Genomic DNA, 230,686 nt, shown 5'->3' on the forward strand with positions numbered 1-230,686 from the left:
GCCGACCTCACCGCGCACTCTGTTGCTGCCTTTCAAACCGCGAGCTTGGTGTTGGGAGAGGATTATGCCAATGCGGTGAACCGCAATCCCCATTATTTAGAGTTGGCGGATCAAGGCCGACAGGTAAGCTTATTATTACTGGGGAGTGTCGACGTGCTGATCATCGATACGAACATTTTTTACTACTTGCGCAGCCAAGTACCTGCCTCTCTACAGCTTGATGTCGATATTCACACGTTGTTTAAACCCACGTCATACAGCGCTGCGATTAAGGATGATACTTTGCGTCAGGGCTTTAACCGTGTATTAAGCCAAATGATGGCCGACGGTCGCTACCAAGCGTTACTTGACCGGTTTCATCTGATCAATCTTTGGCCGAGCTCACCCTAAAGGGTGAGCCCGAATTTACTACTGTAAAAATGCTCGCATATCTTCCAGTAGTTGGTCCATCGATGGGGTGTGGATATACATCATGTGGCCAGCAGGATAATAAGTCATTGTTAGGCGCTCTTTATCGATGCCATGGTGATTCATCGAGTATTCCGTGGCGAAAAAAGGCGTAGCTAAATCGTAATAGCCGTTTGCAATGAAAATCCTAAAATCTTTGTTTTGACGCATCGCCTTTGCCAAGTTCGGCGATGTCGCTAGAAAGCCTTGCGAACGCGGACTGCCGCCATATAGCCAATTCCAGTTGCGAAACACATCACCTGAAAGCACTTGATACTTTTGAGTACGCAAGGTGTCGAGTTCATTGGCAAGATAAGTTTGGATAGCAACGGTATAGGCACCATCAATAGCATAGGCCGACGGGTCAGCTTCAAAGCGATCTGTTACTATGCTGCCATCTTCACCCAAATAGCGGCTGTCCAATCGCCCTACGACTTGACCTCTATCCCTTAACAGTTCTTTCATGAAGTGAAATTCATTGATTCGCAAATCTGTTTGCTGGATATATTGTTTGCGCAAGCCTGTGAATGCGTGAAGCTGCTCCACCACAGACTGGTACTCCTCGTCGCTCGCCAGCGCTCCTTTCATCAATACGGTGGCGTATTCAGTGAGAGCGAACTGTCTAACTTGATCAAGGAACGATTCAAGGCTGTCATACTGTCCTTTATTTGGGATAGCATCGTGATACCAAGCTGTCGCAGCGTAAGTAGGTAAAAACGTCACAAATGGCAAATCGTTCCCAGGCGTGAAGTCACCCGTTTGGAAGTCGAGAATACTCGAAATCAGAAATACACCATTGAGGTCTATACTTCCCCATCCTTCTTGCAATGCTTTGACCATCGCCGCGGCGCGAGTTGTGCCATAGCTCTCGCCAGCAAGGTATTTCGGCGAGTTCCAGCGTTGGTTTTGGGTAATGTAAACACGAACGAATTCAGCGAGTGTGTCGGCGTCTTCTTTTACTCCCCAAAACGCCTTGCCTTCGTATTCGCCCAAAGGCACTGAGTACCCAGTACCAACGGGATCGATGAAAACAAGATCAGCAACGTCGAGTAAACTTTGCGGGTTATTAACAATAGGATATGGTGGAGCGCCTACTCTTTGTGCATCGCTTGGAAGCGCAATGCGTTTTGGGCCAAACAGGCCCATGTGTAACCAAACACTAGACGATCCAGGACCGCCGTTGAATACGAAAATGAGGGGGCGTTGCGGAGAATTCTTCACATCTGTGCGAGTGTAAGCAATAGAGAAAATGCTGGCTTTGGGTTGGTTTTTATTATCAAGCAGATGGGTATCGCCAGCGGTAACTGTGTAATTTACCGTTTGGCCGTTGATCTTTGCCCTGTGTTTTGTGGTGCTCGATGTTGCTTCGGGAACATCGACTTTGGCAGTTTCCGCTAGTGCTACTGATTGGATAACAAGTGCCAAGCCAACCAACAGCCACACACTCACTCTGGTGAACATCATTGTCTTTCTCCTCGATTAAAATAGAGGCCAGTTATTGTTTAAGCCAATGTCGCAAAAGTGGCGTAGTAACTCAATAACTTTGGGACTAACAATAAACAATGCGGGATTAACTTATGTCGGTAACAAAACGCGTACTGCTAGTCATGACGAGCTGGCTCCTACTCTGGGGGTGTGCATCGACTCTGCCCACAGCAACAGATACGTGGCTAGATAGCAGCGCAAAAGCGCAAGCAAAAGCCATTCAAAACGGCGAACTTACCAGCGAAGCCTTAGTGCGGGGTTACCTGTCGAGAATCGACAATATCGATAGCCGAATTAACAGCATCTTATCGCTCAATCCCAATGCCGTATCTGAGGCTCAAGCACTTGATGCGATGGCCAAACAAGGCCAATTCAAAGGACCTCTCCACGGTATTCCCGTATTGTTGAAAGACAACATCGAATCTCGTGAATTGCCAACCACGGCGGGTTCGATGGCATTACTAGCCAATGATACCAAGCGTGATGCGCCAATTGTGGCGAGGTTGCGTAATGCCGGCGCCATTATCTTGGGCAAAACCAATCTTTCACAATGGGCAAATTTTCGTTCAGAGTCGTCGACAAGCGGATGGAGCGCGGTTGGAGGGCTCACAAGAAATCCATTTGATTTGTCTAGAACGGCCTGCGGCTCGTCTTCAGGCTCTGGTGCTGCGATGGCTGCAGGACTGGCCTCATTGGCGGTAGGGACCGAAACTAATGGTTCAATCATCTGCCCGAGTGCGATGAATGGTATCGTCGGGTTTAAGCCAACGGTAGGGCTACTATCACGTACACATATTGTTCCGATTTCGCATTCGCAAGATACGGCAGGACCAATGGTCAGGTATGCAGAAGATGCATTTCTCATGGCTCAAGTGATGGCTGGCGAAGATGAACAAGATAGCGCCACGCGATATCAGCAGCGTCCAGATATCGATAGTGCAGCGGTGTTGCCATTAGCTGGAGCGAGAATTGGCGTAGCGCGTTACGCTCAGGGTAACAATGCCGAAATCATTGCTGCGTTTGACGAAGTGCTCAACACCCTATCTGAGACGGGCGCTGAGCTGGTCGACATTGAACAGTTTGAGCCAACCCAGTCCATAGGTGAAGCCTCGTATCAGGTACTGTTGGCAGAGTTTAAAACAGGCATTAATCATTATTTATCGACGACACCAGACGCGGTTACCCATCGTGATCTCGCCGCGTTAATTGCATTTAACCGAGCTACGCAACGCGAGCTTGCACTGTTTGACCAGAGCATTTTTGAAAAATCAGAAGCGACAGCTGGGGCAACAGGGCAAACGTATGAACAAGCATTGTCAATGATTCGACAAGTCACAAGAGAACAGGGTTTGGACAAATTATTGGCGGATAACCAAGTTGATTTTCTCGTTGCGCCGAGCAACAACCCCGCGTTTTTGATTGATTTAGTCTACGGAGATAATGCGCCGGCAGGTTTTATCGGCATTGGCTACTATGCTGCTATTGCTGGCTATCCACATCTAACTCAACCCATGGGGCAGGTCGATGGCTTACCTATTGGTTTCAGTATCGTCGGTGGTCAATGGCAGGATCAACAAGTACTGGCCCTTGGCGCGAGTATCGAAGCTTTGATTGGCTTTAAGCCTATTCCTCTATTTGCCAGTGATTCCGCTCAATTGCCGGGCAAGTCTGGCCTGACCTCGCCGCTGGAATAATCGACGACTACGAAAAAGCCCCTCTTAAAGAGGGGCTTTTGTGGGATTCAGTCTCGGCTGCCTTTTAGCCAGGTTTCTTCACCCAAGCGCTGCACCAGCCGTTAGCATTCACGACCTTGCCTGGGAAAATTGCGCAAGGGCGATTTGCATCACCATCGCTGCCTTGAATGTACATACAGTTACTGCACTTAGCACCGTCAACGGTTGAGGCAGGGGTATATTGTAGCGCTTTAGCAGTTGGGTCGTCTGCTGATAGTACTTCTTGCGCATTGGCACGCAATGCAACGCCACCTAAAGTCATCCCAATAAGGGTGGTTCCAGAAAACTTTAGGAAGTCGCGACGATTTACGGTCTTCATAGCTCACTCCAACATTTATTATGTAAACGAAAATGATTCTCTTTTAATTGGCGCCCTAAAACGCAAAAAACCTGCCCAAAGGCAGGTTTCAACTAACTCTACTTATACTTATACAACGCCTATTTGGATTTACCAAATAAAATAATATAAAAATTTGATCCTAATCAGGTTTTACTGACCCACCGCGGTGTTGCTCAAGTTTCACATCCGGCTTGGCATACTGATACCGTGCGAGTGACTGCAAGCCTTGATAATGGTCAAGCCCAGCGACACCTATGCTATCGATGGCATTTAAATCCAGATGGCCATCCTCTTGCAAACACGCTGGGTCTACGATGACTTCTTGAATGCTACCGATGACCATTTCTGTCTGGTTTGCGCTAATAAAGACAATGTCTTCCACCATCAAGCCGATTTTCAGTCGACATTCCTTAACGTATGGGCTAGCAAAGCTGTCGGAAAAATAAGGGGTTAGCCCGACAGCGTCAAACTCACTGACGGTTTCCGGGTAACGAGCCGAGGTCTGGTGAGCTTGTTCAACGATATCTCGGCAGACATGGTTGATAGTGTAACAACCATTTTCTTTGATGTTGGAAAGGGTATCCCGCTGGACGGTATGTGGACGCATTATCATCCCCATTAATGCTGGGTCTGCACCGAGGTGAAAGACGGAATTAATGATTGCTAAGTTATCGCCGTGCAACCCTGTAGTGCCGATAAGGTTGGCGCTTTTCACACCGCTTAATGCGTTAACAAAATTGGTGCGATAGCGCTTGTTCATTGCGCGAATATCGTCAAGAGATTTGAGAACATCAGCCATTTTGCTTCCCGAGTAAGAATAAAATCAAGACATTGAGCGTATCTCTACGTACTAATGCCGTTTTCGGATGGTTTCCGACTACTCGTTTTCTTGGCGTGCATCAATAACAATACCGCTATCACCCTGCCAAACATGTAACTCGATGGGCTGACAACAAATTTGGCAATCGACTACTTGTACCTGATCAATATCGTTTACTGCGTCTATTTCAACATCGTTAATTACCATGCAATAAGGGCATTCAAAAACACTTGATTCAGTTAAGCTCATTGTCATTCTCTTAATCAAAAAACACTGTTATACGTAGTAACCCTAATAAAAGCTTTGAGGAATTGTTACGTGAAGAAGAAATTGGGAACCTGCCCATGTTGCAAACGGCATGCGTATCTTACATTTCATCACCTGATTCCAAAGAAGTTGCACCGCCGTCCCCATTTTCGCAAACATTATGCTAAAACCGAATTGCAAAGCGGTGTGGATATTTGTCGCACCTGCCACAATGGTATTCACCGATTCTATACGGAAATGCATTTAGGTAAGCACCTTGCGAGTTTAGAGGCGCTGATGGGAGATGACAGGCTAGCTGACTATTTTGCCTGGGTAGCGAAACAAAAAATTATTATTGATAAATAACTGTACGTATATACACTAGCATTGGTGTTTATTGTCGGTGCAATATGAAAAAAACCTTACCTCCTCGTTACTATTTGACGCATTTCAATGAGTTTTTGGCTTTTTTTAATGGAGCCAGCGCGTCATTGTTGCGACCGCAAGATAGACAATTTTTAGAGGCGTTTAATGCCTTGTCTGAAGATGAACAATGCATTGTAGTGCGCGCTGCCTATCGCAAGCACGCATTGTGCAGTGTGCCATCATTCCACTATGAAGAAATCCACAACTCGCTTGCTGTACTCGAAAGCATGAAGGATTCATTTTGGTTTGGCCCTATCTCAAGTGCTGATATTGATGTGATTTGTGCGGTGTTACCCAAGCCAGATTTGCTGGTGGTGTTGAGTGAATACGAGTCAACAAAAGGGCTAAAAAGTAAAAAGAAAGACGACATTGCTAAGCGTGTTTTGACCAATGTGAATGAATTCGGTTGGCGGCCTTCGTCGGTAGATGCCCACTATACGGTATTCAAAGGCTGGCCAGTATTGCGCTATTTAATGTTTCTGTATTTCGGCCATCTCAACGGCAAGTTAAGTCAGTTCTCGATGCGCGATTTAGGGGTAATGCGCACGCGCCAAGACGCCGTGAATGACCAAGCGAGGTTTTCCGATCAAGCCAATGCTCAAGGCGCTTATTTTTACGCTACGGCATTGAAGCAACTCAAAGATGAGAATGTACCATCGTTTTCACTGTCAGATATGCCACACGTCGAGGATACCGCAGCGGTGGCTTTGAAAGACAAATACCTATTTAAGTTGGGTATCGCCGTATTGCCAGACGATGCCGACCAAGGGCTGGAGTTACTGTCGTTATCGAGCAGTGATGCCGCCGCAGAGAAATGGGTGCGCGAAGCGTTTAAGATGGGGCTGAAGGAAGCGGTTAAGCACCGACTAGAAACCATCATCGAAGATCCTGAAAGCGATACGTTATTGCTCTTTGCAGAAGATTTTTACGCTAGAAAATTCGATAAAAAGCGTACGAGTTACGTCACGGACATGCTGCGTGATGCCAAGCGTAAACTCACACTGGATGTCAATTACATTCAGTCTGTTGAAATGGGTGTTATCGCTCATTATCAGAAACACGATATTGTCGCGCAAAAAACGGAAAACCACCTTTGGCGCGCTCTGTTTGGTTTACTGTTTTGGGATTTGTTGTTTGAGAAAGATGGCGTGGTATCTGAGTTCGATCGCCGACCAATGAGTTTGCGGAACAATGACTTTTATCAGCGTTTTCAGCCCGACATTGATGAACGGCTTTTGGGCATAGCCACAGGCGAGGACTTGTATCAGCTAGTCGCGAAAACGGCAGCCGTGGCCTATGGCAAGGTTAACAGTGTTTTTATGTGGTATTCAGGCATTTTAGACCCAATACGCTTGTTACTTGAGCACGTTAACGTTAAGGCCGTAAACGCGCTGATGCTAGCCATGGCGAAAGACTTTAAGCGTTTAAAAGACGGTTTCCCCGACTTAATGATTGTTGGCAAAAACGGCATTCGTTTTGAAGAAATAAAATCTACTGGGGATCAAATACGGCGCAATCAGCTACATACGATTCGCAAAATGCGTGAATGTGGGTTTGATGTCAGTATTTGCCAAGTTGATTGGCATCGCGACCCTAATCAAGCCTACGCAGTTGTCGATATTGAAACTACAGGCGGTGGTTCTCAATATCACAGGATTACCGAGATTGGCGTGGTGAAAATGATTGGTGGCGAAATTGTTGATGAGTGGCAGTCATTGATTAATCCTCAGCGACATATCCCTCAAGCTATCACTCGTCTGACGGGAATCAATAACGAAATGGTTGCCCAGGCTCCCCACTTTGCGGACATCGCCGATAGTTTTGCCAAGTTTGTTGAGGGCTGTGTGTTTGTTGCCCACAATGTGAACTTTGATTACGGCTTTATCAAACAAGAATACGCAAGATTGGAACGCCGTTTTAGGTTGCCAAAACTGTGTACTGTGCGTGAAATGCGGCGGGTTTATCCGGGGTTGCCTTCCTATTCGCTAGCCAATTTAACTCGCCATTTTGATATAACGATGAGCCGTCATCACCGAGCATTGTCTGATGCACAGGCCGCTGCATCGTTACTAAAATTGGCTCATGAAAAAGAACAAGAAAAAGAGTAATCCATCTTAGATTTTTAGACGTAACTACTATGCACTCTGAAAAGTGTGTACGCGTTCTTGCTGTTTGCCCACCTTTTTTAAGGTGGGCTTTTTTTATTTGAAAGACGCAGAAAGCCCAACGAGCCAGCGGTAGTTCCCGTCAACCCAATCCACTCTTGTAAACCACTGGGCTTTGCTTTGCAGAATTTTACCTTTGTTTTCGAGTGATAACGCGTTTCCCGTTCCCAAAAAATCTTCGGTTAGTTCGGCTCTGGGGCCCAGTTCAGGGTCGACATAACTGTAATGAAAAAAGTAGCTGATTGGATAGTTGAACAGGTGAACTTCGCCTTTTTGCCCAACGACAACTTTGAATTCATCGGATCCAATCTTATTAATGTATTCGATGAGGTTAGTTTTGCCATCGCGTTTGATGCGGACCTCGCCGCGTACAAATGGATCGCCAGTCATGTGCTCTAAGCTGAGTTCCGTGCTAAGCCAGTCATTCCAATCAGACGATACTTCAAACTCGCCGTAGTTTAATGCGTGTGGAAGCGATAAGGCGTGATTGGCGCTTTCCAATGTTAACTCCCCTGCTACCCATTCGAATGTATGCTTAGAGGCGAAGTGTTGTGTATATCTTGCACCTTTTATCCAGCCGTATTTTGATAGGCCGGTAGACGATACATCGGCCTTATAGGTGGGGATTACGCCAAATTCGACACGAGTATCGCCTTTTTTATAGCGACCAAATATTCGTCTTATTGCGAAGGTTTGGTTTTCATCAACCGTATTGTAGCTATTGTTAAATCGATCGCCAGTAGCGGCGTAGCCATGTAGCCACCAGTTTTCATTGATCTCAAACTGCGTTTTTAGTTGCAATCGGTACTGCTGGCGGTCGTCGCGCACTTCTCTTTTATCATGGCGTACGTGAACCTTGGCCTCCCACATTTGTGTGGCTGCCCCGCTATTGGCGAGCGAAATAAAGAATAACGCGATAAGCCAAATGAATACTGTGTTGTTACTTGTTTTTCTGACCATTTGGTCAAGTTTAGTGGTTTGAGCAAAAAAAAGCCAGCGACATGTCGCTGGCAAACGGGATTTGGAGGAGGACTCCAAGAGGGTTGTGAACACTTCACAAAACAAAGGAGAAACACATAAAAACGTTGTGGCTAGCTAACACTGTTCGCTGACCACGTGTTAAATATAGCGCTGCTTTTTAATTAATTAAAATAGATAAATTTGATTGTTTTAATTACAAAAATAGAACGAAAGATATGGGAACAGTAACTTATTGTTTTGCATAAAAAAGCCCAGCTTAGTGCTGGGCTTTTAGGTCTTAGAAACGTCTTTACGCTAGGTCAATTAGGCTAGGCCGAGCTTTTTCTCTAGGTAGTGGATATTTGTTCCACCCGCGAAGAAATTCTCATCTGCCATAATGCGCTGCTGAAGCGGGACATTGGTTTTGATGCCATCAATCACCAATTCATCAAGTGCATGGCGCATTCTCGCGATAGCTTCATCACGGCTTTCGCCAAATGTAATTAACTTGCCGATCATTGAATCATAGTAAGGCGGTACTGAGTAACCCGTATAAATATGAGACTCCCAACGCACGCCTAAACCGCCAGGTGCATGGAACATGTCGACTTTACCTGGGCTAGGAATAAACGTATCAGGGTCTTCAGCGTTGATTCGGCACTCAATAGCATGGCCGTGAATCTTGATTTGGTCTTGTTCAATTGCCAACGGCTGACCAGCCGCGATTCGCAATTGTTCTTTGATCAAATCGACACCTGTGATCATTTCTGATACCGGGTGCTCTACCTGAATACGTGTATTCATTTCGATGAAGTAGAATTCACCATTTTCGTATAAGAACTCAAACGTACCTGCACCGCGATAACCAATCTCCACACAAGCTTTACGGCAACGATCACCGATTTTATTACGCATTTGCTCAGAGATACCTGGTGCTGGTGCTTCTTCTACCACTTTTTGGTGACGACGTTGCATTGAACAATCACGTTCACCTAGGTGAATGGCGTTGCCTTGTCCATCTGCAAGCACTTGAATCTCAACGTGACGTGGGTTCTCAAGGAATTTTTCCATGTAAACGACATCGTTGTTGAATGCTGCGCCTGCTTCTGCCTTGGTAGTTTCGATCGCCGTAATAAGCTCATCTTCACCACGTACAACACGCATACCACGACCACCACCGCCGCCGGCAGCTTTTACGATAATCGGATAGCCAATACGCTTTGCAATGCTCTTGTTACGCTCTTGATCGTCAGTCAATGGACCATCTGATCCTGGTACACAAGGTACACCCGCTGATTTCATTGCGTTGATCGCCGCCACTTTATCACCCATGATATTGATGGTGTCGGCAGTTGGGCCGATAAAGATAAAGCCACTTTTCTCAACGGCGTCAGCAAACTCAGCGTTTTCAGATAAGAAGCCATAGCCAGGGTGGATGGCAATCGAGTTAGTGACCTCCGCCGCTGCAATAATGCGGGGGATGTTCAAGTAACTCTCAGTTGCCGGTGCATTACCGATACAGATCGATTCGTCTGCCAGTAACACGTGCTTTAAATTTTTATCCGCTGTCGAGTGTACCGCAACAGTTTTGATACCCAGCTCTTTACAAGCTCTGAGTATGCGCAGTGCGATTTCTCCGCGGTTTGCAATAAGTACTTTATCCAACATAGTCAGATCGCTTATTCAATAATGAATAGAGGCTGGTCGAATTCGACAGCGTCTTGGTTATCTACCAGAATTTCTTTTACTACGCCCGCTTTGTCAGATTCGATCTGGTTCATCATCTTCATTGCTTCAACAATACACAAGGTATCGCCGACGTTTACTTTTTGGCCGACTTCAGCGAATGCTTTAGCCGTAGGTGAAGATGCACGATAGAAAGTACCTACCATAGGTGACTTAACAACGTGGCCAGCTGGTACAGCGGCTTCAGCTGCTGCTGGAGCGGCCTCTGCAGCAGGTGCTGGTGCAGCAGCAACAGGCATAGCTGCAGGTGCTGGGATGCTGTAATTTACAGGAGCAACGGCAGCAGAACCACCACGGTGGATGCGAACAGACTCTTCACCTTCGGTGATCTCTAGCTCGGCAATGCCAGATTCTTCCACCAATTCGATGAGTTTCTTAATTTTTCTAATATCCATGTTCTGTCTCTGTTTAATTTTGCGGTTTGTACTTGTCAATTGCAGCCGTCATTGCCAATTCGTAGCCCAAGGCGCCACAACCAACGATGACACCGGCAGCAATATCTGAAAAATAAGAGTGATGACGAAACGCTTCTCTAGCGTGAACGTTTGATAGATGCACTTCGAAAAAAGGCACTGAAATACTGAGTAGCGCATCACGCAGTGCAATGCTGGTGTGTGTAAATGCACCAGGGTTGATGATGATGGCATCAACCTTACCCATTGCGTCGTGAATGCGGTCAATTAATTCATGTTCAGCATTTGACTGGAAATGACGGAGCGAGACGCCAGCGTCCTCGGCCTTTTTCTCGAGGCCGTTAACAATATCTGTGAGACTCTGGTACCCGTATTTTTCGGGTTCGCGTTTGCCTAACATGTTTAAGTTAGGCCCGTTTATCAATAAAATTTCCATGAAAATGCTGCTATCTTTCGCTAATTGATGTTTATCGGACTATTTCAACAAAAAAAAGTTTCGTTTGCACGAAAAAACAACAAAAACGTTATCGTTTTTCACTTAGTTTGTCGATTATAGAGATTTGTTTCTATTTGGCAGCAAAATACTGGTCTTATCAGGTGAATTCGACGCAATTTCCTATACAAGTTATAGGTGTTTAGTCGTATTTTCGACGATATTGAGCAAAAGAAAACGGGACAGATTGGTACTTACCCTTTGCTTTGGCGTAATACACACCAAAGTGAAGGTGAGGAAGGGAAGAAAAGCCTGTATTTCCCGAATATCCGATCATTTCACCCGTTTTTACTCGCTGCCCTTTCTCTACTGCCACACCGTTTTGCATTAAATGGAAGTATTCACCTGTGGTGTTATCGTCATGAAGAATGATGATGTAATTGGCATACTTACCGTATCGGCTGCTGGCGCCACCTTTGTTGTGTCTGGCTTCGGTGGCAATTACTTCGCCACCTCGTGCAGCATAAATCGGCGTGCCTACGGGCATGGCTATGTCTACGGCATATTTGTCCGGCCCGCGATGAGAAAATCCGCCATTGAACCCTTGAACAATACGAAACCGCTGCCTTGATTCGCCGGGGTAATAGTATTTTGCTTGTGTGTCATGTTTGGCATTGAGCACGCCCGCAGTCCAGCGCGCTGTCATAGCGCGCCAGAAACGACGAGACGATGACGTTGTTGTTACGACGATAGGCAGGTTATCGCTAAGCTGAAATGTTCTTTTGTCACCCCGTTTGGTATTGGGGATATTGTCGAGTGTTACGACGACAGGATAAGGTGAAATACGCTGTAGAACGACGTTGTACTCGTTGTTTTTAGGTTCGAGGGTGACACAAAACCACTGCTCGAAGCAGGCGTCGTAGGCGCGACTGGGCGCACTGTAAAACAGTGCGAACAGAAACAGTACCACAGCAAGACCAATGAATGAGGTTCTAGAATCATTGGTCTCGTGCATGGCGTTTTACTTATTGATTGAACAAGCGGTTAACGTGATTGGCGAAAGGCTCGGCTTTCATAAAGCCGGTTACGCGCCCTTGGCTCAGCTCGTTACCTTGCTCATCAAAAAACATGATAGTAGGCAGACCAAGAATAAAGAACGCTTCTTGGAACTCAGCGCTTTGTGGCGTGTTATCTGTCAGGTCTATCTGCATCCATACCGTGTCGTCTAACGCCGTCACCACATCAGCATTCGGGAAGGTATACTTCTCGAACTCTTTACAAGCAACACACCAATCGGCATATAAATCGACCATCACTGATTTACCTTCGGCGTTGGCTGCTGCCAATTTTTGTTTAAAGTCTTCTAAATCTTTCACCACCATGAACTCTGGGTGACTGACAGCTGCACCGTGGCTGGCATTTGTCTGTGCTGACTCTGAAGAACTAACCGTATGTGCTTGTTGCCCACCGAACGGGAGACTGTTGTAGCCAATCATTGCACTGGCGAACAAGCCAACAAAAATAACCAGTGAACGAACCCCTTTGAATAACGTTGGGTTGGTAGGCTGGTTAACCGTGTAGAAGTAGCTGAATGCCGCTAAACCTAGACCTGCCCACAATAGATTAGACAAATCGCTGATCCACATACGCTCGACAAACATTATGGCGACCGACAACATCATGAAACCAAACGTCACTTTAACAATATTCATCCATGCTCCTGCTTTAGGGAGTAATTTCCCGCCCGTCATTCCGAATAAGATGAGTGGAATACCCATACCTAAACTAAGTACGTAAAGTGAAACGAAACCAAGCACCATGTCACCCGACTGGGCGATGAACAGTAAAATAGCCGTCAATGGCGCGGTGGTACAAGGCGATGCGACAAGCCCAGAAATTACACCCATGATGAACACACCAATGGTGTTACCACTTTTTTGGTTGTTACTTAGATTGTTTAACTTAACCTGCCATGATGATGGCAGTTGTATTTCATAAGCGCCGAACATTGCGGCAGACAGCGCAATAAACAAGGTGATCATCACGCCAAGTACGATCGGGTGTTGCAACATGGCTTGGAACTGTACGCCTGCAGAAGCCACGACTAAGCCTAAAATGGAATACGTGATGGCCATACCTTGGACGTATACAAATGACATCCAAAACGCCTTAGACGTTTTAATTTCTTTGCCTTGCCCAATAACGATGCTGGACAAGATTGGGTACATAGGGAACACACAAGGGGTGAAAGCTAATCCAATTCCCAAAGCCAGAAATGCGAATAAGGTCACTATCAAGCTTTCATCAGACGACAAGCTATCAAGGAGTTCAAATTGGCTAGAACGAACAGGTTCGGAGGTTGCTGTTTCCGCTTTGGCTTCTTCTGTGACATCAGCGTCGCTTGGCGCTGCATTGGACGCACTGACTTCGTTTAGGTAGACAACCTGTGTGGTGGGTGGGTAACACAACCCAGCCTCGGCACAGCCTTGATAGCGAACTTTGACTACGCCATCTTTCACCGAAGAAATAATGGGGTAGTCTACTGCAAGGCTATCGTAAAAAACGTCTGAAATGCCAAAGAATTCATCTTCAATTTGTACCGCTTCGGGGAAAACTGGCTCGCCGACTTCGGCATTTTTGGTAACGACTTTAAATTGCTTTTTATAGAGGTAGTAACCCTCAGCAATATCAAACTTTATGGTTAACGTATCACCCTGCTGGGCAAAGTCGAAAACAAAGGCTTGTTCAACAGTTAAAAATTCAGGTTCATCGCTGAACAAGTCTGACAATCCATTATCGCCACTTATTTGCGCAGCACTGATGCCAGGCAGTGCAAAAATAAACGCCATTAAAAATAGCAGCAGGTGTCGAGTTTTCATTAACGTTACTATCCTATTTACTTCTCTGAGTCGGTTTGCTCAATGACCCATTTGGCATAGTCATCACTTGCTATTGCATCGCGAACGACTACCCATTCTGGTACGTCATAGGGGTGCAGCATGCTGACCAATGCAAACGCATCATCTATACGTTGTTCTGTCGTTTTAATGATGAGTTGGAATTCCCGATCCGTTACTACATCATTTTCCCACCGATAGACTGATGTCACGTCGGCGATAATTTTTACGCAAGCCGCCACATTTTTATTTACCAAAGCCTTGGCTATAGCTGTCGCGCTGGCGTTGTCCGGTACAGTACAATAAACAATACAAATCTTCATTGTTAAGCTCCCTCTTGCCGAACACACAGGTGTGCATACTCAGTTACAAGCACGCAAAAAGAGTGCGCCGGATATGACCTGATTGATAGTTAGATTCTTTCAAGGAAAAGTCTACCACGGCAAATTATACCGTCGCGTATAGGATTCAGTTCATCGTATTGTCGATTTCATAACATTGAGAATTGGCATTTCTCCCCCACATTGTCTATGTAACGGCGTTGGGCCAGTTGTTTTGGGAACAATTTGGCGCGAACGCTATCCAAATATAGGTTGGAGCTAAGCCAAAGAGGTTATTTTGAGAATTTTGTTTTTATTGTTCGCCATTATGCCCATTGTTGAAATCACATTGTTGGTACAAGTTGGCGGGCTAATTGGTGGTTGGAATACCATCGCTATTGTGATTATCACAGCGGCACTAGGGGCGTTTTTGGTGAAGCGAGAAGGCTTGCAAACACTGCAAACGGCACAAGCTAAAATGCAGCGTCAAGAAATGCCAGCCAGAGAGCTAACGGAAGGCTTATTGTTACTGGTGGCAGGCGTGCTGTTGGTTACCCCTGGCTTTGTGACAGACGCCATTGGCTTTTTCTTGGTCTTGCCGCCCAGTCGACGTTGGTTGGCAAGCCGTTTGTCGAGCAAACTATTGATGAAAGTGGTGACGCCTGGCTCGTTTGGTCAACAAACCCAGTGGCAAGGGCATTCTTCCAGTGTTCATGACGACATTATTGAAGGTGAGTTTACCGACAACACGCCAAATAACCCTACAAATCGACTCGATCGGTAATCGACCGAGTTGTTTTACCTACACATTTCAAATTTTTTCGAATTTTTTGTAAAAAAACCTTGAGATCGTGTGGGTAATCCCCCATTTAACCTCGCAGAAACTATTTTAGTCGCATTTGCGGCATTACATAAAAATACGATGTGGAGCGCGATTAACGCCCATGACGTATCAATATTATCAATAACACATTATTGGAATTTTCAGGAGATTTGAAAATGGCAATTCGTCCTTTACACGACCGCGTAATCATCAAACGCGCAGAGCAAGAAAGCAAATCTGCTGGCGGCATCGTTTTGACTGGTTCTGCAGCAGAAAAATCTACTCGTGGTGAAGTCATCGCAGTAGGTAATGGTCGCGTTCTAGATAACGGTGAAGTAAAAGCCCTAGACGTTAAAGTTGGCGACACCGTTATTTTCAACGACGGTTACGGCGTAAAAACAGAAAAGCTTGATGGCGAAGAAGTGCTTATCCTTAGTGAAAGCGACATCTTGGCAATCGTTGAGTAATACAACCGTATCATCAAATATTAGAGGAATTAAAAATGGCAGCTAAAGAAGTACGTTTTGGTGATGACGCTCGTGCAAAAATGCTTAACGGCGTAAACATCCTAGCAAACGCAGTAAAAGTAACCTTGGGTCCTAAAGGCCGTAATGTTGTTCTAGACAAGTCATTCGGCGCACCGACAATCACTAAAGATGGTGTATCTGTTGCGAAAGAAATCGAGCTAGAAGACAAGTTCGAAAACATGGGCGCACAGATGGTTAAAGAAGTGGCGTCTAAAGCGAACGACGAAGCGGGTGACGGTACCACTACTGCTACAGTACTTGCGCAAGCTATCGTAACTGAAGGTCTTAAGTCAGTTGCTGCTGGCATGAACCCAATGGATCTTAAGCGCGGCATCGACAAAGCTGTTGCAGCAGCGGTTGAAGAACTTAAAGGTCTTTCAACGGAATGTGCTGACAGCAAGTCTATTGCTCAGGTTGGTACTATCTCTGCAAACTCTGACGCAGAAGTTGGCCAAATCATTGCTGACGCTATGGATAAAGTGGGTAAAGAAGGTGTAATCACTGTAGAAGAAGGTCAAGCACTTCAAAACGAACTAGACGTTGTTGAAGGTATGCAGTTTGACCGTGGTTACCTATCTCCTTACTTCATCAACAACCAAGAAAATGGCACTGTTGAACTAGATAGCCCATTCATCCTATTGGTTGACAAAAAAGTATCTAACATCCGCGAATTGCTACCTACTCTTGAAGGTGTAGCAAAAGCGTCTAAGCCTCTACTTATCATCGCTGAAGATGTTGAAGGCGAAGCACTTGCAACACTAGTTGTAAACAACATGCGTGGCATCGTGAAAGTTGCAGCGGTTAAAGCACCTGGTTTCGGTGACCGTCGTAAAGCAATGCTACAAGACATCGCTATCCTAACAGGCGGTACAGTTATCTCTGAAGAGATTGGTCTTGAGCTTGAAAAAGTGCAACTAGAAGACTTGGGTACTGCTAAGCGCGTTGTCATCAACAAAGACAACACAACAGTAGTTGACGGTGCTGGCGAAGAAGCGGCAATCGAAGGTCGTTGTGCACAAATTCGCGGTCAAATCGAAGACTCATCTTCTGATTACGACAAAGAAAAACTTCAAGAACGTTTGGCTAAATTGTCAGGCGGTGTAGCGGTTATCAAAGTTGGTGCTGCAACTGAAGTTGAAATGAAAGAGAAGAAAGACCGTGTAGAAGACGCGCTTCACGCGACTCGCGCAGCGGTTGAAGAAGGTGTAGTTGCCGGTGGTGGTGTTGCACTTGTTCGAGCAGCAGCAAAAGTAGCTGATCTTAAAGGCGAAAACGAAGACCAAACTCACGGTATCAACCTAGCACTACGTGCAATGGAAGCGCCGCTACGTCAAATCTCTTCAAACGCTGGTGCTGAAGCCTCTGTTGTTGTTAACGCCATCAAAGGCGGCGAAGGTAACTTCGGTTACAACGCGGGTAACGACACTTACGGCGACATGCTAGAAATGGGTATCCTTGACCCAACTAAAGTAACGCGTAGCGCACTTCAGTTCGCTTCTTCTGTTGCATCTCTAATGATCACAACAGAAGCAATGGTTGCTGAGCTACCTAAAGAAGAAGCTGCACCTGCAATGCCTGATATGGGCGGCATGGGTGGTATGGGCGGCATGATGTAATCATCTGCTAGCCTTTTTAGCCTTTCATATAAAGGGTTTACAACTCGTGTATACCAAAAGGTAGGCACAAAAGTAGACACCCAAGATTGGCAAAAGAAGCTTTGAGAAAGGCGTTGGGTTTAGGCTCAACGCCTTTTTTGTATCTAATCACGTTGTCAAGTCACTTGAATAAAAGCTAGATTGGTAAATACAGTAAAAGGAGGTTTTATGTTACGAAAAGGATTGTTAGTTGTTTGGTTGATATTGCTTTCAACATCTGCGTTCGCTGGTAGGGTTTCAGATGCGTTTGTCGAAGGGGCCTTTGGTGTAAAATGGGGGGCGACTATTGATGAAATTCGCGAAGTCTATCCAAATGGTTCTTTGCAAGAATCTTTCGGTATTCGACGTTATATAGTTCCTCATTCAAAGCCAGTTTTAAAAGTAAAACGCGATAACACCAATATTTCGTTTGCTTTGAATTCTTTAGGTCAGGTGCATGCTATTGGAGTTACCTTTGACGGCAATAGCTTTTCGGAAATCTATAGTGCATTAAAAACTCACTTTGGAGATCACGAAACATCCAATAACTCGTTAAAAATAAGCTGGCCCAAAGATGGAGATATTAAAATGTATCTTGTTTCAATCCCCTCAGGTTTGTCCTTAGAAACAACACTAACCATCGAGAATGTTGCTCCATTTAATGAAATTTCTAAAGAGGAGTTGGGCTTCAACTAGAGCTTTTTAAAGTTTTAGAAAATGACGACCAATGAAGTTAGATTTCTCTTGGAAGTTTTGGAGAAAGATTTAATTGGTGACTTTCTCGATGTAAATTTAATAGCAAACTTTGATTGTAGTCTTGTGCTTCGGCTTCAACTAAGAATTCCACCTCTGGTGTCAACTTTTCGAGTGTTTTCTCAATGGCACTAGAGTCTATTCTAAAAAACTCTTTACGATTATTAACGAGATTTAATCTATGTGCTTTAAAGTGGCGGTGTAGTTCAGCTTCTAGAGCAGGCGCATCCTCTGAATAAATCAGTGCGTGAACGTCAAATTTGAATGGGACACTTGCATCACCTAGTTCTCGAACGCGATCAAGTGGTTCAAGCCTTCTTGTCATACCAATTTTATATACACCGTTACCAAATGAGCCAATGTTGCTAATTATATAGACGTAACCAGATTTGGTTTTCTGAGCCATTGATAGAGCACGTTCTGATTTTGTTCTGGCTTCGTTAAGTTGAGCTTCCAGTTCTTTTAGTTCAGACTTTAGGCGCTCTAGCTCGTCACCAGTTGCTTTATTGACTCTTTCATTGGCTTTAGCGAAAAGTTCTTCGCATTTATGCTGTTCTTTTTCCGCTGCTTCTTGTTCCTTTATTAACTGTTGTTCTTCTCTTAATTGGCGCTTAGCTTCTGCTCGGTCTTCCTTCTCCTGTCTGAGCTTCTCAGCATATTCATATGTGAGCCTAAGTTCTTGTAACTTGAGTTGGAAATAGGGCTCTGTGATTTGGATATTGTTAGACTTATTGAGCTTGTCTATGGCGTCCCTCGCTTTAGATAAGCGCTCTTCCATTCTGCGGATATTATTCCATCTCACGTTTGATACTGCTGCGTCACATTCGTTATTAAAAGCTCTGAGCGTTAGTTTGAGTGCTCTGTTTGTCATAGTTTGACCTTGTCTAGCACTGTTATTAACTGTCCACTCAGTATGACAAACTGCCGCTTGTCTGGCTTTTAACATATCTTTCTGCTGCTCTCGAACAGCCGAAATCTCAGCTTTGAATCTTTCTGATGTTCCAAAGTCGAAGTGAGGTTCATAAAACCCTAATGTGGATAGCTCAATTTTTTCATCAAATACAGCCAACTCTCTTTCAAGTTCATCAAAAAGATTTCGCTTAGTTGCATATGAGGAGCGCAGAGTCTGGATGTTTGAATTGATTGCGTCTGACTCCGCATTAAGTTCTTTTACTCGCGCTTCTAAAGAGCTTATTGGCTTGTATTTATCTAGCAGAGCTGTTGTTCTTTGCCGAGAGTCTTGGAGGAGCGATTTGACGTTTAACAATTCGGATTTTAAATCACGAATTTTTAAATATGCATAGCTAGCAACTGAAAATGTGACGAAAGTAACAATATAGTATGCTAAGTGCCCATGATCCTTTGGCAGAATTTCAAATAAATCCACAACTGATATCCGTATTTTTTTGTCCCTTTTTGCACTTTACATCACGCAATGATCCTTTACAAAATCAAGACATAAAGTTACTGACTTTGAGTTTTCTCAATAAACTTTTTGTTAATTACTCGATCTAATTCAACGCAGGCGCTTCAAATACCGGCTTTTCCCCACACAGTCCTTTCTCTAAACTTTTGAACCACGGGCTCTTGCTATCATGCAGTGGCGCAGACAATGCCTGTTTGTGATCAACCGTAATGAAGGGAGCGTCTTCGGGTTTTCCTGCTTCGGTTAACAAGAAATAGTCAGTTTGATAGGTGTTGAGTAGCAGGCGGTTTGGTGCGCCTGTATCGATAACTTCAGCGCGGGTTACTGCTTTGAATTTAGCGTCTTTACTATCGAGTTTGAGTAACTGCTTGTAGTAATAACCAATATCCGATGGCATTTGAGAAAAGCTAGAAAGCAGCTGCACTAACGTGGTCAATTCGATAGCTTCTCGCTGGAGCATAAAACCGTGAATTGACTCTTGGGCCGAAGATGGACTTTTCCCAATCGTATATGCCTGGAGCGTGGCCAAGTCGTCTAAGTAGGCTTTGCCCTCTTCCGTGTAGCTCTCAAGTGCGTCATTGTTTACTTTAATATAGTAGTCGCTTATGCCTGCTGGCACGATTTCGAACAATACAACGGCGGGCGTGATGGCATCTCGTGCTTCCTCATCGGTTGGGCCCAATGGTTCACAGCGTTCAGAAATAGTGTACCAATACTCTCCAGCTCCCTTTGCGGAAACAGATAGCGAGGCCGCCAACATGAGAAAACCCGCGTATTTCAAAATGGGCATGATGATATAGACATTCCGTAAGGCATATTTATCGCGCCATAGTAATCCACTCAGCGTTAGATGAACAATTTTGGAACTATTATTTTAATCCGTTGACTAAAAAGCGAGCAATTCTTAGCGCATCTTAAAATGTGTGTATACACTTAGTCTAGACGTGCTGGCTTTTGGTATTCGATTTTGCAGCATTTGTACATTACAAAGAGAACAAAACCTGCAGACCAAAACTCAACACGCCCTAAGATACCCTATTGAATTGCCGTTTTTGGTATCGGGAGTGAGTAGTTGAATAAAGCGTTTTTCTCTGTAGAAACATTGGCGTCAGTAGTGCTGGTAAAAAAGAGTGGTTATTGGGATATCGTGACCGATATCGCCTACGTAACTGACTTGGCTGAGACCTTCGCAAAATTTAAAACTCGAAATTTTATCGTCGTCGTAGATATGCGAGGCTGGGTTTGTCCCGATGAAGTGAAAAACTCTGAGTTCAAAACCAAGGTGGTATTAGACAGGCGATCGCAAGTGGCGGAAAGCTGGATAATTGATAGTCCCAAGGACTCCGAACACCTGTTGCAATATGTTGAGTCACCCTCATTAGATTTTGTTCGCAGTAGCGATATGGCAACAATTTTTACGTGGTTAGAGCGGCAATCGATTGGTGATTATGAAATCGATGCCGTAAAACATTGGTTAAACATGCCACCTGATATTGATTCTTGATGGTAGCCTAGTAGAGTAATCTTCAGCATGTCTCGTTTAATGTGGTAGCTATGGCATCTGCGAAATATTCGATTCACATTCACGGTAACCTCATCCTCGCCAGAACAACAGGCGAGTGGGATTTGTCTACCGATATCGCCTATCTTGCCGAGGCATCTTCAGCTTTGTCAGCGCAAAAAGGCCGGTCATTTTATATTATTGTCGATATGCGTGGCTGGCGGGTGACTGACGAAGTTAAGTACGCAACCGTGAAAGACAACCTCGTGCTTGATAGACGCGGCCAAAAAGGCGAATGTTGGCTGATGGATTCAACGCATCAAGCAAATTACCTGTTGCCCTACTTTTCCAATTTTCGTTTTACCCTAGACAGGTTCACCCGAGTAGACCACTTGAAACAGTGGGCAAAAAAGCATAATGACATCGATTTTGATACCACATTGGCAAATTGGTTGGATAAAAAGCCATAAAACTGGTTTTTTTGATGCATTTGCGGTGCGATTTTCGTAGCGCCAAAAGTCATCTTGTCTATAATACGGATCATCTAGATAAGCACTTTTTTTGCATTTTTATACGCCAACCTATGGGTAGGCGTTTTTTGTTTTAGGAGAGGTCGCATTGGCAGACTGGAGCATCGAAGAAGCTGAGAAATTGTACGGTGTATCTCGCTGGGGTGGTGGTTATTTCCGCATCGGTGACAACGGCAACGTACAGGTTACTCCTGATCCTAGTAATACTGATATGCGCATTGATTTCCAATCGGTCATCAATGAAATCAAACAAGAAGGGATTCAATTCCCTGTGGTAGTGCGTTTTCACGACGTACTGCGCTCGCAAGTCGCGAACCTGAATAAGGTGTTTATTAACACCATCAAAGAAGCTGACTACAACGGGCATTACAATGGCGTTTATCCGGTTAAAGTTAACCAGATGCGTGAAGTGGTGGAAGAAATTGTTGATGCCGGTGAAGCTTTTAACTACGGGCTAGAAGCGGGCTCAAAAGCGGAATTACTGACGGTATTAGCGATGAATACCAATGAAGATTCGCTCACCATTTTGAACGGTTACAAAGACGAAGAGTTCATGCGTTTAGCGTTACTAGGGCGCAAACTCGGGCGTCGTATGGTTGTTGTCGTCGAGAAATTTACTGAGCTTCTACTCTTAGTGAAAATTGCTAAAGAGCTCGAAATCGAACCTATGATTGGTGTTCGAGCAAAAATGACAGTGAAGGGCCGCGGCAAATGGGAAAGCTCAAGTGGTGAAAGAGCGAAGTTCGGGCTCACTATCACCGAAATTATCAAAGCGGCGCAATACCTTGAATCTGAAGGGATGTCACATTGCTTAAACTTGCTTCACTTCCATATCGGTAGCCAATTAACCGATATCCGTGCGGTAAAAGAAGCGATTACCGAAGGGGCGAGAATATACGCGGAACTGCATAAAATGGGGTTCCCGCTGAGCTACGTTGATGTTGGTGGCGGCCTAGGCATCGATTACGATGGCAGTAATTCGACCAATGAATCGTCGCGCAATTACAACATGCAAGAATATGTCTCAGATGTCGTTTATGGCATGAAAGAAATCTGTGACATGGAAGGTGTCCCCCATCCCAATTTGGTGAGTGAAAGTGGTCGTGCTGTGACAGCGCATCACAGCTGTGTGATCACTGAAATCGTCGGTGAAATTCGCTCTAACAGCGCCGATATGGATACCACGCCGAAAGACGGCGAACATATGTTTGTGAGAAACATTCGCGAATTGGTAACGGGGTTTGATGACTTAACCAACAAGCAGGAAGTGTTCAACGATGCTTCACAGTGGAAAGAGCAAGCATTAGATGCGTTTAAGCTAAGTGTGTTGTCACTGGAAGAGCTGGCGGTAATCGAAACCTTGTATTGGCAAGTGATGGTGCGATTGCAAGAGCACTATGCCGACGATGAATATACTCCCGAAGAGCTCCAGATGTTGGACTTCTCGTTGTCATCGCAATACTTGTGCAACTTCTCAGTATTTCAATCCGCTGCCGATTCTTGGGCTATTGATCAACTGTTGCCAGTTGTACCATTAATGAGAATGAACGAGCGTCCACAAGTGAATTGTTCACTGGTGGATATTACCTGTGACAGTGACGGCAAAATTGATCAATTTACCAATGGTCGTGAAATCACCGATGTGTTGCCGCTGCATCGCCTCAACGGTGAGCCCTACTTTTTGGGAATCTTCCTCACTGGTGCTTATCAGGACGTGATGGGCGACATGCACAATATGTTTGGTCGGTTAAATGAAATACACATTTTCAGTTACGACGATGACCCAGAAGATTTCTACATTGAGGAGATTGTGAAAGGGTCTTCCGTAGACGATGTGATGTCAGTCATGCAATACAACACGCGAGCGATGGCATCAGACGTCAAACGCCGCATTGATAAGCATGTAGCTAAAGGTGACATCAAGCCTAGAGAGGGTGTGCGCTGGACCGATTTCTACGAAAACTGTTTAAGTGGCTATACCTACCTCAAAACGGATACATAAAACAAAAGGGCGCATTCGCGCCCTTTTTCGTTTATTTAACCTGGTCTAAGTAGCTATCCCATAATTTGGCAGTTGTGCTGTTTATCATGTTTGATTCCGCGTTCATCAGCATCACATACCCAACGCCTCTATCCGGCATAAAGGCGACATCCGCGCGATACCCTTTTACCCAGCCACCGTGATACACCAAGGTTTCACCTTCGAAATTGTATATGCGCCAACCCAAACCGTAGTGCGCATCGAATAAATGGCGTTTCCAGCCACGGCGGTAGATTTCTTTAGTGGTTTTCACTCTAGGCGTAGTGACATCTTCTATAATGGCGTCAGGCACAACAGTAGGGAATTCGCCCAGCATTGCTTGTAGCCATATCGTCATGTCTCGAATGCTGGCATTGACGCCCGCAGCGGGTGAGAAACGGTAATAGTTACTTTCTATTTTTCCTTCTCTCCAGCGGTTACGCGCGATAGCGATATGCGGTCGCGCCCAGTTGTCTTTCGCAATCAAAGCACCCTTACCCGCACTTGCGCCTGTCATGCCTAAAGGAATGAATAGCTGCTCTTGTAATTGCCGATGATAAGAGGTGTTTTGGCTATTAAAATAGGCTTCAATGGTTCCAAACAAGGCGTTTTGGTAGGTATAGCATTTACCTGGCGCACAAAGAGGTTCAAGGGTTGATAATTGTTTGAGCACTCGAGTGAGGGAGTAATCGGCTTCAATTAAATTGTCGTACGCATTTGGCATGAAGCCACTCGACTGGCCAACAATGTGCTGTAACTGCAACCCGTCCATACCCTTACCAGTAAAATCGAGCTCAGGCAGCAAGGTTTCAACGGGCGTATCAAGGGAAAATGTGCGTTGTCGAGCTAGTTTGGCCATTAACACACCGGTAAAGGTTTTGGATACCGATGCCAAGCGAAAGCGAGTTTCAGCATCGATTTTGTTCCCTTTATTGTGCGTTTTGCCATAGACAAAAATCTGCGGCGTTTTGCCTTGCTCGTAAAACACAAAGGCATAGCCAGGAATCTTGTATTTAACCGCTTGAGACCTGACGTAATTTGCATAGCTTTTTAACCACGCGTCTGTCGCACTGGCCGCGAGCGGAAAAAACAGTAGGCAAAAAAATGCTACGCAGCGTGTTAGAAAAACATTAATCATGAAATCGCTTATTTAGGTCGCGTGTTGTTATTGTCATTTAGCGTCGACAAGTGACTCAGCCGAGTATTATGCGAAGTCGCAAGCGCTTTATCAACTTTATCCACATTCAGTGCCGATTTTGTCGCACTAGACCCAGTGTGATGGGATACACTGATCCTATTATTCAGGCATAGGGTGGCAACGATGAGCAAGGTGACAGACGAGCAACAATGCCAACGTTATTCCGCGGCAAGAATGGCCCGAGACTACCGGTTTGATGGGGCTTTTTTCGTGGCGGTTAAGTCAACAGGGATATTTTGCCGTCCAATTTGTCCGGCGCCGCTACCGATGGAAAAGAACGTCGATTACTACACCGTTGCTTCACAAGCATTGGATGCTGGCTTTCGTCCCTGTTTGCGTTGCCGTCCAGATAGCGCACCTGGTTCGCCTGCGTGGCAAGGCGCTGATACAACCTTATCCCGTGGGCTATCCTTACTGGCCGAAAATCATGAACAGTCCATTCCTGACATCGCCGCACGTCTGGGTATTTCTCAACGCTATCTGCATAAGTTGGTGAGTGAAAACTTAGGGCTATCACCACAAAAATACCGCCGGTATAACCAAGCACTATTTGCTAAACAACTTCTCCAACAAACCATGTTGCCAGTCACTGATATTGCCCTTGCTTCCGGCCTGAATTCTGCGAGACGATTGCAGTCCTTGTGCCAGCAGATATTGGATAAAACCCCCTCTCAGCTGAGAGCACAACACGCGAGTGAAACGCCAGAGAGTATCTCGCTCTTCTTGTCGTATCGGCCGCCTTATGATTGGGAGGCGATACGCGAATTTCTCAAACGCCGATTGATTCACAATACCGAGGCTATCGACGAGCAGAGTTTTGCTAAAGTGTTTACCTATGGCAAAGGGATCGGGCGATTTAAAGCAACCCATGTCGCTCAAAAGCACGGTTTCGCGGTTGAAGTGCAAGTGTCGGATTTAACGATACTTCGTCCGGTGATAGCTAACATCAAGCGCTTACTGGATTTAAGTGCCGATCCTATGATCATTGCGGAGTCCTTGAGAAAAACAGGGTTGGCGCAAACCTATATCAACCCGGGTATGCGACAACCGGGGGTGTGGAATGAGTTTGAAGCGGGTGTGCGTGCTATCCTCGGCCAACAAGTCAGCGTGACGGCGGCGATTAATCTACTTAACAAAGTTGTTGCAGAATACGGTGAGAGCACACCTTACGGAACCGCTTTTCCCTTACCTGAAAACATAGCGACGGCATCACTCGAATGCATATCGATGCCAGGCGCTCGCAAAGAGGCGCTGCGGAATTTTGCTGCGCTGTACCGTGAGTATGACTGCCCAAAAGACGCCCAAATATTGGCTATTAAAGGTATTGGTCAATGGACATTGGACTATATTTCGCTGCGCGGCAGAAGCTGGCCAGACGTATACCTTGGTGGCGATCTGATCGTTAAAAAGATGCAGTCTCGTACCCCCATTACGCCACAAAATGGCGCACCGTGGCGAAGCTACTTAACACTGCAATTGTGGGCTTTGAGTGACCGAATAAAGGAGTAACTTATGTATCAAGATTACGTACAATGGCCTCTAGGTTGGCTGCAAGTGAGCGCGAGTGACGCGGGCATAACGTCTATTGTGATGGTTGACGAAAAAGGCACGAGCCATCCGAATATTCACACACAGCAAGCCGTTTTACAGTTAGAGCAATACCTCAACGGCGAACGCACGACGTTCGATTTGGTGTTGGCGGCAGTCGGTACTGAGTTTCAACAACAAGTGTGGCGCGCCTTGCTGACCATTCCGTTTGGTGAGACTCGCTCTTATCAAGATATTGCCAATCAGATCGGCAACCCCAAAGGCGTGCGAGCAGTGGGTTTGGCAAATGGCAAAAATCCGATTTCCATTGTAGTACCATGTCACCGTGTTATCGGAAAAAACGGCGCACTTACCGGTTATGCAGGTGGATTGCGAGCAAAAGAACAATTACTCACATTAGAGGGAGCATTAACGCAGTGCCTGAACTTCGAGCCAACTTAATTTTACTGGTACTTGGTGCAATTTGGGGCGGGTCATTTTTGTTTATGAAAATTGCCGCGCCAGAATTTGGCGTTTACGCCTTGGTAGAAGTGAGAACATTACTCGCAACAGTAGTGTTACTGCCTTTTTTGATTCGCGCCGGAAATTGGCGTGATATGTTCACCTTATGGCGACCCATAGTCGCGGTTGGTGCAGCTAACACGGCTATTCCTTTTGTATTATTCAACTACAGCAGCCTACATTTAGACAGTGGGGTTAACGCCATTTTAAATGCCACAGCACCTATGTTTGGTGCGATTGTTGCTGTTGTGTGGCTAAAGGACCGCCTCAATTTTACGCGGTTGATGGGGCTGGTTTTTGGTTTTGGTGGCGTTATTTTGATTAGCTATCACAAGGTCGGAAATGACATCAGTCTATTGCCTATAGTTACCGCATTATGTGCGACGTTAGGTTACGGTATCGCCGCGTCTATGATGAAAAAATGGTTGTCGGGTAAAGGCGCGTTGGCAATTGCCACTGGCAGCCAGTTGTACTCATCCTTGATGTTATTGCCATTTGCACTCTTTACTTGGCCTGAGGCGCCGATAAGTACGCAAGCGTGGTGGAGCGCTACCGCTCTGGCCGTATTTGGTACTGGCATTGCTTACTTGATGTATTTTTATCTGATTGCCAATGTTGGGCCTACTCGCGCCATTTCTGTGGCTTATCTCGTCCCCCTTTTCGGTGTGATCTGGGGCGCATTATTCCTATCAGAATCTCTGTCGCTTGCCGTAGTCAGTGGCGGTGGTTTGATATTGCTGGGGGTCGCATTGACCTCGGGTACCCTGCGAGTACCCGAGCGGTTAAAGCAGATGTTTGTTAGTCGATAAGCTGCATGCGAACGAGGTTTGCACCATCGCGTTTAGCTTGGTACAGCGCATCTTCAGCATGCGCTGAGACTTCGTTAAGTGAGCGATAGCTGGCGGTGAACGACACGCCAAACGAAGCGGTAATCGATAACTGAGGGTGTGAAGCCGGAGGCGTCATGGTAGCGACTCCATGACGTAAATTCTGGGCGATATCAAACGCTTCATGTGGCCCGGTTTCTGGCAGCAGTATGACAAACTCTTCGCTACTCCAAAGCCCTAGTACATCTTGTTCGCGCAAGTTCACACTGATGAACCCCGCTATTTTGTCTTGGATCTCGTCCGCGATATTGCGCCCATAAGTGTCGACGATAAAAGAGAGGTTATCGATATCGACAATGACCACACTGACCGAGTTGTATTTTTCTACGGCGCTGTTGTAATCACGCTCAATATCATAACGGTCTGGCAGGCGGCTAGTATTGCGAATGACCAGCTCTGGGCGCATGTCTTTTTTGAAGTAATACAATAAGTTGTAGATCAACAAAAACAACGCGAAGATAACGACAAGTAAGGTCACTACACTGAAAATAAAGGCTTGTGAAATGTCGGTTTGCCGTTGACTAAGAGGGCTGAGCAAAAATACGGTCCAATCGAACTGGTTGAGTCTCACTTCTGCAACCAAGTAGTCTTGTTCGTCAATTCTCACAAGTCTGTTGTTCAGTTCTCGCTCTGATTGCACGTCGCTCGGTAACGCCGCGTACCATGGAAGTTCGGCAAGATTAGTGAAATCCGAATACTCGGCAATCAAGTCAGCATCTGATGACAGCATGATGTCGCCGTTGGCGTCGACAAACAAAAAGTCGTAGCCGTACTGCTTTTTGTAGTCTTCAAATAGGTTGATAAAGGAGTTGAGGCTTTTACCTATACCAAAGAATCCAAGGAACTCATCGTCGTCGTTGTAGATTTTGATGTCGATATAAAAGTGGGTGTCTTCCCATTTTCCGATATCTGCGACGGCTTTTTCTGGTACATCTTTGTATTTGAAGTACCAGTTGACTTCACCTGGCACTAACTCAATTGTCGTACGATCTGAATTGTATTGGGTTCGGGCTTTTTCACTGGCAATAAAAAATACCATGCCGAACTCTTCTTCCATGCGAACGAGTGCATCAAAAATGGCGTCGGAATCTGGTGATTTGGTATCCATCAGTGCTACCAACTCTCTCGATTTTCCGAGGGCTTCAGATATATGCAGAGGTTTGAGTAGCTGCTCTACAATCAAAGATATTGCAGGAGACAGAGATTGCTGCTGGGCTCGACTTTGCTCAGCAACGATTTTTGAAATGCTGAAGTGTACTAGGGTCACAATCGCAATAACGACGACGGCAAACAGTAGTAGTATACTTCGGTGTAGGGTCCTAAAGACGTTCACAACTTAAGTACTCTCCATGAGTGGGTGATTTTCCATTTATCTTCATGTAGTGATACGACTCCATGTACTTTCTCACATCATACCCTCAGATTTCATTTGCTGCCAGTTTGACCAACTTTTATATTGGTCAACCAATAAAGCTTGTTAACGGAGTGAGCTTAAATTCACTGACTCTCGCGCAAGTCTTCGATACACTATTGTTTTACGTATTTGACCCTTTGCGCATTGGTGGAGAGAAAATGGCATTTTCAGTGGTAATTTTGGCAGCAGGTAAAGGCACTCGGATGAAGTCGGCGTTGCCTAAAGTTTTGCATAAGGTCGGTGGCATTCCGATGGTGCAGCGTATCATTAACACGGTAACAGACATGAACAGTCAAGCCGTGCATTTAGTCTACGGCCACGGTGGAGATCAGCTCAAAGCTGAATTGTCGGGTGACAACCTAAACTGGTGCTTACAAGCCGAACAATTAGGGACTGGTCATGCGGTAGCACAAGCAGTACCTCACATCAAAGATGACGAGGATGTATTGGTATTGGTTGGAGATGCACCTTTGATTCAGCAATCGACGTTAGAGCGTTTAGTTGATGTCAAAAAAGAGGCTGATCTTGCGCTGCTAACTGTAGAGCTTTCAGACCCTACCGGTATGGGACGAATCGTTAGAGACGGCGATAATATTGTCGCCATCGTTGAACACAAGGATGCGACAGACGCACAGCGTCAAATCAAAGAGATCAACACTGGCATGATGATGATGTCAGGCAAAGATTTAAAGCGTTGGTTGGGGCTGTTGAGTAATGACAATGCGCAAGGTGAGTATTACTTAACTGACGTTATCGCAATGGCGGCTAGCGAAGGTAAATCTATCAAAGCGGCGCATCCAGATTCGTCGGTTGAGACCGAGGGCGTGAACAATCGCGCACAGCTATCAGTACTTGAGAGAGCATTACAGGCAAGACAAGCTCAAGCACTTATGATGGGTGGAGCAACCTTGGCAGACCCGGCTAGAATTGATATCCGCGGTACACTTACCACAGGAACCGACGTTGTTATAGACGTGAACTGTGTTTTTGAAGGTAATGTAACCTTGGGCAATAACGTAGTGATTGGCCCGAACTGCGTATTCAAAAACTGCTCCATAGCTGATAATGCAGTTATCGAGGCGAACAGTATTGTTGAACAAGCTGAAGTGGGAGAGTTTTGCACGGTTGGGCCATACGGCCGCCTTCGCCCGGGAGCGGTGATGAAAGCCAAATCGAAAGTCGGCAACTTCGTTGAAATGAAAAAAGCGGTGCTGGGTGAAGGCGCAAAAGCCAACCATCTAACTTACTTGGGTGATGCGGAAGTGGGGGCGAATGCCAATATCGGTGCTGGCACGATTACCTGCAACTACGATGGTGTGAATAAATTTAAAACGTTAATTGGTGAAAACGCGTTTATTGGTTCTAACTCAGCACTGGTTGCTCCGGTTGAAGTTGGCAATAACGCAACGGTGGGAGCGGGTTCAATTGTTACCAAAACCGTTGAAGACAACGAGCTAGCCATAGCTCGTGCTAAGCAACGCAATATTAAAGACTGGCAACGCCCAACGAAAAAATCGTAGCGTTCGTCTATCACAAACTCTCTAATAATCCCTTGCAATCGGCGTTTAACTCGCCGATTGCCCACTCATCGAAAAACACTGACGTTCATTTTCAAAAACGCTTAGCCTCAACTAACGTTCCATTCGTTTTTGGCTCGCTATGCGCATTTTGGGTTGCTTGTTTCTCCTGTTATTTTTACCTTGTGCTCACGCAAAGGTAAGCACTTTGCTGTTTGACTCTCAACGAGTGGATATCGAATGGCCAAGTGACATGTCGCAAAAAGAGCAAGCAGACACGCAAAAGTGGCTTAACGACGTGCACCAAGCGCTGACCTTGGTTTACGGTGAACTACCCAAAGACCAACTGTTAGTTAAGCTGTCACGCTCAACAGGGTCTCGTTCCCCTGTACCTTGGGGGCAAATCAAACGCACGGATCCCAATCAAGTAATTCTGACAATCAATCCAGCACTCGGTTATGACAAACTCATCAATGATTGGACTTTGTTTCACGAGCTAAGCCATTTGTTGATCCCTTATCGCGGATGGGGAGATTTATGGTTGTCTGAGGGGCTGGCATCCTATTATCAAAATATTCTGCAAGGTAGAGCTGGATATTTTACCGAGCAAAAAATGTGGCAAAAGCTGGTGGCTGGATTTGGTCGTGGAGCAAAGGTAAAAGGCAGTGTGTTGAGTTTGAAGCGAGCCGGCGACAACCGTGCTCGCGGGCAGATCATGCGTACCTATTGGTCTGGCGCGTTATTTTGGCTTACAGTTGACGTGGATTTACGACGTTATCACGAATCCTCACTCGATCAGTTTCTTGCGCACTTAAAAGCATGTTGCGAAACGAAACATATGTCAGCGAACGAAATCATCGCTCAGCTTGTGACCTTTTCACAAAGTACTGCCTTTAATGCCTTATTTCTGCAGTATCGACACTCTACCCGCATGCCAGATGCACAGCCTATCTTGGATGAACTGGGAGTGGTTGGTGCTAACAACTCTCTTCGCCTTACTAATGATGCTTCGCTATCGAAACTTCGTCAAAACTTATACCAAGGTATGTAACTAACTAACGAAACTTTTTACTTTCAGGACGATACTAAGTGTTCATTATTTGGTTTCGTTTCGAAAATATTTGTTTCATTCATTGTTTTTTTGGACTATATTTGTTTCGAACCGAAAGTTATGGTTGCGAATTAGGCTTGTTATGCAAAAGCGAAACACTCAACAACGTCGTCGATTGATCATTGAAAAGCTTGGGCTGGAAGGCGAAGTGTATGTCGAATCGTTGGCAAAAGAGTTCTCTACTTCGGAAGTTACGATTCGAAAAGACTTAGCCGAACTAGAGAATAATGGCCTTCTACTCCGTAAGTATGGCGGCGCAGTGCCATTGCCAAAAGAATCTGCTGAGCTAACGACGCCAGAGTTTTCGATTCGCAAGCAAGTAATTGCTCGAGCTGCCGCAGCGCTGATAAACGATCACGATAGAATTATTATTGATAGTGGCAGTACGACAGCAGCATTGTTACCTGAGTTAAAAAAGAAACTAGGCTTGGTGGTGATGACGAACTCTATGGAAGTAGCCAACACCTTGCTAGAGTGGGAAAACGAGCCCAAAGTACTCATGACTGGTGGAACTTGGGATCCGCAGTCCCACTCGTTTCAAGGTGCAATGGCGGAACAAATGTTAAGAGCCTATAACTTTGACCATGCGTTTTTGGGTGCCGCAGGCATCGACGTCGATAGAGGAACAACTACTTTTAACGAATTAACACAGCTAAGTAAAACCATGGCAGAAGTTGCCAACAATGTTGTGGTAATGGCGGAATCGGAAAAGTTAGAGCGAAAAATACCCAACATTGAGCTAGATTGGGACAAGATTTCAGTATTAGTTACTGACGATAATGTAGGTATGTCGTCGGTAGAAAAAATTAAACACCATGGCGTTGAAGTAATATGCGCCGAGCAAATTCAGTGAGGAACGAACTATGTGTGGCATTGTAGGTGCGGTAGCAGAGCGTAATGTCGTAGAAATTCTACTAGAGGGATTGAAGCGTCTTGAATACCGAGGTTATGACTCGGCTGGTGTGGCTTTGCTCACACAAGAAGGGCAACTGACGCGTATTCGCCGTACAGGTAAGGTGCAAGAACTGGTTGACGCTGTTGGTGCACAAGAGGCGCTTGGTTCTACGGGGATTGCTCACACCCGCTGGGCAACTCACGGTGGTGTGACTGAAGAAAATGCTCACCCACACAGTTCCAACGAGAGAATCGCGGTGGTACACAATGGAATCATTGAAAACTATCTCAAACTACGCGAAGAACTCGGTGCAAAAGGCTACTTTTTTGCCAGTGACACTGACACCGAGACCATTGCCCATTTAGTGCACTCTGAGCTCGAGAATCACGAAACTCTACTGAGCGCTGTACAAGCGTCGGTTAAACAGTTCCACGGCGCTTATGGCACCGTAATTATGGATAAACAAGACCCGTCAAGGGTTGTTGTTGCTCGCTCTGGTAGTCCGCTCGTTATTGGTTTGGGCTTGGGTGAAAACTTTATTGCTTCTGATCAAATGGCGTTGTTGCCAGTGACCCGTCGTTTTATCTTTCTTGAAGAAGGTGATGTGGCAGAGATTACTCGCCGCTCGGTATCGATTTATGATGCTGAGGGTAACCCCGTGGAACGCGAAATCATTGAGTCGTCTGTTGAACATGATGCTGGCGACAAAGGTGGTTACCGTCACTACATGCTAAAAGAGATTCATGAGCAACCCACTGTTGTACGAAACGCTTTGCAAAATCGCGTGACTGATACTGGATTGGTTGAAGGAATTTTTGGTGAGGGTGCTGAAGAGATTTTAAGCCAAGTCAAACACGTACAAATCGTTGCTTGTGGCACCAGCTATCACGCAGGAATGACGGCACGTTATTGGTTGGAACAGTACGCCAACGTCTCGTGTAATGTCGAAATCGCTTCTGAGTTCCGCTATCGCAAATCGGTTGTTCACCCAAACAGCCTATTGGTAACCATTTCTCAGTCAGGTGAAACCGCTGATACTTTAGCCGCATTACGCCTTGCTAAAAAGTTAGGCTACACAGCGAGTCTGACCATCTGTAACGTGCCTGGTTCATCATTGGTGCGTGAATCTGATTTAGCCTTTATGACGAAAGCCGGTGCCGAAATTGGTGTGGCCTCAACTAAAGCATTCACCACTCAGCTAACGGCATTTTTGATGCTCACGCTAGCCATAGGACAACATCAGGGGATGACGTTGGCAGACAAAGAAAACATCGTGAAGGCGTTATCTAGCTTGCCAAGTAAACTGGAAGAAACCCTCGCCATTACTCAAGGCATTGAAGATTTAGCAGAAGAATTCGCAGACAAAAATCACAGCTTGTTCTTAGGGCGTGGCGACCAGTATCCTATCGCGATGGAAGGGGCACTCAAGCTCAAAGAAATCTCTTACATTCACGCAGAAGCCTATGCCTCAGGTGAACTGAAACATGGCCCACTTGCGTTGATTGATGACGAAATGCCGGTAATCGTTGTTGCACCAAACAACGAATTGCTTGAAAAGCTGAAGTCGAACGTAGAAGAGGTTCGAGCACGAGGCGGTATCATGTATGTTTTCGCAGACAAAGATGCAGTATTCGAGAGTGATGACACAATGCGAGTGATCAACGTTCCTCACTGTGATGAACCTATCGCGCCAATCATCTACACGATTCCGCTGCAGTTGTTGTCATACTACGTAGCCCTTATCAAAGGTACGGATGTCGACCAGCCTCGTAACCTTGCAAAATCAGTAACGGTTGAGTAAATCGTTGATTTAAAAAGGGGTTCGTGTAGACGTTAATTATAGTTGGAAACGTCTAAATAAAGATGGAAAGTAAAATACTAATTCGTTTTCAGGGTTGGGGGGCGAAAGACTTCAGCCCCTACGAATTGTTTACATTTTTTTTAGGGTAAGTTGTATCTTTGTTCTGCTACAAGTTTGCTAGGCACCAGTAGACTAATAGCATATGATTTCAAATAGGAATCTATACCACGAAGGATAGACAAAGGACGGCCCCTTTGTTTGACCAATGGATATACGCACCAATACTTACGCAAATATACCTTAGCACTGGTAGTTCCAATTATTGGGTCCACTTCCAACTAACACTTTCGACACTTATGACCCCGGTGATGATTTGCAGTTGCGTATTCGTTATCAGCATGGTTACGGGGTGATTTTTTTCAATGCTGCTCAAAACAAAAATGTGATTGCAAATCACTGTGGTTTGAGCAAAACGAAGTTATTCTTCTCGAGAAAGACAACGGAAAATTCAATTTCTATCTGGTCAAAACTCGTGACACTACCTTAGGAAAGTGGAAGATGAGTGTTGACGATTTATACTTTTTTAGGGACTAGGGGTCTCATTACGGCATGTAAATGAGTACTCTGTCTGACTGTTCAAGACAATAAAAAGAAGTTCGGTTTTTTGTTTTGCTAGTTTCGCTTTTCGCCAATTTCTGATGATGAACAACAACAGAATAAATGCGAGCAATTCTACAAAGTAGACATTGAATAACTACAAAAATACCTGAATTCGCATAAAGACCCTTTTGCACTGTAATGTTTGCTAAAAGTGAAGAGTCGCAACGTGTTAGCTTTTTGGTGCGCCTGATTCATTCTTGTTTAACTAGTTGAGCAATAGCGCCTTGTCTGAGCATTACCTTAACCAACAGTTGCGCCTTGATTAACTCTACAGGTTGATCTGTATTCAAGGCTGTAATAAACCGTTTGGTAAGTACATTTAGGTTTGCCAACTGCAATTGTTCAATCAGTTTTTGTGTTTTCGCCGTGTTAGTGTAACGGCAATCCATGCCGATTTCGGTCCTGGCCAATAGTACGTCATCTACTTTTTCTAGCAACGCGCTGGCTTCGCTAGTGTCTTCAGAGACTGAGTGGAGTTGCTCGGACTTCACATTGGGCGATGACGACACCAGCTTACTCAAAAGTGAGCGAGGTTTATGGGTCCGATGATCAAAGCTCAGTTGCACAGTCTGAAGCCTATCCTTGTCCAGCAATGCGACAGATAACGGGCGCAATTGATACTGACCAGCGCTGCTTATCAATTTTAAAGTGATGAAGGAAATGGGGCGTTTTTCTTTTTCCAGTATTCGGTTGAAGGTCTTTACCCATTGATTGAAATGTTCGTCCGCAGGCAACGACAGTGGCAGCCAACGACGATGTTCATCCTGAATCCACGCAGTCCAAGTCTGAGTGTAAGTATCCAACTCAAATGGGGTTGTTTTGGTTGGTTGCACAAGCGCGAATACGTCCTGTTGTTGGCTGATTCTCCTTGCCACAACAGACGTTAGTTCTTGCCAGTCTGACACACTACATTTTCGAATTTGCTGGACGTGTGTGTAGGCAGAAAACTCATTCTCAACTTTGGTGGTCGAGGAAGTCGATATGCGCTTATCGTCACTGACCTTACAGGCGGATAGTGTCAGCACTTTTCCAAGATATCCCTGTGGCGATTTACTGCCTTGCCAACCGATAGCTGACGACAATGTGGTCTCCAAGTTGAATGACGACGCAGATACACCCCAACGACCGATATTGACCACATAGGGTTGATCTGTTTCCACATCCCAAAACAATAACTCAAGTCCCTGGGCTGTTTGACTATGGTAGGGGGTTGCAGCACATAACCACAGATGCCCGAGAGAGCATTGAGTGTACTGACGTCGCAACGATCCTTTGAGCTGGCTTAACTGCTCATGATTCTCCGCTGCGAGCAGAGCCTCTGCCAGCATCCAGCATTGACCAAGTTTGTCCAAGACCGTATGGCTATCACCCTTGGGGCCCGCATTGACCTGATTTTCGAGGGTTTCAGCCAATCGCAATAAATTACCCGTCAAGCGCGGCAGCCTCTCGGCCCGGCTACCCCATGCCAGGTTCCGTATGCGTTGCGGTATCTGTTCCGGTATATGCATGATGCCCATTTTTAGCACAAGGCCGAGTTGTTCAATGATGTCACCAATCAGCTTGCGATCCCCAACATCTAATTCCGATGATGGCGTATCCAGCCACTCAAGGGGCCAATCTATCGCTTGTGAAGTGGAATGCTGCCATGCTACAAGGCATCGCAAGATGCGTTGTTTCCGCTGACTCTGTGACGCTTCAGTTACGATTCCATCTAGCCCCTGGCCGAGCACATAGCGACACTGTTCGCCACTGTTCAATTTAATGTCAGCAGAAGTTTTTGAGACGGCTACTTCGCATTTGCAATTTTCATTTTGCTGCCACCAGAGGGCACATTTCGCGGTGTTGGACTTGCCCGCCCACTTAAACAAACTCTGCACAACTGTTTCACGCAATTCCTCTAATGGTGACAAGGCGCTACAGTCTTTTGGCTCTTGCTGCTGTTCTTCGCCACGGTGGCTGTTTAGATAAAATACGGTGGAGACAATATGGACACATAAATGAATAGCACTACACGTACACTGCGCTTTCTCAAGGTGTGTATCAAAAAAGACCATCTGATGCTCGCCCAACTGGACTGTTCCCTGTTTGGGTGTATCTTCGACGATGGTAATTGTCGATCTAGCAGAAGCCTTTATGGCTCTGCGCACAAGCCCAGGACTAGTTAAGTCGGCCAGTACATCAGCATCGTAGTTTGTCAGACGTTCACGCCAGCTCATGAATCCATCACCTCAGCCAACCATTCAGCAAAGCGATTCGGCGACATGGCGCCTACTTTCATGCCGACTTTTTCAAGCTTTGCACACATCTGGTGGTCATATAATGCACCACCCGTTTCGTTCAGTGATGCCAAACCAAGTAGCGTAACTTTGGCTTCAACCAGTCGTTTGGTAACTTGCATCAACTGTTGTTCACTGCATCCTTCGTAAAAATCACTGATCAGTACAACAGCCGTTTGTTGTGGTGTATGAACCAAAGACTCGCAATAAGACAGGGCTTTGCCAATGTCCGTGCCGCCACCGAGCTGAACAGTCATCAGCGTCTCAACCGGATCACTGCACATGTGTGACAAATCCACCACGCGGGTATCAAAAACCACCAATTTGACATTGACTGCGGGCAAAGCCGACAAAATCCCTGCCATGATCGCTGCGTACAACACCGAGGACGCCATCGAACCACTCTGATCCACGCACAACACAACGTCCCACGGAAGTTGCTTTTTCACTCGACGATTAAAATAGAGCTCACTTAGGATGAGTTTACGACGCTCTTTGTCATAGTGTTTCAAGTTACGCCGAATACTTTTTTGCCAGTCAAAGTTACTTGCAATAGGTTGATAAGAACGTTGATGGCGATTGCGACGGCCTGAAAATGCACTGTCGATTTCCATCTTTATCTTCGCCTGAATTTCCTCCACCACTTTGGCAATAAGTCGTCGCAACTGGGCCAATACTTCAGCGCTCAACTTGCCTTTGAGCAGCATCATGGACTCAAGCATCTTCTGGTCTGGTTCGATTTTTTCCAGCACACCGGGATCCTTCAACAAGGCCGTCATATCAAATTTTTCAATGGCATCGGTAAACAGGGTTTTACAGGACGATTCGGGGAAAAGCTCTGGTAACCCAGACAACCAGTCCAACATAACGGGTGCGGAATCGCTACTATTCCCACCTTGGCGGCCAGCACCCAAATCAAAGCCACGCTGTTGATATTGCCTGTTGTAAAGGTAGTCGAGGGCATGTTGACGACGTTGATCTTGCTTGCTTAGTGGGCTAGAGGCTAATGATTTATCAGATAACTTACCCAGCAAAAGGCGCCAGCGACGTTCTGTGTTATTCACTTAACCACGCCCCCATCGGATCCTGTTTAAGTTGTTCAAGCGATGCAGTCTCAAGGGTTTGCAAGGCTCCAATCTGAGTCGGCGTAAGTACTGCGTGTGTTTTATCCAGATTCATCTCGGGGCGCTGATTAATGGCTTTCAGTTGTCTGGCGACATTGTCAATTTCAAGGGGAGTTAAATCAGTAAACAGGTGCTTTAACGACGGAAGCAACTCAAGAAACCTGTCTTCCGGCAGTTCATTGAGTAGATTGTTCAATTGCTGCAATACTTCTGGTACCCGCCAGGTCAGCTCTCTCGCCACACCCAACAACCCAGTGAGAAATTGAATAAGTTGATCCGTTGGCTGGTGGGCATGGACTGTCTGCGCCAGTATTTGATTTAACTGATCAATGTCCAGCTCACCATGCAGGAACAATATACTGGCACAGGCACCACGCAGCGTTGGATGGCAGGTCCGGTTCCGTTGCAAATCTGTCACTGCGCTGAGATAAGCATTTTCAACTGGGTTGTTTTGCCGGTAAAGGTTATCAATCGCCAACAGCGGTTTAGCCTGAGATATTGCAGCCTCACCTTTAAGGGTTTCCAGACGGTTTAACAGGTAAATCATCTGTTGCCAACACTGACGATAGAGATTCGCTATATCGACATTCAGCTTTTCGCTTTGCAGATAGGCTTTGCCATTTTCCAGATTAAGCAGTTGCTGACCACAGCCGGCAAGTGACATTAAATCTTCGTCAGACACGATAATATTACTTAGATAGGCTGCCAGAATACTGGCCTCTTTGTGAAGCCCCAGCAGGCTAGCCTGCAACAGGGTTTCGGTCGCCAGGTTTGAGCGATTTCCCTGACCACTTTGTTGTAAATGCTGCCCTGTCAGGCCGAGTTTTTCGAGCGCCACTGCCTTTAAACTGGTCCCGCGGAACTGCAAGTGCAACAGACTGGATTCTACCAGGGGACTCCAGGCATATTGCCAGTGCTCTTTTACTAGGCCTAGTTGCTGCCCATGCAGAAAATCTGGTCCGGATTGCTTTGCACAAAACCCTACATCCAACCAATTCATGAGATGAAAATAGCGACTGATAGCTAAATGTCTTTCGTTTGAGTAAATGTCGAGGCAAATTGTTTTACTGAGTGTCGAATCGTACGACAAGCCCAATTGGATACCCTTATTATAGGCTTCATTGATCAGTGGTGGTTTGACGGTAGTGTCGCTAAGCTGGCCGAGCGTATCACCACATAAAACGCGTCTGGCATCACTCAACAGCTGCATACTTTCATTAATAGACTGCTTAACAAAACAGGCTTGCACTGCGTCCAATATTTCTCTTCGCCCGGGACCCCGGCGGTCACGCAACATTGCCAAACCGTGTAACATTACGCTTGCCGCTTTTGCATCAGAGGTACTGATAGATTGATTTAACTTCTGGTCGCGATTGTCCTGAGCAATCTGTACCAACATTTCACTTGCTGCTGTCAACAGCGGATCGGTTTGTTCTCCTTGATGGAGTTGCCAAAGGCGCTGAAAGTAACTCGGTGTTGGCATGCCGGCACTGTAGCCATTGAGCGCGTCCATCTGATCGAAGCTGTAGCGAATTAGCCAGTTGTCGCTTTTATTGCCAGCCGGCTGTTTAATGGCCTTTTCTTTTTTCGCCTCCAGCAAGGCTGGGGTGTGAAAACCGCCAGTGATCACTACAATAGGCCCCTGATGCTCGGTAGCGTAAATATTTTGTCGCATGAACTGTTCACGTTCTGCATCTCCGCTGGCTTCCAGTTCGGAGGGCTGATAGTCATGACGAGCTAGCGCACAGTATGCATATACATCTTCAAAGAAAGTACGCCAATCCTGTAAATTATGGGTATCTCGCTGCTCAAACATGACCTCCCAACTTTCCTGATGATCGAGACAGCCCTGTGCTCGGGCAATTCCGAGCAGAAACTCGCTGTGTTGCAGGTAACGCTCCTGTAACATGTTGTCCAGCAATTGTTCCTGCTCTCCCGTCTGCCTCTCTTTGTAGGGCAAGTCTATGAAGCTGACCTTCGCGCCAATCTGCTTGGCAGTCTTGATTGCTTGCCATTCGGGGCTATATTCGCAAAACGGGAAAAATGCTGAATGCAGCGTGTCTTGGTCCGTTCGTTGGCTCAGTATAGCCACCGGAGGGAGCGTCCCTTCGTCCTGGCATGCAGGAATAAGCGCCGCGCAATCCCGCGGCGCCTCTATTAAAATAGTCTTTGGTTTTATTTCACTGATTAGTGCCAGCAACGCCAGGGCGCAGGCCGGACTATGGTGGCGGATAGGGACAAAGTACAGATCTGGCTGCCACAACCGTTGAGCCTGTTGCTCTAGAGCTTTGGTTATCTCTGCTATGTTATGGGGCAAGTTTTCCGATGGCATTTACAAAGCCTTTCCAATGCTTATCTTTACGGGCTCGCTCAACACCGACTGTCGAGCAGTAATGGGAAACTTTTTTTATATCATCCGCGTTGTCTTTCACCACGACACCCCAGAACTGTGATGCCAGAGCATCTGCGGTAATAACACCTTCTCCCATATACACGCTTTGCAAGCCTGCGGAATACACAACGTTTACCGCTTCAGCTGTCGACATTACCGAGCTGAGTTCCTTGAGTTGGGTACCATTCTGGGCCCTGCCGCTGCGCATTTCATGGAATACCGTGACCATCATAGACACGAGGTCTACCGGAGTTGTGACATCCTGATCAAGCCACGAAAACTGCTTGTTTGCTTCCTGCATCACCAATTCGGTTTCAAAAGCGGGATCCGCGATGGGTAACACAGTTTCAAAATTAAATCGTCGCTTAAGGGCCGATGACATCTCATTGACCCCTTTGTCGCGAAGGTTAGCAGTGGCGATCACATTAAATCCTTTTTGCGCTAACAACCGCCCTTTTTCACCCCATTCGGCCACCAGAACCTGTTTGTCAGATAAAATTGAAATAATAGAATCCTGTACCTCAGCCGAGCAGCGTGTAATCTCTTCAAAACGCACCAGTTGGCCTTGTCGCATAGCTTCGTAGACCGGGGCAGGTACCAGGGCCTTTTCTGTGGGCCCTTCATCAAGCAACAAAGCATAGTTCCAGGTATATTTGATCTGATCTTCAGTCGTACCTGCGGTCCCCTGAATTGTTAGGCGCGAGTCTCCACTGATAGCGCTTGCCAGCAATTCTGATAGCAGGGTTTTGGCGGTGCCGGGCTCACCCACTAACATTAATCCTTGGTTACCGATCAGCGTAACAATAGCGCGCTCTACCAGACTGTCATTGGCATAAATTTTCTTGCTGATGTTCAATTGATCATCACCCAGAATGAAGGAACGGACAGCTTTGGGACTTAGTTTCCAACCGGGCGGAACTGGGCCTTCATCATGTTCGGCAAGCCGCTGTAACTCAGCGGCATAGAGCTGTTCGGGAGGCAGTTTTATATGCCGATTTTCAGTCTCAGTGTTTGCTGGGATTACCATGGAATTTTTTTCTCCCAATCAGGATCAAAGCCTGCTGTTTTGTCGGCAACCGCTTTCAGGTTCGACATTGCTTCTGCAAACAATATTGGCGGTATGTCGTTGAGCACAAGCAAGTTTCGCTCGTCAAACCATGAGCGGTTTGGATCGTGTTTGCGAAAACACATATAGTTCAGCGCAGCTGTCACGTTTTCTTCGGGTAAGCAATTACCGGTGAAGACAACCATTACGTCAATATTTAAAACCGGAAACGCTTTGTGATAGGTGTAGAAGAATCCGCCATCTTCTGCCTGGCCGCGTTGGTATCCTAGCTTGGTGAATACTCCTCGAAGGGTAAAGCTGTCGGACACGTAACCGTTGAATTGATCGAGCTTTGTTGTATCTTCATCGAAAGAGTGTTCAACAATCTGCTGCGTAAACTGACCAAACAAGGTTTTGATCTTGTAATCTTTAAGATGTGCAACCCAATTGTCAGCCAGAGGTTGCGTGAGCAACGAGCGGTGTGTGATAGATACTTTGCCATGTGAGGGCAGCGTGAAGTCTTCGTCATCAACTTCAATCAATGCATTGTCTTCGGTTATGCGAAAACACGTCTGCCGCAGGTCGTCTTGCCATTGCCAGACGAGCTGTTGGGCAAGACGGTTCGCGAGTGGATGTTGGTAAATGTATTCCCGCCATTCCTCTACTGGCCAGCTGCGATTGGCACACATGGCCTCATAATACCTGCTGGTAGTTAGCGAAATTACCTGCTTCAATTCTTTTTTGCAGGCGCTGAATGACGCTTTTGCTTCTTTGATCAATAGAGGATCATCCGACTGTCTAGGCTGCGGCAGTGACTTGATAACCTTACCCGACTCATTAAACAGCACGGGTTTCATTGTGGCATCTAATTTTACCTTGAATTGCCGCGAACCGAAGTCGAGGTTTAACATGCCCTGGTTGTCAAAACCGGCTGTAGGCAGAGTGCGGTCAGCCAATTGTTCAGGACTCCAACCGTTTCGCTGTGCAATACTTTCGACCAGTTCGCGTGCCAGCTCCTGAACAGATTTAGTTCGGTAGCGACGGGATACGGAGAGTAATAGTTGAATAATAAGTGAGTCATTACTAGGTGCCATCGCTTTGAGAAACGACTCAATCTGCGCCCTACGGGTATAGTGCTCCTTCATGTACTGACGCAGCACTGAGACAGCTTCCGCACCGTCCATTAATGTGCACAGCGACAAGATTCCTTTATCTTTAATTGCACTTCCCAGATACGTACCCAACTGCTCATTACGTACTGCGGTAATCGCGTCTTCCAGTGTTTTTCCCTTGTAGTCTTCGCCCCAACTTTGTTTTGCCCAATTCTGATAATGTTGAAACAAACTTGGCCCGTGCGCAACGGCATAGGCCTGTGCATCCTCGTAGGCAGTTCTCTTGGTATCTTGCGCTATAAATGCACTCATCACAAAACGGCCCAATGCATTTGCGGATTCAGGGCTTAGTAACTGTAAATACTTAACAATGAGCTCGTTACCACCAGGATCTTTTAATTTACATGCCAACACAATCCACCACTTGGCAATGGAGGGGTCTAATTTACGGCCGGATTTCCATCGCAGAATTGGCAAGTTGTCAAAGGGAAACCATTCCAAACTGACCGGGATTTTCTTGTTCAGTCCGGCCTCGGCTTCTTTGAGTAATGCGGACGGTGTCAGCAAAGACGAAATGTCTTTACCTAAGTTCTCTAAAGCACCCAGGAAAGTGGCGCGTGCGGCTTCGCGTTTTTCTTTTTTCAGCGCTTCCTGAAGTGCTGGGATCGCATCGGCATTATTGATTCTGGCTAGCCAGCGTGCGGCATTCATTCTGACTTCCTGGGCATTCGATTTCAGAGCGAACACAACTTTCTTATTGATGTCGGGAATCTTTTCCATCAGCACTTGAGCACGCAACCGGTAGGTTTTACTTTCGCCAAGGGCAATTGTCAGCAATTGACTCTGGATAGAGGTGGGTAACACTGGAAAGGTCGCCAGGATTTCCAATACGCGGTCTAAGCAAACGCCGGTGTAGCTATCTTTGTTGAATTCCTGGAAACTTGCCAGAATTGAGTCCAATTGAGTTGAAAATAATGGCCATATACCGTCTTCAGGAGTCTGCCTTATCAGAATATTTTTTTGCCAATGGGAGTGGGTCGTTTCAACGTATATCTGGTCTTCAGGCCACCCTTTCAGTTTGAGCAGGTCATCGAGCGCACGCAGGTCACTGATACCTCCAGAGGCACTCGTAAACCATTGATAAAAAACGCCGCCGGTAAAGCCGTTGTGATAACGCCCGTGGTTGTTTTTTTCATTCTTATAAAGGTTGAGAATATTGGTGATCTGGACGCTAGGGTGTTTAAACACTTTGTCCCAGTTGACGAATTGAGACATCGTGTATTGATCATGCTTGGCACTGGATTCCCCATTGAGGACATCAATCACTTCCACTGCATCTTTTTTACCAAGCGCCAGAATTTTCTTTTGGTGCTCCTTTTGCCATTTGCTTTCAACAGTAATTGTTCGCTGCTTCGCCTGAATTTTTTCGATATTTTCGTAGATCATGTGTGCCACTTCATCACTGACTTTGTTTTCTGCGTCAAGTGGCTTGTAGTCAGGGAGTGGAGGAAAACTTGCCCGATCACCTTCGGGTTCGTCTACCTGAGTGCCTAACAGCATTTCTAGGTATGCCTTTTGAGCTTTTGTGCTCTCTTTTTCCAGCGCTGACTTGAGCAAGGCTTCTGCTGGTTTGCCACAGTACTGATTGATGAAAGTTGCCGACTCTTTTCGCTCTAGGGCATTACCTTCAAACAAAAATGGGGTCAACACTTCAATGATTTTGTCTTTTGACAGTTTCTGGAACATTTTGGCGGCTTCTGAGCGCACTTGCTTGCTTTTGTCAACGCTAACTCTGAGCACAAAGTCTTGTAATTCGGTATCTAAATTCATTTTTGCAATAAAGCTTAAAAATTCAGCTTTACCTTTAGCGCTTAGGCTCGGAAATACACTGCTGGTCAAGTAGTCTTGATGGTGGCTAAAGAAGTTTCGAAACTCCGGGAGCGTTGCATATTTATTGAGGTATTCCCTAAATCCCCAGTAGCTGTCTCTTTGTCGACAATCAAATACATAGCGGGTCCAATAAGCCGGGTCCAAATCAGCAGCTTTGCATACTGCCGAATGCAAATTCAGTGAAAAATTGATGTACTTAAGGTCGCTCTCCATGTAGACGTAATTGGCATTTTCCTTGGTAACGTAATAAAGCCAGTCTGTCAGCAGGATATGCAACCAATCGGGAAAATCAGCATCTGTATGCTTGTCAATGTCATCGTGTAACAGCTCTGCAAAGAACTTCCCCATTCTGACCAACATCTCAGGCGGACAAGTGTTGTTCTCCACCAATTGATAAAGACTGTAACGGGCTTTACAAAGGGACAAGCTCTTTTGGCGGTTCAGATATTTGGAAGCTGCAATATCGCCAAACAGTGATTTTCCATCGCTGAAATTAATGGCTCTGGCATCTAATAACACATTGGTTTCATCGCCGGTAAGGATAAAGGTTGCTGCCTTTTCGGCGAGAGCATGGTGATTTTTACCCACAGGAGCAAGGGTGCCTTTCACGCTGGCAGTTACGGGGTCACCTATTAACTTCGACTTTAATTTGTCCATAAAAGCCATATTTTATCTCCTTATATAAGCCACAGGTATTTAAACTTCGAAGGTGTATTTGAAGCTCAGACAGTGAATGATTTGAAGCGATCAATCAAGGGAATTTTCCGGTGACAGCAATCAATTCAACGATATTGTCATTCAGATTTTCTGCCCGGACCAACCATTCGATGTGACCTACGCCGCCCACAATTAAAATAAGACAGGGGCTCCGGCTAAAACCTTCGATCCAACTTTCCAACTGTAGTTTACAGATGACACTTGTAGACGTTAATTATAGTTAGAAACGAAAAGGGGCAGGTAACTGCCCCATTTTCGTTTAGGTTTAATATCGACTGCCAAATATCACGTTTGAGACTAACCCAAATATTACAATCATTTTTAACTCCTGACAGAGCCCGCTTTTTACTTATCTATTTGTACACATGTGGATTTATCGGAAAATACTGCTCTCTCGTGGACAGGATTATGCCTTGAACGATGAGACTCGTGAGCATTGCAATAAATACACTATTAAGGTCAAACACTTTGGCTGCGATAATGATTAAGATAAATATCTGGAAGATGCAAAATGATATAGAAAGGTAATTCAACTTACTTCTGCGTCGGTCTTCATACTCAGACGGAGTCGCAAAATTATCGGTTTTTTTGCCATAAAGCGCCGATAAAATCATCGCTGACATCACGATAAACATAAAGACATTAAGCCATCTTAGTTTTTCTATATTAGAAACAATGTCGGAGTTTTGGATCGAACCGTTCACCATATTTGCGATAATCAAGCAGATTACGAATAGGATGACCGACACGCTCGAAAAAGCCGCAAAAATCGTGTTTTTCTCCCCTTCGCCCAAAGTGGCGTGTCTTATTTTTTCGGGGTAGCGCGCCTTCATTGCTTGGCTGTTTTTGGTGCACCAATACCCTGACAACAAGAGCGGCAAAACTTGGATACCAGCAACCATTATCATACTCCGACTGAGTGTCACAGTATCAAACCGAAAAACTAGTGATAATGTTAGTACTATCAACCCGATAAAAGCCGCAAAATAATCGAGTCGTTTGCGATGTGACAAGCGCTTTAGTTCTTCACTTTCAGGTCGCACGTATAAATTGGGGAAGTGAGATTGTGGATAGTTAGCAAACAGTTGCGTTCGATTTGCCCGCCATTGAAGGGAAACATAAATAGAAATTGAAAACAGTTGGATGAAAAACAACACAACGACCGCTATATGCAAATAATCAATTTTCATTTTATATCGCCTAGTCTTTCATCAGTTCGTTGAATGCGATTCTGATCTCCGAGTCTGTTAGCCCTGTCGAACGCAGCGATTGTATGGTTTCTTGCAGCGTTTCTCGGGCTAATTTACTCAGGTCAATTTCACAGTATTGTTTAGCATTTTCATTGATGAACGTCCCTCTGTAGCCTTTCCCAATGATGATTTGGTCCCTTTCCAATAGTTTGTAAGCCTTGGAAACCGTATTGGGGTTGATGCCAAGATCTTTCGCTAATCTTCGGATAGAAGGAATGGCACTGCCTTCTTGCAGCGCATTACTGCAAACGCCGGTTTTTATTTGTTCGATCAATTGCGTAAATATTGGAACGTCACTTTCGATATCGATCTCGATATCCATTGGGTCTGCCTTTCAACGAGTTTTACACACAGTATATCAAATCCTTTGAGTTGTACCACTTGATTTAATAGTACATGTGATCTATATTTTTAATGTACCACTTGAATTAATAGTACAACTGTACTTAGTAGGAGATTAAAATGAAATGTAAAAGCACGTCTAAGTCTGACTTGTTACATTCGGCGATATGGGCCATTGCATTAGTCGTTCTCGCGTTTATTACTGCCGAGCACGACTATGCCGATAAATTCTTTTTGCTGGCAGTGTTGGCATATGTTTCGACGCAAACTATCCAAAGTAGAAGGAGCTGTAGATTAAAGCCAAATTTGGTTAACCAAGAAGGATCATCCGAATGATTACTCAGTTCAGAAAGATCGGTTTGACCGTGCTGAGTGTGATTCTGTTGTTGAGCGCTAAAGCACATTCTAGTGAAGATATTGTTGGTTCATGGTCCGGCAGTTTGAAAGCTGGCGTGCAAGAATTCCCGCTAATTTTTCATGTAAAGCTAGAAAAAGGTGAGTTAACAGCAACACTCGATAGCCCAGCACAAGGTGCAAAAAACATCCCTGTTAGCGAGGTAGCCTACGACGACGGAAATATCCGTTTTGAAGTCTCAGCGGCTCAAGCGGTATATGTAGGTACGTATTCTGCCGATAGCGCAAAAATGGAAGGTGTATGGAAACAAGGCCCAAATGAACTACCTTTGGTTTTAACCAAATCCAAAACTAGTCAATCTCAAACGGCAATTTCACGCCCACAAAATCCAACTAAACCCTATGCATACGACGAAGAGTTTGTCGCTTTTAAGAATCATAAAGCCGGAATTAGGTTAGCTGGAACGCTAACACTTCCGACTGGAGCCCAACGTGTACCGGCGGTAGTGATGATTACTGGCTCAGGGCCACAAGATCGTGACCAAACATTCATGGGCCACAAAACATTTTGGGTGCTGGCTGATTACTTAACTCAAAGAGGTATTGCTGTTCTCAGGTTTGACGATAGAGGCATTGGTGGTTCAGAGGGAAATTTTGCTCAAGCCACCAGTCTGGACTTCGCTGATGATGCAAATGCAGCCGTAAACTTTTTATTGTCACATCCTCGTATTGACCCTAACGCCGTTGGCCTCATCGGGCACAGCGAAGGTGGGTTGATTGCACCAATAGCCGCGAGTCAAAACAAAAATGTTAACTTTATTGTCTCCCTCGCGGGGCCTGGTTTAATTGGTGACGACATCGCAGTTCAGCAAATTTATGATTCTCTCCGTTTCGCTGGATTGAGTGAAGAAAGCGCACGTGCTGGCAGCCAAATTACTAAGAGTTTAAACCAAACTGTTTTGCAAAATAATAGTGAAACAGAGCTAGCCGACTCGCTACAGACAACCTATCAGCGAGTCTGGGCGTCTCTGCCAGAAAGTGCCCAACAAGACCTAGTAGCGATAGGTGGTGGGACGTTGTCGAGTGCGAGGGTCGAACAACTTAGCTCACCATGGACCAAATACTTTCTACAGCACAACCCTAGCGATTACCTCTCTAAATTAACTATTCCTGTGCTTGCCCTGCACGGTGAAAAGGATACTCAGTTAGAGGCCTCGGCTAATTTGGCTGTGTATGAAAAGCTACTGAAAGGCAAACATCCGATGAATCGCATTGAGCGCTTTCCGTCACTGAACCATCTTTTCCAACCTGCAAAAACAGGCCTAATGACGGAATACGTTTCTATTGAAACGACGTTTTCTCCCCATGTTATGGACGTTATTGCGCGTTGGGTAAAGCGAGTTAATCGTTAGCTTTTGTGACAGTAGGAATATAAAGCATGCATGAAATTGAAAGCATTATTCACACATGTGACAAGGCGATTATCGACGAAGACTTTGATGCGTTAATGGCGTATTACACTGAAGACGCAGTTTTAGTTGTCACGCCGAATCAGGAGGTCAAAGGCAAAGTCGCCATTAAAAAGGCGTTTCAGAAAATAGCGGACTACTTTCAGAATGGATTGAGTGTTACCCAAAAAGGCATGCATATTATTGAAACGGAAGAGACGGCTTTAGTACTGGCAAAAACCGTCGTTATGGCACCAAACCGTGGGAATGAAATGAGGAATGCAACCTACGTTTTTAAAAAAGTGAAAGACAAATGGTATTGCTGTGTAGACAACTCATACGGACATGACTGTATTATTAACTGAACGTGTAGCCGGCATTTCTGCCGGCTTTTTTATTATTGGTTTTGAGCTGGCGCTTGTTCAGCGATGTGGTACCAATGATCTTGAATAAACACGATTTTGTTATCTTTAAATTTAAAAATGGCTAAACGTGTTGGGCTTGAGTTGAAGTCGGCGTCATCGCGATTGCGATATCGGCTCACAAATTCTACCGCGGCTGTCTGGTAACCATGAATGATTGAAATCACCTGGGTATTTGACGCAACCGTATCATCGTAACGGCCTAAATCCATCTGACGCAGAAATGCTTTTCGCCAAATATCCTTGTCAAACTTCGCCTCATATTCTTCGTGAAGATAGGTAACATCGTCATGCAGAACTGCCAGAAAATCTTCGACATTTTCGGGAGTTGAATCCTGAATAACTGCCTGATTTATCTTTGCATAATAGTCGTTGATCAGTGCAGACTGACATTGATCATTACAATGTGTATTGGCCATCGCTTGTGTGGTCGAAGCGAGAAGTAATAGCGTCGCAAACCTTTTCATATCCCCTCCTTTAACAAAGCATTATTTTAACGGATCGCGTCATTTTTTAACATTGAAGTGCGATGAGTGGCAGATATATAGGATTGTCTTAACTTACTGAAATTAAAATGTTATTTTCTTTTATCTTGCGCTTTTTTTAGCGTATTCAATGCGGGCTAACTGTGACGATTTCGACCAAAGATATTGAGGTTCTTAACAGCAAAAATACCACAGTGGAACGTTAGAAAATAAGATACAACAGGTTACCCAGTTAGTCATTCGCCATTTGTATTGGGAATAATTATGTGAGTAGCTATAGTTATTGGTGATGTGCAATCTGCGTAAAATGCGCTTTGTGTTTATCGCCGGAGTAAAAAACGGGTCATTTTTGTGCTCAGTTTACTTACTACCGCAATCTTATGTGCAAGCTTGAAAACCTGTCTACGATTGTGCTTTTAACATTTTTTGTATTTGTACTATGGCCGCTTTGTCTTGCCGTATTCTTTGTTCAAAAGCACGTTTTTTCTCTTCTAGCGCGTTTTTAAACTCAGGGCACAAGTGGCCCAGTTCTCCATACCTTTGAAGCCCTTGTTGAATTTCTTTCAGAGAAAATCCGATGGCCTTACCCTGTGTAATAAACTGCAACGCCTTCAAATGATCGTGCGTGTAGATTCTATAACCATTGGCACTGCGACGTGGCGCAGCCAATAGCCCAATATCCTCATAGTATCGGATGGTATCTCTGGGTAATCCGGATTTTTTTTCGAACTCACGAATTTTCATAAAGTATAGATTGACTGTTGAGTTACTCCACACTTTAGCATAGTCAAAAAAGGAGTACTTATGAAGATTACACAGATTAGAAACGCTACAATTGTGATTGAATTCGCACACGGAAAAATGATTGTCGACCCTATGCTGGCGAGACAATCTAAATTACCAAAACTTCGATATTTCAAAAGTGACAAACGAAACCCTTTGGTTGATTTACCCACGTGTTTTTCGCGTATTGCTGAAGAAATTGATTTCGCTTTGATCACACATTGTCAAAAAGGCCATTTTGACCATCTAGATAGAGCTGGAGTTCGCTGGTTAGCCCAACGGCAAATCCCTACGTTTTGTACCTCCAGAGACAACGGCTACTTACAGAAGAAACAGATTGAGACAAAGGTACTGGCCGATAAGCACAATGCATTTTTTGACGGCAGCATTCAGCTGATCCCTGCGACACATAACAGAGGTTGGCTCACTCCTTTCATGGAACACGGCACGGGCTACTATATTGCACTTCGGGATGAGCCAAGTGTTTACTTAATGGGGGATACGGTGCTAACCGATGCGATTCGGAGTTTTATTCGCGAAAAGCAACCTGATTATATTGTCGCCCCAACGGGTAAAGCGCAATTTGATATAGGCGCACCTTTGCTACTCGATGAAAGTGAAATTTTGGAGCTATCTGAACTGAGTACTGGAATTATCATTTGCAACCATATGGAGGCTCTGGACCACTGCAGAATTAGTCGCAGCGACCTAAGGTGTTTGCTCGATAACTCTGGTGTGGCACATAGATACCGCATTCCCCATGACGGTGAAACGATGGAACTATCACTCAGCCAATTGGCATTAGAGTAACCACTGTTTCACACCAATCATGACAGCATAAATCAGTGCTTGGTGAATAAAGTAAAAACTCAGTGAATGCTGCCCCAACCAGATGATGGGACGCATCCAACGTGAAGGATGGCGGCGTTGCTGAGTTTGGTCGATATAGGTGCCAAAACTCAGCCCAATGAGGAATACCCCAAACCATGGGGTGAGAGGCACATAATCCATTGATCTTGGGCGTTCACTCATCATTCCCGTGATGTATAGCCAGCTCTCCGGCCATAATCCAGGTTTCCCCATCCATTGATAGAAGGCAATGATGACAATACCGACGATAAGGTTAAACATTGGGTAGCGGTAACAAAGTGGTGCTAGCAGGATGGTCAGGGTAAAGAAATGAAGTACTCCAAATCGCACAAAATTTCCCGGCATGGCAATGTATGTGGAAGCCGTGATGAGTAGTGCCAATGCACCGAGTTTTAGTACTCTTCTTGTTAGCCGTGGCCAACGTATCCCCTTTTTAGTACTCAGAATAAACGCCATTCCGGAAACGAATATAAAAGTACTGAGGCCAGTGGTCTGCCATACCTTCCAAAACAGCATTTTGTTGTAGGCGACATCAGTAAAACCATAGCTATGAAGGTTATACACCACATGAAATATCGGCATGCTAAGGCAAGCGATACCTCTTACCAAATCAACCCACCATACACGCGTTGTTGATGTCATTGTCTATGTCCTTTGGCAAGGCTGCTAAAACACCTTGCTTTGCTTTTCACTGCTGCCTATCCCACACATTAACGCTTTTTGCGTGACCTTGAAAAGAATGCATTTTTTTAACTTATACTAAGAGACGGATTATCTTAGTTTGTAGCGTGTGGGCTGGGAAATTTAGACCGTCACATTGATATTGAACAAAGATAAATAGCTAATAAGAACTGATCTTAACCTCGACGAAATACAGAGTAACGAATATGAAAATTCACGGTAGTTGGAAGCTTTCGGTTGTCTGCAACGATACCATGTTAGTAAGAGTGTTCGGAGCCTGGAACAAAGAGGCGTCAGAGGCCTTTGCCGACGAGTTCAAACAAACTTCCCGCCCTCTAATCGATAAACCTTGGGCACTTGTTGTATGCATGCAATACGGTGAACTCGTAGTACCAGAAGCGATAAGCGTACTTGAAGCATTAAACCAGTGGGCAATTAATAACAATTGTCGCCGTGAGGCCAACGTCGTTAAGTATCAAATTCACAATCACCTAATCGATCATACTCGTGGGAATGATGTGAATGAGTATGTTCAGCGTTCGTTTACCGAAATGGCGGAAGCTATCAGTTACTTAAAATCACAGGGGTTTGCAGATTCTCTCAGTGTCTCGCATGCCGAGCAGGCATTGGCTGAATAGCTGCCACTGCCCTTATTCTTTATCTGAGTGACTGAGTTCACAACCTACCTTTGTCCCATCGATGAAAAAATATACTAGTATTTAGTTAACACTAGTGCTATCTTATTACTAGTGATAACTAAACACTAGTGTCGATGAGTAAGAAAAATAACGATGTTAATGAAGCAGACGTACTTGACCAACAGGTAAAGAAGTTTCAGAAAGAGCTAAATTCTGGGACCGTTGCTTTGATGTTGCTATCGGTGATCGGGCAATCCACGTCGCCTATGTATGGCTATGAGATCGCCAAAGCCTTACAACAGGATAACGATGGCAAACAAGGTGCTATTTACCCCGTATTGCGAAATCTGCATAGCAAAGGCCTCCTCGATTGCGAAGTGAAATTGTCAGAGAGCGGGCCACCGCGAAAATACTTTAGCATCTCGGTATTGGGCAAAAAGGTGTTAGAGCAGTGGCTATCAACATGGCGAGCAACCCAAGCGCAAGTTAACAACATTTTAGGTCTGAGTGAACACGATGAATAAACCATATGAAGACATTCAGCTCTATCTCGATGAGCTGAAAACCGCTTTGCTAGGGCAACCTGCTGGGCTCGTACAAGATGCATTGTACGATGCCGAAAGTCATTTTATCGACGCTTTAGCGAATGGTGAACAAGCGAATATGAGACAGTTGATTGATGAATTTGGTAGTCCTCAAGAGATCGCTACACAGTACATCCAGTTTGAGAAAGACTCTCAACGTTTTCTAAACGGTACACCATCGAAGTCGCCATTGTTCAATGGCTTTTTTGAACCGTTGTCTTGTTTTCAAGATTACAAATCACTGAGTTATTTTTTCATCGCTTTTCCGCTCAGTGTCGTTTATTTCGGCTGGCTAATGCTATTTGGCTTACCTGCGCTTATGTTGTCTATATTAGTGGTTGGTTTGCCGTTTCTTGCTTTGTTTTTAAAAACGCAGCCATACCTTGCACTCTTCGAAGGCCAGCTTATCAATACGCTGCTAAGCACTCGAATGCCCAGAAGACCAAACCGAGTAGCGCAATTAGATGGAACTGGTTCTCGCTTATGGCAGAAGATTTTGGGTACATTAACGTCTGCTCAAGGGTGGCGAGTGATTGTTTACAGTGCCGTCCAATTGCCTTTAAGCGCCACTTATTTCGCAGCTGTTTGCATAGTGTTTATCGGTTCGCTGGCGCTAATAGTGACTCCTGTACTTGATCCCATTATTCATGCATTTGTGCCCCACGCTGCGATTGATATCGATTGGTATTGGTTTCCAGTAACTACGATAGTTGGTGCCATTGGCCTGACTCTGTCTTTACACATAGCAAGGCTACTGACTACTTTCCATTCCAGTATCGCCAGTTACTTACTAATTCGGCGCTAAAAACATGTTGATGGGTTAATTGGCTATTACGTCAATTAACCCTTGCCGCTGGTCAATACAGGCGAGTGGTTTTCTGCTAACGCTATTATTCCCAATAGAGGTATTACTATGGCTTCATCAAGTCGTACTTTTGTCGTGCTCGAAATTCTATTTTTCGTTGTTTTTGCTCTTGCAAGTAAGTCTATTGTGTTGCTTTGGACGCCGAAATACGCAGGCCCTATTACCCTAATTTTTACACTGGTAGTGTTGACACTATATCTACGTCGGCAAGGTAAATCTTGGGCACAATATGGTCTCAAACCACTCATCGGAATCAAACCTAAGTTGTTGGTGATACCGCAGGCCGTCCTTGTCTTTATCAGTTTCGCAATTGCCGTCAGTAGCGTAATGGCAATTGCTGAACACTTTCAGATTAGCGCGCTACTCGAAGTCTCGGAGGGCGTAGAGGCGCGGTTTGGGGAAGTGCGTGACAATTTACCAAAGTTACTCATGTGGTTAGCGATAATTTGGGTATCCGCTGCTTTTGGTGAAGAAATGTTTTTCCGTGGCTATCTCGTCACAAGGCTGCAAGAAGCATTACCTAGCTCTCGCCTTGCTTCGATTATTGCGGTCATTATACCTGCTTTGATCTTTGGTTATGGACACTATCACTACCAAGGTATTAGAGGCTTAGTGATGACTGGCTTAATCGGTGTTGCTTTCGGTATTTCTTATCTCGCACTAAAGAAAAATCTATGGCCGGTTATCTTTGTGCACGGAATGATTGACTCACTCGGGTTCATTGGCCTTTACTTAGGTACTGACTAAACTGACGAGTTACTTATTGGATAAGTATTGTTGTATCGCTTGCCAATCTGGGTATGTGGGGGAGCCGAAATGAAGGAGCTCCCCATTAAATTTATCTTGCCCGTGGCCTTCGGTGCGATCATCTATTAGAAAGTCGCCTTTCAGGAGAGACTTATCCGGGCTGATGATCAATCGTTCGGTAAACTCTAACCCCAAATATTTCTCGACCCAAACTCGTTTTTCCGTGTATGACATTGGGTTGTAGATGGAGGGGGCGGTCAATATATAAGGCTTGAGTACTGGGGACGTTAACAACCAGTTCATGGTATCAAGCGCGCCTTCGATAGGCGCTAAATTAGCATAAAACCCATATTGTGACTGTGGGAAAGCAACACTCGGTGTGGCACTTAATGCTCGATTGAATGCATGAGTGTAATCGCATAACACATCGTCCATGTCTACATAGATGATCATAGTATGGTTCACAGGCTGAGGTTGCGTTCAAAATTTACAATGTCGATTCCCGGTTTTACTTTGTATAGCTGCGCAAGCCTGCCACCAGACTTCACTTTTTCATCGAGAGTTTCGAGCATACCCGAGGCTTCTATTCTTCGTATTAAACTCTTTCGCTGAATACTTTTACCAATGATAGATTCGATAACGGTCTTGAGTTGTCCAACGGTAAAGTGTTCGGGTAAACAGTACACGGGAATCATTGAATAAAGTGCTTTTTGTCTCAATCGCTCTATTGCCAATTCGACAATATGTTTGTGATCAAATGCTACTGCTAGAGAAGCTAAGTCCTCAATTTTAACCCATTGAGCGTCCTCAACAGTTTCTATGTGAGGTGAAGCATGCTGCTCGGCGACCAACGCATAATACACCAGTGTTACGCTAAACCCTCGCGGGTCACGGTTTAATCCAGATAGTGTTTGAAGCTGCTCTAAATACTGAGGATTAACACTGGTTTTTTCTTTTAGCTTTCTTCGCGCTGTCATATCTGTTGTGTCATCGTGCTCGATGTCAACAAACCCGCCAGGGAGGCCCCATCTACCTTTGAATGGTTCGTTCGCTCGTTTAACCATGAGTACTTTTAGCGAGTTTTTTTCAACGGTGAAGAGTACGCTATCGACGGTAAACAGAGGGTTCTTAAAATCATTAATATTGTATGCAGCTGTCATATCGGAATTTTCGTTAGTGTCTCTACGACACATTACACGATTGATAACAAAGTTTCTATTTTAAAAGCACCAAGGCATTTTGAAATTATTTGTGTCTTTATGACATAAAGTTGTTGAAATTGTATTTTTTGCTTGATATCTTATTTGTGTCTCAGGGACACAAATAGGGGTTTGCAATGAAAGTATTTAGCTATGATGAATCAGGAAAGCGAAAATCTATCGGTTTTGATTGCTTTCAGTTTGCTGGTGGTGAGGAGCATATTCGTTTTGAATCGTTTCAAGCTTCTGGCCTAGAAAAGTGCGAAATTGTCGTTCGGATCACTAACTCCTCGGCCCTGATTCGCTTGCTACTTGCCGTTGATGCATTGAAACAAATGACAGAAGAGCGTGTTCCAATAGAGCTCGTCATGCCATATTTTCCGTATGCCAGACAAGATCGAGTGTGTGTGATTGGTGAGGCGTTTGGCGCAAAGGTGATGGCGGAATTAATTAACCGCATGCAGTTAGAAAAGGTCACAATCTGGGACGCACACAGTGACGTCTCTCCTGCTCTGATCAATCGAGTGCACAACGTGGCGCAATCAGAATTGATTGCCAAAATTGATGACTTGCGCGCACACCTATCATCGGGTGAGTTGTTATTGGTTTCTCCGGATGCCGGTGCAAGTAAAAAAACGATGGCAATTGCCAAACATTTTGAGGGCGTGCCACAAGTCGTTCAAGCACAAAAAATCAGATGTCCAAAAACAGGTGAAATCCTAGAAACCAAAATTCTTGGCAATGTTTCAGGTAAAAGGGTGCTGATAGCAGATGATATTTGCGACGGCGGAAGGACCTTCATCGAATTGGCAAAGGTACTCAAGCAGCAAGGCGTAGATCAAGTTTACCTGTTTGTTACCCATGGCATATTTTCGAAAGGGATAGAGGTTTTTGAGGGCTTGATTGACAAGGTTTACACCACTGATTCCTTTAGGCCGAAAAGTCAGTATCCACAAACGAATATGCTGAATGTCTTAGAATTTTAAGGAGAGCACTATGACAATCGTTGCACCGACTATGCAAAAAGACGTCTATAAAGAGTTTCACGCCAGGGCGTACCACCCGGATGTGACGGAAGTGTACGCAAACTACACATCTAGGAGCGGAAAACTCAGCAACGTCGAAAACAATCAAAAGGTTGTATTCGTAGGCCTTCAGTATTTTATCAAAAGCTATCTACAAGAAGAGTGGTCATCTTTTTTCGCGGCAAGTAAAGCGGAAGCAGTCAGCAATCACAAGCGCATCATGAGCGCGATGCTGGGATACCCAGTTGATGTAAGGTATTTGGAAGATTTGCACGACTTGGGGTATCTGCCATTAAAAATAAAAGCGCTTCCTGAAGGGACGCTTGTGCCTTATCAAGTTCCGCCGCTAACTGTGGTGAATACAAAAGCCGGCTTCGAATGGTTAACGAATATGATTGAAACGGTTTTAAGTTGCGAAAACTGGCCGATTCAAACAAGTGCAACAACTTCTTTGGCTTATCTCAAAGTATTTAATGAGTTTGCTGCTAAGACAGGACTGCCAAAGGATTTGGTTCCGTTTCAAGGACATGACTTTAGTTTTAGAGGAATGTTTGGGAAAGAGGCTGCTGCCATGAGTGGTTTTGGACATTTGGCATCTGGGTTGGTTGGCACGGATACGATTCCTGCAGTGCTGTTTGCAGAAAAATACTATGGCGCTGATGTCGACAAGGAGCTAGTAGGCTGCTCTGTTGATGCAACCGAGCACTCGGTGACTTGTTCTTGGATCATGGAAGGTGAAGTCGAATTTTTTCAATACCTTATGACGGAACAATCGCCAACAGGAATTCTGAGTGTTGTTGCCGATACGTGGGATTTTTGGACACTAGTGACTGAATATTTACCGAAGCTAAAGCAAGAGGTGATGAGCCGCGATGGTACCTTGGTTATCCGGCCTGACTCAGGTGATCCGGTGAAAATCTTGACGGGTTACAAAGTCTCTCCCAATGACGATTACAGTAAGGCGTTTGTATCAATTGAGGATGCCGCAGCTGCTGCACTCGCTGACGGCTTTGAAGCATTTAAGTGGGAAGACCAATATGTGTCAGCCGAGACGGAGTCGTTAATGCGACTGATGCCGTGTGAAATCAAAGGATTGATTGAATGTTTATGGGATGTATTCGGCGGTAGTGTTACTGCAAAGGGGTACAAACTTCTCGATGACCGCATAGGTGCTATTTACGGAGATGCAATTACATTGGAACGCCAGAGGCAGATTTTACAGAGACTAATGGAGAAAGGTTTCGCCTCGAAAGTGGTATTGGGAATAGGCTCTTATAGCTATCAATACGTTACTCGAGATACCCATGGCTCGGCCGTCAAAGCAACGAGCGTAGTAAAAAATGGTGAAAGGGTTGCCATTTTCAAAGCACCCAAAACCGACAGCAAAAAGAAATCTGCCAAAGGGTTGCTAAAAGTTGAAATGCTCAACGGTGAGTTGGTATTAGCTGACGATGTCACTACACAGGAAGAACAGGAGGGGCTGTTAGAGGTGGTCTTTGAAAATGGTCAATTAGTCAAGGAGACCACTCTGCAAGAGATCAGAACTCTAATCGCTCAACAGATTTAATGAAAAAGGCAGCGACCTTGAGTCGAATACCATATGAATATTGGAAGTAATGCACAGTTAATCGCTAAGTTAGAAGAAGGGGAAAAAGTTAAATTTCTCTTCTTTTGGGGCCATCAAGAACGTGGTTTAGGAATAACGAAAAAGTGTCTGAGCCAATGGTATGAAAGCCCGTTCGAGAAGGATGGCATGCAATTTCTGACAGCTGAACATTACATGATGTTTCGCAAAGCTATGTTGTTTGGTGATGTCGCTGTTGCGGAAAAAGTGCTGCAAGCGAGAACTTCTGGTGAAGCCAAGCGCTTAGGTCGCGAGGTTCGCAATTTTGACCAAAAAACGTGGGTTGCGCATAGGTTTAATATCGTTGTTGAGGGCAATATGGCAAAGTTCTCTAGTACGCCTGACTTAAGGGACTTTTTAATAAACACAGGTAACAGAGTGTTAGTTGAAGCAAGTCCAGTTGATCGGATTTGGGGCATTGGCTTGGCTGAAGATTCGCTCGAAATAGAAAATCCATGCACTTGGGATGGACTCAATTTACTTGGTTATGCGCTTATGGAAGTGAGATCACAATTAATAAGGAATACACATGGACAAAATTATCAATAAAACATCCAAATATCTCAGTTTTGTGCTGCGTCATCGACCAGACTCGATTGGCTTGGCGCTAGATGAGTTTGGTTGGGCCAGTACCCATGAACTGATCGCTAAAACGAAAGACATTGAACTTAATGATGTGATACTGCAGCGGGTAGTTCAGACCAATGACAAGCAACGTTTCGCTCTATCTGAAGATGGCAAAAAAATAAGAGCTAACCAAGGACATTCGATTGACATAAATCTCGCATTGACGCCCGCCACTCCGCCGAAAATACTATTGCATGGAACTGCGGAACGCTTTGTTTCAAGTATTAAACAACAGGGGTTAGTTCGTAAAAACCGACATCACGTACATTTGAGCGCTTCCGAAGATGTCGCCATATCCGTCGGCAGCCGATATGGCCGACCAGTTGTATTGAAGATAGATAGCGAATCAATGGTCTCCGCGGGACATATTTTTTACCGTACGGCAAACCATGTTTGGCTCACAGAGAATGTACCCCCGCAGTTTATAGGTTTCCCCACCGAATAGTATAAGACGGGCAGGGAAACTCAGAATCGACTTACGCGTCAAAACTGTTGAAGGGTACGGGTAAGATTTCTTTGAGCAGATATTTCTTTTTGAGCCCATCTAGGTTGCCCAAGTAAATAGGCATTTCGGGGTCGTAAAATTCAGAGATGACTTGCAAGCACAGTGCGCATGGCGGCACAGGGTCTTCTTGATCGGCAACTACGATCAAATATTCCATATCTTGTTTGCCAATCGTAGCAACACCATTCCAAATCGCATTTCTCTCGGCACAGATTGTTGCGCCGTAGCTAGCATTTTCTACGTTGCACCCGACAAATACTTGCTCGGCATTTTTGAACTTAACAGCAGCACCTACTTTAAAACCGGAGTAGGGAGAATAAGAATTTTCTCTGGCAACGAGAGATTTTTGGTAAGCGGCCAGAATTTCAGGTTGTACTTGAATACTCAATGTATGCCTTCCAGGCTTTACGGTGTATCGGACCAGAAGCATAAACACCATTGAAAAACTATGCAACTGGTCAAGTTTTTGTTTGCGCTATAGTACTGTAAATAAATAAGATTTTTATTTATTGCAGGTCAGGTCCAAATTATATGAGTAGCATGGAAGGTGGGTTTTGTACTCTTTTCGTGCAAAGTTAAAAACCGTCAAAACAAGGCGTCCCAATAGTCATCCAGTATTTTGATACCGCTTTTTAGCGGACGTGCATAAAAAGCGCTGCCGTGCTTGTCGATCAACTTCATTGTAGTGAGCTTGCCCAACGCATCTTTGACATCAAAATCCAATACACAATGGTGTTGGTCTTTAAACCAATGCTCTATCACTTCATCGAGCTGAGCTTCGGTTAAGCCTTTCTCACTATGCTTAAGTAAAAACACATACGCTAATAGTGCCTCTTTGCAATCTTCTTCCTCTGCGGCGTCGAGCAGGGTGTGAAATACGCCCGCATTGTTGTCGAGGTTTTTAAAATAGAGGTTGTCAGATAGTGCCTTCATAAAACGAATCTTTCGATTCTTGAATTTTGTCCATTCTTTGAAGATAAAACTGCCAAATACGCCCATTCCAATTCCAAACGTGAGCAAGTGTTGGGTTGTGACTTCAACAGACTCTTTGCTCAGGCCAAGCCAGAATGCCAATAGTGAACCAAGTAAAACAATGGAGGCACCTAGCTTGGTTACAAGAACAACAATACCGCCAACCGCTGCTGAACCGCCGATGACCACTTTATCAATGGGCCTCATGCGAACTTCGCTATTGGGAAATAGCATTTCGAGATCGGCTTTGGGTACATTCTGAAAGAGTTTTACTGTGGTTGCACCCGGTGTGAATCCAACTGGTGTTTTACCTACCTTTTCAAAGTGTTCGGTATCTTTAAACGTAATATAGATGGCAACTCTGTTGTAGTTTGTGAAGTGAATCTGTTTTTTCTTCAGGCCAAAAAAACTGGTTAACGTTTCCGTTTGTTGGGTTTCACCTCTGCGATAAAACACAACGTCTTTGAAGTCATCGAACGATACCTCTAATCTCACTTTGAACAGTGATTCTTCTGTTAAGGCATCTTGTAAGTCTTCATCGGTGACTTTTTCAAAATTCGCGGCATCCAACAATTGCGAGAATGCATCGGCGAAACGCGTTTGGCTTTGTGCTTTTTCACTATCGGATAGTGTTGCTGTAAAGCGTGTGTCGCTATCAGGATCAAAGGGGGCATAGTTGTCTTTAAGCGTTTCTAGCTGTTGGTGATAGTCGAAGTGAATTCGATTTACCAATAATGCACACAACGTATCGAAATCATGCATTGCTTCAGCCGGCAACGTGTCTCTGCACATCTTGATGATGTCGCTTTTTCGATAAGGAATAAACCGTTCAAGTACCATAGCCTTTCTACTCAAATCTGACTGATAACTACCATACGCTAACACAACTAATCCGAAAGTAGAGTTAAACCAAAGGATTAGACTGATCAAATTGTAATCTCTAGGAGGCTGATATAGCATCTTACGCATCAAAAACGGAGCTTACTGATACTATGCAGTCTAAACAACGCGGTTTTACCCTCATTGAACTTATTATTGTCATTGTTATTTTGGGCGTACTGGCCGTAGTTGCCGCTCCAAGATTCATTGATATTACGAGCGACGCACGAGTCGCTGCATTGCAAAATTTAGCAGGGCAAATGCGTTCAACCGTCGATCTAGTGCAAGCCAAGGCACGAGTGCGCGGTATTCGACCTGTGGCGACCAATCCAGGTGGCCTACAGTCAGACTATCAAGTCGATTTCGGCTTTGGGACTGTCGAAATCGATTTTCGAAACCTATGCCCGGAAAGTGAGGGTGAATCAGGTGACCAACTCACATTTCCCGACTTTCTTGATTTAGGTGGCGAGTTTGGTGAAGCGGCAAATCAAAGAACCAGCAACCAATTTACCGCAGTGGGTTACGTATTGCCTGCAAGTGGCTTTTCTACGACAGAGGGGTGTTACGTGCTTTACGATTCGTTTGGCACTCCAGACTGTACCATTCAAGTTGTTGATACTGACTGCTAATCGCCTGAGTCAAACGGCAAATAACGATACCCAGCACCGTAAACAGACTGTACAAAGTCGTGGGTGCTGGTGAGTTGTTTTAACCTTTTCCTTAAATTTCGAATATGGCTATCCACAGTTCGGTCTGAAACGACTCTGTAGTCTTGATAAATGTTGTTGAGAATAAAGTCTCTGGAGTAAATGTTCCCAGGCTTGCTTTTAAGCAAGCTGATCAAAGCAAATTCGATGGCAGTTAGGTCAATCGTAACATCGTTAAATGAGACTTTAAGCTTTTCGGCATCAAGTGATAGGCTGTCTTGTGTGGTATGGACTTTTTCTGTTCGACGTAAATGTACGTGCACGCGCATCGCCAGTTCCATTGCGCTAAAAGGCTTACACACATAGTCATCCGCACCCAAATCAAACCCGATAAGTCGATCGGCCTCTTCCACTTTTGCCGTCACCATAATAATCGGAATGTCTGTGAACTCACGCAGTGCTTTGCAGATATCCGTTCCCTCTTTGCCCGGCAACATGAGGTCTAAAATGACGATATCAGGCTGATGGTGTCGCACAAAATCTTCGACGTCTAAACCATTATCGATATGGGTAGCTTTAAAGCCTTCCTTGCGCATAAATCTGCACAACATATCCGCCATATCGTGTTCATCTTCGACGATCAGTACATGCTTAGTCATGGATTTTTCCCTTTTGCGTCAGGGGTAGCCTGATGGAAATTCTCATGCCGCCAAGTGTACTTTGTTTTGCGCGAATTGTACCCTTGTGGGCTTCAACTAAGCTTTTACAAATGGTTAAGCCGAGGCCGCTACCACCGAGTTTTCTGCTTCGTGATTTATCCGCTCTGTACAAGCGCTCAAAAACCTGATCGAGTTGGTCGTTATTTAACCCTGGTTCACTATCAAATAATTGCAGCCGCAATTCGCTACTATTCATGTAGACTGAAAGTTGAATTTGACCAGGCGCATCTGTGTAGCGACAGCTGTTAGACAATAGATTGTTGAGTACTTGTTTTACCCGCGATGCATCGAATTCGCATGTGGCACCGTCTTCAATTTCAATATCGAAACTAAACAACAATCCCGCTTGATTGGCCGCTGACGAGGCATTGAAACACCATTGTTCGAAAAATGGTTTGATCTCTACTGGTTCAATCATCAAGCCTAGTTCTCCAGCATCGGCTTGTGCGAGCTGAGAAATATCGCTAATCAGCAGATTGATACTGGCTAATTTGTCGTGAAGTAGCGCATAGGTTTGCTTTGGATCGTCTACTAAATCGTATTCGAGACCTTCTAACTGGAGTTTCAAAACCGAAAGAGGGGTTCGTAACTCATGGGAGATATCCGAGAACAAACGCGTTTTTCGTTCGGCATTGTCTTGAAGTAGTTTGGCACGAAGCGCCAACATCTTGCGTTTTTGCATGCCCAGATAAATGACTACAAACAGGACAAGGGCAACCAACATTGATACTAATATGACCTGTTTTCTTGACGCTTGTGCGGTAATAATCTCAATGGATTTTAGGTTGTTTTGCTGCTCCAGTTCGACGATCTTTTTTTCTTTTTCCGTTGCTTTATACAGGATTTCGAACTGCGCTAAACGGCTTTGCTGATTCAGCTTTTCTTGCTCGCGATATTTTTCGTTTTGTAGGGCTAACAGATTCGCACTCTCTTGCCAAAGCGCTTGCTTCTGTTTAACTGCGATGAGTTTATTCAGTAGCTTCATCGCATTGTCAGACACATCGCCAGATTCGATTTTCGTTACTATTGGCGACAACAAGTCTGCCGCCAGATCTAACCTGTTATGTGCAATTTGATACTGTGCTCGCGCCAGAGTTAGCTCCGCTGTAGCGGCCTGTGGAAAGCGAGCTACACTGTCTTTGTGGTACTGTGTTGCCAACGGTAGATCTTGTTGAGCAAGTGCAATTTCTATCAACTTGCCGTAGAACCTTTCTTCGGAAATGGTGATATCAAACGCCTTTGCCCTCACCAGTGCTCCAATTACCAATTCAGACGCTTTATCGTATTGTTGTGTTTCGATGTACAAATCTGATAAGCGCGTATTGATAGAATTTAAAATACCGGGGTAAGACTCTCCATCAATGAGTTTTAGCGCTTTGGATATGACTTCTTCCGCGGTCTTGTAGTCCCCAGTGATGCGATATATCTCTCCGATGCTAGCCATGGTATTCGCGGCATTTGCAGTAGTATTGGGGTTGTCGGTTTGTGTTTGGTATATGGCCAGAGCTTCTTGATAGTGCTTTAGTGCCTTTCCATAGTCATAGGTGCGAAGATTAATCCTCCCCATGTTATTCAATGCACTACCCATTCCATCGATATGATTTAAGTTTTGGTAAGTCTCGAATAACGCTTGGTAGGCTTTTTCCGCGAGAATAAATTGTTTTGCGTTGGCGTAACCCACTGCTTGATTAAATTGAATACTCGCCAATGCCTTGGCATCACCGAGCTTTTTTGCCGCCACCAAGCCGCGATCTATTAGTTGTTTCGCTTCATTGTATTGTGCACTTCGCTGATACGCTCTGGGCAGGTAAATCAGCAGTTGGGTTTCTAGTGTTAAATCGGGAAACTCGTCCAGCAATGACAATGCTTCTTCGCCATAGAGTTTGGCGTCCTCCGCGCACTTTCTCCAACAAGTCTCGACCAATTGCACGAGTAAACGAGTACGCTCTGCGCTATTGCTACCCACTGCGTTTAGTGCTGCAACTCTCTGTGCTTTTGATGCCAGTGCAGGCCCCTTCTCTTGCGCCACACCAAAGGGAGATACGAGTAAAACTAATAACAAAACAAGACAAAGTGGATTGAGTTTTGACATCTCTTTCTTTTCTGATAAACACAAACAGTTTAACGCTCAGTGTAGTGCATTACTCGCAAGAGAATGTGCAGATACTGAGGAATCTCTATGTGTTTTAACCCATAAGTTAGTAGATTGATAGGCTTTGTACTGAACGTAAGGGTAAACCCGTTTTACACTGAAGCATGCATTGTTCGAGCACAAGGCTATGATTGATTTCAATACGGCAAGCTTGTATGTTCGAGCACATCAATGAAGGGAAAAAGCGCTAAGTATAATAGCGAAAACCCAAAGCACTATCCGCCAGGAGACAGAACTCAATGACAAAACGATATTTGCGAACCGCCGCTTCTGTGGTGGCAACGGCCGTTTTTGCTGCCAATGTGTCGGCCGATAACGCCATGACTTATCAAGACGTATTCGACTTAGAATACGCAGCCAATCCTGTTGTGATGCCAGATGGTAAGCATGTCGTTTACGAAAGACGCAGTATGAATATCATGAGTGACAGTATGCGCCGCAATCTTTGGACAGTATCACTCGATGGCGAACAAAACATGCCACTGCTGTCTGATAGCAAGAATCACTACAGCCCTGTGTTCTCCCGTGACGGCAGAAAAATGGCTTACCTATCTAGTAAAGAAGGCAAAGTACAAATTTATGTGCGTGATATGGCTTCTGGAAATACGGCAAGGGTAACGGATGTAGCAATGAGCCCAAGTGGGCTGAGCTTCTCGCCAGATGGTAAACAATTGGCTTTCGCAATGTTTACTCCGACAAAGACGAAACCCATGTTTAGTTTGGGATTTAAACCCAAGGGAGCGAAATGGGCTGACAATCCTCAAGTGATTGAGCAGACCTTGTTTCAACGTGATGGCGCAGGCATGAAACGCCCGGGCAACATGCAAGTTTACGTTGTCCCCACTATTGGAGGGACTCCGAGACAAATTACTCAAGGTGCACATGACCATGCTGGTAGCCTAGCTTGGACCAATGACAGTAAGCGCCTGATCGTCTCTGCAAATACCCGTGAAGATGCTGACTTTGACGTATTTAATAGCGACCTGTTTTCGATTGATATCAATACCAAAAATGTCACAAAGCTCACCGATATGAGTGGGCCAGAAGGTAGTCCAAAGGTGAGCCCTAACGGCAAAAAAGTCGCCTTCGTTGGGTTTGAAGATAATGGGAAATCGAATCAAATCGGTGAGCTTTATATTATGGACCCTGATGGTTCTGATATCCAACGTCTCACTCCGGATTTAGACCGCTCTGTGGGCGGAGTGCGCTGGGCGGCAAACAGCAAAGGGCTTTATTTTAGCTATGATAACAATGGTCAAAAAAATGTTGGCTACGTCAGTCTATCGGGCAAAGTGAGCAATAAAACTGATGATTTAGGCGGTACTACACTTGGACGTCCTTACACGTCTGGTGATTTTGATGTTACGCCTTCAGGTGATGTGGTATTTACCGAGTCTCTCGGCAACCGACCGGCAGATTTAGCTGTGGTAAGTAAACGCGGTAAAGTGACGCGTCTTACTGACCTTAACGGCGATATTTTTGACCATAAAACACTGAATAAGCCTGAGCTTATGACAGTAAAAAGCAGTGTTGACGGTCGAGAACTACAGGCTTGGATTGTCACGCCGCCTGATTTCGATCCTGCCAAAAAGTACCCTTTGATTTTAGAGATTCACGGTGGTCCTCATACCGCTTACGGCCCTAACTTTTCCGCGGAGGTACAACTGTTCGCCGCCGCAGGTTACGTTGTGGTGTACGGTAATCCGCGGGGTTCAACATCTCAAGGTGCAGAGTTTGCTAACCTCATCGATAAAAATTACCCGTCTCAAGACTACAACGACCTAATGGATATGGTCGATGGTGTCATTGCTAAAGGTTACGTAGATGATAGCGAGTTGTTTGTTACAGGTGGTTCAGGTGGCGGTGTGTTGACGGCGTGGATTATTGGTAATACTGACCGTTTTAAAGCGGCGGTGGTAGCCAAACCCGTTATTAACTGGACCAGTATGATAGGCACGTCTGATATTTACACCTTTATGTCACGTTATTGGTTTACGGATGTACCATGGAACGATTACGAGCAATATTGGAAGCGTTCGCCGCTATCTCTCGTTGGCAACGTTAAAACACCAACTATGGTACTAACTGGTGAGCTAGACGTAAGAACACCAATGAGCGAAAGCGAACAATATTATGGCGCGCTGCGTTTAGAAGGTGTTGAGAGTGCTTTGGTACGCATGCAAGGTGCGTATCATACGATTGCCGCGAAGCCATCGAATTTAGCTCGAAAAGTAGGGCATATCTTGGCGTGGTTCGACAAATACAAAGAGGACAGTACTGCGAAAGAAAAGCAGTAAACTTCAAGAGCGTGCGCGCTAATAGTCAGTGTGCGCAGACTCTCACTTCGAAAAACGCCCGACATTGACGGGCGTTTTGTTTTTTTGAGGCACAATCAAAGCAGCCAGCTTATCGCTTAATTCTTTTTCGTACCGCTCTGGCATGCAGCGCAGATGGAATGATGACCATTAACGCGATGATGGCTAATACCCATTGGTAAGTTGCGCCAAGAGTGGTCAAATTCGTGAGCTCACCAGCGTAATCACTATTCACATGGTGAGCAAATGCGACAGGACCAATAGCCGCTTCCCAAGCGGCCGAAAACCCATTGCTAAATGCACTTTCCCAGCCCAATGCCGACAGCGCTGCATACGCTTTGTAAGCAATGGCTGAGGTGCCGAATGCGATAACGCCAATGGCCACGGCGCCAGTACTGAAAATGCCAATGCCGACGCTACCTATTGTAATTATGCCCACCGATACAATGCCTACACTGACAGGCGCGACGGCTACACCACCCCATGCAACAAGTAACCCGTAAGCATGGCTGCCTCCCGCAATCCAGCCATATGCGGGTGGTTCGTTTGGCTCTAAGCTACCCAGTTGAATATGGACTAAAGGTACACCAAACAGTGTGAGTTTGGTCTTGATATCCCGTCGGTTTGAGCCAACTTGATCTATCTCTCCAGAAAAAGCCTCGGGTTGGAAAATTCTCTCCATACCCCTGATTTCACGGGTTTTATTGAATAGTTTGACGACCAAAGCAAAATACGTAGCGACAAATACTAGGACCAGTGTATGCGCTGCAATAGATAAGCTAAGGTGAAGCGACTCGTTTGTATCGGCAACAAGTTTTAAACTAAACAAGCCTCCAACAAATACAATTGCGGTACCGATAAACGCCACTACAGAGCGTATTACGTGTTGCCTCTCACGCTGGGTTCGAGATTGATCGAGGCTTGCTTGTAAACCGAAAAATGCACTGATTAACCCAGAAATCGACGCCATAAATGTCACTAGCGTAGCAAACTTGAAAGCACTGCCCGTTTTTATCGCACTGCCACCTATGGCTGCTGCTTTTGCAGGCGCCGGGATAACGTTGATCGCCAGTAGTACTGCACTCGTAAAACCTGCGCCAGGCTTGCTTTTGGCCAACGCGTCTTCGACGTAATCCGCCAAGGCTTGTTTGAGTAACTTTCGCCCTCGTGATAATCGTTGCTTGGTCGCTTCTTCGGTTAAATCGAGTTCCATAGCGACGCGAGAAACCGACTGTTGTTCACGATAGAAAAGTATCAATGGCTCGCGATAATTTGCATCGAGGTTTTTAATCGCTTGCCACATCAGTTTTTGTTGTTGGTCATCAATTAACTTTTCATCGTTTTTCGGTGAAGTATCACAAACTGTTGTTTCCAAACTCTCGTCAGTGTCGAGAAGAGATGCGTCTGTTGAGCGGCGTCTGTGATGGCTAATTTTAAATCGCAGTATTCCGCACAGCCATGCTTTGAGCTTTGCAGGCTCATGTAGCGATTCCAGTTTGCGCCACGCCTCAACAAACGTTTCTTGAGCTATGTCTTCGGCGTATTTGAGATCACCAAGCGAGGAATACGCCAACGAGCACAATAGGTTTTGATAGCGTGTCACAATATGGCAGAACGCGTCACGACTCCCGCCAAGAGAGTGCATGACGAGTTCAGCATCTCCTGCGCTGGCGAAGCGAGCTTTTCGATTGAACATAAAAATTTTTGCCTTTCAGTCTGTGTAATGAGTATGTGCCTTATCGCTGCGAAAAGGTGACAAATTTAAAAAATTATTTTCTTTTCATTTTTCTTGTCACCTTTTTTTATCGGCAGACCACTTGTTGAGTAAGACGCCATTTTAGGCAGCTCACTCAACTTGAATACGTGGAGACAAAAATGACTTTACCTCTTAATACCTCGATTTTTGCAGCGGTGCTTTTGATTACCGCCAGTCAAACTGTCAAGGCTGATATCCCCTCTGTTGTAGACAGTTTCGACCATCAATCAGAAAACAACTTTGGTGTCGCCAGGCAACTGTTGACGGACCAAATGGCTGGCGGTGCGACATCTGCCACAGCCTCATTCAACGAGGGGATAATGCGAGTCTCTGGTGATATTTCCCCTGCTAGGGGACAACCCGGTTGGGCTAGCACGGTATTGGTTCTCGAGCCGAAAGGGGCACCTCAGAACCTGAGTCAATACGAAGGGGTAGCACTGACTATCCGAATCAATCAGGGCGCTTTATCTGTATCAGCCAATAGTACAGATGTGACCAACTTTGACTACCACGCTTCACTCGTTATGGCTCCCAGTGACGGCCTGTTTCACACCATAAAATTACCATTTAACGATATGCGCCGTACTTGGTCCCAGCAAACAGACTTGAATACCGAGACTATTCAAAGTCTGAGTATTGTTGCGTTTGGCCTTCAAGCTGGGCCTTTTGACTTCGAGCTTGACCAAGTCAGTTTTTACTAAAAGGGCAATACAATGACTGTTCAGAGAATGCACGATATAGACGTAATACGCACCATCGCGGTTATGATGGGTATTGTCTTTCATGGCGCTTTGTCTTTTATGCCGTCGTTTATTGGCTGGGCAGTGATGGATGTATCGACTTCGAGCGCGATACCGGCATTAGTTGTGATTAGCCACTCTTTTAGAATGCCGCTTTTCTTTACGCTCGCTGGCTTTTTTACCACCCTTGCCTTGAGGCATTGTTCGATATGGAATTTGGCAAAAAGTCGACTCATTCGGCTCGGCATTCCCTTTATATTAGGTTGGCTACTACTCAGGCCACTGTTAGTTGCCGGCTGGATTGCCGGCAGTCAAGATATGCAGGGAGAGATTAACTTCGCATCAGTCTGGCAAGGCACTCTGGCAACCTTCGAACAATTACCACAAGGCTTGTTCACCGGCACACATTTGTGGTTTTTGTATTACTTACTATTGGTCACAGCGATTATGCTCGTCGTCTATTCAGTGGCTAAGCCGTTGTTGTCTGTAAAGACGCAAAAGCGTGCAAATTGGCATCTTGCGGCGACAAGACTGAGCGTCGTAGCGATGACTACTGTTTGTATGTGGTTTATGTCGAGTTGGAGTATCGATACGCCTGATAAATCACTCTTACCCCAGCTACCAGTATTAGCGTTGTACGGGATTTGCTTTGCCATTGGTGCGTTGCTCTGTCAATGCAACGCACTTTTCACTGAGCTGACACGCTTATCTTGGTATTCGTTAACAACAATGTGTTTTGCCATTACCGCTTGCTTGTATTTAGCGAATTTCGAACGTCAATTTGGCCACCCGTATTACGCCGTTATCAAGCTCGGTTACGCGCTAGCCTATGCCGTTACTATGTGGTCAATCATTGCCAATCTGATAGGCTTTTGTCGTCGTTTTTTTGCAAAGCCAAATGCCATCTCTCGCTATCTAGCGGACGCTGCATATAGCGTGTATTTGTTGCATTTACCTGTGGTGATTTTTGTCCAGATTGGCGTTTCCGAGCTCGATTTTTCATGGTGGATAAAGTTACCACTAGTCTTTGTTGTGAGTTTGTTTGTCTCATTAGGCTTGTACGATGTGCTAGTTCGGGCAACATGGTTTGGTAGGTTACTCAACGGTAAGGTTAATCGCAGTATTGTCTTAGCGTTTGTGATGCAAGGAAGGCAACGAGGTAGTGATGAAAGCAAGCGGATTGCATGAAGAAAAAATCAACAAAAATCATTGGTTTGTTTTTGTATGTTTGTACTTACTTACATTAGTGAGTCAAATTTTATTTCCCTTTTATCACGCCGTGCAGCTTGGCGAAAATTATTTGCCTCAGCTGTTGCCCAGCGTCGCTTTTCTATCGATTTTGAGTCTGCCTTCCATAGCGATTGGTCTAATGTTAGGGCCCAAAATAGGAATTGGTATCGTTAATGCAAAAGCCGCAGATAAGGCGTTTTTCGGACTGACGTTTGCTCTAGTAACTGGCGTGTGCTTGGGTGGTTTACTGTTGTTGTTACGGGTTTGGTTAAGCCCTTATCTACCGGAAGAATTGCCAGATTATGGTTTTCGCGGTGTCATTGGTGGCGTGCTAGTGTCTTTAGGTGCGGCAGTCGGCGAAGAAGTTTGGTTTCGTTTTGGCTTACTGACATTAGTATTGTTCCTCATCCAAAAGTGGCGAAATCAGACGCTTTCCCATTTTTCCGTTTGGGCTGTGTTTGTGACAGTTGCGGTTTTGTTTGGAGCAGCTCATCTGCCACAACTCGTGTCTTACGGGGCGGGCAGCAGTTTTGCAATCGGCGCGACGATAGCTGGTAATATGGTGGTAAGTCTTTTATTTAGCTGGTGTTTTTGGCGTTACGGTTTAGCGTCAGCCATACTAGCCCACTTCAGTGTTGATATCGTTTTACATTCTTTATCCGCCATCGCTTAGCTCGAAATAAAAACAAATTAAGTGTAAATTTTTTGTTGAATCTTCAATTTTGTTTGTCTATTATGCGCTCGCTCAATCGTTGAGCGATTACTTTTTCGTCAATCCACTAACTGTAAAGGAGTAGAAAACATGATGTATTCGAAGCAACCCTTTGCAGGTCATTTCCGCTAAGTAGCAGGAAGCTAGTCTATTTCGGTAGCTTTCCTATAAAGCTACGCCCCGGTCAAAAGACCTGCCAATCACCTTCGTTTTTTTAAACATTCTCGTAAGAGAAAGGATTTGGTATATGGGCACAACCATACAAAAACTCGCTGAATCGGTGAGCCTAATTGCATCTGCACAAACGTGGATCGAGGGCAAAGCGACTCAGCAATTGATTAAAACATCACAACTAAACGACATGCTGCACGTAGCAGGCATGCCAGATTTGCACCCAGGGCGAGGCTATCCCATTGGTGCAGCGTTTTTTACAAGAAACACTTTGTACCCTGCGCTGGTCGGCAACGATATTGGCTGTGGTATGGGCCTTTGGCAAACGTCAGTAAAACTAGCCAAAGTGAATGTAGAAAAATTAGCTAAGCGGCTCATAGATGTCGAAGACCCTTTGGACAGTACATGGGATGCGGAAATTGCCACTTTAAAACGGCAAAAACGCATTGAAACAGATGACTATGACAAGGCGCTGGGCACCATAGGAGGAGGGAATCACTTTGCGGAATTTCAAGCGATTGATGATGTTGTTGACGAGGCGACATTTGCAGCCCTTGGACTAGATAAGTCTCGATTACAGTTGCTAGTGCATTCGGGGTCGCGCGGTTTAGGGCAATCCATCTTGGTAGACCATGTGAGTCGATTTAGTCACAACGGCTTAAAGCCGCCTGACAGCGACTTTAGCGATTATCTCGAGAAGCATGACGAAGCCGTTAGGTGGGCAGAACTGAATCGAGATCTGATAGCAAAGCGCTTTTTACAAGCGATCCGCGAATCGGGTCAACCGATTCTGGATGTGAATCACAACCTCGTTGTTCCTAAGTCTATTGATGGACAACAGGGCTGGTTGCATCGCAAAGGTGCGACGCCGAGTGACCAAGGATGTGTGGTGATTCCCGGTTCGAGAGGTGACTTTAGCTATCTAGTTAGACCTTGCGCGCTGGGTAAATCGCACGATGTCAGCCTATTTTCTCTTGCTCATGGCGCGGGCAGAAAATGGCAACGTGGTGACTGCCAAGGGCGGTTAAGTCATAAGTACAAAAAAGAAGATTTACTGCGCACAGCATTAGGTAGCCGAGTGATCTGTGGCAACAAAGAACTTTTGTACGACGAAGCCCCTCAGGCTTACAAAAAGTGTGCGTCTGTAGTGGGTGATTTGGTAGACGCTGGGCTGGTTTCTATTGTTGCGACACTTCGTCCGGTATTGACCTTTAAGACCCAAGGAGAATGTGGCAAATGATGTTACTACAACTCTCCTCGGGACAAGGGCCGATGGAATCGTGCTTTGCCGTGGGTATGGCTGCGCAACACGTTGTGAGGCTCGCGGCAAAAAACGGTATCGAGGCTAGCGAAGTGGAATCGGTAATGGCAGATAAATCGGCCTGTTTTCGCTCTGTTTTACTCAAATTAACGGGAGCGTCAGACGTGTCAGTTAAGACGTTCGCTGAACAATGGAATGGGTCAATGTTGTGGGTATGTCCGAGCCCGTTTAGAACCAATTACAAACGCAAAAATTGGTTTTTTGGTGGTCAAGCGTTCGACCTACCCGTTGTTGAGCACGACGCGGATATCGAGTATCAAACGTGCCGAGCTTCAGGTGCTGGTGGGCAACACGTCAACACCACTGACTCTGCGGTAAGGGCAATACATCTCTCCTCGGGAATCAGTGTTCGGGTGGAATGTGAACGCAGTCAGCATGCTAACAAACGACTGGCGACGGCGTTGTTACTGCGCAAGCTTGAAGAGCAATCGTCTCAACACGAGGCAGCACAAGCTCAAGCGCGATGGACTCAACATTGGTCGCTAGAAAGAGGAAATCCAGTGAAGGTGTTCAAAGGACGCACTTTCACATTGGTTGAATAAAAGGAGATAACCATGATGAATGACATTAAAGGTGCGCTCTTTTAGGTATTAACCTAACGGAGCGCAAAATGAAAAAAGAATCGCGGTTAACAACAGCTTATGGCGAAAATGAATATGGCCTTGCTGATGTGCCTCACAAGTTATCCAGTGTCATGGTCTCTCGCATTTTTAATGGTGACGAGTCCGGCTGCTCTCATTGTTTTCCTCATGGTTATGAGACGTTCAATGCCAAATGGCAAAAGCAGCAAAGGAACTGGAAATCTTATAGAAAAAATCAATGGAAAGTATGTCGCAGCGCGAAAGGGGCTGGGCATCAAGGTGAAAAAAATGACAGTGATTACTGCAGCAATTAAACATGGAAAAGTCAGTATTTCTGCTGATACGCAATTGAATTTCGGTTCAACACAAGTCAATGCGAAATACTTAAACAACTCGAGTAAATTGATTCGAGTCAACAACAGCATTATTGGTGTAACAGGGTGGTCGGCAACTTGCCAAGTGCTTGAGCACTTGGCGAAAGTGCAGCCAGAACGTTTCAAACTGAACTCACGTTGGGAGATTTTCGAAACCTTATTGGGATTACATGAAAAATTCAAAGACGATTATTTTATTGAGACCAACGAAGGTCGTAATCAACCCGTTGAATCCAATCAAATCGATGGAATTATAGTGAATCAACACGGTTTGTTTGAATTTGGCAGTTATCGAGAAGTGCACCAATACGAACACTTCTGGTCAACCGGTTCGGGCCGACGATTTGCATTGGGTGCTATGCACGCTATGTATGATACCTCGGCATCTGCACAAGAAATCGCAGAAGCGGGAGCGAAGGCCGCGGCGGAGTTCGACGACAGTTGCAATCTGCCGCTGAATACAACCGTTATCGATCTCGTTAATACGCACTAAGCCAACATACTTGCCCGCTGTTAAGGCGGGCTAATAGTAACTTCATTTAAGAGGATAGGGTCATGTAATTCCCACTCAGCACAAGGTGAGATATGGATGCAGAGTGCTTCCGGGATCACCGTGCCAATTGAACAGGGCCAGCGTTCGCTGGCGTCCTATAAAAGCGAGTTGGAGTTTTACAATGAAAATTAAATATCCTCGTACCCCGCACCTTTCATGGTCTCCCGGGGTTACGAAAGACGATACCCACCTTCAAGATTTTACTGTTTTTGAGGGTAAGGAGGTCGTCATCACAGAAAAAATGGACGGTGAGAATACCACCATATATCGAGATGCGATTCATGCTCGGTCATTGGATAGCCGCTATCACCCTTCACGAGCTTGGGTTAAAGCGCTTCAAGGAGAGATTGGCTATCGAATTCCCAAAGGGTGGAGAGTGTGCGGTGAAAATTTATATGCAAAGCATTCGATTGATTACCGAACTTTGCCAAGTTATTTTCTGGCTTTTTCCGTTTGGGATGAGGCGAATTTTTGTTTGAGTTGGGACAGAACCAAAGCCTTTCTTTTATCGTTGGGGTTGGTAACGCCAAAAGTCTTATATCAAGGCATAGGATCGCAAAAATTACTGCAGGGTCTGACAATAAACACTGAGACGCAAGAAGGCTATGTCGTGAGGCTAGCGGACTCGTTTCACTATGATACTTTTGCAATAAGTGTGGCCAAGTGGGTAAGAAAGCAGCACGTTAAGACAAGTGCCCATTGGATGCACAATGAAATGATAGTCAATGGCCTGGTTTCTCACTTTGATGATCAAAAGGAGGAGGGGCATGAGTAATTTATGTTTGTGGCTAGACAGCCTAAAAACTCATGGCAAGCCATTATTTGAAGAGTGTCTAAGCTATCTTGGCGATAGTTTTCCATTGCTCAACAAGTTTGAACAAACGGAGCAAGACAGTGAGTGGCATGGCGAAGGCAATGTAGCAATTCATACCAACATGGTGCTACAAGAATTGTATGTACTGCTCGATACCCAAGCTTCATATTTGAATGGAGAGCAACGACAAATACTCATTCTATCTGCGCTACTGCACGATATTGCGAAACCAATAACGACTCGGCGTCGAGATATCAATGGCGTGGAAAGAGTCGTTGCGCCTAAACATGAATTGATAGGTGCAAACTATTTGGCATTGCGTTTGATCAAACTACCTGTTTCTTATCAAGTGGTGTCAACGGTGTTGGGATTGGTTGCATTTCACAATATGCCAAAGATGTTAATCGTGAGAAAACAGCTTGAATTCAGTGACTTTTTTAGCTTGGCGTGCAAAGCCGATCTTGCGCTTCTGTATTGGTTGGAAGTCGCTGACATGCGTGGTAGAGAATGTGCTGACTTCGACTTACAAATGGAGTTGTTGCATCAATATCGTTTGTTTGTTGAAGACTACGCACTGTGGCATGTAGAGCAGCCTCAACTTCCTTTGTTGGCGCAGATCCAGGCTTTTACTGACGAAAGCCGACAAACATTCTTAGAGTGCTATGCAATCAATCAACTTGCCACAGGCAGCGTGTGCACTGTGCAAGAGGCCATCGCAAAAAACTTTGAATCATGCCAGCAGTACAGCCACTTTTACATTACATGTGGTATTAGCGGTAGCGGCAAAACAACTTGGGTCGAAAACAATCTACCCGATTTTGAGAAGATTTCATTGGATGATATGCGGGCCAAGATAAACGGTAAACGCGAAAGCCAAAAGCGTCGTGGACAAGTGTTACAGCATGCCAAAAAAGCGCTGAAGTGCGCGCTAGCAAACAAACAGAATGTGGTTTGGGATGCCACAAATTTGCGCAGTGATTTTCGCGAGGCTTTGTGTTTAATTGGAAAGCAATACGGCGCTTTGACTACGTTAGTCGTATTCCAGATAGAGGAAAAGCAGATACGGCATAATAACCAATGCCGTGCCTATGCGGTAAGTGATGATGTGATTTCCAAACAGATTAAACACTTCGAATGGCCATGGAAGACTGAGGCTCATCGCACTATAGTGGTGGGAAACAGTGGTGAAACAATCTCGTCGTACGGAAGCTTTTAGCCACAAAAAGTGTTCAACATTTTCTAAGTCGCGCCCCCAGAAGGGGGCGTTTTTCAAATCGTGTGTGCCGTACTTCGATTATTAAAAAGGAGGGTTATCGGCAGGCTATAAGCGAAGGCGATAATAGCTCCAGATGTCATCATCGTTAAGTCATAGACGCACTGCGCTATGGCACTTGTAATATAAACATCTGACGTAAAGTAAAAAGGCAAATAACTGAAATAGGAGAGAATATACAACCACCTTCCCCAATTCCTAGTCATCCACATTCCAACATACGCCCCGAGCATGATAAAAAGTGAAAAGCAGGCATATACCAGTTCAAATGTCTGATTTGGAAACACACTTTCAGAGGACAATGAATCTGCGAATTCGTAAATTTGATATACGCTTTCTGAGGTATAAATGAAATCAATCGTTCCGCCGAGGACAAGCAAAGCAATGTTGAATGCTATTAATAATTTAAAGTGGATTATTGTCATTATTTTGTATTTTTGCCGTTGAACTGGCTTCAGCTTTGACTATCTCAAACAGAAGATCGACCTTTTTGTGTAGTTGTTTGTTTCTTTCATGGCTGCCTATTAGGAGTATTGATGTTATGGGGATAAAAAAGTAAATCGCCTCTTTGCCCGAAATATCGGGTAGAAATAACACTACCATTATAAAGACCACAAATAGGGCGATGGATATCATTGGGCTATCTAGTGGGGATGGTTTCATGTTTTCGAACGCCTCTATTTGTTTTACTTTCGAATAGATAGCTTGATGGGTGGCTTCGCTGTTTTTCATTTTATTCTCCTTCCTTGTGGTGCGAGAAAGCGCTGTTACTATCAATAATCTGCGAATCCTTACTCGGCTTATTGCTTTGGTTTCAGGATTTGTACCCAAGTTGCGTACAGGCAGGCACCAACAATACCCCCATCAATAACGCCGATGGCTGTATGCACAGCAAACTCAGATAAACGAGCTGATTCATGAAACACATTGGCGAATAAGACGAAACTGCTAATACAGGCCGTATAAATCAGTATGCCAGTCCAAAAATGGCCTCTGTATGATTTATCACGATTATTAACGACGGTATAAACATACCAAACAAGCAATATTGCCAACCCGGCTATGCCACTGCCATATTGATTCCATTTATACAGCGGCAGAGAAAGTACTTCTCGATGCCAGAATGTACTGTTGACGACAAATACGCCGTAAGAGTGACTGGTCGCGTCCCAAAGTATATGACTATATGCGCCAATCAACACACCAAGTGCTATTGTCAAACGAGGCGTTCTCTTCGATGACGATGCTCGATGGGGTAAATGTAGGAAGCTGAGAGTCGGCTTTTCTATATATAGGTACCACAGTGTCAGTATTAGTAGTGATGGAAGGAAACAGTAGACTAAAACGCCCAATATAGAATGACCTGGGGCTTCAGTTGGTGTCAGTGACAAAAGATAAGGAAAGTCAGGAGACATGCTGCCTACCGCTACTGCGGCGATTGGGATTCTTCCCCGTGAGGCCAAAGACAAAGGTAGAGATACGACAGCGTGTGAAAACGTGTATGGCATTGTAAATCGTCTATAAAAAAGCCGCGTTATGCAACGTCAACGTGAAATCTCCGCTCGAGTGAATTGCTCGAATAGTATTTTTTTCGAACATTCACTAATGCATCTGCAGTCAATTACTCGATAGGACAAACAACTAAGAAATTGCTATCGACTCAAAAAAGCCTCTCTATTCCCATAGACTCGTAGCATATTGCGTCGATTACAACTTTTTATTTAAATAATATTGATTTGGGTTGCCGATTTTTACGGTCTGTTGACAATAATGGGAAGCCGCATTTAGAAGTCAGCCTTTTGTATAAATCACTACAACCATTCATTACAGGTCGATAACAAAATCAGGTAAACGAATCGTAAAACGCTATTACGTCCACATCATAATATATGACACTTCGCAGTTATTAGTTTTGTTTTTAATTCGAATAAAGATTTCTTTGTTTGTTGCTATGGAAGTCAGCAGGCCGGAATAGATTTCTTCAAACAAAACGTGGTTAGAATGCAGGGTGAGAAATTGCCCTTCAATTAATGTACAGTCCAATGATTGTGTCGAGACCTTCGGTTTGATAAGAACTCTACCATCGGAATATCCGGAGACATACAGTCGTTCTATTATGTTTGTGGCCTTTCCTTTACACCCGTCTGGAGTGCAACTATTGGCATGCAAAAAACCAGAAAATAGAGTTAGTGCGGCGAATATAAATCTCATTGAAATAGTCCTTAAAAAGCAGTTTTCCGTTATTTCCGACTACCAAAAAAATGGTCGTCCTAGCTTTTGTTTAAGCCCTCTTGATGGAGGGCATATTTTAGTTCATATGTAGATTACTTTAGAATTTTGATGTACCTAACCACTGTGCCAGAATGCAAACACTCGTCTGTTTCATAGCCAACGATAACAGTTTTGTTCTGCGCGTGAGCTGCAAGTGATATTGAAAGAAAATGTTCGGCTAACGTATCTGAGCTATCCAATCTAAAAAGTTTATTAGCTGGGCATGTGGTATTTGGTATGCCCTCTTTGGTTTCAATAAAGACAGACTTAGTGTTTCGGCTCATTCCTACGTTTTCAATAGTGAAAATGCTCTCCGCAGAATGGGAAATTGCGCTGATACCTGTTAGAAAAATAAAAGCTAGTTGTTTTTTCATACGACCCTGTATTTGAAGTTGAAAAATCCTTTTGGGGCAGTGTAATAAGAAACGGATTTATTGAAAAGCGGTTTTACTATGCGCACAGCAAACTACAGTCTTTTGTCATTTATAAGCTGTGGCACTCAATGTGACGCAACGTTATTGCCCGATAAACTAACATCTTAATAACTCTATCCCCTGTTCTCAGCAGCCTGGATTCTAGTTGAGGGAATCTTGTTATGTAGTCTAAAACCATTCGTGCATAGCTATCCTTATCATCGGATTTCCAAGTACCCTCGGCGAAGCAGTGATAAACGTGGCAAGCTTGGTTGAGTAAAAATGAAAGGTTTGTTGCATTTTCTCCTTCTAGCCCAAGGTCATATTGTACTTCACGCCAACCATCGTTTTTGGGGTGTTGCCAATTGTTCATGTGACTCCCTGCCTTCTAATTATCGCAGAGCTAAACAGTTTACTTGGGATGTTGAAAAACGCCCTCTGGTGAGGGCGATACTTCATAGATGGCTTTCCAAAACTGATGTGAAAAGCTGATTTAGCCTATCGAACTCGATCTCTCTGGAATCTGGAGCCGGCGGATTTTCGGTATGCCTTGCGAGCTCAGAAGCGATAAAGGCGTTGAGTTCAGGCACGGCCGGCGCATATTCCTTTTCTAGGCTAACCTTTTTGCGCGCAAGTAAGTCGGATATCGCCCTATCGAGGGCTTCATCTTCTGATACCAAGGCCCGAAGCTTGGCAAACTCAATTGGTGCTGGTTCGTCATACTTTTCTATCCATTGAATCGCTAACAATGGCCTAAGTACATAAAAGTATTTTTTAAGCGGGACGACGTCCTTTTTTAAGTACTCTCGGAAGTTACCCTTTGCCATATGCAAGTAGTGATAAATTCCCCTTTGAGACGAGGCAACACTGGGTAACAATTGTCTGGCATGCGTCGCGAAATGTCCTCTATCCAAGTACACGATGGGCGACTGAATCCATTCGATGAATGCCGGATTGGATTTCCAGAATAGCTTCAGTGCCTTTCTAACATCCCATCCATTGATATCGATTTCATCGACAATCGGGTATTCGATTACGTCGCGTTTATCTTCCACATCCAAAGTGAGATACCAGTCTTTTTGACGTGCATAGATAAAGCGCACATCATAGTCACTGTTGGGACTTGCGAACCCCCATGCTCGGCTACCCGATTCCACTGCAAGTAGCACTTTCACGTTGTGCTGCTTCTCAGCCAATGCAATTCGTTTTAATACCTCCTCACGTACTGTGTCAGGTATCGCTGCGGAGTGTGTTTTCGTTTCCATATCGTTTTCATGACAACGTCATGACTCCATTTTAATGTCTCTAGTTTATTGGTGTTGCTCTTTGAGGTAGGCTCGAATTTCATCGATTTCTTTCACCCGAATCCATTCACCAATCGCTTCCCCTGTTTTACCCATATTGATGGCTTCACGCGCAGCCGCTTTCTTGTCGAATCTCATCAAACACTCAACCAGCGCCTTGGCAAAATCTGCCTGCGGATAGGCCGTATTGACCATCGTTGGCCCTCTACCTTGTACATCGCAGATACAGGCGTTAAGGACTTGCTCTAGCCTTAAAGGCTGAGCAATTGCATCCAACTTCGTCACCAATAACTTATGCAGTTTCTTAGGTGTAAGACTAAAAATCCGATGACATCGCGTATGATTATCACTCATCATTATGGCTATTTGGGTAAGGTAGTTCGGCAGCTTCAAACGCCGACAAAATGCCTTGATGACCTCAACCCCTTCTTGTTCATGTCCGGCTAGACGGCCATGGGTTTTGTAGCTCGAAGCCTTGCCGAAGTCATGAGTCAGTGCTGCAAAACGGGTGGATAGGTCAAAGCCCAACTCTGCCGCTCGCTTTACCACTAACATGGTATGGGTAAATACATCCCCCTCTGGATGATATTCAGCGGGTTGCGGAATACCCACCATAGCTTCAAGTTCGGGAAACACACCAAAACCCAGCAGTATTTCGAAATACAGATGCGGGTGAGGTTCCATCAGCGCTTTTTCGGTTTCCTTCCACACACGCTCGGGGACCAAGTGACTCATCTCGCCGCTGTCACGCAAAGACAACATCAATCTTTGAGTATCAGGGTGTATTTGCCATTCATTGCCATATCTGGCCATGAAACGCGCTACTCTCAAGACCCGCAGTGGATCTTCTGCAAAAGCCTCGGTCGTGTGCCTAAGCATTTTTGCTTGAAGGTCAGCATAGCCATTGTATGGGTCGATGAGTTGCCCGTTGTTATCGAATGCCATAGCGTTGATGGTGAGGTCTCGCCGAGCAAGGTCGTCTTCGAGTGTAACCGAAGGATCGCTTGCGATATCGAAACCGTGATAACCTCTGCCAGATTTTCGCTCTGTACGCGCTAGGGCGTATTCCTCTTTACTCTCTGGGTGCAAAAAGACGGGAAAATCGGCACCAACCGGCTTAAAACCACTGGCCAGCATTGTCTCTGGTGTTTCACCAACAACCACATAGTCGCGGTCTTTGGATGCGATACCCATCAATCGGTCTCGGACCGCGCCGCCAACTAGATAGGTGTTAGATAATGTGCCCATTGTGCTCAATTCCTTGTTTGCATTACATTGGGCTCATTCAAATGGTGAGCCCTATTCCAGTGATACTATCCACAGTGTATCGGACTGCGGTTGTACCGTTATTGATAACCCAGTGATGTGTCTGATGACATCAATGTTTGTCAGGGTATGCGTACTGGGTGCCGTCGTTGTGAATCGCCCGCCGTCTGCCGCAGCCATTAAAAGCAGCAATTGATCAGCCAAGTGTTCTTCAACAATCGCACCTGACTGCTGCCATTTTTTAACGCGTCCCGCGCACCGTTTCCCGATGTTTTCAGCACTTACGCCGACTTCGCCTGTCACTTCAAACACATTCGTATGGGTTTTCGCGTTCACATGAATTTGAAAACTGTTGCCCGGCCCTGGTGTTTTCACTTGCTCAACCGTAGCTTTTGCCGTACCCCAAGAAAGTGACTTTCGCGCCGCTAGAATTTCTCGTTCACCTATCTTACTTTGTAGCCCGCTCACTATTGCTTTGAGTGCGCTATTCGCCTCAATATCAGAATGCAGTGTTTCACCATCAAAAAGGTCTAGTTTGTTCACTTGGGACGTCGGTTCAATGTGTATTTGCCACTTCCCGCCGCCCGCGGGATAAAACCCCAGCGATGTCACTTCGACTTTGCACGCAATTCCGGCTCGTTTAAGCAGCGGTAAAAACGCTTCAGTAAAAAAACACAGCGACGGCGACATACCATTGTGTGTGCCGCCTTCAAAGGACACCTTTGATGGACCGTCGGCCATTCCCAATGCCAGCAAAATGGTCTGGCATACTAAAACTGTGCTGCCTGCCGAACCAATCGCAAAATGATAGTTGCCCGCTTTTACCTGATTGGGCGCAAAGCGAATTCCCGTTGAACCTAACTCGGCTCCGTCGAGTATCGCATCACAGATTTGCTGCGCGGCCATTACCGATGTGAGGTGTTGGCGCATCAATCCGGGTTTTTGGCGATTCGCTCGAATGTTCTTAATTTCAATAGGTGTTTGGGTCAGCATCGACAAGGTCAATGCTGACCGTAACACTTGACCGCCGCCTTCTCCTTGCGCGCCGTCAATGATTAGGTATTCCATCTTCTATCCTTTTACACACACGATTTGCTTGAGGGTGTATACCACTTCAACCAAGTCTTGTTGCGCTTCCATGACTTTCTCAATGTCTTTGTAAGCGTGAGGGATTTCATCGATCACCGATGCATCTTTTCTGCACTCTACACCTTGTGTTGCATCGATCTGGTCTTGAATATTAAACACTTTTTTCGCTTTGGTACGGGACATAACGCGTCCCGCGCCATGGCTACAACTATTAAAGCTCTCTGGGTTACCCAGCCCTCTCACAATGAATGAGCGCTCACCCATACTACCTGGAATAATGCCCATCTCACCTGCTTGTGCTCTCACCGCGCCTTTACGCGTTACATAGCAGTCCTTTCCAAAATGATGCTCCCGTGAGATGTAGTTGTGATGGCAGTTTACCGCCAAATCGGCTGTCGAAAAGGGTTTGGTAATCTGCTTACGCAACGCCGAGATAGCATTGATCATCATAATCTCTCGGTTCTTTTTGGCAAAATCCTGGGCCCATTCAACGGCTTCAACATAGTCATCAAAGTATTCACTACCCTCTTCCAAATAGGCCAAATCCATATCGGGAAGGTTGATTTGGTGACGCTGCATTTCTTTTTTGGCCAGCTCGATAAAATAGGTACCGATTCGGTTTCCTACGCCGCGAGAGCCTGAATGCAACATGATCCATACCGCATCATGTTCATCCAAACACAATTCCAAAAAGTGATTCCCCGTCCCCATCGTACCCAAGTGATTGACGTGGTTACTCTTTTTTATCGCTGGATGTTTTTCACAAATTCGTTCAAACCGCGCTTCCAGTTTTGCCCATTCTCCTGCGACAACATCCGGAATGTTGTACCATGCACCGCGGTCTCGTTGCCCTCTGCCTCTCGACGTTCTACCGTGAGGCACCGCGGCTTCAAACGCATGACGGATACCTGACAAATTGTCGGGCAAATCGCTTGCTGTCAGCGTGGTTTTGGTTGCGACCATACCACACCCTATGTCAACGCCTACTGCTGCTGGGATCACCGCATCAACAGAGGGAATCACACTACCAATGGTGGCACCTTTACCCATGTGGACATCCGGCATAACCGCAATATGAGAGTGTACAAGTGGCATGCTGGCGATATTCTCAAGTTGTTGCTTTGCTTCAGGCTCGAATGGCACGCCTTTGGTCCAAGCTTTGATAGGCGCATGGCCTGTTTTTTCAATTAGGTTGTATTTCGTCATTCTCATTTATCCTTTTGATTGGCTGATAGATAAGCAGTGCACCAGGCACTGCTTGGGTTTAGGCAATCTTTACTACCCCATTCATCAGCCCTTCCAAGCCACCGTATACGGTTAGGCTTTCAATTTTGTCGGCAACTTTTTCCAGTGCCTCTAGCTCTTTTAAGCGCATCAGTGTTGGATTGTTTTCCATAACCTTAGCGGTATTGTGTAAGCTTCTCGTCGCGGATGTTTCTTCACGACGTTTGATTACGTTGGCCTCAGCGGCTTTTTGCGCCTCAACCACTTGGTTGAGAATCGCCTTCATTTCACCGGGCAAAATAATATCTTTCACACCGACAGCCCTTAAGTTTATTCCCACATTGGCTAATTGGGTTGCAACGAGCTCTTTTACGGTTTCATTCACATACAGTTTGTCGATTAGGATATCGTCGAGCGTTTTTGTCCCAACCGCTTCCCTAAGCGCCAGCTGCAGTGTCTTGTAGACGTAGTCTTCAAGCTTATCCACACTCCTTGCAGCCAATTGCGCATCGTCCAATTTGATGCTGGCGCTGAGATTAATCCGCAAGCTCACCCTGTCTTTACTCAGGATCTCTTGTCCGGATACTTCGAGCATCTGAGTTCTGCAGTCAAACGACTTTACTTCTATCGTGTCATTGAACTGCCAAAACCCATGATGCCCCGGTTCGAGTTTGCGTATGTAACGCCCGTTGATATACAACAGCCCAACATGCTCTTTTGCCACCACGATTTCTGCTATTGGCTTAACCGCCGTTGTTCGCTCACTTCTTATCAAACGTGTGGCGGTATTAGCACCAGCACGATTAACTAAAAACATTAATTTACTGTCGACATCGAGGTGTTCATCAATTTGAACGCGTTCAAGTTGATAGTCTCCTGCATCTGTCCACAAATACAGGTTTTCTCCGGGTGCCACTATGCCCCGCAACATTCCATCGACGAATAACAAGCCCGCCTCATTGGCAGCCAACGACCAATGGGTAATGTGTTCGTGTAGAACCGCATTTTGACGATAAAGCCGTTCGGTATTTTTCTCAGAAAAATACACGTTGTTAATGTCAAAACTGATGAATTCATATTCATTTTTTAAGTCGAAAAACTTGTGGTTTCCCGGCGTCAGCACGCTCACTAATTGTTGATTTTTAAACGCAAGCACGCGTTGGTTTTCAGCGATTTTTACGGTTTTGCCGAAAAGTGTATTCAGTATCATGGTTAAACTCCTTTTTCTTCCTCACCTTGTGCGAGGATGTTGATAAGGGACGCTAACGTCGTTCAGCCAGGCCTTGGGTTTCATCGTATCGGGGAGCTTCCTGCTTGCCGATACGCATTCACCAGTGGCGTAGTTGAACAAGGGGTCAGTGCCGCTTATCAACCTTGTTATCTCTTTACATGTTTTAAGGGTGGGACTCGAACCCACAACCAACGAATTAAATGTTCGCTACTCTACCTATTTGAGTTACCTAAAGAGGAGGATTCGAACCTCCTAATTGCTTGGAACAATCTCCTATCCAAAGGACAATTTGGCGATTAAGGTGGGAATTGAACCCACGACCTGCGAAGTCATTTCGCCGCTCTTTCCAATTGAGCTACTCAATCGATTCGTTAACCAAGGCATACACAGTCACAGTGTTCAGTGCACCGGTGTGATAGTTTGAATCACAACCATATTGGCAACACCCTATCTATTACAAGTGATGTGCCAAGGTATGAAATTATTAGGAAAATTATTTTTATGTTAATGAATTTGTTGGTTTATTTTGTTTTTTGGTGAGTTTTTTAATAAGTGTTTTGAGTTGATTAGTAACTTAAAATATACTCATATTTATACGGATTTATCTATTAGGATATATTGATTTGAAGAAGACAGTGGCGGTAAGTTTAATCGGAACCCAGCTCGACTATGTCGGGAAGCGAGCAGACCGTTGGGCTAAATGGCGACCTAATGTAAGCCTATGTAGCCAAGATGACCTGGTTATCGATGAACTTCACATGATTCACGATAATCACAGTGAGCGCCTTGCAAACAATATCGCTGTCGACATAGAGAGTGTGTCGCCGGAAACTTGCACTACCTTACATACTGTCAACTTCGCCAACCCTTGGGATTTTGAGGAAGTTTACGCCAAACTATACGACTGGTGTCATCAACAAGAATTCGACACAGATAGCAATGATTACCTGTTTCATATCACTACTGGCACTCATGTCGTGCAGATATGTGCGTTCCTACTCACGGAAAGCCGACACTTTCCCGGCCGTCTCATTCAAACCTCACCTGATAGAAATAATCCAAACCGTTCAATCGGTCATGTTCAAATTATCGACTTGGATTTATCAAAGTACGACCAATTGGCGTCGCGCTTTGATATTGAGCATCAGGAAGGTAAAGACTTTCTAAAAGGCGGCATAGCCACTAAGAATAAGGCCTTTAACCAATTGATTGCGCAAATTGAGAAGGTCGCGATTCGTTCTACCGATCCAATGTTGCTTACCGGTCCAACGGGCGCAGGCAAAAGTCAGTTGGCAACGCGTATTTTTCAATTGAAGAAGCGTCGCGATATGCTCAAAGGCGATTTAGTATCGGTAAACTGTGCCACGCTGCGTGGTGAAAACGCGATGGCAGCACTGTTTGGGCATACCAAAGGCGCGTTTACAGGTGCACAGAAGGAACGCGATGGTTATTTGCTGACGGCCAATCAAGGCGTACTGTTTTTAGATGAAATTGGTGAGCTTGGATTAGAAGAGCAGGCCATGTTGTTGCATGCTATTGAGAACAAAACCTTCTATCCCGTCGGCAGTGACAAAGCACTACAGAGTGATTTTCAGCTGATTGCGGGTACCAATCGCAATCTTCAGCACGAGATTCAAAACGGTCGATTCAGAGAGGATTTGTTCGCGCGTATTAATATGTGGACTTATGAACTCCCGGCACTGAAAGATCGCAAGGAAGATATCCCGGCCAATATCGATTTTGAGCTGTCTTTGTATGCTCAAAAGATGGGTGAAAATGTACGTTTTAACAAAGAAGCTAGAGCCCAATTTGAGCGCTTTGCAACGTCAAATGACGCAACATGGCAAGGCAACTTTAGAGATTTAAGCTCTGCCATTACACGGTTATGTACATTAGCTGACTCATCGCGTATTGCCGTTGGTGATGTTGACCTAGAGATGTCGCGACTACGACGTTTGTGGCATTCGTCAAACGCACGTTATGGCGACAATTCTCTTGAATCTTACCTGTCAGTTCAGCAGATTGAAAACATCGACAATTTTGACCAGTACCAGCTGAGCTATGTACTCAGGGTGTGTCGAGAACACAAAAGTATGGCCTCGGCAGGACGCGCGCTATTCAATGTGAGTCGTACTAAGAAAGCCCAAGCCAACGATTCTTCGAGACTACAAAAATACCTCGCGAAGTTTGGTTTAAAATGGGCTGATGTAAACAGCTGAGCTGCGTTACAAACTCAGTTTCATCTCAATCATATTGGATGTAAATCCGGCCTTTTCATAGGCGCGGATGGCGGCGTGGTTTTGTGCATAAACATCGAGGTAAAAATGGTTCACATCGAGGCTTTTACTCCATGCAATTAGCTTATCAAGGATTTGCTGGTTGAGCCCTTTACCTCGGCAATGTGGTGCCACAAACATAAACCCAAGATAACAATGAGATTCGTGAACTAGTGAGGCTTTCGAAGGCCTAATTTGACCATAGCCAGTCGCGACAACTTCGCCTTCTTGCTCTGCCACCAGTAACAAGGATTGTTCACTATCAAGCAAATCAGGTAAGTCGTAATAAGTCGCGTCGTTTGGCTTAATGGCGTCATTGAAAGGGCGTTCAGCCTCGACTACCGCCTGCTCTAAAGCGAGAAGAGCAGGCAAGTCGTTGTGTGTCGCTTGGCGAAAAATCATGTTCATGTACTCTTTTCACTTTCCTTACCCTTTTAGTATGGCCAGTGAGACTAGATTGCAATTCTTTCACCGTCAGCCAATAGACGATAGTACTTTCCATCTTCTATCAAAAGGCCTTCCGATGATTTCGGTGGGAAACTGGCACTGTAATCGTCTGGGTGTTTTACGTCGATTGCGAAAACTTGGTTGTCGAGGGATGCATTAACTCTAAACTGCAATGTATGGCCAACAACAACGGCCTTAGCGTCCAGTGAGGTCAGACTTTGCTTCACCTGATTAGCGTCGACGTCACCTCGAAAATAACCGCGATACCATGCGAGGCCTGTCTTGGTGGACGTGAGTAAATCGACATTGTTGTTTAGCGTCGCATTGGGGTAGTAAAACTGTCGATAGTGCTCACGGACCGTTGCGTTCATTTCATCAATCGACATATCTAACTGATTGATGTCTGGATGAATACCGCCGTGAACGAACAAGTGTCCGTTAATATTTTCGATAACATTTTTACTGGCCAACCAACGGCCGATAGCGGCATCTGGCCCGAACAATTCGTATTGTTGGCGTTGCAAAATCCCCGCGATTGCAAAGTACTTATCCGCCGCGGAATGAAAGTTACCTTGTAGATTTTTGATTTCGTGATTGCCAACAATGTAGTGCAATCGACCGCCTGAACGCAGTGCTTCTTGTTCGAGTTTATACACAAACCACAACAAAGGGGTGGTAGAGAATCCGCGGTCGACCATGTCGCCAATGAGAACCAAGTGGCCAGAGCCAAAGCGCCATTGATTGTTGCTATCGATCACGCCATGGGTTTTGAGAAAGTCGATAAATGTCCCTAAGTTACCCTCCAAATCGGAAATCGCAACAATAGGAGCCGTATCTGAGTACGTGGAGGGCGGTGTTGCAGAAATGGGTGAATAATCTACCTGAAACGTCGAATTGGTAAGGGGAAAATATACATCCAGTGAATGAGTTTCATCCGGTTTTAGCGTTAGGGTTTCTTTGTAAAAACCCTCTTCCCGATTGCCTCTGATGTATTCTGCTTGCAAGTTTTCGCCCTCAAAGAAAACGTGAGGTCCTTCATTGCCGACGGTTTTAGCGAGTTGGTCTGCGGGCAGTCCTACTGTGCCGTGTTGACTGACTAGCACGGCAAATCCAACAATGAGCAGTATTACCGTTACCGCTGAAAAATGGCCGAGATATCGAAGTATGGTTTTCATGGGTAGAGATCCTCAGTCTTAGCGGTATTGCTTTAGGACACTGAGCAAACGGTGTGTTAGCAATAAGACCGCGACACCACAAATAATGCCAACGGGGATCAGCCACATGCCAAGCAGTTCTTGGCTAGATACTGGCGTGTGATCAACGATACCGACTACGACACTTTGACCGTGGTCATTTGCCCATACGCCCACCGAATCAGGTAAAAACACCTTTAACGCGCCGATAGCGATAAGTACTAAACCAAGTAAGTATCCTACCAAGGCTGTGCCAAAGAAAATGCTGGCGGTGACCCCTTTTTTGACTGTTCGTAATGCATTAAATCCCGGTGGGGGTGGCGTACCCATTAGCAAGTGATCACTGTATTGCTGTGCTAGCTGACGAGGTGAGCCGAAACGAGCTAAAACCTCGTCAATTTCGATGGGACTACCTTGAGTTTCCGCATTATCGATGACGTCATAAATGTGACTTTCAATTTCTCTAATCACTTCGTTCACTTGTGCCGAGTCTAAACGGGACATGTATTTAGCTAGAGTAGATAGGTACTGATTGATCTGTGTATCGTAATTCATAATGAGATCCTTAATCTTAGAACGTCGCCGGTCCGGGATTGGCGAGTAAGAATTCCATATCGCTGACAGACTTACGCCAGCGATCCGTTAAGACATTGAGTTTTGTTTCCCCATCTGCTGTTAGGGAATAATATTTTCGAGGTCTGGTTGTTCCCTCTTGTACCCACTGTGCATCAACAACACCGTCTTTTTTTAAACGGTCGAGTAGCGGATACAAGGTACCTTCGGTAATTGCGGTGGTTTCTAATTTTTGCAGTAGGTTTAACAATGCTAAACCATACAGTGACCGACCTTTCAGCGCGGCAAGGATAACCATTTCAAGCGTGCCTTTGCGCAATTGGACGTCCCACTTCGCTGCGGAGTTATCTTTTTCCATCTCATTCACTGCCTATTTAATGTGCTTTTTATTTTATAATGCAATATACCTTGTAATGCAAGGTATATTGTTGAACATAGTTTTTGGGTATGTGCCATACGCCTTTTTGAAGCGCTCTAAATCAACATTGAAATTTGCTTTAAGTAATTGTATTTATTTGTTTTTAAGGTTGTGTTGAATTGATTTTGATGGCGTGGGAAGGACCCAGCGTTGACATCGCCAATAAGTTGGTGAATGATGGGGTGGTCAAAAAAACATCGTTTTCGGAATTCAATGAGCTATTCGATACCCATTCTTGGTAAGTCTCAAGTCAGCCTCTTAATGAGTGGTTGTTCTGCTGACTTCCATCTCTCGGAATGGTTTGACGAATAGGTTCGTGTGCAACGCTCGCTCGAGCTTTTGCATCTATAGCTGACGACCGTCGGCGCCTTTTAAAACAATAAAAAAGTTGAAGGAAAATTGAATGAAAACGTCAATACTTTTGTCGTTTGCTGCGGTATTTGTGGCAAACACAACTCATGCCTGTGTTACCGCAGAAACCGAAAACAACAACTCGGAAGCCAATGCTAACGGAACCTTGTGTAGCGGAGTGTTAGTCGAAGGCAGTATCAACAATCGGCGAGATCAAGATTGGTATTTTTTCTCCGTGCAAGAGGGCGGGGAAATAGCGATTGTATTAGATCATAACAGCCGAGATGATTTTGATTGGGATCTGTATCGCACCTCCGGCACCGCGGTCGCATCAGGCGCGAGTTCTCGTGTACCTGAGACAGGAGCTTACGCTGCTTCGTCGGGCGATTATTACCTTAAAGTCAGCCGTTACGATGGTACAGGATGGTACGATTTAACCGTCTCTTTTCCCGACTCGGGAACGGGCAGTGCCGCCTGTAACACATACGGAAGCCGACCGGCTAAACCCAACTCAATAGCGTCGAATTTGGTTGGAAATCACGAGGATGTTTGTCCAGAGCTACCGAGCCAAGGCGCCGTCCTATTGATGGGCGGTGGTACTGACGTTGATGCGTCTTTCAGTCAGCGCGTTAAACCGCATATCAGTGGCGGTGATGTCGTGGTGCTGAGAACTTCTGGCACTGACGCTTACAACGACTATCTGTTGCCATTAACAGGCGCAGACTCGGTAGAAACCATTATTGTCGATTCTGTTGCAGACGCTAACTCTAGTTATGTTGATTGGGCTGTACGGTCAGCGGAATTTGTATTTGTATCTGGTGGTGACCAGTCTGAGTATTTAAATCTGTGGGAAGGCACAGCACTGCAACAGGCGCTTGATCACGTGTATGGCAAAAACGGTGTTATTGGCGGCACATCAGCCGGAAATGCGATTCAGGGCAACTATGTATATGACCCTGATGGCGTTCTTGGCGCCATCAGTGAAGAAGTGGTTACTGATTTATGTCACAACACGATGAATATATCGCCGGCATTTTTACAAACACCTGTGATGTCGAACATCATTACCGATACCCATTTTTATGAGCGCGACCGAATGGGGCGAATGGCCGTAATGTTGGCATCTATCGGCATTGGTAAACAGGCTATTGGTGTTGACGAAGGCACGGCTATGTTTGTCACTGGCGATGGTAGTACTGTTATAGATGGCTCAGGGCGAGTGTATGTGCTTACTACTGATAGTCAAAGCCGATTTGAGCAAGTGCAATGTGGTAGCCCCGTTGTCGTAACGGATCTGGTTACCTACGATTTGCGCGCGGGAGATACATTCAACGTGCTGACGGGCCAGTCTTCACGCACGGCCTATCGGATTAGCGTCGATGGTAGCAATACGCGATTCTATTCGCCGAGTAACCCATACTGATCAATCGTAGCGGGGTACTGCCCCGCTAGTTTCGCTTGCGCTGCTTCCATGTGCCGCCATATTGATATTCTGGGTAACTTTGTTTCATTTGGCGTTGGCAGGGTTTACAAGTAAACAGCCATTCGCCAGCGGATGTAACTTTAATCCTGAACAGCTCTGGTGCTGTCTTTGCGCATTCATCACAAGCTCTGGCGTGTCTTTTTCGCTGGGATTTCCCCACTTTTCGACCTATCTTAATCTTTATGCATGTCTACTGAGAGATTTTACCAAACGGATCACTTTAGCCTTATTGCTAATACGGTTATCACTACTGAGGCCGATAACATACCCAAACCACAAATACAGTTAAGGACGCAGAGATGGACGATTTACTCAATCAATCGAAAATAGAAGAGTACATTCCACTAATCATCGATTTCAGTACCAACGTACTGCTCGCAATTATCATTTTGATCGTGGGCATGTATGTGGCAAACAAAGTGAATAAGATGATTCACAATTTAGGTAAGCGCCACGAAAAGTTAGATGACACCCTGTTTCGTTTCTTAGGCAGCGTAGCGCGCTATACGATTTTAGCCTTTGTTGCGATTGCCGTGCTCAATCGTTTTGGTGTGCAAACCGCTTCAATTGTGGCACTACTTGGTGCGGCTGGTTTGGCTGTCGGCTTGGCGCTGCAAGGGACCTTATCTAACCTTGCCGCGGGTGTGATGTTACTGATTTTCCGTCCGTATAAAGTAGGTGACTTTATTGATGCAGCGGGTCGCTTTGGTAACGTCACGGAAATCGACTTATTTACGACAATCCTCGAGACGTTTGACCGTCAGCAAATCATCATTCCCAATAGCCAGATTTGGGGCAGCCAAATTATCAACCACTCCCATCATCAAATTCGCGGTGTGGATATGCGTTTCGGCGTGGCCTATAAAGAAGATACGGTGAAAGCTCGGGAAGTTATCAACCAGGTGCTTGAAGCTCACCCCCATGTATTAAAGGATCCTGCCCCTTTTGTTGAAGTGGAAACGCTAAACAACAGTTCTGTCGATTTCTTGGTTCGCCCATTTTGTGAAGGCGCACATTACTTCGATGTTCTTTATTCTGTGCCGGAACAAATCAAACGTGCGTTGGATGACGCACAGATAGAGATTCCATTCCCGCATACTAAAGTTATCTTAACCAAGGAAGACGAGTAGTCTTTATCGTCCGTAGGCGCCAGTGATGGTGCTTACGGCCTGTTGAATGAGCGTATCGTCGTCGAGTTGGCTGAGAGTTTTAGCTGATTTCCCTCCATTGAACGCCATGATTACCGGCTTTCCGGTGTATGGATAGAGATTAAACCATTGGTTAAAATGCCCTCTGGGCAGCCCATTGTCAGGTGTTGCTATCCAAGTTACATCTTTATCCCAAAATACATCCTCAAATTGCAAATACACTTTATCCAACACACCCATCCCTAATTTCGCAATAGCTTGTTGTTTAGTAGGTGGTAGAGCAGGAGAAAATGTGATGTGTTGTTGTTTGAGAACCCCTAATGGAATGGTAATCACCACAGCATCAAATTGTGCAGTGCTGTTATTCTGGAAACCCACAGAGACGCCATTTTCATTGTAATTAACCTCATTTAGCACATGGTTAAATACGATATGTTTGCTGTCAGCGAGCGTTTCGAAAACGTTGTGATAACCCTGAGTGAAGATGACTTCAGCGCCGTCATAATCATCGTCAAAAAAGTAAGCAAACTGGTTCACCTCAGACAAGCTAGCGCCAGCTGTGTGTTCGATATCAACCACTTCATCGAGCCATTCTGGTGGCGAAGTCATTTCCTTACCATATCGATTTCGAACGATATAGCTATCATCTGTTTCTACCGTGACAAGTCGTTGCTGCTGAGCAATGGCGTAGATAGGGTTATCGTTAATGCCATGAATCCATGACGCCCCCAGATCCAAGGGGATGCCTAAGGCGTTATCGGTGTGAATGCGCCCTCCAATACGGTCACGGGCTTCGAAAATAGTGACGGTTTTTCCGGTTTTTTCCAATGCATCGGCCGCCGCTAATCCACTGATACCCGCACCGACGATGGCCACATTTTTCGCTTGAGATTGGTTGAGGTTTTGCGCCGCTATTAGTCCAGATTCGTAGGCTGCATGAACAGTACTGTTGTAATCAGGGTGAGTGGCTTCACCAGCAAAGAAAACGCGATTGTCGATTGGGGCGGCTAGTGCGTTGATATGCTTGCGTTTTGCCCCTTTGGCGATAAAAGAATACGAGCCTTGGCTAAACGGGTCTTGGCTCCAGTTGGTTCGAAGGTAACCCAATAGTTTGCGAGTAGACGGTTGAGCGCCGGTCCAAGGCGTTATTCCCACAAGTAACCCACAACCTGCGGCCTGTAAAAATGTACGTCGTTTCAAAGCGCGTCCTCGCTATATCGCTAACACTCAGATGCACTATGGTATCATAAAGCCTAACTCAGCCTTGGGCTGATGCTTTTTTCCTTGCTGCTAGTTTTGCTTTGTAGTGGGCTTTATCTGCGATGTAAATCGTCTTGCGTACTTCGCAATAGACTTTGGACCTGGCCTTATTGGTTAGCTGAGTCACTTTGACAACTTCCATCTCTTTTTGAGCGGCAATTGTTGCTTTGATATGGTCAATTTCGTCTTGCGAGTAGGTAAACTCGGCGTATAAGTCTTCCAGCGCTGGCGCTTTGAAAAAGATTTCTGCCGACTTATCCCAAACGATGTAGTTGCTGTCTAGCAAATTGATTAACTGCACCATGGGCACGGGATCCACAGCTGAAAATAAGCTGCCACCAAAGATAGAGCCAACGTAATTCCTGTTTTTGTAGCTAATCGGCAGCTTGGTCACAATTCGTGAGATGTCATCTGACACTTCAACTAATTTTGCGGTACTGCGGCGATACATAGGGGAGAGATTGAACCCTAGTCGCAATGTGCGGGCTTTCCCAAGTAATTTGGGGCCGATCTCTGCTATTTTTTGGTACATGTTTTCAACCCTTTCGGAAAAGAAACTACACTGCTTTTTTGCGTTTATCAGAGACGCGCATGGTGATGTCTGCGTGAAATACTTCGACGCCATTGGTGTCGAATACACCCACCGGCATCACAACATCTTGTGGAGAGTCCCAGTCAAAGTGTTCTACTTTACATATCGCTCGCAAATCAGTTTTTGCCATCTTCAAATACTTAACTTCCATACCAACGGGTATCCATCGAAAGTCACTGTTAAGCGATACATCAAGGCAGGTTCCACCAGCTAACTCTGCTGCATTACACATAGCAATGGCGTGGACGGTATTGATGTGATTGAGGACGCCGCGTCGTTTCTTGAACTGTATTTCTACGCATCCTGGTTCGAGCGTGGTGAAAATGGGTTTAATTGTCGAAAAATAAGGGGCTTTGAAACATACCATCTTGCTGACAAGCCAGCGGCCGAAACCACTGCCACCCAACGTTTTCCACAATTTAAGTAATGGGCTCTTTGATGGTTTATATGCCATATCTATTGGCTCCTCTTCGTAAACAGGTCAGTAATGTGATGTAAGTATCGCGACACGATTTCTAGCTCTTCGTCTTCAAATCCATCGTTCATTTCATGATTAATGTCATTGAGTAGTGCCATACCTTGAGCAAGAAGTAATTGGCCTTTCTCCGAGAGACTCAAACGCGACGCTCGAGCATCATTGGGGCAAGGTGTTCTTACAATGAGCTCTTTGTTTTGCATGCGTTTAGCTAAGCCGCTCACTGCAGAGTTGTCTAGCATCAAGGCATCAGCGAGCTCTTTCATCAAACAGTGCTCTCGCTCTTTCAGTACCATCAATGCACTCAGTTGCGTCACTGAGATTCCCAATGCGGCGCGACAACCTGCATCCATGGATTTCATCATCGCATGGCGGGCTTGGTTGATTTGATAAATTAAACGTCTTTTTCTTTGCATGTCGACACTATAAATTCAATATAGTTGACATGTCAACTATATAGTTTTGATGCTAACAGCTGCGATAGTAGCGTTAATCCTGTGTCAAAGTTGAGCACGAGGGTTGCGACTCTGGTATATTCCAATTCAACAAACGATGACAGGTGTGCTACTCAATACTTGAGTAGGACTTAATTGGGAATCCGGTGAAAAACCGGAACTGTACCCGCAACTGTAAATGGCCATTACGCGACCATAAGTCAGATACCAGCCGTCATGACAACAGCATAACTCGTGCGGGAATACACGATAGTGAGTGATGTGCTTTTATCTATTTGGTGAAAGCCGACTTGCCTATTCTCGCCACCCTATTAGGTGGATCATTTGTCTAGCGATAACGCGCTTCAAGCTCGTCAGATTTCTTTGAGCATCGGCCAAAAGGTCATTCTTCACGACATTGGCTTGTCTTTGCCAAAGGGTAAAGTATTGGGTGTTTTGGGCCCCAATGGTGCTGGCAAGACGAGTTTATTAAAGGTCCTATCTGGTCAACGCGCTTTCGAAGGTGACGTGGCATGGCAGGGTATGCCTATTCGAGACTATTCGATCCAAGGCTTAGCTCAACAAATTGCGGTAGTAAACCAGGTTAACGATGTCGTGTTTTCGGTGACGCTACAGCAAGTTGTGAGAATGGGGTTGTTACCGCATAAATCATTGCTCTCCCGCCACACTCGGCGCGACGAACAGCGTATAGAGCAGGCTATCCAAGCTGTGGGGTTGGAGCATAAACAGCATCAAGAATTCAGCAGTTTGTCTGGTGGTGAGCAGCAACGCGCATTGATCGCGAGGGCGCTAGTTCAGGGTTCACCGCTTTTGATACTCGATGAGCCTGTTAACCATCTAGACGTGTATTATCAGCACCAAATCTTGCAACTGTTGCACGACCTTGCCAGCCAACTCAATGTCACTATTGTGATGAGCTTACACGATATGAATTTGGCCGCGCAGTACTGCGATAAGCTGGCGTTACTCAGTGAAGGTCAACTGGTGGCATTTGGCCAGCCAAATGAAGTACTAGAACCAAGTTTGCTCACTGAGGTGTTCAATATTACCTGTTCAGTAGAAGGCAGTGGTGAGGTGCCCAATGTCGTATTTAAACCCGAGCGTAAAACGGTTTTAGATTTAAGTGAGTGGCCACAATGAGTGCGCAATTCAAATGGTATGGGATGGCTTTCGTCGCGTTCACAAGCTGTGTATTGGCACTGTTTTTTGGCGCCGCTGAACTGCCGCCAGAGCGCATTGTGCAATGTGTTGTCAGCGAGTGTGCCAACGCAACGGATTCGCTAATATTCTGGCAAATTCGCGTGCCAAGAGTGGCAGTCGGTTTTTTAGTTGGCGTCGGATTGGCGGTCGCTGGGGCGACATTGCAAAACGTTACCCGTAACAGTTTGACCGATCCGTATTTATTCGGCGTGGTTGCGGGGGCGGGCCTTGGGGCCAGTATCGCAACCTTGCTATTCAGTGAGTCGGTTGCGCGTCAACTTGGCTTCGACGTCTTGAATTCGGACGCGGCGTTTTCTATTGCATTGCCAGCTGCAGCATTTATAGGAGCACTCTTTGCTGTCGCCTTGGTTCAAGTCTTGGTGGCAAGTGCGCTAGGACGCCGAACGGAACACCTATTGTTAGCCGGTGTTGCCGTTTCTTTCATGTTGGGGGCTGTGTCTCATTTCTTACTCTTTCTCGCCGAACCTTTTGCTGCCAATAAAGTGGTATTTTGGCTGATGGGAAGTTTGGCGCGAGTTGAAGCTTGGTACGCTTGGGTGATGCTGCCTATCGTCGCGTTTTGCGTCTTGGTCCTGTTGTTATACGGCAGGCAAATGGACGCCTTATTGCTGGGAGACGAAAGTGCAAAATCACTGGGTGTGAATGTGCGATTACTACGCATGCTTTCTCTTGCTATTTGTGCGGCCTTAACTGCCTGTATCGTCTCCTATTGCGGTGGCATTGGCTTTGTGGGGTTGATGATTCCTCATATTGTTCGCAATTGGGTTGGGGTGACGAGTCGCTCACTCATCGTGGGATGCGTTTTGCTTGGCGGGGCGTTTATGGTGACTGTAGATATTTTCGCCCGTGTGGCTTTATCTGGCCAAGAGATCCCAATTGGTATTATCACGTCTGCCATAGGCAGTGTATTTTTCTTTCTCGCCATTCGTCAAAGGAGCGCCTAAACCGTGTCATCACCGAGTCGTTGGGTTATCCCGCCTTTGAATGAAAAGGTTACCGAGCATGTACAACAGACAATCGACAATAAGACTAAACCCCCGGGTTCTCTTGGAAAGCTCGAATCACTAGCGTTGCAGTTGGCGAAAACGCAATTGACAAGCAGTGATTCTGGGCCGCTTGTTATCGAGAAACCTGCGATCCTAGTGTTTGCCGCTGACCACGGGATATCGAAGCACAATGTGAGTATTGCGCCAGCAGAGGTGACTCAGCAGATGGTGCTCAATTTTTTAGCTGGTGGTGCCGCAATAAACTGTTTTTGTCGACTTCACGATGTGCAGCTCAGTGTGATTGATGCCGGTATGCTCAACGCGCTTAGTTCAACGTCAGCACACTATTTCGAGCACAGGTTGGGTGCTGGAACGCAAGACATCAGTGTGCAGGATGCCATGTCGCAAGAACAGCTCTCTCAAGGCCTGAATTTTGGTGCGCAAATAGCCAAGGTGCATATTGATGCCGGGTCCAATGTACTGGGGTTTGGCGAAATGGGGATTGGAAATACCAGCAGCGCCGCGGCCCTGTTGTGTGCTTATTCGGGCTTAGAAGCGAGTAAAGTGGTAGGTCGAGGAACTGGTATATCCGATGCGCAGTATGACGCTAAGGTCGCGCTGATTCAACGGTCGTTGGACCGTGTTGCGGCTGCTCAAAAAGCGTCAGTCAATCAAACGGAATATATACTTGCCGCTTTGGGAGGCTTTGAAATAGTGCAAATGATCGGCGCTATGCTTGCAACCGCCGAACAAGGTAAGACTGTGGTGGTAGACGGGTTTATTGCTTCCGTCGCCGCCTTGTACGCTTGTGCCATTGCTCCTCGGACAAAATCTTACATGGTATTTGCACATGTCGGTGCCGAACGAAGCCACCAAATGGTTCTTAACTTAATGAACGTACAACCGTTACTTGATTTAGGTATGCGGCTAGGTGAAGGCACAGGTGCGGCTCTCGCTATGCCGATGCTGAGAAGTGCGGTGGCATTTTACAATGAGATGGCAACGTTTGAGAGTGCAAATGTCGATGTCTAATAATCGTGATGAGTTGACGCCTTGGTCGGCACAGTGGAACTACTTTCGCCTCGCGCTTGGCTTTTTTAGCCGTATTCCAATGGGCAAAAGCGTCGTTTATCAGCCGGAATTCATGCATACCTGCACACAGTATTTCCCCGCTGTGGGCTGGCTGCTTGCTGTGTTACTCGTTGCTATGTACCTATTGGCGTCAGCTTTACTTGGGAGCTTGGCAGCAATAGCGCTTGTTATCCTTGTGAGTGTGATGTTAACAGGCGCATTGCACGAGGACGGTTTGGCTGATACCTGCGACGGTTTTTGGGGAGGCCTAACTGTCGAACGTAAAATCGATATTATGAAGGACAGCCGCATCGGCACCTATGGTGCGTGTGGTTTAATCTTAGTGTTAGGCGCTAAGTTTTCCCTGCTTTACTCATTGGCTGAGCTAGACGTCATTATCCCAGCATTACTGATTGCTTACCCTTTATCCCGCGCAATGGCACTGACACATGTGCAAGACTTACCATATGTTTCGGACCTTGGCTCAGTAAAAAAGAACAAAAGTGACCCGCTGGCGAAACCCGTTTCGACGGCACATTTGTGGTTTGTTTTGATCTCAGGTTCGCTCGGTGTGTTCCTGCTTCCCTTTTTTCACATTACCATATTGGCCATAGCCGTCGTGCTTCTGAGATTTTGCTTACGCCGTTGGATGAAACATCACATTGGAGGCTTTACTGGGGATGTGTTGGGAGCCGCTCAGCAAATTCAAGAGCTGGCGATTTACATGGTATTGTTAGCGTTAGCCAGGGGGAGCTTGTGATAGAACTAGTGTTGGGTGGAGCGCGATCGGGTAAATCTCAGTATGCTCAGAGTCGTGCACTAAAACTTACCGGACCGGTTACTTATATCGCGACAGCACAGGCAACCGACCGTGAGATGTCTGACCGAATTGCCAGACATCAAGCAGATAGACCGGCCGAGTGGACTCTGGTGGAGCAACCTTTGGCCCTGCATCAGGCTATTCGTCGTTACGGTACCCAATGTAATACGATTTTGCTTATCGATTGTTTGACATTGTGGTTGAACAACGAGATATACAACGGCGTGACTACCTCTTTTGAATCGCTTACCAATGAGTTGACCGCATCCTTAGTCGATGCCAAAAGTGATGCCATTTTAGTTAGCAACGAAGTGGGGATGGGCATCGTCCCAATTGGCGAAGTCACACGCCAATTCGTCGATTGGCAAGGTTGGCTCAATCAGGCTGTGGCGAAATGTGCTGACAGGGTGACGTTTGTCGCAGCGGGTTTACCGCTGCACCTCAAGGGAGACAATGATGAGTAAGTCACGACATACTATATATTTGCTTCGCCATGGTGAAGTAGACGGTCCTGCTGCCATTTATGGTAAAACAGACGTGCCTGTCAGCCACCAGGGCTGGCAGCAGTTGCAAAGACAAGCAGCACGACTAGACTCGGTGACGCGAATTGTGACATCGCCACTAAGACGGTGTCAGGTCTTCGCAAACGATCTCGCGGTAAGTAAAGGTTTACCGTTGAACATTGAAAGTGACTTTAGAGAATGTGATTTTGGCAAATGGGATGGTGTTCCTTTTGACGATATTCCCGAAGGCGCATGGGGAGAAATGGAAGCGTTTTGGGCATCGCCAGCGAGTTGTCAATTTGAAGGAGGTGAGCACCTTAAAGACATGCATCGTCGGGTGGCGCAAGCTTGGGATAACCTGATTGGTGAACTGCGCGACTCAACCACACCAGAAACGGTGTTGGTCGTTGCTCATGGTGGTGTGATCCGATTATTGTTGGCCTACATTCTCCATTTTGACTGGTGGAATCCAGCCATATTCAGTCAATGGCAAATCGATTACGCGAGCTTAAGCAAGATAACGTTGGCGCAATTCGAGAATGCCAAACCCAATGTGCAGTATGTCGCTATGCCTCATGGTTGGGAGGCCTGAAGGTCTATGCTAACCAATACATTGATGGTGCAAGGTACGTCGTCTGACGCCGGAAAAAGTATGTTGGTAGCGGCGCTTTGCCGTTGCCTATATCAGGCTGGTGTCAGTGTTGTGCCTTTTAAGCCACAGAACATGGCTTTGAATAGCGCGGTGACAGCAGACGGTGGCGAGATTGGCAGAGCACAAGCGGTTCAAGCTCAAGCGGCGGGTTTGGCTCCTCATGTGGATATGAATCCTATTTTACTCAAACCGAGTACAGATACCGGCGCGCAAGTGATTGTCCACGGTAAAGCCATTACTGACATGCAAGCCAAGTCTTATCACGATTATAAAAAAGTGGCGATGGATGCTGTGCTTCAATCGCATCAGCGCTTAACTCAGCAATACGAATGTATCGTCGTAGAAGGTGCTGGCAGCCCCGCAGAGATCAATCTCAGAGAGGGCGATATCGCCAATATGGGGTTTGCTGAGGCTGTAGACTGTCCTGTTGTTTTGGTCGCAGACATAGATAGAGGTGGCGTTTTCGCCCAGTTAGTAGGCACACTTGACCTTCTCTCACAAAGTGAGCAAGAGCGAGTCGTTGGTTTCGTAATCAATAAGTTTCGCGGTGATATTGCCCTATTAGAATCGGGTTTAGACTGGTTAGAAAACAGAACCGGCAAGCCTGTCTTGGGGGTTTTGCCTTACCTGCATCATTTGCAGATTGCCGCTGAAGATGCAGTCAATGTAGAGCAAAATCTTGATAAGAAAGATAAAAAATTAACTATCGCGGTACCAGTGTTTGGTCGAATCAGCAACCATACCGACTTCGATATGTTGCGTGTGGTACCCCAAGTGGATTTGATATATGTGCCACCGCATAGTCCCATTCCGCCGTGCGATTTAATAGTACTGCCGGGCAGTAAGAATGTCAGAGCAGACCTCACTTTGATGCGTGAAATGGGCTGGGATAAGGCGATTGCAAGGCATCTGCGCTATGGTGGCAAGGTGCTGGGAATTTGCGGTGGGTACCAAATGCTAGGCACAGTGATAGCTGATCCTAACGGTGTAGAGGGCAGTCCGGGTGAATCGCAAGGGTTGGGCTGCCTCATGGTCAAAACGATTTTGCAACCAGAAAAGCAATTGACCCAAGATGAGGGTGTACTTTGCCTTGATGACGAAGACGTTAGTGTAGCGGGATATCAAATTCACGTTGGAGTCACAGAAGTGGCGGAGTCTCGTTGTTTTGCAAAATTAACGGATGGCGTGACTGATGGTGCCGTTAGCGAAGACGACCAAGTGGCGGGTACCTACCTGCACGGCGTGTTCGACAAACCCCAAGCGCTAGAGAGAATTTTGGCCTGGGCCGGGGCTGACGTTACGATTTCTGAAGATTACGCTGCGATTCAAGAGCGTGAGCTTAATCGGTTAGCTGATATGTGTCGTACTCATCTCGATTGGAATAAGATTAATCAATTCATAGGACGTAAAGGTAATGACAACTGACAATGACAAATCGCGTCATAAAGCGCGGATGCAAGAACACAAAGCGAAAGTGGATGAGCGGGTTGCTCAAGCACAAGATGAAAAGGGCATATTGATCGTGATTACCGGCAACGGTAAAGGCAAATCTACATCGGGCTTCGGTACGGTGACACGGGCGGTTGGCCACGGTCAAAAAGCTGCGGTTGTGCAATATGTGAAAGGGACCTGGCCTTGTGGTGAGCGAGATTTACTGCAAGCTCATGGTGTGCCATTTCACGTCATGGGAACAGGGTTTACTTGGGAAACACAAGACAAGGAAACCGATATTGCTGCGGCAAAAAAAGCGTGGGAACAGTCTAAAGTTTGGTTACAAGACCCGACTATTAACTTGGTGTTGCTCGACGAGCTCACTTATATGCTGAGCTACAAATACCTTGATGTTGACGAAGTAGTACAGACACTACAAAACCGTCCAGTGATGCAAAACGTTATCGTTACCGGCAGAGCCTGCCACCGCGCAGTGATGGATATTGCCGATACCGTCAGTGAAGTGAAATCCGTTAAACACGCCTTCGATGCTGGAATAAAAGCGCAAGTCGGGATTGACTGGTGAGTCGTTTCGTTTACTTGATTGCGCTTTGGCTGCTCGCAGGGTTGGCGTGGGCGAAGGACAATACGGGTCCCCGTATTGTCGCACTTGCACCGCACATTGTGGAATCGCTATATGATATTGGGGCGGGCGATTACATCATTGCCACCACTGAGCATGCTGATTATCCATCACAAGCAAATCAAATCCCGCGGGTGGGGAATTACGCGCGGTTGCAGATAGAAAGAATTGTACAGTTGGCGCCAGACGTCATTATTGCATGGCGTACGGGAAACCCTCAGGAGGACTTAGCAAGGCTTGAGAAATATGGCCTCAATATCGTTTACTCCAATCCAACAACGATGGAAAGTGTTGCCCAAGAACTTCGCATGCTAGGCAAGATAACAGGTCACGAACAGATGGCTGAAGAGGTGGCAAGTGCTTACTTACAGAAGCTTGATGGTTTGAGAGCTAAGTATGCCGATGCGTTGGCTATTCGAGGATTCTATGAAATGTGGGCGCGGCCGTTACGCACCGTGGCCAATAAAGCGTGGTTACAACAACATATGGAGTTGTGTGGAGTCGACAATCCCTTCGCTACCCTTAGTGAGGATTACCCCTTGGTCAGTTTAGAGCAAGTGTTGGCTGCCAACCCGCAAATTGTCGTGCAACCCACCCCGCATAGCGCCACCAATAGTGATGCGCTGGATTGGACGCAGTGGCCGCATATTGCTGCCTCTAAACATGGGTTTGTTTTTCATCCCGATGCCGATAAAACCCATCGTATGACGGTGCGAATGCTCAACGAGGTTGAATTGCTTTGCGAGCAGATTGATGCTGCGCGAGTTATTTATCATACCAAGTAATTATTTGACTTATTGACGTGGCGTGGATATCTTTCACGCCGCTGTCTCAGGTGCCTGTGGGCTGATTACCAACTCAGTCTGGACAGGGTAAACGGGAAGTATGGTAAGCGCACTAAATCGTTCCAAGTTGGAAGTGTTGGTTAGTGTTGTCAATCCATCGCTGCCCCCGCAACGGTAAAGCATCAAAGAATGTTAGCCCGATACCGGCCTGCAATCTGTTTGAAGATAATGACAGTTAAACGCGAATGAAGCGGAGGGCTTCATCGGAGTATGTAAATCCTGTTATTTGGGCTTTGCCACACAAGGCGTAGCCAGCTTGAGCATTCTCTTCTCCCTCCTTCAATCGTCTTATTTATTAGATTGAGGAACACAAAAAGTGAAAAAACTCACTTTAGCATTGGCGGTCAACGCCATCTTGGCTTCGGCAGTTCAAGCCGAGGAACAAGTTGAAACTATCACAGTTACTGCAACGCGTGCAGCACAACAAACTTCACCTATACTGGCCACTCAAATTGTGATTGGCAGAGCCGAGATCGCATTGGCGGAAGTGGAATCACTGCCGGAATTGTTGTCGCGTTACGCTGGCATTGATGTATCTCAAAACGGTGGGCGTGGTCAAACTGCATCAGTCTTTATTCGCGGTGCTAGCTCGGATCAAACACTTGTGTTGATCAACGGGCTCAGAGTGAATACTGCGAGCAATGGTGCGGCGACTTGGTCCACCATTTCGCCGGAATCTATCGAGCGCATCGAGATTGTAAAAGGCCCTCGCGCTGCTGTATGGGGTTCTGATGCCATTGGTGGAGTGATCAACATCATCACTCGAAAACACGTACCGGGTAAAGTGACGCTCAATGCCAAATACGGTACTAACAATACTCAGTCTTACTACGTTGGTACTGGTATCGCCCATGGTGATGGTGCAACGACAGTTGCTGTCAACCATGAGAGCAGTGATGGCTTTGACGTATTAAAAACGCAAGAGCCCGATGAAGATGGCTACGACAACCTCAGTGTTTTGGTAAATGGCAGCCAAAACGTATCTGATGATTTGACAGTGACTTGGTTGCTGCGCGCTTCAGAGCAAGATACAGATTTTGATTCCACGTATTTAAACCGCGCAGAAAATAAAACCAGAGAATGGTCACTGGGTGCGAACTATCAGTGGCTAGCGTCTGACGTTGCTAACACCACAGTCGTTACTTTGGGGTCAACACGAGATACCAGCTTGTCATTTGGCAATGGTCGTGAACAAGCCAATGGTGATTTGTTTGAAACACGCCGAGATCAACTTTCAGTGGCCAATACCACAGTGGTAAACCCTGCGTTGTCAGTTGTGCTTGGTACCGACCAATACGAAGAAAAGGTCGCATCTACTACCGCATTTGCCGAAACCAGCCGTCACGTTCAAGGTTACTTTGGTCACGCGTTGTTTGCGCAGAATGCCGTAACGGCAGAGTTGGCGTTGCGATATGACGACGTTGAAAACATTGATAGTGAAACCACGTACAACGCAAGCGTGGGTTATCAGTTTAACGATCAGTGGTTAGTATCCGCTGCCGTTGGCTCAGGTTTTAAAGCGCCAACTTTTAATGATTTGTACTTCCCGTTCGGCGGTAATCCTGATTTGTTGTCAGAGACTTCAGATACTGAAGAGCTAACGGTTCAATATCAACGAGATGCGTGGGATGTTGCGGTGAGTTGGTACAATACAGATATTATCAATCTCATCGAATGGGCTCCGGATGCGAATGGTATTTGGCAACCCAGAAACATTGCAAGTGCTGAGATAAAAGGCGTAGATTTTACAGCCAATTACGCTGGTTTTGGTGGAAAACACACGTTTAATTACGGCTATCTTGACGCTGCTAATGGTAACACTGGTGCTCGTTTAGTAAGAAGAGCGAAGAATCAGTTTAGTTATCAGTTCATGGCGAATTTCGGCGATACAGATTTGTTACTCAACTATGAGTACAAGGGCTCTCGTACTGATAGCGGCCAATACTTAGCGAGTTATCAGTTGGTTGACATGAGTGTGAATCACCATTTCAATGACGATTTGTCAGGCCAATTCAAACTACAGAATGTATTTAACCAAGACTACGAAACCGTATTTAATTACCAAGCCTTGGGCAGAGCGGTGTATTTTGGCTTAACCTATCAACTGTAAATGAAAAAGGGCATCCATTGGGATGCCCTTTTTTATAGTGGGTCTAGGGTTAGCAGGGCGCGAATTTGCCCTTGCGCCATAGGAGAAGACCTATGTATGACCCCTTGATGTGGCGTTTCACTCCAAGCTTCACCCTTGAGTAGTGATACGTCATACACGGACGATTGCGCAATCATACTTTGCTCAATATCCAGCTTGGCTATCGTGTCGCGATTACCTAGCTCTCTTGGCAACCATTGTGTGCCTTCACCCAGATAAGTGCATACTAGCCTTACCGGAATGTTGTCATAATGGAATTTGGGGCACATGGGTTTGTCCATGACTACAAATCTCAACCCAACACTGTCGCAGTCGAACAAACAGGTCAACATATCCGACAACAAATAAATATCGTCGATAAGCGCCTGCTGCCCATCTCCTTCAGGGAGGCTCGAACTTAAGGTTTCTTTGAGTTTGTCTAACTCAGAAACAAATCTCAGACCAATTTTTAGCCGCTGTTTTTGACTCAGTATGTACTGCTCAATACTTCGCTGAGCATCGCGTTGCCATGTGGCAACGCTGACATGCTCTTGTGTAATACTGCCGAGTATTGTCGGCGATTGGCTTGCGATAAATGATGCGTCTGTGGGATGAATCAGCATCATTACCCTCTCCTTTGTTGTTAGAAGTTTGCTCGCACGCCCATGGCAAAGTTTCTGCCAGGTCGAGGTGCATCATCTTTAAGGAAAGACGTATGCACTCGCGCTTCTTCGTCGGTTAAGTTTTCACCATGGATGTAAAAAGTCATATCAATGTCTTCTACGGTCATGAGGTAAGACAACGAGAAGTCAACAAGCGTGTAGCCGTCGGTTTGAGTCTCGAATTCACCGATGCGATCTTGGTCTTGATAGCGCGTAACGGCAAGTTCCATTGAGAGTTGCTCGTCAACGTAGTTGAAGCGAGAGCCAAAGCGCAATGGAGGCGTTCTTGGTAAATCACCACCGCCATTTGCTAGGCGTGCTCTCACGTAATCTGAGTGAAGCGTAACCTTTAACTCGTCCGTTGCTTGCCAGAACGCTTGAGCTTCGAATCCGTGAAGAATGGCATCACCAGTACGGAACAAGAATACAGGCAATTCGCCTTCTTCCTCGTGGCCATGCTCTTCTTCACCCTCATGTTCGTCTTCGTGGCCTGCTTCATCGTGTTCGTCTTCCTCACCATGGTCATGACCGTCTTCGGCAAACAAACCAGTATTTGTTTGGAAGTAATAATCATCCACACGGTTATAGAACGCGTTAAGTACGATACCTAAATCGCCTTCGTATTTACGGAAGGTCAAATCGATATTATTCGCCGTTTCCATTTCAATGGAACCGCCTGCCAATTCGAATTCTGGGTGGTCTTCGTCACCCGCTAATTCAAACAGAGCACCAACCTCATAAGTCCGAGTACCAATGTGTGGACCAAACGAAAATAGCTCAGCGGCTGAAGGCGCGCGCTCAGAGCGAGAAACTGATACCGCGACGTTGTAACCTGGCGCAAAGTCCCATACTGCACCTGCGCTCACGCTGACAGGAGTGAAACTCTCGTTTGAAGCAAACACCATTGCCTCTTCATCTTCATGGCCATGTTCGTCTTCATCATGATGCTCTTCGCCTTCATCGTGATGTTCATCTTCATCATGAGAGTGCAAATCAACGTGCGGTAACAGGACTTCGTTAGCATCGATAGTGACGCGCTCTACACGTGCACCCAACTGAACCAATACATCACCAAAATGCTTCTCTTCCATCACGGCTAGCGCGAACATTTCTGTTTCTGATGGCGGCGTAAATGCCTCTTCACCCTGTGCTGAGAAATCACTGTTTTTGTAGTGCACGCTCAGGCCACCGCGCCAACCATTTACCTCGTGATGAAGAATATCTACGCGGCCTTCAAGTGTGTCATTTTCAAAAGTGGTACCCACAGCGCCGCCTTCGATTTCACTGTGTGCGTAGTCGGTATAGGCGAAACGGCTGTTGATGGCACTGACGAAGCCCTCTGCAAAATTCAGTTCACTGATCAGTTGGAAACGATCTTGCTCTAAATCAGCGAAAACCGACTCTTCTTCTTCATGGCCATGGTCGTCATCTTCACCTTCATGCTCATCTTCGTGTTCGTCTTCATGCCCATGACTGTGGCCGGGAATGCCGTATTCACGATCGAGTCTGCCGTATGAGAAACCGACAAAGCCGTTATCGAGTAAATAGCTAGTACCTAGCGTAAAGCCACTAGATTCCTCACCGCTGTTTTCGACAAATCGGTCTGGTGAATCACTACCGAGCTCCGCCGGTCCAGGAATGTCATAGTTTTCCGCGTCGCGCCAGAAACCATCGATGTGGAAAGCGATATTGTCACTGCCAGTATTGACATTAACCGCTGTAAGCTTTTGTTCGTTAACGGTATCGTATTGAGCTAATACTTCACCGCGAAAATCCGTGCTGCGGGGAATGCGGTCGTCGACTACGTTGACCACACCACCAATCGCACCACTACCGTAAAACAAAGTCGCGGGGCCACGTAAAATTTCAATCTGCTGGGCAGTAGATACTTCGCTCGCTACAGAGTGGTCAGGGCCTACACGAGAGGCGTCAGAAACGTCCAACCCGTTCTGTGTAATTTGTACACGAGGGCCAGTTAAGCCACGGATGATAGGCGTACTTGCTACCCCAGCATGAAAGTTAGTATGAATACCGACTTCGTTCTCTAGCGTATCGCCTAACGTGGCTTTTTGCTCGCGACGCAATTTGTCGCCAGCGAGCACGCTGACCGGTGACGCTGACTCTATGATAGACGCGTGAAGCGGTGTTGCTGTGACATCGATAATTTCGATAGGTGAACGAGTCAACGTTATTGTGCCAGCATTGGCTTGGGCGATTTCAAAATTTTTGTGAACATAGCCAGATTTGGTCACGTGCAACTCGACATCACCTTCGTGATCGATATTGAGTACAAAGTAACCTTGGTCATCCGTTTTCACGGTGGTACCGTGACCAATCACAGCGACATTGGCGTTAGCAATAGACTCGCCTTTTTGGTTAACGATTTGACCCTTAATTGTTTGCGCGACAGCGGTGCCTGTTAATAGCAAAGACACAAGGCCTGCGACTGCGGATTTTCTAAAATGCTTGGTTTTCATGATATGTTATATTGTAATGTGAGGTGTCGTAAAAAATGGCCACATTCAGCGACCACATAAATCTTTCTCTTTTCTGGTTATGTTATATTGTATCAATAAGATTAAAAAATTAGCAATTAATTTGAGAGTAAGTCTCATTTAACGTTTATCTGTGCATAAAAAAAGGGGGCTAGGCCCCCAATTACCGTGCGATTAGAAGGTATATGAAGCGCCTATAGAGAAGGTTCTTCCAGGTTGAGTAAATTGGTTGAAATCCGTATCAGGCGTTTGCCCAGCGATACTTTGATAAGGGATGTACTCTTTGTCGAGTAGATTATCTACTCTGGCGGTAACGACCCAATTGTTGAGCTCGAATTGACCAAACAGATCGACAACACCGTAACCTGAGCTTTCTGCTAAGTTGTTTCCGTCGCTATCGGTTGGCACATCAGACATGCTTCTTGCTAAGCGCCAAGCCGCGGTAAGTGTAAACTGTTCAAAATCATACGTCGCCAAGACACTACCTTGAAGTGGGTTTAAGCTCTCTAAAGCCTGGCCATTTTCATCGTTTTCACCATCGATGTAAGTCGCTTGCGTAACGATGCTAAGTTTATCGGTAGGATATAGTGTGACGCCCAATTCGATACCATCTATCGTGACGGATTCTAGATTTTGATATTGGAAAATCGAGGTGCTCACCCCAGGGATAAAGGTGGGTTCTGTTCCAATTAACGTCGATTCAATAAAGTTGTCGAATTCCGCTTTGAACACGGCAATGTTGGCGCTAATCATATCGCTGTTGTAACGCAATCCGATTTCATAGCTCTGGCTTTCTTCAGAGTCTAGATCTGGGTTAGGCAAAATTCGATAGAACGGCTCAACACCATGACTCTGATAGGCTTGGTCATGAGGTGGAATTTTGAATCCTTGCACGTATTGTACATAGGATTGCCAGTTGTCATTAAACTGATAGCGAAGCGCAACTTTAGGCGAAAAGGCAGTTTCGCTAATGTCTTCCATTAATGCAGAATCGTATAGCTCGTCTTCTTTGGCTTCTAAACTGTAGTAATCCAATCGGCCGCCTAACACAATGGATAAATTGGAAGACGCAAAATCGATAGTATCTTGCAAGAAGATTCCCGCCATCGTCGTATCCGCCCCAGGGAAGGTAGGTTGGGGTTGATTGGTAAAGGTTATCGTTCCGTCGGCAGCGGTGCGCGTTTTAAAGCGTGGACGCGTTGTATCAAATACGTCGTAATCGAGTCCATAAACCAAGGCGTGAGATGTATCACCTGAGACGATGGATTTATTGAACAAGGCTCTCACACCGAATATATCTTGATTAAAATCATAGTCATTTTCATCGATGTTACCTCGGCTCGGTACGATGGCTTCGCCATCTTGTTCGTAGCGACTGAAATAAACTTGGGCTTGCCAGCGATCGAACAGAGCGGTGTCGACTTCTGCGAAATAATCTGCAGAAACTGCCCAATTGGTATCTTGGTTGTGAACCTCATTCGTTTGTGCTGCGATAACTTGGTCGGTATCTTGGCTAAACCAATCCAAAGTAAACTTAACGCCACTGGTTTGAGACAGGGCGCGTTGAGCTTTTAAGGTAAGCGCCGTTGAGTCGGCATCGAAACCTGGCAGAGATTCATCGAAGTTTTGTACTTCGCCGCCTTGACGTTGAATCGCTGTAATACTTGTTTGCCATTGTCCTAAGTCCTTAGCTGCCGCCAAGTTAACATTTGTTTGCTCGCTGTTACCGACGTAGCCAGCCCCCAGTCTGAGGTAGCTATCTTCGCCGTTCAAGTAGTCTAGGGGATCTTTTGTCGAGACAACGACAATACCACCCAAACCGTCCGAGCCATAAAGAGAAGATGCAGCGCCTTTTGCTACTTCAACTTGCTTAATATCTTGAACATCAAAATTATTACGACCAACAATTAAGCCTGTGCCTCCGGCGTAACTGTCATTTACGCGACGACCATCTTTGATATATACAAGACGGTTACCACCAATCCCTCTGACATTGACTGCTTGAGGTGATGCGCCGTTTCCTGTTGTAGTAATACTTGGATCGTAACGGAACATTTCATCGAGGTTCGTGACCATCAGGCGTTCAATTTGCGCATCCGTGATGACACTTACGCTGCCAATCACATCTTCTAGCTTTTGTTCTACGCGCGAACCGGTTACCACCATGATTTCGCCGTCGAATGCGTCTGCAGCTTCCTCGGCATTGGCAAATGCTGAGGTGATGCTGAGTGCCAGCAAGCTGTACTTCGCTGATGAAAGTAGTCTGTCGTTAAGTGTCTTTGATAGGTGTTTATCGGTTCTACGAGGAAACATGGTGTAACTTCTCTTTATATGCAAATAGTTCTCATTTGCATACAGGCTACAGAAATAATTTTTAAAGATCAATAGAAATGCAAATCATTATCATTTAGTATTGTCGAATCTTAACCGCCACGAGAAATAATCATGATTCGAAAAAGCCTCACTATTCTCTCTGCGTTATTTGTAGTGCAGACCACAGTGCATGCGGATGATAATGCAGCCCGTAACATTATTACTGCAGGTGGAACGCTTACTGAAATTGTGTTCGCACTGGGTGCCGGAGACAGAGTGGTTGCGGTTGATCAGTCTTCTACGTTTCCGCAAAAGGCCACGCAATTGCCGTCAGTTGGGTACTATCGCGATCTGGCGGCGGAAGGTGTTCTATCTGTGGGCGCCAATACACTGTTAGCGTTGGAAGGTTCTGGCCGAGAAGCTGTACTCGAGCAGTTAAAACGCACTGGAGTCAAAGTGGTGCTGTACGACAAACCTAGCAGTGTAGATGAACTTGTTGAGTTGGTAGAAACGCTTGGCCGAGACCTCGGTCGCGGTGCACAAGCGGCGCAGCTAGCACTCGACATCAAGGCTTCGTTACCGGAAAAAGCAACGTCGACCAAGGGCAAAGGGCTTTTTCTGCTTTCTCTGGGAGAGCGTGGACTGGTTGCGGCTGGAGAAGATACGGTGCCGAGCTTGATCTTCGAGTACGCAGGCATTGGTAATCCGGTTAAGCATAAGGGATACAAAGCGGTCAATCTCGAAACGCTGACAGTAGAACAGCCTGACTTCATTATTGTGCCTAGTCACGTTGCTAGAGGTTTAGGTGGCAAGGAAGGCATATGTCGCCAACCTAGCTTAGCGTTACTCAAAGCTGCGAAAAGCTGCAACGTTCTCGTTATAGATGGCTTGATGGCCATGGGTATGACCCCGCGCCTTGCTCAAGCAATTTCACAAGTTTCTGCATTTAGTCAGCAAAAATCATGACAACCTCTGTTCAGTTTTTTCATGCGCAACGCAAGATGGTGTTTTCCTATCAGATTGCGCTCGTCGCACTATTGATAGCCGCAGCGGTGATTACGTTGGGATATGGTCCTGCCGGTTGGGACTGGCGATTGGCCTTTGCCTGGCTTAGCCCCCAATCATTTGATGAATTCAGTCAGTTACAGTTGAACGTTGTAACTCAGATTCGATTACCTCGGTTCTGTCTCGCCGTCCTGATTGGTATGGCTCTGGCGAATACTGGGGCCGCGACACAAGCATTGTGCCGAAATCCGTTAGCCGACCCTTCCATTATCGGGGTGAGTTCCGGAGCGGCGGTAATGGCAGTATCGGCGATAGCGTTCGCGCCTGCTCTTGGTTTTTCAGCTGATGCTTGGCTTCCCTATTTCGCATTTGTTGGTGCATTGGTAGTCACGCTTATCGTCTATAAACTGTCGATGCAAGGCAATCAAATCAACGTAACCACTCTCATATTGATAGGCGTGGCAATTAACGCATTGTGTTTCGCGTTGATTGGGTTGGTGAGCTTTTATGCCGACGACAGTGCGCTTAGGCTTATCAATTACTGGACGATGGGCTCTTTAGCTGGCGCTGGTTGGTCATCTTTATTAAAAGGGTTGCCGTTGTTACTGGTCGCATTAGTTGGGCTATATCTACTACGCGAGAAAATCAATCTGCTGTTGCTAGGCGAATCTGAAGCCCGCTATCTGGGAATCGATATTGGGCGGCTCAAAGGTCAAATTGTATTACTGACGGCCCTTGGTGTTGGGGCGGCTGTGTCACTGACGGGTCTAGTGGGATTCGTTGGACTGGTTGTCCCTCATATTACGCGTCTATTGGTTGGTGCGAATATGAGTAACATGTTGCTCGTATGCGGTTTGATCGGAGCGCTTATGATGCTTGTTGCAGACTGGTTTGCGCGAAATCTTGTTACGCCCGCAGAGTTGCCGATCGGTATCGTTACTGCGATGATCGGAGCGCCGATTTTTGTGTATTTACTCTACCGCCAACAACGGGAGCACCGTCATGCTTGAGTTGATTGAAATGGGAATAAAACGCGGTAGTCGGCAAATTTTGCAAGGTTTAAATGTGGCGATAGACAAAGGCGAAGTTGTCGCCCTAGTCGGAGAAAATGGCGCCGGAAAATCCACCTTACTTCATACGCTTGCCGGCAGTTTACCCTACTCAGGGAGAGTGCTATTTCACGACCAGCCACTGAGCGAATGGGATACCGATGCTTTAGCTACTGAGAGAGCCGTATTGCTGCAACATCAAAGTGTTGCTTTTAGCTTCAGCATACCTGAAATCATCGGTATGGGGCGAAGTGCTATCGCAGAATCCCGACAACACCGAGAGGCACGTGTTGGTGATTTCATTTCGCTTTTAGCACTGGAGGCGATGATTGAGCGTCCTATAACCCAACTATCAGGAGGTGAGCGACAGCGCGTGTTTATGGCGAAGTGCCTAGCTCAATTAGACGCTTTCGCACAAAACAGTGAGCAAAAGCTGATGCTGCTGGACGAGCCTACTTCGGCGCTTGATATCCGTCACCAACATCAATTACTGACTTTAGTCAGGCAATTCGCAGATCAGGGTAATACGGCGATCGTGGCAATCCACGACCTCAATTTAGCGTCGTCCTATGCGGATAAAATATTGCTGCTTCATCAGGGAACGGCCATCGCATTTGGTACACCGGAGCAAGTTTTGACCAAGGTAAAACTGGAAACGGCGTACGACACACCTATGCACATCGGCTACCACCCAGACCTCAATAAACTAATGATATTTTCAGAACCTAAGGAAATACACAGATGAGAAACCAAGCTGTCTCAGACGCTAAGCGACTAGTAAGAACGCTAAATTCAGGCGTATTGTCGACCATCTCGAAAAATTTACAGGGCTACCCATTTGGGTCTGTCACGCCATTTATGTCTGATAGTGAGGGTGCGCTATATATTTACATCAGCGATATTGCCCAACACGCTAAAAACATTCGAGAGGATGCTAGGGTTAGCGTAACGATTTACCACCAAGCTGAGCGTGGTGACCAAAACGAAGAAGGTCGGGTAACGTTCGTAGGCGACGCTACTATTGTCGAAGGGAACCAGCATGAAGAGCAACTACAACGCTATGTGACTTTGTTTCCTGAAGCGAAAAAATACACCGAGGCTCACGACTTTCATCTCTGGAAAATTGAAGTCAAACGGGTGCGCTACATTGGAGGCTTTGGCAAAATTTTCTGGCTAGAAAAAGATGAGTGGATTGCCGGTGGCTCACCTTGGGACCTTCAGTCAGAAATGGGCATGGTCAACCACATGAACGAAGATCATCAAGATGCGATGGAGGCAATACTAGCGCATCATACAGGGCTCGTTGATGCTGACGTAGTGATGAGTGGTGTTTTGACTGATGGTTGTTATCTTCAGACTCACCAGAAGAATGTATTTATTCCTTTTCCTTTCGTTTGTGAATCGTCTACCGATGTGAGAAAAGCATTAGTGGCGTTAACAAAAGACGCCAGAGTGGCTATAGCAAGCTGAGATCTTTGGGTTGATGTGGATTGACTCGGAGCAGCGCTAGCTTCGAGTCAAAAGCAAATACGCCACCCCTCGCACTCATTTTAGCTTGGGCCATTGCTTGATTACAGCGTTTTAGAAATGCTTCTGTCGACAACGGGAAATCGTATTGGCACAAGCCAATAGTGAGTGAAACTTTAAGCGCTTCTTCTCTGATTCTCACGGGGATGCGTTGCGCACTTGAGGAAATCGAGAGAGCGATCTGCTCCGCTTGTGCCAGTTCAGCTCCAGGCATGATAAGAATAAATTCATCACCGTTAATACGACCCGCGACGTCACCTTCCCTTAAAAATGTCTTGATGACTGAACCTAATTCTTGAATGACTCTATCGCCGACCATACTTTCAAACAGGTCATTGGTACGCCTTAAATCGTCTACGTTTATGATGGCGACAGAAAGTGGGTAATCATTTTTCTTAACATTATTGATCTCGTCGCCAAGTGCGGTCAGTGCACCGATGCGGCTTAATAAACCCGATAAGCCGTCTTCGTTTTCCAGTTTTTCAAGGCGCTTTCTATGGCGTTTAGCATTCATTGCCGTGAAAACAAAGAGGCCACTCATCAAGAACGCCCCACATGCAACAAACAACAGTATTGTATTCTCTCTCGAGCGCACGGAAAGTTGAGCGTCTTGCAGGTTAATCTTTTGTTCTAGCAAGTCAAACTCGCGTGCTTTTTCGTCTAATTCATATTTAGACCGTAGCACGTGCAATTGCTGCGTGCTGTTTTCACTATGATGTTTTTCTTTGGGCTTTACCGTGGCATTGAGAACACTAAACGCCTTGTCGTACTCCCCTGCTGCCGCTAAATACTGTGCAAAATTTTCATCTAGCTGAAATTTTACATTGGGTGGAATACCGGCATAAAGTGTTTGGTAAGCTTGGGCAAAGTATTCCCCCGCTTTCTCGATTTCATCCGCTTTCAGCGCGGTCATCGCCATATTCATGTAGGTTTGGTTAACTGTCGCGGGATTGTCGCTCTTGGTGAAAATCGCTAACGCCTCTTTAAGTAACCCATCCGCCTCAGATAAGTCACCTTGCTGCATCGCGATGCTCGCTAACTGATTTTTCGCATAAGCGACGCCTTGCTCATCGTGCGCAAGCTCTGCGTAATGTAAGGATTCGCGAGTCGCTTCAGTCGCATCAATCAATTGTTTCAGCATTAAATAGGATCCGCCCAAATCATAAAGAGCGATACTCAGTTCAAGTGAATTGTTTTGCTCTCGCTGAGCCTCAACGGCTTCGAGCAAAAAGGGCAGTGCGAGTTCATGCTCAGAGCGATAGGCATAGACCATCCCGATAAATCTAGCAATTTGTCCTTTGCTGATCAGTGCACCAGCATTGGGTGCTAGCTCATAAGCATCTTGAAAATGGGTTAGCGCAGCGATGGAGTCGCCCAAATTGTTATGCAGTTTTCCACTGGTGTAGTGAGTATACTTTACCAACTGTATGTGGTTTTCATTTTCTGCCCATAACAACGCTGGGGTGATGTAGGGCAAACCCTCACTCGGCTTACCGGCAAAAGAAAGCGCTTCAGCTTCAAATAGCTTCAATTGGTGGTACAGCCAAGGTTGAGTATCTACGGATACGTTTTTTAAACCTTTTCGCACTTGTTCGTACGACTTAACTGGGTAGCTAAGTTCAAAGTATGCGCGGCTTAATATGGCGTAATATTGTGCTTTTGTTGTGTCTGATTCTGCTTTTAACGGTGGCGACGACAACAGTTGTGTTAACACGTTTTGCGGTGTGTTGAGTGTTTGGAGAAGTAGGTTCTTGTGTCGTGGTTGCCAATCTCGCAGTGCTGCCTCCGCCGCAAAGGCACTATGTGTACCAGCGGTCAAAGTAAAAAACAGAAAGGCAAACAATCTATACATCGCTATCAGATCCAGGTGATAGTTAAGGCTTTGGCAACGCCGAACGTGGTATTAAAGACCTTACGACGTCTACATTTATTCCATTACATAACGTTAGTTGAAATTGATTAATTAAACAACCTGTAAAGCTGTCAGTCCAGTTCGAAGAACACATACTGTGAAGTGGTGTGGTTTTAGGGGGTGACTACGCAGTTTGCCCATTGATTCGATAACGTTTCCACAACCAATAAACGCCAACGCCGATTAAAAACTGAAAGGTCAATATCAACCAAGCATTGATGTTTGTTTGAGTGATGACAAAGCCGATAATTACGACAGATAAATAAGGTGTCAAAGTATCGATAAGACGATTGGTACGTTTTTCTACATCCACTGACTTAGCGTAGTGTTTTAACTTGATTAGGGACAAGATACTCAGCAAGTAAACCGTCATCCTTGAAAGAACACTCACTACGGCTAGCCAGACGAAGCCACCTGTCAGTGAAAGTAAGCAGGCTAAACCTCCCAAGAACCAAGCAGAGCAATGTGGTGTGGCATGCCTTGAATGAAGTTTCCCAAACCACGATGGAATTTCATCGTTAATTGCCATGGAGTAGGTCAATCGAGATGTACTGATCATATTCGCCATTATATTCGCCGCAATGGAAAACACTGCTGCAAACGCCATGATTATTGCTCCCACTTCACCTGCAACTATGTTAGCGAAAGCAACGAGTGGCGCTGCGTTTCCAACATCATGCTGTACTACGCCGATATAAATGCACTGTATCAAGGTGTACAAGAGTGCAATTGCAATAACGGTATAGGTCAATGCCTTGGGTATCGTATTTTTGGCATCTTTAGTTTCATCACCCGTTACTACAACAGTCTCGAAGCCAATAAAAGCGTACAAGGCCAGTAGAACTGCTGTGGTTAACCCTGCAGTTTGCGATGGCATAACAAAAGTGACTTCAATATCCGCCTGAAAAGCGCCAACGACTAATATACCTACTATTGGCACGAGTTTAAGCGCGGTAAACCCGTCTAAAAATCGCATAGCCGTTGAAATGCTTCGCACATTAATAAAAGTTAGGGTCAAGCATATCGCTACGGCAATTACGCTTTCATTCACATTGATTCCCCATGCCTCTATGTTGAGATACAAGAGCAATACATGGGCATTGGCTGCAATGGCTGTCGCCCGTGCGAGGTAAAACAACCAGCCTGTTTGAAAACTGACAAACTTACCAAATGCGGCATGAGTGTAGAGGACGGGGCCCCCTGTTCCTTCTATGCGTTTGGCCAACTGAGAAAAGCATTGGACAATACAAAGCATCAGTATTCCGAGGATCGGAAAAATCAGCGGGCTAGCATTACCGAGTATGTTAAAGAGTTTCTGTGGCAAGGCGAAAATCCCTGCCCCAATGAGCCCATTCAGAACAAGTAATGACGCACCGATAATCCCAATTTTCTGCTTAAGATGTTGCATGATAAGTATGTAAAATAATTGTTAACTATAGCTTCTCACACAGCTCTCAATAGTACTAGTACTATTTTTCAAAAATAATAGTGTGTACTTACTATCAATAAAAAAACCTTAAATAATGGTTAGTAAATGCTTGCTTTTTAGTTGTTGAAATTTTATACGGTTTGTGTTGTCATACTAAACAGATCACACATTGTTACCCAATAGCGTATGTGTGTGCTGATGCTGAAGAAGGTCAGCCAGTAGAATTTCACTTTGAATGGGGTCTCTTTGCACTAGCGTTGAATACAGCTTTTGGTAAAGTGGCATGGCGTCTTCTGTATAACGCTTGGTCAAATAAGTGGGCTTGTCTTCAGTTAAAGATGCCGAGGTTTCGAAGTATTCGGCTATGTTTTTGGCAGCGGTGTTTCGACAAGTTGTGACAAGCAACGTCCAGAAACGGCGCTCTAATGCACCAAACGAAATGAGTTCGTTCCTCACGAAGGCAATATTCATTTGTTTGGTGAGAGCTTCAAATTGAATTAGCTCTTCGTTGTTCGCTTTTTGAACTGCAAGCTTAGCTAAGCTTGGTAACAAACAAGCTTTGGCTTCTGAACTTTCGAGCGGACCAGTTTTAGGGTTGTTTCGTGAAATAGCGACTAGCTCGTTGTGTTCACTAACATAAACACCAGAACCTGGTTTGATGGTAATTTTGCCCAGCACTTCTAGTGCAATTAGTGCCTCTCGTATGGTCTGGCGACTTACCTCAAAAACGTTTGCTAGCTCTCTTTCCGCTGGCAATTGATCGCCGGGGTTCAAGCGGTCTGATTCGATCAGTTGTTCAAGAGAACGCGCGATCTGAATATAAAGGCGACGGTTTTCAGAGACGTTTTTTTCAGTTTTTTTGGTATGCATAGTATTGATTTTGGTCTGTCCAAAATTTATAAACTTAATTGCATAATGGGCCAATTCACTAAATCGGACAAGTCAAAACTCTTCATTACACGGATATTTGTCGCTTTTTACAATCCTGTTGCTTTCCATAGTATGAATATTGAACACGTCTAGTTGACGTAGATACCTAACTTTTTTCCGGAATGTATTAGACTTAAGTACAACGATGACTTTTATACTGAGTGGAGAAAGTGTGGTGACGGTTGAAGCAATTCAGACTTGGGAAGGGTGTTTAAAAGAGGTTAAAACCACTTTTATAGAAAACCATATTGATCTCAATCGCGAGCAAAACTTTACTTTTTTCTTAACCTTTGGAGATAGGGAATCAGCACATTTGTGCTGTGATAGGTTGATGGCCTTGTCTTATCAAACTAGCCTCGAAGGGCCCGGACCAATATTTGGTGATTACTTGTGTTTCACGCGCGTTACATTCGCGCCCAGTGAAAAAGCTTTCTCCACGTTTTTGCAGCAATGGCTAAGTATTTGCGACGTATCGAATGGCGAATATGAAGGGTGGGAAGTTAATTCGGATGCCACTGCTATCGCTGAATCTGACTATTTGAATATTGCCCAAGAAATGCTGGAAACCGTGAGGTCTTCTATTCAACCACATCATGACTATACACAGATAGATGCCGCAAACTTCAAACACCTAGACCTTGATTTTTACCAAAAAAATCAAGCTGATTTAGAAGGTTTTGGATTTATATATATGTGCGATATTGAAGACCAAACCATACCATCGATTACGAGTGAAAAGACCTTCATTCGTGTGATGACCCATCCTCAATCATTCGCTGTTGCGGCCTTTTATTTCTTACCCAGTGAAAATACAGGCGCGCTGGAATTCGAGTCTTTATTAACCGACGGTCATGTTGTTTCTCATATCAATTTGAATGAAAGAAACGAACTGGCGAAATGGCCGAATATTTCTCAAACGTTTTTGCCTGATTCCCCGACTTCGGCCGATCTTTACGCAAGTCATGTAGCATCACTAGACGAATTATCTAACAGCACCGTGCCTGTGGATAACTACCAAGCACTGATTGATATGCAAAACACAATGAATGCTCATAAACATGAATATTTAGAAAGCATCGGTTGGATTACTCGCAGTTTTCTCGAAAAACAAACGTTTGGTGATGAAAAAATGGTGGAGGGAGTGCTGAAAGCGGTTAACAAAATACTTTCAGAAGAGGCACTAGTTCCCTAATGGTCTCAGTGAGTCAAAAAGTAAAATTGTAACCGTTTACTTTTTTGCCACAAAACGCCAATTTCGTACTACACTATGGCCCATATACATGCCAAGACTTCCTGTTGTTACGAAAATGTCTAAGCTCTCCTTATCTAAATTTCTTTTTGTGCTTTTGTTCTGCTCTGGCTCATGCCTGTCGTTTGTCCGAACGGCAGTAGCTGATATCGCGACAGAGGTGGCTGAGCTTGAAGTGGCACTAGCTAGCCAATCTGGTGAAGATAAAATCATTACCCTCCGTAAACTAATAAAGCTTACGAAAAAGTTCGACACCGGATTGGCCATCAATTATGCCGAATTGTTGGATGGTATTGATACCGACTCCAATCCGCGTCGTTATCTCGGCAATATTCAGGAACTAGCCACTTTATACATGGTGGTATCGGATAATGAAAAATCCAATAAGACGATAGATAGACTCATCTCTGAATCTGAGCGATTGCGAGTACCCGAAATGGTGGTTGAAGCGCTGTTAGTGCAGGTGTCAGTAGCTGTAAATAGTTCTAGTATGGAGAAGGCACAAGCGCTCTTGTCCGTATCGAGGCAAAAAATGTCTGACATTAATAATCCTCATATTATGGCCCGATTGAATTACCAAGATGCGATCGTGCATTTTTACATGGGAGATAACGAGAATGCGTTGGCTCTGGCAAAAGCTGCTATTCCGGCTTTTGAGCAAGCCAATGACTTATCAATGCGAGCTGGTACAGAAAATCTCGTGGGTATATTTTACGGCTCGATGGCACGTTACCAAGAATCTCTACATTACCTTTTAAAAGCGTTGGATAGCTTTGTTTTATTAGAAAATCAGCAGAAGCAGCTGAGTGTTTACAACAACCTCGCTGTAACGTATGACCGCCTAGAACAACCGCAAAAAGCCCTAGAAATCTATCAAAAAACGATCCAACTTTGCCAGGCTATTGGCGATGTGCAAAGTGAGTCTTTAGCGTTATTAAATATGGCGAGCGTTCATTATGATTTGGGGCAGCGGGAAGATGCAATTGCTGCATTAGTTAGAGGTGACAATCTAGCCAAAGAAATCGATGACACAAGCTTACGAGCTCGCGCTTATAATCTCAGATCGGAATTGGCATTTGATGAGGAAAACTTTATCGAGTCTGAAGCTCTGGCGAAAAATGCCATTGATTTAGCCAATACGATGCAAAGCCCGTTGACGCAGTTTGCTTCTTACCACCGTCTGACTAATGCGTTAGTGGCACAACTTAAACTCGAAGAGGCATTAGAGTCAGCGAAGACAATGCTGGCACTAGCCCACGGCAATAAAAGTAGAGGTGAAGAATCGACGGCTCTACTGAAATTAGCCGACGTCTACAAAGAATTGGGCCAATCAGCACTGGCGTTAGACGTTTATCGAAAAGGAATGGAGCTGCGATTGGAGCTACTCAACGAGCAATCGGCAGAGAGCCTCACTCGTATGCAAGCGAGGTTTGAAAGCCAGGAGAAAGACGCCGAAATTGCCCGAATGACGCTTCAAAATGCGCTGGAGCAAAAACAACACAATGCTGAAATAGCGCTCCAAAAACATCAAACTTACCTCATTGGAGGAGGCCTTACCGCCGTATTTGCTATCGCTTTACTGATTTATATGCGCGTGTCACAACAGCACATGAATACGCGTCTGAAAGCAGAAATTAAAGAAAAAACCTATCACTTAGAAAAGAAACATGAAGCGCTTGCCATCGCCAATCAAAAACTCGAAGAACAAAGCTATAACGACCCACTGACCGGACTGGCAAACCGACGTTTCGGCATGACCTTTGTTCCGCAACAATCCGACGAACTGTTATCTTCAGTGCAAGCGGAGGATTCGGGAGATCGACACCTACTGCTGGTTGTCGACATCGATCACTTTAAATCAATTAATGACACCTATGGTCATACTGCCGGTGATTTAGTGATTCAACACGTTGCGAAACTTCTGCGTCAGTGTTTCGACGAGTCTGACTATATCATTCGTTGGGGAGGCGAGGAATTTCTCATAATGATGCGCTATTCGACTTTCGACAAAGCGGCGGAAAAGGCAGAAACGTTGCGAGAGGCCGTTGTCAGTCACAGTTGTAAAATTAGCGACAAACACGAGGTACACTGTAGTTGTTCCATCGGTATTGCCCAGTACCCGTTTTTTAGTGACCGACCTGAACACTTGGCTTGGACTCAAGTATTGGAAATAGCAGATAAATGTTTGTATGACGCCAAACAAACTGGTAGAAATCGATGGGTAGGTATTGATTCTACCAATTTAAAGTTTGATGAAGCCCTATCGAAAACACTTCTACAAAGTACCCTTAGCGAGATACAAAAACAGGACAAAAAACTCGTTGTAAAACGTTGGGATATCTAACTAAAATCGATGGTGATACAGCAGCGATACGTTAGTGAGAGTGCTGTCATTAGTTTGCTGAGTGTTAACATCAAACACGATTGCACCATTCTTACTGGTTGTTGTTCGTGATGTCAGACGATAGCTTGCGATTGGTGAATGTGCGAGTTTATTGACTGCCCACCCGATACTAGCGTTGATTTTAGTATTGTAAACGGCGTAGAGGTGAGCCCCAAGCCTAGGCTCTAGATACACTTCCGAGCGTTTAAAGTTTGCTACAGCGCCTACCGCCATTTCTACAAACACGCCAATGTCACTGGTTGGCTCATGACTGAGGCCGAAACTTCCTTCTACATTGGCAACAAGCGTGGAGTTTAAATTGCTATCAAAAAAGCGAGTCAGTCCGACATGCAAACCGCTTGAAAAGCCTCCTGTTACAGTGCTGAAAGGCACCCTCGATTTCATACGGTAGAGCGATAGGTTGTCGAGGTGAATTTTACTTCGATTCAAGTCGATTCGTATTTGAGTATCTGCCAACAATAGTTGGTTTTCACCAAAAATATGGCCTTGATTATCCGTAATGTCTGACGCTACAGGAAAGTATCGAAATAGGATGGCGTCACTACCTTCAATTTGCCCCATACCTATTGCAATCAAACTTTCGTCTTGGGCATCGAGTGGGCTTTTATACTCACTAACGTCCAACTGATAACCAGCAAACTTGTCGTCAAACTGTGCAAGAGCGGCTTGGTTGGCGTTATGTTGCTGCTGAGATAGCTTGCTTTGGCTGTACCATAGATTGTTAATGCTTTTTAAGAGTTCAAATTCGGTGAAGCCAGTAGCATTATTAAACAGTGCGATAGAATCAACTTGTCCATTTTGTAACACTTGGGCAAGTGAAGTAACTCGAGCTGTAGGTAATTGCTCCATCAACGCATTGGTTTTCCAACGCTCAGAAGGCACTACGCGAGTATGACTGACCAAGTTAGCGTGGTTTGAAAATTTCACGATATCAATAGGTGTTAACCAAGATGCCATATCCTTAAGTGACTCTGGTCTCGCGATCGACAGCAAAAGTTGCGTGACGGTTGCGCAATTGTATTCGTGAAAAAAATACGACGGTGTATGCTGACCTAACTCCCAGATGGCATCTCGAATAAGTGCTCTTTCCTTGTCTGACAGCGTTAACGTATATTCCCAAATGTTACGTTGTTCTCTGTTTCGATAGTGGGCCTGCACGGGGGCATAGGGTGCAACCTGGAAAATACCTTCTTTACCCGTAACCAAGCTGTCATAAAGGATCTTGGCCGCATTGAGTGAATCTAATTCGGTGAAATAGGTAATGCCGTGCTGGACAAAAGTCCCGTTGTTATTGGTACCGTCTAACCTCAGCATAATATGGCCCATCATTGAGCTCGCTGAATTAACATTTTCTGAGGCGTAAACTAATACATATTCGTCATTTGGAACAAAGCTGAGGAACTCTTCATAATCGGTACACGGTACCGATGATAATGAGCCAGGTTTGAGGCTTAGTTGATCCTCGATAAAACGTTTGCGAGCTGGATAGGCGCAAGCTTGTTCTGGGTCAGTTTGGCTTAATCGAATGGTATTGACGAGCTCGGTCTCTGGATCGAACGGCGTTGACAAGTATACACTGGTTGGATTAATCGGTTGAGCATTCTTGAGATGCAGCAGGGTGTGCCATAAAGCAGTTTGGGCAATGCCCTTCTCGATGGCTTGTTTCTCTAGCGAGCGAGTATCTATAAGCTCAGCATAAACGGTAGTACTGAGTGTAAGGAGCATTAAAAAGGAAGCCAAAAGACTTCCTTTTAATAAATAATTAAGCAAGGTTCTTAGTTACAAGAAACAGTTGCTGAATCCTGATAGCGCCACATTTTTTCTGAACCATAATCAGTTGACGAACCAAATACGCCGCCGCTGATTACGTTGATGAAAAACGCTGATTCTACTTCTTTGTTCAAGCTAACGTCTTGGCAGTTTGCTGCATCAGCTACCAAAACTTTGTCTTTGTTTTCTTTTTTAACAGTGACAACGCCCGGAACAGTTTGGCTGCGGCCATCAACGGTAACTGTCGTTGTTTCACCGTTTGAAGTCGTCACGTTCATTTTGTGAGTTTCTTCGGTAAGGATGGTCGCACAACCAGAAGATAGAAGTGCTGTAGCCATCACAATGCCTGTGATTTTTGCTTTCATGATGTTTCCCTTTTATTGTGTGAGCCGTTCATCGGCAAATGTCAATATAGGGAATTCCAACATAAAATCAACAGCTTTATGTTGATATTGGCTATGCACTTATGCAATGGCAGATGCTTTTCGCTACTTTTTACGCTGCACTTCAAACTCTACGGTTAATTTTGCCGAGTAAACAATTTCATCGAATGACTGCGCCGCGGGTGCCTTAGATTGGTAGCTTTCCCGAAAGGAGTCTGATCGAACACGGTTACCGGTCACTACAATTCTTTCAATATCTTCGGCCCCTGCACTACCGTTCTGTTTGGCCCAGTTCTCGTAAACATTCACTGCAATCAAATCGACGCCTAACGCCTGTTCATAAAACGTTTTTTGTTTGAGAATCTTTTCCATCGCTTGTTGCTTGACCGCAAGAGAGAGTTCATCTTCTTTTGAGTGTTTGAACATGGTCGACCCTATATCGACCTCTTGGTACTGGTCGGCTAGCTTTGATATCGCCTCCAAGGATTTACCATCTTCAATCGTAATAGCCATACGGTTAACCACGCTATAGCTTTTGGGTTTATCGCCAAACCACCCGTATTGAGGCGACGACGAAAACTCCGAGCTTTTTATCTTTGTCTTATCTAAGCCTTGAGCAACAAGGCTCGTGGTTAAGCGTTCCCTTAGTTTTGAATTTTTTGCAATCGCATTTGAGAGTAGCTTTTCTTCTGTTTTGACCACAACACTCACGATAGCAATGTCGGAGTATGCTGTTTTTTCCGCAGAGGCACTGACTGACATTGTCTTTTCTTGTGGGTGTAAAAACTGCCGCAATTCTTCTGGCGCGCCTTTTAATTCTGGCGTTGCCATAATGTTTGATGAAAAAAGCAGTGACGAAACAATAAGTAAATAACGTTGCATGGCAGTTTCCTTTAGTTTTGCGCTTGGTATGTCGCGGGTGTCATACCTGTCCATTGTTTAAAGCTTCTCGAAAAGTTTGCGGGTTCGCTAAAGCCAAGTAAATAGGTGACCTCACCAATACTTCTATTGGTATTGCGCAAATACTCGCAGGCCAACCCTTTTCTAATATCGGTGAGTAATGCCGAAAAAGATGTGCCTTTATCGGCTAACTTTCTTTGTAGCGTTCTGCCGCTCATATTGAGCGATTGCGCCGCTTCATCTTGAGTGGGCGTGCCAGAGACAAGCGCTTCGATAATATTAACGCGCAATTGCCCAATAATGTCGCGTTTGTCATGTTTGCTAAGGTAGTCGGCAACCACCTGGTCGTTGACGCGAGCGAGCATGGGGTTTGCTGAGGCTAAAGCAGAGTCTAAACTCTCTGCATCAAAAAATAACCGATTGGTTTCGGCATCAAAGGTGATGGGGCAGCCAAAAAATTCGTCAAACACATCGCAACTAGTGGGTTTGAGCCGCTGAAGTTCTACCTTTACCGGATTGAACTGCATATCTTTAGTAAACCGACAGTATTGCAAAAACAAGCCCATGGCGGCGTCGAGTGAGGCGGGGGCGGCAATACCCTTGGGAACGGGCAGTAAAAAGCTCACACAGTATTGCTTCTGACTTTTTGTTAGGGTGACTTCGCCTGCAGTTGAAATAAGGCGGTAGTATTTTACCAAGCGTTCGAAAGCATCTTTGAGCGTGTTACTGGCCATCCAAGCAAAGCCGAGCCCATGAAGCGCAGCGGGATGCATTGTCTTGGCGAAGGCGAGGCCGAACGCTTCATCCCCCGTCGTTAAAACGCTTTGCCGCCACACTTGCTGTAACTTTTTTGCCTCGAGTCGGGCATCGGGATTTGACAGTGACGTTGTGGTTAAACCGGCTTGCTCAAAAACAGGCTGGGGGTCGCATCCATACTGTTTCAGCGTGTTAAAAAGCTGGTTGGCAATACTGCTGTGAGTCGTGATTTTGTCTGTCACCGATTACCTTGTCCGTATTTGATAAACGATTGGCGTTTATTGATTAACCGTATTTGACTGTCTTGTTTAAAGTACAACTCATCAACAAAACACGCAAATTTATCAAACAAGAGGTGACTTATATGAAGTTTTCTATTTATTCCATTTTGGCCGCAGCCTGTCTGGCATTTCAAGTGCAAGCCGGCGAAGAACAAAACGCAGTGTGGAAAGGGGTATACAGCAGTGACTTTGATAGTGTTCAAGTATTAAACGAAACCACAGGCACCTTATCAGGTAACGTCTACGTAGCGCCGCTCGACCTATCGCAAATTGAGGTTATTGAACGTCACAGTGCTAAGCCCCTAGGGAGCAAAGCATGGACGTTAACCGATGAAGAGAAAAAAGGCTTACAAACGATGTACACAAAAGCATATCGCGCACAGTTTGATTCTGTTGATACCCTTCAATTGGTTGATGATGAAGCTAGCGCCGATATTGTTGTCAAAACGGTTGTAGAGCGTATATATCCGCTTGCTCCAAAGGATGAAATGGGTAGCCGCGATCCTTGGACATACTATTTCTCAAATGGGTCGGGGTCGATGACAGTGCGTTTCTACATTAGCACGAAAGACGGAACTCACTATGATATTAGCGATCGAGATGATGCTGGCAGTCTATGGCAACGCAATAACCGGCATACTAACATAATGAATATCAACCGATTATTTACACGTTGGGCATCGGACATTAAACATCTGTTGTCTTAAATGGTGCTGGCTGCCTTTTGACAGGCAGCCTTGTCATAAATGCGCTATGTTAATTCAATAAGATCTCAAAGTAGACAAACGCGGTAGGGACGAAAAAACCGTAAAACAAAGGCGACTATGGCCTAGGCTTTTCTCTCAATGAACGTTACAGTGAGGTAGCGTTTCAACAAAGGCAAGATCATGATACATAAGCGAAAAACGATATTCCTATCTGTTGTACTCAGTCTGGGTTCTAGTGGGGTGGCATTTGGGCAAAACGATTCTTTACCCAGCTTTGAACGTTGTTTGCTGACCGAGTTTCAACAATCTGAAGGCAATCGCACCGTAGAAGACATCCGGGCTGTTTGCCAGCAACGAGAGGAGGAGGCGCTATTGGTTGAAACGCCTTCGAGTGTGTTGATATCTGACACCCAAGTCGCCCCCGAAAATATGGGGTTAGTATCATCGAGAATTGTCAGGGAGCGATTGACCGAGTTTGATCCCTTTGTGATTACGCCTCATCAAAGGAATTATCTGTTACCCGTGTTAACGACTAATCAGGTGAACCCTGATGCTTACGCTTCGATTGAAGAGTTTGCTGAAAATTTTGAACAAATTGAGTCAAAGTTTCAGATTTCACTCAAAGCGCCATTGAATTATGAGAGTTTGTTGATAGAAGGGGATGCCCTGTATTTTGCGTTCACTGTCGAGGCATGGTGGCAGGTCTATTCCGACAATATTTCCAAACCTTTCAGGGAGACCAACTATCGCCCTGAAATTTTCTATTTAGCGCCATTGCCGTTTCACCCATTTGAGGGGAATACGGGTTTCATGTTTGGTATCGAACACCAGTCTAACGGCCGAAGTCAGTTGCTTTCTCGGAGTTGGAATCGAGTGTATTTGAATTTCCTGTATGAGAAAGACAACTATGCACTGTTTATCAAGCCTTGGTGGCGTTTACCAGAGGATGAAGACGAGTTCCCCGGCGATCCTGACGGAGATGATAATCCAGATATCGCAGATTTCATGGGGCATTTTGAGTTTGGAGGCGTCTATGAGTGGGGAGACTATGAATTTTCTATGATGGGGCGTCGTAATTTCAGTACATCTAATGGTGCGGTAGAGCTAGGGTTATCCTTCCCATTGTGGGGCAAGCTAAGAGGGTACCTTTTTGCCTTCGATGGCTATGGCGAGAGTTTGATTGATTATAACCATTCCCAAACGCGTTTCGGTTTAGGGATTGCTTTGAATGATATTTTATAGCGCGATGCGCATTGACATGAATTGAGGGTTAAAAATGAAAACAATACAAACAGCCTTGTTAGTTAGCACACTTGCACTGGTTCTTGGATGTTCGCCAAGCGCTGATTTAAGCAATGAAGAACCCGTACTGCGCCCGGTGCGAACCCAAGTTGTCGCGCCTGCTGACTCTGCGCCTTACAAGGATTTCAGTGCGGTGGTTGATGCTTCGCAAAAGGTCAATTTGGCATTTAAAGTCAGCGGTCGTATCGTTGAAATGGGAGCGACACTCGGCGAACCAATCAACAAAGGAGACTTGATTGCACGTCTTGACGATACCGATATCAAACTCGAGGTAGAGCAAGCTCAATCGAGTTTTGATAAAGCGAAGTCGGATTACAATCGCGGCAAAGAGCTGATAAAAAATAATACGATTTCGCAAGCGGATTTCGATACCCTTAAGTCTCAATACACAAGTTCATTAGTGCAATTGGAAACCGCTCAAAACCGTCTGGCTTATACTCGTTTAGAGGCTACCTTTGACGGTGTTATTGCTCAAAAAATGGTGGAAAACTTCGAGGAAGTCAGCGCGGGACAAGCGATCGTTGCATTACACAATATCAATACGATTAACTTGAAAGTCGACGTGCCTGAAAGTGTGATTATTGGTGTGAAGCCCGGCGAACCCGCCCCCACCTTTAAAGCCAGTTTTACCGCCATCGAAGGTGTGGAATTTGATGTAAATTTCAAGGAAATTTCCACCCAAGCCGATGACGTGACGAAAACATACCAAGTTGTTTTCACCATGCCTAGCCCGACGACTAATACGATCTTACCTGGGATGTCTGCTCGAGTGAGAGCGACCTTACCTCCCTCAAGAGGCACCTTAGCCAGCTACTATCTACCTGCCCAGTCGGTATTAAAAGACAACAAAGGCAACTATGTTTACGTCGTAAAAGCCAATGGTGACGGCTCAGGCACCATTGAGCGAAAAGAGGTAACCGTTGGCGATATTACTGTTTATGGCATGGAAGTGTTCTCTGGTGTGGTTGAAGGAGAGCATGTTGTAACCGCAGGCATGAGTAAAGTGACGGCAGGCCAACAAGTTAAGTTCAAAGCGTAAGGAGCGAGTCGTGGATATTACTAAGCTCGCGCTCAATAACAACAGAACGTCGTTCGTTCTACTCGCAGCCATCATGATGTTTGGCATTATGGCATACAAAACTATGCCTAAAGACTATGACCCAGGCTTCATCATTCGCACTGCTCAGGTCATCACTTATTTTCCGGGTGCTAGTCCCAAACGTGTGGAAGAGCTGGTAACCGATAAGATTGAAGAAGTCGTTCAAGAAATTCCAGAATTAGACTTTGTGTCCAGTGAGTCACGCACAGGTGTTTCCATTGTCAGCGTTAACATCAAAGAGAGTTACAAGGAGATGCGCCCCATTTGGGATAACCTCAGGCGCAAAATAGAATCGATAGAAGACGATTTACCCGACGGTGTTCAGCCTCCAACCGTTAATGACGAATTTGGCGATGTGTTTGGCATTGTTGTTGGCCTTACCGCTGAAGGCTTTACTTACCGTGAAATGTTCGATGTCGCAGAGGAAATTAAAGATGAGTTTTTACACTTGTCACAAGCGGCAAAGGTCGAGATTTACGGCAAACAAGAAGAGCGTATTTTTATCGAGTTCGACAATGCAAAGCTATCGGATTTAGGTTTGTCTGCCTCACAAATTAGCGCTCAGTTGGAAGACCAAAATATCATCATTGCTGGTGGGTCGATAAATTTGAATCAGGAGCGATTGTCGTTAGAACCCACAGGTAATTTCGAGCGTTATGATGACATCGGCCGCACTTTGATTCAAATGCCCGGTAGTGACCGCGTGCAATACTTGGATGAAATTGCTGAGATCAAACGCAGTTATATAGAACCTGCACAAACTATGGTGTCAGTGAGCGGCGAACGGGGCCTGACCATCGCTATCGCGATGAAAAAAGGCGGTAACAACATTGTACTGGGAGAAGAAGTAATTGCCGCGATGCGCCGGATGGAAGCGATTTATCCCATCGGCGTCGAGTTAGATCTCATATCGTTTATGCCACTTGAAGTAGAAGAAAAGGTCAACGATTTTGCTTCAAATTTGGTGCAAGCGATAGTCGTAGTGACTGTGGTTATGTTACTGACCCTAGGGCTCAGAACAGGTCTCATTGTCGCCGCATTGGTGCCCAGTAGCATGGTGGCAAGTATCTTAGTCATGTCGTTGTTCAATATCAGTATTGACCAAATTTCACTGGCCGCTTTGATCATAGCGTTGGGCATGTTGGTGGATAACGGCATTGTTATGTCGGAAAGCATTCTTGTACAAATGCAAAATGGCAAGAAGGCTTTTGACGCGGCATTGGATTCGGCGAAAGAACTCAAAATGTCGCTATTGGTATCATCATTGACGACTGCCGCGGCATTTTTACCGATATTCCTAGCGGAGTCTTCCACGGGAGAATACACGGCATCATTATTCAAAGTTGTTACCATTACCCTGCTGTGTTCATGGACTATCTCCATGACCATCATTCCCATGTTGTGCGTTTATTTTTTGAAAGTTCAGCCACAGCAGGCTTCGAATAATGAAACCGCATTTTACAATGTCTATCGCAGCGTTCTTGTTAAATTGCTCGACAATAAGGTGATCACGTTAGTGGTGGTTGCAGGTGTCTTTTTTGGCGCAATAAAAGCGCTGGCGCTTGTACCAAGCTTGTTTTTCCCACCGTCTGATCGCCAGTACTTTAAAGTGGAGTTGGAATTGCCTATCGGCAATAAAATAGAGCATACGCAAGCGATATCTCAGCAGTTGGAAGCTTTTATCGAAGCGGATCTGCAAGTGAATGACAGCAGAGAAAGCGGCGTAACAAGTTGGGTGAATTACGTCGGCTCAGGTGGTCCTCGCTTTTTGCTTTCTCACAATCCAAAGCCGAGTAGCGCCTACTTTTCGTTATTTGTTGTGAATGTCACCTCTGCAGATGTGATTGATGACATGATGGCGAAGATAGAAAGCTACGCGTTTGACAACTTTCCTGATGTCTTGGTCAAGCTTCGTAAAATAGAAAACGGTGCGGCCATTAACAACCCAGTTGAGTTTCGATTGATAGGTAAGGATGAACAAACACTATTCACTATTGTTGATGAGCTGAAAGCCAAAATGGCGGCGACACCGGGGTTGAAAGCGATCAGTGATAACTGGGGCTTGCCGATTAAAAAGTTAGTTGTGAATATCGATCAAACCCGAGCGCGCAGAGCAGGTATTTCGAGTAAAGACATTGCCGTGTCATTGCAAACCGAATTGTCCGGTCTGGAATTAACTCAATTCCGTGAAGGTGACAATGTGATTCCTGTCGTGATGCGTTCATCTGACGCTGACCGCCAGGACATAGGGCGTCTAGAGTCACTTTCTGTGTATTCTCAATCGTCAGGTTTTTCCGTCCCGCTGCGCCAGGTGGCAGATATCGATGTGGTGTGGGAGTCTGCGACGATATTGCGTCGCGATCGTTATAAAACCGTGACGGTTGGTGCGCAAATTAGTCCAGATATGACCGCTGCTGAGGGTTTCGATGCATTGATTCCATGGTTGGACGAACAAAAACAATCATGGCCATTTGGTTATGATTACGAGCTCGGCGGTGAAGCGGAATCATCGGGTAAAGCCAATGATTCGATTGCTGAAAAACTGCCAATTGCGCTTCTTATTATCATCTTGTTGTTAGTGGGGCAGTTTAATTCAATTCGCAAAGCTGGCATCGTAATGCTTACTATTCCATTGGGTATTATTGGTGTCGTGCTTGGTTTGATTGTCGGGCAGTCGTTCTTTGGTTTTATGACGTTACTCGGCATTATTTCCTTGGCAGGTATCGTTATCAATAACGCTATTGTATTACTTGAACGTATTGATCTTGAGCGCGACGAAAACGGTCTCGATCACTTCGATGCCATTGTTGTCGCCGCTCAGCGTCGAGCAAGGCCAATCATTCTGACGACGGCGACGACCATATTTGGTCTTATCCCATTGTATCTCGGTGGCGGTGAAATGTGGGAGCCAATGGCATTGGCAATCATGGGGGGCTTGTTAGTCAGTACGATATTGACGCTATGTGTTGTTCCAGCTATCTACGCCATGCTATTTGGAGTTAATCGAACTGCCAACAGTACTATGTAGCGTGCACTAGTAAAGAAAAAGCCAAGGTTTGACCTTGGCTTTTTTTATAGGATTTCTAGAAACTCGACAAGTGCGGCTATTTCTCTTTTGTTTAAATTGAGCGGCACGATGAGCTCGCTGGTGACAGGAAAAAAGGGGTCATCTTTGTGTTTCCCTCTGGGTTTGGGACGAAACCCTCCTTTGTTGTACTGCATGATCATCGGAGTAAATTCCGTAAACAAGCCGTTGTGCATCCAAGGTCCAGTGAGAGTCACTCCCAGTAAAGACGGCGTTCTAAATGCACCGGTATCCTTTGGATTTTGGGTATACATCACTCTGCCTAGGTCTTCAAAACGCCTACCGTACATATGAAACCCTGTCACATGGAATGCATTGTCACTGAGCAGTGGCCCCTCATGACACGTCATACACTTAGCTTTGGTTCGAAATAGGTGTAGCCCCTCTAATTCACTATCTGACAACACGGCTATGGCCTGTTGGGGGGAGGTTTGAACAAGCTTGATGAAGCGTTGGTATTTAGTATCGGGAGCGGGGATTGCTCGTTCAAATGCCACTAATGTCATCGCAAGCATGGCGGGAGTGATTTCTCGGAGACCGAATACGGCATGAAAAGCGTGTTGGTAGTCGCTCGAGTCATTGAGCCGCTTTATTGCTTCTTCAATCGATAAATCCATTTCTATGGGGTTCTCAATCGGCTTCAAAGCTTGTTCTGTCGCCGTTAACGCACGACCATCCCAAAAGAAGCTTTGCCAATGGTCTACGCCAAAAATAGGTGGCGTATTTCGAGAACCGATTTGCTGATCTATGCCAACAGCACTGCGTTGACTATCTTGGAATATGAGGGCCTTATCATGGCAACTCGAGCAGCTAACCGAGTTATCCCGAGACAAGATTGGATCGTGGAACAAGCGCTCTCCAAGCGCAATTGCTTGGGCACTTGCCGGTGCAGTGGTATTTTCGAGTGGGCCTAAAGCCAGTGGGGCAAGATTATCAGCTGTGCTAGCGGCAGGCCATTGCGCGATGGGCTTAGCGTATTGTTCACGCAAGCTCTCTGCAGCAATGATAGGCAGAGACAACAGACCAATCAGTAGTAACAGTGAACGCGTTATTGCCATTGATAACCCACCTCAAACCAGACAGAGCGCCCTGTTTCGATACCCGATACACCGGGCGCAACAGCGTAGGTGCGAGAGTCAAATAGGTTTTGGATGTCGACTCTAAATCGCAATGCATGTTGGCCGTATACCTCTGGTACCCAGGTAGCAGATGCATTCACTAAGAAACGGCTTGGAATGTTAACCAGCTCATAGACGGGAATGTTAAGGGCTTCTTCGGCGTCACAAACAGAGCATATGCGCAGCAACTGACCACTCGATTCGACGTCATCGGTGAGTACATAGTCATCAAAAGCTTGCCGATAAGAACCAGTTACACTTGTGGTCAAAGATTCTGTCCACCCGGCGGTCCAGCCAAAATTGAACGCCAAGGGCTGAGAAAATTCTGTCTCCGCCAGGGTCAAATTATTCAGCGTTGTTTCTTCATATTCGAAACCGGACTCGGCGCTGCCAGTGCGTAAGAAAATCAATTCATCAATCGGTGCTACATTGACATCCTCTTGCTCGAAGCTGACGTCCTCACTGATTTGGTAAGTCGTATTAAACCAAAAACTACTCGTGTCGTGTTGCCAGGCCCATGAAAACGAGATGCGATCATTTTGACCTCTGCCGTTGTTGGCTTGAGTACGATAAAAATAACCATCAGCCTCGTTATAGACGGGGGCTCCTGTTACGCCAATTTGGTCTTTGCGCCAACGTTTCACATATTCAAATGCGTAGTTGCCCCAGTCAGTGGCTTGCTTCCAGCCAAGTACAAATTCATCGTTAAAAGGCGTTTTTAAATTGTCGAAGCGGTAACGAAAATCGCTGCCGCCAGAGAGTGGTAACCAACCTTGCAACTGGCCATTTAAATCAATTCGACGGCGTTCTAATGTATAAGGTAGTTGTGCTTCTCTAACCGCATAAGAGAGCAAATTAGTGTCGTAATAACGGTTCACCCCAAATGTGATGAGCTTATCGCCATCGCCAAAGACACGGTAGCCGCCACTCACTCTTGGCGCAATGTTCACATTTTGTAAAAAGTCATCGTAGTCGACGCGAATCGCCGCATTAACAGTTAAGTCGCCAAAATCAAGACTGTCGGTAGCGTGAAAAGACACGTTTTGAACGTTAACGTCAATCAATTCTTGTGGATAAACGCTGCGAATGGCGAAGTATTGTGGTGCGATTGTCACTATGTTGGAATAGGCCAATACATGTTGAGGATTGTTGAAATCCAAAGGTTCACCCAATTGCGTTTCCAGTTCTTGTAATGTGATCGATGTGGTCAATTCGACACAGTCAAAAATAGCGCCGTTACAATTGAGATTGCTTACGCCCGTTATTGGAGAATTGTACCGATAGGTATCGTAAAAACGTTCGCGTTTAAGGGTCTCGTTATTGTATTGCACGCCGACTTTAATCGCGTGTTCAAGGCCAAGCCACTCGAAGTCGTTGAACGTCAGTAGGTTATCGAAGAAATAGGTTCGCTGGGTTTTCTCCAAGTCGCCATAGCCGCCTTGGTTCGATACCGCCGCTTCTCGCGTTGGGTCACCTATTCCCCATTCTCTGCCTCGTGCTTTAGCCCAAGGGTAGAAGTGAGGTGGCGCGTAGCGCGAGTTGTAACTTTCAGCAACGCTAAGTTGGCTTTTCAGTGAAAACGTATCGAATCCATGTTCCAGCTTGATGCTCGAACTCACGCCTCCGCCTTCGATTTCAAAATCACTGTCTAGTGTATTGCGGATAATATCGTTGCTGGTATACGGCGAGTAGTTTGCGGTTAGCGTCAGCTTGTCGACCCACAAATCTCGTTGCGTTACTTTGATCAACACATTGGCGTTTTCCCTTTCAGTCAACACGGGTTGATTTAAACTCAGTTCACTAATTTCGCTGGTCGTGTAATTGGCCGCGACGAGTAAGTCGTGGTGGTCACTTAGGGTAGTAGAAAAGCTAAGGTTCAACACCTGTTTTTCGAATGCGGGTGCAACAGGAGCATCTGCTTCTGTTTCTGTAATGTCTTCTGCGAGAAAGGTCTTGTAGTTATTCCACTCACTGCGAGATGTGCGGTAATTGAAACCAAATTCAGATTTTGCATAACTTTCTCGGGTTTCTACCTCGACAACACCACCACTAAAACTCCCGTATTGGGCGGGTACATTGTTAGTGTATACAGTAATGTTATCAATTATTTGTTGATTGATATTGAAGGTTTGAGTGCTGCCATCGACATCATTGATTTGCGACGCGTTTGCCCGATAAGAACTGGGGTCTTGGCGACTATTGAAGTTCATCCCATCAAGGAAAAAGCCGGTTTGCCATGGCTCTGCGCCCATAATGGAAACCCGTTGGGCTTGAATTTCACCTTGCTCTGAAGCATCAAACTGTTCATCACCCAATACAACACCGGGAAGTAATCCCAATAACTCGGTGAAATCGCCACCTGTTCTGGGGGTGTACTCGATAAAATCTCGGTCAAGGGAGAAGCGCCCTTCCACTTCTGGGACTTGTAAACCAATGAACCGGCCTTCGACAAGGATACGCTCGATTCGCTTGTTATTCTCTTGTTCGTCGACACACGCTTTGCGCTGGGCTTCGGTCATACGATTTATTGCGCTTTCAGAAACGCAAAAATCACTCGCTTGAGTGATTGAGTCTTGCTGCTGTTGCGCGTTGGCGTCATAAGAATAAGCCAGCGCTGATAACAGCAGCCCGCAAGGGGCTGCATATTTCATGAAATGTTACCTTTGATTAGTCTTTGTCGAGAGGGTTGATATCGTTGGGATCGTCGATACCGTCATCATCAGCATCGTTGTCGATAATCAAGTTTGATTCGGTAATGGCTTCTTCACTTGCATTGAGTAAGAAGAAGTTAGGTAGGCCATCTAAGTCCGTATCAATATTGGCAACCGCTGATGCTGGAAAGTCATCTCGACTGGCGAGTGTTTCTGAAACCGTAGCGAACAGAGGCTCTCGGTCGGCTTCGGTATATAACTCGTTTAGCGCAAGTGCATTGGCTGATTCAAACTGACCAATCCATTCATATTGCTCAATAAAAGTTTCATAGACATCGATTTTTTCACTGTCCGCGAAATCATTGGTTGCAGCCAAAAGTGTATCTAGCAGTGTTTTTGACGTAGCGAGAATACTGGCAATCGCTTGTGGGTATTGGTCATTGGTACCGGCGTGCTTTTTGGTGGCAAGCACGAGATAATCAATATTTAAGAAGCTATTTGCATCGTCGGGCTCAAAGGCTTCTTCTAATTCACTTAAAAGATCGTCGATGAGGTCGACTCTTTCAGCAATATCGGTCGCTGCAGCAACCCTTGTCATGGCGTCGGTTGCTAGCGTTGAAAAAGCCGTCGCTGCAGCGTCTAAATAACCAAGTGAAGCGTAGGTATTGGCAAGGTAAATACGTCCAGAGAATAGATCGTCGACATCCGTTTGTGTTTCTACAACGCTTTGGGCGTTAGTCAGTGCCACGAGCGCAGCGTCATCATTGCCAATGGTATTTTGGATCACTGCGGCGTTAACCCAAGCGTGCATCCTTTGTACTTCTGATGCGCTAGTATCATTGCCATAGTAGGTGCTCACCAAGTCTAAGCATTGGCCGTAAAGCGCAGTTTGTTCGGCTTCGGTGCCGCCGAAGTCACTATGTAATTGTACGAAACGGGCACACCCTTGGTTCTCAACAATTGAATCTACTGTGTATCCGGCGTCATTAAAGTAGGCATCTGTACCTAGGGTATTGATTGCCGCTTCGAGTAATTGTCGTGCTTGCGCGTCCAAGCCAGCGTAGTGCAGGAACCACGCCGCACGTTTATCGTTAAATCCATTTTCATCCTGCTCAACCAAGGCTTCCACAACCAATACGGTATCGTCGTGAGTCGTAGTGAAGGTCGCAGTCAATTCATTGATGATGGGCGTAAGGTCATTATTATTTAACGCTGCAGGAATGAGGCTGTAAGCGAAGTGATCTCGGTAGGCATTTTTCGTATCTCTATCCGTTGGCCCTTCTTCGGCTTCCACTAGCATCAGTGGTAGATTGCCTATCTGTGTGTCGGTTGTATTGGCTGCTACATAGTCAGGGTATAAAGCAGCAAATGGACCTGCCAACAGGCCAATACCGGTTGGATAGCGGCTAAGCGTGCCATCAGCATGCTCGGCGACAGGTAAACTGTAGTCGGCGTCGTAATCTGCGGGAACATACAATGCAATACCTTTTGCTAACAGTGTTTTCGCTTTGTCAATCATCACTGCCTTTTGCTCATCACTACCTTGTAAGCTCATTGCGTAAGCAGAACGTGCCGTTTCAATTAGCGTCAACGCTTTGCTGGTAAAGTGCAATATCCCGCGGGTTTCATCGAAACTGGTCGTATCGGCAATGTGCTCAGCAAAATCAAGGGTCAACTGTGCCGCGTCAAACGTCGCACTAGATTGTTCCGCAGCAAATGCTTCAACTTGGCTGGCCATTAATTCGCGAGCCAGTATCGCGAACCGGTTGTGAGCAGTCGTGCGCTCTTGCGTTAAATCCGATAAGGCGTCGGCATAAATTCGCACTATGGTTAGTAGATCTGTGGCTGCGGCGAGCTCATTCGCTTCAATATAGTCCTCGACCATAGAACGATAAAACTGTGTATCACTATTGCCAATATTGGCTAGACCGATTTCGGCAATATAGGCGTTGTACTCTGCAATAGCCGCCGTACGAAATGTTTGAGCAATGTCCTTTGCACCAATTTCATCAAGTTCAACGGCTGCATCTTGATATGCCTCAGCTTTACCTTGTCGGGTGATGATATTGTTTGTGATTATATTTCTACTCAAGTCAGCGAAGCCCGCCTGTGCATAGCCAATAGCAATTTTTATATAAACTTCTTGCGCTACTTCGGCGTCGGTAATTTGAATCGCGTCGCTATCCCCGTCATTCAGAATCATCGCTTCCGCTTGGGTGATGTGAGAATGTATAGACGCATAGTAGTATGTCAGTTTATCTTCATTGGATGCGTAAGATGCGCCAAGGTCGATAGTTGCCGTGACGGGGTCGCCGATGCCATCACTGACGCTAACAACAAAACTATCGTTAACCGTGGCGAGTTCATTAGTGGTGAAAGTGAATGTCCCTGTTGAGCTGTTGATTTCAACCGTGCCCTGCTGAGGTTGTGTAACAACAGCAAAAGTAAGGGTGTCGCCATCTACATCGGAAGCATCAATCTCCCCATTCGTTTGACCATTACTACCAACGACAAGAGAGCTAGTATTGATAGTAGGTAAATCGTTTACATTGTTTATCGTAAAAGACAGATTTGCAGTAATGGTTGCAATGCTATCTGAGACGATAATTGTCGCGGCGTCACTGCCAAAGTAATTGCTGTTGGGCGTATATGTGAATGTACCGTCCTGATTGACTGTTAAGCTGCCATTTGTGGGTGCTGCGCCTATGGCATAGCCCAAAGTATCGCCATCTGCATCTGATGCATTGATACTACCTGCTACCTGTGTATCTTCATCCGACGACAAGGCAACAGAAGTGTTGGCAAGTGTGGGAGCGGTATTGCCACCGCCTCCGCCGCCACATGCAGTAAGTGAAAGAATAGCTCCGGAGACAAGAATCGATTTCATAATCGATTCAGACATGTTGTTATGGGGGAAACGGCTGACCATCAATACCAACTCCATAGGCAAAATCAAAAGGAGCGGCATCATAATTAATAATGCAAATGAGATCAATTCTCATTCGTGATTAATTTGTGATTTTTGTCTTTCACTATTCAATAATGATCAATGGGAATTGTTTATTTAATTTTGGATACCAAGGTGTTGCGTCACTTTTTATATTGGTTAAACCCATAATCAAAAGCTGCTCTGGTGACATTGTCCAGCCTCGTGCTTGTCTCTCTATTGCAATTTTGGCTATATCTGAGCGCAACCCAATAGTGAGCAGCGAATGATCAATGCCTAATCGCTGAAACAGGGTTTTTTCCCTGAGAATGGCACGTTTAATAACGTCATTGTAATGTTGACGAAGACGCTGCCATTCTTGACTGCGTTGTGGCTCCGTCAGATGGCCAACCATATTATCGATATCACTGTCACGCCAATAAGCGGAGGCAGCATCGCCGTGCCATCCTAAAATGGCGTTTGCACCCAGCCACTTGTGGTGGCCTGAAGTAAATACATAATTGGCGCATGAAGAAAAGCAAAAAGTATCGACACGCACGTCCAAGTTGTACTCTAGTACGAGGTCAGCAAGGTCCATTCCCAAGTCGATGTTTCCACCTCCACTGGTTATTGCAAGTAACGTAGGCTTATCCTTTGCTTGCTCGTAGAGTGCCTGAAATTTCGTATTGTTTTCTTGTGAAATTTCACCAACGTAATGCAGTGTTTTACCGTCTAGCGACACTTTTGCATCGAGCGTCGCACTGAAAAGTGACAATAACAAACCGAAGAAAGGGGTACTGAACAATCGAAATAACATGGCGACACCCAAAATGAAAACGCCGGAATATAGCAGGGATTGACCAAGGCTTAAATAGTGAGAAGGGTAGTTGTGGCCCGCTATTTAAGCGGGCCGCGTAGCGTTTTATTCTGGGCAAGGTGCGCCAGCAGCAGCCCATAGATCGACAAATTGTGCCGTTTCTTCAATGCTGTAAGGCGCAGGCTCACGCCCTGGGCCGGGCTCCCATCCCCAGTGCACTAATTTGTCATGGCGAATATGAGCGGCGATAGCGGCTAGGTCTCTACCTCCATTGCGTTGCGGATCTTTGATTTGTTCACAAATCTGTTTAGAAGTTTGCTCCCACCATACCATTTGAACAGGCGCTAACATCCATATTGGCGAACCCGGCGGACCATGGGGCTCATCTGAATTCGTTTGCGCGTGGCAGGTACTACAAATGATCGAATCTGCTCCAATTCGGCTGACTCCGGCATCGATGTTCATCCCGTGGAAACCAGGTTCGCCATAGCTCGGTCCGGACCAGCGAGGCCTGTTGTCCTCAGGCACATGGCAATTCACGCATCGGGGATGAGAAAATACTTCGTAGAGCTTTTGCCAATGGGCTAAACCGTCCCTATTCTCTTGTGCAGTAGCGAATGGAACGATGAATAATGATAACAAGCTAATTAACAGCGCCTTTTTCATTTGTCTTCCCCTACACGAATCGAATGTGTTTGTTCATGGGCATTTCGCGAATGCGTTGTCCCGTTGCAGCGAAAATGGCATTCGCTAAAGCCGGCGCTGCAGGTGGCGTACCCGGTTCGCCAATCCCTTTGATATGGTCACTATTTTCCAGAATTTTGGTATGAATTTTCGGCGCTTGGTGCATGCGAATGGAATCGTAATTATGAAAATTAGTTTGCTCGACTTTGCCATGCTTAACCGAGATTTCGCCCATCATGGCAGCGGCTAACCCAAAGTTAATGCCGGAGATAAGTTGCGCATCAAGGTTGCCCGGATCTAGAGCTATACCGACGTCCGCCACGGCATAGACATTGATTATTTTGATGCCAAGGGGAGTATTTTCTACTTCAATAACTTGTGCAACGGGTACACCGAACGAGGTCACGAATGCGAAGCCCATTCCGTGGTTGGCGGGCAATTGTGCTCCCCAGTTTGCCATTTCAGCTGCGCTTTCGATGACTTTTCGACTGGGAACATGGTCGATAAGAGACAAGCGCATGGACACGGGATCTGCACCAGCCTCAATAGCGAGTTCATCCATCATGGATTCACAGAAGAAGCCGTTTTGCGAAGCACCTACGGACCGCCAAGAGCTTACCGGTATACCATGTGGAACGCGGTAACCCGTTACGCGATAGTTTTCTATCATGTAAGGTTGATCCCACGCGGCTTGTACTATTGTGGCGTCTGGGCCAGGCATTGAGAGACCTAAACGGCCCATTTGTGATTCCATGACGGACGGCGATGCCATTTTTACATCAAGTGCCGAGACCGATTTCCCCTCGGTGACGCCTTGCATACGAGCGATGGCAAACGGACGGTAGCAGTCATGGGTCATGTCTTCTTCTCTGCTCCAAGTCACTTTCACTGGTATGCCTTCAAGCTTTTTCGCGACTTGAACGGCATAAACAATAAAGTCCATTTCTGCCCGTCGACCAAATCCACCACCCAAATATGTCGTGTGAATTTGAATATTGTCTTGAGGGATACCCGTTACGCGTTCGGCTTCTTGCAGAGCAAATGTCGGCGATTGATTGCCAGCCCAAACCTCTAGCTTGTCGCCAGATAGTAGTGCCGTTGCATTCATCGGCTCCATCGTCGCATGGGCTAGCAGCGGCGCACGATATTCTCGAGATACTACTTGGCTGCCTGCTTCTGTAAGTGCGATGCTGACATCGCCATCATTGCGTTGCTGACTATCTTGCTCACCATCAAAAGCTTTCACAGCCTGAGCAAAAAGCCCATCAGTATCATCTGGGTAGCTAGCTTTTTGCCATTCAAACACAATTTTTTCGGCAGCTTTAAACGCATACCAGGTATTGGTAGCGACGACCGCAACGCCTTTGTCTTCGATGGCGAAAATTTGCTTCACACCTCTCATCTTTTTGGCTTCGGAGTCGTCATAGCTCAGCATGCTACCACCCAAGTTGGGGTTCATTTTGATGGTCGCATAAAGCATGTCGTCATGGGCAACATCAATACCAAATGTGGCTTGGCCTGTTACTTTGTCTACCATATCGATTTTGGGCGTACTTCTGCCCAATTGCTTCCACTCACTTTTGGGCTTGAGCGTAACGTCACTGGGTAGGTCTACTGATGCGGCAAGTGAAGCCAGTTGTGTATAAGGAATTGAGGTGCCATCGGGTAAAACCACGTGACCATTGACGGTTTTCAATTGACTGGTAGCCACACCATGCTTCACTGATGCCGCCTCAACTAGGGCATGGCGGGCAGCAGCGCCAGCAATGCGCATTTTTTCGTAGGCATCCTTAGCTGATGATGAGCCGCCAGTGATCTGCATGCCGAAAAATTTTGCCGGTACGGCCATAAATCCACGCACATTTTCTGCCATAGCACTTTGATCGTGTGGCGGGAACGGCGTGCCTTCTTCGAGAACTGCAGCGTTGTAATAAGCCTTAGATGCTGGGCCGTGCTCAACATTGATATCAGCAACATCGATATCGAGTTCTTCGGCTACTAGGGTCGCCAGTGTAGTGCGAACACCTTGGCCCATCTCTGCCCGTGGAGCGATAACGGTAATGCCTTTACTATCGATGAAAACATAGGGCGTTAGTGCCGCATCTCCCGGCGCAAGGCCTTTTTTTAACGGATTTGGGTAAGGCTGTTTGTATTTGTAATAACCAAACAATACACCACCACCCAATGCGACAGAGCCAATTAAAAAGGTGCGGCGCGTAATTTTCCCAAGGGTACTCATGCTTTACTCTCCTGGAGCTTTTTCGCTGCCATTTTCACCGCACTGCGAATTCGAGGATAAGTGCCGCATCGACACAGATTCGCTGACATCGCTTTATCAATCGCTTGATCATTGGGGTTGGGGTTTGAGCGAAGTAACGCTGCAGCTGCCATGATCTGCCCCGGTTGGCAGTAACCGCATTGAGCAACTTGGTTTTCTACCCATGCCTCTTGTATGGCACTCATAGCATCAGGTGTGCCGTGGCCTTCGATAGTGGTGACTTCTCCGTAAACCTGCCCCACTGGTAGCGAGCACGAGCGTTTAGCTACGCCGTTAACATGGACTGTACAGGCACCACACATGGCGATACCACAGCCAAACTTAGGCCCTGTAATATTCAACTCATCGCGAAGTACCCAGAGTAATGGCATGTTTTCGTCAACATCGACGTCATGGTTAGCCCCGTTTACGTTTAACTTCATATGTCACCCCTTGCCTGTATTGTCGGCTGACTGCGCCTTGTCGCGGATAAGTGTGGACGACAAACCAAGGTTTGTCAGTTAAACCGTCGTCTAATATTAGCGGGAAATACGACAGATTCGTCCACGAGTATAACGCCTTACTATAACGCTAGGTGATCAAGTGTCACTTGCTAAGTGCGACAACTTACTCGCAGAGCATGCCAGATTATGAGGGTGGCTGAGCGGTTTTTGAGGAATGTTTTAGGGCCTCATTGAGCGTTTTTAACTCGCTTGGTGTGAGGTCCCGCCATTGGCCTGGTTTTAGCGAACCTAATTTGAGGTGCATTATGCGAGTGCGTTTTAGTTTCGTCACTTCGTACCCCAAAAACTCGCACATTCGGCGGATTTGGCGATTGAGGCCTTGTGTCAGAATGATAGTAAACTTAAATTTGCCTCGTGATTCTAAAGTACACGGTTTGGTTACCGTGCCAAGAATGGGAACGCCCCGCGCCATTTTTTGCAAGAATCGACCACTTATCGGCTGGTTGACAGTCACTTCATATTCTTTGTCATGCGCATTTTCAGCGCGCAGTATTTTATTAACGATATCACCGTCACTAGTCAGTAAAATCAAACCCTCAGACGGTTTGTCTAACCGCCCAATTGGGAATATACGTTGCTTGTGGCCGATGGCGTCTACGATGTTACCTTTTACATGTCGCTCCGTGGTACAGGTAATACCAATGGGTTTATTGTATGCGATGTAAACGCGATCTGATTTATCTTTAGCTACAGCGCCGATTAATTTTCCGTCTACTTTTACGCAGTCTTTTGCGGTGATTTTGGTACCCAGCTCAGGCTTTGCGTCGTTGACTGTGACACGCCCTTGTTCAATCAATTTATCAGCCTCTCGGCGAGAGCAAAAGCCGGTATCACTGATGTATTTATTGAGCCTTTTAGGCGTATCTTGCGTCATGAGTAGCTTCCTACGAGGGGATTAAAGTTGGTGTAGTTGCTCAGCAACAATATCGAACGCGCTATTATCACCTAAAGTACGACTCAGGAGTAGCGCTCCTTCTAGAATACTGATCGCATTGATGGCTTTTTTGTGTGCTTCTTGTCGGTCTATGTGCTTTTCTGATGCCAATGCTTGCGTTAACCATTCAATATTTTTCTCGAAAAACGCTTTGGTTTCTTGTTGTACTTGTACTGGAAGTGCATCCGACTCAGCGCCTAACATGCCGCACAAACACATTTTTTTATCTACCAGCAATGCATGCCTGAACTGATCAGCAAACACCTCGAGAACCGGCCTGTTTTGGTTTTCTTGGCTCGCTAAAGAGAGCATGAATTTTTCAGTGTACTGGCGCGCAAGTTCTGCTCCTAAATCCGCTTTCGTTGGAAAGTGATAATGTACACTGGCACTTTTTATACCCACGGCATCGGCGATTTCTCTGAAGCTAAAATGGCCATATCCCCCGACACGGGCGCGGTCTTCAGCTTCTTTAATTATTTGCTCTCTTTTGTTCATTGAATCTTGTCTCAACGGTTATCTTGTTGCCTATTATTTAGTAGGTAGGTGGTGCGCGCAAGTTTTTACCAAGTCGGCTCGAAAAATGCGCCACATTGGGGCAGGCTAGCACTGATTTAATGCAAGTTTTTCGTTTTTTAAAGGCGCTTGAAACAAACGCGCAATGACTACTGTAATTCCTTAATTTTATTGTTATGGTGTCGATTCTTTTGGGTTTTCGAGTAGTTGATTATGTTTAGAAATCACGCGTCATGGCTGTTGGTTTTGGTTCTGTCATTTTTCACACTGACCGGCTGTGTCATCATTAAGGAAGAACACGCAAAAAGTGCATTCGGGCCAGTGGCTTTTGAGCAAGCCGAGATGACCGCTGTTGTCGTCGCTTATGGGCCGGAGATGGAAGGTATTCTCGGTCGTATTGAACAAGACCCTGCAGCGAAAATTACCCACACCAAAACGTTCAAAGGCATAACTTATCGTTTGGGTTACTACCATGATGAACCTATCGTGGTATTCGCCACGGGGATGAGTATTGCAAACGCCGCGATGTCGATGCAGATGGCGCTAGACTACTTTCCGATTAAGCAAGTGGTATACATGGGAATAGCAGGTGCTGTGAATCCGCAGTGGCAACCCGGCGACGTTATTGTTCCTGCTCGTTGGTATTATCACGACGAGAGTGTTTACACCAATCTAGACAGTCAGACAGGAGAGTATGTCCTGCCCTCGTACTATCAGACCTTTTTAGATGAACAGCCAGCGAGACGTGCCAAAGACCCTCATGTTCCGAATTACAAACCTTTTGCCTTTATTCATCCAGACGAGGTCCTCATTATCAAAGAAGGTATGGATGAGCCAAAAGACACACCCTATTTTGCCGCAACGGAGAGGCTACTAAAAGCCGCACAGCGCGCGATGGATGGGATGCCAGCACAAATGGTTTTGTCACAACGCGAGGCGAATTTATCGGTTGGTGGCAATGGTATTACAGGCTCTGTATTTATGGACAACCGCGAGTACCGCAAATGGGCACGAGAGGTGTTCAGCGCAGAAGTCACGGAAATGGAATCAGCAGCGGTGGGTCAAGTGTGTACTATCAATGAAGTGGATTGGATGATCATTCGAGCAATCAGCGATTTAGCTGGTGGTCAAGAAGGTGTTAATACCGAACATCTATACGACAAAGAGGTCTCTAGAATTGGCGCAAACGTGTTGTTTGCCGTGTTAGACGAATTGGCAAATTAAAAACAGGGGCAGTGGCCCCTGTTTTACCAATTGGACTAGGAATTTCTAGAATACTAAGGTGTTTAATGCCTTGGTATCTGCAGAGCCCGACAGCGTATCGCGATACAATTGGCAAATCGCGTCGATGCCATTGATTTCAGCAGGATGCATAAAGGGTGCAACTTGGCCCGCGAAGCTTTGCCAAGCCTGACTGTACTGCCCTAAGAAACCTTGTTGCCCCCACTCTTCAGTGCGTTTTTTGACTTGCGCTGGGGCAAAGAAAATCTCGGCTTCCAAGGCTTTTTTGTTGGGTTTTTGCGACGCATTCCAATCTGTTGCACCAATCAGAGTAATGGTTGCCAGTGCGTCATCTAAGTGATTTGATAAATTTTCCATTAAGCTGCCATTGGCAGCGAAATCCAGCAACCACGCCTTCTGTGTTCCTGCTATCGCACTGAGTTCATCATAGCTGTATACCTCATCGTAGCAGTTGAGTGATCGCGTGAACTCGACGTTACTTGCAGAAGTGAGGCCGATGACTTTGTATGCTTGATTGCGATTTGCTTTGTGTTTCATGAGCAAATGCGCCGTCCCAAATGCCGTTTTACTCGATGCACTCGATAAAATGATCGCATCGTGATTAAGGTGTTCACCAACGAAATCATCTAGAACAAATGATGTCATAAACAACGGACGGAAATTCAGTTGCCAGGTTTCTCTCGCTGGGTTATATCCGGGATCCTTTGCACATCGTAGGTAATTGTCGTAGACAGGGCTGATACTTTTTCGCTGTGGGTGATGGTCATGAAAACCAAAATCGGTCACTTTACCCGGCGCGACTACCCAATGGGTCGCCATCGGCAAGTAGCCGAATAACTTTTCGCCGACAGCAATATTGGGATGCTTGGATGCAGCGACAGTCGCAAACCCCCAGACGGGAACGATACCAAACCCTTCCGGCGCGCCAAAGAAACCCCAATAGCCCATACTATGGCCTAATGCGGCATAGGTTATGTTGTTGGCCGAGAAGCCAAAACTGTCCGTTTTTAGCAAGACTTCGCCGTCATTCAGTGTTGAAGTATCAATCACCGAATGGTGTGCTGAGATATCGTGTAAATCCGATTGGTTGACCCATAACTGCGTTACTTCGCATACAGACATAACCTTCTCCTGTGTTAAGGTGGCGCTCTATTTTTTCCCTACTGTGGATGAGTATCTGACTGATCGCGACTTTAAAATCGCAATAATCAACTATTGATACTAGCTATGATTCTGCCAAGTGCACGTCATCAGCACCGTTTTGAAGTGAGTAAATGAAATGGCAATGCAAGACCTGAAATACCCTGTGATCACAGCTGGCTACATAAGCCTGAGCCTGATGACGGTGAACAATGCGATGGCGCAAACGTCAGAGGTTGGCGGCGCTCAAGTTGATGTGGCGGCGATAGAACGGATTGTCACTACGGCCAATCGGGATAGTGCGCTGGAAGCGTCACTGCCGTTTGTCATTGCAGGTTTATCGGATAAGCAAATCGAACGCATTTCGCCCAATCATATTCAAGAGTTAATGCGCCAAGTCTCGGGTGTTCACCTACAGCGTGGAAATGGCCAAGAGTATCTTCCGGCATTGCGTTCGCCAGTGTTAACTGGTGCTGGTGCTTGTGGTGGCTTACTCATGGCTGAGGACAATATTCCGTTGAGAGCTGCGGGTTTTTGTAACATCAATGAACTATTTGAAGCCCATTCTGAGATGGCAGAACGCATTGAAGTGTTAAAAGGCCCGGTATCTGCACTTTATGGCTCAAATGCGATTCACGGTGTCATCAATGTCATTACGCCTGATACGACTACCGATATGGCGAGTCTGGGGTTAGATTGGGGCAGTTTTGGGTACAGTCGCGCACGGATTAGAGCGGGTAAATCCCTCGATAATGGTGGCATTGGTATCAATACCAGTGTCGCACGCGATGGCGGCTACCGAGATGCAGAAGGTTTTGAACAACAGAAAATCAATGTTCGACATCGTTTCGAAACTAGTGCCTATTCCCTGACTTCGGGGCTGACCTATACCAACTTAGACCAAGATACTGCGGGGTTTATCGTTGGTGAAAACAGCTTCCGTAGCGAAGCACTGTCGCGACAAAATCTCAACGAGGGAGCTTATCGCAAAGCGGAGTCTTTTCGATTGTGGTCGAGAATCGATACGCAATTTGATGATATCGATGTAACGATTACGCCTTATTTGCGTAATCAGGATATGGCATTCTTGATGCACTTTTTACCGGGTACACCGATAGAGGAAAACGATCAACGCAGTGTTGGTGTGCAATCTTCGATGGGATATCGCTTCGATGAGAACTATTCCCTACAGTGGGGAGTGGATGCGGAATATACCGAAGGCGGTCTTAGGCAATTTCAAAACGAACCTACCCAAGGCTCAAATTTCTTGGTAGAGACGATTCCCGTTGGTAGCCACTACGATTACAGTGTTGATGCGACTCAGATTGCGCCTTTTATCAGTTTGACTGCGACGTGGAACCGACTCACAGCGGTGGTCGGCGGACGATTCGAATACATGGGCTATGACTATATTAATCACCTGCCAACAGGGCGAACTCGGGATGATGGCAGTACGTGTGGTTTTGGTGGTTGTCGCTACAGCCGCCCTGCTTCAGCTGATGTGTCTTTCTCACGGTTTTCGCCCAAGTTAGGTGTGAATTACTCGTTGTCTGAACAAACGCGTTTGTTCGCCAATGTATCTCGCGGTTATCGAGCGCCTCAAGCCACCGAATTGTTTCGATTACAGCGCAACCAGGTGTTGGCGGATTTGGATAGTGTCACAGCCCAGCAATACGAAGTTGGCGTGAAAACCTATCAAGACAGCTGGTCACTTGTGGCGTCGATTTATGAGCTCACTAAAGACAATGTGATTTACCGTGATAGTGATTTCTTCAATCTCAGTAATGGTGAAACACGCCATCAGGGCATAGAGTTGAGCCTAAGTGCGAAGCTAAATGAACTGTTTAGTGCAAGGCTAAATGGTAGCTACAGTCGTCAGACTTATGAACACGAACAACTTATCAACGGGGTTCAAATTCAAGGCAATGAAATTGATACGGCTCCACGATGGTTGCTAAATGGCGTGTTAGTCTGGCAGCCTGCGACTCACTTTAGCACTGAGCTGGAGTGGCAACACATCAGCCAATACTTCACCGATCCAGAAAATTTACACCAGTACAATGGTCATCACCTGTTTGCTCTCTATAGTCAATGGCAAGTGACGGATTCGGTACAACTGGGGTTGCGCATACAAAACCTATTCGACAAGCGATATGCAGAGCGAGCTGACTTTTCTGGGTTCAGTGGTGATAGGTATTTTCCAGGGAGACCGAGAAATGCTCAGCTGACCTTAAATGTGCAGTGGTATTAGACTAAAAGGCAAGGCTGCGTGCTTGCATCGCAGCAAAAATAAGGTATTTTGAATATTTAGTCATTATCTGCAGCAAGATGTCGGAGTATGGTGATGCAATCAATCCACGGCAGTTTCTCCATTACGACCCAAGGGGTCGTCACCCGTGTTGTTGCTCGTGGGCCGTGGAATGAGGAGTTTGTTCTCAGTTTCATGGATGAATATCGCAAGCATATCGAATTGCGCTCCGGTTCAGCTTGGTACGATATCATTATTGCTGAAGGCGAGAGCCTATTCATTCCAGAAGCGGAAGTGACATTGAGTAAGGCTATGGAAGTAGCCTATGCCAGCGGACTAGAGTGCTCAGCAATTGTGTTGGGTAGTTCAGTGGTGGCGCAAAGTGCACAACACCAGTTTCAGCGGATGTTGGAGGGAGCCGAGATCCCTCACGCGTTTTTTGACACCGAAGCACAAGCCATAACGTGGCTTGAATCTAAGGGCATGGCTGCCTAATCACACTGATTTTACTTCTTATTGTGTAACGACTTTCGAGTGTCTCATTTGTGAGACATAAAAGAAGGGGGCCACACATCCATATGTAAACCCAAAACTTGATTAACGGAAGAGAAAATTGGCGAACTGCACGTCCCTGTGCGAGTTCATTGAAACGGTACTAAGAACCAATAACCAGTTTGTCGATAATGCCATTCACATCATTCGTGTTTCGCGTGATGGCTAAAGCAAGTTCTCGTTCAAGATGGTTGTTAACAAAACCTTTTAGTGTGACGATGCCATTGCGGGCATTGACATCAATTGCTAACCCTCTCACTGAGGCTTCAAGCAACAACCGAGTTTTGACTACGGTTTCCACTTTCGCATCCAATTCACTTTGTGCTTCTTCTAACACTGTGTCGCCATCATCCTGATCCGCGATTTCGATGCGATTATTCACGTCTTTTACGCCGTAAAGCGACATAATCAATTCTTCAGCCAATGCTCGCTCTACACTGGTATCGACATCCCCTCTCAATGTCACTACGCCTTTGACAACGTGAGTTTCTATTGAGAAGGAATTCAAATTGTCATTCAGTAGTAAGGTGGTTTCCACCTTACCTGCCACCCAAGCGTCATGCGCTTGCTGCTGCCATACTTGCTCGTCGGCGTATGCGCCGCTACTCATAGCTAACAGGGTAAACAAGACGAATCTTTTCATTGTCCTACTCCCAGTGGTGAGACTTGATATTGCTATAGCGAGCTCCGTGCCAGTTTTTTAAATTATTGTTTTTGTTGGTTATTTTTATTTTTTGTCTCAGATTTTGTTAAATCAGGCGTGAATAATGTCGCGATTTGGCAACACCTTATGATGGAAGCGTAGTTTTTCAGCTTAGCGCGAACAATAAAGCATCAATTTAATGATTTTTTACGTCTTCGTAACATTTTTGCAAAGTGGCTGAAGTGGACTAGTTTTAAGACATAGCGCGCAGAAAACCCCTTTGGGAGTGATCTTTATGTTCGACAAAATATCAGTTCGAAACCGTCTGCTATTGGTATCAATCGTACCTTTAGTGGTTTCAACGTTGGTCATGGTGATACTGGTACAGAGCAAACTCGACAATCTCATCGAGAAAGAAGTGGAGACCGCGGAAACCCTGTTGCTTGATACCAAAAAAGCCGAGTTAAAAACCATAATGCAGATGGTTTATGCCACGATTAAGCCCATATATGAGGCGGGTGGGAGCAGAGACGAAGCGGTTGAATTGATGCGCAGAATGGAGTTTGGAGAAGACGGATATATATTCGGGTACGATGCAGACGCAATCCGCATATTCTCTGGCTCCTCCGACGCGAAAATTGGCGAAAGCTACGCTGATTTTAAAGACGTCAATGGCGTGTATCTAATTCGAGACCTGATTACTGCGGGTAAACAAAATGGCCGAGGAACGGGCTCTGAATTTGTGGCTTATCATTTTCCTCGCCTAGGACAGACGAAAGCAGTTGCGAAATTGTCTTACTCAATGTATCTGGAACGCTGGCAATTAATGATAGGCACAGGTGTCTACATCGATCAGATCGAAAAGCAGGTATCCAAATTCAGCGCCCAGAGTTTAGCGTCTGAGCAGGAGCTTTTAGTTTCGATTGTCATTTCCGCGGTGGTCATTTTAGCCGCGCTTGTGTTTTGTAGTATTGTGGTAATGGGGTCAATTCTCACACCACTGAGAGCGGTCACAGATTCTATTCAGCGACTGTCCAGCGGTAATGGCGATTTGACCCAACGTCTTCCTGTTAATGACAAATTTGAATTGGGTCAGCTGTCTGCGGGCCTCAATGCACTATTGGAATCGCTTAGCCATCTCATCACAAGGGTGAAAGATGTGTCGATGAATGTGAAATCAGAGAGTGGCAAACTCACCGCTGAAGTCATGCGTATCGAAGAAGTTAGCTCACTTCAACACAGAGAAATCGAACAAGTCGCAGCCGCTACAACCCAAATGTCACAAACTGCGCAACAGGTGGCGAATAATGCTGGCAGTGCTGCCGATGCGGCTCAACTGGCTGACCAAAATGGTCAACAAGCTTTAGTGAAGGTGGATGAAAGTATCAATGAAATGGACCAGTTGAAAGAGGAGATGGAAAAGGCGAGTAATGTCGTAAAACAAGTTGGCCACGACGTGGAAAACATTAGCGCCGTCTTGCAGGTTATTGAAAACATTGCGGAACAGACAAACTTGCTGGCATTGAATGCGGCGATAGAAGCAGCAAGAGCGGGCGAACAAGGCCGAGGATTTGCGGTGGTAGCTGATGAGGTGCGCAATCTCGCGAGCAAAACCCAAGGTAGCACTGAAGAAATTCAAGAAATGATCAGTAAATTACAGACAGGTTCGCGTTCTGCCGTGTCGGTGATGGAATCAAATATCAGTCGAAGTGGTGCGGTAGAAAATAGTATCGCAGATACGTCAAATAGCTTGTCGGAAATCGCCGGTTCAGTTGAGACAATGAACAGCGTTAACACACAAATTGCGGCCGCGGCGGAAGAACAGAGTTTGGTGGGTGGTGAAATCAGTAAACGTATCGCGGAAATCTCTGAACAAACCACAGAATTAAGCCAAATTGCGGTAAACAGCTGCAAGAATGCTGAAAAAATGGGTGCCGTCACCCATGATTTAGAGTTAATCGTGGGTCAGTTTAAAGTGTAAGTACATGCCGCTTTTCAGCGGCATGTAGCACATCACGGGCGCGACAATAAATAATGGAATGCACTACTCGCCTAGGGCTTGGAGCTGCCTAATTTCACTAATCGACTTTGGAAACGATAGATAGCTGTTTAACAATACTGTGTTTTTTAGGCTCACCTTTCAGCTTGGTTGATAAAGGGATTTCAGAGCTCGATTTAGTCGAGAGTTGCTCTTTGTGCTTGCCTTTTGTTTCCGCTTTTTCCGAAATTTTCCATAGCAATTTTGCAAAGTCTCTCAGGTCTTCTGGTGCCGCATAAATCGTGATTTCTTCCGCGTTGATGTCTTTTTCTACTGTGATCATGGTGATTCCGAAAATACGGTTAGATGCGTTACATTATAACCTTTTTTGACTGTGCAAAGACAACGACCTCCGGCAGTGGAATCAGCGTTTAGCGGGCGATTTTTCGAGTAAATAACGTTCCAATGAATACTGGCCACAATAAGAGAACGGAGGGTTGGCAGTAAAGTTTGTAAAGACTCCAAATACAGCGAGAGGTCAGGTGTTCAACCGTAAATGCGAGAGCAGCCAGCACAAAAAATAATGCGATAAATGCCAGGCGAACATACCACCAATCTTGGCTTTTAATACCTGTGCGGCTGCCCCAGATTGCTGACACGAGGCCATTTGAAAGCAACAACTCACAAACCAAACCTACACTGGCGCAAAGCAACCAAAAAACCGTTGGGTAATAGTCAGTATTGGGAATTAAAGAGAAGATATCGAACGTAAGTACGCCGACTAATACTAGCGAAAATACAATCAAAGTAGCGATTAGCATGCGCCAATACAATGACCACACCATTAGCGACAACCGTTTGTGTCAAAATACAATTGGCTCGACAATAGCATATTGCCGTTGAGTTTTTTACTTTAACTCTGGAGGCGTTAGTGAATAAGGTGCTGACCAAGCGTGTTGTATAGCACTTGAATGTTCAATGGTTTGGCCGCAAAACCATCAAAGCCGGAAACGGTATACTTTTCAATGTCAGTGCGCTGCATGTTTGCACTGATGGCGAGTATAGGAATCTGTTTGCAACGCTCTTTTATGCGAATACAGGCTTCTATACCACATACGTTCGGCATATTGATATCGAGAAGAACGGCATCGAATTGATATTGCCCAAACGCATCAATTGCTTCTTGCCCATCACAGGCGAAGATAACAGTGGCACCAGTGTGTTGAAGCATGTTTTCAAGTATCAGCCGATTAATCTCATTGTCCTCAGCGACCAATATTGTTTTGTCCTTAAAATCGGGTGGCGAGCTAGATTGAGATCGCGAGTGAACGGCAGTGTTTTGCGGTTTGATAACCCACTGGCTACCCAATAATTTATCTACGACATCGATTAAGCGTTCAGTTGATTCAATAGAACGTTCAAGCAAATGCACAGCATTAGGGTGATCTGGTTGCTCTCTCAAAATCTGGAGTGCGCCATAAATACCATTGATAGGTGTTCTGATTTCATGGCTCAATTGGGCAATGACATTGCCATTGTCTGTCTGTTTGAGGTCATTAATTTTCTGCGAGATATAGCGCAAAAAAGCGTCTTCGTTCGCGTTGCTCTGTTCTGACGTCAATGTTTGTTTGTTGCTCAAGTTGTTCATCATCTTCCCGCTACTGCGTTCTTCCAATGAGCGTTCTTCTGACAGTTTACCGCGATGCCGAGTCAGGCTTGAGTCAACTTAAAACGTCAGTGATTCCATGATTAAAAAGTGCCGAAAGTGTACCGAAAAAGAAGTGCTACGCAATTCGACAATAGAGTAATTTTTCTACATATAGCCTCAATTATTGTTTTTGATACTAATGTAACGACCTTGTTAAATCACGCGTAACGCCAGTGTTTGCGGGCTTTTGATGATAATGAGACGAAAGTGAGTAAGTAGGTAATACGTGGATTACATCGAAAATCGTATACCTAAATTAAGACCTTTTCGCTGCCTCGTTAACCTTCGTTTTCAATAGGTTTTAGACTTTAGTTGTAAGTTAAGTGCGTCATTGAAGCGCGAAACAAAGCTATTGTCGAAATCACTTTTGGTAAACATAAAACAAACATCTTGTTGAATGACGATAAAATTTGCTTTTTTAACGCCACGAATATCTCTTTCTTTGATGATACTTTGTATGTTGAGTTGGTCATCGACAATCAAGTCAATGGCGTTTTTGGCCAGCATTAAAACTCGTCTTTCGGCCGTCTCAATATGGGCAAATCGATGACGATAGTCTTGCTTGACTGCGTCAAACTCTTGGCCGTAATAAGCTGACATATTGGTGGCAACTGTGGATGTCTCTGATACGGCTAATAGTGACCGCAGAGACTTGAAGTTGTCAAAATTTGAGTTGGTGTAAAACACACTGATGATTTCTTTGCGATACGGTAAGGAAAACCAATATGACTGACTTCGTTCTTGAGTGAACGTTGCGCCAATAACGGTATTAAAGCCCAAATGTTTGTTTTGTGAGGTGAGTCTGCGTTGTGGCACATCAAAAAGCATATCGATATTGACGTTGATGTGATGTGCAACTTGTCTCAATATATCAATATCTGTACCGACGAGTTTGCCATTTTCCATGTAAGAATAAGGGTACCAATCAACGTGCTCGGAGACGGCTAGCACGATGTTTTCTGGCTTTTGTGGATTACCCAAAACGCACCAGGGTATTGTGATCATGAGGGCCAAGAAGCCCAAATTTATTCTACGATTTAATCGCATCAGCTTACATTGAGTGGCTTGTTTAAATTGTGTGCCGTCACTTGAGTATGTCACAGGCGTCTCTAATTTCGACTGAAAATCAAAAATTTATACTAATGATTAATACGTAGCATACGTGTTAGATTATCAGGCGCATTGGCTTAATTTGTAGCCAGTTAAATTCAATTGTGAAGGGATCTTACAATCATATGAAAGCATTCAAACTCACCGTTTTATTTATTGTCACGGCGATAGTCGCAGTAATAGTGTTCCATAAAGAAATAATCACGAGTGTCCTAGTACCTCAATATATTGCTTGGGCTCATGAAACAGAAAAGCAGGGCCAGAAAATTGGCGTTCCTCTTAGCCAAAGAGAACGTCAATTAGCTATCGATATCGGAGTCCAAAAACCTGAACTGGTGCGAATAATTTATGTTGATGAGGTGCCTTTTCCCCATGATAACTTCGCGCTGAAAACGCTTGGTGAGGCCTTGGGCTTTGTCGGAGAAGGCATCATAAACAATGCTCAAGTTTTTGGTTATTCAATTTACGTGCGACATGGTTTTCAACTCGATAAACCCAAATTAGCTCATGAGCTTGTTCATGTGCTGCAAATTGAAAGATCGAGTTTGGATGAGGTAGTGACACAACATTTTGCCGATATGTCAGTGTATAGCTATGAGGAAGCGCCTTTGGAAGCGGAAGCGTTTTTGGCCAATGAAAAGTATAAAGCAGGTTGGTAGCAACACGGTTAATCACAATAATCATTGAGGTGGTTTTGACTATTGATACTGTATCAATGTAAACGTCGAATGTTTCCTGCATCGAGTTATCATAACGATCTCTTGTTTTAACGGAGCCTGTTGTTGAACTCTTCATTTAGCCCATTTTCACTTGTTCTCAAGGGAGCCATTGCGGCGCTTCCATTGAGTATCGCTGTCATACCATGGGGCATTTTAGCCGGGTCGTATGCCATTGATGCAGGAATGAACGCGTGGGAAGCCCAAGCAATGTCTGCAGTGTTGTTCGCCGGTTCTGCTCAGCTTGTTGTGTCTGGCATGTTTAAGGCTGGTATTGGGCTTGGTACTATGGTGCTGACCACTTTTTTCATTACATCTCGCCACCTTCTATACAGTGTCGCCATGCGCGACAAAATTAGTCCGTTGCCGTGGTACTGGCGCTTGTTACTCGGGCATTGGCTTACAGACGAGCTATTTGCCATTTGCAGTGGGCAATCCAATAAGGCTTTTACTCGATGGTATGCGGCAGGGGTAGGAGGATCGTTTTATTTGATATGGAATATCGCGAGTTTTATCGGTATTTGGGCAGGAAGCTTCTTCCCTGATATCCAATCTTGGGGATTGGATTTTGCTGTTGCCGCCACCTTTATCGCCATTGTGGTGCCACACATAAAGACAGCTCCAGTGTTAGTGTCGGTACTCGTATCGGGAGCCAGCATTATCTTCTTTACACTCCAAGCTGTGCCAGGAGCACTCATGTTAGCATCGCTACTTGGTATGGTTGCCGGGTACTGGTGCGAAACGCGATTAGACAGTCAACGGCCAAGATTGAAAGAGGAGAGAGGGCAATGACTATCCTGATTATCATTTTGTTAAGTGCAATCGTATTTGCCAGCCGTTACCTGTTTCTTGAGCCAGCAATCCCACTGAAGTTAAATGAAAAAATGCGGGTGCTATTGAGCTATTCTATGCCTGCGGTTCTGACGGCGATTTGGGTGCCAATTGTCTTTCTTCCAGAAGGAGAATTAGCCGTAACATGGCACAACCCATACTTAGTTGCGGCGACATTGGCGTTCGTGCTGGCGCGCTATACCGCTAACGTATTATTAACCACCATCGCCAGTATGGCGGTATTCGTGGCGTTAAACATCTTTGTTTAGATAATAGCCCTTTCCATTACTGATACTTTGAGTTCTTGTTGGATAAGGGCAAGCCCCTTGATCATCCTGTCCAAGGCCAAATTCCCTAAACAGAGTCGAATATGCGGCGTTGTTCGACCATCGCAATAGAAAAAGGCCGAAGGTAGGACTTCCACATTGCGACTGTGCAAACGGCTGATGATTTCGGCGTTGTTAGCGGTGGGCGAGTGTTTGAGCCAAATATGAATGTTTACTGGGTCGTACGCGAGGCGATAATCCTTTAAATAGTCTTTAGCAATAGCCAAGCGTTTTTGATTTTCTATCTGACGTTTTGCGACTATCTTATCTACGTCACCTGCCAGTAATAGTTGATGGGCAAGTGTCGTGATAATGGGAGAGGTCATCCAGTTTTGAGCCTGGATAATACGAGTCAGAGAAAGTTTGAATTCCGCTGGAGCGATGAGCGTGCCCATACGCAAACCCGGCGATACACATTTTGAAAAACCCGAGATGTGAAACGTTCTTTCTGGAGCCAGTTGCTGTAAAGCCACCACAGGCTCGTGATGCAGGTAGAGGTCGTCTTCTAGGATGAACACACCATGACGTCGCGCAATGTCTACCAAGGCTTGCCGGTGAGACAGTGACATAGTGATACCGGTCGGGTTGTGTGCAGTCGGAAGCAAAATCAATACTTTGCTCAGCGACGCTTTGCAGGCCGCTTCGAATGACGCCAAGTCTAACCCATTGTTGTCTACTTCGACGACCAGAAGCTTCAGACCGAGAATGTCTAATAGTGCTTTTTCCCCGGGGAAGGTGGATGCCTGTACCATCACGGTATCACCTTTGCCACAAAGCAACATCAAGGCGGACATCATTCCTTGTTGAGCGCCGTTGATGAGAAATACATCGTCCATATGGCACTTGGCGCCGCGCGTATTCAACCATGAAGCAATGGATTCTCGGTGAGCAGGTTCGCCGATAGTATCTCGATAGCAAGACCACATTTGATTGTCCCCAGTTTTGGCTAACGACGCCAAATGGGGGGCGAAATAAGACTGCAAATCCATTTCAGCTGGCTGATTAATTGTAAAGTCATAAGAGGTTGGTGCACCGCTGACCATTGTCGGCAAGGGCATTTTTGTGGGTTTCGTTCCAGATACAAATGTTCCTTTGCCCTGAGTTTTTACGACAAGCCCTCTCTCGGCAGCGTCGGCATAGGCTTTGTTTATCGTACCTGCAGTGACACCAAGGGCGTCGGCTAACGATCTTACTGTCGGCAACCTTTGACCTTTCCTCAGTGTACCGCTGCGAATATCACTCGCAAGACAATCGACGATTTGTCGGTAAAGATGAGTGCTACTCGTTTTTTGGATACAAGGTTGCCACATAACTTTCTTCTTATTGATAGGGTATCAATTAAATAATTTGATACTGCACATTTCTGTCTGAATATATCAATACGCTATGTTCAGGAGATACGCAAGTGAGTTTCGATACCATTTTTATGTTAACCGTGTTTGCAATCAGTATGACTTTTACCCCTGGACCAGCCAATCTAACCCTTTTGGGGACGAGTGTTCAGGTGGGAGTGAAACGCACAATACCTATGTTGTTAGGTGTGGTTTCTGGTTTTTTTCTTACCGCGATAGCGGTGTGTGTGGGATTAGGCGAGTTGTTTCTTCACTTTCCTCAACTTATGTTGGTCGTGAAAGTGCTTGGTAGCCTTTATATCGTCTATCTTGCGTGGGGACTATGGATGGCTCGTAGAAACGCGATGGAGAGTAAAACGGTGGAATATCCGGGTTTTTATCGCGGATTGTTAATTCACCCTCTTAATCCAAAAGCATGGTTTATGTTGATTTCTGCATATGGTCAATTCATCGAACCCGATTTGGCATTGCAAGGCAGTGTGATGTTAATCGCCGTATTCAGTCTCGCTGGCGTTGGCGCCAATTTTACTTGGACGTTGGTTGGCAGTTCTCTGCATACATTTTTGCGCGATGAGCAAAAGAAAAACGGGTTATTTACATTGTTATCTCTCGTGATGCTCGTAATGGCTATCACTTTGTGGATTGCGTGATACCCCAAGACCAAGATGGGCAGCATCTAGCGGCTGCCCTTCCTTAACACTGCATTGGCTGTTGTGCATTATTGATTTGTAAAATGAACCCTTCTCTATTGAGTGCGAGTTCAACTTGGTCCCCCACCGATAGGCCAGTCTCTACACGCTGATCCGCTTTGAGATCGGCGAGCAGTCTATCCGAAATAGCAATTTGGTGATTGTCACAGTCTGACATAACCCATCGCCCCTCGGTTTGCTCTAATCTGACTACGCGAGTACTTGCGACTTTTTGAAGTGCCAAGCTTTGTTCAAAATCAGCCTGATATGCAGTGAGCTGTTCCCGATATTGTTGGGCGTTAACACCGAAATGTTCTTCCTGATAAGCGTGTACTTCTAAAGCAACCAATGAATCACTGGGGTCGTGATAGGTCATGACCTGATCGGTAAAATCAAACAAGCCGACCAAAATTGCCAGTACAAAACCTGCGGCTCCCATTGCTGCCCACTCGCGATTGAACCAAAAAGGTAGATAGCCGCTCTCTTGTCGCTCCGCCTCTTGCATCACTTGGCGTTTTATTTTGGCAGGCGGTATGTGATTTTGCTTACTGCGCTCATAGGCGGCATTAAGCTGTTTATCCAAATCATTCATGGGACGTCTCCAATGCCTTACGCAGTTTTTCTCTCGCATAACGCAAACGGGTTTTGATGGTTTCTACAGGGGTGTGGCAAATCTGGCTGATTTCAGCCAGGCTGAAGCCTTCTTGCTGTAAGGAAAACGCTTCTTTTTGTTCAAACGGCAAACACGTCAGACAATCGTGAAAACGGTCTTGGCTGTGTTCGTAGTTTACCTCACCGGCCAGCGCGTCAAGGGCTTCGGCGCTGTGTTCAAAGCGAGATACTCGTCTGATTTCGTCCAGTAAGGTGTTTCTCGCGAGCGTGAACAACCAAGCTTCAAATTTACCTTGGTCGCCATATAGATGTTTCTTTTCAATGACTTTCAACCAAGTTCTTTGTGTGATATCAGCCGCAGTATCCGCATCGGACATGACCAACAAATAGTAATACAACTTATTGTTATGCTGGTCATACAAAGCGGCGAGTGCCTGTTTATCGTCCTTCGCTGCAAAACGAGACATCAAGCTCTCTGGTGAGGGAGAGCTTGAAAAAAAGTCCTTGATTGAAACCAGTAGCCCAGCTCTGGCATAGCTCATCAAACGTCTCCTTATTGATCGAGCTTGAATTCTAATAATACATTCATATTGGGTTGACTAACAGCCGTGCCATTAACCACTGTAGGCTTGTACTTCCACCTTGCTAACGCTCTTCTAGCCGCGCGGTCAAAAATGCGCTTTGGCTTGGCGTCTATGACACTAATGTCTTGCACAGTGCCGGTCGGCGAAATCGAAAATGACAATCTTACCCAACCTTCAGTGCCGTTTCGAGCCGCATCAACGGGGTATGTGGGGTCAACTCTAAAAATAGGCGTGGCCGTGCCATCGGTAATGCCACCGCCAACCGATGTGTCTATGGTGATGTCTGTCACCGTGTTGATAGGCCCTATGGTGAAATCAGTTACCTCGTTGTTTGGTGTTTCGTCGGCGCGAGGCAATTCTTTTGGCGGTGGCTGAATTGGCTTTTCCATGGGCTTTATCTTGTTTCTTTCTATTACCTCTGGTTCGTCGACATCCAAAACGACGGGCCCCAGCGTCACAGGCTCTGAGGGGTCGATAACAACATGATCTTGCTCGATCAGCTTAGCCATAACAACAAAAAGACCGAAGGTTATCGCAACGCCCAATGTGATGCTGCCGAGTGCTCTAACAGTTAACTTTGGTTGTGGTAATGTTTGAGTGATGGTCTGCATTTTTCTTCCCCTTTTTTTTAACTCAACGGGTGAGAAAAAGGAAAGGGGTGAAAAAATGTGAATTTATTTTTAATCCACGAATAGGTTGCGACCCATGCTAACTACTTGTAGTTTGATATTTGTGGATGAAAAGCGGCACGCGTTGGCTACCTTCAACATCGCCGATTGATTTTTCAATACTCTACATCACTAACGAAAAGGAGCTTTCATGAACTTAAACCAAGTGACCTTAGCAGTAAACGATATGCCTTTAGCTGTCGCTTTTTACACCAAACTGGGATTTAACTTAATTGTGGATACCGAACATTATACTCGGTTTGAATGTCCCGAAGGCGACTCCACGTTTTCATTGGTACTTGATCCTAACGCGGGAAACAACCCCACGGTGATTTACTTTGAGCACGAGCAACTTGATGAATGGGTAGCTGACATTGCAGCAAAAGGCATCGAGATCGAGCAGCCCCCTACTGACCAGTCTTACTTGTGGCGCGAAGCAATTGTTAGCGATCCAAGCAACAACAAGATTAAACTGTATTGGGCTGGTGAAAATCGACTGAATCCACCTTGGCGCGTAAATTAGGCCGTTGTGGAACTAAGCACCTAAGTGTTGTTTTCGTGTTGCCTCCGGGCTACGACCGTGCCATTTACTGAAGGCACGAATGAACGAATTGGGGTCATCAAAACCCAACATAAAAGCGATTTGGTTTGATGGAAGGTTGGTGTCTTTCAAATAATGTAGCGCTAATTTCTGTCTTACATCATTGAGGACTTGTTGAAAGCTGAACCCTTCAGCGTTGAGTTTGCGTTGTAACGTGCGCTTACTCATGAAAAGCCGCTCGGCGACAGACTCAATTGAGGCGTTACCCGCGGGAATCAATTTTAACAACAAGCTTGTTACCTTTTCTTTGACACTTTGCTGTGCAGTGACTTTCGTGAGTTCGGTGTTGAGTTGCGGCTCAAGAAAATGCCAAAGGCTGTTATTTTGAGTGATAAAAGGCTGACTTAGCGCCGCATCATCAAAGGTAATAAACGTCTCCTCGCCAAGCGTTGGCGTTATCCCGAAGTATTCACTAATGTTTGGTGACATGGACGCTGCTAAAGGAGAAGCAATCTCTACAGGTTTAATGTGCTTGCGAGTGCATAGACGTAACAATTGTAAGAGAAAAATGCATTCGGTTAATCGAAAACTCTCAGGCATGGCCTCACCTGTGAGGGTAGAAATACTGTACTGCGTGCCAAGCTTTACGCGATGTGTATTTAACGTCATGGGCCCAATAAGTGGTTTAAACCTTTGCAACCGTTTCGTTGCCATCAGCATATTCTCGCTGCATTGAGCCGCGATCAAAGCGGGACTAAAGGTTTCTGGCGAAATAGCCGTGCCTACTATTAGGGGATGGTCTGTACTGGATGATGCCTGCTCGCAAGCTTCCCACAAGGCAACAAATTGCTTGAAACTGACTTTGGGATTCACTTGTTCAAAAATATCGGAAGGGATTTTGGCTTGGTGTAATACCCGTTGTACATCAAGGCCCAAATCAACCATGACGATTTTCCAACCCATTTCTAGTGCAAATTGCGTAGTCAAATTAGTGCTTCCCAAAGCAAGGATAACTTGATTATAAAAATGCACGAGGGAAAAATCACTTGCTAAATGCGCCAAGCTACTCGCACAAAGTGACACTCGCTAAGTCAAAGTGGATTGCATCGCATTGAGAACGTCTTCAGGTGTGGCGCGGTATCGGAAGTCTTGGCTGACTAAGCGCCATCCAACCTTTTGTTCTTCATTGATGATAAATACGCCAGTCAGTGGAATTTTCCAACGTTCTTCAATCAATGAGGGGGAGATATCCACGCTTTGTAAAAATTCTACAATAAAATCCGGTAGCTCAACGTCGATTTGGAACTCATTGATGATGTTGAAATCGGGGTCGGATACGATGTGAAAGCCTTTTTCTTCGAAGCGACGCCAGTCGTTTGTCGCAAATTCAGTTTCAGGCGTGATGGCAAAAAACTGGGTATTAGACGCTTTAAAAATAGGCATAGAGCTGTGGAACAAATCAATGTAGTAATTGCAGTAATCACACCAGTCACTGCGAAAGAAAATAATAATTGCTGGCCCGCTTTCTAGCCATTGACTCAGCGGCTGGCTTACCCCGTTGCTGTCTGCGATTTCAATATCTGGTACCGGCGCATCTATCGCTATCAAGCCCTCGGACATAGGGGCTTGAGCGAACCAATCAATCATTTTTTCATAAACATGACGAATGTCTGCTGGGAGTGACTCTACCGTATTTGTATACATAGAGGTCGTATGTTGATAAACACTTTTTCTATTTTCTAGAGGCATAAATGACAAACTAGGTAGTGATTTCGTTTAAGTATAGACGAAACTTAATATAAGTTTATGACCATGCCCAACGTGATTTGCTCACGCTGGGCATAAAGTAACGCTAGGAGCCAAAATGATAGCTGACGGAAAGTACTACTTGTCTGCCTGGAGCAAACAACCTATCGCCAACGTTGATATCGACATTGGCAACACGGTTTATGCCAGCCAAATGAGGTTGGTAGGTTTTGTCAAAAAGGTTATGTAAGTTGAGACCGAATCTCATTTTTGAGCTGAATTGATAGCCTACACTGGCGTTGACAATGCCATACCCTGGGCTAGTTTGCTCGCGTTGTAACGCAGAAACGCGAGTCTGTTTTTTGGCCAGTTGGGCTTCTAGCTTCAGATCAAGCGGACCTTCTAGATAGCGCATGTGCGCGCGCAGATTATCCGGTGCTATTCTGAACAAGTTGTCATCAATATCATCTCTTTGCCCCCGAACGATGCTGGCAGTGAAGCCGAATGTCATAATTTCATTGGCTTGATATTGTCCAGAAACTTCTGCACCCCACAGGGTGGCATCAACATTCTGCCATTGTAATGGCGCTGTGTTACCCATCATCATAGTGATCATGGTTGCGGCTGGGTTCATCGCAGGGACACCAACAATGTAATCGTCAACTTGTTGGTAATACGCATTGGCCGAGAGAGAAATCTGATTGTTTTGCCAGTCGATTCCCAGGTCAATTTGGCGGCTTGTTTCTTGATCAAGTGCAAGGTTGCCTAGATAGGTGAAACCATCCGCGAGCCCGGCAGAGATGGTAAGTGGCAACCAAGTGTAGAGCTCAGTGTAACTTGGTGCTCTGCTCTTCTGCCCCAAAGCCATGTAAGCTGTTGTCGAACTGTTGACGTCGACACTGGCGTGTAAGGTCAGATCAAGCAAGTCATGGGTAATATCGCGGCTGCTTTGATTAAACGTATTAACAAGTGTGGCGACATTCGAATTCATCATTGCCATTGTAGAAGACACATTACCCGCATCACTATTGACTTGGGTGTATCGGGTACCGACTAACCAATTCCAGTCTTGATATCGGTTTGATAACTCAGAGAAAATCGAGTAGCTATCACGAGTGACGTCATTGAAATTGGCAATATTCAGGTTTTGCAAAATGGGGTTGGTTATCAAAGAATTGTGCTCGTCGCCTGCGATTTCAATACCGCCGTGTAAACGGCCGAAGTTTGTTTGTGTGAAGCCGCTGAGTTCTAGGCCCAACGAATTGGCGTCAACAGTATTCAACCTAGCCATCGGGTTCATAGTGTTTCGTTGGGAAACGTTGTCCATTCCATGATCGTTTTGATTGCCAAAAAGGGTAACTTCAACGCCGCTATGGTCGTCTGATGAATACTGATACTGTAATCTGTACCAATTGGCATCGATATACAGGATATCCATCCCAAGAGCGGGTGTGCCTGCGTTGTCTGTTCGTAAGATTTGGTAACTCACATCGAGCGCATGGTCGTTATGCCTTAGGCCAAAGGCGAGTTTACCGCCTGTTCTGTCATACTGATAATTTGGAATTTGTCGGTTATCTCCATCGGCTAGCTCATCGGCCTTTTGGCGTGTGAAAGAGACGAGGCCATAACCTTTATCGGTACCGAATCCCAGAGAGCCATTGGAATGGAAGATATCTCCCCCATTTTGAAATAGGGTGCTAATACCGCCGAACACATTGCCTTCATTAAACAGGTACTGGTTGGTGTCAGTCTTCACCTCTACGTGACCACCAAGTGTCTCAGGTCCAGCGCTAACGGGAGCAATCCCTCTAAATAGTGTGACGGCTAAATGGGGCTGGACGATAACATGAGAAAGAGGAGAGTCCATCGCGTTTGGACCCGCGCCAGTGATAGGCGCTCCGTCGATCTCGATATTCACTCTGTCGCCAAATAAGCCGCGATATTGTAAAACACGGGTTGCACCACCATTGGTGTTCACATTAACACCGGGTAGGTTAACAATACTGTCGCTAAAATCTGGCGCAATAGTTCGGTTCGAATCCAAAGAAATCTGTTGCTCGTTGACAATTCGTTGCCCCGTGACGGTAACGACCTCAGTTTGACTTTGATTGGCGAAGGCGTTTTGACTCAATAACGCAGCCGTCATCGCGACTGCAAGTGCAGAGGGGTTTAAGTTTTTCATGAAAATCTCTTATCCATTAATCACGCGTCTTGCTTTACGCAGACGCAATAAATTTAATTGTTTGTGTAACTGCGGACTAAGAGCGTATTGGGGGGCCTCTGACGAAGGCTTTGAGGTAGGCAAAGCTGGTATATGGGCGTGCAAACAAGCGCTGAACTAAAGCGCGGTAACTCACTAAACTCGTGGTTTCATATACGGCTTTGTGCAATGTAAAGGCCTGCAAGTCTCCCTGCACCTTGCTTGTACAGTCGACTTGGGGCACATCGTCATCGATGAAAGTTGATGGGTCGACAAAAACGAATTGTCCCAACTCGTCAGATTGAGATATCGACACCCATTTCATGGTATTCCCCGAACAAATTAATGTGACATCAGCGGGCAAGTTTTCTTGCGCTTGATGCATTTGCCAGCTTGCTGTACCCAAGGCGAGCGCGTGCTGCATAGCCAGTATGCATATTAAAGCAATCCATGTTAGTTGCTTTGTTGCTCGCACCATTGAAACAGACTTATGTGGGTAGTCGATGTTGACAGTCTATCCAATAAATTCTGAAAAATCCCAGTATTCGTGAAAACTTTGACCTGAATCTAACGATTTATTGGTTTGGGCAACAGCAACACTCGAAACCTGAGATACCATTTAACATTATCCATATAGCGTGGCGTTAGGCCTGTAGGGACACCGATTTATTTTGGTAACAAAAATGGATTAAACTGATTTTGCTAGCGTAGTAATTAGGCTTGAATTTAATGACAGATTCAGGCTTGCTTAACTCATCGGATAGACAATTGAACTGACTATGCATCATCACCATCACCACCATGAATCGGACACCGACCGGATCGGTTGGGCATTTTGGCTGAATTTTATTTTTACCATCATCGAATTTATCGGTGGATTGCTTACCAATAGTGTTGCCATTATGGCTGATGCGGTTCATGACCTCGGTGATACGTTATCAATAGGTTTAGCTTGGCTTTTTGGCAAGTTAGGCCATAAAAAATCGTCAGACGCCTTCTCATATGGTTACAAAAGATTGTCTTTACTCGGCGCGCTGATCAACGGCTTCGTGCTGGTTGTCGGTTCCGTTTGGGTGCTGACATTGAGCTTGCCCCGAATACTTGAGCCTGAAATGCCGATGACACAGGGTATGATTGCGCTGGCAATTTTAGGTATTTTGTCAAACGGGTTTGCAGCCTACAAACTGCACGGTGGCCATACGATGAACGAAAAAATGCTCAATTGGCACCTGATAGAGGATGTACTGGGCTGGATTGCCGTGCTCGTCGTTGGTGTGGTGTTGTTGTTTGTAGAATGGCCGATTTTGGACCCGATATTGTCAGTGCTTTTTACGGGTTTTATCTTGTTTAATGTCGTCAAGCATGTATCGCAGACCGTAAAATTGTTTTTGCAAGGCACACCCAGTGAGCAGCAACAAGAGGCGATTCGTCAAGCCGTACTTGCAGTAGATGGTGTACAAGCCATCCATCACATGCACTTTTGGTCTCTCGATGGCGAAAGCCATGTGTTCACCGCTCATATCGAGATAACTCAGGAAGCCAGTGTTTCTTGTTTGATTAGCGTAAAGCAAGATGTCGCTGATGCCCTTCGCCCTTTCCATCTGGCACACACCACTGTTGAATTAGAAATGCCCGGAGAAGCTTGTCGCGATGAGGCTTGTGTGCCAGCCCATGGCCATTCTCACTGATGGCCCTTAAACCAATGAATTTTAACCCAAGTCCTCAATATAGGTCGCCTCATGACAATAACACTTTCTGCTGATTCTCCGATGAGGCACCCAGATTTTATCTTCGGTACTGCGACTTCGTCGTATCAAATTGAAGGGGCGAGAGATGAACGCGCCACATGTATTTGGGACACCTTCTGTGCTACGCCGGGAAAAATTAAAGATGGCAGCAATGGTGATAACGCATGTGAGCACCTCATTCATTGGCGAGAGGATGTGGAATTGATATCGTCACTGGGATTTGATGCTTATCGCTTTTCTATTTCCTGGCCGAGAATTCTCAATGAGTATGGCGACATCAACCAAGATGGCATCGACTTCTACCTCAACATGTTAGACACGCTTATAGAAAAAGGGATTAAGCCATTTGTTACGCTTTATCACTGGGACCTACCTCAGTGTTGGGAAGATAAGGGAGGGTGGCTAAATCGCGACACCGCCTATGCCTTTGCCGACTATGTTGATGTAGTGACAAAAGCCTTTGGTGATCGAGTTTACTCTTACGCTACTTTGAATGAGCCTTTTTGTAGTGCTTATCTGGGGTATGAAATTGGTGTTCACGCCCCAGGTAAAGTTGGTAAAGAATTTGGAAAAAAAGCCATTCATCATCTGTTATTAGCGCATGGTTTAGGGATGCGCGTTTTGCGCAGAAATAGCCCTAACAGCCAAAATGGCATCGTATTGAACTTCACGCCAATGTACCCAGAAACGCCGAACGATCAACAAGCCGCAGAGTTAGCGCACACCCATTTTAATGATTGGTACATACGACCGATTCTAAAGGGAAGCTATCCGGCATTGATTGACGACATACCTCAAGCACATCGGCCGGATATCGCGCCGGGAGATTTAGCCATTATAGCTGAACCTATCGATTACCTTGGCGTGAATTACTATTTTCGAGAATTCGTTTGTGCAGATAGCAAAGAAGGATTCAAGCAATTGCCACCTCCTGCCGATAGCGAAGTTACGGCGATGGGATGGGAAGTGTACCCACAGGCATTGACTGAGCTACTATTGAGGTTTGATCAAGAGTTTGATTTGCCGCCGATTATCATCACTGAAAATGGATTGGCTAGTGATGACGTTAACAGTAACGGCATTATTGATGACAAACAGCGTCAACGCTATTTTCAATCTCACTTTGCTGCGGTCGATAAAGCGATGGTAAGCGGCATCGACATTCATGGTTATTTTGTTTGGAGTTTAATGGACAACTTCGAATGGGCTGAGGGATATGAAAAACGCTTCGGGATTGTGCACGTTGATTACGATACCCAAGTTCGTACTCCCAAAGAGAGCGCCCGACAATTGAAATGGATACTTTCACAGAGATAATGGGCTGGTGCCTTATACTTTAGTATAAAGTTATGCTTTATCATAAAGTTGCAAATGTACCAGTAAAAATAAAAACACGCGCGAAACACAGTTAATCAGCAGTTTTCTGATAGTGAATTAGTAAAATTGTCTGCTATGCTAGTGTTTTCTTTGCCTGACAATGAGGTTAGATATGCTGGTACTCAAATCGAGCTACGATGCCAAGCTAGATGAAATTACAACACTACGAAAAGAAAAAGAAAGATTGTATGAAGAGATACGCCAACTTAGCGACGAGAACCAAGCGCTAAAAGCGAGTCAAACACAAACCACTAGCCATCAAGCTAACGAATCGAACCAACTTGTCAACGCCATGCTGAGTTCTCTTAGGCAACTGGAGGGCATTCGACAAACAGTATTGACCTCTTATGAGAATATCGACAAAGAAGCATCGGGCATTGAGGGCGTCAATGGCGTATTTGAAGAGTCGTCATCTTCATTAGACAAAATTATCACGGATATGGACGGCCTAAGCGATAAGATGGGCACCATGAGTGAAAGTATCTCTGGCTTATCTGAAACCGCAGACAGCATTAATAAATTCGTTAGCACTATCACAAGCATTTCTGATCAGACAAACCTTTTGGCGCTGAATGCGGCTATCGAGGCAGCTCGCGCTGGTGATGCTGGTCGTGGGTTTAGTGTCGTTGCTGATGAAGTTCGCGCACTTGCAAACGAAACCAACAAGTCGGCAAACGAAGTCGCAGAACTAGTACAAAGCATTATTCAATCTACACGTTCTGCAGTGGGTTCTGTTAACGAACTTCAAGAAAACAATACTCACTTATCTGAGGGCGTTGGCACCCTCAACAGCAACTACCAAGAGATTGTCTCGTTTTGTGGCAGTGCATCAGGCACGATTACACAAGCATCTCAGCAAAGTTTCGTTCAAACCGTGAAGCTTGACCACGTTGTGTGGAAAGGTGAGGTGTATGAAGTGGTGTGTGGGAGAAGCCATAAATCGGCGGCTGAATTCAGTGACCATCGCTCTGGACGCATTGGGGCTTGGTTACAATCTCAATCGGCTCAGGTTACTGGTCGAGTTGAGGGAACGTTAGCAAGCGTCCACCGTTTGGGTGTAGATGCGATTAACGCAGCACAAGCTGGCGAGATGGACAAGTGCTATCAGGCTCTCGAAGAAATGGAACGAGCCAGTGAACAGGTAATGTCTGCGTTGGATAGCTTCGCAAGCTAATTTCCATGATTGATAAAAGAGCCGGCATTTGCCGGCTTTTTTGTGCTCGCCTGCTCAGTTTAACCATCACTTCACTCTCTTTTTAGTGTCGAATCACAATACTTACAGCTACAAGTCAGCAACAAAATCCGCTCTATCACTCTCCACTTTTTATTTTCAGAACGCTTTGCAAATTAAAAATAAAATGCGAATTTCTCATTTTTTAAAATGGGGATTAATTGCTATCTTTTTGTTTTTTATGGTTTTTTATCTTTGGCACGAAGTTGGCAATATCTCCACCGTTCACAACAGTTTTTGGGAACAACGTTTTAACAAGCACTAGGCATCAAGACCAACCAGAGTGCAAACGAGGTTCCAACCGCATAAGCGGTAAACGAAATTGACGATTAACGCTTAGAGAGATTGTAAGCAGGAGAGATAAAATGACTATTTCAGTAAATTCAACAGCATTTGCCCCCTCATACGATAGTAAGTCGGTCAGTGTGACCAAGCCATATGGCCATAAAGGTTTGCCTCTTTGGTTTCAAAAAGCCGCGGCACTGGCTGGGTTGATTGTTTTGTCTCCTCTATTGCTCGTTGTCGCTGCGTTAATTCGCTTCGAAAGCCGTGGCGACATTGTGTTTAGCCAAGTGCGGGTGGGAGAACTCGGTCGCCAGTTTAAGTGCTACAAACTAAGAAGCATGTACATCAAAACTGACCCTAAGTTCCAAGAGCCCCAGGCATCTGACAGCGACCGCAACGGAGTGTGTAAAAAGTATTTTAACGACCCTCGGATCACAAAAGTCGGTCGTATTATTAGAAAGTTGTCGATCGATGAGTTGCCACAGCTGTGGAATGTAGTGAAGGGTGACATGGTGTTGATTGGCCCACGCCCTCATCTTGTTAGCGAGTACGAGCAGTACGACAGCAACATTTTACCGCGCCTTTTTGCAAAGCCAGGTATGACAGGGTTATGGCAAGTAAACGGTCGTGCCGACACAGATTTTGATGAGCAATTAGAACTAGACAAAACCTACATCCGTGAGCAAAGCATTATGAACGATATTAAGATTTTGGCTGCTACTGTCCCCGCTGTATTGGGTGCCAAAGGAGCCTATTAAGCAGAACGCTTCTGCGTTTCCAACCTCTCTTGGCCTCTTTTTGAGGCCTTTTTTTCAATTCACTCGGTTCTGTAACACAAACATACAAGTTCAGGAGCCGCAACTACAACACGTAAAAACGGGAAATGACAGCCTAGTCGTATTGGCCCCTACAACGCCAACAGGTTAACACTACAAGCAGGAGCAGCTCATGAGTAAATTTGATACGTACATCGTCGGCAACTTTGGTTTTAATGACTGTAGCTCAGATATGGAGCTACTCGCTGCAAGTTGGGGCGTGACACATTTCCTGAATGCCGCAGCGAATCGATACTCGAATTACGGTGACCTCGATGCAGATGTGTTTGGTTTTCGACGTCAAGTTTTACCGTATCCACAACGATTTCGTGGGCAACATCGCCTAATTCACTGGCGAAATGCGTTTTATAGCAACCGCATCGTATTTGCTGGGGGAAACACCTTCCATCGAGCAAAACAGTTGAGTTTATACCGACAGCTTATGAAGTTGGCAAACAGTAACGAACATTACGCAATTGGCATTCAGTTAGGCGCCTTTTCAACAAAAGCAGACGAAGTTGCATGCCGAAAGTTTTTGTATGACTGTGCGTTTGTCGGAATTGGCGACCCTGCAAGCTTCGAACGCGCCAATGACATAGCACCCAATGCCAATCTGTTAAAAACATTTAACCTTGCCCCTACGATGCTAAATCATCCTGACTTCTCAGCATCATCAGTCGCTAGAGAGGGAATCGGTATCAACATCTGTCCAAATGAATTCGGTCACCATGATAAAGGCGTGTGGTATGAGTATGTTGCTAAGTTGATAGAAGCCATTTGGACACAAATGAGAGAACCCGTCACGTTAATAGAGTGGGATACACATAGTGCGCGTCATCATAGCGTCGAAGTCAATTCACGACTATCTGCCAACGTTCCTATTGATGTATTGAGGTATCAGCCTGATCCGCTTATGACGCTGGCCTCTATGTCTCGTTTTAACGCCGTTTTGGGAATGAAGACGGAGGCCTGTTTGTACGCTTCGCTTGTTGACACTCCAGTTTTGGCTTTGAGTCAGTTACCGCCATGTGATATCTGGTGTGACCAAGTCGGGGTACCACTGTGTTACCGCGTAGACCCGGATCAAGCGATGATTCACAACACAATTGACCTGCTCGATAATGGTTTGCGTAATGGGTTTCTGCGGTGTGGTATGGATATTGAAACAATGATATCAGATGCATTCAAAAACTGGAGTTATTGCTATGAATATGCCAACGATCTCAGTGGTTATCCCGCTATACAACAACGAGGCTACTATCGTTGAAGCTATCCAAAGCGTATTGAAGCAAACCTTTGCTGCTAAAGAAATAATCGTTGTCAATGACGGTTCAACTGACGGTGCTGAGGGCATGCTCAAAGCGGCTAATTTACCCAAAGTGCGAGTGTTGAACCGCAAACATCAAGGCACATCAGTATCTCGCAATATTGGAATTCAGCACGCAAAATGCGAATTTGTTGCCTTCCTTGATCCAGCCGATCAGTGGATGCCTTCTCACTTGGAAGAAATGGTTAAACTGACAGAAAAATTTCCACAAGCAGGCCTGTTTGGTTCTCGCTATCAAGTGATTCAGGAAAATGGCAATTTTGGCGACGCTAATATATCGCTGAAACACATCGACCCTGACGGTATGTTGATAACAGACTACTTTAATCTCGTCTCAAGGGGTGATTTACCGTTTGTTATGTCATCCGTGGTGGTGAATCGTAATTTGTTCAAACACATTGGAGGGTTCAGAGCGGGTGAGGCGATTGGCGCAGATCAAGATTTTTTCGCCAGAGTCGCGCTAAAGGCGGGTATTGCGTATAGCCCAAACATTCGAGTGTTACATTTTAATCAATCGGATTTAATTTCTGAAGACCTGCTTGTGCCAGAGAAAGAATGCCCATTTAGCCAAAGACTCAATCTGATCGTCACCAATCAAAAAATAAAGGCAGGCTTGAAGCGCGATATCCAACGTTACTGTGCGAGTCACTTATGCACAATTGCTAAATTAAATGCTCAGATTGGGCGATACACTATCGCCGCTAAAATACTACAAGACCCTCGATGTAAGCTTAATCTTAAACAGTATTTGAAGGCCAAATTGATAACCTATGTAAGTGGTGTTCTTGCTTTTGCTGGGATGGGCAAAGCTGCTTAAAACACGCAGGGCCTGCTTACTCTAGGTAAACACGCCCTATTGGTACTTTTGTTGATACTGCAGCATAAACGAGGGAGTGAGCGATTCGATATCGGCCTCTTTGTTCTCGCAACGACTAAACTGTTTGATATCAATGTTTTGCCAGCTCTCATTTTCTAACCAAAGACGAATTGCTTGTGCATTGTCTTCATTCATTTCTGACATTGTGGTGGTAAACAACACTTTTCCGTATTCTTTTTCAAAATCTGCGCCGCGGAAGTGGTCATACAGTAAAACTAGTGCTAAGCCCGCCTCACTGAAATGTCCCCCATAAGTACTAACAAGATTCGAATCTGAGACTAAACGAGCGGCACGCTCGCTCCAATTGAAACTGTAATGCAATGACGGAGCACTCGCTGCCTCTTGCGAGAACACACGCTTTGCACCGGCTGAAAGCGTAGATGATGCTGTCAAAAGTAGGTCAATTTTCTCAAATCGACGCAATGCGGCACTCGCAGCCCGTTCGCCACCCTGTTCGGCCCAGTCGGTATGATAAGTTTGCGTCGGGAAAATACCAAACTCCATCAGCCCCTGGAGGTAGCCATTGGTGCGGGAAATGGAGACCGTATCTGACTCTTCACCCGCAATAATAATCACTATTGGCTCGTGGTTTATCGCCACTAGTTGCTCGGTGGCGCTGCGAGCCATTTGATAAGCAGATTCCCTATCATTAGGAGAGATATGGCCAATCCATAAAGGGGATTTTTCTCTTGGTTCGCCATATTCAGACTTCTGGCGATGAAGCATAGTGGTATTGAGACTAAAATAAGGAATGTTCAGTTCACTGAGATCGGCAAAAAGTCTATCCGCGCCTTTGTGAAAAAGCGGACCAATAAAATAATTGGGCATAGTGTTGCTTTGGTCAATTGCTTCTTGGATGACATCTCGAAATAGAGCGCGATGTTGGTACTCAGGCGCAATGTTGTGAATTGTCAGTGTGATACCTAATGACTTTGCGACCCAATTGGCAAAAGCAATATTTTGACTCCAAAACTGGCCCTGGGGAGTGTTGTCATTAACAAAGTAATGAATGTTGAGATCTGTTGTTGCAGGTTTGCATTCCACGGCCCAAGGTTTGCCACTAAGCCCAAACCAACTATAAGTCACAAACAATAAAGCAGAAAAACTGCGAAAATTACCAGAGAGCATAAACCCTAACTACGATACCAATCCGTTGCCTAAGCCTAGCTGCTATTTCTCTAGCTTACCACTCCGTCTTGTTTGTGCTTGTGTCTCGCTATTTGCAAATCGCAAATTTTTAATTTGCGACTGAGTGAATCAATTTGCTAGCTTCAAAATTTCTTCTATTTTTTATTCTTAATAAAATCAATGCCTTGAGTTGTCTTGAAGAGATGGAACGAAGATTGAAAGGAATCTACTGTGCTGCAACATAGGGTTGTAGTTCAGTTCCGGAGGCGGTATGCGCTATTCATCTGTAGCAGTAGTCGGTTTGAATCAAACAGGTTTGCCATTGGCGTTGCGGTATTGCCAGGCAGGATGTACTGTTTGGGGATTCGACTCAGATGAAATAGCGCTACGGAACATTCGCAATGGCTACAGTAATCTGTCGAATGTAGCGGATGAATTGATTGCAGATTACATCAATCAATCGTTCACTGTTTCTAACGATTATTCTCAAATTGTTCACTGCGATGCCGTCATCGTGAGTGTCGCCCTTGATGTCGATGCAAACCATTCACCAAATACCAGCGCGATAAACGACGCTGTCAGAGCAGTGCGTAAATACGCCTCAAACGGTATTTTGGTTGCCATTCAAAGTAACGTCTATCCTGGGTACACCAGAGATGAAGCATGTCAGATATTGCAGCAAGACGGTTGGCAGGTGGGTAAAGATTTTCATTTGGTGTATTCCCCGAACTGGGAAAAGCTAGACACGCATTTTGAGCCGCGTCCTGCCAAGAGTCGAGTGCTAGGTGCAATGACAGATGCGTGTATGGAGCGTGGATTAGCCTTATTTAAAGAAACGGAAAACAACCTTATTCCCGTGATGTCTACCACTAATGCTGAATTAGCCAAGGTGCTAGAAGATACATACCGAATGGTGAATTTCGGTCTGGTGAATGAGATGAAAATTATAGCCGACAAACTCGACGCCGATATCCATGAAGTCATTCGCGCCATGGCGACCAAGCGCGATGGCTGTCGTCCTCATTTTCCGGGTCCTGGCATCGGTGGAAAAACACTACCTACAATGCCCCAATATTTGAATTGGAAAGCCCGACACCTCGGGGTGCCATCTCAGTTTGTGCAGTTGGCATCGCAGGTCAATCAAAGCGTATCTGATTGGGTGGTCGTTAAAGTTGCTGAGGCACTCAATGAGCGTAAAAAATCAATTAATGGCAGCAAAATTTTAGTTCTCGGCGCGGCATATCGTAAAAACATTGCCGACACGAGTCGCTCACCCGCAATCAACTTAATGAAAATACTCTCGCTGAAAGGCGCTCTGGTGTCTTATTCAGATCCTTGGGTGCAAGAATTAAAGGCAATGGCACACTTTCGTGCAGGCGCTAAAAGTATGCCGTTGCTTCCTGAAACGTTATCGCAATTTGACCTAGTTCTATTGGCTACTGACCATGACGATTTTGACTACGATGACATCCTCGCGCATAGCAACCTTATTGTAGATACTCGCGGCCGGTTCGACAGCAGCTTAGAGAAAGTTGTTATGGCTTAGCCAACCTACCTCCATACCGCTACACTCTCCCTACCCCACTGTCGGGCCCCTTCGGGGGCTTCACCTCTCTCCTTTTGCCTTGCACTTACTCCACATTATCTGTTGTTCATTGATTGACGTTACCAGGCAAGCTCAGGTCACCTGATGCGATGTCCATGACGTTAACGACACATAGCAAGGGAGCATGAACACTCTGGTTGACCCGCAATCCTGAAGTCACACCGTCGTAGCGCATATTATTCAGTGTAGATGGGTCGTCAAAGGCCACTTTAATTTCCACCGTTTCACCATCAAAAGTTGGTTGCCAACCTGGGCTGTCGAGTAATAACGGTAAGCCTGGCCAAGTTTTTGGTAGGCGCGGAGAGGCTCCCTCTGGGATATCGACTACACCCAAAGCGCCTTCTCCACATTGCTCATTTGGCTGCAATACAACCCAATGGCTATGCCAGATATCACCATCATTTGCAGCATTACCGTCGCCATTTTCATCAAATAAGGGCGTATCATCAAAATCTGGGTGAGACGTCACCGCTAGCGCGAGAATGCCTGCATTTTTCTCAAACCCAACGTCAAAACTGTCCATTGTGGTCGGCCATACATATGAAAAGACCTCGCTACCGGCTAACTTTCCTGATGGCGAAGGTTTGGACTTACCCGCCGTACCCGATACCGCCATATGAAACGTCGCAATATTGCCTTCAGTCGTAATTTTAGTGTGAACAATATCAAAATCAGCGGCTACCTTTGCGCTCGCTTGTGCACGAATACCACCATGGTGTTTGCTATGGGCGTGTGTAGTCATTGGTACGCAACACAACATCAACAGGGCACCAGTGAATGTAAGATGTTTCATTTTCTATCCCCCTCAACAGCCAGCCAAAGGCAGTATGAAATGACCATTAGCATGTATCGCAGCTTGCACATCTGGGTTTGCAATTTCGCTATGACAAAATTGACAAGAACTCGATTTAAGCTCGCTGGCTTGTATGCCTTTGCTGTTTAGATAGCGGCCGACATATTCATTAACTCGCTTTGAATTAGCGTCATCGACCAATACGTCAAAGTGCAAATACTCCCCAGTGGTCGTTCGAACGTGAGTGTCAAAAACATGAATTTCCATGATCTACCTCTTTTTCATCTAGTTACGTGGCTCGAGAATCAGCAATTAACCGTGTATCAGCGCTTTAGACTTACAACACAAGAATTGATGATTACCTATGGTTTCGACTCGAAACTATAGGTAATTTAACGATTCGTTCAGATATTGTCAAATTAGTTTTTAGTCGATACTATGTGGGAATGAATACTTATGAAATCTATCGAGCGGTGGAAAGGCTCGGCGAACTAATGAAAGTCAGTACCCGGCAACTTGGTGCTGAATTCGGCTTGCAGCCAGTTCAATTAGAAGTCCTACACTATCTAACACTGTGCAACAGATATTCGGATAATGTGATGGCAGTGGCCGAATACCTTGGGCAAACAAAAGGCACCATATCGCAAACGGTGAAAGTGCTGGAACAGAAAGGCTTTATTGAAAAGGTCCCCGATAGCAAGGACAAGCGAGCATCACATTTACAAGTGACGGATAAAGGGCGAGAGCTCATTACTGACAAGTTACCCGATCGCCAATTTCAGCAGGCTATTGCCGCATTGCCCGATAATAAACAAGAAACCTTATTGCTGTCGCTAAACGACTTAGTAAGTGCATTAACCCAATCTAATAAAATCAATACATTCGGTGTGTGTAAAACGTGTAAATACAATGTTCGACGAGAAGAAAAGTATCACTGCACATTGCTCAATGTTGAGCTCAAGTCTCCCGAAGTTGAAAAACTCTGCCGCGAACACACAGAGTAAAGGCATCAACGACTTCATATTGTTTGCACATTTTTTCGATAGTCTCCTCGCTCGCTGTAACTATGGTTACACATCATATTCAACGACGTTGAGAGGTATTGAATAGTGAAGTATATGAAGCAACTGGTTTTAATGGGCTTGCTCGCGGTTTGTGGTATTCAGCACGCTACAGCTGGGCTGATTCTCTTTTCCGATAGGGATGCTTTTGAAGCCGCGGTAGATGGCCCTTTGGCATTCGATGGTTTTAACGACAACAGTTATACCCTCGTTGATTTGTCGACTGGAAGTGGTTTTAAACCTTACCGCACAACGACTAGCCACGTCAGCGAAGGTGAGCGTGCACGTTCAATCAGAGAATTTGATACTTTAACGATTGCGTTTGAACACGACGTGTTTGCACTTGGGTTTGATTTAAATGAGCTGAATTCCAACAACCTAGATTACATTGACAGTGCTGGCCATGAGATCATCGATGCGTTAATGGTGACAGACATTTGGAATGCGAGTACGTTTTTTGGTTTGATCAGTGACACTGCAATCCGTTCATTTTCACTGTCTGGCGATGGCGATAGCAGCAACAGAGCCACGTATGGTTTCGATGCATTGACGTTTACTGCTCCAACTTCAGTCTCAGCACCGTCAGCATTTCTTATTCTTTTGAGTGCATCCATGGCGATGTTTTTACGCCGCCGCAATAGGATCAATCGTTAGTGAACTGACCGCTTTCCTTTACCAAGCCTGCGCGCCCAATTACCTTCGTCTTGGGCGTTGCAAGCCTCCTCTGAATCGTAACTAATACAGCGATTCAGCTGCTTTCTTGTCACGCCCAATGCGAGCATTTTACTGGCAATAGCGTCTTCTATTGCCGCTTTGGATTCAGAGGCTAAAAAGGTGCTAAGTGATTGGTTGGTATCGAACACACAAGTTATGACCAGTGACTGTGGGAAATGAGCATAGTCGATTTGATGCGTTAACCATTTGAATCCCGCTATCGACTCCAGCGCACTGTCGCAAACTTGAGTGAGATCTTTACGTATTTGATTATCAATTTTTTTATCGGATTTTCGCATTGTATTGTACTTGTTTCGCCCCTTTTATTGTGGCATCTACAAACCAATGTGAAAACCAAAAAAAAACCGCCCGAAGGCGGCGAGAGTATGACGGGAGAGTCATTTTACAGGTTTGGCTATCAGCGCGAGCACTGCTGATTCAAGGGGTTGGTAAAGGCGTTTAGGCAGCAAGGAGAGGCATGCTCCTAGTAGTGTCGTTACCGTTCGTTTCGGTTCGATTAACAAAATCGCGGGGTGCGTTAATAGCGCACGGCATGCCCACTTTGCCGCGAGCACTCCCTGCTGAGAAATCACTGCACGTCTTGCCATGTGTCGGCATTGATAGGCTTTGGCGAGTCGATACCAGCGTTTAAAAAACTGAGGGTGTTTGCGTTTCTGTTGTGCAATAGCGGCTTCCCATGACGAAAGTTGTGCCTCTATAGGCGTCGCTTCGTGCGCTTTGCCAAGACGATAAAACGTATGAGTTCCCGGAATGCCTGCTATTTGCCATCGACAGTTCAATGCAACGCGAAGCCAAAAATCGATACTGCCCGAATGCTGTTCATCTTCAATGAAATAGGTTTTCTTGAAACGGTCTGGCTGGCCTGTAACCAGCGCTACTTCGTCGAGCATTTCAGCTCTCAATACCGGGTTAGAACCATTACCTATTGGGTTTCTGCAGAATACGTAGCCGCCGTGGACAACACCCAGTTTCGGGTATTGCCCCAATCCCATATCGACATTATTGAGGTCGATAAATTGAGAGGAAGAGTAGCTAATCCCTACCTTGGGGTTCGCATTGAGAAAAGCGACATGGGCGTCTAACTTGTCCGGTGACCACGCATCATTGGCGCTAAGCAGTGCGATATAACGTCCTGTCGAAAGTTGTATACCGAGATTGTGACAATAAGCCAAACTGGTCCTGTTAGCCTTTACAACTCTTAATCTGGGGTCTCGGTGCAATGCAATCGCCTCTTCACATTCGTCGCTCATGGAATTGTCGATACAAATGACTTCAAAGTCTTGGAAGCGTTGTGAAAGCACACTGCGTAAAGCAATATCAAGCTGCTGCACATTCATTTGTGTGGTTAAAATCACACTGACGGTCGGATAGCTTTGCGTTTTCATAACTCACTCCTTAGCTATGGACATGGGTTGAGCACGAGGCAACATGCCCAGGAACGCACAACAAGCGTAAAAAGCGGGCCAGCAGAATGCGCTGATCAACAGCAGGTAAGCGAATTGCGTTGGGGTGTCCGCATTTCCCATTACCAGTACGGTTAAGCTCAGGGATAAACTGGCGAAGCGCAGTTGCGTTTCTTCGTGATAAGCCCCGTTGACGCGGCGCAAGCAACACTGGGTGTCTTGCCAAAGCATGGGAATGGCGCATAAACACAATATACCGACGAGCTGCCCAGCTTCATGCCACTGTTCTGGAAACAACCACTGAATGTAAAGGGGAGCGGCGAGTGCTTGCGCAACGAATAGCAACCCGACAACACTCGACAAAACATATGACTTGGCTACGAATGATGTATTGGGCGACTGGCGACGCAAGGTACACAAATAAGGGTATAGAGCGCTGGTGTAGGCATAACTTAAGGATTGGCTCAATCCGATGCCGGCACTTTTGGCGAAACTGTATAATCCAAAAAGGTCGGGAGCCAATGCTTTACCGGCGATGAAAATGTCTAGGTGCTGGCGAATCGCTTTCGCAAATTCGGTTCCCGCTAAACTCGCAGACGTTTGGATTAAATGGACGAATGTTGGTTTGTGCCATTTTACACCGTAGTGTTGTACCGGTGCGCTGACATACGTGGCAAACCAAACAATGCCGTATACCAATTTCCCGATAGCGATGGCGTAAATACCCGCTCCCGCGATAAATGCTATCGCAGTCAGTAGGTTTTCCAGTGTGACAGCTGAGCCAATTCCCAGGCTGTAGCGTCTCATATTATTGTTGCGTTGGAGCAAGTACACGTTCGCTGCAACAGGTGGGAACAATAAATAGCCGACAGACATACTGCAGAGAAGGAGCGCAAGTTGTGGTTGGGCGTAGAAATAACTAGAGACGAGCCCAACGGCGCACTGAATAGTGATCAATAGGGCGCAAATACACCATTGCAACGCAGACACGTTTTGACAGAACCGAGGTAAATCCTCGCTTTTACATTGCACAATTTGAGCACCGGCTCCACCCCGTTGAACGAGCTTAATAATTTCATGGATCGCCAGTGCCAGCATGACAATCCCATATTCCTCCTGTGCCAGCGTAGCAGCCATCGCCAGAATGGTGAAAACACGAGAGCCTTTAGCAGCAGCTTCAGTACCAAACATCCACAAGGTATTCGTATAGAGCTTTTTCGACGGTTTTGTTTTTTCAAACGCATTGGTTAACGCCATCGGTGTTCTCGGTTGGTTAAAGGATAACTAACCAATTCACAAAGTGTTCCACTTTAGGTTTGATTTTTAACTATATGTATTTAAATACTATTTTTGTTTTTCCTAGAAAGAAATCCGGGAGGGGTTTCGCAAATTGCGAGTCGCGTTTTTCAATACAAAACGCAAAGTCAGAAATTGGAAATTAAGCGGGGATACAAAAAAGGGCCATTCGGCCCTATGTGTTTTAGTCGTTGTCTGACTGCCATTGCTGAATTTTTCGATAGAGTGTCGATGGACTAACGCCTAACGCATTTGCCGCTTGAACTATGTTGTCATCGAAAAAGGCAATGGTACGTTCGATAGCTTCTTTCTCAACCTGCGCGAGTGTTTTTATCGACTGATCGGTTAAGCCAGTTTCCGCTTCACGAATCACTTTCGTCGCGGCAGGAGCTTGGCTTGTCGGCGCTTGTGATGCGGGTATGCTGCGACTGGATTGTTCGATACGTCCTTGCAAATCTTTGGCTTCTATCTGTTCGCCGTCAGCCATGATCACGGCTGCATGGATAACATTGTTAAGTTGCCGCACATTACCGGGCCACTCATAGTGGCGAAGTAGCGATTTTGCCTCATCACTGAAACCCGTAAGGCCTTTCCCTTCGGATTCAGCATACATACCGAGAAAATGCTGAGCTAGCAGAATGACGTCTTCTTCTCGTTCGTTCAATGGTGGCATGTCGATACTAATGACATTCAGGCGGTAATATAAGTCTTCTCGTAGTTTGCCCTCGGCGATAGCATCCATAGGCTCGCGGTTGGTCGCGGAGACAAAGCGTACATTCGCTTGTTCCTCCTTGTCCGAGCCGACTTTTTTATAAATCCCCGTTTGAATAAAACGCAGAAGCTTGGCTTGTAACAAAATATCCATTTCACCCAGTTCATCGAGAAACAAGGTTCCGCCGTTCGCGGTGGCGATGAGGCCATCTCTTGCGCTAACTGCACCAGAGAAAGCGCCTTTTACATGACCAAACAACTCAGACTCCATTAATTCCCCAGGGATCGCCGCACAGTTGATCGCGCAGAAGGGATCGTCTTTTCTGGTACTCAGGCTGTGAATAGCTTCAGCCGCGACTTCTTTACCAGCGCCGCTTGGACCAGTAATAAAAATAGGCGCTTGGCTCGGGGCCGCTTTCTCGATAGCGTTGTAGATAAATTGCATGACGGTGGATTCACCAATAAATCCTGCAAACTGATGCCGGCTATTGTGGCGAACCCGCTTAACGGTTTTAAGCAGGGTATTGCGCTCAAGCAGGACATTACGCGCTTGCATTGCCTGTTTGATTGTAAGCAGTAATGTTTGGTTATCCCATGGTTTGCTTAGATAACCCCAGATACGCCCTTGGTTAATAGCTGTCATCACATCGTCTATTTCAAGGTAACCGGTTAGCATGATACGCACGGTTTCTGGATATTGGCGAGCAACGGCAGCGAGAAAGGTGTTACCGTCCATCGAGGGCATATTGAGATCAGAAATCACGATGTCGAAGCTTTCTTCTTCCATCATCGATAATGCTGCGGTTGCACTTCTTACACCCTTGGCGATGTAATCATTGCGTTTGAGTAGCATTTCTAGGGACCTTACGATGTCCTTTTCGTCGTCGACAATTAATACTTTTAAACTCATAACGTTTCGACTTCTCTTCCTGATGTTATCCGCTTATCTCGTTTATATACCTACTATTATTGATAAATGGATTAAATGCCAAAGTTTTTCAGCATTTTGAATGTTAATGTGTCAGACGTTTTGCACATTTTTCATAAACTTGCCATAGTTAAAGCAGGAAGAATGAGCGTGTGTAATCGACTTTTTTACAACGGGAATGGTAAAGCTGGTGAGTGATAATTCTGAGTCAATGCAACAATTAAAACATCAAGTTGGTTTGTTGGAACGCAAACTCAACCGCGAAAAAACGGCGCGGTTAGAAGCGGAAAAGCTCTTGATGCAACTGACCGAAGAAAGCTACTTCACCAGTCAAGCACTCAGAGCGTCATTGCGAGAATCGCAAAAGCGTGAACAAGAGCTCAAGTATCTGCATAACACCACTGAACGTGCGTCGGAAGGCACTACGCTAGACCAACTTATTTCACTCTCAGTTGAGTCGGCAACACAATTTAGTCAATCACAATATGGGGTAGCCTTTTACACTCACACCGATGAAGAGCCGGATTTTGACAGTATTGATGTTTGGCACCCCGAAGTTCATTGGCATCCTCAACCTGATTTGGTGGCATTGATTTACGATTCTCTGCCACTAGAAGAGACAAAAACTTATGATCATTGGAGCGTCAGCGCATTTCAATTGCCTAGCGTAGAGGTAGAAAGTTGGCTACTTCATATTATGGTGCCAATTAAGAAAAACGAAAAATTGTGGTTTGCGCTGATCAGTGAACAAGAATTTATCGATGAAGAAATGTTGTTTGTACTCGATACCACCCGGCGCTATTTAATTACGGGCATAAAATACCGCATTAAAAATGTCGAGCTAACCGAGAAAAAAGAAGAACTCAGTGAAAAAGATGTCGCACTTGATACCTCCAATAAGGAAAAGCAGGCCTTAGAAGAGCGATTGCAACTTTCAGATAAAATGGCTTTGTTGGGTCAACTTGCCGCCGGTGTTGCCCATGAAATCAATAACCCGATGGGCTTTGTGCGCAGTAACTCTGAAATATTGAGCGACATCAGTAGCGACATTTTTCATGCTATGGATCAGCTTAAAACCATTGCAGAAGAGAAGCAGGGTGACTTCAAGTCAATTATCGATGACTGGTTTGAAGGGTTCGATATTGAAGACTGCAAAGAAGCGGTAACCGAGTTATTGGAGTCCAATGAAACGGGGATCAACCGCATTACCGACATCGTCAAGTCATTGCGTTCTTTTTCTCACCATGGGAAAAGTGATAAACGGGTGATTGCGATCAATGAGCCCATCGATGATGCACTAAAAATCACGTATAACTTGTACAAGTACAATGTTGAGCTCATGTACAACCCACCCACTCCTGCACCCCAAGTTGTGGCGAATTCAAGCCAGTTACAGCAGGTGTTTATCAATATGATCAGTAATGCCGTTCACGCCATTGGTGAAAAGGGCGAGTTGCTGATTTCTATTGTGGAAAATCCGCGCACGGTAGAGGTCAAGATTAAAGACTCGGGTTGTGGGATGGATGCGAAGACGCTCGAACAACTCTATACGCCATTTTACACAACCAAGCCCCCAGGTGAGGGTACTGGGCTTGGACTATCAGTCTCCTTTACGATCATTGAGGATCACGATGCAACAGTAGACGTACAAAGCACAGTCGGTAAAGGCACGGAGTTCACCCTAAAATTCAAGAAATTTATTGAATCTTGATTTCAACTTCATCATGTCAATTGTTCTAAAGTATAATTTTGGTATAAGGTAAGCCTTATATTAACCGTCGTTATCATATTGGATTTAACTGTAGCGTGGCGGTTACTTGTATGGAGTACTGCCACTATGCGCAACAATCAACCTGTTACCCAGCGTGAATATCTCTTCCCACCAGAAGAACGATTAATCTCATCGACAGATAAACGCGGTGTCATCACCCATTGCAACCAAGCCTTTATCGATGTGAGCGGCTTTGAACCTGAAGAACTCATTGGCAAAAATCACAATGTCGTGCGTCACCCAGATATGCCGTCGGGCGTTTTTAAAGAGATGTGGCGTACGTTGGAAAGTGGGCATATTTGGATGGGTGTGGTGAAAAATAGACGCAAAAATGGTGACCACTATTGGGTATCTGCTTTTGTGACCCCTGTGCTCGAGCACGGCAAAATTGTCGGTTATGAATCCGTTCGCGTACCTGCATTACCCGAAGAAAAAGTACGTGCTGAGATGCGCTATGCTCGTCTGCGAGAAGGAAAATCCAGTACCTCTCAAGGGGAAATGGTATGGCACTATGTGAAAAAAACCGCGCCGATGTGGGCTGTAGGTTTACCCGTCGCGGGTATTTTAGGTGCGACCGCAGGCGCTGTTCCAGCGGTGATAGCTGCTGCCGGTATTGGGCTGTGTGGAGCCTGGCATATTCTCAATAGCCAATCGGATCTCAATGACCTAGTGGAGCTGAGCCCGTCGTCTTACAGCAATCAATTAGTCGCTCAAACCTATTTTGACGATTATGGCCTAAAAGCAAGAGCCAAGCTGGTATTGGCGTGTGAGTTAGCGCGTTCTCGTACCGCGCTAACTCGTATTCTCGATGCAGCAGGTGGGTTGAACGCTGTTGCTCAGTCTTCCCACGAGCAAGCTGAAACCACCAGTGCGGCAGTCTTGCAACAAAACGAAGCAACACAGTTAATTGCTTCCGCCGTCACTCAAATGTCCCAGTCTATTCACGAAGTAGCCGAACGAGTTGAATTAAATGCCGACAGAGCCAAACACGCATCGCACAATGTTGATGAGGGCAACCAAAAAGCCGAAGAGGCGATGCAAACCATCGATCAGCTTCGTGGTTCTGTTGAGTCCATTTCTAGTACTGTGAAAGCTTTGGCAGAATCTACAGACGATATTGGCGAGGCAGCGAGTTTGATTTCCACTATCGCTGAGCAAACCAATTTATTGGCGCTGAATGCCGCAATTGAAGCGGCTCGCGCCGGGGAACAAGGCAGAGGTTTTGCTGTCGTGGCGGATGAGGTCAGGGCCTTGGCGTCAAAAACGAGAGAATCGACTGACAAGATTCACAATATCATTCAAGTGTTAGCCGAGCGTTCGGAGCGAGCCGTCACCGTCTCTGAAGAAGGATTGGAAGCCGCAAATCGCGGTGCGGATATTGTAAAACAAACTCGCTCTGCGCTGAGTGAAATCAATGGTGCTGTTGGCGGGATTGCTGACATGACAATAGAGATGTCGTCTGCCGTTGAAGAGCAAAGTTCGGTAGCCGAGCATATTAACCAACAAGTTGTCGAAATCGCTGCCGGTTCGAAAGAAACCCAACGAGCTTCGGAAAATTCTCTGGAATCGAGCGAGCAATTAAAACAAACTAGCGACGCTGTAAATTCGGTTATCGTACGCTTTAGTGCATGATGACACGCCGTGCAACTTCTATCGAAGTAGCACGGCAACGTCTTTCATTACAGTTTGTCTTTGTGCCCTTGTTGCTCACACGATTTCTGTTCTTTTGAGATACAGGCAATGGTGTGTTCCACTTTTGGGTCAGGCAAAAATATCTGAACAAATATACCAAATGCCAATGCAATGCCTTTTCGCTTCTTCGCCCAGCGATACATCACCACAAAAAATGCGATGATTAAAAAGAATCCAAGCCAAACCAACAAAGGTAAAACTTGGCAAAAAGTTGCTACCATTTTTCTTGTCCTCATTACATTTAAAGACCCGCTATAGCGGGTCGTAGAAAGCGTAAATTAGACAGGCTCTTTCATTTGGCTAATAAAATATTGAAAGGAAACCACGGCAAAGTAGTGGTTGATTTTACTTCTTGCAGGGAAGTATTCATAAAGCTGAATAGCATAGTGAGTGTACTGTAATCGGGTTTCGCCATGAGTTGGAAGCGAGTGAACAACAGTGCAATCTTGAATTTCGAAACGCGGGCTTAAACTCGTTTGGTCGGTTGGTGATTCGCTGTTAACAGGGACTTCTACTGCATAATCGGCAGACGGTGCTTCAACCCAAAGTTTGTTGGGTAAGACAAGCAAAGCACCCAATATCCAGAGTGCTGAAAGTAACGGCAGTAAGTAGTGACGAGTCAGCGGTTGTTGCATAGCACTTATATTGGTCTCTTTAGTCCAATTACAATATGCGCTGTGGGTATGTAGTAATAAAAAAGCCGAGCAATCGCTCGGCTTAATCGTGTGGGCTGCGTGATTAGTGTTTGTCACCGCGGCTTTGGAATTTGCGTTCGCTCGTATTGATTTTTACCCATTCACCTGTACTGATGTACTCAGGTACTTGAATCACTAGTCCTGTAGATAAGGTGGCTGGTTTAGTTCGCGATGTCGCCGACGCGCCTTTGATCGATGGATCGGTTTCCGTGACTTCAAGTTCAACGCTAGTGGGTAACTCAAGTGCAACGGGCGCGTCACTTACAATCACTACCTGAATACCTTCAGTGCCTTCGTTGATAAACATGACTTCATCGGCAATGCTGTCTTTGTGCAAGTGATATGGCGTGTAATCTTCGTTGTCTAAAAAGACGTACTCATCGCCATCAATATAAGAAAACATGGCTGGACGGCGGTTGATATCTGCCATCTCTAGCATGTCAGAATCCTTGAAGGTTTCGTCCATTTTTGCGCCTGTTACGACATCATACATACGCATTCTGTATAGGCTTCCACCCGCACGACCTTGAGGCACAGAGCGCTCAATATCCCGTACAATACATGTTTTACCTTGGAACACGATAGTGTTGTTCTTCTTGATTTCACTTGCCTTTGGCATGACTTAATCCCAATGTGATTTACTTATCCAGTAGCGTGTCATTGTAATGGAACTTCGAGTATTTAAAAACGCTTTAACTCAGGCTTTTATGTCACTTTGTCGATAAAGCAGGATTGCAATACCAATATGCCAAATACTGATCGCAACGAGTACTAGTGTCATCCCAAATACATTAAGGGTCACCCATTCTCCCAGCAAACTAACGATGATTGCCAAGCCGGAGATACTACTGATGACAGCGAAACCTTTAGCCAATTTACCTTGATTCATCATGTCCCGACTCCAAAGCATCATCGTCAAGGTCCAGCTGATTGCACCAAAGTAGGCGAAAGCTTGGTTTGTCGCCCAAACCAGTCTGTTTAGGCCCGCGTAAGTATCTAGCTGTGAGGCAGCGGCGCCAGTGTACATTTGCGCAAGATGGGGGCTTACGAAGCCACTCATTAGTGCGGCTGTTACCATGGCAGCTGTGCCAAGCCAGTAGCAGATTGTGCCAAACAAAATAGTGGGTTTTTGTAGACTGCGCTGTTGCCCATAAACACTCAAACAAAAACTGATAAATAAGGTAAAGCCGATAAGTACACCATGGACCAGGCTATTCACGGCCGATTCTTGATTGATTTCTTCGATTCTTCCAACCACGTCTGATGCCGAGACACTGGGGTGATGTAACATAGCGAAAATGCTCAGCGCACTGACCAAGCTGAGCGCGATGGCGAGCCATTTGTGAGATGAGTCGAGTCTAGCTTGTATATCTTGATGCATAATCTTTTCCTGTCATTGATTTTGTTTAAACACTAGCATCGTGTGGGAGTAGGAAGCTGGACAAACCGCCTTAAGTGTTTATTAATGGACACTATTGGCAATATGTTCGATTAGTTGTAAAGAAGGAATGACAAAGTGACGCAAGTTTCACAGCTTGATAAACGGATACAGAAGACCTTAACGTCGCTTCGCGAGGCTTTCTTTGAACTGGTATTAACGTACAGTTACGATGAGATCAAGGTAGCGGACATTATTGCGAAGGCCAATGTGGGACGGTCTACCTTTTACCAGCACTACAAGAGCAAAGACGAAATGCTGGCGGCGAGTATGGATTATCCATTGTCGGTGATGGCGGAGAGTGTGAGTGACAAGCAAAGCTTTGAAACGCTCTATTCGCTGATGGAACACTTTTGGCAGAATCGCAAGTTTGCACCGCGTATCTTCGCTGGCACATCTCGGCGTATCATCATTGCTACACTGGCAGAAAAACTGGTTCAGCAGCTAAAAATATTGAAATCAGGCTCTCAGCAAAACACTGCAATTCCTTTCACTATGGCAGCGCATCAACTTGCGGAAGCGCAGATGACCTTGACTATCGATTGGCTACTCGGCAAAGAAAAATGTACGACAAAAGCCATAAGCCTTCACTTGAAGGACAGCTCAGTTATGTTGGCTAAGCTGAGTTTGCGAGAGAGTAAACTCTAGCTCGTATCACGGTGTTTTCGACTTAAGTTGTGCGCGGTATTCCTTGAGTTTTTCGATGGCGGGTTTAGCCGATATTCGCATCCGATTAAGGACTTTGATTTTATCGAGTTGGTAGAAACGCACATTTTTCACCATGTGCATAAACCCGTCCAGACGATTATTCAGTAGCCATTTTTTTAGTCCCGGCTCCTTGCCCCAAAAATACTGATTCATCATATTTTTATAGGTCAATTCGACCCAGTCGTCAGTGGTATTCGGCAAGGGAACAACCTGGGTTAGTCGGTTTTTTTTGTCGATATCATCGTATGTTGCTTCGATATGGGCGATGAACGCCGCGCTGAAAGCGGGTTGATACGCTCTGACGGTTTGCAGTGTGATGGTATCTTCAGAAAACACATCCTTTGTCGCCAAATTAGTAATCGCGCTAGCGGTACAGTCGACGTGGATCCGTTGTTCAGAAGTTGAGATAGTGCCATGAGTCAGCTCAATCTCGCTCGAACCAAGGTGGGTGACTCTACCTAGTCTGACTATATTTTTTATCTTCCTCAGCTCGGCTAGCTCTAGTCGACTTACCGTTGAGCCGTGAAACATCTGAGGCATAACGTCAGTGTCAATTCGCATAAATACGCCAGCTTGCTCTAACCGCAGGAACATATCATCGATAGACGTGGACTGGGCAATGGCCTCCATCTGTGCGGCTTGTGCTCCCATCACATCAAGAAAAAATTCGTCCGTCGGCTGCGTATTTTGACGGTCTATAAGCCAAGCATCTCTTGGCATGATCCACGTAATATCAGCGGGGTTGATACCTTGTTCTAACAGCCAAAGGCAGGTATCGATGCCCGTTTTTCCTCCACCTATAATGGTATAGCCTTCTACAGGTGTTGCTATTTTGGGTAAGGCATTAGGTGGTATAAATCTTACTCTGTCGTCGATTGAAAAAGCGGGCGTATGGGTCGCGGGAATGCTGGTCTTGTAATAGGTGGAATCGATTCGCTTGTGGCGATAGGTGACGTTTACGACTTCGCCTGTCATCAGAGAATGAATACTACCGTCTTGACGGTACTCTGACATAGGGAAGTACTGAACTCGCCCACTGGGAATAAAGGTCTCTCTCATCAAATCATCGTAATAGGCCTGTACTTCGACACCACTGGCCAATTCGTTTAATCCTTTGTTTAGGCCCACTTTGTCTTTTATGCCGCGGCTCAACTCTTTTGAACTTACGCCATAAAATGCAGAGGGTTGATGCAGCGTGACGAAAGAATACGCGTCTAACCAGTGACCTCCAGGTTTGTGTTGTTTATCAACCATAATCACAGTGGCATCGGTTTCAGACAGTAGGGTGTCGACAAAAGCCATCCCACTTGCGCCTGCACCAATAACGAGATAATCCGCTTCGATTTGTTTAGCCATGCTTAATCCTTAACCGCCTTCGCTGGTCCGATGTTCCAGTTTATAAACAGCACTATACGGGGGAAGTGAATAGTCAATCAAACATCTTGTTAACAATTGTTTTGATAGTTATTAACAAATGTGCTGAATATTGATGTCTTTGAGACAAGTTGTTGAAAAAGTTAAACTCGATTTAAACCTTTACTAAGTCGTCGGCGACTCAAGGTTGATGCATATGGAGAATGACAATGAAAAAGGTTTATGTAGCAGTATTGGTGCTATTGGTTTTAGCGGTTGGGGCGTTTGTGGCCTTTTCTTCTGAAGAGGAGATAGAGCTGATGGATACCCATTTGAGTGGTGCCTATCAGTTTGAAGACGGTAGCTTAGTCACCATTGGCCCTTCTAATGATCAGCGTTTACGAATGCTGCAATATCACGATGGCAAACCATTATCGCTGTATTTTGATGGCGAGAAGGGATTCAAGGCCTCGCATGGGTTTAACTCGCAATCGTTTTTTGCAAAAGGTCAGTTCCAATATGGGGATGACGGTGAGGTATTGGGGGCAACCTGGCACGAGGGCGGTAAAACGCAAGTCGTGAAAAAATTGCCTCTCACACGGAAAACCGTGTTTTTTCAAAGCGGTGACTTGATGTTAAGAGGGGAGTTAACCATACCTGAGGGCGAGGGGCCGTTTCCTGTTGTTATCACAGTCCATGGTTCAGAAGATTACAGCGCCGTTGATTTTTATCATTGGCCTTACATACTGGCGGCAAATGGCATTGCAGGCTTTAAGTTTGATAAGCGAGGCACAGGTGGCTCCGACGGCGAGTATACTCAACATTTCCCAACTCTCGCTGGCGATGTCATGGCGGCTGTGGACTTCCTCAAAGGTGACGCAGCCATTGATATTTCGCGAGTCAACCTGATTGGTTTTAGTCAAGGAGGATGGATTTCCCCTCTGGTGGCTAAGCAAATTGATATTCAGTCTTATATCATCGGTTTTGGAACAACGGTCCCTGTGCCAAGGGAAGACAGATGGGGCTACGTAAAGCAGCTTTTGGACAATGGTTATGGTGAAGAGGAAATTGCTTACGCGGATGAGTTGAACGCGCAGATTACCAAGGTCATTTTTGATCATGATGAGAGTGCGTGGGATGGACTCTTAGCGCTTAAAGAATTACATCAAGATGCCCCTTGGTTTAAGGCTATTGCTGGGTCGGATTCTTTGCTCGGTTTTGTCGCTGAAAAACTCAATCACCCGCTTGCGGATTGGGTGCCTGATTTTGGTTGGAAACTTTATACGAAATGGAAAAAAAGCGGGAATGACAATGGCCCAGGTTTTAATCGAACTTACGATCCGATTGCGACGCTTGAAAATGTGTCGACTCCCTCATTGTGGTTACTCGCTGGCGAAGATACTAGCTTGCCGACGCCTGACACTGCCGCAGATTTAGATCGATTACAGGCAGCTGGATTAGCGACGCAATATAAGATTTACCCTTCTGCTGAACACGGCAATATTCTTTACACCACGGATGAACATGGCGATCGTACGTATACCGGTTATGTGCCGAGTTACTTTTCTGATGTCGTCACCTATTTTAAGCAGCAGAACGGTCTTTGATGACTCTCACGTCAGTACCAAAAGGCGAGATTTGGTACTGACGACCCTATCCTTTTTACACATATCTCGAAACTCCTTGTCTAATTGCAGTAGAATAGCGGCCAATTAACGATAACGAGTAGCAATCATGGCTTTACATTGGTTTCCCGGGCATATGCACAAAGCCCTCAAAGAAATTAAAGAATCTATCAGTCAGGTAGATATTCTTATTGAGGTATTGGACGCGCGTATCCCTTATTCCAGTGAAAACCCCGAAATTGCCAAAATTCGCGGCGACAAGCCGTGTTTGAAAATTCTAAACAAATACGATTTAGCCGATCCTGACTTGACGGCTCAGTGGCAGGCGCATCTAGAGAAAGAGCGCGGTGTGAAAACGATCACGACGACGACGGATGATCCCGCAAACAGCAAACAAATTATGTCGATGATACGCAGTATTTGTGAGCAAAAAGATGCGTCAGTGAAGTCGATAAAAGCCATGATCACCGGAATCCCCAACGTCGGTAAATCAACGCTGATTAACATCTTGGCCGACCGCATCATCGCCAAAACGGGCAACGAACCGGCCGTCACTAAAAGCCAACAACGAATTAACCTCGGTAGTGGCATCATACTGTTTGATACACCGGGTGTGCTTTGGCCAAAGCAAGAAAACCCGAATTCAATTTATCGGCTCGCCGCATCAGGAGCGGTAAAGAATACCGCGATGGAATTTGATGATGTCGGTTTTTACGCCGCTGATTATCTTATCAACGCTTATCCGGCGCTAATGAAAGAGCGTTACAAGTTGGATGAATTACCGGATACGGAACTCGAGTTCTTAGAAGCTGCGGCAAAGAAACGCGGTGCAATAATGGCTGGTGGCCGGGTAAACTTACACAAAATTTGTGAAGTGCTTTTGACTGAATTGCAATCAGGAAAGTTGGGGAGAATTACCTTAGAAACACCGGAAATGATTGAAGTCGAAGAAGTTGAAATGGTCAAAGCTGCAGAGAAAAAAGCGGCAGACAAAGCAAAACGCAAGCAAAAGTTTAAAGACGGTTCTCTTACCCCTGATAAGAAAGACAGGAAAGAAAAACGGACTGAGAAACGTGAAGAGCAAAGTCGGAGAATGAAAAAGCGCAATCGATAACGCTGAAGGGGAAGGTGGATGAGTAGAGAATCAATAGAAACGTTTCAGGCTTTAAAAGACGTTTCTGCTAAATACTGGTTGGCATTGATAATATCGCCCATTCTCGCGTTTACAGTGCTCGCAATATCTAACGTTAGCCATTGGGGGATAGCTGGAGGGCTGTTGTATGTTTTGGTTTTCTGCCAGTCAGTAAGAGGGCTCTTATTCGTCAGGCGCGCTAGAATTAAGTTGCAAAGTTACCCAGGGGAAGTAAGCAAAGGCGATGTTAAGCGGGGGCCGATCATTATCGGTATTCCAGGGCTTCAGTGGTTTGTCAGCCTAACTCGTTGAGAAGGCGCCAATGCAGCGCCATTGAGTAATCTCGAGTATCTAACTGCCTTTAAACCCCGTCGCAACGATATATACTTCTCTCGAGCGCGGACGTGATGCAGCGGGTTTTCTGACGATCACTTTATTAAATGAACTGCGTACATCCTTCATGTATTCGTCGTAACCTACACCCTGGAACACTTTGGCGCAAAAGCTACCGTTTTTGCGAAGCACATTGCGCGCCATATCAAGCGCTAATTCAACTAAATACATTGATGCATACTGATCGGTGGTATTGACGCCACTCATATTAGGAGCCATGTCGGAAACCACTACATCTACTTCGGCGCCGTCAAGGACTTCTAAAATACGTTCATAGACTGCTTCGTCAGTGAAATCACCTTGAACAAAATCGACACCGACAATACTGTCCATTGGGAGAATGTCTGAAGCGATAACACGACCTGATTCTCCCACCATTGGCGCAATGATTTGCGACCAACCACCCGGCGCAGAACCTAAGTCCATAGCGACATTGCCAGGTCGGATTAACTTGTCTTTATCATTGATTTCAATCAGTTTATAGCTGGCGCGAGAGCGATAACCATCCTGCTGTGCTTTTTTCACGTATGGATCGTTGACATGTTCTTCCATCCATTTTTTGCTGGTTTTTGACTTGGCCATAAACTCGAATCTGCTACTGTAATCGCTAAAAACCCCGTATTGTAGTCTTACGTTGTGGATTTGCCAACAAACTGACAGGCCGAGGTCTCGAATTTACAGGGGCTTGGCCTTGTATTACCCTTGCGTCTTTAAGATGAATCTATTTGCCATAAGGCTTGAAAATATGAAGTTGGACGATGTAAAAAAATTGCATCAAAAGAAGTATCGCTCTCAGTTTGGTTTCTACCTTGTAGAAGGAGAGCACCTGATCTTAGAACTCTTTAAAGCGCAATCCACGATAGCCAACTTTCAGCAAGTCACAGTGTATGTTACCGAGGCCAATTTAGAATGGGCCAATCAGTTGTCGGGCGATTTTACACTTACCGTTTTGAACGATAAACAAATGTCGCAAATTAGTGATACAAAAACACCGCAGGGGATGATAGCTAGAGTCCCATTACCAGGCCATCAGTCAGCTAAGCCCGCAGATCATGGCAGTACTCGCTATATATACCTACACGAAGTACAAGACCCAGGAAATTTGGGGACGATATTGCGAACACTCGCGTGGTTTGGCGATTTTGTTTTACTTTTGAGCGCGAACAGTGTTGATCCGTATAACTCGAAAGTGGTGCGCGCTAGTATGGGGGCAATATTTCATCTGCCTATCGAAGTCGATGTTCCTCTGTCGGATCTACGTGAAAGATTCGCTTCTTTTGCCTATTTAGACTTAAATGGCGAGTCAATCCACTGTGAGTCATTCACTCAGCACGAATGCTATTTGTTCGGAAATGAAGCCCGTGGCGTGCCACATGACGCACTAAAGCAGTTCAATGCGACCCCCTTTACGATAAACGGTGCTGGTGCCATTGAATCATTGAACTTAGCAAGTGCTGTGAGTATTTGTAGTTTTCAATTGAGCCAATACGGGTAACGCGATGCCAAAAATAACCTTGTTCAATGTGACGAGCGTGATCCAAGCGTTATATGCGCTGATTGGTCTTGTCATTGTTATTGTTTATCCATTCGAGGAAGTGAACCAAACCATCGTCGCCTTAGTGTTGTATTGTGGCATGCCCATGGTTGGCGCCTATGGTGCTTGGAAACAGCGCTCTCTTTATTTAGCGCTGGCATTGTTCTTTTTTATTTTTCAGTCTGTAAGAAGTGCCAACGCCGAGGGTGTGTTGCTGAACATCGCGCCTATTTCTATCTCTGTGCCTTTCGGCGATTTCGCCAATGGGCAAGGTATGTACATTGATTTCTTTGCGATTGGGTTGGCGCTGCTTCTGGTTATTCTTATGCGAAAGTTAGCGTATAAACAGCTGAAAAAAAGGTGATGTTACCATCACTGTTGTTGCAAAGTATGTCGCCTGCTTGTATGACAACTTAGCATACGATTCCGATTCCCTTGAACTGTGAGAGTAAAGATGAGACGACGTCTTATTGTTTTCATACCAGTGCTCGTATTGACGCTGACCGTGCTAACCGTTCAGGGTCGATCAATATGGTATCCCATTGCTGCTAAATTTATGAGTAAGAAAACGGTTGATGACGTCATTCGGCAATATGGGAGTGACGCTAAGCGAAGTCTAACACCGAGTTTCGAATCTTCGGGGGTGACTTATCCGCCGGCAAAATTGGCACTGGTCGCCTTCAAAAATACGGCTGAACTTCACGTATGGGCAGCTAACCAAGACAATCAATATGTACGGATAAAAACGTATCCAATTCAAGCTGCCAGTGGTGAACTTGGGCCTAAATTACGAGAGGGAGACAGGCAAGTCCCCGAAGGCCTATACAAAATATCAAGTTTCAATCCTAACAGCGCATACCACCTTTCAATGAAAATAAACTACCCCAATGAATTTGATTTGAAACACGCCAACGCAGAAGGGCGCGAGCAACCGGGATCGAATATATTCATTCATGGCAAAGCGGTATCTATCGGCTGTTTAGCCATGGGCGATGAAGCGATTGAGGAGTTGTTTACGCTGGTGCACGACGTAGGTAGACAGCATACCCAAGTGATCATTTCCCCTGTAGATCCATCGATTCAAAAACTGGTAGTGCCCCGGGACGCACCAGAATGGACTAGCGATTTGTACAGAAATATCGAACACGCATACGCACAAATTGATCCAAGCTATCAAAGGTAAATCGATTTTTTGTGACAGGTTTCACCCTCTATTAATTGTTCGCTCGTTGGTTAACAAAACCACTAGAAACAGAGAGAAACCTAATGAGAAAAATCATACTACTGATGTGGGTGAGTTTGTTCACGACGAGTTCACTATACGCCTCACCATTGCCTGATTTTCCTTTTGTTGCTGTTGAGGGGACCGCGACTAAACAAATCGAGCCTGACCAAGCGACTATTACCTTTTCAGTGACTAGCTATGCCACTGAGTCGAGACAAGCTTATGAAGCATTAAGCAACGCGTCGCTAGCGGTGGTTAATTTGTGTCAAGCACTCAGTATTCCGGATACCGACATCACGGCGTTTCAGATAGATAAACGCGTTAAGCGCAAGCGTGACAAAGATTACAATGCCTTAGATATCACAGGTTACGAGTTTTCTCGGCGATTCAAAATTACCCTTTATTCACTCGACAAATATGCAGAGCTGACATCTCAGTTGATGGACACTCAAGCCGTCAATGCTACCCAGGTCGTATTTGATTCTTCAAAACGTGAAGCTGTGCAATCCTCGTTAATTCACGAAGCCACTGAAAAAGCCAAGCGCAAAGCTAACCAAATGGCGATGGGGTTGGGCGTAAAACTGGGAAACGTATTCGCGTTTAATGATTCGGGATCGTTTGAGAACGCTTTTGCGACGTTTGCTATCGCTACACCGATGGCGGGTAGGTTATTGACAAAACAAAGACTGTACGCGGATATGGCAATGTCAGAGACGCTATTTCGTCCTCAATACATTGAGATTTCCAAAACCATTAATGTGATTTATGAGATTCACCCCTAGACAATTGAGGCCCAGCAAAGTGGGCCTTTTTCACATTGCTTTTGGCTAGCGAACCAAGTGCCATTGGGTTTGCCGACCCGCTAGATACCACACCTGCGTCCCGTCGAACACGGCACTTTGCTCGAGTTTGATTTGTACCCACTGATTGTCCCATTCGGGAATTTGTACTGCGACATTCCCTTCAATGGCATATCCCGTATTGTGGTAAAGACGCCAGTCACCTTTTATCGGTGTTGGCCCTTGGTTGTCCCACATGCCAATAGTTGGGCCACTAGCGTGACCGACAAAACCTAGAGGGTGGGTGTAAGTGCTACTGATAATGCCCTGGGCTTCGCTGCGAGCTATGGTATTGGCTAGAATTTGGTTACCCGTGAGGCCAGTTTTAAACTGGCTGGTCAATATATCTTGCCAGCGATTGCCTACTGCAAGCGCATCTTTAAAGCCAGTTGGCACGTCTTCTTCACCGAGTTTCAGTACATAGCCCATCTCCTGGGTATCGGTGCAGAGGTTCAAATAACAGATCCCTACGTCTGTGTGAAGTACGTCCCCAGGTAAGACGGTGCGGCCAGTTTTGCCCATAAACACGTCCTCTTTTTGGGTCTCATCTCCTTTCCTTTGAATATTGACATAGGGCTGAAACCAAGGACGCAGCTGGAGCGCTTCGAAGCGCTCGCGAATATACCAAGCGATATCATCTGTCGTGGTGACGCCAGGTGTAATCACTTTGTTAGAAAACGCCTCTGCAATGACGCCACGTGCTAGCGTGACCACTTGAGGATAAACACGTAGCTCTTTTTCGCTGCGAGTTTCCATCCAACGTACAACCAAATTCTCTGCACTGACCAATCGCTGCGCATATTGTTGTGGCAGGTGTTGCAGAAGTTGTTGGTGTAAACCAACCGATAAACCGTCTGCTAGGGCCCAATCGCGACTCATGTTGATTCCAATACGTTTGGGGTCGCGTTCTGCAATAACCTCAGCGAGGCGTTGCCATTGTTCCGATTGGGAACCGCCTTGCCAAACGGTAGGATAGAGTTCACCTATGGGGTAGCGGCTAACGCTGAAACGCTCAACGGTGCCATCAGCTTGCTTACTGAATACCAATAATGTCGTGCGCCTAGCGGCAAATGTGGGTTGGGGGACAAGTGTATAAAACAGCCTGTCTTCGCCGTATTCTCGATTGATAACAAGCCACATATCGAGATTGGCTTCTTCCATTAGTTTCGGTAATAAGTTATCGAGACGGTCTTCGACCATAGCATTGAGCGGTTTTACGCGGGCTTTAGCTGACAGAACGTCGGGTAACGTACTGATGACGCGCCCTTGACTAAAATCTTCGGCACCCAGTTTACAGCTGAGTAACAACAACAGTGGCAATATTATTTTTCTCATGGTCATCCTGAACCTAATGTAGGGTAAAGTTTAGTATGCCAAGGTTTGTTTAAAATAACAGCGCGGTGTTGGTCGCTTTTACTCTGTATGAAATACGATTGACGCGGTACACCCGCCAGTTTCGTTGTCGGCTAATTCAAACTGCCAATCGTACTTGTCACATATATCCCGGACTAAAATGAGGCCAATGCCGAAGCCTTCGTATTCTCGCGGTTTATCTCCCAGCCCAGTGCCATTATCGACAATGTCTATTCGAGTGCTGTCTACGAGCACAACAACTTTGCCTTCAAATGAGCAACCAAGGGCGTTGAGTAGCAAATTTTGTATTGCTGCTTTTAGCAACAATGGATGAGCGGCTAGCGTGAAAGGTGCTCGTAGTTGCCAATAGCATTCCACGTGATTGGCGGCAATTTTATCTTCGATATCTTGGTTTATTTTATCGAGAAACGTTGAGTCAACATGCACGCGCTCCTTTTTAAGCGCGCCTTCTCTGGCTAACAATAAAAAGGTGTTGGTCAACGATGCCATTTGTTCACTGGCATCGTCTATCCTCGACAGGTATTTACTGTCTACACCTTGTGTACGCATATTACTTAGCGCTCCGCGGATGATCGTCATGGGGGTACGCAGCTCGTGACTTATATAACGCGTGAAAGAACGTTCTCGTTCGAGTTGTTGAGCTTGCTTCATATTGTAGGCATTAATGGCTCGAACAATTCGAGCGAATTCAAATGTAGAATCTGGCTCCACTTGGTAGGGTTTAAATGCGTTAGCATCAGAGGTTGATAGTGTCATGGCTAGCTCATTTATTGGTGTCGTAATTTGCCTGACAGTTTTCACAATGTAAAAGCAAACGAGCAGAAACAATAGGATTCCGGACGCCAGCAATAGTAGCTCAAACAACACAAAATTCGCGTCACTCCACTCAACGGCATCAGAATTTTCGAGTGCATAAACTATTCTATTCCCATCAGGCGTGGCAATTTCTGAAGCAAACAACTGAAGCTCGGAATCATCGTCAAATGTCATGTGCATCGACCCCGTCCAATTAGGGGTTACTTTTCCTCGAATCATAGTGGGGAGCGATTCAAATTTGTCGTATAAGGTCAGCAATGGATCAATGGTGATATCGCCACGAACACCTTGTCTGTACGAGTTGAAATGGTGTGATGCCACTATGCTTAAACGACGCTCGATGACCATGTTTTCTGTTTTCATCATCGAAAGTCTAAAAAACATGGCGTAAAACAACAGCATAAAACCCGCGCCGAGTAGAAAAACGCGGATGATCAGGGCACTGAACTCCGGGCGTTTGGTGTGGGCGGTTTTCATTCCTCGGCCTCGATAGCGTAGCCCACTTTGGGCAAAGTTTTGATCATCGCGGTGCCAAACGGCTTGTCGACAACTTTGCGAAGCTGGTAAATGTGTTTTCGCAAGACATCGTCTTCTGGCGGTTCGTCTGTCCAAATTGCCGATGTAATGTCATCTCGTGATACTGGTGACGGATATCTTTGAATCAGCAACTTTAAAATGCGGTAACAGGATGGATTCAAGGCTAGGCTGGTTTCACCGTGGAAGACTTGGTGGGTGGTTAAATCCATCATCAGTGGGCCACAAGTTAATTGTTGCTTAAACGCATCTCGACTGGCTCGCCTTACTACAGCCGTCAATCTTGCGTCTAACACCTCCAAATCAAAGGGCTTAACAATGTAATCATCTGCGCCTGTTCGAAACCCAGTGAGCATGTCTTCGTCAGTGTCTCGCGCAGTGAGCATAATAATCGGTGTATCGACGTTGTTTTTACGCAATTCACTGCAAACGCTTAAACCATCTATTTGCGGTAGCATAAGGTCTAAGATAATACAGTCATAGCGATTTTCCATTGCCAGCCACAGGCCCTGTCGGCCTGTCATGGCGTAATCCAACTCACATCCTTTGTGTTCGAAAAAGTCGAAAATTAATTCTGCAATGGGTTTGGAATCTTCGATTAAGAGCAATTTCACCGTTTGACCTCGCATAACCACAATACTCGGGTATTAGTCTGATTTTCTTCTCGACAGTTCAGGTTTTTCGTTTGCTGTTTGAGCTTTTCAGCAGCAATAGGTGCGGAGGCTAGGTAAAACGCGGGTTCAGATGATATGACTTGTTGCAGGGCATCACTAGTCTCGAGTAATCGCGCAGTACCGTTAGAATAAAAGCGAGCTGAAAAAGGGCGCTCTTGCCAGTAGTACAATGGGATGTGTTCGAAATCAAAATGCTTACTTGTAAGCAACTGCTCCTCTGACGTTTTGTTAAAGGCACCTTGGTAGTAAGCCAACAGAACACTAATCAGTAAAACCCATGTCACGGCGGCACCGCTCAATAGTCGTTTATTGAGAGTAAATTGCTGCGCTATCAAAATGGCCATAGCGCTAAACCCCGGTAGCACATAAGCGGTGAGAATATTGCCAGAGAGTGTAAACAACATCATTGGCGCGAGCATAAAACACACGAGGTAACGCGTGAGTAGGGGATGGCCCGAGCTCCAAGTAGCCGACGATATGACCTTCCACATTCCGCCACCGATTAGCAAAAATGACCAGGGAAAGGCAGTTACCAGCCAATACAACCAAATCGTGCCTCGCGGTTTGTCGTGAGCAGTACCGTACAGATCCCCTTCCCAGCCTGAAACCACAAAGCGTTGGAAGTGCTCGCCCAGTAGGAAGTATTCCAAGAATCCCGGCGTTTTCACTTCAGCCAGCCAATACCAGGGCACTGTCAATGTGACAAACAGCAAGGTACCGGAAATCAGCGGTAAAGCCGTAAAGGCTCGTTTAAGGTTTCGGGTTGAGAGTGCCCACAACAGCAAGGCAATGCCTACAAGTACTATTGCGACAGGTCCTTTGACTAACATGCCCAGAGCAAGACTCACGAAAAATAGATGACCATGAAAATACCTATCGCCTTGGGCAAAAGCTTTCCAATAGCTAAGCATGGCGAGTGTAATAGTCAGCAATAGTGCAGTATCTGTCATGACCATGCCCATACTGACAATAAAACCGAGGCTGGAGACTAACGCAAGGACAGCGACGAAGGCGGCCGAAAACGACAGGTGTTGGCGACAGAAATGAAACACTAAAACGATCACCATAAGGCCGCATAAAAAATGCGGCAGGCGAGCGCTGAATTCTGATACGCCCACTAAGGTAAATCCTGTGGCACTTAGCCAAGTATGAAAGGGGGGCTTTCCCCAAAACGGTACATTGTAATCAAATTGCGGCGTAATCCAGTTATTGGTTTCAAACATGATTCGAGCAATTTCTGCATACCTAGCTTCGGTAGTATCGAAAAGCGGTAAACCATACATGGCGAAAAATCGAGTGAGTAGAAGCCCTACCACAATGATGAGTAAAGGCGTTACGAGATGAGCACGTTCGTTAGCCATTGGCTTTCGCCTCTGCGAAGGCGAGGGCGGTTTTGGAGTCACTGTCCATGACCAAGTACACAGGCCTGCCTTTTGATTCGACGAAAATTCTACCCACATATTCGCCAACAATACCCACAGCAATTAATTGCACGCCGCCCAGAAAGAGCTGAATCAACAAAAGGGTGGGAAAGCCCGCTACGGGTTCACCGAATAACAAGGTTTTAGCGCCAACCCATCCGCCATACACAAATGCGCTGAGCGACACTATGCTGCCTGCGAATATGCCGAGTCGAAGGGGCTTCACACTGAAAGCAGTAATACCCGAAAGGGCTAGACCTATGAGCTTAATCAGTGGCCATTTTGTCTCTCCTGCACGGCGTTTTGGCCTGTCGAACGTCAGGGTCGTTTGCTTAAATCCAGGCCAACTCATGAGTCCTTTCATGTAGCGGCTTCGCTCTGGCAATGCTCTTAGGTGTTCGACAACCCGCTTGCTTAACATGCGAAAATCTCCCACGTCTGATGCCATTGGGGAATCTGATAACCATTGCAATAGTCGATAAAATTGTTTCGCTGAGAACGTCTTGAAAAAAGACTCGCCGCTCCGGCTGCGGCGTTTCATATTGATGATATCGAAACCTTGTTCCATCTTAGCAAGCATCATGGGGAGTAGGCTCGGTGGATCTTGTAGGTCGGCATCCAAGATGGTGACAGCGTCCCCCTTTGCATAGTCAAACCCTGCTGTCATCGCCGCTTCTTTGCCAAAATTTCGACTGAGATTTACCACGTGAATATCGGCAAACAAACAGGTTAAGGTTTGCATAATTGCCCAGCTCTTATCAGTGCTGCCATCATTAATATAAATAATTTCGACGCGACTTTGGGTTAACGTCGAAACTACCCGACATAACTCGTGATGGAACACACCCAGTACTTGTTCTTCATTGAAAACAGGCACAATGATGCTCAAATCAATGTTGGCGCGGCGGCTGCGCCCTTTGGTTGATAGAGGAGCGGAAATTAACTGCATGGGTTATCTCATTTTTGTGAATACTGAGCCACGTTAGCACTGTGAATGTCTAAAAAATGTGCCTCTCGACTGACAATTTTTGGACAGGGATGCGCGTAGTCTTCATCTACAACAGAATTACGGTGGTGAAGCGTGCAGTTCTTTCGATTTTGTATCGTTGGCGGTGGTGTGTTTATTGTCGATATCGGTGTGTTCGCACTGGTCGAATGGTACTTAGCACATCCGTTTTATTCGAGAATATTGAGTTTTTGGGTTGCCGTTGTGTTGTCGTGGGCAGGACACTACTTTTTTTCATTTCAACGCCAACAACAAACAAGGCGTTGGCCATCACTGATACGATATGTCGTGGCTTGCCATGGAACGGGTTTACTGAATTTCGGTGTTTTTTCTCTACTTGTGGCAATAGGCGCAGATGTGTATTTCAGTTTTGTTTTCGGAGTACTCGTGGGCTTGGGGGCAAACTACATTTGCGCTAAGCATATCTTCCTAAACAACCGAGCGCGATTCAAGCTAAGCGATAGCAGAGGTCTTCCGTGAACTCGCTATGCATATGTTTTTGCTTCGTTAGTGCGCTCTGAAGTCTTGAGTTTCAAAATAAAGCGGCTTCATAGGGCCACACATTGCCAGAGCCATAAAGGTTTGTCCTTGTTTGGGTACAGGGTCGCCAGTGCGAATCTTTGTGATACAACTTTGGTCGTCGTACAACAAGATCTGTTGGTCGAAACTCGGCGGAAGCGTAATTTGGTGGATCAACATATGTTTGCTGCCACTCAGGGGCACTTTGTCGTAGACATGAGAGTTCGTGGCAGAAGGTAAGTCTTTTAATTCTCGCAAGTAGATTTGTTCCTCAAACGTAATGGTCACTTGTTCATGAGTAGGCATGCCGCCGCGCTCAAAATGGCCAAGATACACATCAGCTTTTACTGAAAATGATTCCCCGCGTTTGAGGCGCTCTAGGTTGAAGCGCTCTGGTTTTATTGTGACTAGGTCAGCATCTTTCACCATAATCAGAACCGCGCTAGTGTCCGTCGAGACGCTGTAAACAATTTGGGCGTCGTGAGGTTTGTGGTACAAAGGCATATGCGATGCGTACATGGTTGAGTCAGCCGTCATCAGTACCATTCCATGTACACCAATATAATCTGGATCGAGCGGGCCTAATTCTTCCGGCGCGTCGTCTTGGGCGAGTGCAGCATTGGCTAACAACGCCAATGTCATTAAAAATAGTGAACGCATAAGATACCTTTGAAACAGCTTTAGTCTTTAGTATAACGTGTATGATACTTTTATCGTTGCATATAATGGTATGACCTAGCCTAGATTGTTATCAAAAGCGCGAAATTTCACATTTGTTGCTTATTTCGCGAGTGGTTGGGCCAAATTATCACTATTAGACTACCGAGAATCATTGTTATACCAGACCAGCCTTGTAGCCCAATCGTTTCATTGACAATGGTTACCGCCAACAACGTTGCAATCACAGGCTCAAGCAAGGTGATAACAGTTGCCGTACTCGCTTTCACTTGTGTTAAACCATAGCCAAACAGTTTGTAGGCGATGACGGTTGGCACTACAGCCATATAAAGGCCAACATAAACCCCGGTCGTAGTCTGGAAAACTGTACTGCCGGTTACCACTAAAATTGGCAGTAGCATTATGCCACCAATACCAAATTGACTCCCCATCGCAGCTCTAGAACTGATTCCCTTATTGATTAGTCTGTGCCCGACCCAAGAGTAGGTCGCATAACTCAGGCCTGCGGTTAATCCTAACAGTATGCCAAAGGCGCTGTTATCACCAATTGGGTTATCGCCAACCTTTGCTTTAGCAAAAGACAAAAGCATCACCCCGATTAGGCCGAGTAGTGCGCTCATTTTCCATTTTTTGCTGAGCTTTGTATGGTCGAAAATGCGTTCTAGCATAGCAGTGAAGATAGGGGCGGAGCCGATAGAAATGACGTTGCCAATGGCGACACCAGCGAGTTCCATTGCACTATAAAAAGCCAGTGGGTAGATCACAATTGAACCTGCCCCGACGAGCAAAAGTCGCCATTCTTCTTTCAACCTACAGCGATGCGAGCGAATTGCATCAATGGACAGTAAAGCTAACAAACAGCCTCCGACGCCCATAGTGATGGCGGCGATAGTAATCGGATGCACTTGATGGGCATAGGTGGCTGCAGTGCCCGTTGTGCCCCACAAACAAGAGGCGATAACAATAGCGAACACACCAAATTGGGAATGGCGATGTGTCATGAATAAGGACTCAGCAACTGCTCTGCAATATCATAGGCACTTGTCATTTTATCGCTCTCACTGGCTAGGCCAGCAAGCGAGATAGCCCCTTCAAGCAAGAAGGCCAAATGGTTTGCTAGCGTTGATATGTCTTTGCGCGAAGCGGGATCGCTAATCATTTCAGTTAAATGTTGTGTTATGAAAGCGTGAACTTCATCTTTGTGGCGTTTCACCGCAAGCCTTCCAGGGCTATTAGCTGGCATTTCGGCGGCGGCATTGAGCAAACCGCAGCCTCTGAATCCATTGTCATAGTCAAACTCGGCGTGATCTTGGTAAGCCATAAATATCGCCAAGATGGATTCTCTTGGGGTGGAAGCGTTCTTCAATCGGCTATGGTACAAGGCCAACCACTCATTATGACGAGCACGAATGTAAGCCGCGATTAACTCTCCTTTCGAGCCAAAATTGTTATACAAGCTCATCTTCGCCACACCTGCCTCCGCAATGATGCGGTCAATCCCCGTTGCGGCAATACCATCGTTATAAAACAGCGTGGCGGCGGCTTCCAAAATTTTGCGTTTTGCGTTCATAATGATCAAATTAGACAGACTGGTCTACCTAGAATGTAAAGAAATATAAATTAATATCAAGCAAAATTGCACTTGGGCGCGAGTTTTCTATAGTTAAGGTTACCCTCAAACTCATTACACTTGGCGCCGAAGATTTATGGATAAGTCGGTTTCAACAGTATCATCAGGACTCATTGTTCTCCTTGGAATACTTGTCATTAGTGGGTGGTTTGGCGTGACGTTCACGGAATTGCAGTTACCGCCAAGCTTTTTTCTAATGCAGTTTTTGACAGCCTTTCTGTTTGTCGTTCTAGGATTAGCGACCTTTGCCAAGCTTGCTCAGTACAATCGGCTCGCGTTTTTCCTCACTGTCATCTGCGGTAGCCTCGCGAGTTTATCTTTTCTGGAGTACGTTATTGGTGTGCGCAGTAACGTAGAGTCGTTTTTTGGCATACTGCCACTGGGTAAAGCGGATGTTTTTGTCGACCAAATGTCGCCGATTACCGCACTGTGTTTTATGATTTGTGCTGCAATTAATGTCGTTGGCTTTCGATACAGTCATCGCGGCTTATTACTCAATGTAAAAGCCTTATGGTTGGCACTCATTTGCTTATCCATTGCACTGGTTCCTCTGATTGGTGTGTTGTTTGGTGTTGAATTTCGGCTTTACGCGGGTAGCTGGGTAGGGATGTCGGCACACACGTCTATTGGCTTTGTGGCGTATTCGGGAAGCTGTATTTTTACCTATTTCAATCAACGCTTGTTGCCTTCGGCATCGGCTTACAAATTCGTTGGTGTCATCTTGGCAAGTGTGAGCTGTGTTTTCGTGTGGCAAGCCATGATTGTCTATGAAGCGAGTAATGCCTACGCTCATATGCGTGAAAGCATGAGGGAAATGGTATCAGAAACGAATCAGCACTACGTTCGAACGCTTCAGGAACTGGAACGAATGGCGATTCGATGGGAAGACGCTGGACGCATTCCTCAACATGTTTGGGCTAGCGATGCCAGAAATATGATCCTGGATATGAACTGGTATCGGGCAATAGAAAGAGTCGATTCCAGGGGGATTGTACGTTGGGTGGAGCCGCTAAAGGGTAACGAATCGGCTCTCAATCTCAATTTGATGTTTGAATCTAATCGTCGAGAAATGCTCGAAAGCGCTCGGTTAGCCGACACCAGCACGATTTCTGCTCCCGTTGACTTGGTGCAGGGGAACAAAGGAATCTTAATGGTATCGCCTCTGTTAATGGATACGGGCGAGTTTGACGGCTATATGCTAGGTGTATTCAACGTGCGCTCGTTCTTTAACTATATTTTTGGTGAGGGATATTCTCGGCAATTTCGAGTCGAAATTCAGTTCAAAGGCGAAGTCATTTTTGAAACTGAGACGGGGGAACACGCAGAGGGAAGCGTCAAAGAAATGGTACAGAGTCAGCTAGCGATGGCTGGCTATTCGCTGCACGTTTATCCAAAGCCCGATTTGCTGAAAGACTATCGTTCGAGCCTACCGGAAATCACGTTATTTATTGGCATAGTCTTGGCGTTACTTTTAGGTACGACGCTTCAGTATTGGGAGCATTCACAGGTTAATCTCAAAGCCTTGCAAGCTAGTGAACGGCTGGCCGCGGATAATTTAGCCATGCAAAAGGCACTGCTGGATAATCTCGGAGAGGCTGTGGTTGTCATTAGTCAAAACGGGGAAATTCGCCGCTTTACGCCGGCCGCGGTTAAACTGTTTGGCCATAGCGAAATAGAAGTCTTGGGTAAAAACGTCTCCGTCCTTATGCCACCGGAGTTTCGTCAACATCACGACCTATTCATGAATAGCGCAGATTCGCAAATAGTCAATCGTATTCTCGGTCAAACTCGCGAACTCATTGCGATTCACAAAGAGGGTCAGCGCTTCCCCGTGACTATCACAGTGACAAGTGTAGAGTTAAACGCGGAATCGCTTTTTGTTGGTGTAATCCAAGATATCAGCGGGTTAATTGATACCCAAAATGCGCTGCGCGAGGCGAAGGAAAAAGCCGAATTGGCTAATCGCTCGAAAAGTGAATTTTTGGCAAACATGAGCCATGAAATTCGAACGCCGATGAACAGTATCTATGGCACCTTACAGATACTCGAACGTGATTTTAACAAACGCAATACTCGCGAACTTATCGAAAAATCCATCTATTCAGCGAAGTCGCTGATTACCATCATCAACGACATACTCGATTTTTCTAAAATTGAAGCAAAAATGCTCATCATTGAATCCGCCCCGTTTTCAATCATTCGCGTATTCGAGTCGGTGTGGCGCGACGTTGAACCCGCTGCCGACGCTAAGGGCATTAGATTAATGAAAAAAGTCATGCCTGATATCAATGAATATTGGCAAGGTGACGCGGTGAGAGTGCGGCAAATATTTCTGAATTTAGTATCCAACGCAGTGAAGTTTACTGACAAAGGCAAAGTCGATATTAGTCTGAGCGTCTACAGTAATGAAGGCGTGCCAACGATTAGCTTTGTTGTGCAAGATACTGGTGTGGGGATGACGCCAGAGCAAGTCAGCAAACTGTTTGAGCGGTTTGTTCAAGGCGATAGCTCTACAACGCGACAGCACGGCGGCACCGGGTTAGGCATGGCGATATCGAAAAACCTCATCGATATGATGCACGGTACGATAGCCGTAAATAGTGCGCCGGATTTGGGCTCTCGATTTGTGGTTAACTTACCATTACCAAAAGCGGAAGAAACCGTAATCGACACTGCGCCAAGTCGACCAACGATACCTGACCTGTCGGGTTTCACTTTGCTGTTGGTCGAAGATAATGAGATTAATCAGGTGATCGCACAATCGATGTTAGAGCCTACTGGTGCCGCGATTGTGTTGGCGATGGATGGGCTGGAGGCAGTGCATTGTGCAAATCAACAGCAGTTTGATCTCGTACTTATGGACATACAAATGCCTGTTATGGATGGCATAGAATCCTGCCAAAAAATAAAAGAAGCGCACCCAGATTGGCCGATCATCGCATTGACCGCCAACATTATGGATGAAGATGTTAAATATTATCGCGACATTGGTTTTGACGCTCACTTAGGTAAACCCATCGAATTGAACAAGCTCTATGGTTTGATTGCTGATACGCTAAATGTTGGCTAGGTAGGCCGTGCCCTACTTTAAGTGAAATTGGGTCAATACGCCCTAGTGATTCTTTATAAAAGAGCCGATATTACAATGACTTATAAAGCAATAAATTTAGCACAAAAGTACACTAAATTTTCTGATCATTGGTCTCCTCGCGTCGTAGCCCAAATGAACAACTACCAATTCAAACTGGCAAAAGTAAAAGGCGAGTTTGTTTGGCACAAACACGATGATACCGATGAAGTCTTTATTGTCATGCAAGGTACATTGCACATTGCGTTCAGAGATGGTGACGTCAAGGTGGATGCAGGGGAAATGTTCGTTGTGCCTAAAGGGGTAGAGCACAAACCCTATGCCAATGACGAATGCCAGATAATGTTAGTTGAGCCACAAGGCGTGATAAACACCGGAGAGGCTAACAGTGACTGACTGCGGAAAACGATGTTTGGGTCTAGCTCAATCGACTCCTCAGTTTGATGGAGGCTTGCTTACTGATACACTAGCGGCTCCTTGTCCGACCGTTATTTGTTGTTGACGGTTTGGGCGCATATCAGCGTTTTCAGGATGCTCGATGATTGAATACGGTTCACAGGTATATCGACGTGTAATTTACTGCATGTCTCTTGGTTCATTCCTGTTATTTTCTAACCTCTATTTGTTTCAGCCGATAATGCCGATTCTGGCCTTGGACTATGATTTGGCGCCGACACAAGTCAACTGGGTTTTCGCGTCCACAACGCTAACACTCGCACTGTCTTTGGTGCTTTGGGCGCAAGTCTCCGATGCCTATGGACGGAAAAAAATCATGCTGCTCGGTCTTTACTTGCCTGTAGTGATCAACATCGGGTTATTGTTTGATGACAGTTTTCGGACCCTGTTGGTGGCGAGAGCATTGATGGGAATAGCACTCGGCGCATTCGCTGCTATCGCTATGGCTTATATGGCTGAATTACTATCGGCTAATGCGCTGGCGAGAGCGATTGGAGGTTATATTGCGGCTAATTCTCTTGGTGGCATTGCAGGCAGGCTCACTGGCGGGATTTTGACTGACTTATTCAGTTGGCAGTTCGCGGTTGTCGTCTTGTCGATTGCGACATTCATAGTGGCTCTTATACTGCAAAAATGGTTGCCAAAAGAACAAGTGTTCTTATCTAAAAAACTATCGTTTTATACATTGTTTCGCGAGCTCTACCAACACACTAGCAATACCAGTGTGTGGTTCGCGATGCTTATTGGTGGGTTGAATTTCGCACTGTTTGTTAACTTGTTTTCGGTTTTGGGGTTTCGCCTTACGCAAGCACCGTTTAGTTTGCCTACAAGTGTCACATCTTTGATTTTCTTGTGTTATTTGACGGGGACCGTTACAGCAAAGCTCAGTGCTAACTGGACTGAGCGTCACAGTGCAATTCAAGGGTTTTACTTGGGGGCTGGGGTAAGTATCCTGGGATTACTGCTCGCTTATTTTGATAGTGTGGTGGTCATCATTGCCAGTCTACTATTGATAAGCGCTGGCGCGTTTTTTGTTCATGCATTGGCTTATGCTTGGGTAGGCGCACACGCGAAAACCGGTCGAAGTACAGCAAGTGCATTCTATCTTGTGCATTACTACGCTGGAGGCAGTGCAGGTGGCTTCTTACTCTTGAAAAGCTGGACTGATGCTGGTTGGCTCGGCGTCATAGCGAGCAGTTTAACTCTGTTTTTGGGAATATTTATTCTTGCTTTTTTATTGAGTAAAAACAGTAATATAAATGAGATGCCGAGTTAGTTACTCGGCACCTCTATGGGTTAGTGGATATCCCAGCTAGGGAAGGGATCAGGTAATGCAGCCCAAGCGTCTCGACCAGCTAGTACTTGCTCTTCTGTCAACAAACAAGCATCCAAACGCGCAATGATATCGGCCTTGTCCAGACCTTGGCCAATAAAGACTAATTCCTGTCGCATATCGCCAAATGGCTCTACCCATTGGGCTTCGATGGATGCGAGGTAGTCAGGATCGTCTGGCCACTGGTCTTTGGGCACGGCTTTCCAAAATAGCCCCGCTGCCCCATATCTAGCCATACCACCTGCTTGGCTCCAACTGCCAGCAAATTGCGGGCGGGTGGCCAGCCAAAAAAAGCCTTTTGACCGTACTAATTTGCCTGCTATTTCTTTGCTGTGTAAAAAGTCATAAAACTTTTGGGGATGAAAAGGTCGTCGTGCAATGTAAGCGAAGCTGCTGATGCCATATTCTTCGGTTTCTGGGACGTGCTCTCCACGCATTTCTTTCAACCAACCTGGAGCTTGCTGCGCTTTTTCAAAATCGAAGCGGCCAGTTGCCAATACCTCTTTCAACGGTACTTCACCATTTTGAATAGGGATTTGAACCGCATGAGTATTTAAGGTGCTCAAAATACTCTTCAAACGTCCTAAGTCTTCTTCGGAAACCAGGTCAGTTTTACTGATCAAGAGAACGTCGGCAAACTCAACTTGTTCGACAAGCAAGTCTGCAACACTTCTTTCGTCCTCTTCGCCAAGGCTTTCGCCGACGTCTTGAAGCATTTTGGCTTCGTCGTAGTCTTTGAGGAAATTGAGCGCATCCACGACAGTTACCATGGTGTCGAGAGTGGCAATATCGGAAAGGCTGACGCCTTCTTCATCGGCAAACGTAAACGTTTCTGCCACAGGCAACGGTTCGGATATACCCGTTGATTCGATGACTAGGTAATCGTATTTACCTTCTTTGGCAAGACGATTTATTTCTTCTAATAAGTCTTCTCGCAAAGTACAACAAATGCAGCCGTTGCTCATTTCTACGAGCTTCTCTTCTGCGCGATTTAAGCTGATTTCGTTTTGAACCGTGGCGGCATCGATATTAATTTCACTCATATCGTTGACGATAACGGCGACTTTTAAACCTTCTCTATTGGTGAGAATATGGTTGAGTACCGTCGTTTTCCCAGCGCCTAAAAAGCCAGAAAGCACGGTAACCGGTAAGTTGTGGGACATGGTTATACTCGTTGACTTGGGATTGAACACAACAGTTTTTACCTTAGCCTGTTGGGAGAAAACTGTCTGAGTAGCTCAGTATAACGCATTTTTGTTATTGTTATAATGTATCATTTTTAAGAGCCGTAGCTGCGGGCGATGGTGCGTATCGTGAAAGCCAAGGAGTGACGTATGTTTGTGGTGATGTTCGAATTCGTTGTAAAAGCTGGCCAAGAGCAAGCATTTATGACGGCTTGGGGAGAAACAACTCAAGGTATCTATTTGTTCAAGGGGAGTTTGGGCTCTCGGTTGCACAGAGATAAATCAGGGGCATTTATCGCGTATGCCCAATGGCCGGATGAAAAAACGTATCGAGAAGCCAACGACATCACCATGTCGGACGGTTACGAAAAAGCGCGAGATGCAATGCGCAGTGTGCTTGATTTAGATGCGACACGTGTCCTATTTGAAATGGAAGTAGAAACTGACTATCTGCAACGCAGACCTTTCGCGTTGTAGTCTTTGAAAGACCAAAAGTTTATGAACACATTGAATAGTGGCAGAGTGCCCCCATTTGTGACTTTGGATCGGCGTCTATAGTGGAATGCCACTTTGAAATACACATTGACTTCATTGCTAATCACCGTGTTGTTGCTCATTACGGCTCCAGTAGGCTTGAGCGCGTTTGAATCAAAAAGTGCAGGTGATTTTTCCGACCAGTTCTTAATATCCAGCGATGGTTCACGCGATAACCTCGAACTCTTAGCCGATGACCATGACTCAGTCAAAGCGCCACTACCGCAGCGTCTAGCCGGTAGTGATTTCCAACATCAACAACAGCAAACGCCTAATTACGAGCTAGTTGCTGAATTTCTCCCTGCTGATTTATCTGCGAAGCACTTTGTTTACATCCGCACTATTCCAGATGTCCAACCTTGGTATGAGACAACTGCATATGTACCCAACCGATTTCTACTGTCGGGATGGAAAACAACCGATACCGCTTTACCGTTAACCTATCTCGATACTCGTTTTTCATAAGCAATCTTAAATGTAATTGCGACGGGCAGTGATGGCTCGTTGAGGAATGAATGTCGCTGAGCACAAGCACAGCGACGATTGAAAAAGAGTATCAAAATGAAAAATCGAATATCGTTAATGCCATCCCTTTGGCGAAAGCTCGCTATTTTTAGCGTGCTGATCATATTGGTTGGTAATAGTCTTCCAAGTTTTTTTGGGCAACAAGAGCAAATCCTTGTCACAGGATTGACGACCCCAGACATAAAGCGACTAAGTCCATCTGCAGCGTCATTGATCGACAATGCAAAAGACATCCTTGTTACCGAAACGCCGGCCGGGCAAGTTGCCATTCAATTCACGAATGACGAGCACGATACGCAGCAGCTTCACACCGCAATGAAGGCGCAGCTAGAGGGGCACGGGGAAGTCATATTGAATCAGGTTAGCGCGGCGCCTCTATGGCTTTCAGCTTATACCGCCGATCCGATTAAACTGGGATTAGATTTGAACGGTGGTGCGCTATTTGTATTGGAGGTAGATACGGAAACAGCGCTGCGCGAAAGAATACAAAATATGACCCAAGCTCTACAGAGTAGGGTAAGAGAAGCTCGTATTCTTGGTACGCGTGTGGTTGCTGATGGTACGACGGGCCTGTCTATTTCATTCACGGCATCGCGAGCACCAGCAGTCAACACAATCGTTCAACAGTTTAAGTCTAATTATCAAGGCCTGACTGTCGCCAAACAATCTGTTGGCAACATACAGTTGAGATTTACGCCAGCTCGTGAACAAGCGCTCGTAACCCAATACGTAAACCAAGCGCTTACAACAATGCGCAGCCGAATAGAGCAGCTGGGCATCACTGAAGCTGTCATTCAAACACAAGGTAAGGCGCGTATCCGCATTGAGATACCAGGTATCAAAGACTTGGAAAAAGCCGAACGCTTGATTGGCGCTACCGCAAGTTTAGCGTTTTATCAGCTAGCTAAGCATGCAACAGACCAGCCTCGTTTCTACTTGAACAGCGAAAAATATGGACGCTTCAATCTAGCCGCCAGGCCTATCTTCACTGGCTCAAACATCAGCGATGCGCAGATGGGGCGCGATGAACAAGGCTTGCCCCTCGTCAATTTGGTATTGGACAACACGGGAGGAGCCAAAATGTCGAGTTTTACCAAAGACAATATCGGCAACCCGATTGTCACCCTGTTCTCAGAATACGTTTTGGATGAAAACGGGGGGATGAGGAAATCTGAGAGCGTAATCAATGTTGCAAGGGTCCAATCCCAGTTAGGTAGCCGTTTTAGCATCACCAATATGGCCAGTGCTGAGGAGGCGCAAGAATTAGCCATGCTTTTACGCGCAGGTTCATTGGAGGCACCAGTGAGTATTGTGCAAAAGCGCATTATCAATGCGTCATTGGGTGAACAGAATGTCAAAAATGGCATGCTGGCCCTCGCTTTGGGTTTGGCAATGACAATGGGCTTTATGATGCTGTTTTACCGACGATTAGGCGTTGTTGCAAACATCGCACTTGTACTCAACTTGTGCTGCTTAACAGGGTTGATGGCCCTTACTCCTAACGCGGTTTTAACACTCCCCGGGATTGCTGGACTTGTGCTTACCGTTGGCATGGCTGTCGATACGAATGTACTCATTTTTGAACGGATACGGCTAGAGAGAGACAAAGGCGTTCCGCCCGCAACGGCGATGGTGCTGGGTTATAAGAACGCATGGACAACGATTCTCGATGCCAATGTTACCACCTTAATCTGCGCACTAGTCATGTTGAGTATTGGTTATGGTCCGGTAAAGGGGTTTGCTATTGCCCTGTCGTTGGGTTTGGTCACGAGTGTTTTTACTGGTGTCGCTGTATCGAAAACACTCTCAGCTTATTTAGGGGCTGACTGGTTACTCAAAGGCAATGGAGGTGCGGCATGATGACGTCTGTACGCAAATGGGGATTGGTTTTGGCGGGCATTGCTATGCTGATCTCCACAACGGGGCTATTGGTTAAAGGATTAAACTTTGGCATTGAATTTACCGGTGGTGTCGTTACGGAATTTACGACAACGACCTCACTGCAGCAGCCTCAAGTACTTTCGCAGTTAGCGGCCCATATACCTGGAGAGTTTAGGCTAAATGGTTCACAAGATGGGCAATCTTGGACCTTGCGTCAAAGCGACGAGACCAGTATCGAAGCGCAGCGTAACGTGCTGAGTCATATAGCTTCACAGCAACATTGGCCACTCCAACTTGAAGAGTCCGTCTTTATGGGAAGTCAAATTGGCAACGAGCTTATCGAAAAAGGGGGAATAGCTTTACTAGTGGCCGCGCTTTGCATGATGGCGTATGTCACGTTGCGTTTTGAGTGGCGACTTGCAACTGCAGCGATAGTCGCACTGTTGCATGACGTGCTTTGGGTTTTGGGCTGCTTTGCGTGGTTCCAAATTAAATTCGACTTGGCTGTGCTGGCGGGACTCTTAGCCATTATGGGTTATTCATTGAATGACTCAATCATTGTCGGTGACAGAATTCGAGAGTTGATGCAAAGCGAACGCTATTCAGATTTAGATACGTTGGTAAACGCCTCCATTCGCTCTACATTTCGACGCACGCTGATTACCTCGACGACGACCTTGATCACGATTTTAGCGGTGGGCTTGATGGCGGGTGAAGTACTTGGAGAATTCGCTTTGTCACTGGCCATTGGCATAGTTGTTGGGACTTATTCCTCTATTGTTGTCACCGGCACCTTACCGATAACCCTTGGGCTTCCCATTGGGGTTTATCGTCGAGAAGCGGATGACATAACAGAAGAGTATTCTTGATAAAGGATTGACCTAGTCAGCAAAGCAACCGAGGTTGTTTTGCTGACTATAAAGCGGTTCGGCCTAGCAACAGCTACAACTCTTGTGACCAGAATTTTTCGTCAACTCTCCCGCCGTGGCTGCGCGAACTTCCATCACCTCTACTGCAAAGCGAAGTGACTTTCCCGCATATGGATGATTGACGTCGATATCTACTGTTTTCAAACCGTGTTTAATAACAATGCCGTCTACTAGGTCATCACCAGCCCTGACTTCTACTTCCGTTCCTGGCTTGAGTTTTCCTTTTACGGGTTTTCCGCCAGGCAAAAACACGTGCTTTGCAGCGACGCGCCCTTTTGCTTCCTCATTATAATGGCCATAAGCTTCTTCCGGTGCCAATACCACATCAAAGCTTTCTCCTGCAGACTTGCCTTCAAGAGAGCGTACTAGCCCGTCCAGCAGTCCATCAACGCCGTGAACATAAACGTTCGGAGCATCGTCATAGGTAGATTCCAGCGTTTCACCATTTGTATCGTCAGTGAGACGGTAGTGAAACGTGACGACGGCGTTTTGTTGAATTTTCATTGAGTACTCCACATGGCCAATTGCTTGGACCAAACATTGCGATTTATTGTTGGTAAATTTTAGAGCGCGTATCTACGCATATTCCCTTACAGATTTCAATTAATAATAGTTCTTATTTGCATCTGTAAAAGCGCGAAGCGTGATGGGGTATTGCTGTCGAATAGTCTCTCAATCTCGAAGTGAAAAACGAGCGACATCAATGTGATTGGGTATCGTATTCAATATCGCTGATGACAGAGAAATAGTCGTTGATTACTTTTTGAAACTCAGGGTTGGTGACTAAGTCTTTAAAGTAAGGCGAATCCTGAATATTCCACCAATTCTGATTGAAGTCACTGACCCAGCCTTGAGAAATCGCTAACTCCAATTGATGGATGGCGTCATCGTGCTTACCTTGCAGCGCTAACACCGACGCTAAGCGTATATCTGCGTTATCACTCCCCGGCGTGAATCCCGCGCGAAGTTGCTCTGCTAATCGGGACAAAATATCTTGCCCTGTTGGCTCATTGCCTGTCTTTAGCAATAAGGCAGCATACACACTGTATATCTCGAAGGGTAAGTGACCTGGCAGTGAGTTGTTATGGGGTGGCAACCCATGTTGTTCAAACGCTTCTAACGCAGCTTCATATTGGCCCAACTGCCACAACGCATAAACCAAAGAGAGTTTAAATCTGGGATTATTGGGATACATCGCTTGGCGTTTTACCAATAACTGATAGCTACTTTGGATGTCGCCTTTTGCCCCAGCAATGGCGGCATGGGTATATAAATCATAGAATTGTGAGCTGGACTGCGGTGTGGTGTTTACGATGTTTTCGGCCAGATCTATGCGGTTTAACGTGAGATAAAATAGCGCCAAGGTATTGCGCTGATGATCGAGAAGCGGTTCTGGTAACACAGAGGCGAAGTGCCATTTTGCCATGTCACTTAAATTTTGCCGATTGAGAGGAACATAACCCGCATTGTCTGTTGGGTTGAGGCTGTTTTTGTTTAACAGCATGCGATAGCGATTAAAGTTAGCAAAACCGTCTTCAACTTGTCCGCGCACGACTTGTGCCGTGGCGACTTTGCGATAGACATAAGGGCAATTTGAACACTGTTCTAGCGCTAATTGTGCTTGTTTTTCTGCTAACTCAAGCTCGCCTTTTACAAACAGCCAGTCACTGTACGCCAGCCGCTCACTCACCAGAGGTGCTGAACCGACAAATAGCTCACTAAGGTCGTCTTTGAGAGACGAATTTGCTGGTGTTTGCAGTAGTGCAATGAGCCGTTGTCCGTGGTTGGTTAGGGCTGGCGCTTGGCTGATGGCTTGAGCCTTCGCTAGCCAAAAATCCCGTTGTGTTGGCTGCGTTTTGGCCATTCTTATAAAACTGTACGCCAGTTCGAGTTTTGGGGTTGCCCAATTGGGCTCTGTTGTATTGATTTGTTGCAGCACATCAATCGCTTGCTCTACGCCCTGAGTGTCTCCGCGATACAGTTGATAGTATGCCAGTTGTAGGTCTCGTTGTGCTTGTGCACTGGGTTCATCATGTGACGGCCAGAACCCTACAATGCCAATAGCAATAAAGGTGAGCGCCAGCCAGCCTAATACTGTTCGAGTCGGCCAGTTTACGGCGTTGGCAAGGGATCCTTTCCGATTGGTTGGTTCGTTAGTACACGCAACAGTGGATTCTGGTGTGTCAACGTGTTCTTGATTCTCAATCGCTGGCGAGACGGGCTCAGCAGGAAGCAGTAGTCGGTACCCGACTTTGGATACCGTTTGAATGTAGGTCGGCTTAGTCGCACTGTCGCCTAACGCTTTTCTCAACTGCCCAACCAAATTGTAGATCGCATTATCGCCGACAACTTCGGTTGGCCAAATTGCACCCACAAGTTCATCAAACGTCACTACCTGTTGACCACGCTGACAAAGATATACTAACAAAGCCATGACTTTGGGAAGTAGTACTTGATCACCGTTTTCACCGGTTATGACATTCTCTTTGACCTTAATGATGAAGGGTCCAAGTTGATAAACCTCAGTGTCGGAAACGGGACTATCCATGGCTAATAGGCTACTGTTAGAAAAATAATAGGATTATTTAAGGACTTGATTCAAGGCACAATACTAGTATGCGCCATCGAATTCAATTTCACTGTATAAGGATGATATGAAATCTACTCTATGGCTTGTCGCTCTGTTGTTTATGGTCAATGTGCCTAAGTTGCAGGCTTCGGTATCGGTTGGCCCGAATTGCAATAACCTAGTCACTGCACTCAAACCTTATGTTGAACAAGGCCTGTTTCAAGGCAATGTCATGCTGGCAAAAAATGGCAAGGTTTTGTGCATGTACAGCGCTGGTTTTGCCGATGAAGCGCGACGGATAGCGAACGATCACGAGACACGTTTTCCGATAGCATCATTGAGCAAACCTATCATTGCGAGTTTAGCGCTTAAGTTACAAGAGCAAGGCCAACTCGATTTAAACGCTACCATCAAGACGTACTTACCGGATTATGATGCACCATGGGCCGACAAAGTCAGTGTTCATCACTTGTTATCCAATCGCTCAGGGTTACCCAATCATTTTATGTTACCTGGTTGGGGATCGGGCAAATACCAGTACACCGAACCCCATGACAAGCTACTCAATACCATCGCGAAAATGCCCCTGAGTTTCACACCGGGTACCCAATACCAATATTCCAATTTAGGCTGGCTATTGTTGGGCGAGGTCATTGAAAAAGCGACTCAAACCAGTTTAAAAATGAACTTGGTTAGGCATGTTTTTATTCCGTTGAATATGGATAGTTCTGGTTTCGTAAGCGGTGCTTCTGCTCCATTAGCTAAAGAGTATCGCTGGGCAAAAAACGGGGGATGGGCAGCGCAACCCAATATGAATATGCAGGTTTTTCAGGTTGGTGCTGGGCTGTTTTCTAATGCCTACGACTTACTGAGTTTTCTCTATGTGCTGCATCAGGAAAACTGGTTAACGACGTCCAGTCTAAAGCAGATGTTTTCGCCTGATACGCCCTACGGCTGGCGAGTCGAGTCTCTGACTCTTGGTGACGGACATACGCGAAGTGTTCACAGCTATGACGGCCAGCTCAAAGGGTATAGTAGCTATGTTTATCAAGTACTAGAAGACAACCTTAGCCTAATTGTACTGAACAATACTGGGATGGGATTCCAGCATAAAAAACGCTTGGCTGACGACGTACTTAGAGGATTCTACGGTTTATCGTTGCCAAACAGAGTGGCGTTACCTTCTATGCAATTGCACAAAAGCCTGCTCGACAATACTTGGTCTAAAACCTTGGCAAAGGTGAATACTAAATTACTCTCTGATTTAGAGAACGCCATGCTGATTAACGACCTTGCGCAACAGTTGGAGTGGTCTGGCAATACTGCCTACGCGATTGATTTGTACGATTGGTTGACGAAAAGTTTCCCAACCAATCAAGCACTCAAACAAACTATGGTGCGATTGTGTCGGTCAGTTATGCAGCACGACAAGTGCAGTCCCCACGATATTAATGTGGGGATGACGGTACTACCACTTCATGACGAATCAAGGCAGGCATGGCGGAGTCTAACGCCGCGACCGATTCGGACTCATGTGTTTTACCCCACATACGATCAAGATGTCAGCCCACTGACACTTGGTCCAGAATCACTTCCCCTGTTTGATGCAGGAGACGTAGTGCATAACGGTAAGCCTGTAAAAGGCGGGTATCCACTGGTACTCATGTCCCATGGTACCGGAGGTTCTGCTCCGCAAATGTTATGGCTGGCATCTGCACTGGTCAAAGCAGGGTATGTTGTTGCCGCGGTCAATCATCACGGCAACACTGCCATCGAGCCAGAGAAATACCCAGAAGGCTTTTTGCTGTGGTGGGAGCGCAGTCGAGATTTAGCCAAAGTAAAAGATTGGATTGAGCACCACGATATGTGGCGCGACGTTGCCAACACCGAAAACATCGCAATAGTGGGTTTTAGCCTTGGAGGATATACGACCTTATCTGCGCTAGGGGCCATCACCGATAAAGCGAGGTTTAGCGCATACTGCGAGCAGGCCAAAGATGATTTTAGTTGCCAAGCACAGCCTGAATTTGCGTCCGTGCTACAAGCCTTTCAACAGGTTGAACATTCAACACAAGTACAACAAAGTTTGGCGCGACAAGGTGATAACTACCGCATTGCCAACGTGAGGGCGGCGGTATCGATAGCTCCTGCTATCGTGCACAGTTTTGAGCCAAATTCACTGGGTTCGATAACCGTGCCAACGTTGCTGGTTGTTGGGGAGCACGATCGTATTGCGCCTAGCGAGTTTAATGCGCGATATGCGCATAGCCTTTTGCCTAACAGCCAGTTGCATGTTATCGACGATGCGATTCACTACAGTTTTTTATCAACCTGTACCGAAAACGGTAAGCGTAAGCTCGCTGACTTATGCGCAGAACCTCATGGTCGCAATCGGCAAGCCGTTCATGATCAAGCTGTCGCTGAGATTGTGTCGTTTTTACAACAACACGTCCCTTCTCGTTAAAAGCACTTGCAATATACAAAGGGTTTCGTTAGTTTCATTTATGAGAATTTTATTCATAAATGGAAATTGCCGTGAATGACGATACCCTCGCGCGACATTTGAGTGCGATTCGCAAGAAACATGAACTCTCGTTAGAGATGCTCGCGCAACGTTCTGGCGTAAGCAAGGCGACATTGTCGAGAATTGAAAGTGGTGCAACGAGCCCGACCGCGTCTGTCTTGAACAACATATGTGCAGTTTACGGCATTACCTTGTCTCAGTTATTGTACGAGGCAGAATCCGGTGCCGTTACTATTATCCGGAATCATAGCGCCCAGCAATGGCAAGATCCCGATAGTGGTTATATTCGCACTTCGATTTCCCCTCCGACAGTTGGGTTAGGGGTTGAGCTGTTAAAAATCGAAATTCCAGCGGGTGGTACGGTCAACTATGACAAACCGCCTATTGCCGGCTTGGAGCACCATATCTACTTACTGGATGGTGAATTGGCGTTGAATGCTGAGGGCCAGCAGTACCAACTGGCCAAAGGAGACTGCATTCGTTTCAAAGCCTATGGTCCGTCGGCATATCACAATCCGAGTGAGCAGCCTGTGCACTACATCGTGGCATTGGGGCGCTAGCATGGAGATTAAGTTAGCCGATTTTTCGGACCCTCAAGTGCTTGCACTTTTGCAATTTCACCTCGATGGGATGTACGCCACATCGCCGCCAGAGAACGTCTTTGCTTTGGACTTGTCTGGCTTACAGCAGCATAACGTGTTGCTGTATACCGGCTGGATTGAGGAGGGCATGACATTGGCTGTGATAGGTGCGCTGAAAATGCACGACTCAGGCATTGCGGAAATCAAATCGATGCGTACTCATCCCAATTACCTTGGCAAAGGGTTGGCGGCGGAACTACTGCGCTTTTTACTCGAACAAGCCAAGGCAAGAAACGCTGTACAAATCAGCCTAGAAACCGGATCGGGTAAGGCGTTTGATGCAGCAATAGGGCTTTATAAAAAGTACGGCTTCATCAAAGGAGACGCCTTTGCCGAGTATCAGCCAAGCGAATTTAGCCAGTTTTTTCACCTTACTTTAAATCCGCAAGACAAGGATGTGTTATGACTTCAGCTTACTTTGTCAGCGATGACAAATCGAAACTAGATATTGGTGTGATCCACGGGTTTTTAAGCCAATCGTATTGGGCGAAAGACATTCCTCTTACTAGGGTACAAACATCCATCGACAATGCCTTGTGCTTTGGCGTGTATACTCAAACCGGTTCGCAAGTGGGCTTTGCAAGGGTGATTACAGACAAAGCGACGTTTGCTTATCTGGGCGACGTATTTGTTTTACCCGAGCACAGAGGGCAAGGATTGAGCCAGCGTTTGATGGATGCCGTTGTTAGCCATCCCGCACTACAAGGACTCAGGCGTTTCATGTTGGCGACACAAGATGCCCATACACTGTACGCGAAGTACGGGTTTACTGCGCCGGACGATCCCCAGTCGCTCATGGAAATAAGAAAGCCGAATATCTATTCGGCAAAGTAGTGGGAGAGAAATCACATCGAGTATGTGCTGGCGGCATCCCTGCTACCAGCGCAATAAAAAGCCCTGCGTTGGGGAGACAGGGCGCAAGCACCCTAGCCGTTAGCGGTCAGCTTTACCACTTCGGCCGATTCACTTGCCAATAAATCGTCTGCAGCGCTACCTTTTAAAAGTTTGGCTACAATGTCTTTGTTTTTTGCCAACATCACTGACAGTTCTTCCGCAAGCCCTTCGTCTAATTTAATCCCTTTGGCATCAATATAAGTGGCTAGGTTGTCTGCCACATCTAGCATTTTGTCGTATTGATCGGCTTCTTTTTTATCGGTAGTCACCAGCTTTTCTACCCCTTTGTGTGTAACAACATACTGTGTGGTAATGGCCATTGTTAGCTCCGTTTCGTGAAAGACATAAATACCATACAGTACGATACTGTATAAATAAACAGTATTTTGATTTATTTTTTAAACTTTGTTTTGATGCGTAGCGTAAAAGGGTTAGCAAATTCAACAAACACAAGAGGTTAACGTGCTTAACGTACCTGATTTTTCTGCTGTAAAAGGCGTGATATTCGACTTGGATGGCACATTGATTGAGTCGAGCCTAGATTTTAAAAAGATGCGCGACGACATTGGTTGCCCTCAAACGCAAGACATTCTCGAATTTATCGATGCGTTGCCGAATGCGGCAGACAAGCAAGCCGCCGAGGCGGTGGTATTGCAACACGAGCTAGACGATGCCCAGTCTGCCAAATGGTTGCCTGTGGGGCTGGCGATGATAGAACAGGCTCAGTCCTTGAGCTTGCCCATGGCAATCGTGACAAGAAATTGTCATCAAGCGGCCCACATCAAACTCACAAATAATCAGGCGCCGATTAATTTTATACTTACACGGGAGGACGCGCCGCCTAAGCCGGATCCAACAGCGTTACTCATGGTGGCGGAAGAATGGGGAATTGCGCCCGAAGAACTGATGTACGTGGGTGATTTTCGCTACGATAAAGAAGCGGCAATCAATGCGGGTATGCAGTGGTATTTGGTGTAAGAAGTTATCTGCTTCTTACAGGTTGTAAGCCAAAGGTGACCGCCGAAGCAAACATATGACGAGGGGCGCTACTACCGTCAGTTGCGAGCTGGTGATAAGCGGTTCACCTTTACTATGAATGGCCGATTGCAGTCTGTTTTCTGCCCGTTGTTAGCATGAAGACATCCGATCAGTTAGTGTATCGGCCATAGATGTTAAGTGACGGGCAATGATACGTAATAGGCCAGACACAAAAAGTACGCGTTTTTTATTTTCAGCGCCCTAACTGACTCCTTTTACCAAATCTCTCGTAAACTAGCCTACCGACGGGGATGTCACTGTCATATACCAATGAGGTGATGGCATAGGGCATCAAAAAACCGCCACGCTATATTTGACAATCGTATGTTTTATAGACGCTTTTGATAGCTAAAAACTATCGCCAACCACCATTGCTTATTATAAATATCTATATAAAGCTAATCTCTATTAAGCGTTTTTAATGACAGTGGTTTGCGCAAGACTTGATCTGTTTTCCTACGGTGATAGTACCAAGCTAAACGTAATTATTGGCGCAAATCTACTCGGGCTAGCTTCAAGAAACAGTGGCCCAGACCATCAACATCCATGAAGGAGATTGGTACACATTATGTTTACTAAAGAATTGGTTCAAGAAACACTGCAAACGTGGTGTGATAATGTCGTTGCTGTTGGCAAAGTACACACCGAAGGCGGCGATGTAGCGGCGTTTGCTACGCAGGTGTTGTCTGACAACTACGATTACGACAATGGTCATGTATTGTTCAAACCAACACTGTGTTTTGGCGAGCAAACATTCCGTCCAACCAAAGCTGGTGCTTTGTCTTATTTCGTTAGCGGCAACAGCGAGTTCCCGAATGACGGCGGCTTCATGCTTAAGCCTTGGGTTAAAGTGTGGTTCACAGACGAAGATTGCGTTTTAGAAGGCAATCTCGCTATCGTTCAGTGCAATATCCACTTCACCAGCGCGGCTGGCGATACCATCTTCGTGAACAAGAGCTTTGTATTCAAACAGTGTGACGATGGCAAGATTCGCATCGTGCTTCACCAATCTTCGTTGCCTTACGAGCCATAAGCCAAGCGCAACGCCAGATACACACAAAAATGTTCCGCTAGTCGGAACATTTTTTTTGCGTTGAATTAGCCGTGCCAGATGAATAAGGGGTGTGTGTATAATGAAACGCAATAACCACAATTAAACAGCAGTCTGTGTAAGTGGTATTTCGCGCTAGCAATCCGCTTCTCCTATTTCAGTGGGGAACCGCGAGTCGATTTATTCTTGGCACCGCGTCGTAAAAAATAATGATTGCGTGTGGTTTTTTCCTTTCCTTGCCGTTACAAAGCTTCACTTTAAAACTGGTCAAAATTTAAACTTTCGTATCATTTAATTTTCTGTTCTTTCCTGCAATGCTTAGTTGGCTGTTTAAATTTTGTCCGATTGCAGGGAGCGCAATTATGATATCTAGAAGGAATCTAACAACATTTTTTCTACACATCTTGTATGTACTTTCCATCGGCAGTCTTGCAACAAATAGCTATGGGAGCAACGTGGTGCTGCAGCACTATGTTCAAAGTGAAAGTACTCCTATGGGTAAGGTTCACGATGTTGTTCGTACAAATCATTTCACCTTTTTGGCTGCCGAGAATGGCCTTTTTCTGAAGCAAAATGGTCATTCTGAGTTACTCGCATTTACTAAGACTAACTCATCGCTAGGTACGCCAATCGCCTTGGCGCTTGAAGAAGAGCGGGCGGTCTGGATAGCAACAGCAGGGTTAGGTTTGTTTCACTTCGATCTTGAATCTTTCGCTTCGACAAAGCTAACAAGTGATTCCGTCGACCTTGCTAACATTAACAATGTGGAAGTGTGTGGACGCTATCTCGTAGTGAACTCCAATACACTTGTCCACGTCTATGATCTCGTTCGTCGCAGTTGGATTTATGATGTTTTTGTCGCAGCCAACCAAAGCAAGGTGTCATCTATCACATGTGATACTCAGCAGTTTTCCTTTATTTTTGATGATTCTGTCGTAACCCAATATTTTTTTAATTTGGAGAAAAAAGCTCAATACTTTCTCAATACGGATTTTGCCAGGCTTGCCAATCTAACGATTGCAAAATATGTAGGCGGCTTTCTTTACGTCGGCGGGCATGGAGGTATATATCGCAAAGAGAAGAACACTTGGTCTAGTTATACTTTTGCAAGAGACAGTGACAGCGTTCGTCAAGTTACGGATATATCTGAGCACCCAAACGGGACCGTATTCATTGCTGCTGGTAGTTTGTTTGAGCTTAAGGAAGACACGATTTCTCGTTCGCCAAAGCTATCGCCATTGCTGGAATTCCAACAGGAAGTGTTTATCGAGCAAATGGTCTTCGTTGAAGGCAATGAACTACTGCTAACCGTGGATAAGGTGGGTGTTGTATCGCTTCCCGTAGAGACACTCAGCCTTAAATCATTGCTTGAGCGAGAAAAAATTAAGGCTAACCCAGCGCATTATGTGGAAGAGTTTTATGCTATTTCACATTTTGATGAAGTTAACCTTTGGTTGGGACAGCACCTGTACCTTGATGTTGAGGCGTGTACAGCAACAGATATCTCAAGTCCGGCAGTATTAGTTTCACAGCAAAAAGTGCAGCAGGTACTTTGTGGTGCTGAGCGTTATCTTTCTATTCCTTATGCTAACAACAGTCAACTCGTTTTCGTGAGTCACGGATACCGAGGTACGTTCTATGAAATCGATGCTTCTGGTTTCGTGGTGGATAAGTTTCACGCACCAAGTAGCACGCTTAAGCATCTACTTTTCACGCGTTCAGGAGAGTTAGTTGCGGTCGATGACAATGGTCATTTATACGTACAAAAATCGCGATATCAATGGTTAAAGTCGTCAATCAGTGAGGCAAATTCCCTATCGGTGACGTGTCTGTATGAGCGTGATAGTGGTGTGGTTTCACTTTGCACAGATGGTGAAGGTGTCATCGATTATCATCTTAAGGATGCTGAATTTTCGCGTCTTTCAGTCGAATATACCGGGGGGACTCGATTTATTCGAGGGGCAATTTCTGACGGCATGGGCATGGAGGTTTTTGCGACTAATACCGGACTATTTGCGCATCATCGAAGCTATGGCATTTCAATGCCTATCGGAAAATTGTTTGGGGTACTGGATACAGACTTTAACGAGAATGGCGTACTAACCGCGAAAGGTAACAACGCATTTGTATTCGGTAATCAATTCACCTATCAGTTGGATCTCACCGCAATAGCGTTGGCTTTTGAAAGCCAAATGAACGTCGAAAATGAAATTCACGCAACTGTTATTTCTAAACATGAACTTGCTAAATTACATTCAGGAAAAATGGGAGCGCTAATGAAACTGCCGAGTGATTTCGGCAGTCTTACTATCGATTTTAATGTCGACACTTTTATACCTCAGCCCACTATCGGAATTGAGTATCGAATATTACCCGATGACGAACAATGGCATTCGCTAAAACAAGGTTTGAGCTCGCTGACATTGGATACTCTACCGCCAGGAGAGTATGAGTTCGAGGTAAGGGCAGTGAATAAAATCAGTTTGGCCAAGCAACCTGTCACAGCCTTCAAACTACATGTGTTGCCACCATTGTGGGCGTCTTGGCAGGCGCAGCTTGTCTATTGTGTTCTGCTGCTCAGCTTCTTTGTATGGATTTGGCAAAGGTTACAAAAAGATGAACAAAGAGAGAGACTTAAAGCTAGGAAACTCATTTTTTCACAACGCGAAAACTTAGCCGCTAGCCAAGCATCGATACGACATTTACTTGAAAAAAAGCACAAATTTCTGCATCGGTTGGCGGGAGAAATTAGTACACCTGCAATGGCAATCTCCAGTTTACTTAACGAAGGAGAGGCTTGTGCATCTACCGATCACAATAGCGCGAGAAGAGATGTTTTGTTGCGCCATAGCAGCAAAATTATCGAATTTGTCGAGTATTTCAAAGGGTACGACAATTTCCAAAACAACAGGCTATTGCCGTTAAAGCGTTATGCTCTAGCTGTTGATGGTGAAGCAATAGTTGAGTCATTGCGGCCTTTACTTGAGCGACAAAATATCGCGATGGAAAGCACATACGCATGTAATAAACATGCCCAATTTGTTGCTGATACGATTGAAACCATTGTTAAAACTCTTTTCAAAATTGCCTGTTATCTCGCTCCAAATGGAGGGAAGTCACAGTTGAAAATGTGGCAAGAAGGGCTAGATTTTCGTTTGTCCTTAAGCATTGATGCGAATCTTGATATACAGCCAATATCTGTTGAGTATGCCGATAAGCTGAGGCTCGATTTCGAGTACGCAAAATACATTGCTAGTGTAAACAATGGCTATTTATCCTTGTCTCAACTTGTTTCTAAATCCACTAGTTTTCAGCTATCGCTTCCCATCAGTGAGTTAACGGTAGATGACTATAAAGTCACGAGACCGAAAACTATGGTGCGTGAATCACCAGCCATTCTCGAGACGCCATACCGTGCAAAAACAGTCTTAATACTTGAAGAAAGTAATGGTTTAAGAGAAGTCATTACCCATGCGCTTAAATCACAATATACCTGCTATTCAACGCCAGATTTGGTTCAAGCCGAGGGTATAGTAGCGTCGATACGACCGGATTTAGTCATCGCTGATTTTAATTCGCGCAGTGAATCTGGGCTTCGCTTATTGCAATCTATTAGGGGAGTGGAATTAACCAGCAAGACGCCATTCATTATGCTTTCTAATGTGTTGACACAGTACGTTAAACAAATGAGCATGCAATCGTTGGCTGACTTATTGTTGGAGAAGCCAATAAGTAACGAAGACTTACTGCTCAATGTTGACAGTCTATTTGCTCGATCAGCGATTGGTGAAGCGCATAAGCCTAAACCATCAACGGGCTCTCATATTGGCGAAGTTTCCCCTACTTTTGCAAATGAAAAAGAACAATCGTTTTATCTCAGGTTTGTAGATGTCATATGCAAAAATTTTAACGATGAGTCATTTAATAGACACA

General features: G+C 45.6%; 214 protein-coding genes, 2 tRNA genes and 2 riboswitches (2 of these 218 cut by a window edge). Of the genes, 107 read left to right on the plus strand and 109 right to left on the minus strand.

Features of this window, described 5'->3' with window-relative positions; genetic code table 11:
* Window positions 1-390, plus strand: partial view of a substrate-binding periplasmic protein gene (locus tag AC27G9_RS13380; protein ID WP_487074933.1) — the 3' portion only. The gene continues 351 nt to the left of window position 1, outside the view; the window shows 390 of its 741 coding nt (coding positions 352-741); its start codon lies beyond the left edge, outside the window; the stop codon is at window positions 388-390.
* An 18-nt stretch (window positions 391-408) separates the two neighbouring features.
* Here AC27G9_RS13380 and AC27G9_RS13385 read toward each other — a convergent pair whose 3' ends face one another.
* Window positions 409-1,911, minus strand: a complete 1,503-nt coding sequence (locus tag AC27G9_RS13385) for a S10 family peptidase (RefSeq protein ID WP_487074934.1) — start codon at window positions 1,909-1,911, stop codon at window positions 409-411.
* A 113-nt stretch (window positions 1,912-2,024) separates the two neighbouring features.
* Here AC27G9_RS13385 and AC27G9_RS13390 point away from each other — a divergent pair, with 113 nt between their 5' ends.
* A complete protein-coding gene (locus tag AC27G9_RS13390) occupies window positions 2,025-3,626 on the plus strand; it encodes an amidase (protein ID WP_487074935.1) in 1,602 nt (533 codons plus the stop codon).
* Window positions 3,627-3,690: 64 nt separating this feature from the next.
* Here AC27G9_RS13390 and AC27G9_RS13395 read toward each other — a convergent pair whose 3' ends face one another.
* From AC27G9_RS13395 to AC27G9_RS13405, 3 genes are all read right to left on the minus strand, one after another.
* Window positions 3,691-3,984 (minus strand): high-potential iron-sulfur protein, encoded by a 294-nt coding sequence (locus tag AC27G9_RS13395; protein WP_487074936.1) that lies wholly within the window; start codon window positions 3,982-3,984, stop codon window positions 3,691-3,693.
* Between the two features lie 160 nt (window positions 3,985-4,144).
* Window positions 4,145-4,804: a flavin reductase family protein gene (locus AC27G9_RS13400; RefSeq protein WP_487074937.1), complete on the minus strand. Its 660-nt coding sequence runs from the start codon at window positions 4,802-4,804 to the stop codon at window positions 4,145-4,147.
* Between the two features lie 78 nt (window positions 4,805-4,882).
* Window positions 4,883-5,074 (minus strand): zinc ribbon domain-containing protein, encoded by a 192-nt coding sequence (locus AC27G9_RS13405; protein ID WP_487074938.1) that lies wholly within the window; start codon window positions 5,072-5,074, stop codon window positions 4,883-4,885.
* 69 nt (window positions 5,075-5,143) lie between these two features.
* Between AC27G9_RS13405 and AC27G9_RS13410 the strand changes: the two genes are divergently transcribed.
* Window positions 5,144-5,437: a hypothetical protein gene (locus tag AC27G9_RS13410; RefSeq protein ID WP_487074939.1), complete on the plus strand. Its 294-nt coding sequence runs from the start codon at window positions 5,144-5,146 to the stop codon at window positions 5,435-5,437.
* Between the two features lie 44 nt (window positions 5,438-5,481).
* Window positions 5,482-7,605, plus strand: a complete 2,124-nt coding sequence (locus AC27G9_RS13415) for an exonuclease domain-containing protein (RefSeq protein ID WP_487074940.1) — start codon at window positions 5,482-5,484, stop codon at window positions 7,603-7,605.
* 93 nt (window positions 7,606-7,698) lie between these two features.
* Here AC27G9_RS13415 and AC27G9_RS13420 read toward each other — a convergent pair whose 3' ends face one another.
* The 7 genes from AC27G9_RS13420 to cutA all read right to left on the minus strand — a co-directional run bounded on the left by AC27G9_RS13420 (window position 7,699) and on the right by cutA (window position 14,434).
* Window positions 7,699-8,622: a hypothetical protein gene (locus AC27G9_RS13420; protein ID WP_487074941.1), complete on the minus strand. Its 924-nt coding sequence runs from the start codon at window positions 8,620-8,622 to the stop codon at window positions 7,699-7,701.
* A 324-nt stretch (window positions 8,623-8,946) separates the two neighbouring features.
* A complete protein-coding gene (gene accC, locus AC27G9_RS13425; RefSeq protein ID WP_487074942.1) occupies window positions 8,947-10,290 on the minus strand; it encodes an acetyl-CoA carboxylase biotin carboxylase subunit in 1,344 nt (447 codons plus the stop codon).
* A gap of 11 nt (window positions 10,291-10,301) precedes the next feature.
* Window positions 10,302-10,763 carry an acetyl-CoA carboxylase biotin carboxyl carrier protein gene (gene accB, locus AC27G9_RS13430; RefSeq protein WP_487074943.1) on the minus strand — a complete coding sequence of 154 codons (462 nt, stop codon included), beginning with the start codon at window positions 10,761-10,763 and terminating at the stop codon, window positions 10,302-10,304.
* A gap of 13 nt (window positions 10,764-10,776) precedes the next feature.
* Window positions 10,777-11,217, minus strand: coding sequence for a type II 3-dehydroquinate dehydratase (gene aroQ, locus AC27G9_RS13435; RefSeq protein WP_487074944.1), 441 nt, complete (start codon window positions 11,215-11,217; stop codon window positions 10,777-10,779).
* A 199-nt stretch (window positions 11,218-11,416) separates the two neighbouring features.
* Window positions 11,417-12,229: a M23 family metallopeptidase gene (locus AC27G9_RS13440; protein ID WP_487074945.1), complete on the minus strand. Its 813-nt coding sequence runs from the start codon at window positions 12,227-12,229 to the stop codon at window positions 11,417-11,419.
* Between the two features lie 10 nt (window positions 12,230-12,239).
* Entirely contained in the window at window positions 12,240-14,078 is a 1,839-nt protein-coding gene (locus AC27G9_RS13445) for a protein-disulfide reductase DsbD (RefSeq protein WP_487075243.1), read from the minus strand.
* A 32-nt stretch (window positions 14,079-14,110) separates the two neighbouring features.
* Window positions 14,111-14,434, minus strand: coding sequence for a divalent-cation tolerance protein CutA (cutA, locus tag AC27G9_RS13450; protein ID WP_487074946.1), 324 nt, complete (start codon window positions 14,432-14,434; stop codon window positions 14,111-14,113).
* Between the two features lie 295 nt (window positions 14,435-14,729).
* Here cutA and AC27G9_RS13455 point away from each other — a divergent pair, with 295 nt between their 5' ends.
* The 4 genes from AC27G9_RS13455 to AC27G9_RS13470 all read left to right on the plus strand — a co-directional run bounded on the left by AC27G9_RS13455 (window position 14,730) and on the right by AC27G9_RS13470 (window position 18,111).
* Window positions 14,730-15,215: an FxsA family protein gene (locus AC27G9_RS13455; RefSeq protein WP_487074947.1), complete on the plus strand. Its 486-nt coding sequence runs from the start codon at window positions 14,730-14,732 to the stop codon at window positions 15,213-15,215.
* A gap of 215 nt (window positions 15,216-15,430) precedes the next feature.
* Complete coding sequence (locus AC27G9_RS13460; protein WP_487074948.1) at window positions 15,431-15,721, plus strand: co-chaperone GroES; 291 nt, start codon at window positions 15,431-15,433, stop codon at window positions 15,719-15,721.
* A 35-nt stretch (window positions 15,722-15,756) separates the two neighbouring features.
* Window positions 15,757-17,397, plus strand: coding sequence for a chaperonin GroEL (gene groL, locus AC27G9_RS13465; protein WP_487074949.1), 1,641 nt, complete (start codon window positions 15,757-15,759; stop codon window positions 17,395-17,397).
* 207 nt (window positions 17,398-17,604) lie between these two features.
* Window positions 17,605-18,111 (plus strand): hypothetical protein, encoded by a 507-nt coding sequence (locus AC27G9_RS13470; RefSeq protein ID WP_487074950.1) that lies wholly within the window; start codon window positions 17,605-17,607, stop codon window positions 18,109-18,111.
* A gap of 37 nt (window positions 18,112-18,148) precedes the next feature.
* On the opposite strand, the gene AC27G9_RS13475 is transcribed toward AC27G9_RS13470, so the two are convergent.
* Both AC27G9_RS13475 and AC27G9_RS13480 read right to left on the minus strand, forming a co-directional pair.
* On the minus strand, window positions 18,149-19,555 hold the full coding sequence (locus AC27G9_RS13475) for an SNIPE associated domain-containing protein (protein WP_487074951.1): 1,407 nt from the start codon (window positions 19,553-19,555) through the stop codon (window positions 18,149-18,151).
* A gap of 124 nt (window positions 19,556-19,679) precedes the next feature.
* Complete coding sequence (locus AC27G9_RS13480) at window positions 19,680-20,384, minus strand: hypothetical protein (RefSeq protein ID WP_487074952.1); 705 nt, start codon at window positions 20,382-20,384, stop codon at window positions 19,680-19,682.
* A 282-nt stretch (window positions 20,385-20,666) separates the two neighbouring features.
* Here AC27G9_RS13480 and AC27G9_RS13485 point away from each other — a divergent pair, with 282 nt between their 5' ends.
* The 3 genes from AC27G9_RS13485 to speA all read left to right on the plus strand — a co-directional run bounded on the left by AC27G9_RS13485 (window position 20,667) and on the right by speA (window position 23,627).
* Window positions 20,667-21,098 carry a hypothetical protein gene (locus AC27G9_RS13485; RefSeq protein WP_487074953.1) on the plus strand — a complete coding sequence of 144 codons (432 nt, stop codon included), beginning with the start codon at window positions 20,667-20,669 and terminating at the stop codon, window positions 21,096-21,098.
* 50 nt (window positions 21,099-21,148) lie between these two features.
* Window positions 21,149-21,565 carry a hypothetical protein gene (locus AC27G9_RS13490; protein ID WP_487074954.1) on the plus strand — a complete coding sequence of 139 codons (417 nt, stop codon included), beginning with the start codon at window positions 21,149-21,151 and terminating at the stop codon, window positions 21,563-21,565.
* 148 nt (window positions 21,566-21,713) lie between these two features.
* Window positions 21,714-23,627 carry a biosynthetic arginine decarboxylase gene (speA, locus tag AC27G9_RS13495; RefSeq protein WP_487074955.1) on the plus strand — a complete coding sequence of 638 codons (1,914 nt, stop codon included), beginning with the start codon at window positions 21,714-21,716 and terminating at the stop codon, window positions 23,625-23,627.
* A gap of 31 nt (window positions 23,628-23,658) precedes the next feature.
* Here speA and AC27G9_RS13500 read toward each other — a convergent pair whose 3' ends face one another.
* Entirely contained in the window at window positions 23,659-24,783 is a 1,125-nt protein-coding gene (locus AC27G9_RS13500) for a serine hydrolase domain-containing protein (RefSeq protein WP_487074956.1), read from the minus strand.
* A 183-nt stretch (window positions 24,784-24,966) separates the two neighbouring features.
* Between AC27G9_RS13500 and AC27G9_RS13505 the strand changes: the two genes are divergently transcribed.
* From AC27G9_RS13505 to AC27G9_RS13515, 3 genes are read left to right on the plus strand one after another with little or no spacing between them, the layout of a single operon-like run.
* Entirely contained in the window at window positions 24,967-26,352 is a 1,386-nt protein-coding gene (locus AC27G9_RS13505) for a DNA-3-methyladenine glycosylase 2 family protein (protein WP_487074957.1), read from the plus strand.
* 3 nt (window positions 26,353-26,355) lie between these two features.
* Window positions 26,356-26,832 (plus strand): methylated-DNA--[protein]-cysteine S-methyltransferase, encoded by a 477-nt coding sequence (locus AC27G9_RS13510; RefSeq protein WP_487074958.1) that lies wholly within the window; start codon window positions 26,356-26,358, stop codon window positions 26,830-26,832.
* Between the two features lie 44 nt (window positions 26,833-26,876).
* Window positions 26,877-27,701 carry a DMT family transporter gene (locus tag AC27G9_RS13515; RefSeq protein WP_487075244.1) on the plus strand — a complete coding sequence of 275 codons (825 nt, stop codon included), beginning with the start codon at window positions 26,877-26,879 and terminating at the stop codon, window positions 27,699-27,701.
* On the opposite strand, the gene AC27G9_RS13520 is transcribed toward AC27G9_RS13515, so the two are convergent.
* Window positions 27,691-29,112: a sensor domain-containing diguanylate cyclase gene (locus tag AC27G9_RS13520; protein WP_487074959.1), complete on the minus strand. Its 1,422-nt coding sequence runs from the start codon at window positions 29,110-29,112 to the stop codon at window positions 27,691-27,693. The genes AC27G9_RS13515 and AC27G9_RS13520 overlap by 11 nt on opposite strands.
* Window positions 29,113-29,351: 239 nt before the next feature.
* Between AC27G9_RS13520 and glmU the strand changes: the two genes are divergently transcribed.
* The 4 genes from glmU (at window position 29,352) to glmS (ending at window position 34,517) form a co-directional block, all read left to right on the plus strand.
* Entirely contained in the window at window positions 29,352-30,713 is a 1,362-nt protein-coding gene (gene glmU / locus AC27G9_RS13525; RefSeq protein WP_487075245.1) for a bifunctional UDP-N-acetylglucosamine diphosphorylase/glucosamine-1-phosphate N-acetyltransferase GlmU, read from the plus strand.
* Between the two features lie 205 nt (window positions 30,714-30,918).
* Window positions 30,919-31,761, plus strand: a complete 843-nt coding sequence (locus AC27G9_RS13530) for a M61 family metallopeptidase (protein WP_487074960.1) — start codon at window positions 30,919-30,921, stop codon at window positions 31,759-31,761.
* A gap of 142 nt (window positions 31,762-31,903) precedes the next feature.
* Window positions 31,904-32,674, plus strand: a complete 771-nt coding sequence (locus tag AC27G9_RS13535) for a DeoR/GlpR family DNA-binding transcription regulator (RefSeq protein ID WP_487074961.1) — start codon at window positions 31,904-31,906, stop codon at window positions 32,672-32,674.
* Between the two features lie 10 nt (window positions 32,675-32,684).
* Window positions 32,685-34,517 carry a glutamine--fructose-6-phosphate transaminase (isomerizing) gene (glmS, locus tag AC27G9_RS13540; RefSeq protein ID WP_487074962.1) on the plus strand — a complete coding sequence of 611 codons (1,833 nt, stop codon included), beginning with the start codon at window positions 32,685-32,687 and terminating at the stop codon, window positions 34,515-34,517.
* An 851-nt stretch (window positions 34,518-35,368) separates the two neighbouring features.
* Here the strand turns inward: glmS and AC27G9_RS13545 are convergent.
* The 7 genes from AC27G9_RS13545 to AC27G9_RS13575 form a co-directional block, all read right to left on the minus strand.
* The gene (locus AC27G9_RS13545; RefSeq protein ID WP_487074963.1) at window positions 35,369-37,393 is read right to left on the minus strand and encodes a hypothetical protein; all 2,025 of its coding nucleotides are present in this window, start codon (window positions 37,391-37,393) and stop codon (window positions 35,369-35,371) included.
* A complete protein-coding gene (locus AC27G9_RS13550) occupies window positions 37,390-38,517 on the minus strand; it encodes a VWA domain-containing protein (protein ID WP_487074964.1) in 1,128 nt (375 codons plus the stop codon). The genes AC27G9_RS13545 and AC27G9_RS13550 overlap by 4 nt, the downstream gene beginning before the upstream one ends.
* Window positions 38,510-40,909: a DUF5682 family protein gene (locus AC27G9_RS13555; protein ID WP_487074965.1), complete on the minus strand. Its 2,400-nt coding sequence runs from the start codon at window positions 40,907-40,909 to the stop codon at window positions 38,510-38,512. The genes AC27G9_RS13550 and AC27G9_RS13555 overlap by 8 nt, the downstream gene beginning before the upstream one ends.
* Window positions 40,884-41,996: an ATP-binding protein gene (locus AC27G9_RS13560; protein ID WP_487074966.1), complete on the minus strand. Its 1,113-nt coding sequence runs from the start codon at window positions 41,994-41,996 to the stop codon at window positions 40,884-40,886. Before AC27G9_RS13560 ends, AC27G9_RS13555 begins: the two co-directional genes overlap by 26 nt.
* Window positions 41,990-45,682 carry a DUF4132 domain-containing protein gene (locus AC27G9_RS13565; RefSeq protein ID WP_487074967.1) on the minus strand — a complete coding sequence of 1,231 codons (3,693 nt, stop codon included), beginning with the start codon at window positions 45,680-45,682 and terminating at the stop codon, window positions 41,990-41,992. The genes AC27G9_RS13560 and AC27G9_RS13565 overlap by 7 nt, the downstream gene beginning before the upstream one ends.
* Window positions 45,683-46,086: 404 nt before the next feature.
* Window positions 46,087-46,923, minus strand: coding sequence for a hypothetical protein (locus AC27G9_RS13570; protein WP_487074968.1), 837 nt, complete (start codon window positions 46,921-46,923; stop codon window positions 46,087-46,089).
* Window positions 46,924-46,933: 10 nt separating this feature from the next.
* Window positions 46,934-47,305, minus strand: a complete 372-nt coding sequence (locus AC27G9_RS13575) for a GntR family transcriptional regulator (protein ID WP_487074969.1) — start codon at window positions 47,303-47,305, stop codon at window positions 46,934-46,936.
* Between the two features lie 140 nt (window positions 47,306-47,445).
* Between AC27G9_RS13575 and AC27G9_RS13580 the strand changes: the two genes are divergently transcribed.
* From AC27G9_RS13580 to AC27G9_RS13590, 3 genes are read left to right on the plus strand one after another with little or no spacing between them, the layout of a single operon-like run.
* A complete protein-coding gene (locus AC27G9_RS13580; protein WP_487074970.1) occupies window positions 47,446-47,661 on the plus strand; it encodes a hypothetical protein in 216 nt (71 codons plus the stop codon).
* The gene (locus AC27G9_RS13585) at window positions 47,658-49,091 is read left to right on the plus strand and encodes an alpha/beta hydrolase family protein (protein WP_487074971.1); all 1,434 of its coding nucleotides are present in this window, start codon (window positions 47,658-47,660) and stop codon (window positions 49,089-49,091) included. Before AC27G9_RS13580 ends, AC27G9_RS13585 begins: the two co-directional genes overlap by 4 nt.
* Window positions 49,092-49,117: 26 nt before the next feature.
* Window positions 49,118-49,492 (plus strand): YybH family protein, encoded by a 375-nt coding sequence (locus tag AC27G9_RS13590; RefSeq protein ID WP_487074972.1) that lies wholly within the window; start codon window positions 49,118-49,120, stop codon window positions 49,490-49,492.
* 32 nt (window positions 49,493-49,524) lie between these two features.
* On the opposite strand, the gene AC27G9_RS13595 is transcribed toward AC27G9_RS13590, so the two are convergent.
* Together AC27G9_RS13595 and AC27G9_RS13600 are read right to left on the minus strand one after the other, a co-directional pair.
* Window positions 49,525-50,016, minus strand: a complete 492-nt coding sequence (locus tag AC27G9_RS13595; protein ID WP_487074973.1) for a nuclear transport factor 2-like protein — start codon at window positions 50,014-50,016, stop codon at window positions 49,525-49,527.
* 420 nt (window positions 50,017-50,436) lie between these two features.
* Window positions 50,437-50,778 (minus strand): MerR family transcriptional regulator, encoded by a 342-nt coding sequence (locus AC27G9_RS13600; RefSeq protein ID WP_487074974.1) that lies wholly within the window; start codon window positions 50,776-50,778, stop codon window positions 50,437-50,439.
* Window positions 50,779-50,838: 60 nt separating this feature from the next.
* Between AC27G9_RS13600 and AC27G9_RS13605 the strand changes: the two genes are divergently transcribed.
* Window positions 50,839-51,627 (plus strand): MBL fold metallo-hydrolase, encoded by a 789-nt coding sequence (locus AC27G9_RS13605; protein ID WP_487074975.1) that lies wholly within the window; start codon window positions 50,839-50,841, stop codon window positions 51,625-51,627.
* Here the strand turns inward: AC27G9_RS13605 and AC27G9_RS13610 are convergent.
* Window positions 51,619-52,329: a heparan-alpha-glucosaminide N-acetyltransferase gene (locus AC27G9_RS13610; protein WP_487074976.1), complete on the minus strand. Its 711-nt coding sequence runs from the start codon at window positions 52,327-52,329 to the stop codon at window positions 51,619-51,621. The two genes, AC27G9_RS13605 and AC27G9_RS13610, sit on opposite strands and share 9 nt — an antisense overlap.
* Window positions 52,330-52,574: 245 nt before the next feature.
* Between AC27G9_RS13610 and AC27G9_RS13615 the strand changes: the two genes are divergently transcribed.
* From AC27G9_RS13615 to AC27G9_RS13630, 4 genes are all read left to right on the plus strand, one after another.
* Window positions 52,575-53,006 carry a hypothetical protein gene (locus AC27G9_RS13615; protein ID WP_487074977.1) on the plus strand — a complete coding sequence of 144 codons (432 nt, stop codon included), beginning with the start codon at window positions 52,575-52,577 and terminating at the stop codon, window positions 53,004-53,006.
* A gap of 134 nt (window positions 53,007-53,140) precedes the next feature.
* Window positions 53,141-53,530, plus strand: a complete 390-nt coding sequence (locus tag AC27G9_RS13620; RefSeq protein ID WP_487074978.1) for a PadR family transcriptional regulator — start codon at window positions 53,141-53,143, stop codon at window positions 53,528-53,530.
* The gene (locus tag AC27G9_RS13625) at window positions 53,523-54,395 is read left to right on the plus strand and encodes a sensor domain-containing protein (RefSeq protein ID WP_487074979.1); all 873 of its coding nucleotides are present in this window, start codon (window positions 53,523-53,525) and stop codon (window positions 54,393-54,395) included. The genes AC27G9_RS13620 and AC27G9_RS13625 overlap by 8 nt, the downstream gene beginning before the upstream one ends.
* Before the next feature lie 108 nt (window positions 54,396-54,503).
* Window positions 54,504-55,202, plus strand: coding sequence for a CPBP family intramembrane glutamic endopeptidase (locus AC27G9_RS13630; RefSeq protein WP_487074980.1), 699 nt, complete (start codon window positions 54,504-54,506; stop codon window positions 55,200-55,202).
* Window positions 55,203-55,211: 9 nt separating this feature from the next.
* Here the strand turns inward: AC27G9_RS13630 and AC27G9_RS13635 are convergent, their stop codons facing one another.
* The gene (locus AC27G9_RS13635) at window positions 55,212-55,655 is read right to left on the minus strand and encodes a 5' nucleotidase, NT5C type (protein WP_487074981.1); all 444 of its coding nucleotides are present in this window, start codon (window positions 55,653-55,655) and stop codon (window positions 55,212-55,214) included.
* Window positions 55,656-55,663: 8 nt separating this feature from the next.
* Window positions 55,664-56,362, minus strand: a complete 699-nt coding sequence (locus AC27G9_RS13640; RefSeq protein ID WP_487074982.1) for an NUDIX hydrolase — start codon at window positions 56,360-56,362, stop codon at window positions 55,664-55,666.
* A gap of 176 nt (window positions 56,363-56,538) precedes the next feature.
* Here AC27G9_RS13640 and prs point away from each other — a divergent pair, with 176 nt between their 5' ends.
* Genes prs through AC27G9_RS13660 form a run of 4 tightly spaced genes read left to right on the plus strand, consistent with a single transcriptional unit; the run spans window position 56,539 to window position 60,122 of the window.
* Window positions 56,539-57,387 carry a ribose-phosphate diphosphokinase gene (gene prs, locus AC27G9_RS13645; protein ID WP_487074983.1) on the plus strand — a complete coding sequence of 283 codons (849 nt, stop codon included), beginning with the start codon at window positions 56,539-56,541 and terminating at the stop codon, window positions 57,385-57,387.
* Window positions 57,388-57,397: 10 nt separating this feature from the next.
* Window positions 57,398-58,993 (plus strand): nicotinate phosphoribosyltransferase, encoded by a 1,596-nt coding sequence (locus tag AC27G9_RS13650; RefSeq protein ID WP_487074984.1) that lies wholly within the window; start codon window positions 57,398-57,400, stop codon window positions 58,991-58,993.
* A 33-nt stretch (window positions 58,994-59,026) separates the two neighbouring features.
* Window positions 59,027-59,599, plus strand: coding sequence for a riboflavin biosynthesis intermediates N-glycosidase (ybiA, locus tag AC27G9_RS13655; protein ID WP_487074985.1), 573 nt, complete (start codon window positions 59,027-59,029; stop codon window positions 59,597-59,599).
* Window positions 59,580-60,122, plus strand: a complete 543-nt coding sequence (locus tag AC27G9_RS13660; RefSeq protein WP_487074986.1) for an RNA 2'-phosphotransferase — start codon at window positions 59,580-59,582, stop codon at window positions 60,120-60,122. Before ybiA ends, AC27G9_RS13660 begins: the two co-directional genes overlap by 20 nt.
* A 31-nt stretch (window positions 60,123-60,153) precedes the next feature.
* Here the strand turns inward: AC27G9_RS13660 and cdd are convergent, their stop codons facing one another.
* Both cdd and AC27G9_RS13670 read right to left on the minus strand, forming a co-directional pair.
* Window positions 60,154-60,570: a cytidine deaminase gene (gene cdd / locus AC27G9_RS13665; protein WP_487074987.1), complete on the minus strand. Its 417-nt coding sequence runs from the start codon at window positions 60,568-60,570 to the stop codon at window positions 60,154-60,156.
* A gap of 197 nt (window positions 60,571-60,767) precedes the next feature.
* Window positions 60,768-61,994: a TMEM143 family protein gene (locus tag AC27G9_RS13670; RefSeq protein ID WP_487075246.1), complete on the minus strand. Its 1,227-nt coding sequence runs from the start codon at window positions 61,992-61,994 to the stop codon at window positions 60,768-60,770.
* 152 nt (window positions 61,995-62,146) lie between these two features.
* Between AC27G9_RS13670 and AC27G9_RS13675 the strand changes: the two genes are divergently transcribed.
* The gene (locus AC27G9_RS13675; RefSeq protein ID WP_487074988.1) at window positions 62,147-62,662 is read left to right on the plus strand and encodes a prepilin-type N-terminal cleavage/methylation domain-containing protein; all 516 of its coding nucleotides are present in this window, start codon (window positions 62,147-62,149) and stop codon (window positions 62,660-62,662) included.
* Here the strand turns inward: AC27G9_RS13675 and AC27G9_RS13680 are convergent.
* Together AC27G9_RS13680 and AC27G9_RS13685 are read right to left on the minus strand one after the other, a co-directional pair.
* The gene (locus tag AC27G9_RS13680) at window positions 62,659-63,339 is read right to left on the minus strand and encodes a response regulator (protein ID WP_487074989.1); all 681 of its coding nucleotides are present in this window, start codon (window positions 63,337-63,339) and stop codon (window positions 62,659-62,661) included. The two genes, AC27G9_RS13675 and AC27G9_RS13680, sit on opposite strands and share 4 nt — an antisense overlap.
* Complete coding sequence (locus AC27G9_RS13685; RefSeq protein ID WP_487074990.1) at window positions 63,332-65,491, minus strand: ATP-binding protein; 2,160 nt, start codon at window positions 65,489-65,491, stop codon at window positions 63,332-63,334. Before AC27G9_RS13685 ends, AC27G9_RS13680 begins: the two co-directional genes overlap by 8 nt.
* Before the next feature lie 299 nt (window positions 65,492-65,790).
* Here AC27G9_RS13685 and AC27G9_RS13690 point away from each other — a divergent pair, with 299 nt between their 5' ends.
* Window positions 65,791-67,848 carry a S9 family peptidase gene (locus AC27G9_RS13690; protein WP_487074991.1) on the plus strand — a complete coding sequence of 686 codons (2,058 nt, stop codon included), beginning with the start codon at window positions 65,791-65,793 and terminating at the stop codon, window positions 67,846-67,848.
* 109 nt (window positions 67,849-67,957) lie between these two features.
* Here AC27G9_RS13690 and AC27G9_RS13695 read toward each other — a convergent pair whose 3' ends face one another.
* Entirely contained in the window at window positions 67,958-69,562 is a 1,605-nt protein-coding gene (locus AC27G9_RS13695) for an RNA polymerase sigma factor (RefSeq protein WP_487074992.1), read from the minus strand.
* Window positions 69,563-69,741: 179 nt separating this feature from the next.
* Here AC27G9_RS13695 and AC27G9_RS13700 point away from each other — a divergent pair, with 179 nt between their 5' ends.
* The 9 genes from AC27G9_RS13700 to AC27G9_RS13740 all read left to right on the plus strand — a co-directional run bounded on the left by AC27G9_RS13700 (window position 69,742) and on the right by AC27G9_RS13740 (window position 77,334).
* Entirely contained in the window at window positions 69,742-70,323 is a 582-nt protein-coding gene (locus AC27G9_RS13700) for a CIA30 family protein (RefSeq protein ID WP_487074993.1), read from the plus strand.
* Window positions 70,324-70,335: 12 nt separating this feature from the next.
* Window positions 70,336-71,550: an acyltransferase family protein gene (locus AC27G9_RS13705; protein WP_487074994.1), complete on the plus strand. Its 1,215-nt coding sequence runs from the start codon at window positions 70,336-70,338 to the stop codon at window positions 71,548-71,550.
* Window positions 71,528-72,265 (plus strand): CPBP family intramembrane glutamic endopeptidase, encoded by a 738-nt coding sequence (locus tag AC27G9_RS13710; protein WP_487074995.1) that lies wholly within the window; start codon window positions 71,528-71,530, stop codon window positions 72,263-72,265. Before AC27G9_RS13705 ends, AC27G9_RS13710 begins: the two co-directional genes overlap by 23 nt.
* A 286-nt stretch (window positions 72,266-72,551) precedes the next feature.
* Window positions 72,552-73,715: an RNA ligase RtcB family protein gene (locus AC27G9_RS13715; protein WP_487074996.1), complete on the plus strand. Its 1,164-nt coding sequence runs from the start codon at window positions 72,552-72,554 to the stop codon at window positions 73,713-73,715.
* Window positions 73,712-74,338, plus strand: coding sequence for a peptide chain release factor H (prfH, locus tag AC27G9_RS13720; RefSeq protein WP_487074997.1), 627 nt, complete (start codon window positions 73,712-73,714; stop codon window positions 74,336-74,338). The genes AC27G9_RS13715 and prfH overlap by 4 nt, the downstream gene beginning before the upstream one ends.
* A gap of 68 nt (window positions 74,339-74,406) precedes the next feature.
* Window positions 74,407-74,691: a hypothetical protein gene (locus tag AC27G9_RS13725; RefSeq protein ID WP_487074998.1), complete on the plus strand. Its 285-nt coding sequence runs from the start codon at window positions 74,407-74,409 to the stop codon at window positions 74,689-74,691.
* Window positions 74,666-75,244: a hypothetical protein gene (locus AC27G9_RS13730; RefSeq protein WP_487074999.1), complete on the plus strand. Its 579-nt coding sequence runs from the start codon at window positions 74,666-74,668 to the stop codon at window positions 75,242-75,244. The genes AC27G9_RS13725 and AC27G9_RS13730 overlap by 26 nt, the downstream gene beginning before the upstream one ends.
* A 181-nt stretch (window positions 75,245-75,425) precedes the next feature.
* A complete protein-coding gene (locus AC27G9_RS13735; protein ID WP_487075000.1) occupies window positions 75,426-76,079 on the plus strand; it encodes an RNA ligase family protein in 654 nt (217 codons plus the stop codon).
* Complete coding sequence (locus AC27G9_RS13740) at window positions 76,072-77,334, plus strand: AAA family ATPase (protein WP_487075001.1); 1,263 nt, start codon at window positions 76,072-76,074, stop codon at window positions 77,332-77,334. The genes AC27G9_RS13735 and AC27G9_RS13740 overlap by 8 nt, the downstream gene beginning before the upstream one ends.
* A 462-nt stretch (window positions 77,335-77,796) precedes the next feature.
* Here the strand turns inward: AC27G9_RS13740 and AC27G9_RS13745 are convergent, their stop codons facing one another.
* The 11 genes from AC27G9_RS13745 to AC27G9_RS13795 all read right to left on the minus strand — a co-directional run bounded on the left by AC27G9_RS13745 (window position 77,797) and on the right by AC27G9_RS13795 (window position 86,554).
* Window positions 77,797-78,123 carry a hypothetical protein gene (locus AC27G9_RS13745; protein WP_487075002.1) on the minus strand — a complete coding sequence of 109 codons (327 nt, stop codon included), beginning with the start codon at window positions 78,121-78,123 and terminating at the stop codon, window positions 77,797-77,799.
* A gap of 68 nt (window positions 78,124-78,191) precedes the next feature.
* Window positions 78,192-78,899, minus strand: a complete 708-nt coding sequence (locus AC27G9_RS13750; protein ID WP_487075003.1) for a DUF4184 family protein — start codon at window positions 78,897-78,899, stop codon at window positions 78,192-78,194.
* Window positions 78,900-79,715: 816 nt separating this feature from the next.
* Window positions 79,716-80,036 (minus strand): hypothetical protein, encoded by a 321-nt coding sequence (locus tag AC27G9_RS13755; protein WP_487075004.1) that lies wholly within the window; start codon window positions 80,034-80,036, stop codon window positions 79,716-79,718.
* A 109-nt stretch (window positions 80,037-80,145) separates the two neighbouring features.
* Window positions 80,146-80,448, minus strand: coding sequence for a hypothetical protein (locus tag AC27G9_RS13760; protein WP_487075005.1), 303 nt, complete (start codon window positions 80,446-80,448; stop codon window positions 80,146-80,148).
* Window positions 80,449-80,530: 82 nt separating this feature from the next.
* Complete coding sequence (locus AC27G9_RS13765) at window positions 80,531-81,340, minus strand: nucleotidyltransferase domain-containing protein (RefSeq protein WP_487075006.1); 810 nt, start codon at window positions 81,338-81,340, stop codon at window positions 80,531-80,533.
* Window positions 81,341-81,385: 45 nt separating this feature from the next.
* Window positions 81,386-82,627, minus strand: a complete 1,242-nt coding sequence (locus tag AC27G9_RS13770; RefSeq protein ID WP_487075007.1) for a multifunctional CCA addition/repair protein — start codon at window positions 82,625-82,627, stop codon at window positions 81,386-81,388.
* 51 nt (window positions 82,628-82,678) lie between these two features.
* A complete protein-coding gene (rtcA, locus tag AC27G9_RS13775) occupies window positions 82,679-83,713 on the minus strand; it encodes an RNA 3'-terminal phosphate cyclase (protein WP_487075008.1) in 1,035 nt (344 codons plus the stop codon).
* A gap of 3 nt (window positions 83,714-83,716) precedes the next feature.
* Window positions 83,717-84,940 carry an RtcB family protein gene (locus tag AC27G9_RS13780; protein WP_487075009.1) on the minus strand — a complete coding sequence of 408 codons (1,224 nt, stop codon included), beginning with the start codon at window positions 84,938-84,940 and terminating at the stop codon, window positions 83,717-83,719.
* A 58-nt stretch (window positions 84,941-84,998) separates the two neighbouring features.
* Window positions 84,999-86,168, minus strand: coding sequence for a slipin family protein (locus AC27G9_RS13785; protein WP_487075010.1), 1,170 nt, complete (start codon window positions 86,166-86,168; stop codon window positions 84,999-85,001).
* A gap of 182 nt (window positions 86,169-86,350) precedes the next feature.
* A tRNA-Lys gene (locus AC27G9_RS13790) sits at window positions 86,351-86,424 on the minus strand.
* A gap of 55 nt (window positions 86,425-86,479) precedes the next feature.
* Window positions 86,480-86,554: transfer RNA gene (locus AC27G9_RS13795), tRNA-Ser, on the minus strand.
* A gap of 258 nt (window positions 86,555-86,812) precedes the next feature.
* Between AC27G9_RS13795 and rtcR the strand changes: the two genes are divergently transcribed.
* Window positions 86,813-88,408 carry an RNA repair transcriptional activator RtcR gene (rtcR, locus tag AC27G9_RS13800; RefSeq protein ID WP_487075011.1) on the plus strand — a complete coding sequence of 532 codons (1,596 nt, stop codon included), beginning with the start codon at window positions 86,813-86,815 and terminating at the stop codon, window positions 88,406-88,408.
* A gap of 6 nt (window positions 88,409-88,414) precedes the next feature.
* Here rtcR and AC27G9_RS13805 read toward each other — a convergent pair whose 3' ends face one another.
* From AC27G9_RS13805 to AC27G9_RS13820, 4 genes are read right to left on the minus strand one after another with little or no spacing between them, the layout of a single operon-like run.
* Window positions 88,415-88,873: a GNAT family N-acetyltransferase gene (locus tag AC27G9_RS13805; RefSeq protein WP_487075012.1), complete on the minus strand. Its 459-nt coding sequence runs from the start codon at window positions 88,871-88,873 to the stop codon at window positions 88,415-88,417.
* Window positions 88,874-88,917: 44 nt separating this feature from the next.
* Window positions 88,918-90,087: a metallophosphoesterase family protein gene (locus AC27G9_RS13810; protein ID WP_487075013.1), complete on the minus strand. Its 1,170-nt coding sequence runs from the start codon at window positions 90,085-90,087 to the stop codon at window positions 88,918-88,920.
* 18 nt (window positions 90,088-90,105) lie between these two features.
* A complete protein-coding gene (locus AC27G9_RS13815; RefSeq protein ID WP_487075014.1) occupies window positions 90,106-90,660 on the minus strand; it encodes an HAAS signaling domain-containing protein in 555 nt (184 codons plus the stop codon).
* Between the two features lie 16 nt (window positions 90,661-90,676).
* The gene (locus AC27G9_RS13820; protein WP_487075015.1) at window positions 90,677-91,036 is read right to left on the minus strand and encodes a PadR family transcriptional regulator; all 360 of its coding nucleotides are present in this window, start codon (window positions 91,034-91,036) and stop codon (window positions 90,677-90,679) included.
* Window positions 91,037-91,499: 463 nt separating this feature from the next.
* Between AC27G9_RS13820 and AC27G9_RS13825 the strand changes: the two genes are divergently transcribed.
* Together AC27G9_RS13825 and AC27G9_RS13830 are read left to right on the plus strand one after the other, a co-directional pair.
* Window positions 91,500-92,870 (plus strand): Type 1 glutamine amidotransferase-like domain-containing protein, encoded by a 1,371-nt coding sequence (locus AC27G9_RS13825; protein WP_487075016.1) that lies wholly within the window; start codon window positions 91,500-91,502, stop codon window positions 92,868-92,870.
* 359 nt (window positions 92,871-93,229) lie between these two features.
* Window positions 93,230-94,060 carry a mechanosensitive ion channel family protein gene (locus AC27G9_RS13830; protein ID WP_487075017.1) on the plus strand — a complete coding sequence of 277 codons (831 nt, stop codon included), beginning with the start codon at window positions 93,230-93,232 and terminating at the stop codon, window positions 94,058-94,060.
* Window positions 94,061-94,063: 3 nt separating this feature from the next.
* On the opposite strand, the gene AC27G9_RS13835 is transcribed toward AC27G9_RS13830, so the two are convergent.
* From AC27G9_RS13835 to AC27G9_RS13850, 4 genes are read right to left on the minus strand one after another with little or no spacing between them, the layout of a single operon-like run.
* The gene (locus tag AC27G9_RS13835) at window positions 94,064-95,278 is read right to left on the minus strand and encodes a flavin monoamine oxidase family protein (protein WP_487075018.1); all 1,215 of its coding nucleotides are present in this window, start codon (window positions 95,276-95,278) and stop codon (window positions 94,064-94,066) included.
* A gap of 58 nt (window positions 95,279-95,336) precedes the next feature.
* A complete protein-coding gene (locus AC27G9_RS13840; RefSeq protein WP_487075019.1) occupies window positions 95,337-95,870 on the minus strand; it encodes a PaaI family thioesterase in 534 nt (177 codons plus the stop codon).
* Between the two features lie 25 nt (window positions 95,871-95,895).
* On the minus strand, window positions 95,896-96,384 hold the full coding sequence (locus AC27G9_RS13845) for a hotdog fold domain-containing protein (RefSeq protein WP_487075020.1): 489 nt from the start codon (window positions 96,382-96,384) through the stop codon (window positions 95,896-95,898).
* A 2-nt stretch (window positions 96,385-96,386) separates the two neighbouring features.
* On the minus strand, window positions 96,387-96,821 hold the full coding sequence (locus AC27G9_RS13850; RefSeq protein WP_487075021.1) for a MarR family winged helix-turn-helix transcriptional regulator: 435 nt from the start codon (window positions 96,819-96,821) through the stop codon (window positions 96,387-96,389).
* Window positions 96,822-96,944: 123 nt separating this feature from the next.
* Window positions 96,945-97,090, plus strand: a riboswitch (cobalamin riboswitch).
* Between the two features lie 94 nt (window positions 97,091-97,184).
* Here AC27G9_RS13850 and AC27G9_RS13855 point away from each other — a divergent pair.
* The 10 genes from AC27G9_RS13855 (at window position 97,185) to AC27G9_RS13900 (ending at window position 107,142) form a co-directional block, all read left to right on the plus strand.
* The gene (locus AC27G9_RS13855) at window positions 97,185-98,000 is read left to right on the plus strand and encodes an ABC transporter ATP-binding protein (protein ID WP_487075022.1); all 816 of its coding nucleotides are present in this window, start codon (window positions 97,185-97,187) and stop codon (window positions 97,998-98,000) included.
* Complete coding sequence (locus AC27G9_RS13860) at window positions 97,997-99,025, plus strand: FecCD family ABC transporter permease (protein ID WP_487075023.1); 1,029 nt, start codon at window positions 97,997-97,999, stop codon at window positions 99,023-99,025. Before AC27G9_RS13855 ends, AC27G9_RS13860 begins: the two co-directional genes overlap by 4 nt.
* Window positions 99,026-99,028: 3 nt before the next feature.
* The gene (gene cobT / locus AC27G9_RS13865; RefSeq protein WP_487075024.1) at window positions 99,029-100,099 is read left to right on the plus strand and encodes a nicotinate-nucleotide--dimethylbenzimidazole phosphoribosyltransferase; all 1,071 of its coding nucleotides are present in this window, start codon (window positions 99,029-99,031) and stop codon (window positions 100,097-100,099) included.
* Window positions 100,092-100,898, plus strand: a complete 807-nt coding sequence (gene cobS, locus AC27G9_RS13870) for an adenosylcobinamide-GDP ribazoletransferase (RefSeq protein ID WP_487075025.1) — start codon at window positions 100,092-100,094, stop codon at window positions 100,896-100,898. Before cobT ends, cobS begins: the two co-directional genes overlap by 8 nt.
* On the plus strand, window positions 100,895-101,422 hold the full coding sequence (gene cobU / locus AC27G9_RS13875) for a bifunctional adenosylcobinamide kinase/adenosylcobinamide-phosphate guanylyltransferase (RefSeq protein WP_487075026.1): 528 nt from the start codon (window positions 100,895-100,897) through the stop codon (window positions 101,420-101,422). Before cobS ends, cobU begins: the two co-directional genes overlap by 4 nt.
* Window positions 101,415-102,053, plus strand: coding sequence for an alpha-ribazole phosphatase family protein (cobC, locus tag AC27G9_RS13880; protein ID WP_487075027.1), 639 nt, complete (start codon window positions 101,415-101,417; stop codon window positions 102,051-102,053). The genes cobU and cobC overlap by 8 nt, the downstream gene beginning before the upstream one ends.
* Window positions 102,054-102,059: 6 nt before the next feature.
* Entirely contained in the window at window positions 102,060-103,538 is a 1,479-nt protein-coding gene (locus AC27G9_RS13885; protein ID WP_487075028.1) for a cobyric acid synthase, read from the plus strand.
* Window positions 103,528-104,130: a cob(I)yrinic acid a,c-diamide adenosyltransferase gene (gene cobO / locus AC27G9_RS13890; RefSeq protein WP_487075029.1), complete on the plus strand. Its 603-nt coding sequence runs from the start codon at window positions 103,528-103,530 to the stop codon at window positions 104,128-104,130. Before AC27G9_RS13885 ends, cobO begins: the two co-directional genes overlap by 11 nt.
* Entirely contained in the window at window positions 104,127-104,972 is an 846-nt protein-coding gene (locus AC27G9_RS13895) for a cobalamin-binding protein (protein ID WP_487075030.1), read from the plus strand. The genes cobO and AC27G9_RS13895 overlap by 4 nt, the downstream gene beginning before the upstream one ends.
* A gap of 31 nt (window positions 104,973-105,003) precedes the next feature.
* A riboswitch (cobalamin riboswitch) is annotated at window positions 105,004-105,198 on the plus strand.
* Between the two features lie 150 nt (window positions 105,199-105,348).
* Window positions 105,349-107,142 carry a TonB-dependent receptor domain-containing protein gene (locus AC27G9_RS13900; protein WP_487075031.1) on the plus strand — a complete coding sequence of 598 codons (1,794 nt, stop codon included), beginning with the start codon at window positions 105,349-105,351 and terminating at the stop codon, window positions 107,140-107,142.
* Window positions 107,143-107,174: 32 nt separating this feature from the next.
* Here the strand turns inward: AC27G9_RS13900 and AC27G9_RS13905 are convergent, their stop codons facing one another.
* From AC27G9_RS13905 to AC27G9_RS13915, 3 genes are all read right to left on the minus strand, one after another.
* Entirely contained in the window at window positions 107,175-107,786 is a 612-nt protein-coding gene (locus AC27G9_RS13905) for a DUF1826 domain-containing protein (RefSeq protein ID WP_487075032.1), read from the minus strand.
* Between the two features lie 17 nt (window positions 107,787-107,803).
* Window positions 107,804-110,299: a TonB-dependent receptor gene (locus tag AC27G9_RS13910; RefSeq protein ID WP_487075033.1), complete on the minus strand. Its 2,496-nt coding sequence runs from the start codon at window positions 110,297-110,299 to the stop codon at window positions 107,804-107,806.
* A 192-nt stretch (window positions 110,300-110,491) separates the two neighbouring features.
* Window positions 110,492-112,630: a TonB-dependent hemoglobin/transferrin/lactoferrin family receptor gene (locus tag AC27G9_RS13915; protein WP_487075034.1), complete on the minus strand. Its 2,139-nt coding sequence runs from the start codon at window positions 112,628-112,630 to the stop codon at window positions 110,492-110,494.
* 132 nt (window positions 112,631-112,762) lie between these two features.
* Between AC27G9_RS13915 and AC27G9_RS13920 the strand changes: the two genes are divergently transcribed.
* From AC27G9_RS13920 to AC27G9_RS13935, 4 genes are read left to right on the plus strand one after another with little or no spacing between them, the layout of a single operon-like run.
* A complete protein-coding gene (locus tag AC27G9_RS13920) occupies window positions 112,763-113,596 on the plus strand; it encodes a heme/hemin ABC transporter substrate-binding protein (RefSeq protein ID WP_487075035.1) in 834 nt (277 codons plus the stop codon).
* Window positions 113,593-114,645: a FecCD family ABC transporter permease gene (locus AC27G9_RS13925; protein ID WP_487075036.1), complete on the plus strand. Its 1,053-nt coding sequence runs from the start codon at window positions 113,593-113,595 to the stop codon at window positions 114,643-114,645. Before AC27G9_RS13920 ends, AC27G9_RS13925 begins: the two co-directional genes overlap by 4 nt.
* Entirely contained in the window at window positions 114,638-115,429 is a 792-nt protein-coding gene (locus tag AC27G9_RS13930; RefSeq protein WP_487075037.1) for a heme ABC transporter ATP-binding protein, read from the plus strand. Before AC27G9_RS13925 ends, AC27G9_RS13930 begins: the two co-directional genes overlap by 8 nt.
* Window positions 115,426-116,154 carry a HugZ family pyridoxamine 5'-phosphate oxidase gene (locus AC27G9_RS13935; RefSeq protein WP_487075038.1) on the plus strand — a complete coding sequence of 243 codons (729 nt, stop codon included), beginning with the start codon at window positions 115,426-115,428 and terminating at the stop codon, window positions 116,152-116,154. Before AC27G9_RS13930 ends, AC27G9_RS13935 begins: the two co-directional genes overlap by 4 nt.
* Here AC27G9_RS13935 and AC27G9_RS13940 read toward each other — a convergent pair.
* The 3 genes from AC27G9_RS13940 to AC27G9_RS13950 all read right to left on the minus strand — a co-directional run bounded on the left by AC27G9_RS13940 (window position 116,141) and on the right by AC27G9_RS13950 (window position 120,422).
* Window positions 116,141-118,063, minus strand: coding sequence for a tetratricopeptide repeat-containing diguanylate cyclase (locus AC27G9_RS13940; protein ID WP_487075039.1), 1,923 nt, complete (start codon window positions 118,061-118,063; stop codon window positions 116,141-116,143). The genes AC27G9_RS13935 and AC27G9_RS13940 overlap by 14 nt on opposite strands.
* Window positions 118,064-118,247: 184 nt before the next feature.
* Window positions 118,248-119,531 carry an APC family permease gene (locus tag AC27G9_RS13945; RefSeq protein WP_487075040.1) on the minus strand — a complete coding sequence of 428 codons (1,284 nt, stop codon included), beginning with the start codon at window positions 119,529-119,531 and terminating at the stop codon, window positions 118,248-118,250.
* Window positions 119,532-119,714: 183 nt separating this feature from the next.
* Window positions 119,715-120,422 (minus strand): FadR/GntR family transcriptional regulator, encoded by a 708-nt coding sequence (locus tag AC27G9_RS13950; protein WP_487075041.1) that lies wholly within the window; start codon window positions 120,420-120,422, stop codon window positions 119,715-119,717.
* A 205-nt stretch (window positions 120,423-120,627) separates the two neighbouring features.
* Here AC27G9_RS13950 and AC27G9_RS13955 point away from each other — a divergent pair, with 205 nt between their 5' ends.
* Window positions 120,628-121,674 carry a ribonuclease E inhibitor RraB gene (locus tag AC27G9_RS13955; protein ID WP_487075042.1) on the plus strand — a complete coding sequence of 349 codons (1,047 nt, stop codon included), beginning with the start codon at window positions 120,628-120,630 and terminating at the stop codon, window positions 121,672-121,674.
* An 88-nt stretch (window positions 121,675-121,762) separates the two neighbouring features.
* Complete coding sequence (locus AC27G9_RS13960) at window positions 121,763-124,075, plus strand: diguanylate cyclase (protein WP_487075043.1); 2,313 nt, start codon at window positions 121,763-121,765, stop codon at window positions 124,073-124,075.
* On the opposite strand, the gene AC27G9_RS13965 is transcribed toward AC27G9_RS13960, so the two are convergent.
* The 4 genes from AC27G9_RS13965 to AC27G9_RS13980 form a co-directional block, all read right to left on the minus strand.
* The gene (locus AC27G9_RS13965) at window positions 124,076-125,875 is read right to left on the minus strand and encodes a lipoprotein N-acyltransferase Lnb domain-containing protein (protein ID WP_487075044.1); all 1,800 of its coding nucleotides are present in this window, start codon (window positions 125,873-125,875) and stop codon (window positions 124,076-124,078) included.
* A gap of 35 nt (window positions 125,876-125,910) precedes the next feature.
* Window positions 125,911-126,270, minus strand: a complete 360-nt coding sequence (locus AC27G9_RS13970) for an adenosine deaminase (protein ID WP_487075045.1) — start codon at window positions 126,268-126,270, stop codon at window positions 125,911-125,913.
* 123 nt (window positions 126,271-126,393) lie between these two features.
* On the minus strand, window positions 126,394-127,170 hold the full coding sequence (locus AC27G9_RS13975; RefSeq protein WP_487075046.1) for an SIMPL domain-containing protein: 777 nt from the start codon (window positions 127,168-127,170) through the stop codon (window positions 126,394-126,396).
* An 11-nt stretch (window positions 127,171-127,181) separates the two neighbouring features.
* Window positions 127,182-128,186, minus strand: a complete 1,005-nt coding sequence (locus AC27G9_RS13980) for an AraC family transcriptional regulator (RefSeq protein WP_487075047.1) — start codon at window positions 128,184-128,186, stop codon at window positions 127,182-127,184.
* 122 nt (window positions 128,187-128,308) lie between these two features.
* On the opposite strand from AC27G9_RS13980, the gene AC27G9_RS13985 reads away from it, so the two are divergent.
* The 4 genes from AC27G9_RS13985 to AC27G9_RS14000 all read left to right on the plus strand — a co-directional run bounded on the left by AC27G9_RS13985 (window position 128,309) and on the right by AC27G9_RS14000 (window position 134,361).
* Window positions 128,309-128,932, plus strand: coding sequence for a hypothetical protein (locus AC27G9_RS13985; RefSeq protein ID WP_487075048.1), 624 nt, complete (start codon window positions 128,309-128,311; stop codon window positions 128,930-128,932).
* A gap of 180 nt (window positions 128,933-129,112) precedes the next feature.
* Window positions 129,113-130,174, plus strand: a complete 1,062-nt coding sequence (locus AC27G9_RS13990; RefSeq protein WP_487075049.1) for a phospholipase A — start codon at window positions 129,113-129,115, stop codon at window positions 130,172-130,174.
* A gap of 34 nt (window positions 130,175-130,208) precedes the next feature.
* Window positions 130,209-131,273, plus strand: coding sequence for an efflux RND transporter periplasmic adaptor subunit (locus AC27G9_RS13995; RefSeq protein WP_487075050.1), 1,065 nt, complete (start codon window positions 130,209-130,211; stop codon window positions 131,271-131,273).
* A 10-nt stretch (window positions 131,274-131,283) separates the two neighbouring features.
* A complete protein-coding gene (locus tag AC27G9_RS14000) occupies window positions 131,284-134,361 on the plus strand; it encodes an efflux RND transporter permease subunit (RefSeq protein ID WP_487075051.1) in 3,078 nt (1,025 codons plus the stop codon).
* 44 nt (window positions 134,362-134,405) lie between these two features.
* Here AC27G9_RS14000 and AC27G9_RS14005 read toward each other — a convergent pair whose 3' ends face one another.
* From AC27G9_RS14005 to AC27G9_RS14045, 9 genes are all read right to left on the minus strand, one after another.
* Window positions 134,406-135,476 (minus strand): cytochrome-c peroxidase, encoded by a 1,071-nt coding sequence (locus tag AC27G9_RS14005; protein ID WP_487075052.1) that lies wholly within the window; start codon window positions 135,474-135,476, stop codon window positions 134,406-134,408.
* The gene (locus AC27G9_RS14010; RefSeq protein ID WP_487075053.1) at window positions 135,467-138,187 is read right to left on the minus strand and encodes a TonB-dependent receptor plug domain-containing protein; all 2,721 of its coding nucleotides are present in this window, start codon (window positions 138,185-138,187) and stop codon (window positions 135,467-135,469) included. The genes AC27G9_RS14005 and AC27G9_RS14010 overlap by 10 nt, the downstream gene beginning before the upstream one ends.
* 16 nt (window positions 138,188-138,203) lie before the next feature.
* A complete protein-coding gene (locus tag AC27G9_RS14015) occupies window positions 138,204-141,074 on the minus strand; it encodes an Ig-like domain-containing protein (RefSeq protein ID WP_487075054.1) in 2,871 nt (956 codons plus the stop codon).
* Window positions 141,075-141,219: 145 nt separating this feature from the next.
* Window positions 141,220-141,930: a hypothetical protein gene (locus tag AC27G9_RS14020; RefSeq protein ID WP_487075055.1), complete on the minus strand. Its 711-nt coding sequence runs from the start codon at window positions 141,928-141,930 to the stop codon at window positions 141,220-141,222.
* A 105-nt stretch (window positions 141,931-142,035) separates the two neighbouring features.
* Window positions 142,036-142,596: a hypothetical protein gene (locus AC27G9_RS14025; RefSeq protein WP_487075056.1), complete on the minus strand. Its 561-nt coding sequence runs from the start codon at window positions 142,594-142,596 to the stop codon at window positions 142,036-142,038.
* Between the two features lie 10 nt (window positions 142,597-142,606).
* On the minus strand, window positions 142,607-144,853 hold the full coding sequence (locus AC27G9_RS14030; RefSeq protein ID WP_487075057.1) for a xanthine dehydrogenase family protein molybdopterin-binding subunit: 2,247 nt from the start codon (window positions 144,851-144,853) through the stop codon (window positions 142,607-142,609).
* Complete coding sequence (locus AC27G9_RS14035) at window positions 144,850-145,314, minus strand: (2Fe-2S)-binding protein (RefSeq protein ID WP_487075058.1); 465 nt, start codon at window positions 145,312-145,314, stop codon at window positions 144,850-144,852. Before AC27G9_RS14035 ends, AC27G9_RS14030 begins: the two co-directional genes overlap by 4 nt.
* Before the next feature lie 205 nt (window positions 145,315-145,519).
* Window positions 145,520-146,269, minus strand: a complete 750-nt coding sequence (gene rluF, locus AC27G9_RS14040; protein WP_487075059.1) for a 23S rRNA pseudouridine(2604) synthase RluF — start codon at window positions 146,267-146,269, stop codon at window positions 145,520-145,522.
* Between the two features lie 21 nt (window positions 146,270-146,290).
* Window positions 146,291-146,824, minus strand: a complete 534-nt coding sequence (locus AC27G9_RS14045) for a TetR/AcrR family transcriptional regulator (RefSeq protein WP_487075247.1) — start codon at window positions 146,822-146,824, stop codon at window positions 146,291-146,293.
* Between the two features lie 231 nt (window positions 146,825-147,055).
* On the opposite strand from AC27G9_RS14045, the gene AC27G9_RS14050 reads away from it, so the two are divergent.
* Window positions 147,056-148,066 carry a 5'-methylthioadenosine/S-adenosylhomocysteine nucleosidase family protein gene (locus AC27G9_RS14050; RefSeq protein ID WP_487075060.1) on the plus strand — a complete coding sequence of 337 codons (1,011 nt, stop codon included), beginning with the start codon at window positions 147,056-147,058 and terminating at the stop codon, window positions 148,064-148,066.
* Between the two features lie 45 nt (window positions 148,067-148,111).
* Here the strand turns inward: AC27G9_RS14050 and AC27G9_RS14055 are convergent, their stop codons facing one another.
* Window positions 148,112-149,206, minus strand: a complete 1,095-nt coding sequence (locus AC27G9_RS14055) for a DUF2855 family protein (RefSeq protein WP_487075061.1) — start codon at window positions 149,204-149,206, stop codon at window positions 148,112-148,114.
* A 163-nt stretch (window positions 149,207-149,369) separates the two neighbouring features.
* Between AC27G9_RS14055 and AC27G9_RS14060 the strand changes: the two genes are divergently transcribed.
* The gene (locus AC27G9_RS14060) at window positions 149,370-151,475 is read left to right on the plus strand and encodes a TonB-dependent receptor (RefSeq protein WP_487075062.1); all 2,106 of its coding nucleotides are present in this window, start codon (window positions 149,370-149,372) and stop codon (window positions 151,473-151,475) included.
* A 93-nt stretch (window positions 151,476-151,568) separates the two neighbouring features.
* Window positions 151,569-151,967 (plus strand): hypothetical protein, encoded by a 399-nt coding sequence (locus AC27G9_RS14065; protein ID WP_487075063.1) that lies wholly within the window; start codon window positions 151,569-151,571, stop codon window positions 151,965-151,967.
* A gap of 160 nt (window positions 151,968-152,127) precedes the next feature.
* Here AC27G9_RS14065 and AC27G9_RS14070 read toward each other — a convergent pair whose 3' ends face one another.
* On the minus strand, window positions 152,128-152,667 hold the full coding sequence (locus tag AC27G9_RS14070; protein WP_487075064.1) for a BON domain-containing protein: 540 nt from the start codon (window positions 152,665-152,667) through the stop codon (window positions 152,128-152,130).
* Window positions 152,668-152,962: 295 nt separating this feature from the next.
* On the opposite strand from AC27G9_RS14070, the gene AC27G9_RS14075 reads away from it, so the two are divergent.
* Window positions 152,963-154,648, plus strand: coding sequence for a methyl-accepting chemotaxis protein (locus AC27G9_RS14075; protein ID WP_487075065.1), 1,686 nt, complete (start codon window positions 152,963-152,965; stop codon window positions 154,646-154,648).
* A 97-nt stretch (window positions 154,649-154,745) separates the two neighbouring features.
* On the opposite strand, the gene AC27G9_RS14080 is transcribed toward AC27G9_RS14075, so the two are convergent.
* The 4 genes from AC27G9_RS14080 to AC27G9_RS14095 form a co-directional block, all read right to left on the minus strand.
* Window positions 154,746-154,988 carry a hypothetical protein gene (locus AC27G9_RS14080; RefSeq protein WP_487075066.1) on the minus strand — a complete coding sequence of 81 codons (243 nt, stop codon included), beginning with the start codon at window positions 154,986-154,988 and terminating at the stop codon, window positions 154,746-154,748.
* Window positions 154,989-155,076: 88 nt separating this feature from the next.
* Window positions 155,077-155,490: a hypothetical protein gene (locus tag AC27G9_RS14085; protein WP_487075067.1), complete on the minus strand. Its 414-nt coding sequence runs from the start codon at window positions 155,488-155,490 to the stop codon at window positions 155,077-155,079.
* An 83-nt stretch (window positions 155,491-155,573) separates the two neighbouring features.
* A complete protein-coding gene (locus tag AC27G9_RS14090; protein WP_487075068.1) occupies window positions 155,574-156,320 on the minus strand; it encodes a response regulator in 747 nt (248 codons plus the stop codon).
* A gap of 324 nt (window positions 156,321-156,644) precedes the next feature.
* The gene (locus AC27G9_RS14095; RefSeq protein WP_487075069.1) at window positions 156,645-157,358 is read right to left on the minus strand and encodes a substrate-binding periplasmic protein; all 714 of its coding nucleotides are present in this window, start codon (window positions 157,356-157,358) and stop codon (window positions 156,645-156,647) included.
* A 230-nt stretch (window positions 157,359-157,588) separates the two neighbouring features.
* Between AC27G9_RS14095 and AC27G9_RS14100 the strand changes: the two genes are divergently transcribed.
* From AC27G9_RS14100 to AC27G9_RS14110, 3 genes are all read left to right on the plus strand, one after another.
* Window positions 157,589-158,122 carry a hypothetical protein gene (locus tag AC27G9_RS14100; RefSeq protein WP_487075070.1) on the plus strand — a complete coding sequence of 178 codons (534 nt, stop codon included), beginning with the start codon at window positions 157,589-157,591 and terminating at the stop codon, window positions 158,120-158,122.
* Between the two features lie 123 nt (window positions 158,123-158,245).
* Window positions 158,246-158,971 (plus strand): AzlC family ABC transporter permease, encoded by a 726-nt coding sequence (locus tag AC27G9_RS14105; protein WP_487075071.1) that lies wholly within the window; start codon window positions 158,246-158,248, stop codon window positions 158,969-158,971.
* A complete protein-coding gene (locus tag AC27G9_RS14110) occupies window positions 158,968-159,279 on the plus strand; it encodes an AzlD domain-containing protein (RefSeq protein ID WP_487075072.1) in 312 nt (103 codons plus the stop codon). Before AC27G9_RS14105 ends, AC27G9_RS14110 begins: the two co-directional genes overlap by 4 nt.
* Here the strand turns inward: AC27G9_RS14110 and AC27G9_RS14115 are convergent.
* Window positions 159,276-160,646, minus strand: coding sequence for an aminotransferase-like domain-containing protein (locus tag AC27G9_RS14115; protein WP_487075073.1), 1,371 nt, complete (start codon window positions 160,644-160,646; stop codon window positions 159,276-159,278). The genes AC27G9_RS14110 and AC27G9_RS14115 overlap by 4 nt on opposite strands.
* A gap of 95 nt (window positions 160,647-160,741) precedes the next feature.
* On the opposite strand from AC27G9_RS14115, the gene AC27G9_RS14120 reads away from it, so the two are divergent.
* Window positions 160,742-161,338: a LysE family translocator gene (locus tag AC27G9_RS14120; RefSeq protein WP_487075074.1), complete on the plus strand. Its 597-nt coding sequence runs from the start codon at window positions 160,742-160,744 to the stop codon at window positions 161,336-161,338.
* A 43-nt stretch (window positions 161,339-161,381) separates the two neighbouring features.
* Here AC27G9_RS14120 and AC27G9_RS14125 read toward each other — a convergent pair whose 3' ends face one another.
* The 3 genes from AC27G9_RS14125 to AC27G9_RS14135 are packed head-to-tail and all read right to left on the minus strand — an operon-like array spanning window position 161,382 to window position 163,184.
* A complete protein-coding gene (locus AC27G9_RS14125; RefSeq protein ID WP_487075075.1) occupies window positions 161,382-161,969 on the minus strand; it encodes a hypothetical protein in 588 nt (195 codons plus the stop codon).
* A complete protein-coding gene (locus AC27G9_RS14130) occupies window positions 161,962-162,531 on the minus strand; it encodes an RNA polymerase sigma factor (RefSeq protein ID WP_487075076.1) in 570 nt (189 codons plus the stop codon). Before AC27G9_RS14130 ends, AC27G9_RS14125 begins: the two co-directional genes overlap by 8 nt.
* 11 nt (window positions 162,532-162,542) lie before the next feature.
* The gene (locus tag AC27G9_RS14135) at window positions 162,543-163,184 is read right to left on the minus strand and encodes an energy transducer TonB (RefSeq protein WP_487075077.1); all 642 of its coding nucleotides are present in this window, start codon (window positions 163,182-163,184) and stop codon (window positions 162,543-162,545) included.
* Between the two features lie 208 nt (window positions 163,185-163,392).
* Between AC27G9_RS14135 and AC27G9_RS14140 the strand changes: the two genes are divergently transcribed.
* Window positions 163,393-163,764, plus strand: a complete 372-nt coding sequence (locus AC27G9_RS14140) for a VOC family protein (RefSeq protein WP_487075078.1) — start codon at window positions 163,393-163,395, stop codon at window positions 163,762-163,764.
* Between the two features lie 12 nt (window positions 163,765-163,776).
* On the opposite strand, the gene AC27G9_RS14145 is transcribed toward AC27G9_RS14140, so the two are convergent.
* From AC27G9_RS14145 to AC27G9_RS14160, 4 genes are all read right to left on the minus strand, one after another.
* Window positions 163,777-164,769, minus strand: a complete 993-nt coding sequence (locus AC27G9_RS14145; protein WP_487075079.1) for an AraC family transcriptional regulator — start codon at window positions 164,767-164,769, stop codon at window positions 163,777-163,779.
* Window positions 164,770-164,868: 99 nt separating this feature from the next.
* Window positions 164,869-165,486, minus strand: a complete 618-nt coding sequence (locus tag AC27G9_RS14150; RefSeq protein ID WP_487075080.1) for a redoxin domain-containing protein — start codon at window positions 165,484-165,486, stop codon at window positions 164,869-164,871.
* 148 nt (window positions 165,487-165,634) lie between these two features.
* A complete protein-coding gene (locus tag AC27G9_RS14155) occupies window positions 165,635-167,710 on the minus strand; it encodes a TonB-dependent receptor plug domain-containing protein (RefSeq protein ID WP_487075081.1) in 2,076 nt (691 codons plus the stop codon).
* A 76-nt stretch (window positions 167,711-167,786) separates the two neighbouring features.
* Entirely contained in the window at window positions 167,787-168,152 is a 366-nt protein-coding gene (locus AC27G9_RS14160; protein ID WP_487075082.1) for a hypothetical protein, read from the minus strand.
* 355 nt (window positions 168,153-168,507) lie between these two features.
* On the opposite strand from AC27G9_RS14160, the gene AC27G9_RS14165 reads away from it, so the two are divergent.
* The 6 genes from AC27G9_RS14165 (at window position 168,508) to AC27G9_RS14190 (ending at window position 175,328) form a co-directional block, all read left to right on the plus strand.
* The gene (locus AC27G9_RS14165; protein ID WP_487075083.1) at window positions 168,508-169,416 is read left to right on the plus strand and encodes a cation diffusion facilitator family transporter; all 909 of its coding nucleotides are present in this window, start codon (window positions 168,508-168,510) and stop codon (window positions 169,414-169,416) included.
* A gap of 51 nt (window positions 169,417-169,467) precedes the next feature.
* Window positions 169,468-170,793, plus strand: coding sequence for a GH1 family beta-glucosidase (locus tag AC27G9_RS14170; protein ID WP_487075084.1), 1,326 nt, complete (start codon window positions 169,468-169,470; stop codon window positions 170,791-170,793).
* A gap of 172 nt (window positions 170,794-170,965) precedes the next feature.
* Complete coding sequence (locus AC27G9_RS14175; RefSeq protein ID WP_487075085.1) at window positions 170,966-172,027, plus strand: methyl-accepting chemotaxis protein; 1,062 nt, start codon at window positions 170,966-170,968, stop codon at window positions 172,025-172,027.
* A 422-nt stretch (window positions 172,028-172,449) separates the two neighbouring features.
* Window positions 172,450-173,127, plus strand: a complete 678-nt coding sequence (locus tag AC27G9_RS14180) for a sugar transferase (RefSeq protein ID WP_487075086.1) — start codon at window positions 172,450-172,452, stop codon at window positions 173,125-173,127.
* A 190-nt stretch (window positions 173,128-173,317) separates the two neighbouring features.
* Entirely contained in the window at window positions 173,318-174,451 is a 1,134-nt protein-coding gene (locus AC27G9_RS14185) for a hypothetical protein (RefSeq protein ID WP_487075087.1), read from the plus strand.
* The gene (locus tag AC27G9_RS14190; RefSeq protein WP_487075088.1) at window positions 174,390-175,328 is read left to right on the plus strand and encodes a glycosyltransferase family 2 protein; all 939 of its coding nucleotides are present in this window, start codon (window positions 174,390-174,392) and stop codon (window positions 175,326-175,328) included. Before AC27G9_RS14185 ends, AC27G9_RS14190 begins: the two co-directional genes overlap by 62 nt.
* A gap of 36 nt (window positions 175,329-175,364) precedes the next feature.
* Here AC27G9_RS14190 and AC27G9_RS14195 read toward each other — a convergent pair whose 3' ends face one another.
* Window positions 175,365-176,432, minus strand: coding sequence for a substrate-binding domain-containing protein (locus AC27G9_RS14195; RefSeq protein ID WP_487075089.1), 1,068 nt, complete (start codon window positions 176,430-176,432; stop codon window positions 175,365-175,367).
* A 355-nt stretch (window positions 176,433-176,787) separates the two neighbouring features.
* Here AC27G9_RS14195 and AC27G9_RS14200 point away from each other — a divergent pair, with 355 nt between their 5' ends.
* On the plus strand, window positions 176,788-178,062 hold the full coding sequence (locus AC27G9_RS14200) for a nucleotide sugar dehydrogenase (protein ID WP_487075090.1): 1,275 nt from the start codon (window positions 176,788-176,790) through the stop codon (window positions 178,060-178,062).
* Window positions 178,063-178,168: 106 nt separating this feature from the next.
* On the opposite strand, the gene AC27G9_RS14205 is transcribed toward AC27G9_RS14200, so the two are convergent.
* Together AC27G9_RS14205 and AC27G9_RS14210 are read right to left on the minus strand one after the other, a co-directional pair.
* Window positions 178,169-178,915 carry a hypothetical protein gene (locus AC27G9_RS14205; RefSeq protein ID WP_487075091.1) on the minus strand — a complete coding sequence of 249 codons (747 nt, stop codon included), beginning with the start codon at window positions 178,913-178,915 and terminating at the stop codon, window positions 178,169-178,171.
* Window positions 178,916-178,927: 12 nt separating this feature from the next.
* Window positions 178,928-179,182, minus strand: a complete 255-nt coding sequence (locus tag AC27G9_RS14210) for a DUF2024 family protein (protein WP_487075092.1) — start codon at window positions 179,180-179,182, stop codon at window positions 178,928-178,930.
* A gap of 227 nt (window positions 179,183-179,409) precedes the next feature.
* Between AC27G9_RS14210 and AC27G9_RS14215 the strand changes: the two genes are divergently transcribed.
* Window positions 179,410-179,919 (plus strand): MarR family winged helix-turn-helix transcriptional regulator, encoded by a 510-nt coding sequence (locus tag AC27G9_RS14215; RefSeq protein WP_487075093.1) that lies wholly within the window; start codon window positions 179,410-179,412, stop codon window positions 179,917-179,919.
* A gap of 114 nt (window positions 179,920-180,033) precedes the next feature.
* Window positions 180,034-180,630 carry a hypothetical protein gene (locus AC27G9_RS14220; RefSeq protein ID WP_487075094.1) on the plus strand — a complete coding sequence of 199 codons (597 nt, stop codon included), beginning with the start codon at window positions 180,034-180,036 and terminating at the stop codon, window positions 180,628-180,630.
* Here the strand turns inward: AC27G9_RS14220 and AC27G9_RS14225 are convergent.
* The 4 genes from AC27G9_RS14225 to AC27G9_RS14240 all read right to left on the minus strand — a co-directional run bounded on the left by AC27G9_RS14225 (window position 180,627) and on the right by AC27G9_RS14240 (window position 185,031).
* Window positions 180,627-180,989 carry a Fis family transcriptional regulator gene (locus tag AC27G9_RS14225; RefSeq protein WP_487075095.1) on the minus strand — a complete coding sequence of 121 codons (363 nt, stop codon included), beginning with the start codon at window positions 180,987-180,989 and terminating at the stop codon, window positions 180,627-180,629. The genes AC27G9_RS14220 and AC27G9_RS14225 overlap by 4 nt on opposite strands.
* 99 nt (window positions 180,990-181,088) lie before the next feature.
* Entirely contained in the window at window positions 181,089-182,096 is a 1,008-nt protein-coding gene (locus AC27G9_RS14230) for a glycosyltransferase family 2 protein (RefSeq protein ID WP_487075096.1), read from the minus strand.
* A 3-nt stretch (window positions 182,097-182,099) separates the two neighbouring features.
* Entirely contained in the window at window positions 182,100-183,371 is a 1,272-nt protein-coding gene (locus tag AC27G9_RS14235) for an oligosaccharide flippase family protein (RefSeq protein WP_487075097.1), read from the minus strand.
* Window positions 183,372-183,594: 223 nt separating this feature from the next.
* Window positions 183,595-185,031, minus strand: a complete 1,437-nt coding sequence (locus AC27G9_RS14240; RefSeq protein ID WP_487075098.1) for a sigma-54-dependent transcriptional regulator — start codon at window positions 185,029-185,031, stop codon at window positions 183,595-183,597.
* A gap of 208 nt (window positions 185,032-185,239) precedes the next feature.
* Here AC27G9_RS14240 and AC27G9_RS14245 point away from each other — a divergent pair, with 208 nt between their 5' ends.
* Together AC27G9_RS14245 and AC27G9_RS14250 are read left to right on the plus strand one after the other, a co-directional pair.
* Window positions 185,240-186,760 (plus strand): sensor histidine kinase, encoded by a 1,521-nt coding sequence (locus AC27G9_RS14245; protein WP_487075099.1) that lies wholly within the window; start codon window positions 185,240-185,242, stop codon window positions 186,758-186,760.
* A gap of 126 nt (window positions 186,761-186,886) precedes the next feature.
* The gene (locus AC27G9_RS14250) at window positions 186,887-188,452 is read left to right on the plus strand and encodes a methyl-accepting chemotaxis protein (protein WP_487075100.1); all 1,566 of its coding nucleotides are present in this window, start codon (window positions 186,887-186,889) and stop codon (window positions 188,450-188,452) included.
* Window positions 188,453-188,499: 47 nt separating this feature from the next.
* On the opposite strand, the gene AC27G9_RS14255 is transcribed toward AC27G9_RS14250, so the two are convergent.
* The 4 genes from AC27G9_RS14255 to AC27G9_RS14270 form a co-directional block, all read right to left on the minus strand.
* A complete protein-coding gene (locus AC27G9_RS14255; RefSeq protein ID WP_487075101.1) occupies window positions 188,500-188,733 on the minus strand; it encodes a hypothetical protein in 234 nt (77 codons plus the stop codon).
* A gap of 57 nt (window positions 188,734-188,790) precedes the next feature.
* The gene (locus AC27G9_RS14260; RefSeq protein WP_487075102.1) at window positions 188,791-189,147 is read right to left on the minus strand and encodes a hypothetical protein; all 357 of its coding nucleotides are present in this window, start codon (window positions 189,145-189,147) and stop codon (window positions 188,791-188,793) included.
* A 103-nt stretch (window positions 189,148-189,250) separates the two neighbouring features.
* Entirely contained in the window at window positions 189,251-189,826 is a 576-nt protein-coding gene (efpL, locus tag AC27G9_RS14265) for an elongation factor P-like protein EfpL (RefSeq protein WP_487075103.1), read from the minus strand.
* 78 nt (window positions 189,827-189,904) lie between these two features.
* Complete coding sequence (locus tag AC27G9_RS14270) at window positions 189,905-190,588, minus strand: hypothetical protein (RefSeq protein WP_487075104.1); 684 nt, start codon at window positions 190,586-190,588, stop codon at window positions 189,905-189,907.
* A gap of 135 nt (window positions 190,589-190,723) precedes the next feature.
* On the opposite strand from AC27G9_RS14270, the gene AC27G9_RS14275 reads away from it, so the two are divergent.
* Window positions 190,724-191,293, plus strand: a complete 570-nt coding sequence (locus tag AC27G9_RS14275) for a TetR/AcrR family transcriptional regulator (RefSeq protein ID WP_487075105.1) — start codon at window positions 190,724-190,726, stop codon at window positions 191,291-191,293.
* Window positions 191,294-191,299: 6 nt separating this feature from the next.
* Here AC27G9_RS14275 and AC27G9_RS14280 read toward each other — a convergent pair whose 3' ends face one another.
* Complete coding sequence (locus AC27G9_RS14280) at window positions 191,300-192,709, minus strand: NAD(P)-binding protein (RefSeq protein WP_487075106.1); 1,410 nt, start codon at window positions 192,707-192,709, stop codon at window positions 191,300-191,302.
* A gap of 227 nt (window positions 192,710-192,936) precedes the next feature.
* Here AC27G9_RS14280 and AC27G9_RS14285 point away from each other — a divergent pair, with 227 nt between their 5' ends.
* The 3 genes from AC27G9_RS14285 (at window position 192,937) to AC27G9_RS14295 (ending at window position 195,775) form a co-directional block, all read left to right on the plus strand.
* The gene (locus tag AC27G9_RS14285) at window positions 192,937-194,313 is read left to right on the plus strand and encodes an alpha/beta hydrolase family protein (protein ID WP_487075107.1); all 1,377 of its coding nucleotides are present in this window, start codon (window positions 192,937-192,939) and stop codon (window positions 194,311-194,313) included.
* Window positions 194,314-194,440: 127 nt separating this feature from the next.
* Window positions 194,441-195,445, plus strand: a complete 1,005-nt coding sequence (gene ylqF / locus AC27G9_RS14290) for a ribosome biogenesis GTPase YlqF (protein WP_487075108.1) — start codon at window positions 194,441-194,443, stop codon at window positions 195,443-195,445.
* A gap of 18 nt (window positions 195,446-195,463) precedes the next feature.
* Window positions 195,464-195,775 (plus strand): hypothetical protein, encoded by a 312-nt coding sequence (locus tag AC27G9_RS14295; RefSeq protein ID WP_487075109.1) that lies wholly within the window; start codon window positions 195,464-195,466, stop codon window positions 195,773-195,775.
* Window positions 195,776-195,814: 39 nt separating this feature from the next.
* On the opposite strand, the gene rlmE is transcribed toward AC27G9_RS14295, so the two are convergent.
* Window positions 195,815-196,438 carry a 23S rRNA (uridine(2552)-2'-O)-methyltransferase RlmE gene (rlmE, locus tag AC27G9_RS14300; protein ID WP_487075110.1) on the minus strand — a complete coding sequence of 208 codons (624 nt, stop codon included), beginning with the start codon at window positions 196,436-196,438 and terminating at the stop codon, window positions 195,815-195,817.
* Window positions 196,439-196,601: 163 nt separating this feature from the next.
* Here rlmE and AC27G9_RS14305 point away from each other — a divergent pair, with 163 nt between their 5' ends.
* From AC27G9_RS14305 to AC27G9_RS14320, 4 genes are all read left to right on the plus strand, one after another.
* Entirely contained in the window at window positions 196,602-197,351 is a 750-nt protein-coding gene (locus AC27G9_RS14305) for a TrmH family RNA methyltransferase (RefSeq protein WP_487075111.1), read from the plus strand.
* Between the two features lie 4 nt (window positions 197,352-197,355).
* Window positions 197,356-197,754 carry a hypothetical protein gene (locus AC27G9_RS14310; RefSeq protein WP_487075112.1) on the plus strand — a complete coding sequence of 133 codons (399 nt, stop codon included), beginning with the start codon at window positions 197,356-197,358 and terminating at the stop codon, window positions 197,752-197,754.
* A gap of 90 nt (window positions 197,755-197,844) precedes the next feature.
* Window positions 197,845-198,573: a L,D-transpeptidase family protein gene (locus tag AC27G9_RS14315; protein WP_487075113.1), complete on the plus strand. Its 729-nt coding sequence runs from the start codon at window positions 197,845-197,847 to the stop codon at window positions 198,571-198,573.
* 83 nt (window positions 198,574-198,656) lie between these two features.
* The gene (locus tag AC27G9_RS14320; protein ID WP_487075114.1) at window positions 198,657-199,397 is read left to right on the plus strand and encodes an SIMPL domain-containing protein; all 741 of its coding nucleotides are present in this window, start codon (window positions 198,657-198,659) and stop codon (window positions 199,395-199,397) included.
* A 45-nt stretch (window positions 199,398-199,442) separates the two neighbouring features.
* On the opposite strand, the gene AC27G9_RS14325 is transcribed toward AC27G9_RS14320, so the two are convergent.
* The 5 genes from AC27G9_RS14325 to AC27G9_RS14345 all read right to left on the minus strand — a co-directional run bounded on the left by AC27G9_RS14325 (window position 199,443) and on the right by AC27G9_RS14345 (window position 205,222).
* On the minus strand, window positions 199,443-200,789 hold the full coding sequence (locus tag AC27G9_RS14325) for a M24 family metallopeptidase (protein WP_487075115.1): 1,347 nt from the start codon (window positions 200,787-200,789) through the stop codon (window positions 199,443-199,445).
* Window positions 200,790-200,867: 78 nt separating this feature from the next.
* Window positions 200,868-202,121, minus strand: a complete 1,254-nt coding sequence (locus AC27G9_RS14330) for a sensor histidine kinase (protein ID WP_487075116.1) — start codon at window positions 202,119-202,121, stop codon at window positions 200,868-200,870.
* Window positions 202,118-202,792: a response regulator transcription factor gene (locus AC27G9_RS14335; protein WP_487075117.1), complete on the minus strand. Its 675-nt coding sequence runs from the start codon at window positions 202,790-202,792 to the stop codon at window positions 202,118-202,120. Before AC27G9_RS14335 ends, AC27G9_RS14330 begins: the two co-directional genes overlap by 4 nt.
* Window positions 202,789-204,213 (minus strand): ArnT family glycosyltransferase, encoded by a 1,425-nt coding sequence (locus AC27G9_RS14340; RefSeq protein WP_487075118.1) that lies wholly within the window; start codon window positions 204,211-204,213, stop codon window positions 202,789-202,791. The genes AC27G9_RS14335 and AC27G9_RS14340 overlap by 4 nt, the downstream gene beginning before the upstream one ends.
* A complete protein-coding gene (locus AC27G9_RS14345; RefSeq protein WP_487075119.1) occupies window positions 204,206-205,222 on the minus strand; it encodes a glycosyltransferase family 2 protein in 1,017 nt (338 codons plus the stop codon). Before AC27G9_RS14345 ends, AC27G9_RS14340 begins: the two co-directional genes overlap by 8 nt.
* Before the next feature lie 132 nt (window positions 205,223-205,354).
* Between AC27G9_RS14345 and AC27G9_RS14350 the strand changes: the two genes are divergently transcribed.
* Window positions 205,355-205,759: a GtrA family protein gene (locus AC27G9_RS14350; protein ID WP_487075120.1), complete on the plus strand. Its 405-nt coding sequence runs from the start codon at window positions 205,355-205,357 to the stop codon at window positions 205,757-205,759.
* A gap of 27 nt (window positions 205,760-205,786) precedes the next feature.
* Here AC27G9_RS14350 and AC27G9_RS14355 read toward each other — a convergent pair whose 3' ends face one another.
* The 3 genes from AC27G9_RS14355 to AC27G9_RS14365 all read right to left on the minus strand — a co-directional run bounded on the left by AC27G9_RS14355 (window position 205,787) and on the right by AC27G9_RS14365 (window position 208,046).
* Window positions 205,787-206,458 carry a hypothetical protein gene (locus tag AC27G9_RS14355; protein WP_487075121.1) on the minus strand — a complete coding sequence of 224 codons (672 nt, stop codon included), beginning with the start codon at window positions 206,456-206,458 and terminating at the stop codon, window positions 205,787-205,789.
* 107 nt (window positions 206,459-206,565) lie between these two features.
* Entirely contained in the window at window positions 206,566-207,477 is a 912-nt protein-coding gene (locus AC27G9_RS14360) for a DMT family transporter (protein WP_487075122.1), read from the minus strand.
* Entirely contained in the window at window positions 207,474-208,046 is a 573-nt protein-coding gene (locus AC27G9_RS14365) for a TetR/AcrR family transcriptional regulator (protein ID WP_487075123.1), read from the minus strand. The genes AC27G9_RS14360 and AC27G9_RS14365 overlap by 4 nt, the downstream gene beginning before the upstream one ends.
* Window positions 208,047-208,182: 136 nt before the next feature.
* Here AC27G9_RS14365 and AC27G9_RS14370 point away from each other — a divergent pair, with 136 nt between their 5' ends.
* From AC27G9_RS14370 to AC27G9_RS14380, 3 genes are all read left to right on the plus strand, one after another.
* A complete protein-coding gene (locus AC27G9_RS14370; RefSeq protein ID WP_487075124.1) occupies window positions 208,183-211,176 on the plus strand; it encodes an ATP-binding protein in 2,994 nt (997 codons plus the stop codon).
* A 75-nt stretch (window positions 211,177-211,251) separates the two neighbouring features.
* Window positions 211,252-211,590: a cupin domain-containing protein gene (locus AC27G9_RS14375; protein ID WP_487075125.1), complete on the plus strand. Its 339-nt coding sequence runs from the start codon at window positions 211,252-211,254 to the stop codon at window positions 211,588-211,590.
* Between the two features lie 142 nt (window positions 211,591-211,732).
* Window positions 211,733-212,926: an MFS transporter gene (locus AC27G9_RS14380; RefSeq protein WP_487075126.1), complete on the plus strand. Its 1,194-nt coding sequence runs from the start codon at window positions 211,733-211,735 to the stop codon at window positions 212,924-212,926.
* 20 nt (window positions 212,927-212,946) lie between these two features.
* On the opposite strand, the gene zigA is transcribed toward AC27G9_RS14380, so the two are convergent.
* Window positions 212,947-214,146, minus strand: coding sequence for a zinc metallochaperone GTPase ZigA (gene zigA / locus AC27G9_RS14385; protein ID WP_487075127.1), 1,200 nt, complete (start codon window positions 214,144-214,146; stop codon window positions 212,947-212,949).
* 171 nt (window positions 214,147-214,317) lie between these two features.
* Here zigA and AC27G9_RS14390 point away from each other — a divergent pair, with 171 nt between their 5' ends.
* The 4 genes from AC27G9_RS14390 (at window position 214,318) to secF (ending at window position 217,976) form a co-directional block, all read left to right on the plus strand.
* Window positions 214,318-214,644: an antibiotic biosynthesis monooxygenase family protein gene (locus tag AC27G9_RS14390; protein ID WP_487075128.1), complete on the plus strand. Its 327-nt coding sequence runs from the start codon at window positions 214,318-214,320 to the stop codon at window positions 214,642-214,644.
* A gap of 93 nt (window positions 214,645-214,737) precedes the next feature.
* Window positions 214,738-215,166, plus strand: coding sequence for a hypothetical protein (locus AC27G9_RS14395; protein WP_487075129.1), 429 nt, complete (start codon window positions 214,738-214,740; stop codon window positions 215,164-215,166).
* Between the two features lie 96 nt (window positions 215,167-215,262).
* Window positions 215,263-217,086 carry a protein translocase subunit SecD gene (secD, locus tag AC27G9_RS14400; RefSeq protein WP_487075130.1) on the plus strand — a complete coding sequence of 608 codons (1,824 nt, stop codon included), beginning with the start codon at window positions 215,263-215,265 and terminating at the stop codon, window positions 217,084-217,086.
* Window positions 217,083-217,976, plus strand: a complete 894-nt coding sequence (gene secF / locus AC27G9_RS14405; protein WP_487075131.1) for a protein translocase subunit SecF — start codon at window positions 217,083-217,085, stop codon at window positions 217,974-217,976. Before secD ends, secF begins: the two co-directional genes overlap by 4 nt.
* 63 nt (window positions 217,977-218,039) lie before the next feature.
* Here secF and AC27G9_RS14410 read toward each other — a convergent pair whose 3' ends face one another.
* Complete coding sequence (locus AC27G9_RS14410) at window positions 218,040-218,540, minus strand: FKBP-type peptidyl-prolyl cis-trans isomerase (RefSeq protein WP_487075132.1); 501 nt, start codon at window positions 218,538-218,540, stop codon at window positions 218,040-218,042.
* 196 nt (window positions 218,541-218,736) lie between these two features.
* Entirely contained in the window at window positions 218,737-220,584 is a 1,848-nt protein-coding gene (locus AC27G9_RS14415; protein ID WP_487075133.1) for a winged helix-turn-helix domain-containing protein, read from the minus strand.
* 106 nt (window positions 220,585-220,690) lie between these two features.
* Between AC27G9_RS14415 and AC27G9_RS14420 the strand changes: the two genes are divergently transcribed.
* From AC27G9_RS14420 to AC27G9_RS14435, 4 genes are all read left to right on the plus strand, one after another.
* Window positions 220,691-223,069 carry an alpha/beta fold hydrolase gene (locus AC27G9_RS14420; RefSeq protein ID WP_487075134.1) on the plus strand — a complete coding sequence of 793 codons (2,379 nt, stop codon included), beginning with the start codon at window positions 220,691-220,693 and terminating at the stop codon, window positions 223,067-223,069.
* 71 nt (window positions 223,070-223,140) lie between these two features.
* Complete coding sequence (locus AC27G9_RS14425) at window positions 223,141-223,689, plus strand: helix-turn-helix domain-containing protein (RefSeq protein WP_487075135.1); 549 nt, start codon at window positions 223,141-223,143, stop codon at window positions 223,687-223,689.
* Window position 223,690: 1 nt separating this feature from the next.
* A complete protein-coding gene (locus tag AC27G9_RS14430; RefSeq protein ID WP_487075136.1) occupies window positions 223,691-224,176 on the plus strand; it encodes a GNAT family N-acetyltransferase in 486 nt (161 codons plus the stop codon).
* Entirely contained in the window at window positions 224,173-224,604 is a 432-nt protein-coding gene (locus tag AC27G9_RS14435) for a GNAT family N-acetyltransferase (protein ID WP_487075137.1), read from the plus strand. The genes AC27G9_RS14430 and AC27G9_RS14435 overlap by 4 nt, the downstream gene beginning before the upstream one ends.
* Window positions 224,605-224,696: 92 nt before the next feature.
* Here the strand turns inward: AC27G9_RS14435 and AC27G9_RS14440 are convergent, their stop codons facing one another.
* Window positions 224,697-224,984: a YebG family protein gene (locus tag AC27G9_RS14440; RefSeq protein ID WP_487075138.1), complete on the minus strand. Its 288-nt coding sequence runs from the start codon at window positions 224,982-224,984 to the stop codon at window positions 224,697-224,699.
* A gap of 142 nt (window positions 224,985-225,126) precedes the next feature.
* Between AC27G9_RS14440 and AC27G9_RS14445 the strand changes: the two genes are divergently transcribed.
* From AC27G9_RS14445 to AC27G9_RS14455, 3 genes are all read left to right on the plus strand, one after another.
* Window positions 225,127-225,642, plus strand: coding sequence for an HAD family hydrolase (locus tag AC27G9_RS14445; protein WP_487075139.1), 516 nt, complete (start codon window positions 225,127-225,129; stop codon window positions 225,640-225,642).
* 628 nt (window positions 225,643-226,270) lie between these two features.
* On the plus strand, window positions 226,271-226,735 hold the full coding sequence (locus tag AC27G9_RS14450) for a hypothetical protein (RefSeq protein ID WP_487075140.1): 465 nt from the start codon (window positions 226,271-226,273) through the stop codon (window positions 226,733-226,735).
* A 380-nt stretch (window positions 226,736-227,115) separates the two neighbouring features.
* Window positions 227,116-230,686, plus strand: the 5' portion of a protein-coding gene (locus tag AC27G9_RS14455) for a helix-turn-helix domain-containing protein (protein WP_487075141.1). The gene runs 263 nt beyond the window's last position; only the first 3,571 of its 3,834 coding nucleotides appear in the window; the start codon lies at window positions 227,116-227,118; the stop codon falls past the right edge of the window.

It is taken from the genome of Alteromonas sp. 5NS40-0096, from assembly GCF_057544385.1.

Coding starts and splice junctions, on each gene's coding strand:
- AC27G9_RS13915 (WP_487075034.1), bottom strand. CDS start 112,630: ATGTTTCCTCGTAGAACCGATAAACACCTATCAAAGACACTTAACGAC.
- AC27G9_RS14015 (WP_487075054.1), bottom strand. CDS start 141,074: ATGAAATCGATTCTTGTCTCCGGAGCTATTCTTTCACTTACTGCATGT.
- AC27G9_RS14250 (WP_487075100.1), top strand. CDS start 186,887: ATGCGCAACAATCAACCTGTTACCCAGCGTGAATATCTCTTCCCACCA.
- AC27G9_RS14205 (WP_487075091.1), bottom strand. CDS start 178,915: ATGAAACATCTTACATTCACTGGTGCCCTGTTGATGTTGTGTTGCGTA.
- AC27G9_RS13590 (WP_487074972.1), top strand. CDS start 49,118: ATGCATGAAATTGAAAGCATTATTCACACATGTGACAAGGCGATTATC.
- AC27G9_RS14355 (WP_487075121.1), bottom strand. CDS start 206,458: ATGCGTTCACTATTTTTAATGACATTGGCGTTGTTAGCCAATGCTGCA.
- aroQ (WP_487074944.1), bottom strand. CDS start 11,217: ATGGAAATTTTATTGATAAACGGGCCTAACTTAAACATGTTAGGCAAA.
- AC27G9_RS13750 (WP_487075003.1), bottom strand. CDS start 78,899: ATGCCATACACGTTTTCACACGCTGTCGTATCTCTACCTTTGTCTTTG.
- AC27G9_RS14100 (WP_487075070.1), top strand. CDS start 157,589: ATGAAAGCATTCAAACTCACCGTTTTATTTATTGTCACGGCGATAGTC.
- AC27G9_RS13845 (WP_487075020.1), bottom strand. CDS start 96,384: ATGGCATATAAACCATCAAAGAGCCCATTACTTAAATTGTGGAAAACG.
- AC27G9_RS14115 (WP_487075073.1), bottom strand. CDS start 160,646: ATGTGGCAACCTTGTATCCAAAAAACGAGTAGCACTCATCTTTACCGA.
- AC27G9_RS13675 (WP_487074988.1), top strand. CDS start 62,147: ATGCAGTCTAAACAACGCGGTTTTACCCTCATTGAACTTATTATTGTC.
- AC27G9_RS14035 (WP_487075058.1), bottom strand. CDS start 145,314: ATGAAGTTAAACGTAAACGGGGCTAACCATGACGTCGATGTTGACGAA.
- AC27G9_RS13960 (WP_487075043.1), top strand. CDS start 121,763: ATGCCAAGACTTCCTGTTGTTACGAAAATGTCTAAGCTCTCCTTATCT.
- AC27G9_RS14180 (WP_487075086.1), top strand. CDS start 172,450: ATGACTATTTCAGTAAATTCAACAGCATTTGCCCCCTCATACGATAGT.
- AC27G9_RS14230 (WP_487075096.1), bottom strand. CDS start 182,096: ATGAAAACGCAAAGCTATCCGACCGTCAGTGTGATTTTAACCACACAA.
- accC (WP_487074942.1), bottom strand. CDS start 10,290: ATGTTGGATAAAGTACTTATTGCAAACCGCGGAGAAATCGCACTGCGC.
- AC27G9_RS13755 (WP_487075004.1), bottom strand. CDS start 80,036: ATGAAAAAACAACTAGCTTTTATTTTTCTAACAGGTATCAGCGCAATT.
- AC27G9_RS14370 (WP_487075124.1), top strand. CDS start 208,183: ATGGATAAGTCGGTTTCAACAGTATCATCAGGACTCATTGTTCTCCTT.
- AC27G9_RS13950 (WP_487075041.1), bottom strand. CDS start 120,422: ATGCATACCAAAAAAACTGAAAAAAACGTCTCTGAAAACCGTCGCCTT.
- AC27G9_RS14190 (WP_487075088.1), top strand. CDS start 174,390: ATGAATATGCCAACGATCTCAGTGGTTATCCCGCTATACAACAACGAG.
- AC27G9_RS14110 (WP_487075072.1), top strand. CDS start 158,968: ATGACTATCCTGATTATCATTTTGTTAAGTGCAATCGTATTTGCCAGC.
- AC27G9_RS13940 (WP_487075039.1), bottom strand. CDS start 118,063: ATGTATAGATTGTTTGCCTTTCTGTTTTTTACTTTGACCGCTGGTACA.
- AC27G9_RS13420 (WP_487074941.1), bottom strand. CDS start 8,622: ATGGTCAGAAAAACAAGTAACAACACAGTATTCATTTGGCTTATCGCG.
- AC27G9_RS14390 (WP_487075128.1), top strand. CDS start 214,318: ATGTTTGTGGTGATGTTCGAATTCGTTGTAAAAGCTGGCCAAGAGCAA.
- AC27G9_RS13815 (WP_487075014.1), bottom strand. CDS start 90,660: ATGAATTACGATACACAGATCAATCAGTACCTATCTACTCTAGCTAAA.
- rtcA (WP_487075008.1), bottom strand. CDS start 83,713: ATGGAATACCTAATCATTGACGGCGCGCAAGGAGAAGGCGGCGGTCAA.
- AC27G9_RS13925 (WP_487075036.1), top strand. CDS start 113,593: ATGACAACCTCTGTTCAGTTTTTTCATGCGCAACGCAAGATGGTGTTT.
- ybiA (WP_487074985.1), top strand. CDS start 59,027: ATGAATATTGGAAGTAATGCACAGTTAATCGCTAAGTTAGAAGAAGGG.
- prs (WP_487074983.1), top strand. CDS start 56,539: ATGAAAGTATTTAGCTATGATGAATCAGGAAAGCGAAAATCTATCGGT.
- accB (WP_487074943.1), bottom strand. CDS start 10,763: ATGGATATTAGAAAAATTAAGAAACTCATCGAATTGGTGGAAGAATCT.
- AC27G9_RS14155 (WP_487075081.1), bottom strand. CDS start 167,710: ATGAAAAACTTAAACCCCTCTGCACTTGCAGTCGCGATGACGGCTGCG.
- AC27G9_RS13395 (WP_487074936.1), bottom strand. CDS start 3,984: ATGAAGACCGTAAATCGTCGCGACTTCCTAAAGTTTTCTGGAACCACC.
- AC27G9_RS14095 (WP_487075069.1), bottom strand. CDS start 157,358: ATGATCACAATACCCTGGTGCGTTTTGGGTAATCCACAAAAGCCAGAA.
- AC27G9_RS14025 (WP_487075056.1), bottom strand. CDS start 142,596: ATGAAAAAGGCGCTGTTAATTAGCTTGTTATCATTATTCATCGTTCCA.
- cobC (WP_487075027.1), top strand. CDS start 101,415: ATGAGTAAGTCACGACATACTATATATTTGCTTCGCCATGGTGAAGTA.
- AC27G9_RS13990 (WP_487075049.1), top strand. CDS start 129,113: ATGATACATAAGCGAAAAACGATATTCCTATCTGTTGTACTCAGTCTG.
- AC27G9_RS13970 (WP_487075045.1), bottom strand. CDS start 126,270: ATGAAAGCAAAAATCACAGGCATTGTGATGGCTACAGCACTTCTATCT.
- AC27G9_RS14330 (WP_487075116.1), bottom strand. CDS start 202,121: ATGAAAACCGCCCACACCAAACGCCCGGAGTTCAGTGCCCTGATCATC.
- AC27G9_RS13830 (WP_487075017.1), top strand. CDS start 93,230: ATGGACGATTTACTCAATCAATCGAAAATAGAAGAGTACATTCCACTA.
- AC27G9_RS14050 (WP_487075060.1), top strand. CDS start 147,056: ATGTTTAGAAATCACGCGTCATGGCTGTTGGTTTTGGTTCTGTCATTT.
- AC27G9_RS14210 (WP_487075092.1), bottom strand. CDS start 179,182: ATGGAAATTCATGTTTTTGACACTCACGTTCGAACGACCACTGGGGAG.
- AC27G9_RS14055 (WP_487075061.1), bottom strand. CDS start 149,206: ATGTCTGTATGCGAAGTAACGCAGTTATGGGTCAACCAATCGGATTTA.
- AC27G9_RS13885 (WP_487075028.1), top strand. CDS start 102,060: ATGCTAACCAATACATTGATGGTGCAAGGTACGTCGTCTGACGCCGGA.
- AC27G9_RS14080 (WP_487075066.1), bottom strand. CDS start 154,988: ATGATCACAGTAGAAAAAGACATCAACGCGGAAGAAATCACGATTTAT.
- AC27G9_RS13640 (WP_487074982.1), bottom strand. CDS start 56,362: ATGACAGCTGCATACAATATTAATGATTTTAAGAACCCTCTGTTTACC.
- AC27G9_RS13415 (WP_487074940.1), top strand. CDS start 5,482: ATGAAAAAAACCTTACCTCCTCGTTACTATTTGACGCATTTCAATGAG.
- ylqF (WP_487075108.1), top strand. CDS start 194,441: ATGGCTTTACATTGGTTTCCCGGGCATATGCACAAAGCCCTCAAAGAA.
- AC27G9_RS13825 (WP_487075016.1), top strand. CDS start 91,500: ATGAAAACGTCAATACTTTTGTCGTTTGCTGCGGTATTTGTGGCAAAC.
- AC27G9_RS13935 (WP_487075038.1), top strand. CDS start 115,426: ATGAGAAACCAAGCTGTCTCAGACGCTAAGCGACTAGTAAGAACGCTA.
- AC27G9_RS14325 (WP_487075115.1), bottom strand. CDS start 200,789: ATGAGAAAAATAATATTGCCACTGTTGTTGTTACTCAGCTGTAAACTG.
- AC27G9_RS13945 (WP_487075040.1), bottom strand. CDS start 119,531: ATGCAACATCTTAAGCAGAAAATTGGGATTATCGGTGCGTCATTACTT.
- AC27G9_RS13975 (WP_487075046.1), bottom strand. CDS start 127,170: ATGCAACGTTATTTACTTATTGTTTCGTCACTGCTTTTTTCATCAAAC.
- AC27G9_RS13955 (WP_487075042.1), top strand. CDS start 120,628: ATGACTTTTATACTGAGTGGAGAAAGTGTGGTGACGGTTGAAGCAATT.
- AC27G9_RS13490 (WP_487074954.1), top strand. CDS start 21,149: ATGGCATCTGCGAAATATTCGATTCACATTCACGGTAACCTCATCCTC.
- AC27G9_RS13785 (WP_487075010.1), bottom strand. CDS start 86,168: ATGATACTGAATACACTTTTCGGCAAAACCGTAAAAATCGCTGAAAAC.
- AC27G9_RS14310 (WP_487075112.1), top strand. CDS start 197,356: ATGCCAAAAATAACCTTGTTCAATGTGACGAGCGTGATCCAAGCGTTA.
- AC27G9_RS14010 (WP_487075053.1), bottom strand. CDS start 138,187: ATGAAATATGCAGCCCCTTGCGGGCTGCTGTTATCAGCGCTGGCTTAT.
- AC27G9_RS13460 (WP_487074948.1), top strand. CDS start 15,431: ATGGCAATTCGTCCTTTACACGACCGCGTAATCATCAAACGCGCAGAG.
- AC27G9_RS13585 (WP_487074971.1), top strand. CDS start 47,658: ATGATTACTCAGTTCAGAAAGATCGGTTTGACCGTGCTGAGTGTGATT.
- AC27G9_RS13500 (WP_487074956.1), bottom strand. CDS start 24,783: ATGATTAATGTTTTTCTAACACGCTGCGTAGCATTTTTTTGCCTACTG.
- AC27G9_RS14045 (WP_487075247.1), bottom strand. CDS start 146,824: ATGAACAAAAGAGAGCAAATAATTAAAGAAGCTGAAGACCGCGCCCGT.
- AC27G9_RS13930 (WP_487075037.1), top strand. CDS start 114,638: ATGCTTGAGTTGATTGAAATGGGAATAAAACGCGGTAGTCGGCAAATT.
- AC27G9_RS14440 (WP_487075138.1), bottom strand. CDS start 224,984: ATGGCCATTACCACACAGTATGTTGTTACACACAAAGGGGTAGAAAAG.
- AC27G9_RS13440 (WP_487074945.1), bottom strand. CDS start 12,229: ATGCACGAGACCAATGATTCTAGAACCTCATTCATTGGTCTTGCTGTG.
- AC27G9_RS13715 (WP_487074996.1), top strand. CDS start 72,552: ATGGGCACAACCATACAAAAACTCGCTGAATCGGTGAGCCTAATTGCA.
- AC27G9_RS13630 (WP_487074980.1), top strand. CDS start 54,504: ATGGCTTCATCAAGTCGTACTTTTGTCGTGCTCGAAATTCTATTTTTC.
- AC27G9_RS13615 (WP_487074977.1), top strand. CDS start 52,575: ATGAAAATTCACGGTAGTTGGAAGCTTTCGGTTGTCTGCAACGATACC.
- AC27G9_RS13505 (WP_487074957.1), top strand. CDS start 24,967: ATGAGCAAGGTGACAGACGAGCAACAATGCCAACGTTATTCCGCGGCA.
- AC27G9_RS13580 (WP_487074970.1), top strand. CDS start 47,446: ATGAAATGTAAAAGCACGTCTAAGTCTGACTTGTTACATTCGGCGATA.
- AC27G9_RS13535 (WP_487074961.1), top strand. CDS start 31,904: ATGCAAAAGCGAAACACTCAACAACGTCGTCGATTGATCATTGAAAAG.
- AC27G9_RS14060 (WP_487075062.1), top strand. CDS start 149,370: ATGCAAGACCTGAAATACCCTGTGATCACAGCTGGCTACATAAGCCTG.
- AC27G9_RS13570 (WP_487074968.1), bottom strand. CDS start 46,923: ATGAAAATTGATTATTTGCATATAGCGGTCGTTGTGTTGTTTTTCATC.
- AC27G9_RS14225 (WP_487075095.1), bottom strand. CDS start 180,989: ATGCGAAAATCCGATAAAAAAATTGATAATCAAATACGTAAAGATCTC.
- AC27G9_RS14085 (WP_487075067.1), bottom strand. CDS start 155,490: ATGGTGTGGTCATTGTATTGGCGCATGCTAATCGCTACTTTGATTGTA.
- AC27G9_RS13690 (WP_487074991.1), top strand. CDS start 65,791: ATGACAAAACGATATTTGCGAACCGCCGCTTCTGTGGTGGCAACGGCC.
- AC27G9_RS13730 (WP_487074999.1), top strand. CDS start 74,666: ATGACAGTGATTACTGCAGCAATTAAACATGGAAAAGTCAGTATTTCT.
- AC27G9_RS14130 (WP_487075076.1), bottom strand. CDS start 162,531: ATGAGCTATGCCAGAGCTGGGCTACTGGTTTCAATCAAGGACTTTTTT.
- AC27G9_RS14345 (WP_487075119.1), bottom strand. CDS start 205,222: ATGCAGTTAATTTCCGCTCCTCTATCAACCAAAGGGCGCAGCCGCCGC.
- AC27G9_RS13705 (WP_487074994.1), top strand. CDS start 70,336: ATGACTGTTCAGAGAATGCACGATATAGACGTAATACGCACCATCGCG.
- AC27G9_RS13700 (WP_487074993.1), top strand. CDS start 69,742: ATGACTTTACCTCTTAATACCTCGATTTTTGCAGCGGTGCTTTTGATT.
- AC27G9_RS13780 (WP_487075009.1), bottom strand. CDS start 84,940: ATGACGAAATACAACCTAATTGAAAAAACAGGCCATGCGCCTATCAAA.
- AC27G9_RS13805 (WP_487075012.1), bottom strand. CDS start 88,873: ATGAACATGATTTTTCGCCAAGCGACACACAACGACTTGCCTGCTCTT.
- AC27G9_RS13560 (WP_487074966.1), bottom strand. CDS start 41,996: ATGGTAATCCCAGCAAACACTGAGACTGAAAATCGGCATATAAAACTG.
- AC27G9_RS13565 (WP_487074967.1), bottom strand. CDS start 45,682: ATGGCTTTTATGGACAAATTAAAGTCGAAGTTAATAGGTGACCCCGTA.
- AC27G9_RS14360 (WP_487075122.1), bottom strand. CDS start 207,477: ATGACACATCGCCATTCCCAATTTGGTGTGTTCGCTATTGTTATCGCC.
- AC27G9_RS14380 (WP_487075126.1), top strand. CDS start 211,733: ATGATTGAATACGGTTCACAGGTATATCGACGTGTAATTTACTGCATG.
- AC27G9_RS13910 (WP_487075033.1), bottom strand. CDS start 110,299: ATGAAAACCAAGCATTTTAGAAAATCCGCAGTCGCAGGCCTTGTGTCT.
- AC27G9_RS13600 (WP_487074974.1), bottom strand. CDS start 50,778: ATGAAAATTCGTGAGTTCGAAAAAAAATCCGGATTACCCAGAGATACC.
- AC27G9_RS13760 (WP_487075005.1), bottom strand. CDS start 80,448: ATGAACAATTGGCAACACCCCAAAAACGATGGTTGGCGTGAAGTACAA.
- AC27G9_RS13770 (WP_487075007.1), bottom strand. CDS start 82,627: ATGGGCACATTATCTAACACCTATCTAGTTGGCGGCGCGGTCCGAGAC.
- secD (WP_487075130.1), top strand. CDS start 215,263: ATGAAAAATCGAATATCGTTAATGCCATCCCTTTGGCGAAAGCTCGCT.
- AC27G9_RS14295 (WP_487075109.1), top strand. CDS start 195,464: ATGAGTAGAGAATCAATAGAAACGTTTCAGGCTTTAAAAGACGTTTCT.
- AC27G9_RS14185 (WP_487075087.1), top strand. CDS start 173,318: ATGAGTAAATTTGATACGTACATCGTCGGCAACTTTGGTTTTAATGAC.
- AC27G9_RS13575 (WP_487074969.1), bottom strand. CDS start 47,305: ATGGATATCGAGATCGATATCGAAAGTGACGTTCCAATATTTACGCAA.
- AC27G9_RS14125 (WP_487075075.1), bottom strand. CDS start 161,969: ATGAATGATTTGGATAAACAGCTTAATGCCGCCTATGAGCGCAGTAAG.
- AC27G9_RS13810 (WP_487075013.1), bottom strand. CDS start 90,087: ATGAAAACCATACTTCGATATCTCGGCCATTTTTCAGCGGTAACGGTA.
- AC27G9_RS14340 (WP_487075118.1), bottom strand. CDS start 204,213: ATGGCTAACGAACGTGCTCATCTCGTAACGCCTTTACTCATCATTGTG.
- AC27G9_RS13390 (WP_487074935.1), top strand. CDS start 2,025: ATGTCGGTAACAAAACGCGTACTGCTAGTCATGACGAGCTGGCTCCTA.
- AC27G9_RS14150 (WP_487075080.1), bottom strand. CDS start 165,486: ATGTATACAAATACGGTAGAGTCACTCCCAGCAGACATTCGTCATGTT.
- AC27G9_RS14075 (WP_487075065.1), top strand. CDS start 152,963: ATGTTCGACAAAATATCAGTTCGAAACCGTCTGCTATTGGTATCAATC.
- AC27G9_RS14415 (WP_487075133.1), bottom strand. CDS start 220,584: ATGGATAGTCCCGTTTCCGACACTGAGGTTTATCAACTTGGACCCTTC.
- AC27G9_RS14450 (WP_487075140.1), top strand. CDS start 226,271: ATGTTTACTAAAGAATTGGTTCAAGAAACACTGCAAACGTGGTGTGAT.
- rlmE (WP_487075110.1), bottom strand. CDS start 196,438: ATGGCCAAGTCAAAAACCAGCAAAAAATGGATGGAAGAACATGTCAAC.
- AC27G9_RS13850 (WP_487075021.1), bottom strand. CDS start 96,821: ATGCAAAGAAAAAGACGTTTAATTTATCAAATCAACCAAGCCCGCCAT.
- AC27G9_RS13685 (WP_487074990.1), bottom strand. CDS start 65,491: ATGTCAAAACTCAATCCACTTTGTCTTGTTTTGTTATTAGTTTTACTC.
- AC27G9_RS14255 (WP_487075101.1), bottom strand. CDS start 188,733: ATGGTAGCAACTTTTTGCCAAGTTTTACCTTTGTTGGTTTGGCTTGGA.
- AC27G9_RS14240 (WP_487075098.1), bottom strand. CDS start 185,031: ATGAGTTTAAAAGTATTAATTGTCGACGACGAAAAGGACATCGTAAGG.
- AC27G9_RS13745 (WP_487075002.1), bottom strand. CDS start 78,123: ATGAAAAACAGCGAAGCCACCCATCAAGCTATCTATTCGAAAGTAAAA.
- AC27G9_RS13555 (WP_487074965.1), bottom strand. CDS start 40,909: ATGCCATCGGAAAACTTGCCCCATAACATAGCAGAGATAACCAAAGCT.
- AC27G9_RS13470 (WP_487074950.1), top strand. CDS start 17,605: ATGTTACGAAAAGGATTGTTAGTTGTTTGGTTGATATTGCTTTCAACA.
- AC27G9_RS13405 (WP_487074938.1), bottom strand. CDS start 5,074: ATGAGCTTAACTGAATCAAGTGTTTTTGAATGCCCTTATTGCATGGTA.
- AC27G9_RS14175 (WP_487075085.1), top strand. CDS start 170,966: ATGCTGGTACTCAAATCGAGCTACGATGCCAAGCTAGATGAAATTACA.
- AC27G9_RS13635 (WP_487074981.1), bottom strand. CDS start 55,655: ATGATCATCTATGTAGACATGGACGATGTGTTATGCGATTACACTCAT.
- AC27G9_RS13610 (WP_487074976.1), bottom strand. CDS start 52,329: ATGACATCAACAACGCGTGTATGGTGGGTTGATTTGGTAAGAGGTATC.
- secF (WP_487075131.1), top strand. CDS start 217,083: ATGATGACGTCTGTACGCAAATGGGGATTGGTTTTGGCGGGCATTGCT.
- AC27G9_RS13725 (WP_487074998.1), top strand. CDS start 74,407: ATGAAAAAAGAATCGCGGTTAACAACAGCTTATGGCGAAAATGAATAT.
- AC27G9_RS13680 (WP_487074989.1), bottom strand. CDS start 63,339: ATGACTAAGCATGTACTGATCGTCGAAGATGAACACGATATGGCGGAT.
- zigA (WP_487075127.1), bottom strand. CDS start 214,146: ATGTCCCACAACTTACCGGTTACCGTGCTTTCTGGCTTTTTAGGCGCT.
- AC27G9_RS13905 (WP_487075032.1), bottom strand. CDS start 107,786: ATGATGCTGATTCATCCCACAGACGCATCATTTATCGCAAGCCAATCG.
- AC27G9_RS13605 (WP_487074975.1), top strand. CDS start 50,839: ATGAAGATTACACAGATTAGAAACGCTACAATTGTGATTGAATTCGCA.
- AC27G9_RS13595 (WP_487074973.1), bottom strand. CDS start 50,016: ATGAAAAGGTTTGCGACGCTATTACTTCTCGCTTCGACCACACAAGCG.
- AC27G9_RS13740 (WP_487075001.1), top strand. CDS start 76,072: ATGAGTAATTTATGTTTGTGGCTAGACAGCCTAAAAACTCATGGCAAG.
- groL (WP_487074949.1), top strand. CDS start 15,757: ATGGCAGCTAAAGAAGTACGTTTTGGTGATGACGCTCGTGCAAAAATG.
- AC27G9_RS13620 (WP_487074978.1), top strand. CDS start 53,141: ATGAGTAAGAAAAATAACGATGTTAATGAAGCAGACGTACTTGACCAA.
- efpL (WP_487075103.1), bottom strand. CDS start 189,826: ATGCCAAAGGCAAGTGAAATCAAGAAGAACAACACTATCGTGTTCCAA.
- AC27G9_RS13710 (WP_487074995.1), top strand. CDS start 71,528: ATGAAAGCAAGCGGATTGCATGAAGAAAAAATCAACAAAAATCATTGG.
- AC27G9_RS14215 (WP_487075093.1), top strand. CDS start 179,410: ATGAAAGTCAGTACCCGGCAACTTGGTGCTGAATTCGGCTTGCAGCCA.
- AC27G9_RS13820 (WP_487075015.1), bottom strand. CDS start 91,036: ATGGAAAAAGATAACTCCGCAGCGAAGTGGGACGTCCAATTGCGCAAA.
- AC27G9_RS13695 (WP_487074992.1), bottom strand. CDS start 69,562: ATGTTCAATCGAAAAGCTCGCTTCGCCAGCGCAGGAGATGCTGAACTC.
- AC27G9_RS14260 (WP_487075102.1), bottom strand. CDS start 189,147: ATGCAACAACCGCTGACTCGTCACTACTTACTGCCGTTACTTTCAGCA.
- AC27G9_RS13650 (WP_487074984.1), top strand. CDS start 57,398: ATGACAATCGTTGCACCGACTATGCAAAAAGACGTCTATAAAGAGTTT.
- AC27G9_RS14135 (WP_487075077.1), bottom strand. CDS start 163,184: ATGCAGACCATCACTCAAACATTACCACAACCAAAGTTAACTGTTAGA.
- AC27G9_RS14280 (WP_487075106.1), bottom strand. CDS start 192,709: ATGGCTAAACAAATCGAAGCGGATTATCTCGTTATTGGTGCAGGCGCA.
- AC27G9_RS14220 (WP_487075094.1), top strand. CDS start 180,034: ATGAAGCAACTGGTTTTAATGGGCTTGCTCGCGGTTTGTGGTATTCAG.
- AC27G9_RS13660 (WP_487074986.1), top strand. CDS start 59,580: ATGGACAAAATTATCAATAAAACATCCAAATATCTCAGTTTTGTGCTG.
- AC27G9_RS14140 (WP_487075078.1), top strand. CDS start 163,393: ATGAACTTAAACCAAGTGACCTTAGCAGTAAACGATATGCCTTTAGCT.
- AC27G9_RS14430 (WP_487075136.1), top strand. CDS start 223,691: ATGGAGATTAAGTTAGCCGATTTTTCGGACCCTCAAGTGCTTGCACTT.
- AC27G9_RS13510 (WP_487074958.1), top strand. CDS start 26,356: ATGTATCAAGATTACGTACAATGGCCTCTAGGTTGGCTGCAAGTGAGC.
- AC27G9_RS14160 (WP_487075082.1), bottom strand. CDS start 168,152: ATGCAGCACGCGCTCGCCTTGGGTACAGCAAGCTGGCAAATGCATCAA.
- cobS (WP_487075025.1), top strand. CDS start 100,092: ATGTCTAATAATCGTGATGAGTTGACGCCTTGGTCGGCACAGTGGAAC.
- AC27G9_RS14320 (WP_487075114.1), top strand. CDS start 198,657: ATGAGAAAAATCATACTACTGATGTGGGTGAGTTTGTTCACGACGAGT.
- AC27G9_RS13920 (WP_487075035.1), top strand. CDS start 112,763: ATGATTCGAAAAAGCCTCACTATTCTCTCTGCGTTATTTGTAGTGCAG.
- AC27G9_RS13545 (WP_487074963.1), bottom strand. CDS start 37,393: ATGAGCTGGCGTGAACGTCTGACAAACTACGATGCTGATGTACTGGCC.
- AC27G9_RS14005 (WP_487075052.1), bottom strand. CDS start 135,476: ATGGCAATAACGCGTTCACTGTTACTACTGATTGGTCTGTTGTCTCTG.
- AC27G9_RS14235 (WP_487075097.1), bottom strand. CDS start 183,371: ATGGCGTTAACCAATGCGTTTGAAAAAACAAAACCGTCGAAAAAGCTC.
- AC27G9_RS13480 (WP_487074952.1), bottom strand. CDS start 20,384: ATGCCCATTTTGAAATACGCGGGTTTTCTCATGTTGGCGGCCTCGCTA.
- AC27G9_RS13385 (WP_487074934.1), bottom strand. CDS start 1,911: ATGATGTTCACCAGAGTGAGTGTGTGGCTGTTGGTTGGCTTGGCACTT.
- rluF (WP_487075059.1), bottom strand. CDS start 146,269: ATGACGCAAGATACGCCTAAAAGGCTCAATAAATACATCAGTGATACC.
- AC27G9_RS13400 (WP_487074937.1), bottom strand. CDS start 4,804: ATGGCTGATGTTCTCAAATCTCTTGACGATATTCGCGCAATGAACAAG.
- AC27G9_RS14270 (WP_487075104.1), bottom strand. CDS start 190,588: ATGCATCAAGATATACAAGCTAGACTCGACTCATCTCACAAATGGCTC.
- AC27G9_RS13765 (WP_487075006.1), bottom strand. CDS start 81,340: ATGGAAACGAAAACACACTCCGCAGCGATACCTGACACAGTACGTGAG.
- AC27G9_RS14420 (WP_487075134.1), top strand. CDS start 220,691: ATGAAATCTACTCTATGGCTTGTCGCTCTGTTGTTTATGGTCAATGTG.
- AC27G9_RS13670 (WP_487075246.1), bottom strand. CDS start 61,994: ATGGTACTTGAACGGTTTATTCCTTATCGAAAAAGCGACATCATCAAG.
- AC27G9_RS14200 (WP_487075090.1), top strand. CDS start 176,788: ATGCGCTATTCATCTGTAGCAGTAGTCGGTTTGAATCAAACAGGTTTG.
- AC27G9_RS14020 (WP_487075055.1), bottom strand. CDS start 141,930: ATGTTATTTCGATTGTTCAGTACCCCTTTCTTCGGTTTGTTATTGTCA.
- AC27G9_RS14410 (WP_487075132.1), bottom strand. CDS start 218,540: ATGAAAATTCAACAAAACGCCGTCGTCACGTTTCACTACCGTCTCACT.
- AC27G9_RS13625 (WP_487074979.1), top strand. CDS start 53,523: ATGAATAAACCATATGAAGACATTCAGCTCTATCTCGATGAGCTGAAA.
- AC27G9_RS14065 (WP_487075063.1), top strand. CDS start 151,569: ATGCAATCAATCCACGGCAGTTTCTCCATTACGACCCAAGGGGTCGTC.
- AC27G9_RS14315 (WP_487075113.1), top strand. CDS start 197,845: ATGAGACGACGTCTTATTGTTTTCATACCAGTGCTCGTATTGACGCTG.
- AC27G9_RS14305 (WP_487075111.1), top strand. CDS start 196,602: ATGAAGTTGGACGATGTAAAAAAATTGCATCAAAAGAAGTATCGCTCT.
- AC27G9_RS14070 (WP_487075064.1), bottom strand. CDS start 152,667: ATGAAAAGATTCGTCTTGTTTACCCTGTTAGCTATGAGTAGCGGCGCA.
- AC27G9_RS14170 (WP_487075084.1), top strand. CDS start 169,468: ATGACAATAACACTTTCTGCTGATTCTCCGATGAGGCACCCAGATTTT.
- AC27G9_RS14165 (WP_487075083.1), top strand. CDS start 168,508: ATGCATCATCACCATCACCACCATGAATCGGACACCGACCGGATCGGT.
- cutA (WP_487074946.1), bottom strand. CDS start 14,434: ATGAAGATTTGTATTGTTTATTGTACTGTACCGGACAACGCCAGCGCG.
- glmU (WP_487075245.1), top strand. CDS start 29,352: ATGGCATTTTCAGTGGTAATTTTGGCAGCAGGTAAAGGCACTCGGATG.
- AC27G9_RS14365 (WP_487075123.1), bottom strand. CDS start 208,046: ATGAACGCAAAACGCAAAATTTTGGAAGCCGCCGCCACGCTGTTTTAT.
- AC27G9_RS14435 (WP_487075137.1), top strand. CDS start 224,173: ATGACTTCAGCTTACTTTGTCAGCGATGACAAATCGAAACTAGATATT.
- prfH (WP_487074997.1), top strand. CDS start 73,712: ATGATGTTACTACAACTCTCCTCGGGACAAGGGCCGATGGAATCGTGC.
- AC27G9_RS13735 (WP_487075000.1), top strand. CDS start 75,426: ATGAAAATTAAATATCCTCGTACCCCGCACCTTTCATGGTCTCCCGGG.
- AC27G9_RS14030 (WP_487075057.1), bottom strand. CDS start 144,853: ATGAGTACCCTTGGGAAAATTACGCGCCGCACCTTTTTAATTGGCTCT.
- AC27G9_RS14285 (WP_487075107.1), top strand. CDS start 192,937: ATGAAAAAGGTTTATGTAGCAGTATTGGTGCTATTGGTTTTAGCGGTT.
- glmS (WP_487074962.1), top strand. CDS start 32,685: ATGTGTGGCATTGTAGGTGCGGTAGCAGAGCGTAATGTCGTAGAAATT.
- AC27G9_RS13860 (WP_487075023.1), top strand. CDS start 97,997: ATGAGTGCGCAATTCAAATGGTATGGGATGGCTTTCGTCGCGTTCACA.
- AC27G9_RS13985 (WP_487075048.1), top strand. CDS start 128,309: ATGAAGTTTTCTATTTATTCCATTTTGGCCGCAGCCTGTCTGGCATTT.
- AC27G9_RS13515 (WP_487075244.1), top strand. CDS start 26,877: ATGAAAATTGCCGCGCCAGAATTTGGCGTTTACGCCTTGGTAGAAGTG.
- AC27G9_RS13995 (WP_487075050.1), top strand. CDS start 130,209: ATGAAAACAATACAAACAGCCTTGTTAGTTAGCACACTTGCACTGGTT.
- AC27G9_RS13840 (WP_487075019.1), bottom strand. CDS start 95,870: ATGTACCAAAAAATAGCAGAGATCGGCCCCAAATTACTTGGGAAAGCC.
- AC27G9_RS14375 (WP_487075125.1), top strand. CDS start 211,252: ATGACTTATAAAGCAATAAATTTAGCACAAAAGTACACTAAATTTTCT.
- cobO (WP_487075029.1), top strand. CDS start 103,528: ATGACAACTGACAATGACAAATCGCGTCATAAAGCGCGGATGCAAGAA.